The organism is Brevundimonas sp. AC546 (assembly GCF_979258305.1).
In genome coordinates this window covers 2,128,555-2,355,073 of record NZ_OZ409849.1, presented here as the reverse complement: position 1 = coordinate 2,355,073, position 226,519 = coordinate 2,128,555, and the positions used below count along the sequence as shown (strand labels likewise).

The window sequence follows — 226,519 nt, the reverse complement described above, 5'->3', positions numbered from 1 at the left end:
CCGGCGCGATCGCCGCCCTGGCCAACTTCGCCTTGTTCTTCGGCGGGGGCCAGGATCGCGAACGGCCGGGCGGCATCATCGGAACCCTGGCCCTGATGCTGCTGGCGCCCATGGCGGCCGGTCTGGTGCAGATGGCGATCAGCCGCGGCCGCGAATACGAGGCCGACCGCGTCGGCGCCGAAATCGCGGGCGACCCCCAGGCCCTCGCCTCGGCCCTGCAGAAGATCGACGCCTACGCCAAGCGGATCACCAACTCGACGGCCGAGCGCAATCCGGCCTCGGGCCAGATGTTCATCATCAATCCCTTGGCGGGACGCGGAGCCGACAATCTGTTCTCGACCCACCCGGCGACGGTCAATCGCATCAAGGCGCTGATGGAGCTGGGCGCGAAGATGGGGATGCAGCCCCGTCCGCGAACGCCTGACCTGACCCAGCCTCGCCCCGCCGCCGGCTTCACCACCTCGACCACAGGCGTTCCCGCGACCCCGACGGAACCGCGCGGCCCCTGGGGCTGATCGTCGCGGCCTGAACACGGTTTGCGGTTTGCACTCCGTCGTCGGATCGCCTCAGATGCGCCCCTGTTCAGCCATTGGGCTTTCTTGGGGAATCCATGTCGCGTCTGCTCGCCTTCGTATCCGCCGCCGCCCTTCTCGCCACGCCCGTCGCCGCCCAGTCCGTGGACCGCGTCGCCGTCAACGGCATCATCGACCAGGGGCTGAACCACAGTCAGGTGATGCAGACCGCCGCCTATCTGACCGACCGGATCGGCGGGCGGATGACCAACTCGCCCCAGATGCGCGAGGCCGAGCGGTGGGCCCAAGCGCAGTTCACCGACTACGGCCTGTCCAATGTTCGGGCCGAAGGGTTCGAGTTCGGTCGGGGCTGGTCCATCGTCCGCTCCAGCGCCCGCATGACCGCGCCGCGTCCGCTGGATCTGCGCGCCATTCCCGTCGCCTGGACGCCCTCGACCAATGGGACGATCAGCGGCGGCGTCATCGTGGCCCCGATCGCCAAGGTCGAGGACTTCGACAAATGGCGCGGCAAGCTGTCGGGCAAGATCGTCATGCTGTCTCAACCCGGCACGGGGTCGGAGCCGACCGAACCGGCCTTCCGCCGCTGGACCAGCGCCGAGCTGGCCGAGCGCAACGTCTATAACCAGCCGCAGCATTCGCCAGCCGCCATCGAACGCTCGCTGAAGACCGTCAACTTCGCCAATGAACTGGACGCCTTCCTAGTCGAACAGGGCGCTTTGGCCTGGGTGCGAATTTCCCAGCGTGACGGCGGCCTGCTGCACGGCACGGGCTACACCTATCAGGTCGGCGCCACGCCGAAGCTGGCGGGGATGGAGCTGGCGGCGGAAGATTATCGTCGCCTGGCGCGCCTGGCCCTGACCGATGCGCCGCCGACGCTGGAGCTTAACAGCGAGGTCCGGTTCCACGACGAGGACGTCAACGCCTACAACATTTTAGCCGACATCCCCGGCACGGCGCGCGGCAGCGAATACGTCATGGCCGGCGCCCACCTGGACAGCTGGGTCGCCTCGGACGGCGCCGTGGACAATGCGGCGGGCAGCGCGGTGGTCATGGAGGCGGCGCGCATCCTGAAAACCCTGAACGTGCGGCCCAAACGCACCATCCGCTTCGCCCTGTGGAACGGCGAGGAACAGGGTATCCTCGGCTCGCTGGCCTACGTCGATCAGCATCTGGCGACGCGGGCGGCGTCGAACGACCCGGCCTTGGCGGGCCTGTCGAACAATCGCACCTGGCGCAGCCGCTGGCCCGTCGAGCCGCGCGCGGGCTATCGCGACCTGGTCGCCTATTTCAACCTGGACAACGGCTCGGGCAAGATCCGCGGCATCAACGCCGAGGGCAATGTCGCCGCCGTCCCGATCTTCCAGGAATGGCTGGCGCCCTTCGCCAGCATGGGGGCGACGACCGTATCCCTGCGCAACTCGGGCGGCACCGACCACGTCTATATGCAGACGGTGGGCGTGCCCGGTTATCAGTTCATCCAGGACCCGCTCGACTATTCCAGCCGCCTGCACCACACCAGCATCGACAGCTACGATCACCTGAAGGCCGAGGACCTGCGTCAGGCGGCCGTCATCCTGGCCAGCTTCCTGCTGAACGCCGCCAACCGCGACGAGCCCCTGCCGCGCATGCCGCTGCCGACCCAGCCGACGCCGAGCGACCCGTTCGAATACCCGGTGGACTAAAAGATCGCCCTACCCTCTCCCATAGGGAGAGGGCTTGAGCACCCGAGAGCGTAGCGATCGATCTTGGTGCGAAAGGGTGAGGGGTTACGCTGTGCGACGCAATCAGCACCGTAACCCCTCATCCGGCCCTTCGGGCCACCTTCTCCCTATGGGAGAAGGGCTTCGTTTATCGGATCACACGCGCTCGACGCACATGGCCACGCCCATGCCGCCGCCGATGCACAGGGTGGCCAGGCCCTTCTTCGCGCCCGAACGCTTCATCTCGAACAGCAACGTCGTCAGGATTCGGGCGCCCGAGGCGCCGATGGGGTGGCCGATGGCGATGGCGCCGCCGTTGACGTTGACCTTGGCCGGGTCGAGACCCAGCTCCTTGACCACGCACAGGCTCTGGGCCGCGAAGGCCTCGTTGGACTCGACCAGGTCCAGGTCGGCGACACTCCAGCCCGCCTTCTCCAGCGCCTTCTTGGACGCCGGGATTGGCCCCGTGCCCATGATCGACGGATCGACGCCCGCCGTGGCGTAGGAGGCGATGCGGGCCAGCGGCTCCAGCCCGCGCGCCTTGGCCTCGTCCGCGCTCATCAGCACCAGGGCCGCCGCGCCGTCGTTCAGGCCCGACGCATTGGCGGCGGTGACGCTGCCGTCCTTGGCGAAGGCGGGCTTCAGCTTCTGCATCAGCTCCAGCGTCGCGCCGTGGCGGATGTATTCGTCCTTGTCGACGGTGACATCACCCTTGCGGCCGGGAATGACGACGGGAACGATCTCGTCGTCGAACTTGCCGGCGTTCTGGGCCGCCTCGGCCTTGTGCTGGCTGGCGAGACCGAATTCGTCCTGGGCCTCGCGGCTGATCGACCATTTGTCGGCGATGTTCTCGGCCGTCTGGCCCATGTGATAGCCGTTGAAGGCGTCCCACAGGCCGTCCTTGATCATGGTGTCGACCAGGGCGACATCGCCCATCTTGTGTCCGTTACGCAGCTGTTGCGCGTGCGGCGCCTGGCTCATGCTCTCCTGGCCGCCGGCGACGACGATCTTGGCGTCGCCGAGCGCGATCTGCTGGGCGGCGATGGCCACGGCGCGCAGGCCCGAGCCGCAGATCTGGTTCAGGCTCCAGGCGGCGGCCTCCTTGCGCACCCCGGCGCCGACGGCGGCCTGGCGCGCCGGCCCCTGACCCGCTGCGGCCTGAAGCACATGGCCCAAGATCACCTCGTCCACCTCGTCGCCCGAGACGCCGGCCCGCTCCAGCGCCGCCTTGATGGCGATCTCGCCCAGCTTGGACGCCGGCAGGGATGACAAAGCGCCCAAGAAAGAGCCAACGGGCGTGCGGGCGGCGGAGACGATGACGACGTCGGTCATGGGATTTCACTCACTGCAGAATAATCGTGCGTGGCCGTTTTGCCGCATTGCAGGGCGTTCGTCACCTGCGACGACGTGATCGCGGTCGGATTCAGCCAATCGTCACCCTGTCGGCGCATTGTCGCGGAACGATAGACGCGATCCACGGATTGGAAGGGCTATGCTCCGCACGCTGAAACGTCTCGTCACCCACGTCTGCACGCCGGACGAGTTGGACATGATCGAGCACTATCCGACCCGCGCCGAGAAACTGGCGGACCTGTGGGTCCATGTCGTCGGCCTGATGCTGGCGGCGGTCGGCGGGATCATCCTGGCGGGACTGGCGGGCGTCTATACCGGTATCGGCGGCGTCATGGCGACGGCCATCTACGCCCTGTGCCTGGTCGGCATGCTGACGGCCTCGACCATCTACAACTGGACCAATCCCTGCGCCGCGCGGCCCGTGCTGCGGCGGCTGGACGAGGCGGCCATCTTCCTGATGATCGCCGGCAGCTACACCCCCTTCACCACCCAGCGGTTCGAGGGCCTGTGGGCCATCGGCTTCACCACCCTGATCTGGACCCTGGCCTTCATGGGCGCGGGCGTGAAGTTGTTCGCGCCGCGCATCTCGGACAAGTTCTGGAGCGGCGTCTATGTCGTCTTCGGCTGGCTGGCGGTCGCGGCCCTGAAGCCGATGGTCGAGACCGTCCACCCCGTCGCCCTGGCCCTGCTGGTCATCGGCGGCTTGATCTACACCGTCGGCGTCTTCGTCTTCGTCAGCCCGCGCGTGAAGTTCCGCCGCGCCATCTGGCATGGGTTCGTCGTCACCGGCGCGACCGTCCACTGGACGGCGGTGCTGGTCGGCGTCGTCCTGGCCCCGGCCATGAGCCACGGCTGATCCGTCCGCACACTTTCTGTGGGGGGCGCGCATTGACGCCCCCTCTGGCGCTTCGCGGCGCAAGGGGGGATAGTGATGCGTTGCAACATCGCGAGAACAAGCGTGGCTGACGAAAAAACCAAGGGCGGAAACAAGAACGAGGCGAACGCGGTCGTCATCAAGAAGTATGCGAACCGCCGTCTCTACAATACGCGGACCAGCGCCTATGTGACGCTGGAAGATCTTGCCGCCATGGTGCGCGAGGGGGTCGATTTCGTCGTCTATGACGCCAAGACCAACGACGACCTGACGCGCCAGATCCTGACGCAGATCATCTTCGAGGAAGAGAGCCGGGGCGAGGCCCTGCTGCCTGTGCAGTTCCTGCGTCAGTTGATCGGCTTCTACGGCGGCTCCATGCAGGGGGTTCTGCCTTCCTATCTGGAGATGTCGCTGGCCAACTTCGGCCGCCAGCAGGAACAGTTCGCCAGCCAGGTCGGCCGCGCTTTCGGCGCCGGCTCGGGCGCGACCCTGATCGAGGAGACGGCCAAGGCGAACATGGCCATGTTCGAACGCGCCATGCAGATGTTCCCGGCCTTCGGTTATCCGCGCGCCGAACCGGCGGCGACGCCCGAAGCCAAGGCTGAAGCTGCGCCGCCGGCCGAGGCGCCCGACGCCCTGGACGAAATGCGCCGCCAGATGGACGAGATGCGCCGTCAGATCGACAAGCTGGCGGGCGGCAAGCCCAAATGACCGACCGGGTCCAGGCTGTGGGCGGGCCGGAGCGCGTGGATCGTCGCGAAGGCGACCGCCGTGAACGCGAGCGCCGCGAACGCTCGGCCTCGCGCGCCCTGGTGCCAGTCGATGCGCCCGAGGTCGTCGAGCCCCAGCCTGCCCCGGCAAGAGCTGCCGTCCCCCCGGCGCCGGAACCCGGCGCCGCCGCCTTCGTCGCCCAGCAGATGGGCCAGACCGGACAGAAGCGTGGCCTGCGCGGCGGCCCGCCGGTGCTGGATGCTGCCCGCTCAGCCTATCTCGGAGCCGAATATTCCGGCGCGGCCGAGCGTCGTCCGGCGACGGGCAAGACGGCCAAGACCGACATCTGATCCGGCGGCACAGGGTTTGCTGGAGGCGAGGCAGAACGCCTTCAGCCGGACCCGCCCATGCCCGCCGTCTTCGCCCTCGCCGCCAAATTCCTCGACGTCGCCGTGGTCGCCCTGATCTTCACGGCATTTTCTTAGGGCCTATCGGCCTTCGGCCTACTTGAGGCCGAAAGCGATCCAAGCCCGACGGTGACGGCAGGGATTAGGTCCCGAAATCGAAATCCTTGCGGGACGAGATGATCGTCACGATGAAGCCGGCCAGAACGTCCAGCAGGATCATGATCACGATCAAAAAGAAGGTCGAGGTGGCGAACCCCGGCAGCAGCAGGAACTCCACCAGCACGGCGATGAACAGGATCATCGACAGGGCGTGATTGATGATGGCGACCCGCTGGCTGGAGGTCGACTTCACCAGTTCGAAGAACAGCAGGATGAGGCCCAGAAACAGGATCAAATCGCCCGAACCGATGGTCCACTGCGCCCCCGACGTCATGGTGATCGAGAACAGCGGATCGCGCAGCAGGGCGTCCGCCTGCACCACGCCCGCGCCGCTGGAGCCACCGAACAGCACCACAATATTGTAGAGCACCACGGGGATCAGCAGCAGCGGAATGGCGATCAGCATGGTCGGTCCTCCTCGCAGCCCGCCCGACGGCTACGCCTGTTCATCATGAATAGCCTCGTTTGCGAATCGTCGCCACAGCAAGGCTTCAGCCCCTGGGGAACCCACCCGCGCGACTGAGCGCCGACGGCGCCGGCCGACCGATGGCCTCGCCGATCCAGCGGGCCGCAGCGATCAGGGCGTTCAGGTCATAGCCCGTCTCGAACCCGCCCCTCGTCAGCATATAGACCAGGTCCTCGGTGGCGATGTTGCCCGTGGCGCCCGGCGCGAACGGACAGCCGCCGATGCCGCCTACGGACGCGTCCAGCACGTCGATCCCGGCCTCGACCCCGGCATAGGCGTTGGCCAGGCCGGTGTTGCGGGTGTCGTGGAAATGCAGACGCAGGGTCGCGTCCGGTGCAGCGGCCCTGGCCGCCTCGACCTTGCGCGTCACCGCCCAGGGATCACCGGCGCCGATGGTGTCGGCCAGGCCGATCTCGCCCACGCCCATCTCTGCGATGGCCCCGACCATGTCCGCGACCTGATCCACCGAGACCTCGCCGTCGAACGGACAGCCCCAGACGCAGGAAATCATGGCCGACAGCGACGGCGCACCCTCCGACGCCTCCGCATTGTGCCGCCGGGCGACGACCTCGCCCAGCATCACCAGTTGGTCCTTCACCGCCAGCCCCTGGTTCTTCAGGCCGAAGCCGTCCGTGGCCGCGACCGAGACATTGACCTCGTCCACCCCGGTCGCCAGCGCCCGGTCATAGCCCTTGCCGTTCAGAACCAGGCCGATGCGGCTGCGGCCCGCCTCATGCGGCAGGGCGGCCATGACCTCTTCGGCGCCGGCCATCTGCGGCACATATTTGGGATGGACGAAGGAGACGGCCTCGATCCGTTTCGCCCCAGCGCTTTCCAGCCGTCGCACCAGATCGGCGCGGACGGCGGGCTCCAGCACGGCCTTCTCGTTCTGCAGCCCGTCGCGCGGACCGACCTCGACGATCTGGATGAAGCGGCCCATCACGAGCCTCCCGCGCCAGCGCCCGACCCGTTCCGGGGGGGCGGCGCATAGACGGTCAGGCTGACCTCGTCCCCGCCCGAATAGTTGAAGCCGTTGACCATCCCGACCGCGCGGCCCGAGACGCCCAGCCGCGCCGCCGCCGCCCGGAAGGCGTCGGCGTCGCGCCCCTCGACGATGGCGGGACGTCCTTCGGCCAGGGCCTGGGCCGCGCCCTGCGCGTCGGTCAGATCGGTGTCGCGTCCGGTCAGGAAGACGAAGCTGGGTTCATGGAAGCCCGTGATCGCCACCGGACCCGGCGTTCGGCCCTGGCGCGGATGCAGGTCGGCCGCCTCCAGCGCCTTTTCAAGCTGAGGCGCGACGGCCAGGGGCCGCAGCTGCCGGATCGTACCGGCCAGGGCCGCATGGGCCACGATGCCGAAGGCCAGCGAGGCGACCAGCGCCGCCACCGGCGCCCGGTTCAGCAACAGGAAGCCCCCCATCGCCCCCGCCGCCAGCGCCATGACCACGGTCAGCGCCGCCCAGGTCTGGGCCGTCGAGGTGCCATAGACCGTCAGCCCATAGACAGTGATGCCGATGACCAGCAGGGCCGCAAACGCCGCCAGGACCGCGCCGGTGATCCTCGACACCTTGCCGATCGGCTGGGCCAGGGCTGCTGCGGCCAGCAGGGCCAGCGCCCCAAAGGTCGGCAGGGTGTAGTGCCACAGCTTGGTCGGAGCCAGTTCGAACATCAGCCAGCCGGGAACCAGCCAGCAGACCAGGAACCGGATCGCCGGCTCGGCCCGCCGGCTCCACCCCGTCGACACGGCGGCGGGCAGCAGCAGGGTCGAGGGGAAGAACAGCAGGGGCGCCAGCAACAGGTACATGCCGGGGAAGCCCGAGTGGCTTTCGTGGGCGCCGGCGATCTTGGGCGCCAGGTCGCCGCCGATGGCCTCGCGCCAGAAACCGCCGTCGGTGGCGATGGTGATGGCGATGGCCCACGGCCCGACCATCAGCGCGACCAAGGGCAGCCCCCAGCCCCAGCCGAGGCGATAGAGCCATTTGACGTTCCGGTCCCAGATCGACAGGGCGATGATCGCCAGGGCCACGACCAGAAGCCCGATCGGTCCCTTGATCAGGATCGACAGCCCGATGCCGATCCAGAACAGCAGTTTGTGCGGTCGGATCGGTCGTTCGCCGGCCTTGGTCGCCATATAGATGCGCGCCAGCGCCGCCATGGCCAGGGTGGTCGCCCCGCACAGCATGGCGTCGGTCTTGGCGATCCCAGCCTCTGTCGACAGCAGGAAGGTGGCCCCCATGATGGCTCCGCCGAAAAAGCCGACCCGACTGCCCAGCATGGCCGACCCGGCCCAGGCCACGGCCCAGGCCGCCAGCATGGCCCCCAGCAGGGACGGGATGCGATAGGGCGCGATCTCGCGGTTCTCGACATCCGAGGTCAGCCCCACGGCGACGGCCTGCATCCAGTAGATGCCGACCGGCTTCTTCCAGCGCGGCTCGTCCTGATAGCGGATGTCGACGTAGTCGCCGCTTTCCAACATCTGGGACGTGGCCTGGGCGAACCGGCTCTCGTCGCGGTCCAGCGGCGGCAGCAGCAACAGGCCGGGCAGGCCGGCGATCAGCGTCAGCAGGGCCGCGAGGACCGGGCCTCGCCAGCCGGCGATGCGGCCATCCAGATCAAAAGTCTTCATTCCAGACTCCTTACACGGCGACCGCGCCGTCGTCAGCCGTCTCCCCTAAGCCGTCGTTCTCGTCTATGGAGCGCCAATGACCGTCGAGACACCCGAGATTTCCGTCGTCGTTCCCGTCCATGACGAGGCCGGCGCCGCCGTGCCCCTGGCGCGCGAGATCGCCGCCGCCTTTGCCGGGCGTTCGTATGAGATGATCTTCGTGGACGACGCCTCCAGAGACGCCACCCTGGCCGAGCTGAAGGCTGCCATGGCCGAACTGCCGGCCCTGCGCGTTCTGGCGCACGGGACCAATGCCGGGCAAAGCCGTGCGGTCCGCACCGGCGTCCTGGCGGCCCGCGCGCCGGTCGTGGTGACCATGGACGGCGACGGCCAGAACCCCCCCGCCGACGCGCCCCGCCTGGTCGACGCCCTGCTGGCCGCCCCCGCCGACGTGGGCCTGGTCGGCGGCCGTCGCGCCAAGCGCCAGGACACCGAGGCCAAGCGCCAGGCCTCGATCTGGGCCAACCGCATCCGCCGCAAACTGCTGGGCGACGACGCCGACGACACCGGCTGCGGGCTAAAGGCCTTCCGCCGCGACGTCTTCCTGCGCCTGCCCTACTTCGATCACATCCACCGCTACCTGCCGGCTCTGATGATCCGCGAGGGGTTCAGGAACCAATACCTCGACGTGGACCACCGCCACCGCGAGGTCGGCCGTTCGAAATACACCAATTGGGGCCGCTTGCGGGCGTCCTTCTCGGACCTGCTGGGCGTCATGTGGTTGAAGACCCGTTCGCGCCGGCCAGGCGCGATCTCGGAGTTCTGAAAAACCGTCTCCTCCCCATATCATGGGGAGGTGGCGCGACGCTCTTTGCGTCGTGACGGAGGGGCTGGCGCCGCATCACAGCCGCCCTTGCGACTTCAAGAGCCCCTCCACCGCGAAGCCTGTCCTCGGGCTCGCCTTTGGCGAGACCCGGGGGCGGTCCCCCTCCCCGCTTCGCAGGGACGAGACATGAAAAAGGGCGGGGTCTCGCGACCCCGCCCTTCTGCATTTCAGCGTCGGAGGACTTGGACTTAGAAGTCCATGCCGCCCATGCCGCCCATTCCACCCATGTCAGGGGCGCCGCCGGAGCCGCCCTTCTTGGGGGCGTCGGCGACAGCGGCTTCCGTCGTGATCAGGATGCCGGCCACCGAAGCGGCGTCTTGCAGGGCCGTGCGAACGACCTTGGCCGGGTCGATGACGCCCATCTTGACCAGGTCGCCGTATTCTTCGGTCTGGGCGTTGAAGCCGAAAGAGGCGTCTTCGTTTTCCAGAACCTTGCCGACCACGATCGAACCTTCGACGCCGGAGTTTTCGGCGATCTGACGGATCGGAGCCTGCAGGGCGCGACGGATGATCGCGATGCCGGCGTTCTGGTCGGCGTTGTCGCCCTTGACGTCGGCCAGGATTTTGGAGGCCTTCAGCAGGGCGATGCCGCCGCCGGGAACGATGCCTTCGTCAGCCGCGGCGCGCGTGGCGTTGAGGGCGTCGTCGACGCGGTCCTTCTTTTCCTTCACTTCGACTTCGGTCGAACCGCCGACGCGGAGAACCGCGACGCCGCCGGCCAGCTTGGCCAGACGTTCCTGCAGCTTTTCCTTGTCGTAGTCGGAGGTGGTGTCTTCGATCTGGCGCTTAATCTGGGCCACGCGGGCTTCGATCGCGTCCTTCTCGCCGACGCCTTCGACGATGGTGGTGTCGTCCTTGGTGATCGAGACTTTCTTGGCCTTGCCGAGCATGTCGATGGTGACGCTCTCAAGCTTGATGCCCAGGTCTTCCGAGATGACTTGGCCGCCCGTCAGGATGGCGAGGTCTTCCAGCATGGCCTTGCGGCGATCGCCGAAGCCCGGCGCCTTGACGGCGGCGACGCGCAGGCCGCCACGCAGCTTGTTGACGACCAGGGTCGCCAGGGCTTCGCCTTCGATGTCCTCGGCGATGATCAGCAGCGGACGGCCCGACTGCACCACGGCTTCCAGGATCGGCAGCATGGCTTGCAGCGAGGTCAGCTTCTTCTCGAACAGCAGGATGAGCGGCTCTTCGAGTTGAACCTCCATCTTGTCGGCGTTGGTGATGAAGTAAGGGCTCAGGTAGCCGCGGTCGAACTGCATGCCTTCGACGACGTCGACGGTGGTGTCGGCGGTCTTGGCTTCTTCGACGGTGATGACGCCTTCGTTGCCGACCTTGGCCATGGCCTGGGCGATCAGCTCACCGATTTCGCTGTCGCCGTTGGCCGAGATGGTGCCGACCTGGGCGATTTCCGAGTTGTTCGAGACCGGCTTGGACTTGTCCTTGATCTCTTGCAGGACCAGCGTGACGGCCTTGTCGATGCCGCGCTTCAAATCCATCGGGTTCATGCCGGCGGCGACGGCCTTGAGGCCCTCTTGCACGATGGCTTGAGCCAGGACGGTCGCGGTGGTGGTGCCGTCACCCGCCTTGTCGTTCGTCTTCGAAGCGACTTCGCGGATCATCTGGGCGCCCATGTTCTCGAAGGCGTCTTCCAGCTCGATCTCTTTGGCGACCGAAACGCCGTCCTTGGTCGAGCGCGGAGCGCCGAAGGACTTCTGGATCACGACGTTGCGGCCCTTGGGACCCAGGGTCACCTTGACGGCATTGGCGAGAACGTTGACGCCGCGCAGCATCTTGTCGCGCGCGTCGGTGTTGAAGTGTACGATTTTAGCGGCCATGCGGGCAGCTCCTATCTATTGATTACGTTGAAGAAGGTCGTCGACGCGGGTGCTTACGAGAGCACGCCCAGAACGTCGGATTCCTTCATGATGATCAGGTCGTCGCCGTCGATCTTCACTTCCGTGCCCGACCACTTGCCGAACAGGATGCGGTCGCCGGCCTTCAGTTCCAGAGCGTTCACCTTGCCGGACTCGTCACGGACGCCGGGGCCGACGGAGACGACTTCGCCTTCCTGCGGCTTTTCCTTGGCGGTGTCGGGAATGATGATCCCACCCTTGGTTTTGGATTCTTCTTCAACGCGCTTGACCAGCACGCGGTCGCCGAGCGGACGGAACGCCATCGGACTTCTCCCTTGGTAAAACCCCCGGATCGGGGCGTTCTGAAATCGTGAGCGGGCCTTCACGCGATCGCCGTTTTGGCAGTCGACCGGCGAGAGTGCCAACGCGAGCGGGAGTTAGGCAGACGGGGGGGCATCGTCAAGCGGCGACACCGTTAATCGCCTGCGAAACTTCCGCGACAACGCGACGCGCGCATGAACCGAAAATGAATGCAGACCTCTGGGGTCGTTCAAGCGCGGGCCGATAGAACCGTTTCAACGCTCGAGGCATTCTCCTGTCGGAACGCAGATCGAGCAACGAGATAAAGGAGACGGAACATGTCCAAGCTGCTGAAGATCACCGCCGTCGTCGCCGCCCCGGTCATGGCCCTGAGCCTGATGGCCGCCCCGGCCTCGGCCCAGTCGCGTGATCGCGACGACGCCGGCCGCAACGCCCTGATCGGCGCCGCCGTCGGCGGGCTGGCCGGCGCCATCTACGGCAACGGCGACGGTCGCTACATCGCCGGCGGCGCCCTAGGCGGCGCAGCGATCGGCGCGGTGGCCTCCTCTTCGAACCGCGGTTCGGGCTGCGAATATTATCGCGGCGGCCAGTGCTACCGCAACCAGGGCCACTGGGAACGCGAGCACGGCATCAACAGCCGGGACTCGCGCTACGAGCAGCGCCGCGACTACCGCGATTATCGCCGCGAGCAACGTTATGATCGTCGCGACGATCGCCGCGATTACCGTCACGACCGCCGCTGGTAATCGCGTGGCGATCTGAGAAAAACGAAGGGCTCGGCCGCAAGGCCGGGCCCTTTCTTTGTCAGCCCATCAGGCGCGTCATCAGCGCAGCCGTCGACGGATCGAGGTCCGCCGACGGCCCGCCGGCGTCCACGTCCTTCAGGATCGCCTTGGCCAGCACCTTGCCCAGCTCGACGCCCCATTGGTCGAAGCTGTTGATGTCCCAGATCACGCCCTCGACGAAGGTCTTGTGCTCATACAGCGCCAACAGGGCGCCCAGGGCGTGGGGCGTCAGGCGCTCCATGACGATGGCCGTCGAGGGGCGGTTGCCTGTGAAGGTGCGGTGGGGCGCCAGACGGGTCGCCTCTTCCTCCGACAGACCCTGGGCCAGACCCTCGGCCTTGGCCGCCTCGGTCGTCTTGCCCAGCATCAGGGCCTGGCCTTGCGCCAGGGCATTCGACCACAGCGGCGATTCCGGCGCATCGGCATGCGTCCCCCCAGTCAAGGTATGGGCCACGATCACGAACTCGGCCGGCACCGTCTGCGGTCCCTGATGGATCTGCTGGAAGAAGGCGTGCTGGCCGTTGGTGCCCGGTTCGCCGAACACGACGGGGCAGGTCTGGCGCGTCACAGGCGTGCCGTCGCGATGCACCCGCTTGCCGTTCGACTCCATCTCCAGCTGCTGCAGGAAGGACGGCAGACGGCGCAGGGCGTGGGCATAGGGCGCCACCGTCCGCGCCGGCCGGTTCAACCCATCGACGTTGAACACCTGGGCCAGGGCCAGCAGGATCGGCGCGTTCTGCTCCAGCGGGGCCGACACGAAATGGTCGTCCATGGCCGCAGCCCCGGCCAGCATCTGTTCGAACACGTCCCAGCCCAGGGCGATGCCGCACGACAGGCTGACCGCCGACCACAGCGAATACCGCCCGCCGACCCAGTCCCGGAAGGCGATGGTGCGGCCGCAGCCGAAGGCCGCCGCCTTGTCCGGCGCCGCCGTCACCCCGATGAAGTGTTTGGTCATGCCCTCAGCCGGCAATGACGCCGCCAGCCAGGCCTTGGCCGCCTCAGCGTTGGCCAGGGTTTCCTGGGTGGTGAAGGTCTTGGACACCACCACGACCAGGGTCGTCTCGGGGTCCAGGCCCGTCAGGGCCTCGGCCATGTCGCGCGGGTCGATATTGGCCACGAACCTCAGGTCGATGGCCGGATCCAGCGGACGCAGGGCGTCCCACACCACGCGCGGCCCCAAGTCCGACCCGCCGATGCCGACATGGACGATGGCCTCGAACTTGCGCCCCGTCGCCCCGGCCTCGGCGCCCGAGCGCACCGCGTCGGCATAGGCCTTCATGTCCGCCCGCACGGCGTCCACCTCGGCCGAGACCGGCTCGCCGAGGGCCTTGAAGTCGGCGCCCGGCGCGGCGCGCAGGGCGGGGTGCAGCACCGCCCGCCCCTCGGTCAGGTTGACGGCCTCGCCGGCGAACAGGGCCGCGCGACGTCCCTCGACATCGGACGCACGGGCCAGATCCAGACAGGCGTCGAACGCCGCCCGGGTCCAACTCTGTTTCGAAAGGTCAAGATAGAGGCCCGCCGCCTCGACCGACATCCGCGCCAGCCGCTGGGGATCGGCGGCGAACTGGTCCACGATCCGGGTCTGGCCCGCCTCGGCGGCGGTGCGATCGAATGTCTTCCAGGCGTCGTCGCGGCTCATGGCGTCCTCGGTCGGTGGCGGTTGGAGAGGGTAAACACTCGTTTACGGGTCGGGCGTATTTAGGTTCAACGTCCTAGCGGACGGTGAAACAGGAAGTCATCCCCATGTCTTGCGGCCTCGCGCTCTCGATCGCCCTGGCGATGTCCAATCCCGCCGTCGCCCTGGCGGCGGATCAGCCGGCGGCCGTGCCCGGCGCGCCGATCTCGGTGGCGACCGAGCCGCTGTTCGCCGACATCATCTCGCGCTCGACCAGCCTGAAGGCCATGGTCGACGGTTGGGCGACCGCCAAGGCCGCCGACGACGCCGCCTTCTTCACCAGCCAGGCCTTCACCGGCTTCAAGGCCCAGACCGAGCAGCTGGCCGCCCTGGACATGCAAGGCCACCTGATCCTGAAGGAACGCGGCACCGACGGCGACCTGAAATGCATCCTGCGCGGCATCTCGGAGGACATGCCCAAGAAGGTCCAGGCCGTTCAGGCCGCCGCCAGCCCAGCCGAACGCGCCGTCGCCCTGTCGGAACTGTCCTATCTGCTGAACGACAATGTCGAGGTCATCACCGCCCCGCCCAAACCGGAAGTCTGACCCGAGATGGACCTTGATCGGCTGAGGAAGAATCGCTTCGCGATTCCGCTGAAGCCGTGAATCAAGGTCCCGCTTGAATCTGGAGCCTGATTCACCGCTACGTCGAAGCGCGAAGCGCTTCAACTCAAGCGGATCAGGCTCTAGAGGGCGTTCAACGTCTCCAGAACGCCCTTGCCGTAGCGATCCAGCTTGGACTGACCGACGCCGGATATGGCGCCCAAACTGTTCAGGTCGCCCGGCTCCGCCTGGGCGATCTCCAGCAGGGTCTTGTCCTGGAAGATGACGTAGGGCGGGACATGCTGTTCCGAGGCGCGGTCTCGGCGCCAGGCGCGCAGGGCCTCGAACCGGGCGCGGACATCGGCGTCCATCGTCTCCAGCGCGGCGTTGCGGCCCTCGCCGGTGCGGTCGCGGCGATTGCGCGGATTGCCCGAGCGAGTGCCGGCGTCATACCCTGCGGGCACGCGGCGAACCTCGATCTTGCGTTCGGCCTTGTACACGGCGCGCACCGCCTCGCCGTCGCCCAGACCGACCAAGGGCTTGCCGTCGTTGGCGTCCTCGACCAGCAGGCCTTCGAACAGCAGATGATCGACGATGTCGCGCCAGCCGTTGGGCGAGATGTCGGCGCCGATGCCCCAGGTGGACAGCTGCTGCTCCCAGGGCTGGACCGCCTTGGTGCGGCCGGTCAGGTGATCGACGATCCGGCCTCGGCCGAAGCGGCCGCCCAGCCGTTGCACCGCCGCCAGGGCCTTCTGGGCCGGGACCGTGGCGTCATAAAGTTGGGGCGGGTCGCCGCAGATGTCGCAGACGCCGCAAGGCTCCGCATCGGTCTCGCCGAAATAGCGGCGCACGGCCTGGGCGCGACAGACGGCGCCGTCCAGCATGGCGAACAGCTGGCGGGTCTTTCGCACCTGGACCTGTTTGACCTCCTCGGCCATCGGGCGACTGTCGAGGCGGCGCAGGGACCAGGCGATGTCGGACGGGCCATACAGGGTGATGCCCTCGGCCGGCTCGCCGTCACGACCGCCCCGGCCGATCTCCTGCCAATAGGCCTCTAGGCTGCCCGGAGGATCGGCGTGGATGACGAAGCGCACGTCGGCCTTGTCCACCCCCATGCCGAAGGCGATGGTGGCCACCATGACGGCGCCCTCCTCGGCCAGGAACCGCTCCAGGCGGCGGTCTCGCTCCTTGTTGTCCATGCCTGCGTGATAGGCGATGGCGTTGGTCCCGGCGTCGCGCAGCGCCTGGGCCACGCGGTCGCAGCCGTCACGACTGCCGCAATAGACCACGCCCGACTTGCCCCGCCGCTCGCGCACCAGTTCGATGACCCGGGCGTCGGTCTTGGCGCGCGAGGCGCTCTCCTTGCGCTCGGCCGACAGTTGCAGGTTCGGCCGTGCGAAGCTGTCGACGAAGACCTTGGCCTCCTCCAGTCGCAGGGAGCGCAGGATGTCGTCGCGGGTGCGGGCGTCGGCCGTGGCGGTGACGGCGATGCGCGGCACATGGGGAAACCGCTCGGCCAGCAGACCCAGGTTGCGATAATCCGGGCGGAAGTCGTGACCCCATTGCGAGACGCAGTGGGCTTCGTCGATGGCGATCAGGCTCAGCGGCAGTTCGGCCAGCCGGTCCATCATGGCCCCCGCCGCCAGACCTTCTGGCGAGACATAAAGCAGGTCCAGATCGCCGGATCGCGCGGCCGCCCAGATCGCCGAACGCTCGTCCATCGAGACGCCGGAATCGAGACGTGCAGCGGCGACCCCCTGCTGTTTCAACGCCTCGACCTGATCGGTCATCAGGGCGATCAGGGGAGAGACGACAAGGCCGAGGCCCGGGCGCAGGATGGCCGGGATCTGATAGCAGACGCTCTTGCCGCCGCCGGTCGGCAGGACAGCCAGCACATCGCCGCCGGACAGGATCTGCTCGACCACCTGGCCCTGCATCCCTCGGAAATCGGCGTGTCCCCAGACGCGCGACAGCAGGGCCCGGGCGTCGTTCAGGTCAGGCGTATCGGTCGGGGAGAACTGGGGCTGCGTGGCCGACATCCTTAAGCTGTGCACTCTTTGTTCCCAAGAGCCTGATCGTTTTTGAAGGAACCGCTTCGCGGTTCCGGCAAAAGCGTGAATCAGGCTCTCGCTTTAATCTGGAGCCTGATTCACGCCATCAATGAAATCGCGAAGCGATTTCCTCTCTGCCGATCAGACTCCGTGCGAAGCGCCGCCGGCCGCGAAAGCGACCGACGGCGGCATCAGATGGGGATGGATTTCAGTGGGCGGGGGCTTCGGCGAACTGGCCGCCGACGCGATAGCGCCACAGATAGGAGGGGGCGATGGCTGCCATGCCGGCCGGATGGTCGATGCCCAGGGCGCTCAGGCCCAGGGCGTCTGCCGCCACGACATTGTCCTTCTCGAGCATCAGCACCTGATCGCGCGTCAGCGGGGGGGTGACGCCGACGAACCTGCTCAGTTGCAGCAGCGACCCCAGGGGCTTGGCGATGGCGAACGGCACGGGGACCAGCATCCGGTCGCGACCGGTCTCGCGGCGCACCAGTTCCAGCACTTCGCGGAAGGTGTAGAGGCTCGGCCCGCCCAGTTCGAAGGTGCGGCCCGCCGCATCGACGCGGGTCACGCCGCGCGCGATGGCCTCGGCGACATCGCCGACATAGACCGGCTGGAACCTGGTGTCGCCGCCGCCGATCAGCGGCAGGACCGGCGACAGGACCGCCATGGACGCAAAGCGGTTCAGGAAGCCATCACCGGCGCCGAACACCAGCGACGGACGCAGGATGACCGCATCCGGATAGACGGCGCGTACGGCCTCTTCGGCCTTGGCCTTGGTGCGACCGTAGGCCGACGGGCTGGCGGCGTCGGCGCCGATGGCCGAGATCTGAACCAGACGCTGGACGCCCGCCGTCCTGGCGGCTTCGGCGATGGTCTTGGCCGCCTCGGTATGGACGGCGTCGAAGGCGCGCTTGCCGCCCGCGTCGTGCAGCACGCCGACCAGATTGACTACGGCGTCGGCGCCACGCACGGCGGCGGCCACGTCCTCGGCGCTGGTGATGTCGCACCGCATGAACTGAATCTGGCCGGGATCGCCCAGCGGCTGGATCTCGATGGCCAGGACCGGATTGCGCACGGCCACGCGAATGCGCCAGCCGCGACGCGCCAGGGCGCGCACCGCCTGCGACCCGATAAAGCCCGATCCTCCGAAGAGAGTCACGACGCCGGGGGCGAGGTCAGCCATGGGGAAAGCTCCAGTCGAAATCTGTGTCGGCGGGATAGACGATAGGGCGCCGCACCGCAACGCGGGCGTTCACGGTGACGCTGGCGATCCACTCGTGGCCGCCCATCTGATCACAATGAAGCTTTTCACCATCGGTTACGAAGGCGCGACCCAGGCGGAAGTGATCGCGCGCTTGAAGGCGGCCGGGGTCGAAACCCTGGTCGATGTCCGCGCCGTCGCCGCCTCGCGCCGCGCCGGTTTTTCCAAGACGATCCTGGGCGAAAGCCTGAAGGCCGAGAGGATCGACTATGTCCATCTGCGCGGTCTCGGCACGCCCAAGGCCGGACGTGATGCGGCGCGCAAAGGGCATGTCAGCGAGATGCGCGCGATCTTCGCCGATCACCTGGCCGAACCGCAGGCGCAGTTGGAATACGAACGGTTGAAGGCGTTGGCGGGCGAGAAGCGCCTCGCCCTGCTGTGCTTCGAAGCCGACCACGCCGGTTGCCACCGCGCCATCCTGGCCGAACGGCTGGCGGACGAGGACGGGGTGACGGTGGTCAACCTATAGGATTAGAACCGGACAGCCCCCAGCCGTCTCCTCCCCATGAAATGGGGAGGAGACGCGGCGCGCCTTCGCGCCGTGACGGAGGGGCTATTCGACGCATCGCAGGCGTCCGTGGGACTTCAAGAGCCCCTCCACCACGCTGCGCACGGTCCCCCTCCCGCTTCGCAGGGAGGAGACGGTTTTCACTTACGGACGCCCCACCAACTGATCGACCGAGCCGCTGGTCACCGGGTGATAAAGCGGCCGGGCTTCGGCGTAGATGCGGCGGGCGATCGGGCGGCCCCAGTCGCCCTCGGTCCACAGGGTCTGGAACAGGGGCATGACGAACTTGCGGCGGCCCTGGCTGGTCAGGAACTTGTCGGCCGTGGCGACGGCGGGCTGATAACGGTGGGCCAGGGCGATCTGCAGCCAGCCGAAGGTCAGTTCGGCATTGCCCTCGTTCGCCAGGTTCAGGGTGCGCTCCAGATCGGCCAGCTGCGCATTGGTCAGCCAGTCGGTGTTGGCGCGCAGGCCTTCGGGACGCCAGCCCAGGAATCGCTGGCGCTGCTGGGTGTTCCAGTCCGCCCACGGGATGGCCGAGGCCGGTCCCTTATCCTTGAAGAAGGCGACGGCGGACGCGTCCACCGGCTCGAACGCATGCGACACCGGGGCCACGGCGTTCGACGGCAGGCCGGGCTGATAGACCCAGGCCTCCAGTTGCAGTTCGGATTCCAGGGCCGCGTCTCCCTTCACCAGATTGGCGCGGATGTCGTCCAGGAACATGGCCGTGGTCATCGGGCGATAGGCGTTGCGGTCGAAATAGCCGCGCAGCCAGGCGTCGAACTTCTCGCGCCCGACGACCCGCTCGATGGTGCGCAGGAAGGCCGACCCCTTGTCATAGGCGATGGTGTTCATGCCGTCGTCGGGGTCGCGGCCCGTCAGGTTCAGATGCAGGCGGGTGTCGTCGGCCGGCAAGGACTTCAGCTCATCCTGAAGCCCGTCCCAGCTCAGCACCTGCTCCTGAACCGCGCGATCATAGCCGTAGATCGACTCCATGATCCGGTTCTCGAAATAGGTGGTGAAACCCTCGTTCAGCCAGAAGTCGTTCCAAGTGGCGTTGGTCACCAGATTGCCCGACCAGCTGTGCGCCAGTTCGTGGGCGACCAGCGACACCAGCGACCGGTCGCCGGCGATGATGGTCGGGGTGGCGAAGGTCAGTTTGGGGTTTTCCATCCCGCCGAACGGGAAACTGGGCGGCAGGACCAGCAGGTCGTAGCGGCCCCAGCGATACGGGCCGTACAGCTTCTCGGCCGCCGTCACCATCTGGGCGGTCGGCTCCAGCTCCCACTGGGCGGCGCGCAGGCGGCTGGGCTCGGTCCAGACCCCGGTGCGACCGTCGAACGGCGCAAAGGCGATGTCTCCCACGCCGATGGCGATCAGATAGGGCGGGATCGGATTGTTCATCCTGAAGCGCCAGCTCTTCATGCCACCCCCTTCAGAATTGGGCGCGGCCGCCTCGCCGTTGGGCGTCAGGTGGTCGGCGCTCATGACCACGGTCAGGTCGGCGGGCGCGGTGATGCGGGCCGAATAGGTCTGGCGGATGCCAGGGCTGTCTTGGGTCGGAACCCAGGTGCGGGTCAGGATCGCCTGGCCCTGGCTGAACAGATAGGGCTTTTCGCCGCCCGCCGTCTGGGTCGGGCTGAGCCATTGCAGGGCCGCCGCGTCGGGTCGCGTCGAATAGGTGACGACGATCTTGCGCCGTTCGTTGGCGGCGAAGGCCGGGAAATAGACGGTCAGGGGCTGGCCCTTGATGGCGTCGTTGTCGCCGACGACGAAGCGCAGCGGCCGGCCCTCGGAATCCTGCACATCCTGGATGTCCAGGTTGCGGATATCCAGGATCACCTCGTTGGCGCCGGCGACCGCCAGGATGTCCAGGGTCGCCGTGCCCGACAGGGTCTTGGCCTCGAAGTTCGCGGTCAGGTCCAACGCCACGTCGACGACGCGGGCGATCTCGGGCCGGGCGTAGGTGTGGCTGTCGACCGCGTCGGGACCGGGCGCCGGCGCAATGGCGGGGGGGGTCATGGCGCTGCCCCCGGTCGTGGTGGAGCAGGCGCTCAGCCCCATGGCGGCGGCGAGGGCGAGGGCGGAGACGAGACCGAGAGCTTTGCGCTTCATCGAGGCTTTCCTGGGCTGACCGTAACGATTGGCCGGAGAACGCGCGGAAACGCCGAAAAGATCAAGTCTCGGTCTAAGTGCTCGCGACGGGAGGCAGGTGATGGGCGCGGAACAACCGTCCCCGCTCGGCGAACAGCACCCAGCCCAGGGCGACCAAACCAAAGACGGTGAAGCCCACCGACATGGGTATGGTCGTGCCGTTGAACTGCTGACCCACTGCAAAGCCCAGCAGCGAGCCGACGATGGTGGAGATGAAGCCCTGAATCGAGGCGGCGGTGCCGGCGATCTTGCCCATCGTCTCCATGGCCATAGCGCCGAAGTTGCCGGCCAGCAGACCGAAACAGAACATGGTCAGGGTCTGCAGCACGGCGAAGGTCCAGATCGATTCATGCCCGCTGATCGCCACGCCGGCATGGACGGCGGAGATGGCGGTGAAGCCGATGAGGGCCGTGTGCGAAATCTTGCGCGAACCGAGTGTCACCACCAGCCGGGCATTGACGATCGAAGCCACGGCGATGCCGCCCGCGATCAGGGCGAAGATGGCCGGGAAGGCCGCCTCGGCATGGAACACGTCGGCGAAAATCTGCTGCGACGAGTTGATGAAGCCGAACAGGGCCCCCGTGATGGCCGTCATGGCCAGGGTGTAGCCGATAGCCGTCCGGTCGGTCAGGGCGGTCTTGTAAGCTGCAGTCAGACGCTTCACCTGAATGGGCAGGCGATCCTCGGGCTTCAGCGTCTCGGGCAGGCGCAGGGTCGCCCAGACGATCAACGCCACGCCGATCAGGCCCAGGCCTGCGAAGATCCAGCGCCACGGCCCGACCAGCATGATCAGTTGCCCCAGCGAAGGCGCCAGGATCGGCACGCCCAGGAAGACCAGGAAGCTGAACGACATGACCCGCGCCATGGTGCGACCCTCGTAACGGTCGCGCACGATGGAAACGGCCAGCACGCGGGTGCAGGCGCTGCCCAGGCCCTGGCCGATGCGGGCCAGGATCAGCATGTCAAACGTCGGCGCCAGGGTCGCCAGCAGGCTGAAGACCACATAGACGCCCACGCCGAACAGCAGGACCGGCTTGCGTCCGAACCGGTCCGCCAGCGGCCCGTAGAACAGCTGCGCCCCGCCGAAACCGAGCAGATAGGAGGTCACCACCCACTGCCGATCATTGTCAGCCAGCACGTTCAGATCGGCGCCGATGTGCGGCAGGGCCGGCAGCATCGAGTTCGATCGCCAGCGCATTCAGCGCCATCATCAGGGCGATGAGACAGACGAACTCGACGAAGCCGAGCTCCTTCTTGGCGGGCGCTGACGCGAGGGAAGAAGACATCCGGGCCAGATGCGCCGTCATGCCCCGATCCGCAACCGCAGCCCCGTCACAAATTGCTGCAATGCAGCGAAATCGAGGTTGAACAGCAGGCGCCTCGCCATCGCCGCGAACCTCGGCTAGAGGAAGTCATGACAGAACAGATGACAGCACAGGCGGCGCTGGACCGCCTCGAAACCCTCTACACCCAATCCGTGACCAACCTGCGCGACGCCGTGCGGGATTTCGTCAACACCGGCGAGCGGCCCGATCCGCTGAAACGCGCCGACGGGGTGTTCGCCTATCCCGAACTTCGCATCCGCTGGGACGGGGATCGCCCTCAGGACCTGGAGCCGCGCGCCTATGCCCGGCTATCGAAACAGGGCAGCTACGCCACCACCATCACGCGGCCGGACCTGTTCCGCCCCTATCTGACCGAACAGCTGGGCCTGCTGGAACAGGAATACGCCGCGACGTTCGAGGTCGGGCTGTCGCGCCAGGAAATCCCCTTTCCCTATGTGACGGACGGGCTTGAGGTCGCGCTGGACCGGTCGATGACGGCCGCCCTGGCGCGCTGGTTCCCGACCACGGACCTGGCCCATATCGGCGACGAGATCGCCGACGGTCTGTTCGAGATGGGCGGCGACTTCCCGCTGTCGCACTTCGACGGACTGCGGACCGACTTCTCGCTGGCGCGGCTGAAACACTACACCGGCACGCCGGTCGACGACGTTCAGTCCTATGTCCTGTTCACCAACTACAATCGCTATGTCGACGAGTTCGTGCGCTGGGCCATCGAACAGCTTCAGACGCCGGGTTCGCCGTACGAGACCCTGTCCTGCGCCGGCGGCGTGGTGATCACGCGCGACACCCCTAACCCCGAGGCGGCGATCAGCGACACGGCCTGGAAGAAGCACCAGATGCCGGCCTATCACCTGACCGCGCCGGGCCATAAGGGCGTGACCCTGGTCAATATCGGCGTCGGCCCTTCCAACGCCAAGACGATCACGGATCACCTCGCCGTCACCCGCCCGCACGTCTGGCTGATGATCGGTCACTGCGGCGGCCTGCGCGCCAGCCAGACCATCGGCGACTATGTCCTGGCCCACGCCTATCTGCGCGACGATCACGTGCTGGACGCGGTCCTGCCGCCCGACATCCCGATCCCGTCGATCGCCGAGGTCCAGCGCGCGCTTTACGACGCGACCAAGTCGGTCAGCGGCATGCCCGGCGACGAGGTCAAGCTGCGCCTGCGCACGGGCACGGTCGTCACGACCGACGACCGGAACTGGGAGCTGCGCTATTCCAAGTCGGCCCTGCGCTTCAACCAGAGCCGCGCCGTCGCCATCGACATGGAAAGCGCCACCATCGCCGCCCAGGGCTATCGCTTCCGCGTGCCCTACGGGACACTGCTGTGCGTGTCGGACAAGCCGCTGCACGGCGAGATCAAACTGCCGGGCCAGGCCAACCGCTTCTACGAAGGCTCGATCTCCGAACACCTGCAGATCGGCATCCAGGCGGTGGACCTGATGCGCAGCGAAGGCTCACGCCTGCATTCGCGCAAGCTACGCGCCTTTGACGAACCGCCGTTCCGGTGATCCAAAACTGTCTCCTTCGTGGGGAGGGGGACCGCGCGAAGCGTGGTGGAGGGGCTCTTGAAGTCCCACTAACGTCTGTGATGCGGTGAAGAACCCCTCCGTCACGACGCGAAGAGCGCCGCGCCACCTCCCCGCAGAGCGGGGAGGAGACGGATTTGTGGATCGTCAGACCGCCGCCTTCTCCAACGCGCCGGGCTCGACAGGGCTGGGCGCGGTCTCGGCCTTGCGGGTGTCCTGACGACGCGGCAACCGCCAGATCTGATGCGAGCTGTAGCGCACTCCGTCCCAGGCCAGGGCCGTGACCGTGATGGTCTTGGCGTCCCAGTCGATCTGGTTGAAGCCCGGCGGCGACCCCCGTTCACGGTGCGACAGCGTCCCGCAGCCGACGGCGTAGGAGCAGCGGTCCGCCAACGGGATCGGCATGGCGAACGGCACATGGACGTGGCCGGTCATGATCAGATCGACGCCGGCCTCGGCGAAGATCAACGCCGCCTCGTCGCCACGTTTGACGTCGCCGGTCATCGGCGTGCCGATCATCTCGATCAGCGGGTGATGGCAGGCCAGGATTCTCAGCGCGCCGATGGGCGCCTGGCGCAGGGCCTCGGCCGCGCGCCGCGTCTGGTCCAGATCGATGACGCCCTTGGACCAGTTGGGCCGCGCCTGCCACCCACGCGCCGTGACCACGCCACGCACCATCACCGTGTCGCTGAGGAACTGGCCGTCGTGGGCGGGAAAGCCGGTCGCCGTCTCGAAGGCGCGCCACGGATGAAGCACCCGCGCCACCGCATCCCAATAGGGCACGTCGTGATTGCCGACGATGACGAAGCGCGGCTCGGGCATGGCCCGCATCCATTCGCCGGCGGCGGTGAACTCGTCCGGGAAACCCTTCTGGGTGATGTCGCCGGTGATCAGCACCAGATCGTTGGGCGTGGCGTGCGCGTAGTCCAGGGCGGCGGCGCAGGCGTGCTTGTGCTCGCAGCCGAAATGGACATCGGAGAACTGAAGAACCCGCCCCACTAGATGCTGTCCTCGGCCGACGGCGGTCGCGGCGCCAAAGCCTTAAAGGCCTTGGGCACGAAGCGGATTACGGCGTCGGGCTTGAGCAGCAAGGGTTCGCCGTCGATCACGGCGGGAATCTTGGACCGGGCGCGCACCTCGATCAGCTTGGCTGGGCGGGTCGAGACCGCCGGGTCCTGACGCCAGTCGCTGAACAGGGCCGTGGCGGCCAGACGGAAGGCCTGGGTCGCGTCGCTGGGGTCCATGGCCGCCGCCTCCAGTCCGATGGGATCTTCCATCGCCTTGGAGATCATCGGACTGATCAGCACAAGCGCCTCGGTGCGCCGCCGTTCGCCGCCGTCGAGGGAGAACCGCAACCGGCCCGAGAAGGCGCGTTTCAGGGCGCGGCGTCCGTATTGCCAGGCCAGCTTGATCTTGCCGGTCCGCATCGCCTCGCGCGCCGGCGCCCACAGGGCAGGCGATCCTAAAATGGCCGCGCAATAGAAGTATTCGCCTTGTACCTCCCCACCGGAGACAGGCTGAGGCTCGCCTTCTTCCAGCGCCCGTTTCAGCGCCAACTTCCAGTCGGCCGTTCCGTACAGGGCTTTGGGCAGCATGTTCATGGTGCCGCCCGGCAGGGGCGCGATCATCGGACCGTCAGGCCGCGCCTTGGACGCCACAGAGCGTGCGGTGCCATCGCCGGCCAGCACGAAGATCACGTCCGGCTCAGCCGCAAAGGCGTCGGCGATGATCTTGTCGAAGTTTCCGCCATCGAACGTCATCACGTCGGTCTTCAGATCATATTCGGCCAGGATCGACTCGGCCTCGCCCGCAGCGCGCGGCCCCACGCTGCCGGACAAGGGGTTGATCAGGATCACGACGTGCTTGAGCTGCGCGTGAGGCGTCAACGCAGGCGTTTCAGCGGCGTCGGGAGGAGAGATCGTAACGTCGGTCATGGCGGCCGAACGCCCCGCAGCCGCCGCCGTTCCGCACAAGCGTCACCATATTTCGACCGGAAGGCGGAACCTAAGCAAGGAGGACACGTTTGCTGCCTCAGGGGCGAACACCCAGGGACAAAGGATTTCACCATGAACAAGGCGATTATCGCGATTGCCGGCGCCGGCCTTCTGGCTTCGGCCTGTGCCAGCGACCCGTACAGCAACAGCGGTTCCAACCAGACCGTGCGCCAAGGCGCCATCGGCGCCGGCCTCGGCGCCGTCGCCGGCGCCATCATCGGCAACAACGTCGGCGGCGGCAACGCAGCCACCGGCGCCCTGATCGGCGGTGCCCTGGGCGGCGCGGCCGGCGCGATCCGCGGTTCGAACCAGGACCGCAACAACCAGCAGCGCTACCGCGACAATCAAGGTCGTTACTACTACTGCTACGATAACCGCCAGGACGAATGCTACTGGGACAACGGTCAGCGTCGTTACTGATTGTTGTGAAAACTTGTCGGTCGCGCAACTGAGCGACCACCGCTAGGTTGAAGAGGCGGCTTGTCGAAGGACGGGCCGCCTCTTTTGCGTAATGGGCCGGCCAAGCCGGAGGAGGGCTGAGATGAAGCGATCGACAGGGCTGGCGATGCTGGCGATGGGACTGCTGGCGGCATGTGCGCCGACGCCGAAGCGGACGGCGCTGGTGATGGGCGAATCGCCCTGCGTCTCGGGCCGGTTCGACGTCTATTTCGTCGAGAACCAGGCGCGGCTGACCGATGCGGCGTCTCTGCTGCTACGCACCGCCGCCGACAAGGCCAAGGAATGTCACGTCAAGCACGTGCGGGTGTTGGGTCTGGCTGATGCGACCGGCACGGTCGAAGCCAATCTGAGCCTGTCGCAGCGGCGCGCCCTCGCGGTCGCCGAAGCCCTGACCCAGGCCGGCATGCCCGCGCCTGCCTTCGAAGTTAACGCCGCCGGTGACGCAGGCGCCGTCAACGCCTCGGGCGCCGACGAACTGCTGCGCCGACGCGCCGAGGTGTTCATCGAGACCTCGCCGCGCTGATCTGTGGCAAAGGGGGCGATGGCGCGGGCGAGACCAAGGGACTAGATTGCGGCCGCCCCCAACGTCGGAAATCGCCCTTTGCGTCCCCTCGCCTTTCTCGCCGGTCTGTTGCTGTGTCTGCTGTCGCTCTCGGCAGCTCAGGCCCAGCCGGTTCAAAGCCAGCCTTCCGGCCTCGTCGCCTTCGGCCCGCAACGGACCGAGCGGATCGAGGCCGAACTGGTCCCGATGTCGCAGTGGGTCGCGCCAGGATCGACCACCGTGGTCGCCGTGCGCCAGAGGATCGCGCCGGGCTGGCACACCTATTGGCGCAATCCGGGAGACAGCGGCGGCGCCACCAGCCTGGTCTGGACCCTGCCTGATGGGGTGACGGCCGATCCCATCCTGTGGCCGCTGCCCAGCCGCCAACGGCTGATGAGCCTGATGAACTACGGCTATTCGGGCGCGGTCCTGCTGCCCGTGCCGATCCATGTGCCGGCCTCGGCGCGGCCGGGCGAGGTGCTGACCCTGACGACGGACGTGCTGTTCCTGGTGTGCAGCGACCAGATGTGCGTGCCCGAGCCGCTGACCCTGTCGCTGGCCCTGCCGGTGCGCGAGGGCGCCGCCCCGCTGGCGAAACCTTGGGGCTCCGAGATCGAGCGGTTGGTCGAGACCGCGCCGCGCCCGGCGGGCCTCGAGACGCGCGTCACGGCCGAAGCCGGCAAGCTGATCCTGACGGCGACGGGTGGGCCGTTGTCGGGCAGCGACATCGGCCAGGTCTATTTCTACCCCTACGAGGGCGGACGGATCGACCATGCCGCCGCCCAGCCGGGAACACGAGGCCCCGACGGCGTGAGCGTGACGCTGACGCCCGGCCGAGAGGCGGCGTCTTCGCCCCTGAGCGGCGTCCTGGCCACCGACAAGGGCGCGTGGGAAATCACGGCCCAACCCGGTCCGCCGCTGGCCGGCGCGCAGGGACAGGGCGCATTGGCGCCGCTGGACGAGGCGACCTCGGCGCCGGCCAGGACCGGCGCGCCGGTCTTTCTTCAGGCCCTGGGTCTGGCCCTGCTGGGCGGGCTGGTGCTGAACCTGATGCCCTGCGTCTTCCCGGTCCTGGCGATGAAGGCGGCGTCGCTATCGGCGGCGGCGCACGATCCGGCGCGGGCGCGGCGCGACGGCCTGGCCTTCACCGCCGGGGTTCTGGCCAGCTTCCTGGTGCTGGCAGGCGCGCTGCTGGCGCTGAGAGCGGCGGGTCAGGCGATCGGCTGGGGGTTCCAGCTTCAGTCGCCGGGCGTGGTCGCGGCCCTGGTCCTAGTGATGCTGCTGGTCGGGCTGAACCTGTCGGGCGTCTTCCATGTCGGCGCAGGGATGCAGAACGCCGGGTCGGGGCCTCTGTCGCGCCTGCCCGGCGCAGCCGGCGCCTTCTTCACCGGAGTTCTGGCCGTCGTGGTCGCGGCGCCCTGCACCGCGCCCTTCATGGCGGCGGCCCTGGGCGCGGCGCTGGTTCTGCCTTGGCCGATGGCGCTGGCGGTCTTCCTGATGCAGGGGATGGGTCTGGCCCTGCCCTATCTGGCGATCAGTCTGTCGCCGGGCCTGCTGTCGCGCCTGCCGCGACCGGGGGCGTGGATGGAGCGACTGAAGGGCCTGTTGGCCTTCCCCATGTATGGAGCGGCGCTGTGGCTGCTGTGGGTGTTCGCGCGACAGGCCGGTGTGGATGCCCTGGCCCTGCTGCTGACAGCGGCGCTGTTGCTGGCTTTCGCTGCCTGGCTGTGGGGTCTGGTTCAAGCCGCCCGTCAGCGCGACGAACAGGCCGTAGTGGCCACGGTCGCCGCGACCATCGCCTGTTTCATGGCCATCGGATTCGGCGGACTGGCGGGGGGCGTGGCAAGTAACGATGATGTCTCAGCCCAAAGCGAAGGCGGCCCCCTCGCCGCCCAGCCCTGGTCGGCGGCGGCGGTGGCCCAGGCGACGGCGGCAGGACGGCCCGTGCTGGTCAACCTGACGGCCGACTGGTGCGTGACCTGCAAGATCAACGAGCGTGCGGCCCTGTCGTCGCCCCGCGTCGCCAAGGCGATGACCCAGGCGAACGCCGCCTATCTTGTCGGCGACTGGACCCGTCGTGACGACGCCATCACCCGCGAACTTCAGTCCCATGGTCGCTCGGGCGTGCCGCTGTATCTGTTGTATCGACCCGGTCAGGTCCAGCCGGAGATCCTGCCGCAGCTGCTGACCGAAGGCGTCGTGATCGATGCGCTGAAGAAATAGGCAGCAAGTTAAACGTCATTCCAAACGTCCGTCACCCTCGGGCTCGTCCTGAGGGCCCACCTTCAGGCGCGCTGGACCGCAAGGTTTTTCAGAATGCAGGCTGACGCGTCGGCTGCTGAGCCCGAACAACCGTAGGTCCTCGGGACGAGCCCGAGGGTGACGGATTTGTAGATTAGGATCAGCTCAGGAACCTCTGAACCGCCGCCAGAAACCGCTGGGGCTGTTCGATCATCACCTGGTGCTGGGCGCCTTCGACCCGCTCGAACCGCGCGGTGCGGGGCAGGCCCTCGAAGCCGTAACGATAGAGGCCTTCCAGCCGATTGCGAGGGGCTTCGGTATCTCGGGTCCAGCCATAGACCACCGTCACCGGGGCGGTGATCTGGGACAGGCGCGGGCGCAAATCGACGGTCAGGGCCTCGTATAGGCCCTGGGCCAGGACGCGTCGGTCGCCGCCCTGAAGCCCCAGGCCCTGGAACACCATGTCGCCAGCCAGACCCATGTCGACGCCAAAGGCGGCGACCTGGGACTTCAACGCCTGATCCCCGAACAGCAGCAGGGCCTGATAGCCCAGCCGCGCCAAGGGCTCGACCTGGGCCGAGGTCGCGCGGGCGTCCACTAGAGACGGGAAGAAGGGCGAGGAATCGACCACCATCACCCGCCCGATCCGGTCGCCCATGTCGGCGGCGACGCGCAAGGCGATCTGACCGCCCAGCGAATGGCCGATCACGGCGGGACGGTCGATACGCTGCTCGCGGATATAGCGCTCGATCTCGCTGGCGGCCGGGCCGGCCAGACCGCCGCTGACATTGCCGCCGATGTCCGTCTCGCCAAAGCCGCGCACGGTGAACAGATGCACCCGGTAGCGGTCGTCCAGCCGATCCGCCGTCGAACGCCACGCCGCCCCGGTCGAACCCAGGCCCGGAATGAAGATGATGTCCGGCCCCGTCCCGCGCGTCTCGACGATGATCCGGCTGGAGCTGAACGCGGGCGGCTGAACAGCAATCTGGGCTTGGACGGCGGCGGGGATGAGGACGAACAGGGTCGCCACAAGCGAAACGAAGAGACGGATCATGATGCGTCCCTAACGCCCGATCACGGCGATCGGTTGACGGCGCGTTTGCGGCTTATCGCCCCTTGAAGTCGGGTTTGCGCTTTTCGACGAAGGCGGACATGCCCTCCTTCTGATCCTCGAAGGCGAACAGGGAGTGGAACAGGCGGCGCTCGAACTGGACGCCTTGCGTCAAGGTGGTCTCCAGCGCCGCGTTGATCATCTCCTTGTTGGCCATGATCGCCAGCGGGCTTTGCGAGGCGATCCAGGCGGCGATCTTGCGGGTCTCGTCCAGCAGGGTCTCGTGTGGGAAGACACGCGAGGCGAGACCGGCGCGTTCCGCTTCGGCCGCATCCATCATCCGGGCGGTCAGGACCATGTCCATGGCCTTGGACTTGCCGACCAAGCGGGTCAGGCGCTGCGAACCGCCGATGCCGGGGGCGACGCCGAGGTTGATCTCGGGCTGACCGAACTTCGCCTTCTCGCTGGCGACGATGAAGTCGCACAGCATGGCCAGTTCGCAACCGCCGCCCAAGGCGAAACCGTTGACGGCGGCGATGATCGGCTTCCTGAAGCGGGTGATGCGGTCGTGGCCGAGCGCGAAATAATTGCCCGTGTACATCTGGGCATAGGTTTGATCCGCCATCTCCTTGATGTCGGCGCCGGCGGCGAAGGCCTTGTCGCCCGAGCCGGTCAGGATGAGGCAGCGCACGCTGTCGTCGTGCTCGACACTGTCGAGGAAGTCGGCGAGGTCCTTGAACAGGGCCGAGTTCAGGGCGTTCAGCGCCTCGGGCCGGTTCAGGGTCACCACCGCATAGCCGTCGGCGTGGCGTTCGATCAGCAGGTTGGAATAGGTGTCGGCCATGGTCGGTCTCCTTCGTTTGGTCGGTCATATCGGATACCGCCTCTCTCGTCATTCCGGGCGAAGGGCCGCTTGGCCCGAAGACCCGGAACCCAGCGGCGCCGAAGGCGAAATGATTTAGCCAGACCGATACCGCCGCCTGTGTACGCGACAGGTTCGCGCTCACGCGCGCCGCTGGGTTCCGGGTCTGCGCTGCGCTTTGCCCGGAATGACGAAAGAAAGAACGAAAGATCAGCGTCGCGGCATCAGCGCCAGGGTCAGGCCCGCGCGCACCAGTTCGGCGACGACCACCATGCCCAGCAGCAGATTGGCGGCGATCACCTGACCACGCGCGCCCGACAGGTCCAGCGTCCAGCCGAACACGGACGACAGGGCCAGAACCAGGGCCGAGAGCAGGATCAGGCCGACCAGCAACATCAGGGCGACATGCCCCGCCTTCAGCGCCGCCTGAAGCGTCGGACCCTCGTCCAGCACGCGGGCGCGACGGCGAAACAGGCGCGCGATCAAGCCGGTGGCGGCTGCCTCGGCTGCGGCGGCGACGATCAGGGCCGCGACGAACCACCAGACCAGACCGCCCAGGTCGCCCACGCGCAGGCTCTGAGCGAAGTGGACGAAATAGGCGCCCCAGACCAGAACCCCGACCACCAGACTGATCCAGAGATGGATCTTGCGCATCGCTCAGCCCTCCAACCCGACCATGGCGGCCAGCTTCTGCACCGTGTTCCAGTTGCGGCCAGTGCCGACGCCGATCAGGCGCGGCTGGGCCTTTTCCGCCATTTTCGACGGGCCCAGGCCGTCGGGATGCCAGAAGAACAGGTCGCCGTCCGCCGGTTCGACCCGTTCGTCGCCGGCCGCGAAGCCGCGCAGCGCCTCGACCGCGCCGTCCTTGATCCCAGCCTTCATCACCATGACCAGCAGCTTGGAGCCGTCGATCCCGGCCTGATCCGTGAACGGATTGGCGACCATCAGCGCGGCCCATTGCTCAGGCGTGCGCACGATCACGTCGATGGGGCGGCCGAAGTGGGCGGCGATCCCCCGCTCCAGCCGCGCCTCGACATCGGCCGGTTCGGCGTCGCTCTCGACCACCAGATTGCCGCTGGCCAGCAGGGTGCGCGGATTGGCGAAACCGGCCTCGACGGCGATGGCCTTCAGCTCGGCCATCGGGACCTTGACCCCGCCCACGTTGACGCCCCGCAATAGGCAGATGCGGTCGCTCATGGCCTTACGCCTTCTGGCAGGAGGGGCAGTAGAAGGTGGATCGACCGCCCTGGACGATGCGGGCGACGACGCCTGTGCATTTCTCTCCGCGGCACGGCTCGCCCTCGCGGCCATAGACGTCGAACCGGTGCTGGAAATAGCCCTGGCCGCCCTCGGCGTTGGCGAAGTCGCGCAAGGTCGAGCCGCCCGCCGCGATGGCGTCGTTCAGGACGTTGCGGACCTCGGTCGCCAGCCGTTCCAGCCGGGACTTCGACACCGATCCTGCCGCAACCAGCGGCGAGATGCGGGCGCGGTACAAGGCCTCGCACACATAGATATTGCCCAGGCCGGAAACGATCCGCTGGTCCAGCAGGCTGACCTTGATGTTCTGTTTCTTGCCGGCGAAGGCCTCGACCAGATGGGCGCCGGAAAAACCGTTGCCCAACGGCTCTGGCCCCAGGCCCGCGAACCAGGGGTGGCTGTCGACCCGATCGGTCGGGATCAGGCCCATGAAGCCGAACCGGCGGGCGTCGGCGTATCCGATGCGGGTCGCTGAGCCGTCGCGGATGGCGCAGCCGCTGAAATGCTCGTGCTTGCCGGCGATGGGCGCCGCCTCCTCGAACTCACCCAGCAGGGTTCCGTCCAGGGTGAAGCGGCCGGTCATCCCCAAGTGCGTGATCCAGGTCTCGCCGGTCGACAGGGGCATGAGCAGATATTTGGCGCGGCGGTCGATCCGATGGACCGTCGCCCCCTCAAGCCGTTCAGCGAACCGCTCGGGGAAGGGAAAGCGCAGGTCGGGCCGGTTGATCCTGACCCGCGACAGCCGCGCGCCCTCCAGCACCGGCGTCAGGCCGCGTCGGACGGTTTCGACCTCGGGAAGTTCAGGCATGAGGCGTCGTAGCCCGCCCGCGCGGCCCCGCCAAGCCGGGTCGCACATCACGTCGCCGTCGCAGGATCGACACGGCGGCGACACGCCCGGCAGGCATGGAGGGGGCGACGATCCGGGGGGACGATCATGTCGGACTTCACCGCAGACGCCGTCCCGCCGACCCATCGAAAGCCTGCCGCCTTTCGATGGCGGATGCGGCCGTCCAGCGAGGAGACGGCCATCATCGCCGCCGCCGCCATCGTGGGACTGAGCGCCGCCTTTTTGCTGTTCCCCGGTGTGGACCTGGCGGTCAGCGACCTGTTCCATCGGACGCGGGACGGCTTCTATCTGGCCGACGATCCCGTGCTGCGCGCCCTGCGCAAGAGCTCGACCCTGGTGATGTCGCTGATGTTGCTGGCGGCGGTCGGGCGGTGGATCTGGCGGTTGCTGAGGCGGCGAAAGGCCGATCTGGCCGGGCGACGGGCGCTATTCGTGATCGCGGGCCTAGCCCTGGGGCCGGGCCTGGTGGTCAACAGCCTGTTCAAGGAAATCTGGGGTCGGGCGCGCCCGATCGACGTGCGGTTCTTCGGCGGCGACGAGGCCTTCACGGCCGCCTGGCTGCCCAGCACAGCGTGCCAGTCCAACTGTTCTTCATCTCGGGCGAGGGCGCCGGCGCGGCCTGGATGGTGGCGGCGGCTCTGGTGTTGGCGCCGCGTCGCTGGCGACCTGTGGCGGGCGGATTGGCTCTGGCCTACGCCGTCAGCCTGTCGGCCAACCGCATCGTCTTCGGCGGCCATTTCCTGTCGGACGTGCTGCTGTCGTGGGCGGTGACGGCCCTGGTGCTGGCCCTGCTTTATCGCGGCCTGAAGATCGCATCGGCGGCTCTTCGCCGACGCACGTTCCGTGTTCTGAGCATCGCGATCGCCTGAGACCAGTTGCCGCCTGCGACATAATGCGCTTACGTCCGCCGCGAACGTGGGAATTCGCCGATGACAGACGCCGCCGCCACCCCCAAGGGTCGGCTTGAACTCACCCTTCGCGCTATCGTGCTGGGGGTGCTGCTGGCGGTGGTCTTCACCGCCGCCAACACCTATCTGGGCCTGAAGGTGGGCCTGACCTTCGCCTCGGCCATTCCGGCGGCGGTCATCTCGATGGCCATCCTGCGCGGTTTCCGCACCTCGACCATCTGGGAGAACATGACCGTCCAGACCGTCGCTTCGGTCGGCGGCGCCATGAGCTCGATCATCTTCGTCCTGCCCGGCCTGGTGATGATCGGCTGGTGGCTTGAGTTTCCGTTCTGGGAATCGACCCTGATCTGCATCTTCGGCGGCATCCTGGGGGTGACCTTCTCGATCCCGCTGCGACGCGCCCTGGTGACCAATGGCGGCCTGCCCTATCCCGAAGGCGTCGCCGCCGCCGAGGTGCTGAAGGTCGGCTCGCGCGGCGCCGAACAGACCGAAAGCGCGGTGCGCGAGAACAAGTCCGGCCTGTGGGTCGTGGTCGCCGGCGCCGTGGTGTCGTCCGGCTACGCCCTGCTGGTCGCCGGTCGCGTCTTCGCGGGCGAAGCAGCGAAGTTCTTCAAGCTTCCGGCCGCTCTGGGCGGCGGCGCGACGGGCGTGGGCTTCGGCATGCAGTTCGCCCTGCTGGGCGCCGGGCACCTGATCGGCCTGACGGTCGGCCTGGCGCAACTGTTCGGCCTGATCCTGGCCTGGGTCATCGCCGTGCCGATCCTGACCAGCCCCGACACCATCGCCTGGCTGACGGCGCACGGCCTGCCCTCCATCGCCGCCACCCTGCCGGCCGGAACGCCTGCCGAGGAACTGGCCATGACGGTCTGGAGCCGTGAGGTCCGCTTCATGGGCGCTGGCGTCATCGGCGTGGCGGCGATCTGGACCCTGATCAAGCTGGCCGGACCGCTGATCGGCGGCCTGACCTCGGCCCTGGCGGCCCAGGCCAAGCGTTCGCACGGCGAGGTGCTGGAGCGCACCGAACAGGATATTCCGATCAAAATCGTCGGCGCCGTCTCCGTCGCGGCCCTGATCGCCATCGCCGGCCTGTTGACCTGGATCGCCCTGGCCTCGCCGACGCTGGCGGCGTCCGCGCCCCTGCTGGTCATCGGCGGCCTGGTCTATGTCGTGCTGATCGGTTTCGCGGTGGCGGCCATCTGCGGCTACATGGCCGGCCTGATCGGATCGTCCAACAGCCCGGTGTCCGGCGTCGGCATCCTAGCCATCATCGTGGCGTCCCTGCTGATGCTGGGCGTGATGAAGATCGCGGGCGTGCCGGCCGACGGCTCCATCATCGCCTTCGCCCTGATCGTGACGGCCGTGGTATTCGCCGTCGCCGTCATCGCCAACGACAACCTTCAGGACCTGAAGACCGGCCAGCTGGTCGACGCCACGCCGTGGCGCCAGCAGCTCGCCCTGATCGTCGGCGTCATCGCCGGCGCCCTGGTCATCCCCTTCATCCTGAACAAGCTGAACGGCGCCTTCGGGTTCGAGGGCGGCCCTCCCGGCATCGCCAACGAGCCGCTGGCGGCGCCTCAGGCCACCCTGATCTCGGCCCTGGCGCGCGGCGTCATCGGCGGCGACCTGCGTTGGGACCTGATCGGCCTCGGTGCCGTGATCGGCGTGATCATCATCGTGCTGGACGCCGTGGTGTCCAAATCGACCAAGGGCAGGATCAAGCTGCCGCCGCTCGCCGTGGGCATCGGCTTCTATCTGCCGGCGGCCGTGACGACGATGCTGGTCATCGGCGCCCTGGTCGGCTGGGTCTACGACAAGGCGGTCAACACGACCCGGTTCGCCGATGTGGCGCGCCGCATGGGCGTGCTGCTGGCGTCCGGCCTGATCGTGGGCGAGAGCCTGTTCGGCGTCTTCTACGCCAGCGTCATCGTCGGCACGAACAGCGACGCCCCCTTCGCCATGATCCCGGAGGGTTCGGCCTGGCCCGCCATGCTGGCCGGGATCGTCGTCTTCGCGGCGGCGGTGTTCGGCCTCTACAGCTGGACGCGCAAACGGGCCGAGAAAGTCTAAATCAACCGTGACGCCTCTCCCTCCCCCTGCGGGGGAGGGTGGCTGAGCCGAGGGCGAAGCCGGGTGGGGCGGGCAAGGCAACGCCCCACCGATCTTACTTGAGTTAACGCAGATTGCGTCCCTGCTGGGCCGCCCCCGCCCCGTCGCTTCGCGACGACCCTCCCCGGAACGGGGAGGGAGAGAACCGGGTCAGCCCCGCGTGGCCACCATCATATAGTTGATGCCTGCGTCGTCGGTTTGGCTCCAGCGGTCGTGAAGCGGGTCGTAGTTCAGGCCGTACGGTCCCTCGACCGTCACGGGTTCGGCCGCCAGCATCGCGCGGATCTCGTCGGGCTTGAGAAACTGACGCCAGTCGTGCGTCCCGGCCGGCACCCAGCGCAGGATGTATTCCGCCGCGACCTTGCCCAGGGCCAAGGACTTCAGCGTGCGGTTCAGGGTGGCGACCATCATCACCCCGCCCGGCCGGACCAGACGCGAACAGGCGCGCACGAAGGCCTCGGGGTCGGCGACATGCTCGATGACCTCCATCGTCAGGACGACGTCGAACGGCCCCGCGCCCTCGGCCTCGATCTGTTCGACGGTGGCGGCGCGATAGGCGATGTCCAGGCCGACCATGTCGGCGTGCGCCCGCGCGGTGCCGATGTTCTCGGACGAGGCGTCGATGGCGGAGACAGCGAAACCCATCCGCCGCATCGGCTCGGCGATCAGTCCGCCGCCGCAGCCCACGTCCAGCAGGGTCAGGCCTTCGAACGGCGCCCGCGCCTTGGGATCACGGCCCAGGCGCGTGCAAAGCTGCTCGCGGATCAGGGCCAGACGCGCCGGATTGAACCGATGCAGGGGCGCGAACGGCCCGTGCGCGTCCCACCATTCGGCCGCCTGGGCCGAGAAGCGGGCCACGTCGGCGGGGTCGATCGATGCGCCGAACGCGCTCTCGGACGAATTTTGCGAAAAACCATGCCCTTCGCGGGGTAGGCGAGACGGTGCGGCGTCGCTAGAAGCGGTCATGACGCGAGGGATGAACCTTCGCGCCCTTTCACGCAAGCAGGGGGCGGAACGCCACGATGACGCGGCCCGATACGACACGATTGGTGATGAAGTTCGGCGGCACCTCGATGGGCGACCTCGAGCGCATTCGCCGTGCGGCGCGGATCGTCGCGGCCGAGGTGTCTGCGGGCAAGAAGGTCGCCGTCGTGGTCTCCGCCATGGCGGGCAAGACCAACGAACTGGTCGCCTGGACCGACGGCGCGGGTCCGGCCGGCGCCGGCCTGCCGCTGTCGGACGACGAATATGACGTGGTGGTCGCCTCGGGCGAGCAGGTCACGTCGGGCCTTCTGGCCGCGACCCTGCGCAACATGGGCTTCAACGCTCGCTCGTGGATGGGCTGGCAGGTGCCGATCATCACCGACGACGCCCACGCCCGCGCCCGCATCATCGACATCCCCGGCGAGAAACTGGGCGCCGCCGTCGATTCCGGCGAGATCGCCATCGTCCCGGGCTTCCAGGGCGTGACGGCGGACGGCAAGATCACCACCCTGGGCCGCGGCGGATCCGACACCTCGGCGGTCGCCGTGGCGGCGGCCCTGGGCGCCCCTTGCGACATCTATACCGACGTGGACGGCGTCTATACGACCGACCCGCGCATCGAGAGCCGCGCGCGCCGCCTGGCCAAGGTCTCCTACGAGGAGATGCTGGAGATGGCGTCCCTGGGGGCCAAGGTGCTGCAGACCCGCTCGGTCGAGCTCGCCATGGCCAAACAGGTGCCGGTGCGCGTGCTGTCTAGCTTTATCGAACCCGACGCGAATGGCGTCATGCCCGACAAGGGTGGAACCCTGATCTGCGACGAGGAGGAGATCGTGGAAAAACGTATCGTGTGCGGTGTGACCATGAGCCGTGACGAGGCCCGCATCACCCTGTTGGGTCTGTCCGACCGCGTGGACGCCCCCGCCGATGTCTTCACGCGTCTGGCCGAGGCCAACGTCAATGTCGACATGATCGTGCAGAGCCAGTCGCGCACGGCCGGCGCGGTCAATCTGACCTTCACGACGGGCCGCCGTGACGCCGTGCGCGCCGCCGAGCTGATGACGGCCGGTCAGGCTCAACTCGGCTTCGAGGAAATCCGCATCGACGAGGACGTGGCCAAGGTCTCGGTCGTCGGCGTCGGCATGAGAAGCCATGCGGGCGTCGCCCAGCTGATGTTCCGGGCCCTGGCCGACAAGGGGGTCAAGTTCCAGGCCATCTCGACGTCGGAAATCAAGATCAGCGTGCTGATCGACGCCGCATACGCCGAACTGGCGGTGCGGGCGCTGCATTCGGCTTACGGCCTGGACGCGGTATAGGTGATCTGAACAGGGCGCCTATATCCACGAAAAGGGCGCAGGAGACATGATGCCGGCAGGCGGCGCGATGACCAGGGGACCTCGGATCCTCCTGCGCCAGATCCGCGAGGCTCTGGGCGGGGCCGGCGCCGGTGCGACGCCGGCGCAGGATCGTCTGAACATGGTCGTCAGGATCATCGCCCGGTCGATGGTCGCCGAAGTCTGCTCCATCTATCTGCGCCGCGCCTCGGGCGAGTTGGAACTGTTCGCCACCGAGGGCCTGAATCCCGACGCCGTGCACAACACCCGTCTGCGGCCCGGCGAGGGCCTGGTGGGAGAAGTGGCGCGCCTGGGTCAGCCGATCAGCCTGTCGGACGCGCCGTCGCATCCGTCCTTCTCCTATCGGCCGGAAACGGGCGAAGATCCCTATCACGCCTTCCTGGGCGCCCCCTTGCTGCGCGGCGGCCGGGCCATCGGCGTGCTGGTCGTCCAGAACCGCACCGAGCGGCGCTATGACGAGGAAGAGGTCGAAGACATCCAGACCATCGCCATGGTCCTGTCCGAGACGGTGTCGTCCGGCGAACTGCTGGCGCTGGACGAGTTGCGCGACGTCGAACTGGCGCCCCACAGGCCCGAGCGGCTGAAGGGGCAGAAGTTCTCGGACGGCCTAGCCTTCGGTCATGTGGTGCTGCACGAGGCGCCCCTGCCCCCCGAAAAACTACTGTCCGAAGACCCGGCGATGGAGGAGGCGCGGCTGAAGCTGGCGCTCGCCACGCTGAAGACCGGCCTGGACGTCATGCTGGACAAGGGCCAGGGCTTGGCCGGTCCCTCGTTCGAGGTGCTGGAGACCTATCGGATGTTCGCCGACGACCGGGGCTGGAACCGGTCGCTGGAAGAGGCGGTGCGCAATGGCCTGACGGCCGAGGCGGCGGTGGACCGGGTGCGCAATGAACACCGCGCCCGCTTCGCCCAGGCGCGCGACCCCTATATCCGCGAACGGCTGCACGACTTCGAGGACCTGGCCAACCGGCTGCTGCGGGTGCTGGCGGGCGACAAGCCGGGCGAGCGCGAACTGCCCGACGACGCCATTCTGGTGGCGCGAAACCTGGGCCCGGCCGACCTGCTGGAATATCCGCGCGACAAGCTGAAGGGCCTGTTGCTGGAAGAAGGCTCGGCCGCCAGCCACGCCGCCATCGTTGCGCGCGCTTTGCAGATCCCCTGCGTCGGTCGCCTGATGGGCCTGCGCGACCGGCTGTCGGAAGGCGATATGGTCATCGCCGACGGCGAGACCGGCGAGACCTATCTGCGGCCCCGTCCCGACATGCTGGAGGCCGTGCAGTCGCGTATGGCCGTGCGCGAACAGCGCCAGGCCGAGTTCGCCCAGCTGCGCGACGTGCCCGCCGTCACCCTGGACGGTCAGCGGATCACGGTCCTGACCAATGCGGGTTTAGCCGTCGATCTGGAAAACATGGTCGAGACGGGCGCGGAGGGCATCGGCCTGTTCCGCACCGAGTTCCAGTTCATGGTCTCGGACGAACTGCCCCGCCTGAACGCCCAGACGGCGCTGTACAAGCTGGTGCTGGACGCAGCGGGCGACAAGCCCGTCACCTTCCGCACCCTGGACATCGGGGGCGACAAGGTCCTGCCCTATCTGGAGGCCGAGCGCGAAGAGAACCCGGCCCTGGGCCGTCGCGCCATTCGTCTGGGTCTGGACCGACCGTCGCTGCTGCGGATGCAGCTTCGCGCGCTGCTGGCGGCGGGGGCGGGGCGCGAGCTGCGGGTCATGTTCCCGATGATCGCCACGGTGGACGAGTTCCGGGCCGCGCGCGAACTGGTGGACATCGAATGCGCCTGGGCCAAGCGTCGCGGGCGCGCCCTGCCGGCCCTGCTGCGTGTCGGGGCCATGGTCGAATGCCCGTCCCTACTGTGGCACCTGGACGCGCTTCTGCCGCTGACGGACTTCGTCTCCATCGGCACGAACGACCTGTTCCAATATATGTACGCCGCCGACCGGACCAATCCGCTGGTCTCGGACCGTTACGACCCCCTGTCGCCGCCGACCCTGCGTGCGCTTCAGTCGATCCAGAAGGCCTGCGCCGACACCGGCACGCCGGTGTCGATCTGCGGCGAGCTGGCGGGTCGACCGCTGGAGGCCTTCGCCCTGATCACCTTGGGCTTCACGCGTCTGTCGGCGCCGGCGGGCGGGGTCGGGCCGGTCAAGCGGATGATCCTCTCGGCGGACCTGACCGCGGCGCGGCGCGGCATGTCCAACCTGCTGAACCTCTCCACCGGCTCGGTTCGCAACGAGATCGAGTCCCTGGCGCGCAAGCTGAACGTCGCAGTCTGACACTGAAGACGACAGCCAATGCGCGGCGTTGCTGGCAGGCCCGCAATCGTCTATCTCCGGCGACATAGACGGCGCTCGGGCGCAGTATTTCCCGAACATGGGGTCAGGCGTAATGGCGCTGAATGCGGGGGCCGCCCCCGACGCGATCAAGACCATTTCGGACGGGCAGGATCCGGCGGCCGCCTTCATCGACGCCGCGACCCTGGGCGAGGGCCTGCGTCATGCGCGCGAGCGGTCGGGCAAGTCCCTGGCCGAGCTGGCCGCCGAGACCAAGGTGCATCGCCGCTTCCTGACCGCCCTGGAACAAAGCGACTGGTCGTCCCTGCCCTCGCGCGTCTTCGCCCTCGGCTATGTGCGGGCCTATGCCTCGGCGCTGTTCCTGGACGAGCAGACGGCGGTCGAGCGGTTCAAACGCGAGAGCCCCGACACCTCCGTGCCGTTGAAGGCGCCCATCGGCATCGCCTTCGAGGACGTGAAACGCCATTCGCCGCGCATCGTCGCCGGCGTCGTCGCCGTAGCCGTGGCGGTGATCGGCTGGAACGTGTTCCAGCGCGCCAGCCTGCACCAGGTCGCCCACCCCTCCGACATCACGGTCGTGCCCAAGACCTGGGCGAAGGGCGACGATCCCGATCCGCAGGTGGCCCTGAGCGCGCCCATGGCCGCGCCGCCCGACCAGACGACGCCCGAGCTCTACATCACGCGCGGGCTTGAGGCCGAACTGACCGGGGTCGACCCGACCGATCCGGCCGTGATCGCCGCCGCCGCCAATCCCGAGCCGGTTCAGAAGGCCTTCAATCCGCGCGGCGCCGTCTATGGCGCTTCGGCCAACGCCTCCATGGTGGTGATCCAGGCCAAGACGGCCGGCGCCCTGGTCGTGCGGCTGGGCGACGGCCAGGCCCTGTTCGCGCGCCAGATGGCGCCGGGCGAAGCCTGGCGCGCGCCCATCGGCGTGGCGGCGACGGTGGACGTGTCCGATCCCGCCGCCTTCGACCTCTATCTGAACGGGGAGTATGGCGGACCGCTGGCCGGCGTACTGACGCCCCTGGCCCAGTTGAACAGCCGCGCCGACCAGGCCGCGCGGGCTTTGGCCGCGACCCAGGCGCGCGCCCAGGTCCAGGCCCAGGCGGCCCAGGCCCGAGCCCAGACGCAGGCCCAGACACAGGCCCAGACGCCACCTTCCGCGACCCCCGCCGCCCCGACCCCGACGCCCACGACGCCGAACTGATCGTCGGCCGTGGTCCCGCCGTCATCATCGGCCTATATGATCCTTCCATGAGCGATCACTCTCACATCCGACCCTGGCGCCATATCGAGCGCCGCAAGAGCCGCCAGATCCGCGTCGGCTCCGTCCTGGTGGGCGGCGACGCCCCGATCAGCGTCCAGTCGATGACCAATACGCCGACGACCGACGCCGCGGCGACGATTGACCAGATCCGCCAGCTGGAAGAGGCCGGCGCCGACATCGTGCGCGTCTCCTGCCCCGACGTAGAATCCACGGCTGCCTTCAGGGCCATCGCCCGCGAGGCCAGGGTCCCCTTGGTCGCCGACATCCACTTCCACTACAAGCGCGGCATCGAGGCGGCCGAGGCGGGCGCCGCCTGCCTCCGCATCAATCCGGGCAATATCGGCTCGGCCGACCGGGTCCGCGACGTGATCCAGGCCGCCAAGGACAATGGCTGCTCCATGCGGATCGGCGTCAACGCCGGGTCGCTGGAGAAGGAACTGCTGGAAAAATACGGCGAGCCCTGCCCCGACGCCATGGTCGAGAGCGCGCTGAACCACGCCCGCATCCTGCAGGACCACGACTTCCACGAGTTCAAGATCTCGGTGAAGGCGTCCGACCCCTTCCTGACCGTTGCCGCCTATCAGCAGTTGGCCGAGGCCATCGACTGCCCGCTGCACCTGGGCGTCACCGAGGCCGGGCCGCTGCGCACCGGCACCATCAAGTCGGCCATCGGCATGGGCAATATGCTGTGGGCCGGCATCGGCGACACCATCCGCGTGTCGCTGGCCGCCGATCCGGTCGAGGAGATCAAGGTCGGGTTCGATATCCTCAAATCTCTGGGCCTGCGGCACCGGGGCGTCAACATCATCGCCTGCCCGTCCTGCGCCCGTCAGGGTTTCAACGTCATCGAGACCGTGGCCGTGCTGGAAGAGAAACTGGCCCATATCTCGACGCCGATGAGCCTGTCTGTGATCGGCTGCGTCGTGAACGGCCCAGGCGAGGCCCTCTATACCGACGTGGGCTTCACCGGCGGCGGCAAGGGCGCCGGCATGATCTATCTGAACGGCAAGATCGCCCACAAACAGGCCAACGACGGCATGATCGACCACATCGTCGACCTGGTCGAACAGAAGGCCGCAGAACTGGACGCCGCGCGCGCAGTTGAGCTTCAGGCGGCGGAATAAAGCGCGTCCTTGTGGTTGTAGAAATCGAACGCGCTTCACAGATCCGTGATTGACGACGTTTGCCCGGCGTGCGACCTCTGCGTCAGGTTCGGCCGGGGGGCCGTCCCACAATCCACTGAGGGGCCTATGATTTTCAAAACTTCCGCACGCGTCGGCGTGCGTATGCTCGCGCTTGCCGGCGTGGCGTTGTCTCTGCCTGCCTGCGCTACCGTGACGCGTGGCTCCAGCCAGCAGTTCACGGTCGAAAGCACGCCTCCGGGTGCACAGGTCAGCACATCTAACGGCTTCGAATGCGAAGCGACTCCCTGCACCTTCCGCATGCCGCGCAAGGACGCCTTCCGCATCACCGTGGCCAAGGACGGTTATGTCGCCCAGACCCACGAGGTGACCAGTAGTGTCTCGGGCGCAGGCGGTACGGCCATGGCGGGCAATATCTTGATCGGCGGAATCATCGGCGGCGCCATCGACGCCACCTCAGGTGCCATGAACGACCTCAAGCCAAATCCGCTTGTCGTGACCCTGCGCACGCCAACCGAAGAGGCCGCTGCGGCTCGGGCTCCCGCGCCGACGACGACGACGGCCGCCGGCGACCAATAGTCCCACACCGGCTCATGACAAGGAAGCGGCGGAGGGTGTAAGCCCGCCGCCGCTTCTTTCGTTTCAAATCACCTTGAACAGCCGCAGAGCCTGATAGCCGGCGGACAGTAGGACAACCGCGCCGACGCCGTAGGTCAGCACCCGGCGCGGGGCTATGCGGGCGATGACGCCGGCGAAGGGCGCGGCGATCAGCCCGCCTGCGATCAGGCCCAGCACCGCCATGGCGTGGCTCGAGAAGCCCTCCGCCTGCTGCCAGTGACCCGTCAGCAAGGCGACGAGGAAGGTGGCGGAAATGGCCGAGGTGACGAAGAATTCCGCCGTATTGGTGGTGCCGATCGACACGCGCGGGTCCTGGCCCGTGCCGACCAAGGTGGTGGTGACCGTGGGTCCCCAGCCGCCGCCGCCGATCGCGTCGAAGAAGCCGCCGACCAGGCCCAGGGGACCGGCGAACTTGCGCGGGAACAGCCGCTCGCGTGTCTGGCGGGTGGCGCGCCAGATGATCACGACGCCCATGATGGCCAGATAGCTGGTGATCCAGGGCTTCAGCAGATCGCCATCGACGCTGGTCAGGACGAAGGCGCCCAGGCCGCCGCCCACCACCCCGCCCAGGGCCAGGGGCACGAACAGCTTCCAGTTCACGTTCTTGTTGACCGTGTGCGAGCCGGCCGACGCCGCCGTGGTGAAGACCTCTGCCGCGTGGACGCTGGCCGACGCGGTCGCGGGCGGCACACCGAACGACAGCAGCACGGTCGAGGAGATCACGCCATAGGCCATGCCCAGCGCCCCATCCACGATCTGGGCCAGGAAACCGACGAGGAGGAAGAGGAGGAAATCTTGCATTGGCGGCCCCTGAAACGCGGACGAACGGTGCGGTTTATTTCCCTAGTCGGTCAATAGGAGAAGCATTGGCCGCGGCTTGCAGAAGGGTTCGCCCCTCGAACACCGCCGCGATGGCGTCGCGACCGTCCTGAAGCACGGGTTGCAATGGACAGGTCTCGACATCGGGACAAGTCTCGCACGGGCCATAGGCGGTGCGGGATGCGCAAGGAGCCAGGGCCAGAGGGCCTTCCAGCGCCCGGATCACGTCGGCAAAGCTGATGGCGTCGGCCGGCGCAGCGAGCGCGTATCCGCCCGCCCTGCCCCGTTTCGACACCAACAGATGCTGACGGCGCAGGTCCAGCAGTATGGCTTCCAGAAACTTGCGCGGGGCCGCCGCCGCCTCGGCGATCTCGGCGATGGTGGCCGGTCCTCCGCCCGGAAGACCGGCCAGATGGACCATGGCGCGCAGGGCGTAGCGGGACCGGTTCGATAGCATGGTCCGTGATCGCCCGCCCGGAGGCCGGACGCAAGACGCCGTTCGCTCGTATGGACGATCTCAGGCCGTGCGGCCCAGCCTCGCCACGGCCTCAAGGATCTGCGCGCTGTTGTAGGGTTTAAGCACCAGAGCCTCGGCCATGTCGGCGTTTCGGGCGGCGGCGGCGACATCGCCGGAGATGAAGATCACCCGCACGTCCCAGCGCCCGGTCAGCACCTGAGCCAGTTCGACGCCGGTCATTTCGCCCGACAGGTTGATGTCCAGCAAGGCCGCGTCGATGCTGTGCAGCGCCGCCGCAGCCTCGGCCGCCGCAGCGCTGTGGAAGGGGCCGACGACGCTGTGGCCCGCCTCGGTCAGCAGTTCGGTCAGGGAGGCGGCGGCGTCGGGGTCGTCCTCGACCACCAACAGTGTCAGGGCCTCGACATCGGTCGGCGGCGCGGCGTCGAGCGGCGTCTGGCGCGTGATGACGGCGCGCAAGTCGCGCCAGACCTCGGTCGAGGGGCGGTCAGTGTCCAGATCATAGATGGCGGCCATGGCGTTCAGTTCCCGGGCGTCTTCAGGTGAGAGGTCTCCGCCGGTCTTGGCCAGGCGGGTGTCGTACAGGCGGCAAAGGCGTTCGACGCTGTCGGCGACAGGGTCGGTTTCGGTTTGAGCCATAACGGGTCCAGATGGGGGTGGGCGGTCGAACATGCGTCCTCCTCACGGTTGTCTATTCAGGATTGTGGGCGCCAGCTAAACCGTTGAACCTGTCTTCGTAACCGCCCCTGACGCCATCGTGACCTTGGCGTTATCGCCGATCACAAGCGCGGCGCCCGGCGCGTGAGACGGCTTGTAATCGACACGACCGCCCCCGGCGGGTAAGGACGGCCCCTCTCGTTTCCTCAGGATATTTCCGTCTTGCGACTGCCCCAGGCCCGTCTCGATCAGGTGCTCGACCGCTTCCATGAGGTAGAGGCGCGCATGGGCGCGGTCACCGACGGCGCCGAGATCGTGCGCCTGTCGAAGGAACATGCCGAGCTGAAGCCCGTCGCCGATGCGGTTCAGGGCCTGGCCCGCGCCCGCGCCGAGATGGCGGATCTGGAAGCCATGACGGCCGATCCCGAGATGGCGGCGATGGCGCAGGACGAGCTTCAGATTCTCAGTGAAACCCTTCCGGGCCTCGAACGCGAGGTCGCCCTGCTGCTGGCCCCGCGCGACGCCGACGAGAACGCTTCGGCCGTGCTGGAAGTGCGCGCCGGCACCGGCGGCGACGAGGCGGCCCTGTTCGCGGGCGACCTGTTCCGCATGTATTCGCGCTACGCCTCGACGCGCGGCTGGCGCATCGAACTGGACTCGGCGACCGAGGGCGACGCCGGCGGCTACAAGGAGATCATCGCCACCGTCACCGGCGACGGCGTGTTCGGTCGGCTGAAGTTCGAGAGCGGCGTCCACCGGGTACAGCGGGTGCCGACCACCGAGTCGCAGGGGCGCATCCACACCTCGGCGGCGACTGTCGCGGTCCTGCCCGAGGTCGAGGACGTCGAGATCGAAATCCATGACAAGGACATCCGCATCGACACCTTCCGCGCCTCCGGCTCAGGCGGCCAGCACGTCAACACGACCGATTCCGCGGTGCGCATCACCCACCTGCCCACCGGCATCATGGTGACGTCGTCGGAGAAATCACAGCACGTGAACCGCGACAAGGCGATGAAGAACCTGCGCGTGCGCCTGTACGACATGCAGCGCCAGGCCAAGGATCTGGCCCGGTCGGATACGCGAAAGTCCCAGGTCGGATCGGGCGACCGGTCGGAGCGGATTCGCACCTACAACTATCCGCAAGGCCGGGTCAGCGATCACCGGATCAACCTGACCCTGCACAGCCTGCCCCAGATCATGGAAGGCGACATCGACCCGCTGCTGAACGCCCTGATCGCCGAGGATCAGGCCGCGCGCCTGGCAGACCTGGAAGCCGAGTTCGGCTGATCAGCCCAGCACGCCGGCGACCGGCAGCCACAGCACCAGACCGGTGACGGCGGTATAGCCTACGAAGGCGTGAACTGAGCGCCGTCGGCCGGCGGCGGCGGGATCGTTCAGATTCGACCGGTTGGCCCACAACAGATAGGCCGCCTGGATCGCCCATCCGGCCAGGAAGGCGGCGACCGCCCAGGCGCTGAGCGCCGCAAGGGCCGCGCCGGACGCCAGGACCAGCACCCCGCCCAGGGCGATCACCGCGTCAGCGACCTGATCGTTGGCGGGAACGGAGATCACACCGGACAAGGCGCGTTGCAGACGCCAATTGAGCCAGGCCTGATACAAAAGCGTCAGTCCCCCCAAGACGTAGAACATCCCTATCGCGCGCGCCGCCCACTCCATGGCAGGAATAAGGCATCAATTTCGGCGCTTGTAATCGCTGAAAATGCAGACCGATTTCGGATCATTAACGACCGGCGCAAAATAGACACAACCGTTGGTCTTTGAGCGCGCCCGCTAAGCTTTGGCGGCCAAGGCGCGCTGGACGGCGGGACGGGCCTGCATACGTTGGAAATGGGCCTGGACCTTGGGGAATTCGGCGATGTCGACGCCGTCCGTTTCCAGCCAGCCGGCGAAGGTGAACAGATAGGGGTCCGCGACCGTATAGGCGTCGCCCATGACCCAATCCCCGCTGAGGCCCGCCTCGATCAGGGCGAAGCCGTCGCGCATGTTCTGCGTCACCTTGGCCGCCATCGACGCCTGGGCGGCGGCGTCATCGCTCCAGCGCGACGCGCGACGGCCGTGCGCGTGGGCCACATGGACGGTGGTGGCCAAATAGAGGTTGAAGGCCTGCATCCGCGCGAATGCGAACGGGTCGACCGGAGCCAACAGGCCAGGCGGCGCAAGCGCGGCGATATAGGCGAGGATGGCCGGGCTTTCGGTCAGCACGCCCTGATCGGTCGCCAGGGCGGGAACGCGCCCCTTGGGATTGATCGCCAGATAGGCCTGCTGGCGTTGCTCGGCCTTAGCGAAATCGACCAGCTGGACATCATACGCCAAACCAGAACTCTTCCAGCGCGATATGGCTGGCGCGGCTGCAGGATCCGGTGGAGCTATACAGGGTCAGCATGGTCGAACCTCGATCAAAGAAAAAGGCGGCGAGATCATCGCCGCCTTTCAGGGTCTTTACAGGTCCAGCAGGGCCCGCGCCGGGTCTTCCAGCAGCTCCTTGACCCGGACCAAGAAGGTCACGGCTTCCTTGCCGTCCACGATCCGGTGATCGTAGCTGAGGGCCAGGTACATCATCGGGCGGATCTTGACCTCGCCGTTGATGGCCATCGGGCGCTGGACGATGTTGTGCATGCCCAGGATGCCCGACTGCGGCGCATTCAGGATCGGCGTCGACATCAGCGACCCATAGGTGCCGCCGTTGGTGATGGTGAAGGTGCCACCCTGCATCTGGTCCATGGTCAGGGCGCCATCGCGTGCGGCCTTGCCCAGGGCGCCGATGCCCTTTTCGATGCCCGCCAGCGTCAGGGTATCGGCGTCACGCAGGACCGGAACCACCAGACCCTTGTCGGTGCCGACGGCGACGCCGATGTCATAGTGGTTCTTGTAGATGATGTCCGTGCCGTCGATCTCGGCGTTGACGGCCGGAATCTCGTGCAGGGCCGCGACGACGGCCTTGGTGAAGAAGGACATGAAGCCCAGCTTCACGCCGTGGCGCTTCTCGAACACGTCCTTGTACTGGGCGCGCAGGGCCATGACGTTGGTCATGTCCACCTCGTTGAAGGTGGTCAGCTGGGCGGCCGTGTTCTGCGATTCCTTCAGGCGACGGGCGATGGTCTGACGCAGGCGCGTCATCTTCACCCGCTCTTCGCGCGGCTGGTCGGCGCGCGGGGCGGCAGGCGCAGCGGCGGCGGCAGGGGCCGAAACGGCGGCCTGGCCGATGGCGGCGATGGCGTCGGCCTTGGTGATGTTGCCCTTCGGACCCGTGGCGGCGATGGCCTTGGGATCCAGGTTATTCTCGCCGACGACGCGCTGGACGGCGGGCGACAGGGTCTCGTTCTTGGAACCTGAAACCTGAGCAGAGCCGGTGTTGGCCGGAGCAGCGGCGGCAGGGGCCGGAGCAGCAGCCGGAGCAGCGGCGGCGCCCGAGCCCGAGATCGAGCCGATCTTCTGGTTCGGAGTGACGGTCGCGCCTTCGTCGGCGGCGATGGTCAGGACGCCGTCAGCCGGGGCCGAAACCTCGACCGCGACCTTGTCGGTCTCGATCTCGACCAGCAGTTCGTCCTTCTTGACCGCATCACCATTCTTCTTGAGCCACTTGCCCACCGAGCCTTCGGCGACGCTCTCGCCCATGACCGGCACCATGATGTCGATCGCCGTTTCAGCGGCGGGGACGGCGGCCGGCACCGCAGCAGCGGGGGCCGACTTGGTCTCCGCTTTTGCGGCCGGGGCGGCCTTGGCGGCCGGAGCGGGGGCGGGGGCGGGGGCGGAAGCGCCCTCGGTCACCGACCCCAGGATCGTCCCGGGAACGACGTTGTCGCCCTCGGCCGCCTTGATGTCGCCCAGCACGCCGTCGGCGGGCGAGACGACTTCCAGCGAGACCTTGTCGGTTTCCAGCTCGACCAGCAGCTCGTCCTTCTTGACCGGATCGCCGACCTTCTTGGTCCACTTCGCGATGGTGGCTTCGGTGACGGATTCACCGAGGGCGGGGGTCAGGATGTCGGCCATGTCAGGTCCAGCTCGTCTCTAGGTCGGTCTTTTATACGTGTATCAGGCGAAGGCTTCGGTCGTGAAGGTGTCGAGTTCCTTCAGGTGCCGGCTCATCAAACCGGCGGCGGTCGAGGCGGAACCGGGACGGCCGACGTAGCGGGCGCGCTTGGAGGCGACGTCCAGCTTGTCCAGCGTCAGCTCCAGCCAAGGATCGACGAAGGTCCAGCCGCCCATATTCTTGGGCTCTTCCTGGCACCAGACCACTTCCGCCTTGGGGAAGCGGGCCAGTTCCTTGCGCAGGGACTGGATCGGCCACGGATAGAACTGTTCCAGACGCAGGATGTAGACGTCGTCCACGGCCTGGCCGTCCTTGGCCTTCTTCTCGCGCGCGTCCAGCAGGTCGTAATAGACCTTGCCCGAGCACAGGATGACGCGGCGGATGTCCTTGTCCGCCTTGATCGTGATCCCGGCGATCTCGGGACGCGTCTGGGCGTCGTCGTGCAGAAGGCGGTGGAAGGCCGAGCCCTCCGCCAGGTCCGCCATCGACGAGACCGCCTTCTTGTGACGCAACAAGGACTTGGGCGTCATCAGGATCAGCGGCTTGCGGAACGGCCGGTGCATCTGGCGACGCAGGATGTGGTAGTAGTTGGCCGGGGTCGTGCAGTTGGCGACCTGCATATTGTCTTCGGCGCACTGCTGCAGGAAGCGCTCCAGACGGGCCGAGGAGTGTTCCGGTCCCTGGCCTTCGTAGCCGTGCGGCAACAGCATGGTCAGGCCGCTCATACGCAGCCACTTGCGTTCGCCCGAGCTGATGAACTGGTCGATCACCACCTGGGCGCCGTTCACGAAGTCGCCGAACTGGGCTTCCCACATGACCAGCGTATTGGGGTCGGCCAGCGAATAGCCGTACTCGAAGCCCAGCACCGCCTCTTCCGACAGGGCCGAGTCGATGACCTCGAAATTGGCCTGACCTTCGCGCAGGTTGTTCAGCGGGATGTAGCGTTCTTCGGTCGTCTGATCGATGATGCCCGAGTGACGCTGCGAGAAGGTGCCGCGCACCGAATCCTGGCCCGACAGGCGGATCGGGAAGCCTTCATCGACCAGCGAGGCGAAGGCCAGGCTCTCGGCCGTGGCCCAGTCCAGACCCTGGCCCGAGGTGATGGCCTCGCGGCGACCGTCGATGACGCGCTTCAGCGTCTTGTGCATGTCGACGCTGTTGGGAATGGTGGTCAAGCGATGACCCAGGTCGGTCAGCTTGGCCAGCGGCACGGCGGTGTCGCCGCGCAGCTCGGCGTTCGGCGCCTGGAAGCCCTGCCATTGCCCGTCCAGCCAGTCGGCCTTCTCGGCGGACCAGGTCTTGCCGGCCTCGAACTGTTCGTCGAGGAACGTGTCGAACCGCTCAAGCTCGGCGTCCACCTCGGCCTGGGTGATCACGCCCTCGGCGACCAGACGCTGCGAATACAGTTCGCGGGTCGAGGGCTGGGCGCGGATCTTCGAATACATCAGCGGCTGGGTGAAGGTGGGATCGTCGCCTTCGTTGTGGCCGAAGCGGCGGTAGCAGAACATGTCCACCACCACGTCCTTGTGGAACTTCTGGCGGTATTCGGTGGCCACCTTGGAGGCGAAGACGACCGCTTCGGGGTCGTCGCCGTTGACGTGGAAGATCGGCGCCTGAACCATCAGGGCTACGTCCGACGGATAGGGCGACGAGCGCGAGTTGCGCGGGCTGGTGGTGAAGCCGATCTGGTTGTTGATGACGAAGTGAAGCGTGCCGCCGGTGCGGTAACCCTTCAGCCCCATCAGGGCGAAACATTCGGCGACCACGCCCTGGCCGGCGAAGGCGGCGTCGCCGTGGATCAGCAGCGGCACGACCTTGGAGCGGTCCAGCGCCCACTGGCCCTCGGGCACGCCCTCGTTGGCCTCGCGGATGTCGAACGCCTGTTTGGCGCGCGCCTTGCCCAGCACGACCGGGTTGACGATTTCCAGGTGCGACGGGTTGGCGGTCAGCGACAGGTGGACGTGGTTGCCGTCGAACTCACGGTTCGACGAGGCGCCCATGTGATATTTGACGTCGCCCGAACCCTCGATGTCGCTCGGCACGGCCGAACCACCTTGGAACTCGTGGAAGATGACCTTGTAGGGCTTGCCCATCACAGCGGCGAGCACGTTCAGGCGGCCACGGTGGGCCATGCCCAGCACGACCTCGTCGACGCCCAGCGAACCGCCGCGCTTGATGACCTGCTCCAGCGCCGGGACCATGGCCTCGCCGCCGTCCAAGCCGAACCGCTTGGTGCCGGGGAAGCGTTTGTGCAGGAAGCGTTCGAAGCCCTCGGCCTCGACCAGCTTGGACAGGATGGCCAGCTTGCCTTCCTTGGAGAAGGCGTTCTGCTCGAACTTGTCAGGCCCCTCGAACCGCTGCTGCAGCCAGGACTTCTCTTCCGGCTCGGCGATATGCATGAACTGGATGCCGACCGTGCCGCAGTAGGTGCGCTTCAGGATATCCAGAACTTCGCGGATCGTGCCGGTCTGCAGACCCAGCACGCCGTCTAGGAAGATCGGACGGTCCAGATCGGCGCCGCTGAAGCCGTAGAATTCCGGCGTCAGTTCCGGGTTCTCGACCGGCTGTTCGATGCCCAGTGGGTCCAGCTTGGCCTGCAGGTGGCCGCGCACGCGGTAGCTGCGGATCAGCATCAGGGCGCGGATGGAATCATGGGCGGCGGCTCGGATCACGTCGGCCGAGACATCGGCGGGCGCAGCCTTGGCGGCGGGAGCGGCAGGCGCGGCTCCCGGCTTCTTGGGATCGGGTTTCGGCGCCGGCCAACGGCCGTCGAAGACGCCCGTCTCCTCGGTGGGTTCGGTCGCTGTACCACGGCCCCAGCCGCCGGCCTCGGCCGAGGCCGTCACCAGCGCGGCGTTGTCGCGCAGCTGGTCGAAGAAGGCTTTCCATTCCGCCGAGACGGAGCCGGGGTCCTTGGCCCACTTCTCCTGCAGCTCCTCCACATAGGCCGCATTGGACCCGTAGAGGAATGAGGTCTCGGCAAAGACCTGGTTCAGCCGACCGGCATCGTCCGCCATCGTTTCGCAATCCCTGGGCCCCGACGGACACATCTCCGTGAGGGGCGCGCCCGTCATATAGGCGTCGTTTCCTTATGGGTCATGACCGAAACGGGGCATTTGGGTGAGAAATTGGTCGCAGGCCCAAGAAAAAACGCCCCCGGCCTGAGCCGAGGGCGTCCATCGATGCGTCACACGGCATTTTTGATGCGTGAAAAGCGCTCAAGCAGCGAGGCGCCGCGCGGTGAGCGATAGCGCCCGCGCGCAGCGCGCACTTGGAAAGCCTTAACCCTTCAGGACTTCAACCAGGGTCTTGCCCAGGCGAGCGGGCGATTCCGACATGCGGATGCCGGCGGCTTCCATGGCGGCGATCTTGGATTCCGCATCGCCCTTGCCGCCCGAGACGACGGCGCCGGCGTGGCCCATGGTGCGGCCCTTGGGCGCGGTGCGTCCGGCGATGAAGCCGGCCATGGGCTTCTTGCGGCCCTTCTTGGCTTCGTCGATCAGGAACTGGGCGGCGTCTTCTTCGGCGCCGCCGCCGATTTCACCGATCATGATGATCGAGGTGGTTTCCGGATCGGCCAGGAACAGCTCCAGCACGTCGATGAATTCGGTGCCCTTGACCGGGTCGCCGCCGATGCCGACGGCCGTGGTCTGGCCCAGGCCCTCGTTGGTGGTCTGGAACACGGCTTCATAGGTCAGCGTGCCCGAACGCGACACGATGCCGACCGAGCCCTTCTTGAAGATGTTGCCCGGCATGATGCCGATCTTGCACTCGTCCGGCGTCAGGATGCCGGGGCAGTTCGGCCCCAGGAGGCGCGACTTGGAGCCTTCCAGGCGGCGCTTGACGTTGACCATGTCCAGCACCGGGATGCCCTCGGTGATGCAGGTGATGAAGGGGATTTCGGCGTCGATGGCTTCGATGATCGCGGCCGCCGCGCCCGACGGCGGGACATAGATCACCGAGGCGTCGGCGCCCGTGGCGTCGCGGGCCTCGGCGACCGAGGCGTAGATCGGCAGGCTTTCGCCGTGCGAGCCGGTCCAGCTGGTCCCGCCCTTGGTCGGGTGCACGCCGGCGACCATCTGGGTGCCGTGATAGGCCAGGGCCTGTTCGGTGTGGAAGCCGCCGGTCTTGCCGGTCAGGCCCTGGACGATGATCTTGGTGTCTTTGTTGACGAGGATGGACATGGGTCTATCGATCTCTGGAATGTGTCAGTCAGCAGGGCGGTGGCGGTGAGGCAGAAGCCTCAGCCGACCGCCGCGACGATCTTCTGGGCGGCGTCGTCGAGGTCGTCGGCGGCCTGGATGGTCAGGCCCGACTCGTTCAGGATTTTCTTGCCCAGTTCGGCGTTGGTGCCTTCCAGACGCACGACCAGCGGCACTTTCAGGCCCACTTCCTTCACCGCGGCGACGACGCCTTCGGCGATGACGTCGCACTTCATGATGCCGCCGAAGATGTTGACCAGGATGCCCTGGACGTTCGGGTCGGCGGTGATGATCTTGAAGGCCGCAGCGACCTTCTCCTTGCCGGCGCCGCCGCCGACGTCGCAGAAGTTGGCCGGCTCCTTGCCGTACAGCTTGATGATGTCCATCGTCGCCATGGCCAGGCCGGCGCCGTTGACCATGCAGCCGATGTTGCCGTCCAGCGAGACGTAGGCCAGGTCCCACTTGGACGCTTCGATTTCCTTGGCGTCTTCCTCGGTCTCGTCGCGCAGGGCCTTCATGTCGTCGTGGCGGAACAGGGCGTTGCCGTCGAAGCTGACCTTGGCGTCCAGGACCCGCAGATGGCCGTCCTTCATGACGATCAGCGGGTTCACCTCCAGCATGTCCATGTCCTTCTCGACGAAGGCCTTGTACAGCGCCGGGAACAGCGACTTGGCGTCTTCGGCGGCGTCGCCCGTCAGGCCGTAGGCGGCGCTGATGGCGGCGACGTCGGCGTCGGTCACTCCCGCGTTCGGGTCGATGACGATGTTCTGGATCTTCTCGGGCGTGTCGTGGGCGACGGTTTCGATGTCCATGCCGCCTTCGGTCGAGACGACGAAGGCGATGCGGCCATAGGCGCGGTCGACCAGCAACGAGCAGTACAGTTCACGATCAATGTCGGCGCCGTCCTCGATATAGAGGCGGTTGACCTGCTTGCCGGCGTCGCCCGTTTGGGCGGTGACCAGGGTGTTGCCCAGCATTTCCTTGGCGTGGGCGACGGCTTCCTCGACCGAGAAGGCCAGGCGTACGCCGCCCTTGGCCTCGGCCGGCAGTTCCTTGAACTTGCCCTTGCCGCGCCCGCCGGCGTGGATCTGCGACTTCACGACATAGAGCGGGCCGGGCAGAGATCTGGCGGCCGCCTCGACCTGATCGACCGACGTCACTGCGACGCCTTCGGCGACGGGGGCGCCGAAGCCTTTGAGGACCTGCTTGGCCTGATATTCGTGGATGTTCATGAGGGACCGTCGCAACCGCTGCTGGGAGAGTTGCGGGGCTTATAGGCCCCACCCCTTCGCAGGTGCAACCGTCCACAGCCTGCCTTTAGTCGACCCAGTCCTTCTTGAGGGTGCGTGAGGCTCCGATCAGCAGGATCGCCGCCAGCACATAGAAGCCCATGCCGGTGTAGATGGCCCACCGCAGGCTCTCCTCGCCGAAGCGCGGCGCCAAGAGGTCGCTCATCCAGCCGAAATAATAGAAGCCAACCGCGATCCCGAGCAGATTGTTCAGCAGCAGGAACAGGGCCGAGGCTGTGGAGCGCATGGCCGCCGGGACCAGATGCTGGACCGCCGCCGTGATCGGGCCCAGCCAGGCCAGGTTCAGTCCGGTCGGCAACAGGAAGATCAGGAAGGCCAGGGTCAGTTGCTGCACATTACTGCCGCCGCCGGGCAGGACCAGGCCAATCAGCCAAGGCGAGTTCATCGCCAGGATGAAACAGGGCGCCGAGATCAGGAAGGCGATAGCGGGCGTCAGCGGATAGGCGCCCTTGCCCTTTTTCGACAGCTTGTCGGCGATCATGCCGCCCAGCCAGATGCCCAGGATGCCCCCGATCAGGGCGATGCCGGAATAGTAGATGCTGGTCTGGCGCAGGGTCAGGTCGAAGCTGCGCATGAAGAACAGGGGCAGCCAGCCGGCGACGCCGTAGCCGCACACCGACGACGAGGCCGCGCCCAGGCCCAGCAGCCAGAAGCTGGGCTTCCTGATGACCACCGAGGCTGTGCGTCGCGCGATCATCAGCGAGATGCCGATCACCACCGCCAGCAGGCCGCCGAAGGCCAGCACCAGCGGATTGCCCAGTGACATGCCCATCAGCCAGCTCAAGGCGCCGAGGATCAGCAGGCCAGCGCCGAGACCCAGCATGATCTGGGCGGCGATCTTGCCGGCCCGGTCCGTGCCGACGGGGGCGGCGGCCAAGGCTGCGACCTGAGCCTCGGTCTTGACCGTATCGGTTCCGCCGCGCCTGGGATCGCGGACCGTCAGGCGCAGCAGCGGCGCCACCAACACGCCCAGCAGGCCGACGACGATGAAGGCTGTGCGCCAGCCGTATGTCGCCGCCAGCAGGCCGCCGACCAGCGTCCCCGCCGCCATGCCCAGCGGAATGCCGAAGGCGAAGGCGGCCATGGCGCGCGCCCGCTGATGCGGCGGGAAATAGTCGGCGATCAGCGAATAGGCCGGGGCGACCCCACCCGCCTCGCCGATGCCCACGCCCATCCGGCACAGGAATAGCTGTCCGAAGGAGCCCGCCATGCCGCACAAGGCGGTGAAACCCGACCAGACGGCCAGGGCGCCGGTCATGATCCAGACCCGACTGTAGCGATCCGCCATCCACGCCAGAGGAATGGCCAACGTCGAATAGACCGAGGCGAAGGCGATGCCGCCCAACAGGCCGAACTGGCTGTCGGACATGCCGAACTCTTCCTTCAGCGGCGCGGCCAGGATGCCGATGATCTGGCGATCCAGGAAGTTCAGCATGTAGATCAGGATCAGGACCGCCAGCACATAGTAGCGGTAGCCGGGTCGTTCCGGGCGCACCCCACCCTCGACCGCCTTGTCTTCGACCGTCAGCGTATCCGTCGTCATCGGCGTTTCCCTCGGCGTCTTTTTATTCGTTGAGGCGAGCCTAGCCGCAACTTTGCTCGCTGCAAACAAAAGGGCGGCGGCCCGGAGACCGCCGCCCCTCGTCGTCAGGCGTCTGTGATCGGGATCAGAACTTCAGACCCAGGGTGGCCGTGACCGTGCGCGGCGGGCCGTAGAAGCCGATGATCGAGTCGCCGGTCAGGGCGCCGGGGAAGCTGTAGCCGCCGACGCGATAGCGTTCGTCGCCCAGGTTCTTGCCGTGAACGCCGAAGGTCAGGCGGTCGTCGGACGAGGTCCAGACGATGCTGGCGTCATACATCCAGTAGGCGTCCTGATCGAGCAGCGGCGAAGGCGTCTCGAACTGCTGGTAGGCGCCGCGATAGGCGACCGAAGGGATGAAGGCGATCGACGAACCGTTCTCCATGAACCAGTTGTAGGTCGCGCCGATCGAGCCGGTCCATTCCGGGGTGTTCTGGAAGTTGCGCTGCGACGACACGTCGACGACGCAACCCGGCAGGGTGGGGCAGGACGTATTGCCCGAGGCCGTCGGAATATAGGCCAGAAACTGGTCGAAGCTGGCGTCGATATAGCTGAGCGAAGCGTTCAGCGTCAGGGCGCTGGTGGCGCGCAGACGGCCCTCGAACTCCCAGCCGCGGATCGAGGACGAGCCGACATTGTCCACCACCGAGGCGACGGTGGCGCCGGCCGGATACTGGGTCGTGATCTGCTGGTTCTCGTAGCTGGAATCGAAGATCGCCGTGGCGAAGGTCAGGCGCCGATCCAGCAACGAGCCCTTCAACCCGATCTCATAGGTCTCGACGGTCTCGGGCGCATAGCCGTTGACGGTGGCGGGATACAGAACCGCATCGCCGCGCATGTCGAAACCGCCCGACTTGAAGCCCTCGCCCCACGAAGCATAGGCCGTCAGATCGGGGCCGAACTTGTAGTTGACCGAGACGCGCGGGGTGAACTTCTCGAACTCGCGGGTGCGGGTGTAGTTGGTGCGCGGCGCGCCCAGCGGCACGGCGGCGTTGTTGCCGAAATAGGGGCTGCGGATGCCCAGATACTGCTGGCGGAAGACCGTGCCTTCCTTCTCGTCCTTGGTGAAGCGGCCGCCGACCGAGACCGACAGGGCGTCGGTCACATCGTAGCTGAAGTCGGCGAAGGCGGCGTAGCTCTTGGTGGCCACCGAACCCGAGGTCAGGGTGGTCAGATTGGCCAGGCCCACGACGGTGTCGAAGGCGCCCGAGGCGTTGGCGTCCATGTAGAAGACGCCGGCGACGCCGTTCAGGCGGCCCGCGCTGACCACCACCTGGAACTCCTGGCTGAACTGGTCGTCGTCATAGGCGGCGGGAATGTCCAGGATCGGTCCGGGCAGGTTGTCGAAGTCGATGTTGCCGCGCGTGAAGCCGTCGCGATAGGCGGTGATCGACTTGAAGGTCAGCAGGTCGCTCATCTCCCATTCGCCGGTCAGCGACACGCCGCGCGTCTGAACGCGGTTCTTGTCGCCGGCGCCGGCATTGGTGTCGTACGGATCCGACGGCGACGGGGCGGTTTCGCGGTGACCGTGACGGGCGTTGGAATCGTCGTTCACCAGGTCGCCGGCCAGGCGGAAGAACAGACTGTCGGTCGGGGTCCATTCCGCGCTGGCGCGGAAGGCGGTGACGTCCTTGTTGTAGTGTTCGTTGCCGGTGTTCAGGTTCTCGCCATAGCCGTCGCGCAGATAGCGGGCCAGGGCGGCCGAGACCTTGAACTCGTCGCTGAAGGGCAGTTGGGCGCTGGCGATCACGTCGCGCTGGTTATAGCTGCCGTAGGAGGCGCGCAGGCGTCCCTCGGGTTCGTCGGCGTCGATGCGGCTGGTGACGTATTTGATCGCGCCGCCGATGGTGTTGCGGCCGTACAGGGTGCCTTGCGGTCCGCGCAGAACCTCGACGCGTTCCACGTCGAAGATGTCCAGAACGGCGGCCTGCGGGCGGGCCACATAGACGTCGTCGATATACAGGCCGACGCCGGGATCGAAGCCCCACAGCGGATCCTGCTGGCCCACGCCGCGGATGAAGGAGATCAGGGTCGAGTTCGAGCCCCGCGCCGCGTTCAGCGTCAGGCTGGGCGTCGAGCGCGCCAGTTCGGTGATGTCCAAGGCGCCGCGCGCCTCGAGCTGTTCGCCGCTGACTGCCGTGACGGCGACCGGCACGTCCTGCAGGCTTTCCGCACGACGGCGCGCGGTGACGACGATGTCGTCGACGGTGGCTGCGTCCTGGGTGTTGGCCGCTTGAGCAGTCGCCTCTGCGTCCTGGGCGATCGAGGCCCCCGCAAGCACGCCCCACGCCACGCCGGCCAGCAGCGCGCACTTCACATGACGGTTCATGATCTAAAGACCCCTTGTTGTCGTTTCCAGCCCGATTGACGCTTTTATTCAGCGTTCAATGATTTTCATGGAACCTACCCGGTTTCGCCCGGCTGTCAAACGCTGCGCTGACGCAAGGTCGCTTGGGCCGTCGAGCGTGGCGCCGTTGCACCGGCGCCCGTTGCACCGAAGAGGGCTCAAGCCTAGCCTTGCCGCATGAGCAAGCCGGACGCCGCCATCCCGACACACCGCCCCGCCGCCGCGCGTCGCAAGGCGGCGGGCGCTGCGCCGGCCAGGCGTGGCCGTCCGCCCAAGGCCCAGGCCAAGGCGGCGGGCGAGACCCGCGACCTGATCCTGGACGCGGCCGAGGACCTGTTCTCCAAACACGGCTTCTATGGCGTCACCATCCGCGAGGTGGCGCGCGAGGCAGGCGTGGATACCGCACTTGTCCATTATTATTTCGGGGCCAAGCGCGAGCTGTTCGACGCCGTCTTCCTGCGCCGGGCCGAGGTGTGGAACGCCGACCGGGTCTCCGCCATCGACCGTTATGCCGAGACGGCGGGCGATGAGATGACGCTGGAAGGCCTGCTGGAAGCCTTCCTGCGGCCGCCGTTCGAATGGTCGCTGAAGGGCGGGCCGGGTTGGAAACACTATTCCGCCCTGGTGGCCCAGACCAACGCCAACCCCTCCTTCGGGGGCGAGACCATGGCGCGCTATTTCGACCCGGCGATCCACCGGCTGATCGAACTGATTGCCTTGGTTCTGCCAGGCGCCAGCGAGGTCGATCTGTACTGGGGCTATCACAATCTGTCGGGCGCCCTGACCCTGACGCTGGGCGAGACGGGGCGGCTGGACCGGCTGTCGAACGGACGGGCGCGGTCGGGCGATCTGGAGACGGCGGGCGACTATATGGTCCGGTTCGCGGCGGCGGGGTTCCGCGCCGTGGTCGGGATGTCGCCGCGTCAGGCCTGAAGGGCGCAGCGTCTTTCGCCCCCTCCTTTCAACGGGCGGGAAATCGTGGTCTCAAGGCGCGATCTCCTGATGCCGAAAGCCGCCATGACGACCCTTGCCGCCGAGCGCCGCCGAACCTTCCTGCGCGGCCTGATCGTCGCCGTTCTGGGCGGCGTCTTCCTGGCGATGACCGGGGCGTTCGGGACGGCGGGCGCGGCGTTCGGTCCACGGCTGGCCTATTGGGTCGTGGTCATGGTGCTGGGCGGGATGTGGGGTCATCTGTGCAGCGCTTTTGTCAGCCGTTTTCTGGATATAGACGAGCGGCCGTGGCTGACCATCGCGGTCATGGTGGTGATGATCACCGGGCCGGCGTGCATCCTCGTCTGGGCCGCGACGGGTCTGTTCTTCGCCCAGCGCCTGTACCCGTTGGCGGTGCTGCCTCAGGTGGTCGTGCCGGTCGTGGTGGTGACGGCGGCGGTGACGACGCTGAACGTCTTCCTGGGGCGCGCTCGGCCGGTCCAGACCCATGCGGCTCCGACCGAGACGACGGCCCGGCCCGTGCGGTTTCTCGAACGCCTGCCGATGAAGCTGAAGGGCGCGACCCTGCGCGCGGTCCAGGCCGAGGACCATTATCTGCGCATCCACACCGACCGGGGATCGGACCTGATCCTGATGCGGCTGTCGGATGCAGTGGAGGAGTTGGAGGGGCTGGAAGGCGCCCAGACGCACCGCAGCTGGTGGGTGGCGCGCGACGCGGTGCGGGGTGTCGAGCGCGGCGACGGGCGGGCGACCCTGACCCTGGACGGCGGCCTGTCGGCGCCGGTCAGCCGCCGCTACGCCCGGATGCTGCGCGACGCCGAATGGTGGTAACTGATCAGGGCGCGGGCTGGGCCGTCAGCATTGACGCCGGGGCCGCGCAGCCGGTCAGGGTGTCGTCGCCGATCTCGACCTTGGCCGTCAGCGGATAGGTGCGGTCGCTCATGCCGTCCGAGCATTCGGTGGCGATCAGGACGACGTTCAGAGCCTGGTTCAGGTCGGTGGAGCTGGCGAAGGTGGCGACCGTGCCCTGAACCGTCGCGCCGCGATTGGGCGCGCGCTGGGCCGGCTGATCGACGCGGGTGTAGATCAGGGCGTCGGGCGTGATCTCCACGCCCCAGAAGGGCTCGGTGCCCAGAGCGCGCACCGGCTTGCCCAGATCGACGCCGCCCAGGGTGACGGCCGTCTCGGGCGCATCGGCGGCCTTGGGCGCATTGGCCTCGCGGTCGTAACAGCCGGCCAGGGCGGCGCCGGCCAACAGAACGGGCAATATGAAACGCATGGACGGCCTCCCTTTCCTCCCTGCGCAGGTGTGGTCGCGTGCGGCCTCGGTCAAGGGCGGGGCCTGGGTTATGCTGGCGGGATGTCGATTCGCCCCAGCGCATACGAGTTCTTCGCCGGGGGCGGTCTGGCGGGTCTGGGCCTGTCGGGCGCCGGCATAGACACCGTCTTCGCCAACGACATGGATGCGGCCAAGACCCGCGCCTTCACAGCCAATCATCCGCAGACGCCGTTTCGCCAGGGAGATGTCTGGGGCCTGACGGTCGAGGATTTGCCGGGAGCGCCCGACATGGCCTGGGCCTCCTCGCCCTGTCAGGACGTCAGTCTGGCCGGCGCGCGGGGCGGGCTGGAGGCCGGGCGGTCGGGCGCCTTCTGGGGGTTCTGGCGGTTGATGCAGGGGCTGGCGGCCGAGGGGCGCGGCCCGCGCGTGATCGTGCTGGAGAATGTGATCGGCCTGCTGACGTCCGGTCACGGACGGGACTTCGCGGCCGTGTGCTCGGCAATGGTCCAGGCGGGATATACGGTCGGGGCGCTGGAGATAGATGCGGCCCATTGGTTGCCCCAGTCGCGGCCGCGCCTGTTCGTGGTCGCTATTCGGGGCGATGCGCCTAGCGCGCCGGAGCCTCTAGCACCCTTTCATTCGCCGCGCCTGATCGCCGCTCATGCTCGCCTGCCCGAGGCGGTGAAGGTCGCCTGGGCCTGGTGGTCCCTGCCCGCGCCGGCCCAGCGCAATCTGGATCTGGCCGTCGTGCTGGAGCCGGACGACGCCGTGAAATGGCTGGAGGATGCGGACGCCATCCTAGCCCTGGCCGGACCGCTGCACCGCGCGCGGATCGCGGCGGCCGTGGCCTCGGGCCGGCGCTGCGTCGGGGCCGCCTATCGTCGGGTGCGGACCGAGGACGGCCATAAGGTCCAGCGGTTGGAGATCCGGTTCGACGGCCTGGCCGGATGTCTGAGGACGCCGGCCGGCGGATCGTCGCGACAATATGTGGTGGTGTGCGATCAGGGCCGGGCGCGGGTGCGACGCCTGACGGGGCGTGAGGCGGCGCGGCTGATGGGGGTGGGCGAGGACTATCGCCTGCCGTCCAGCGAGAGCGCGGCGCTGAAGCTGATGGGCGACGCCGTCGCCGTGCCTGTGGTCAGGGCGTTGGCGGAGGGGCTGCTGCTGCCCGCGCTGTCGGATCGGCGCGCGGCGGCCTGATCCGGCGAGGCGGTTGAGGGCGGAATTGCACTGCAACGGAGAAACAGTGCAATGGGTGCAATCTTTCCTCAGAGCATTGTTGTCGTTGATATAAAATTCAGCCTCAAATTATACCCGTGCAACAAGGTGCAATTTACTCGGCGAAGTTGGACTCCGAAAAAACAGTCCAACGAGTCCAAGAGTCCAAGTCGTGGGCATGGCGATGTCAAAGACCGGGCAGGCATCATAACCCGGTCTGACGTGGCGCTAAGGAAGATGACGATCCGGCAGTCTAGCGGCCTGAAAACGCGTCTTTTCTTCTTGCGCAACAGGATGGGTAGGCAGCCCGCAAGGGTTTGAGGCCGCGCAACCCGACCCCGCAGTTCTTGCCTGACCCCCCCCGTGGGCCCTCGGGACGCGCCCGAGGGTGACGGTCTTTTAGTTTAGCGCTGGACCCACTGGCCTTGCGCGTTGCGATACCATTGGCCCGAGGAGATGCGGGGCAGGAGCTGGGATTCGAACATCCGGGCGCCGGCGACATCGGCCGAGGTGCCGGCGTCGGTCGCGCTGCGGGCGTAGGCGGCGCGGCGGCCGGCGTTGGTGGCGTCGACGGCGGCGCGCAGGCCGGCGTCCGAGGTCGGGGTACGGAAGCCCAGGAAGCCGTCGGCCTGTTCGCCGACCGTGCCGGCGGCCTTGGCCTGATCGATCTGGGCCTTTTGAGCGCCGGTCTGGGCGATGGCGGCCCCGGCGACACCCATGGCGGCGACGGCGGCGCCGATGACGAAGAGTTTGCGGAAGGTCATGTCAGCCTGTCCCTTTCAGAAGAGAAGCGGGAAATCAGAAGAGGTTGGGGTTTTGCTGGAGCAGCGTCTGCAGCTCCTGGTCCAGGCGGACGCGCACGTCGGCGTCCAGCTTGGCGTAGATCTGGATCGGCGCGACCTCAAGACGGATGGTCGGGGCGCAGGCCGCGAGGGCGACGACGACCGCTCCAACGAAGGCGACGGGGCCGAGGCCGGCCAGTTGGCGCTTGTGGATCATGACGTGGGCTCCGGTTCGGCCGAGAATGATGCGTCTAATAGCACGTCCCCAAGTGAACGCGCGCTGAATGGTGAAGTTCAATCGACGGGGGCCGGTGTTGGCGTCGTCGTCGGGTCCGGCTCCTGCTGACCCTGGCGAGCGCGATTGACCGCCAGCAGGTCCGAGATCAGCTGGTTGGCGTTCAGGGTCGTATCCAGCGTCAGGTCGATCTGGGTGTTCGACGGCAGGGGCAATTTGCGGTTCAGGAACTCGCGGCTGATCAGCTCGGTCAGGGTCAGGCGCAGCTCCTGCCTTTGCGGCGGGTCGTGGCGGCCGCGAATATGGAACAACACCGAGACCCGGCCGCCGTCCATACTGTTCACGTCGGCGCTGAGCATGTCGAAGGACAGGTTCTCCATCGCCTGATAGGCCAGATCCTCGACCATGCCGGAGGGTAGTTCCTCGCCGCCGCCGCCCGCATTGACGTCGGTCAGGACCTCGCGCTTGATCGACAACCGGCCCGGCTGGACCGCGCCCAGGGTTCCGGCGGTGATCTTGAGGCCCGTCTTGGGGTCCATGATGAAGGGCAGACGGCCCGAGACCACGGCGTCCAGCAGAACCTTGTCGTCGAAGCCGGTGTCGGCGACGATATCGCCCAGTTGCACCCGGTCCAGCACGATGACGCCGCTGTAGGGCTGAGTCGCGTCCAGCGGGACGGTGAAGGGCTCGACCGAGACGGTTCCGCCGCCGGCCGCGACCTGGGCGCCGTCGATCAGGACGCCCGCCTCGTTGACCGAGAAGGTCACGTCCAGGGCAGTGACCGCCGTCCCGACCGCCAGGCTGTCGGCCGTCAGCTTTTGGTTCGGGGCGGTGATCAGAGGGGTCAGGCTGCTGAAGACCACGTCGCCGCGCAGGCCCTTGACCGCGCCGGCCGGGCTGACGAAATCCAGGCCCGGCGTGACCAGATGCCCACTGGAGGTGGGCTCGGCGTCCTTGGTCCAGTCGAACCGGCCGTCGAAGCTGACTGAACCGTTGACCGGCGACGCGAGGAAGTCGGCGGCCAGGGGGCTGAGCATCTCCGGCTGAAGCCCGTGCTCGGCGAAGGTCACATTGGGGGCCGTAATGACGATGCCGCCAGAACCCGTGCGGCCGTCGTGCGCCAAGGTCAGGCGGCCAAGGTTGTAGGTCGCCGCCTCGCCCGTGCCCTTCAGGTCGAAGGCGCCGCTCCAGCGTTCATTGGCTAGGGTCGCTTGACCGGTCGCGGCCAGGGGTTCGAACCGCGCAGGCGTCAGGGCGTCGATGGCCTTGGCGGCTGTGACGTTCGCCGTCAGGCCGACGCCCGCCTTGGTCCCATCGACCGTCACTCGGCCAGACGCATCGGCGAACCGCATGCCCAGGAAGGGGGCCTGGGCCGAGACCTGATTGAAGGCGCCGACGACGCGCCAGACGCCGTCCTTGGACGTCAGCAGCGGCCCGCCTTGGGGGCACAGCTTGCCGGCGACCTGATGCACGTCGTTCTCGTCCAGTTCCAGCCGCTCGACCGTCAGGTCCACGCAGTCCGGGGTCGCATAGGTGAGCCGCCCGTCGGTCATGGCCAGGACGCCGCGCGTCCGGGCGTCGATGCCGCGCGCCAGGTCGAAATCCAGACGGGCGCGGCCGTCCAGCGTCGCCTCGAACCCAGTCTCGGTCAGGCGCCAGTTGGGCACGGCGACGGTCATCTCCGGCAGGCCCGTGCCGCGTGTGGCGATGACGGTCAGCGCGCCGCCGCCCAGGCGGCCGGCCTCGGCCTGATAGGCGCCCTCGCCCGCTTGAGCCACGGTCAGGACGCCGCCGTTGGCCGGGGTCAGGGTCACGGGGCGCACCAGGGCGACCGTCGTTCCGGCCGTGCCGGTCGCGAACCGGATGGCGGGGGCGTTCAGGGCGAAGCTGCCCAGCGCGCGTTTCATTTCGGCCAGTTCGGCGATGTCGTCGGGACCGACCGGGCCGAACAGGGGCCAGGCTCCATCGGCCGCTCGCAACGAGCCATCGGCGCCGATCTGGATCACGCCGTCGCTGACGACATCCAGGTTCAGGTCGGCGCGGCCGCGCTTCAATGCCAGGTCGCCGAAACCGAACCGGTCGAAGGTCGCGCTGACCGGGCCGGTCGCCTCGAAGGCCGCATCCTTGCCGCCGAACGTCAGGGCGCGCGAGGTCAGCGACAGGCGGTTGATCGTCGTCTGGCCCATCCGGCCTGAGGCGGCCGTCAGGGACAGGGGCGCCTGCACGCTCCAGCGCAAGGCGTCGTCGCGCGAGACGGTCAGCTTGGCCTTCGTCGCCGTCGCAACGACATCGATGATGCGCAGGTCCGCACCCTGGACCGCCGCCGCCTTCAACGCGGTCGTCGTCGCGCCTTCGAGGCGGAAGGTCTCGATCCAGCCGGAGACGACGCCGTCAAACCGGGCCGTGACATCGGCGCTGCGCGCGCCAAAGTTTTCGGTTCCCAGGCTCGCGCCGGTCAGGCGGGCGTCCAGAACCACCCGGCCGTCGCCGCGTCGGGTCTTCAGATCGGGATAGGGCAGGTCGCCGGTCAGGGTCAGATTCGCCCCCCGCCCCTGAAGCGATCCTTGGGCCGCAGGCGTCGTGAAGGCGTCGGCCGCCGCCAGCAGCCGCAGCGCCACCCGGTCGCCCGTGGTGGTCAGGTCCAGCGTCGCGGACAGGCCCCGGGCCTCGACCGCGCCACTCTTCAGCGCCGCCGTGGGCAGGCGCGCCGCCAGCCGCATCAGCTTGCCGTCGTCGATGCGGGCGTCGGCCAGGATCTCGACCGGCCCATATTCGGTGTCCAGCCGCCCGCGCCCGCCCTCGATGATGACCAGAGGACTGCGCTGGTCCGGGCGTGGCGGGCCGCCGGTGAACTCCTTGACCAGCGGGTCCAGCGATCCGAGCGACAGTTTCCCGCCCTTCCAGCTGGCGCGGACCACCGGCCGAACCAGGCGGATGCGGCTGGGCGTGACGCCAAGGCCCGTTTTGGACCACGGCAGGGCGACAGCGTAATCGACCTCGGCCCGCTCGACCACCACATCGGGATTTCTGGGATCGCCGATGCGAATGCGGCCGACGAAGCCGTCGATCTCGACCCGCTCGACCTCGACATCGGCCTGGATGCCACGCTGATCCAGCCAGCCGACCAAGACGTCACGCGCCACCGCCCGCCGGTTGAGATAGAGGACGGCCGCCGCCACGCCGAGCAGCAGCGCTAGGATCAGCCCCCCAACGGCGACAGCGCGCAGGACGCGGCGACGCGGCTTTGCCTTGGGCGACTTGCCCTCGGGCATTGGTGCGGAGATCTGAGCGGGGGTGTCGGTCAAGCGGATCGATCGCGTGATTGAAACAGGTCGCCGACCACCTTCGTCATCCTGATCCCGAGCACAAGATCAAAGCGTCACAGGCGGCGTTCGACGGCGCGTTCATTGGCGGCGAAGCTAGGCGATAAAGGGGCGCGAGGAACTGGGCTCGTCCACAACGAACAATCCATCCTGATTCGGACGTTAACCGTTTGTAACGGTCTGTCTTCCCAAAGTGAGACAGGCAAGGTATAGCACCGCCCTCGCGCCATGGGCGATCGGCGCGAACTTCGAGAACGAGTAACGCTTTGGCGCCGCAGGCGTCGCAATACGACGGGGACCGATGGCTCAGTTCGACCCACGCCGCCAGCCGACACGGCTCGCGCCGCACATGCTGACTGCGGTCGCCGCAATCTCGGTGGCGATGCTCGCCGGTAGAGCCTATCAACCCGCTCAGGCCGAAGAAGTTCCGGCGCTGACCTCGGCCCAGATGGCCGCTATGGAAGCCAAGGCCTTCGCCTCCGCCAACGCCCCCGCCGGCATGACCGCGCCCGAGGCCGTCAACGTCCAGATCCGCCGCGGCGAAACCTTCGAGCAGGCCGTCGCCCGCACCGGCGTCGCGCCGGAAGAAGCCAGCGCCGTCGCCGCCACCGTCGCCAACGCCTTCGACCTCGCCGACCTGCGCGCCGGCCTGAAATTCGAGACCGCCATCGCCAAGCCGCGCGACGGCCGTGGCGACGCCCGCCTGATCGGCCTGACCATGCGCACCGGCCCGGCGTCCCAGCTGACCGTATCGCGCAGCTTCGACGGCGCCCTGCGCCTGCGTTCGCTGGAAGAAAAAGTCACCCACGAGACCGTGGTGCTGAAGGGCGACGTCGAGCGGTCGCTGTCCGCCAGCGCCCGCGAACTGGGCGCCACCGCCTCCATCGTCCGTTCCGCCAGCCGCCTGTTCGCCACCAAGTTCGACATGCAGCGCGACATCCGCGCCACCGACGAGTTCACCATGGTCTTCGACCGTGAAGTGACCGAGGCCGGCCGCACCGTGGACGTGGGCGACCTGATGTACGCCGAACTGCGCGGCGTCACCTTCTATCGCTTCAAGCCGGCCGGAGCGAAGGACGCCCAATTCTTCGACGCCAACGGCAAGAACCTGCGCTCGGCCATGATGCGCACCCCGCTGCAGAGCTTCCGGCGGGTGTCGTCCAGCTTCGGTTTCCGCACCCACCCGATCTCGGGCTACAAGAAGATGCACCAGGGCATCGACTTCGCCGCCGGCACCGGCACGCCGGTCGTGGCCCCCGCCGACGGCGTGGTGGTCGAGGCCCGCCGCTGGGGCGGCTATGGCAACTGGCTGCGCATCCGTCACAACAACGGCCTCGAAAGCGGCTACGGTCACCTGTCGCGCTATGGCTCGGGCATTCGCGCCGGCCAGCGGGTCAGCCAGGGTCAAATCGTCGCCTATGTCGGCTCGACCGGCGCCTCGACGGGCCCTCACCTGCACTATGAGCTGTGGCGCGGCGGACGGCGGATCAATCCCGCTGGCGTGCGCACCCAGGAAGGCACGGAACTGGCCGGCGCCGACCTGACCGCCTTCCGTGCCGAAAAGACCCGCATCGACCGCATCATCGCCTCGGGCGGTCAGAAACGCCCGTCGATGCAGCAAGCTTCGGCCGAAGGGCTGCGTCCCGCGCGCGGCTGATCCGCGCCAGAGAGCTCACCCGACCAGTTTGACCGTCGAACGCCCCTGGGCGGGGCAGGACAGGCCGTGCACCACCACGTCGGCCTCGCCTAGTTTCAGACCCAGCACGTCCAGCACCGGGTTCAACACCCCGTCCAGAACCGGCCCGAGCGGCGCGAGCAACTGGCCCAGGGCGCGGGTCAGACCGCCCAAATCGAGCCCGTTCACCGTCACGTCCAGTCTGGCCAGCAGGCTTGAGACCAGCCCGCTGGCGAAACTGCGCGAGGCCATGGTCTTGACCCGCTGCGCCTCGATATCCGCCGCGTCGAACTTCAGCGGCCTGAAACCCGTATCGGCCGCCTCAACATCCGCCTTGCCGGTGAGGGTGACCAGCCCCAGCACAGAAAGCAGGGTCGCCGGGCGGGGCGCCAGCGCCGTCTTGAAGTCCTCCAGCTTCGTCTCGTCCACGACGCCGATGGAGGCGCGCGCCAGCCCCGGCCGCACATCGACCTCGACCGACCGTGCGGGATCGCAGGACAGGGATTTCAGCCGCGCCTCGGACGCCGCCAGCTCGACCAGGATCGGCAGTTCGACCCGCGCCAGACCTGACAGGGCCTGGGCCGTCCTGGCCCGAACATAGAGCCGCGCCTGGGCCGTGCGAATGATCGGCTGGCCGCTCGCCGTCACCGTCAGCCAGGGCGAGCGGTTGGGTCGCTCGCCGATCGCCAGACTGACCTTCAGATCGGCCAGGCCGGCGGGCACGCCCAGGTTCAACGCGATCTGACGGTCCCCGCCCCCCGCCTCCAGCATGGCCATGACCAGATCCATCGCCGAGACCGACGCGTTCAGTCCCTCGCGGATGCCCTGAGGCGCCTGGGCCTCTATGCCGATCACGTCGCCCAGCTTCACCTTGGTCCCGACCGAGGCCGAGGCCAGCTTGCCCAGGGCGCCGCCGTCGGCGCCCCCCGCCAGCCGTTCGAGAACCTTCAGCGCCCGCCCCGCATCGACCTCGGTCGCCAGCAGCCGGTCATAGTCGCCGATCTCAACACCCAGGTCCGTCGCCAGCGCATCGGTGAACCCCAACAGATTGACGTCTAGGTCCACTAGCCGCCGGTAATCCATGACGCTGAGCGAGACCTGGGAGCCCGTCAGGCCGCCCAGCACCTGATTGACCACGCCGCCGTCCAGCCGCGCCAGACGCGAGCCGATGGAGAACATGGCCTTGGGCGGCGTTCCCGACACGGACGCGGTCGCGCGACGCCTCACCCGCATCTCGGTCTCGCCCAGCAACAACCGGCTGAAGAACAGCGGCGCACGGCTGGTCACCTCGACCCGAACGGCGTTGGGCGTCTCGCCGCCCGAGGTGAAGCGCTGATCGCTCGCCTTGGCGGGGTCTGGTCTGTAGACGCCGATGGTCGTCGCGACCGTCACCGTGACATCGGGCGCCACGTTGGCCTGGACCGTCGCACTGGCCGCGCGACGCACGACAGCGTCGCCGTGCTTGAGGTTCTGCGCCGCCGAAAGGGCGGCGAGATCGGCGGCGCCCTGGACGCGGCGCGTGTGCAGCACCAGAACGCCAAGGTCGATCGCCGCCGCCGTGACGATGCACAGAACCGCGCCCGCCACCGCCGCGATCACCGCGACCGCGCCGCGTCGATCGGCGCCGAACCGGCTGAGGCGGCCGATCATTCGTAGTCGCCCACATGAACCACCGACGATCGACGGATGACCGCCGGCGGCCGAGGCAGCATGCCGCCCAGCAGCATGATGGGGCTGTCGCTGGCGTCGTAGACCACCACCACCCGCAATCGCCCGTCGTCCTCGGCGACCTGGATCGTCGTCCGGTCAGGGTTCAACGCCACGCCCCTGACCGCCTCGGTCACTTCTCGCCGCGCCAGGCCGTCGCGTTCGGCCACATCCAGCCCCCCGACCGCCGCCCGCGCGCCCTCCGACGCCAGGGCCTGAACCGACTGCGCCATCATGAACCAGCCGCCATAGACGACGATGCCGAGCAGCAGCAGGATCAGGATCGGCCCGACCAGCGCAAACTCCACCGCCGCCACGCCTTCGCGCCGGCATCGGGTCCTTCGAGGAATGGGCCAAAGCGTCCGCATGCCAACCTCACAATTACTCGCAGAAGTTGTAGCTGGGCGCGGTTAAGGGATCGTGTGGCCGCGAAGCCGACCTCGCGACACACCGCAAACACGTAAAACCGCCACGCGCCGACGGCTCGCCCAGTTATTTCGTCTTGGCTGTAATAACTGGCCTTGGAGTGGGTTTGTCCCTCAATGAGTTCCAAAGCTTACAGTGACGGTGTTCCCGTGGCTGATCATAGCCGCCCCTTCGGCTTGGCGCGATCAATGAAGGTCTCGCGATCCCGGCAAAATATCCGCGCATTACGGGGATGGGTACGAATGGGTCCACCGGCCTTCGTCGCGCCATTTTGATACACCCACGCTTGTCGACCCGGGTGAGTCCGCCTTTCGAGCGCGCAGTTCGGGGGAACGCACGAGATTTTTTGTCGAATCACGGTCGTCGATCAGAATCTAGTTAAGGAAGTATTAATTTCACTTGCCTTTTAGCGCCGTCGCGGATCAAAGGTGTCCCAAATTGGCATGGCCCAGCTTTTGTAAGGGTGTGACCGATCAAGGCGCCGGAGAGGCGTCGGGGGCAGGGGTTGGGGATGGCGTTCGTACGCTTCGGCAAATACGCGGCCTTTGGGGCCGCCGCAGCGATCTGCCTGTTCGCAGGAAGCGTGCAAGCGCAGGCTGCTGACGGGGTCGATATTGCGGTGACGGCGACCGTGGCCGAACGCTGCGGTTTCACGCCGGGCGCCGCCGCCATCCTGGATGTCGCTACCGATCTAGAAGATGCTCACAGCCAGGACCTTGCGCTTCGCATCGACTGCAACACCCCCTTCACGATTTCGGCCCGGGCGGGTGCGGGTCGCCTCGTCAATCAGTCCGCGTCAGACGATCAGTCGGGCTACGCTTTCGACAAGACCTATGGACTGAGCGTCAAAATCGATACCGACGCGGGTCAGGTCCAGAGCGGCCGCTGCCTGTCTACCGAGCTTCGCGACGGCGGCGACTGCATCCTGGCTCAACCGAACGGATTGGGCTCGGGCGATGGTGTCGCCATCGGTCGCGAGGCGGTCCTGACCGTCGATTGGCCGTCTCAGACGACCTTGGGTCGCCGCCTGGCCGCAGGCCAGTACAGCGACACCGTCACACTCACCATCGGCGCGCGCGCATGACGACGCAGAGCCGACAACACAGAATTCGCGGAGGCGTTTCGGCGTCGCCCGAAGCCCCGAGGCAGAGCATTTCGCCTTCCTCGATCACAACGCCGGTCAAGGCCGGTCCATTCTTTCAAGGAACGTAAAATGAACCGTACCGTTTTCGTGGCCGTTTCGGCCGCCGCCCTGATGATCGCCGGCGCCGCTTCGGCCCAAGACTCGCAATCCGTCGCCATCAACGCTTCGGTCGCTCCGAAGTGCGGCGTCTCGGCCCAGCAAACCACCGTGACGCTGGGTCAAGACCTGACCGATTCGGACGCCAAGGTCCGCTCGGGCGTGACGACGGAAATCGCGAACGCCCTGAACGGCGCGCGCATCGTCGCCTTCTGCAACGGCGTAAACAACAGCGTTGAAGTCAAGCGCGCCGTCCTGGCCCGTACCGGCTCGACCGGCTCCGGTCTGGCCGACGGCGGCTTCGCCCAGTTCATCCGCTACAACCTGGACGCCAGCCTCAACAACGTCGCGCTGGACTCCACCAGCACCAACGGCGCGTCGCCCGTTGCTTCGCGCTTCGGCGGCCACATCAGCCTGTCGGACTCGAACACTCACGTTCGCTTTGCTCAAGCATCCAACGACGGCGCCCCGGTCGCTTCGTCGAACGGTTCCACCCCGACTGCGATCAACTGGTCCTCGCTGACCGACCGTCGTCTGGCCGCCGGCACCTACACCGGCTCGGTCGAAGTGATCGTGACGCCGGGCGCCTAAGACCCGCCTGTTAATCCCGGCTTCACGTAGCCGGGATATTCGCCGGATCGGTCCAGCTTGACCGATCCGGCGTCTTCTTCAACCATTGCTATAGGGTTTCTCATGTTTGGCGGTGGTTTTCGGGCCTTGAAAGCTCTGGGTCTGGCGAGCGTTGCGCTCCTGGCGTCCGGGCTTCCGGTCACAGCGCTGAACGTCCAGCCCGTCGTGCTGGACCTGCTGACATCCGGTCGTCGAAGCTCCGCCGTGGTGACGCTGCAAAACACTTTCACGACGACGGTGCCGGTCGAACTGGTCGCGCGTCCCGTCGAACTGGTCGACGGCGAATTTCGCGAGACGGACCAGGAGAGCGAAGATCTGCTGATCTTCCCCGCCACCGCGACCGTCGAACCCGGCCAATCCCAGGCGTTCCGCGTCCAGTGGGTCGGCGACCCCGCTCCGACAGGCAGCCGCCATTACTACGTTTCCGTCGCGCAACTGCCGGTGCAGCTGCCGGAGAACGAAAACGCCATCCAGGTTCTCTACAATTTCAAGGTTCTGGTCAGCGTGGGCGCCAACGGCGCCTCTCCCGATCTGAAGGTCGCCTCGACGGCCATCGAAACAAGCGCCGACGGCAAGAGCCGCCCCGTGATTCAAGTCAGCAATACCGGCGCGACCTACGGCTATGTCGGCCGTGGACGCATGACCGTGACGCAGCGCGATCCCCAAGGCGACGTCGTCTTCCGCCAATCCTACGAGCCGGATGAAATCCAGCGTCTGATGGGACTGGGCCTGATTCCGTCGGGCGCGACACGCCGGCTACCCATCAATGTCGATTTGCCGCGCGCCGATGGCGCCGTCACCGTCGACATCGCCCCCGTCGAAGGGCGCTGACACGATGAAACTCCTGCCGTGGGTGATCGCTATCGCAGCCGCCGGCTGCGTCGTCCCGGCATGGGCGGACGGCATGGCCGAAGTGATCCAGACGGCGCCGCGTCCGCCGGAACGTCTGAACGCATCCGGACACGACATTCCGCTGGGCGGCCCGTTGCGGGACGGCGCCTTCGTGCTGGGCGAGGTCGATTACGTCCTGACGGCGGACGACCGCATCCTGATCGACATGGATACGCTTCTGCCGCTGGTGGAGCCGCGCCTGTCGACAATGGACGCCGCCCGCATCCGCGCCGCGACGGCCGGTGACGCCCGCGTCTCAACGGAGACCCTGGCGGCGCTGGGGCTGCCTTTGGCCTATGATCCGGCGACGTTCGGCCTGATCATGACGCTCGATCCGGCCCTGCGTCCCCGACAGTCCATCAGCATCGCGGGATCGAGCTATGCCGTGACGGGGCGTTTGGAAGAGCCAGCGCGGCTGGCCGGCTATGTCACAGCCTTCGTCTCGACCGATTACGTCCATCAGGGCCTGAGCGATAATACCGGATTTGACACGCCCACCATCCTGCTCGACAGCGCCATCCGCTATCGCGGCGTGGTGCTGGAGAACGAGGCGACCATCAACGATGGGTTCAGCCGCGACGGCACGCGACTGGTCTATGACGACATCGGACGCACGGCCCGCTACACGGCGGGCGACCTCAATCCGATCTCGCGCGGTTTCTCGGGCGCGACCTCGATGGCGGGTCTGTCGATGGTCCGTTCCTATGCAGAGTTGGAGCCTCAAAGAAACGTCCAGCCGCGCGGCCAGCGCACCTTCACCCTGGAACGCACCTCCACGGTGGAGACCTACATCAACGGCCGGTCGGTTCAGCAGACCCGCCTCGAGCCCGGCACTTACGACATTCGCGACTTCCCGTTCGCTCAGGGCGCCAACGACGTTCGCCTGGTGATCCGCGACGATGCGGGCCGCGAGACCGTCGTCAACTTCTCCCTCAACTTCGACCGCAGCCTGCTGGCGCGCGGCTTGGCTGAGTTCGGCGTCTTCGCCGGCGTCGAAAGCACGCCCGGCAACGATGGCCTGGACTATACCGACCAGGTGGGCGGGTCGGGCTTCTATCGGCGGGGCTTGACAGAATCTTTCACCGCCGGCGCCAACTTCCGCGTCAACAACGACGGCGGCGTCGTCGGGACCGAGGCCGTCTGGGCGTCGCCCATCGGCACGATCGGCGGCGACGTGGCCGCCTCCTCCATCAACGGCATCGGCGAAGGCTATGCCGTGAACGTCAGCTTCGAGCGCACCTTCGGCGACGGGTTCGGCGCGGTCCGCACCTTGACCGGAACCTTCCAGACCGTGAGCGAGGACTTCGCCACCCCAGGGACCCTGGCGGCTGACAACCGCTATGTCTGGGAAGCGGGCCTGACCTACGCCCACACCATCGGCGCGACCCAGTATGTCACAACGGACGCCTTCTACTCGGCCGGTCGAGCAAACGAACCGGACCAACGCACGTTGCGGGCGACCTACGGCTGGCGGGCCAGCCCCCGCCTCCAATGGAGCGTCGAGGGCGTCTACGAGGACCGTCGCAACGAAGAAGAATATGGCGTTCGCCTGGCCCTGATCTACCGCTTCAGCCCGTTCTCAAGCGGCACGGCGGAGGTGGATTCCCGTCGCGATCGCGCCCGCGTAGGCTATCAGACATCGCGTGGACGCGGCGTCCATTCCTGGAGCGCAGCGGCCAATATCGATCGTTCGGAATCGGCGACAGGCGTCAACGCCTCCTTCAACAGCGTGCTGAACCGCGTCGAGCTGGGCGCCAGCCATCAGACCTTCTTCGATTCCGACGGCGGTGAGATCACCGACCAGCGAACCTCGCTGCGCGCCGGCGCCTCCCTGGCCTTCGCCGACGGCGCCTTTGCGGTGTCGCGCCCGATCTACGACAGCTTCGCCCTGGTGCGGGCGCATCCGTCGCTGAACGGCGCCGTAGTCTACATTGACCCGCGGGACGAGTTCTTCTCGGCGCGCTCGGGCGTTCTGGGCGGCGCGGTCTCGCCGGAGCTCAGCGCCTATTCTCCGCGCGTCCTGACCTTCGATGCGCCAGAGGCGCCGCCAGGATACGACCTGGGCGCAGGTTCCGCCCAGGTGCTGCCGCCCTATCGGTCGGGCTATCTGATCACCGTCGGCTCCGACTATTTCGTGTCCGCCGTGGGTCAGCTGACGACGGCGACGGACCAGCCGCTGTCCCTCTGGGTAGGCCAGGCCATCGAACTGGCCCACCCGGATCACAAGCCGGTCCGCATGTTCACCAATGCGTCCGGGCGCTTCTCCGTCCAGGGCCTGCGCCCCGGCCGCTGGAGGATCGAAGCCTCTTCGTCCTCGCCCACCGTCTATTATCTCGACGTTCCTGCCGACGCCCAGGGATTGGTGCGTATCGGCGTCCTTCGCCCGGAGACACGCTGATGAAGAGGACTCTGATCGCCGCAGCCGCCCTAGCGACGTTCGCGACCGTGGCGGCGCCCCAGGCCGCGTCGGCCGGTTGCGCCGAGTTCCAGATCACCGGTCAGGATCTGTCGCTCGAGTACGACCCGTTCTCGCCCGCGCCCATCGAGCGCGCCTTCACCTTGAGGGTTCGCCGGGTGGACAGTTCGGCCACCGCAGTCCGTTTCCTGCTGGCGGACGTCGATTCTCCCGCGGGCGCGCCACGCATCGGCTCGGGCCCCGGCGGCTATGACATTCGCTGGAACCGCGATACGTCGCGGCAGGTCTTCGTGAGCGGCGCCGAACAACCCAACGCCACGAACGGCGCCTTGGTCCAGTTCGGAGACGGCCCGTCGGGCGACCTCGTGACCGAGACCATGAGGTTCAGCCTGCCGGCTGGCCAGGACGCGGCCTCGGGCGATTACTACGAACCCCTTGAAGCGCGCTTCGTCTGTTATTCCGGCGAGCAGATCGTGGGCTCGTCCGACTTCCAGCAGGGCGCAGGCCTGGCTGTCGATCTCAACGTGCCCGAGCGGATTTCGACATATGTGGGCGCAGCCGGCGTTCGACGCGGAGAGATCGCTTTCGGCGCGCTGGACCCGGCAGGAGGCGCGGTGACACGCGACCTGGTGGTCACGACCCAATCCACCGTGCCCTACGACATCGACGTCGCCGCGCGCTGGGGACGCCTGCAACGCCGCGAGGGCGATCCGTACGGATTGAAGTATGGAATGCGGCTGTCGGGCGTGACAGTGGAACGTGGATCCAAACTGAGCTGCACACGGACGCCCGCGCCTGCAGGCCGCGCCCATCCGTTCCAGGTCGAACTGGCCCAGGCCCAGGCGGCTGACATTCCGGCCGGCGCCTATTCGGACGTCGTGACCCTAACCTTCACCCCTCGTGCCGGCCTGTCGTCGCCGTCCCAGTGCACGCCCCTGCTATAAGGGTCGGCGATCAAGAGCGCGCTGTGACTTAGATTTGGGCAAGGGTCAGAAGATCATGCCCTTGGGCTGAGCTTCGATATTGATCGGCACCGCCAGGGTGTTGTCGGCGACCAGCAGCGTCAGATTGCGATCGCGATAATCCGCGTGATTGCTGTCGACGATGACAGTGCGGGTCGAGTCCGACGAGATTTCGATACGCTCGCCATCGACCATCACGGCCGCGTCCTCCAGACCCGCCGGATGCAGCAGCACGAGGCGATAGCCATCGACGTTGTTGCAAAGCTCGGTCAGCCGGCCGAGGTCTCGCTCGCCATTCTCTGCGACCTGCGACGACCCGCCCTCCAGCGACACGCGACACACCGTAGCGACGCGGCCCATGATGTTGATCACGGGTCCTGCCGCCGCAGGCTGGGCCATCAGCATCAGCGCGACAACAGACATCGCCACGCCCTTGGCTCGTTTCGTATTCATCGGATCAATCCCTCGATCTACGAGACCGACGATAGACGACGAGATTCAAGGGTGGATTAAGCGGGATGGTGAAAATGCGTTAGCGTTGTTGCATGCACGAAAACAGCGCAGACTCGCTCTCACGATCTTTCATGCAAAGCCGACAAGCTCACAACCACGGCATTCCCGCAGTTTTTCAACGACGACTGGAAAAGGATGGCGCACCCGGAGCGATTCGAACGCCCGACCCCCAGATTCGTAGTCTGGTGGAAATACTCAAATTATCAGCGACTTGATTTCTGCCGATTGTAAAACCGAATACCTAGCGGCCTGTGAAGCCGTCGCCGTGACAGAAGCGCACACAATGGAGGTCTGGGGGTCGCCCCCAAACCCTCTGAGCATGAATATTGGTCGCTCAGCCCCCCTGGTCGAGCGGCGACCCTTGAGTATCTGGCGCTGTGATCGACCTCAAGGGTCGGTCAATTTGACTGCCTGATGGCGATGGACAGTGAAATCTGCTAGGCGGCGATGATGGCGTCCGTGATGACGAGAACCCGGTGGATGGCGGCGCTCTTCGCGCTGATCGTCGCCATGTTCGCTCTGGCGCCGATCGTCGAGGCCGCCGAGTGCGGCGTCGAACAGCCGTCCGCGCTTCAGACCCTGGCGGGTGACGTCGATAACAATCGCGATCAAGGCCAGCAACCGATGCACGGCGCTTGCTCCCATGGGCACTGCCATCACTCCGGCTCCATCGTCACGCCCGACCTGACGACGGCGACCACGGCCGTCGATCTGCGTGCCGACCACGCTTTCCCGTTGGATGACCTGCGCGTGTCCCACGCGCCAGACGGTCTGAAACGCCCTCCCAGAGACTGACGCGACGCTCGCGCTGACCGGCGCACGCTCTCGTCCTCTCTCTGGAAAATGAAACATGACATCCCTTCATCGCCGGCCGCCGCATTTTGCGGTCGGCTGCGCGTGGGCCGCCTTCGCGGCCCTCCTCGCCGGCCCGACGTGGGCCGACCCCGCGCCTGCGTTCGAAACCCTGCTCGACCAGATCGGGCTTACGCCCTCCGCCGTCGAAGCCGACGCCCTGTTGGACGCGGCCGAGGCGCGGGTCCGACAAGCGCAGGTGCGGCCCAATCCAACCCTCGGCCTTGAAGCCGAAAACGCCTTCGGCAGCGGCCCCTTCAATGGCTACGACAATGCCGAGACCACCCTGTCGTTCAGCCAGGACCTGGAACTGTGGGGCCGTCGCAGCGCCCGTGTCAGTGTGGCACGCGCCGACGCCGGCACGGCGTCTCTTCGACGAGACCAGGCGACGGTCGAAGCCGCCGCGCGTCTTGCGCTTGTCTATGCCGAGGCGGAAGCCGCGCAACGCCGCTACGACCTCGCGGACGAGGCGCGTGCGCTCACGATCGCCGACACGCGCGCTGCTCTCATCCTGGTCGAGGAGGGTCGCGAGCCGATGCTCCGGGGCATCCAGGGAGAGACCGAAGCCGCCGCCGCCCGCGCCGCGCTCGACGAGGCCGAGGCCGAACGTGACGCCGCCTTCGCCCGCCTGACCGCCGTCGCCATGTCGCCCGCGCCGCTGACCTCGATCGAGACCAGCCTGATCGACCGCACGCCGGCGAGCGCCGGGACGCCTGCGTCGGCAACACCGCAGGTGCGGGTCGCGGAGGCCGAACGCGCGGCGGCCGAAAGCCGCATCGCTGTCGAGCGGGTGCGCGCCGCGCCGGACGTCACGGCTTCGGTCGGCGTTCGCCGATACGAGGCGGAGGACGCGACGGCCCTGACCTTCGGCTTGAGCCTGCCCCTGCCGTTGTTCGACAGGAACCGGGGGAATATCGAGGCGGCACAGGCCGACTTTCGGGCCGCAGACGCCCGGCTGATGAGCGCCCGGCAGGACGCCGAGGCCGACCGCAATGCGGCCCAGGCGCGTCTTCGGGCCTCGGCCAGTCGGGTCTCGGCCGCCGACGCCGGGGTCACTGCCGGCGAGGAAGCTTATCGGCTTTCGCGCATCGGGTTCGAAGCCGGCCGTATCTCTCAACTGGAACTGCGGTCATCCCGCGCCGCCCTCATCTCCGCCCGCAACACCGCCGTGGACGCCCGCCTCCAGCGGGTCCGGGCTGAAATATACCTCGCGCGCCTGCAAGGCCGCGCCCCGTTTGGAACGTCACAATGAAGCGCCCCTCGAAGATCAACAGAACCTGGCTGATGGCCGGGGCAGCCGTCGTGATCATCGCCGCCGGTGGGAGCTGGTTTGCCCTCAGCCGTGACCCGGCTCCGGCCGCTGCATCCGCTCAAGGCGAACATGTCGAAGAGGGAGAGCATGCGGTGGAGGAAGCAGGCGCGCCCGAAGGGACAGTCGTTTTGAGTGATGCCCAGATTAGCGCCGCTGGCATCGATATCGTCTCAGTGGCCGGTGGGGGCGGAGGCGAGACCCTCTTGTCCGGCCGCGTCGAACCTATGGTCGACGCCCGCGCCGCTGTATCCGCCTTGGTCGGTGGTCGCGTCGAACGCGTGCTGGTCGCCCCCGGCCAGTCGGTCCGTGCCGGTCAGGCCCTGGCGGTTCTGGTCAGCGGCGACGCGGCCAGCCTGCGCGCCGATGCCGATGCGGCCCAGGCCAACGCCGTCGCGGCCCAGCAGGCCCACGCGCGCGAGGAGAGCCTCGCCAATCAAGGCGTGGTCGCCCGTCGCGACGCTGAGGTCGCTCATGCGCAGGCCCTCGCCGCCGAGGCGGCCGCCCGCGCCGCACGTGCTCGCGCTTCGGCGTCGGGCGCGCCCAATGCGTCGGGTCGCGTCAACGTCTCCAGCCCGATCGCCGGGGTGGTCACCAGCGTGCAGGTCGGACCCGGAGGCTTCGCCGCCCAGGGCGGCGTCATCGCCGAGGTGACCAACCCGTCGCGGGTCGAGATGGTATTCAACGCGCCCCCCGCTCTCGCAGCCCAGGTCCGGGCAGGCTCCACGATGCGGATTCAGGGACCGGCCGGGGAGTTCGAGGCCCAGGTCACCGGCGTCGCTCCGGGCGCGGGGGCCGAGGGGCGCGCGGCGGTCATCCGCGCCCATCCGACCGGATCACGCCTTCCTCCGGCGGGGTCGGCGGTCACGGGCGCCGTGGTCACAGGCGAAGCCGTCAGCGGCATGACAGTCCCGTCCGAGGCGGTGCAGACTGTCGAAGGCGCCAATGTGGTCTTCGTCCGCACGGCGACGGGCTTCCGGGCCGCGCCGGTCCTCGTTGGCCGTCAGGCCGCCGGGCGAACGGAAATCCTGAGCGGCCTGACCGCGACCGACCGGATCGCCGGATCGAACGCCTTCCTGCTCAAGTCCGAACTCGCCAAGGGCGAAGCCGAGCACGGTCACTAGGAGGGATTGGTCATGTTCAAAGCCCTCATCGAAGTCTCCGTCCGCTTCCGTTGGTTCGTGGTCCTGGTCACGGCGCTCGTCGCCGCCCTAGGTCTGATCGAACTGACGAAGCTTCCCATCGACGCCGTGCCGGACATCACCAACCGGCAGGTCCAGATCACCACCGTCGCCCCGGCGCTGGCGCCCGAACAGATCGAACGACAGGTCACCTATCCGCTCGAAACGGCGATGGCCGGCATTCCCGGCCTGACCTCGACCCGGTCGCTGAGCCGCAACGGATTCAGCCAGATCACCGTCATCTTCACCGACCAGACCGACATCTACTTCGCCCGCCAGCAGGTTGCCGAGCGGATGGCGCAGGCGCGCGAAAGCCTGCCCGAAGGCGTCGAGCCCAACCTGTCGCCGATCACGACGGGCCTGGGCGAAGTCCTGATGTGGACGATCGACTACAAGCCTTTCACCACCGCCAACCTCGCCAAACCGGGCCAGCCGGGATGGCAGGCCGGGGGCGGCTATCTGACCCCTGAAGGCGATCTGCTGACCACGCCGCAGACGCGCGCCACCTACCTCCGCACCGTTCAGGACTGGATCGTCGCACCGCAGATGCGGACGGCGCCGGGTCTGGCCGGCGTCGATACCGTGGGCGGCTATGTGAAGGAATACGCGGTTCGGCCTGACGCCTCTCGGCTCTCCGCCTATGGGCTGAGCCTCGGCGATCTTGTTACCGCGCTGGACCGGGCCAACACCCAGGCCGGCGCCGGCTATGTCCAGCGGGCCGGGGAAGCCCTGACCGTGCGCACAGACGCCCTGGCCTCGACCATTGAGGACCTGGCCCAGGCGCCTGTCGTCAATCGCGGCGGTTTGGTCGTCCGGGTCGCGGATGTGGCGACAATCGAGATCGGTCAGTCGCCTCGTCTCGGCGGCGCGAGCCGTGACGGGCACGAGGCGGTTCTCGGCACCGCCCTGATGATCGCCGGCGGCAACAGCCGCACGGTCGCGCAAGGAGCGGGCGAGCGTCTCGACGAGATTCGCCCGACCCTGCCGGCCGGCATCGAGGCGGTGACGGTTCTGGACCGCAGCGCCCTGGTCAACTCGACCATCCAGACCGTGGCGCGCAACCTGATCGAGGGCGCCCTCCTGGTCATCGTGGTGCTGTTCCTGTTGCTCGGGAACATCCGCGCGGCCTCGATAACCGCCCTGATGATCCCCCTCAGCTTCCTGTTCGCCGTCATAGGCATGAACCGGTTCGGTATCAGCGGAAACCTGATGAGCCTGGGCGCTCTCGACTTCGGCTTGATGGTCGACGGCGGGGTCGTCGTAATCGAGAACACCCTGCTGCTGTTCACGCAGCGGCGGGCGTCGCTCGGTCGGATGTTGACCCGCCGCGAGCGTCTCGACGTCGCCGTCCAGTCCGCGCGGCAGATGGTCAAGCCTGCAGCCTTCGGCCAGTTGATCATCCTCCTCGTCTTCACACCCTTGCTGATGCTTGAAGGCGTCGAGGGCAAAACCTTCGTGCCCATGGGGGCGACGGTCATGCTAGCCTTGGTCGGGGCCTTCATCTTCTCCTTCACCTTCGTGCCGGCGATGACGGCGCTTCTGGTCCGCGATCCGAAGACCGTTCATGTCGGCAAGGACGGCCGCGCAGAGGAGCATGAGACCTTCATCCTGCGGTTCGCTCGCCGCTGGATCGAACCGGCCATCCGCGCGGCGGTCGGCAACGCCCGTATCGTGGTCGTCTCAGTGGTGGCGGCGCTGGTGGTCGGCGGCGTCGCCTTCACCACCCTGGGCCGGGAGTTCATCCCGACCCTGGACGAGGGCGACATCGCCATGCAGGCGCTGAGGGTTCCGTCGGCTTCGCTGGAGCAGTCATTGATCATGCAGATGAACCTGGAGCGGGCGATCTCGGCCCAGCCCGAGGTGGAGACCATGTTCTCGCGGACCGGGACGGCGGAGGCGGCGGTCGATCCGATGCCACCCAACATCTCCGACAGCGTCATCGTGCTGAAGGACCGCAAGGACTGGCCAGACCCCAGGCTGGAAAAGGAAGCGCTGCTCGAACGACTGGAAGCGGTCGCCGGCCAGCAGATCGGTAATAGTTTCGAGTTCAGCCAGCCGATCGAACTGCGCTTCAACGAACTGATCTCAGGCGTCCGCACCGACCTGGCCGTGCTGGTCTACGGTGACGACTTCGAAACCCTGCAGAGGGTGGCGGATCAGGTGGCGACAGCTCTTCGCGAGACGACGGGTTCGGCGGACGTCCGGGTCGAACAGGCGTCGGGCCTGCCGACCCTGACCATCGGCATCGACCGGTTTGCGGCGGCCAACTACGGCCTGTCCGCCGCCGACATTTCGGAGACGGTCTCGGCCGCCATCGGGGGCGCGGAAGCAGGCCGCATCTTCGAGGGCGACCGTCGCTTCGACGTCGTGGTCCGCCTGCCCGACGCGGCCCGCAACGATCCGGCGAGCCTCGCGGCGCTGCCGATCGTGTCGTCTAACGGAACCGTCGTGCCCTTGTCCTCGGTGGCGCGCATCGAGATCGCCGAAGGTCCCAACCAGATCAGCCGCAATGACGGCTCCAGGCGGATGGTGGTCCAGGCCAATGTCCGGGGCCGCGATCTGGGCGGGTTCGTCACCGGCGCCCAAAGCAAGGTCGGCGAGATCGTCCTGCCCCCCGGCGTCCGCCTCGACTGGGGCGGCCAGTTCGAGAACCTGAAGCGGGCCGAGCAGCGCCTGGGTCTGGTCATCCCGATCGTCTTCGTCCTGATCGGGGTGCTGCTGTTCATGGCGTTGGGCTCTTTCGCGGAGGCCGGTCTGGTGTTCGCCTGCGTGCCGTTGGCCCTGATCGGCGGGGTCCTGGCCCTAGTGCTGCGCGGCATGCCCTTTTCGGTGTCGGCGGCGGTGGGCTTCATCGCCGTGTCCGGGGTCGCGACGCTGAACGGGCTGGTGCTGATGCAGGCCATCCGAGAACGGCTCCAGGCCGGCATCGACCCACATGAAGCGGCGATAGAGGGGGCGTTCAGCCGCTTGCGAGCCGTGCTAACCACGGCGCTCGTCGCCATCGTCGGATTCATCCCCATGGCGCTGGCCCATGGCGCGGGGGCCGAAGTGCAGAAACCCCTGGCCACCGTCGTGATCGGCGGCTTGCTGACGGCGACCGTGCTGACGCTTCTGGTCCTGCCCACCTTCGCGGCCAGGGCCGTCAGCCATCGATCGGCTGAAGACATCGACCATCCAGCCTAGCCCTTGAGTCCGATCCGCCGCCGGGCGGGTCGGGCTTATCGAGGAAGGTTCGCATGTCTAAGCCTAGGCGCACCTGAGGGACCCCGCGATTGAACTGGGTTGGAGGCGAATCTTCGTTTCGCTGTCGCGACAGCTCTGACGCCCGGACCCAACGAGGGCGTCGACGCCCGCTCCATACACGATGATCGACCGACGCCTGTCACGACCGGCGCGGCGTGAGCCTCCCCTCAAGCCCAACCGGCGCGCGCGCCGTAACGGTTAAGCTTCTGAAAGAATCGGACTTTTCGTTACGTCCGATAAATGCACGGTTTACCGGGAGTTGCGTTTAGACGAAGGTCGCAGAGGAGCTGTGGGAGCAAAAGAGCATGTTGAATGCGATGGCGCAGGGCCTCGCGGGCGCAGATCAGGCCGAGGGATCGTGCGCCGAGGGCGATGTCGACTGGCTGATACAGGCCGTTGAATCGATGCTGAGACAGGCGTTTCCGACCCTCGTCATCGTGGGCAGCGGATCGGCGACCTACTTCAACGAGGCCTGCCGCCAGCTCGCTCTGCCGCCTTCCGCATCCCAGGGCGGCGCCCTGGCCGATCTCGCCCCGTCGCTCTCGACCCAGCTCTCAACCGCCCTTGCAGCGGCCTGGGCCGGAGAGGCCACGACGGCGGAGGGGCTTCACCTGCAAGTCGATCGGGTTGAAGGCGCGCAGGAGACCTGGGTCAACGCCGCCGTCTCGCCGGTCGCCCGCGAAGGCCGGGTCTGCGCGGTCCTCTGCGTCCTGCGCGACGCCACGGAGGAGCGACGGCTGCGCGCCCGCCTGGCGACGGCGGAGGCGACGCTGGAGTCCATGGCGGAGCTGACGCCCGCCTTCCTTTGGCGCCTCGACGCGCGAGGGGCCATCCGCTGGATGAACCCGCGATGCCAGGACTATCTCGGCCTTGGGCTGAAAGAGGCGCGCGATCATGGCTGGTCCGGTTGGCTCCATCCCTGTGACCGGGAGCGGGTGCTGGCGGAATGGGGGCGGTCCGTCGCCTTGTCCAAGCCGTTCGAGAACCGCCATCGGCTGCGCGACGCCGGCGGGTATTTCCGATGGTTCGTCGTCCGCGCCCTTCCGCAATACAATGAGGCGGGCGAACTGTTCGAGTGGCATGCGGCGGCGCTCGAGGTCCTGAATGCAGCGGGCCCCTCGCACTCGGCCGAGCGCCGTCTGCTGTGGATCGCCGACCCGGCGGATTGGTCCCGGCGATACATGAACGCCGGGGGCGCCTCGGGCTGGCCGAGCAGCGGGCCCGATCAGGCGGTCAGCTGGGACGACCTGCTCAATGCGCTCGTCGAGGACGATCGCCCAGCCCTGCGCCATGCGTTCGAAAGTCTCATGTCCGGCCGACAGGGCGGCGCGGCCTATCGCGCGCGCAACCGCGTCGGCGACATCCTGTCGATCGAGGAGACCGCCTATCCCATCGTCGAACCGGACGGCTCCATCAGCCGACTGATGGGTGAATCCCGCATCCGGGCCGTCGTTCCGGCGGAGGTGATCATGATCGACGCCGCGCGTCGGGGTTGCAGCATGCGCCTCGCCCTCGAGCGCGACGGCTTCCGCGTTCGGGTGGTTGCGGATCTCTCCCAGTCCGGTCTGGGTCGCGGCGCGGCCAGCGCGTCGGTCTATTGCTCGGACTCGACCGTCCCGGACATCCTCCATGCCGCCGAGGTCTTCGCGCGGGACCTCCCCGGGCTTCCCGTAGTCGTACTGGGCGATCCGGTGGCCTCTCCCCGCGAGATCATGGCGCTTCACCGCGCAGGGGTGAGCGACCTGCTGTCCTACGATGCGGAAGATGTCGCCAAGGCCAGGGCGGTGCGCGAAAGCGTCGAATATCTCAATCAAGTCAATGACAACGCCCTAACAGGTATTGACACCAGGGATCAGTTGAGCCGCCTGTCCGAGCGCGAACGGGACATTCTCGAACAGGCCGTCGCGGGCGGTACGTCCAAGACCATCGGACGGGCCCTCGGCCTCAGTCCCCGGACCGTGGACTTCCATCGCAGCAAGGCCCTGGACAAGCTCGGCCTGAAGGCGGTCAGCCAGGCGTCTGACCTTTTCACCCTGCAAACCGCCATACTCGCGCGCCGTTCCTAGGCGCCGAAAGTAGGTCCCCTGCGCGGGCCCCAGGGGGCCGCAATCGCGTCACGATTGTGTCCAGCGCCGCATTAGCCTTTCCGATCGGGAGGCGCCCCACGCCTCCCCGCTGGGAGGACACTGATGCACGCACCGCAAACCCGCACCCGCCGCGTCCAAGCCTCGTCGGGAACGACGCGGGCGACACGGCTGCTTGTCGCGCTCGTCTATATGGTCGGAACCTTCGTTCCCTTCGGGATGCTGGCGGCGCCGGAACGGGCGCGCGCTCAGACGAGCCTGGTCAATGTCTGTACGGGCGTGGCCCTGCCTCGCTCGGTGGTGACCGACATCGTGGGACCGGTGATCACCGGGGTGGTCACGCCCCTCGAGAACATTCTCGACGGCCTACTGGGTATTCTGATTCCTGACGTGGATGTCGGGGCCGATGATCTGTTGAGCGATGCGGCGAACGGCGAGGACATCACCCTTCAGGTGCTCGATGTGAACGGCGGCGTGGTCGATCCCGACAACGCCTGCGTCAACCAGGCCGACGGCTTCACCCTCGCGGAAGAAGCGGGCATCGCCATCGGCGGCAATCAGATCACGGGTCTCGGTTCGGGCGGCGCGATCGCGACGGCGGGCGAGGCCAACTCCATCGCCTTCGGCAATGGCGCTGCGACGGCCGCCACCTCGGCGGACGCCCTGGCCCTGGGACGCGACGCCGAAGTTCTGGGCGGCGCCGCCGGCTCGATCGCCCTTGGCGCCGACGCCTCGGCGGCGGTCGCCAACAGCCTTGCGCTCGGCGCGGGCAGCACCGCGCTTCGCGGCGCCCAGACGGGCTATTCCCCGATCGGCGTCGTCGATCCTCAGAACTCCGTCGGCGAAGTATCCTTCGGCGCGGCCGGGGCGGAGCGCCAACTGACCAATGTCGCCGCCGGCTCGGCCGCGACCGACGCCGTCAACGTGAGCCAGCTGCAGACGGTGGCCACGGGCATAGACGCCCTGGCGGCGCTGGCCGTCACCTATGACGACGACACCGCCGCCACCCTGACCCTGGGCGGCGCGACCGGCACCCTGATCACCAATCTTGCGGCCGGCGGCCTCGCCCCAGGTTCGACGGACGCCGTCAACGGCGCCCAGCTGTTCGGCCTGGGCTCGAGCCTGGCGTCCGAGATCGGCGGCAGCACGGCCTTCGATCCGACGACCAGCACGATCGACATCGGCCTGACCTATGACGGCGTCGTCTACGACAGCGTTCAGGAGGCGCTGGACGCCGTCGTCGCCGGTCCTGGCGGCGGCACCCCCTTCCTGGCCGTGAACTCCGCCCTCGGCGGGGCGCTTGCGACCGGCGCGGACTCCACCGCCGTTGGCCCCGCCGCGTCGGCCTCGGCCGACAACAGCGTCGCTCTCGGCGCCGGAAGCACGGCTGATCGCGGCGGCGCGGCCGACTATGCGGCGCTCGGCCTCGACACCCTTCAGACCGCAGTCGGCGAAGTGTCCATCGGCGCCGTCGGGGCCGAACGCCAACTGACCAATGTGGCCGCCGGTTCGGCGGCGACCGACGCCGTCAACGTGGGTCAGTTGCAGGGGGTGTCCGACGACGTCCAGGCGCTGGCGGACATCGCCGTCGCCTATGACGATCCGACAGCAACCAGCCTGACCCTGGCCGGCGTCGGGGGCACGGTGATCGGCAATGTGGCGGCGGGCGAGCTGAGCGACACCTCAACCGAGGCCGTGAACGGCGCCCAGCTGTTTGCCACCAACACCCAGGTCGCCGCCAGCGTCGATGCGATCGACGAACTCGGCACGGATTTGGAAGACCTCTCGCAGATCGCGGTCCAGTATGACGACGTCCTGGCGGGCCGGGCCACGCTCGCCGGCGTGGACGGTACGGTACTGGCCAATGTGGCGGCCGGCGACCTGAGCGCCGCCTCGACCGAGGCGGTCAACGGCGCCCAGCTGTTTGCCACCAACACCCAGGTCTCGACCAACACCACCGCCATCACCAATCTCGGTGACGACCTCGGCGCCCTGTCCGACACGGCTGTCATGTACGACGACCTGCTGGCGGGGCGCGTGACCCTGGCCGGCATCGATGGCACGGTGCTCGCCAATGTCGCGGCCGGAGACCTGAGCGCCGCCTCCACTGAGGCGGTCAACGGCGCCCAGCTGTTCGCCACCAACACCCAGGTCTCGACCAACACCACCGCCATCACCAATCTCGGTGACGACCTCGGCGCCCTGTCCGACACGGCCGTCATGTACGACGATCTCCTGGCGGGCCGCGTGACCCTGGCCGGCGTCGATGGCACGGTGCTCGCCAATGTCGCGGCCGGAGACCTGAGCGCCGCCTCCACTGAGGCGGTCAACGGCGCCCAGCTGTTCGCCACCAACACCCAGGTCTCGACCAACACCACCGCCATCACAAACCTCGGCGACGACCTCGGCGCCCTGTCCGACACGGCTGTCATGTACGACGACCTGCTGGCAGGCCGCGTGACCCTGGCCGGCGTCGATGGCACGGTGCTCGCCAATGTCGCGGCCGGAGACCTGAGCGCCGCCTCGACTGAGGCGGTGAACGGATCGCAGCTGTTCGCCACCAACACCCAGGTGGCGCTGAACACGGATGCGATCGCGGACTTCGCCGATCTCTCCGCCCTGGCGGTCACCTATGATGATGCGACGTCGGACACGCTGACGCTGGCCGGAGCCGCCGGCACCACCCTCAGCAATGTGGCGGCGGGCGATCTGAGCGCGGCCTCCACCGAGGCGGTCAATGGCGCCCAGCTGTTCGCCACCAACACCCAGGTGGCCGACAACACCGCCGATATCGTCACCAACACTACCGACATCACCACCATCACCAACAATCTGAACAATGGCGCAATCGGCGTGGTCCAGTATTCCGATGCTGCGGACCCGACGACGCCGAACGGCGGCGTCGCCACTAACGACGTAACCCTCGTTGGCGCCCTCGCCGGTCCCGTCGGCCTGCACAATGTCGCCGCTGGCCTGATCGGCGCCGGGTCGAGCGACGCCGTCAACGGCGCCCAGGTCTTCGCCTTCGGCCAGAGCGCGGCCGCCGGCTTCGGCGGGGACACGGCCTTCGATCCTGCGACCAACACCCTGGACGTCGCCCTCACCTATCAGGGTGTCGAATACGCCAGCATCCAGGCCTTCCTCAACGCCCTGTCGGCCACACCGCTGGGCGGCGGCCCCAGCGTCTATCTGGCCGTCAACTCCAACCGGGGCCCCGCGACAGCGCAGGGCCAGGACGCCGCCGCCGTCGGGCCCGAGGCCCAGGCCGTCGCCGACAACAGCGTCGCCCTCGGCGCCGGCAGCATCGCCGATCGCGCGGCCCAGGCCGATTATGCGGCGCTCGGCCTGGCGGCGCTGCAGACTTCGGCGGGATCGGTCTCTGTCGGCGCCGCCGGCGCAGAACGTCAGCTGACGCATGTCGCGGCGGGCACGGCGGCCACCGACGCCGTCAACGTCGCCCAGCTTCAGGGCGTATCGGACCGCATCGACGCCATCGCCGACACGGCTGTGGCCTATGACGATCCGTCGGGCGACACCCTTACCCTGGCAGGCGCAGACGGCACGACGATCACCAATGTGGCGGCGGGCGACGTCAGCGCGACCTCCTCCGACGCGGTCAACGGATCGCAGCTGTTCGCCACCAACACCCAGGTGGCCCAGAACACGACGGCGATCACCACCCTGACAACCAATATCGCCAACGGCGGCGTGGGACCGGTGCAGTACAGCGACGCCGGCGACCCCACGACCCCGAACGGTGGCGTTCGCTCCGATGACCTCACCCTGGTCGGCGCCAGCGGTGGCGCGGTCGGCCTGCACAATGTCGCGGACGGCCTCATCGCCGCCGGCTCGACGGACGCCGTCAATGGCGGTCAGATTTACGAACTCGCCTTCGCTGCGACCAACGCCGTGCAATATGACACCGACGCCGATGGCGCGCGCACCAACAGCATCACCTTCCAGGGCGGCAACGCTGCGGCCCCGGTGACGCTGAACAATGTGGCCGCCGGCGAAGTCAGCGAGACCTCGACCCAGGCGGTCAACGGCGCCCAACTGTTCCAGACCAACGAGGCGGTCGTCACCGCCCAGACCACGGCGGACACCGCCCTGGCCCTCGGACAGAACTCGCTGCAGTACGCCGACGCGGGCCAGACGCGGGTCGTTCTTGGGCGCAGCGACGGACCTGCGGTCACGGTCAGCAACGTCGCGGCCGGCGTGGCCGACACCGATGCGGTCAATGTGATGCAGCTGCGCGAAAGCATGAACGCGGCGGTCGAACAGTCGAACACCTACACCGATCTGCGCATGGCGGCGGTGAACTACAACCTTCAGGAAGTGCGCAAGCTGGCCTTCGCCGGCACGGCGGGCGCCCTGGCCGCCGCCGGGATGCCGCAGATCGCGGAACGCGGCAAGTCGATGTTCGCGGTCGGCTACGGCACCTACGAAGGGCAGTCGGCCATGGCGATGGGCTTCTCTCGCGCCCTGGGCGACGGCTCCATGGTCTTCCGGGCCGGCGCCACCTTCGACACTCAGAACCATGTCGGCGCCAACGCCGGCGTCGGCTGGCGCTTCTGACCCGACATGGGGAGGCCTGTCTGTCCTCCCCCTAGTCGCCATCCTGCGGTGGCGCCCGCCAAGGGGGCGTGCATCGCGCCAGAGGCGCGGTCCTTTTCTCCCGCCTCGGAAGAGCGTCCGCCGAGTGACCGTGTGACGGCGACCTTGCTGACGCTGCTGGTCTCGCCGCGCTTCCTGCCAAGGCCGTCAGCTATCGATCGGCCGAAGACACCGACCATCAAGCGTAGCCCTTGAGTCCGATCCGCCGCCGGGCGGTCGGACTTATCGACGAGGGTTCGCATGTCCACGTCTAGGCGCGCCCGAGTGACCCCCAGACTGGACTAGGTTAGAATTGAGCGCTTAAGCCAGTGACTTAAAAGACAGCTGCGATAGCCGGTTACAGACACACGCGACAGCCGTCCAAGTCAGTCGGCCAACAGCATACTGTATGAAAAGAGGAAATGGCGCACCCGGAGCGATTCGAACGCCCGACCCCCAGATTCGTAGTCTGGTGCTCTATCCAGCTGAGCTACGGGTGCGGCTGCCTTGCGGCGAGGGCGGGTCTTTAGCTCGGGGATCGGGCGGACGCAAGCGGGGGAATGCAGTTTTGCGCAGATAGAGCGGTTGGCGCGGCGCGCGGGACGGATTAGGCCTTTGGGACGCTCTCGCCTCCCCGGATATGTCATGCGCTCCTTTCGTCGTCAGATCGCCGCCCTGCTCGTGCCCGTCGTCCTGGCGGGGTGTCAGACGACAGGGATGCAAGCGGCGACACCCGAAGGCATAGCAGGCGCTCCGGCTTCGTCGTCGGCGTCGGCGTCGGCGTCGGCTCGGGGGCCGTTCGTGACGGCGGCCAATCCGCTGGCGGTCGAGGCGGGGATGAAGGTGTTGCGGCGCGGCGGGTCGGCGGTGGATGCGGCGGTGGCGATCCAGGCGGTGCTGGGGCTGGTGGAGCCGCAATCGTCGGGCCTGGGCGGCGGGGCCTTTCTGATGAGCTATGACGCCGGGACCGGGACGGTGACGGCCTATGACGGGCGCGAGACGGCGCCAGCTTCGGCGACGCCCGAGCTGTTCTATGAGGACGGCAAGCCGCTGCCCTTCATCGACGCGGTTCTGTCGGGGCGGTCAACTGGAGCGCCTGGAGCGGTGGCGATGCTGGCCATGGCGCAGAAGGATCACGGAAAGCTGGCGTGGGGCGACCTGTTCGGCGACGCCGAGCGGTTGGCGCGCGACGGGTTCACGGTCAGCCCGCGTCTGGCCGGCATGATCAATGGACGGGCGCCTCAAGCGCGGACCCACTGGGCGACCAGCTATTTCACCAAGCCGGATGGGACGCGGTATCAGGCGGGCGACACGCTGAAGAACCCGGCCTACGCCGCCACGGTCGAGCGATTGGCGCAGGACGGGCCGGGGATCATTTATGGCGGCGCGATCGGGCGCGAGATCGCCACGACCGTGCGCGAGGGGCCGCGTCCCGGCGGTCTGACCGAGGCGGACATCGCCGGCTATCGTCCACTGCGTCGTGACGCCCTGTGCAGGCCCTATCAGGCCTATGTGATCTGCGTGCCGCCGCCGCCATCCAGCGGGGTCGCCTTGCTGCAGTTCCTGGGCTTGGCGGAGGAGACGCCGGATCTGGATAAGGGTGCGGCGAGCCCTGAAGCCTGGGTCGCATTCGGGCGCTTGCAGCGGCTGATGTATGCCGACCGGGACCGTTATGTGGGCGACAACGACTTCGTCGGCGTGCCTATCGCGGGCCTGCTGGATCCCGACTATGTCGCCGCCCGTGCGGCCCTTGCGCCTCAGGTCGATGGACCGGTGGAGGCGGGCGCGCCGACGGGGTCGCCGCCGCGCGGGATCGACCAGACGGCCGAGCCGGGCGGCACCTCGCACATGGTCGTGGTCGATGCCTGGGGGAATGCGGTCAGCATGACCACGACGGTGGAGAGCATCTTCGGCAACGGTCGGATGGTCGGCGGCTTCTTCCTGAACAACCAGCTGACGGATTTCTCGTTCACGCCCAGCGAAGACGATCACCCCGCCGCCAATGCGGTGGCGGCGGGCAAGCGGCCGCGCTCGTCGATGACGCCGGTGCTGATCCTGGATCGGCAGGGCCGTCTGGTCGGGGCCATTGGGTCGCCGGGCGGGTCCAGCATCCTGGCTTATGTGGCCAAGGCGCTGGTCGGGACGATGGATTGGGGCCTGTCGATGCAGGACGCCATCGCCCTGCCCAATCTGGTGGTGCGGGGCGATATGGTCGGGGCCGACACCGACATGATCGCGTCGGACATCCGCGACGCTCTGGGCGCGGCGGGCATGCGGCTTCAGCCCAACGCCACCGAGACCTCAGGGCTGCATGGCGCGATCTGGCGCGATGGTCGTTGGGATGCGGGGGCTGATCCGCGTCGCGAAGGGGTGGCGGTTTCGGAGGTTCGCTAAAGGCTTAGCGGCCGGGGCGGATCGACAGCTGGAAGGCCAGCAGCCCTTCACTGACGTCGGTATCAAGGCCGTTCATGCCGCGCAGGCCCTTACCGGCGTCGATCTCGCGATAGACGACGCCAAAGGAGGTCTGCATGTCGCCCTTGCGATAGGCCACGCCGATCGAGGCGTCGCCGAGGAAGCTGCCCTTGTCTTGGGTATAGCCTGAGCGCGTGTAATCGCCGTCTCGCGTGCGGGCGAAGTTGTAGCCCACGGCGCGGCCCGAGCCTGCGGCGTACAGATACCACCGCGGCCGTTCGCCGAACCGCTCGCGGCCGTTGGGCGCCAGACGGTCCAGCCCCTCGCCGATCTTGAGGGTCACGCCGGCCTCGGCCGAGCGGCCCTCGCTGCCGACGCCCAGGCCGGCATGGGGCGTCAGGCTGACTTCCAGACCCGAAGCCGTATGGCCGCGCGCGGCCCGGAAGCCGCGCACATAGCGCAGGTCATAGGCGTCCGGGTCCAGTTCAGCCCGGTCCACCGGGGTGACCGGCAACGGTGAGCCGTCGGCGCGACGCAGCCGCCCTGCGGTCTCCAGCGTGACGCGGTCGGTGAAGTCGGTGCGGTCGATCCAGACGTCGCGTCGGGTGGTGGCGGACAGGCCCGATCCGTCCTCGGGACGGAAGGCGGTCGGGATTTCGATCTCGGGGCCGAAACGGGCGTCGGGCGCGACGCGGAAGCTGGTCTGGTCGGTCAGGCGGGCGGTGACGGTCGCGTCCGGCGCAGCGTCGAAGGCGTTGGGGGCCCAGGTCTGCGCACAGGCGGCGTTGGCGCAGGCTGTCGCCAATACGCCGGTCGCTCCAATCAGGTAGGCCTTCAAACGCATCCGGTCTCCCCACCGATCCGCTGAACTCACACTGCAACCACCCGGCGCAGGAGTCCAACAGGTTTTCGACATGGTTTCGTCGCTTTTCAACGGGGACGACCGGCGCTGGTTCCCGAATAGAAAAGGGCCCCGCTGTCGCGGAGCCCTTCGAGGTCTTCAGTGCTGAGGCCTTACTGGCAGGCCAGGCACTCGTCGTAATCGGTCTTGGGCATGGAGAAGAGATCGGGCTGGTTCGGATCCAGAACCGCCTCGACCTTGTCCTCGGCGCCGGCGAAGGCGGCGCGCTGCACCGACTTGGAGCGCAGATAGTACAGCGACTTCACGCCACGTTCCCAGGCGGACCAATGCAGCATGTGCAGGTCCCACTTGTTGACGTCGCCCGGGATGAACAGGTTCAGCGACTGGGCCTGGCAGATTTCCGGCGCACGGTCGGCGGCCAGTTCGACCACCCAGCGCTGGTCCAGCTCGAAGGCGGTCTTGAAGATGCCCTTCTCGTCCTCGTTCAGGGCGTCGATGTGCTGGACCGAGCCTTCCTGTTCCAGGATCGAGTTCCAGACAGCCTCGGTATTGATCCCCTTCTCGTCGAGCAGGCGCTCCAGATAGGGGTTCTTGACCGCGAACGAGCCCGACAGGGTCTTGTGCGTGTAGATGTTGGCCGGGATCGGCTCGATGCCGGCGGACGTGCCGCCGCAGATGATCGAGATCGAGGCGGTCGGGGCGATGGCCAGCTTGTGGCTGAACCGCTCCATGACGCCGCGTTCCTCGGCGTCCAGGCAGGGACCCTTCTCTTCGGCCAGCAGGCGGCTGGCCTTGTCGGCCTCGCGACGCAGATGCTTGAACAGCCGCATGTTCCACGACTTGGCCATGGCGCTTTCGAAGGCGACGCCCTGACCCTGCAAGAAGGAGTGGAAGCCCATGAGGCCGAGGCCGACCGAACGCTCGCGCTTGGCCGAATAGACGGCGGCGGCCATGGCGGGCGGGGCGCGGCGGATGAAGTCCTCCAGGACGTTGTCCAGGAAGCGCATCAGATCCTCGACGAAGCGCGGCTCCTCGCGCCATTCCAGGAAGGTCTCGGCGTTGACCGACGACAGGCAGCAGACGGCGGTCCGGTCCACGCCCAGGTGGTCGCGGCCGGTGTGCAGCATGATCTCGGCGCACAGGTTGGACTGTTTGACCTTCAGGCCCAGGTCGCGCTGGTGCGGCGCCATCTGGCGGTTCACCGTGTCGGAGAAGATCATATAGGGCTCGCCGGTCTGCATCCGGATGTCGAGCAGCTTGGTCCACAGCGAACGGGCGTCGACGGTCTTCATGACCTCGCCGTTCTTGGGCGACTTCAGGTCGAAGGTCGCGCCGACCTTCACCGCCTCCATGAACTCGTCGGTGATGTTGATGCCGTGGTGCAGGTTCAGGGACTTGCGGTTGAAGTCGCCCGATGGTTTGCGGATTTCGAGGAATTCCTCGATCTCGGGGTGGTGGATGTCGAGATAGACGGCGGCCGAGCCGCGACGCAGGGACCCTTGCGAAATCGCCAGGGTCAGGCTGTCCATCACGCGGATGAAGGGGATGATGCCCGAGGTCTTGCCCGCGCCCTTCACCTTCTCGCCGATGGAGCGGACGCCGCCCCAGTAGGTGCCGATGCCGCCGCCGTTCGAGGCCAGCGAGACGTTCTCGTTCCAGACGTTCTGGATGCCCTCAAGGCTGTCGCCCACGGCGTTCAGGAAGCAGGAGATGGGCAGGCCGCGATCGGCGCCGCCGTTCGACAGGACCGGGGTCGCCGGCATGAACCACAGGCGGCTCATATAGTCATAAAGACGCTGGGCGTGTTCGGGGTCGTCCGAGAAGGCGGTCGAGACGCGGGCGAACATGTCCTGATAGCTCTCGCCGGCCAGCAGGTAGCGGTCTTCCAGGGTCTTCTTGCCGAAATCGGTCAGCAGGTCGTCGCGCGACCGGTCCACCTGGACCGATTTCACCACCGTCAGGTGGGGGCGTTCAGGCGTCTGCGTTCCCGCAACACCTTGGAATTCCGTCGTCTTCAATGCCTCGCCGCCAGCCATGGTCATCCGCGTCCTGAACAGAAAAAGCCTAGAGCCACCTGCGCCGTAACCACATCATCTTGTGGCCTCTGCGCTCCCCGAGCCCACATATAGGGCGCATATGCCTAATGACCCGTCAACGGGCTTGACGGACACTTAGTGGGCGAATCGCTTGGACAAGTCGCGCAGGCCTGGGGAAAAGCCAGTGCGCAAGCCAGCACGGCCCCTTTGCGTTCACGCGACAACGCGATCACGAACGCGTGATCGGAACATAGGGCGAGCTTGGCCGTTTGGGCCGTCCATGACCCAGTCCAATATCCGTCCCTTTTTGATACGCGTCCTGACGGTCGCCCGCACGGAGATCGCGGCGCTTGCCGCCCTCTTCGTCGTCGCCGGCGGCGTGCTGACCTTCGTCGAACTGGCCGACGACATGACCGAAGCGGACGGCATCGCCTTCGACCATCATATCCTGGCGCTGATGCGGCCATACGCCGACGATCCCGGCCGGCCGTGGGGACCATGGTGGCTGAAGGAGGCGGCGGCCGACCTCACCTCTCTGGGCGGCATATCCGTGCTGGGCCTGTTCGCCCTGATCGTGATCGTCTTCCTGCTGAGCCAGAGGAAATGGCTGTCGTCGCTGATGCTGGTCGTGGGCCTGGCGGGGGGCGTCGCGCTCTCGGAAGGGCTGAAAGCCGTGTTCGAGCGCGCCCGGCCGCCTGCCGCCATGCAGGCGGTGGAGACGATCAACGCCAGCTTCCCGTCGGGTCACGCCCTGCTGTCCACCGTCTTCTATCTGACCGTCGCCGTCATGCTGACGCGCGCCTTCCCGCGCGAGCGGTTCAAGGTCTTCGTACTGGGAGTGGGAATCCTGATGGCCCTGCTGGTCGGACTGACCCGCATCTATCTGGGCGCCCACTGGGCCACCGACGTCTTCGCCGGCTGGGCCGTCGGTGCGGCCTGGGCCATGGCCCTGTGGCTGATCGCCTATGGCGTGGCGCGCTGGCAGAAGCGCCGCCGCGCGCCGCTGCAGGACGAGCCGTCGCCGATCGAGGTCGAGACGACGATCGCCCCGACCAAAGTCTAGGCCCGCAGTCCTGTCCGCGACGGGCTAGTCTGGCTCGACGCCGCGAGAGATGAGCCATGGACCACGCCGCCCAATACGCCGAACGCCTGAAGACCCCCGATCAGGCCGCCGCCCTGATCGCCTCGGGCGCCAAGGTCGCCATGGGCCTGGGCGTGTCCCAGCCGCCGGCCCTGCTGAAGGCCCTGGCCGAGCGGGCGGAGCGGGGCGAGGTGGAGGACGTCAATCTCTACTATCTGCTCAGCACCGCCATCGCGGGCGACACGGTGCTGCGCTACGAACTGATGGACCGGATCCGGCCCTGGAGCCTGTTCCACAGCGCCATCGAACGGCGGCTGGAACAGCGCGCCTTCGAGGAGGGGCGGCCCAATCCCGTCCAGTTCATCCCCACCGGCTTTCAACAGTCGCCTCGGCTGCTGTGCGACGAGGTCGGGGTCGACACCCTGGTCTGCACCGTGTCGCCGATGGATGCGGACGGCTTCTTCTCGTTCGGGACCAACACCGACTATTCCAAGCCGGTGTCGCAGACGGCGAAGACCGTGATCGTCGAGGTCAATCCGCACATGCCGCGCGTGTTCGGCGACTGCACCGTCCATGTGTCGAAGGTCGCCGGCATCGTCGAACATGCCGCGCCCCTGCTGGTCGTGCCGCGCGCCGAACCCCAGCCGGCGGACCTGATCATCGGCCGGATCATCGCCGACCTGGTAGAGGACGGGGCGACGCTGCAGATGGGGATCGGCGCCCTGCCCAACGCCGTCTGCGACGCCCTGAAGGACCACCGTGACCTCGGCGTCCATACCGAGATGCTGACGCCGGGCCTGGTCGAACTGATGCAGGCCGGGGTCGCCAACCATGCCCGCAAGACCCTGCATCCCGGCGTGGGCGTCTTCGCCTTCTCGATGGGCGACCTCAACACCTATGAATTCCTGGACGGCAATCGCGGGATGGAGGCCCACCCCGTCTCCTATGTGAACGACCCGGCCGTGATCGCGCGCAATGCAAAGATGATCTCGGTCAACGCCACGCTTCAGGTCGATCTGACCGGCGCCTGCTGTTCGGAGTTCCTGAACGGGCGTCAATTCACCGCCGCCGGCGGTCAGCTGGACTTCGTGCGCGGCGCTTACGGCTCCGAAGGCGGCAAGTCGATCATCGCCTGTCACGCCACGGCGGCGAAGGGGACCGCGTCGCGCATCGTCGCGCGGCTGGACGGGCCGGTCACCACGCCGCGCAACGACACTCACATCGTCGCCACCGAACACGGCTGGACCAATCTGAAGGGCAAGTCGTCCAGCGAACGCGCCCGCGCCCTGATCGCCCTGGCCGCGCCCGAGTTTCGCGACGGGCTGACGGCGGCGGCGCGGGAGCAGGGCCTGATCTGACGTGACGGCTTGATCTTCGGCCGCCCGTCAGGACTTCTACGCCCATGAAGACCGTCCGCCTGCTGGCCCTGCTCGCCCTTCTCGTCGCCGCGCCCGTCAGCGCCAGCGCGGCCCAGGGCGCCTATGCGACACAGGGGGACTGCGGCGGCCGGCCCATGACCGGCGTGCGGATGGCGCCCGGCTATTGCCTGGGGCTGGTGTGGCAGGGATCGGGCGCGGATGGGCCACGGATGCCGCGCGGCCTGTTGGCGCTTTCCGGCGGCGACTGGTTGGTGACGGACCTGGGCAACTGGTATCCGGGCAACGGCGCGATCTGGCGGCTGTCGTTCGGACCGAACGGCGCGCCGCGCTGGCGACGGCTGGCCCAGGGCCTCAACATGCCGCACACGGCGGCGCGCGGCCCGGACGGGCGCCTCTATGTGTCCGAGATGAACCGGATCCTGACGCTGGATCCCGACGCAGCCGATCCGGCGACGACGGTGCGGACGGTGATCGGCGACCTGCCGGACAACCGGCTGCACGCCAATCGCCATCCCCTGTCCAGCTTCGTGTTTGACGGGAACGGCGACCTGCTGGTCAACGTCGGCGCGCCCAGCGACCGCTGCGTAGACGCCAGAGGCCGGGCGCGAACCGATGCTTCGGGAGCCTGCGCCGACAGCGCCGCGACGGCCCAGGTGCGGCGTCACGCCTATCTGGGGAACGGCCGGTGGGCCGAAGACAGCACAGTCTTCGCCTCGGGCCTGCGCAACTCCATCGCCCTGGCAAGGCACCCGTCGGGGACCATTCTGCAAGGCGAGAACTCGGTCGATCTGACCACGCCCGACCATCCCTATGACGAGATCAATGTGCTGCGTCAGGGCGGCCATTACGGCTGGCCCTATTGCGTGGACCTGGCGACGCCCCTGCCCGGCTGGAGCGCAGCCCAGGCGCGGTGCACAGAGCGCGACGGACCGCGGGCCCTGCTGCCGCCGCACGCCGCGCCGCTGGACCTGATCTATTACGAGGGGGCGATGTTCCCCGAACTGCGCGGCCGGCTGCTGATGAGCTGGCACGGCTATCGCCGCGCAGGCGGGCGGATCGTGGCGGCCGAGACCGACGCGCAAGGCCGCCCCCTGACGGACCGGGGCGGCCGCTACGCCATCTATCCGCGCGGCTCCCTGACCTATCCGGCCGGGGCGCCCAGCGTGCGCGGCAAGGTGCTGACGCCCGGATGGGACACGGTCGCCGGCCGTCAGCCGCGCGGCGCGCCGGTGGTCCTGGCGGTCGCCGCCGACGGCTCGATATGGGTCACGGACGACCGCAACCGGGCGATCCTGAGGATCGCCCGGGCCGATATGACGCCCTAGCTCTTGCGGGCGTCGCGCTTGGCCAGGACGCGCAGGCGAAGGGCGTTCAGCTTGATGAAGCCGGCGGCGTCCTTGTGGTCATAGGCCTGGACGCCTTCCTCGAAGGTCACCAGGTCCTGGTCGTACAGGCTGTGGGGGCTTTCGCGGCCGATGACGCTGACATTGCCCTTGTAGAGCTTGACCTTGACCGTGCCGGAGACCTTTTCCTGGCTGAGGTCGATGGCGGCCTGAAGCATCTCGCGCTCGGGCGAGAACCAGAAGCCGTTGTAGATCAACTCTGCGTATTTCGGCATCAGCTGGTCCTTCAGGTGCATGGAGCCGCCGTCCAGGGTGATGCTTTCAATGCCTCGGTGCGCCGCGATCAGTATGGTGCCGCCGGGGGTCTCGTAGACGCCGCGCGACTTCATGCCGACGAAACGGTTCTCGACCAGGTCCAGACGGCCGATGCCGTTGTCGTGGCCGTACTGGTTCAGGGCGGTCAGGATGGTGGCGGGCGACATGGCCTCGCCGTTGATGGAGACGGCGTCGCCCTTTTCGAAACCGATCTCGATGACCGTGGCCACATCCGGTGCGTCCTCCGGCGAGATGGTGCGTTGGTGGACGAACTCGGGGGCCTCGACCGCCGGGTCTTCCAGCACCTTGCCCTCGGACGAGGAGTGCAGAAGGTTGGCGTCGACGCTGAAGGGCGCCTCGCCGCGCTTGTCCTTGGAGATCGGGATCTGGTTCTTCTCGGCGAAGTCCAGCAGGGCCTCGCGGCTGCGGAACTCCCACTCGCGCCAGGGGGCGATGACGCGGATGTCGGGCTCCAGCGCATAATAGCCCAGCTCGAACCGGACCTGGTCGTTGCCCTTGCCGGTGGCGCCGTGACAGACGGCGTCGGCGCCGACCTGACGCGCGATCTCGATCTGGCGCTTGGAGATCAGCGGGCGGGCGATGGAGGTGCCCAGCAGATAGTCGCCTTCGTACTGCGCATTGGCGCGGAACATCGGGAAGACGAAGTCGCGCACGAACTCCTCGCGCAGGTCGTCGATGAAGATGTTCTCGGGCTTGATGCCCAGCTTCAGCGCCTTCTCGCGCGCCGGGCCAAGCTCCTCGCCCTGGCCCAGGTCGGCGGTGAAGGTCACGACCTCGGCGTTATATTCGGTCTGCAGCCACTTCAGGATGATCGAGGTGTCCAGACCGCCCGAATAGGCGAGGACGACCTTCTTGATGGGCTTGTCGGCGGGGGCGGACATGGCGGCTCTCTCAGTAACAAGGTGGCGCAAGGATCGGGGAGTTGACGCGCGCATAAGACCGGGGGTCCCGCGATGCAACCTTTTCCACGGCTCAGCCTGGTGAACATGAACCTTTGGTCATGTTTCATTCCGTCGCGTTGCCAGCGCATCGACCCGCGTTATGGTCCGAACCAACTGCAATCCTGAGGATCTCGCATGCGCCGCACCGGCTCTCTCGTCGCCGCCGCCGCCCTTCTGGCGGTTTCAACCCCTGTCTGGGCCTCTGTCGCGCCCGCCCCGGCCGCTCAGGCGGCTGCACCCGCCGTCCAGGCTGCGCCGGTCGCCGATCTGGTCGCCGAAGTCGACATTCCCTACACCAAGTTCACCCTGGATAACGGCCTGACGGTCCTGGTCCACGAGGACCACAAGGCCCCGGTCGTCGCCGTGTCCGTCTGGTACAATGTCGGCTCCAAGGACGAGCCGGCCGGCAAGACCGGCTTCGCCCACCTGTTCGAACACCTGATGTTCGGCGGATCCGAGAATGCGCCGGGCAGCTATTTCACGCCGATGCGCAACATGGGCGCGACGGACATGAACGGGACGACCTGGTTCGACCGCACCAACTATTTCGAGACGGTCCCGACTCCGGCGCTGGAACAGGCCCTGTTCATGGAAAGCGACCGCATGGGCTACATGCTCGGCGCCATCAGCCAGGAGACGCTCGATCTGCAGCGCGGCGTGGTCCAGAACGAGAAGCGCCAGGGCGACAACCAGCCCTATGGCCTGAACCAGTACAAGCAGCTGGAGGCCCTGTTCCCCGAAGGCCACCCCTATCGCCACTCGACCATCGGCTCTATGGCCGACCTGGATGCGGCGTCGATGCAGACGGTGCGCGACTGGTTCACCTCCAACTACGGCCCCAACAACTCGGTGCTGGTTCTGGCCGGCGACATCACGCCCGCCAAGGCGCGCGAACTGACCGAGAAATATTTCGGCCCGATCGCCAAGGGTCCGGTGAACAATCCCGCCCAGGCGCCGGTCCCGACCCTGTCCGCGCCGGTCAACGAGACGACGCACGACCGCGTCTCCAACGCCCAGGTCGAGATCAGCTGGGTCGTTCCCGGCATGCTGGACGCGGACTCGGTGCCGCTCAGCGTCGGCGCCTCGGTGCTCGGCGGTCTGGCGTCTTCACGTCTGGACAATGAGCTGGTGCGTGGCGATCAGAGCGCCGTCTCGGTCAGCGCCTCGAACGGCGCCTATCACCGCATCGGCATCTTCGAGATCAGCGCGATGGTGAAGCCCGGCGAAGACCCGGCCGCCGTCGAGGCCCGCACGCGCGAAATCCTGAACGGCCTGATCGCCAACGGCCCGACGCAGGACGAAATCAACCGCGTCGTGACCCAATACGCCTCGCGTCGCATCCAAGGGCTGGAACAGGTCGGCGGCTTCGGCGGCAAGGCCACGGCCCTGGCGGAAGGCCAGCTCTATGCCGGCGATCCGGAACACTACAAGGAGGAGCTGGCCGCCTATGCGGCGGTGACGCCGGCCCAGGTCCAGGCGGCGATGCAGAAGTGGCTGACCCGTCCGGCCTATACGCTGACGACGCTGGTGGGCGAGCGCGAAGCCTATGCCGAGGCGGCCGCGGCCCCTTCGGGCGCCAACCACACGCCGGCGCCGGAAATCCAGCGCGTCGCCCGCATGGCCAGGCCCGAGATCGGCCAGGTCGCCAACGTCGACTTCCCCGCCGTGGAGCGCACCCGCCTGTCGAACGGCATGGAGGTGATCTACGCCCAGCGCGACGCCGTGCCCGCCACCAAGATCGCCATCGACTTCGACGCCGGCCTCGCCTCCGACGACCGGGCGAAACTGGGCCTGCAAACCCTGATGCTGGACCTGATGGACGAGGGCACCCGCACCCTGAACGCAACGCAACTGGCCGAGGCCCAGGAGGCGCTGGGCGCCAGCATCACCACCGGCGCGACCATGGATCGCTCGGTCGTGCAGCTGTCCGCCGTCACGCCGAACCTGCAGCCGTCGGTCGCCCTGCTGGCCGAGGTGGTCAAGAGCCCGGCCTTCGCCTCGGCGGAGCTGGAGCGTCTGCGCGCCACCCGCCTGTCGCGCATCGCCGCAGAGCGCACCCAGCCGGCCGCCCTGGCCAGCCGCGCCCTGCCAGAACTGATCTATGGCGCGGCCAGCCCCTACGGCCGTCCGTTCAGCGGAAACGGCGATGAGACCAGCGTCAAGGCCATCACCGAGGCCGACATCCGCGCCGACTACGCCAAATGGATCCGACCCGACAACGCCAAGATATTCGTCGTCTCGGATCGGCCGCTGAGCGAGATCACGCCGATCCTGGACGCCAGCTTCGGCCAGTGGGTCCCGCCCGCATCGGCCAAGCCGGTCAAGGACTTCTCGGCCCCGATCCCGGCCGCGACGCCCAAGATCGTCCTGATCGACCGTCCGCAATCCCCCCAATCCTACATCATGGGCGGCGAGGTTCTGGCGGCCTCGGGCAGCGACGACCTGCTGGTGCTGAACGCAGCGAACAATGTGCTGGGCAACGACTTCCTGTCGCGCATCAACTCCGACCTGCGCGAGACCAAGAGCTGGTCCTACGGCGTCAACGCCTCGGTCGCCGGTTTCGCCGGACGCGTGCCCTATCTGGTCACCGCCCCGGTCCAGGCCGACAAGACCGGCCCCGCCATCGAAGCCCTGAACCTTCAGTTCAACGACTTCCTGTCGGGCGGCAAGGGCGTCACGCCCGCCGAGCTGGAGCGGACGATCAACGGCAACACCCGCCGCTTGGCCGGCAGCTACGAGACCTCGGCGGCCGTCCTGGGCGCCCTGCGCTCCAACGACCTGCTGGGTCGCCCGGACGACTATCCTGAGACCATCGCCGCCCGCACCAACGCTCTGACGGCGACCCAACTGGACGCCGCAGCCAAGGCCGCGATCGACCCGTCCAAGTTCGTCTGGGTGGTCGTCGGCGACGCCTCGGTGGTCAAGCCTCAACTGGACGCCCTGGGCATCCCCGTCGAGGTCCGCTCGGCGGCCGGCGCCGTCCAGTAGGGCGACGACAGTTCAGAACGACGAAGGCCCGGAGAGCGATCTCCGGGCCTTTTGTTTGGTCAGGTGCAATGCGGCGGACCATCCGGCCCTCGGGTCAAGCCCGAGGGTGACGGGAGGGGTGTTCAGTCCGTCGTCGCGCCGGTGGTGCGCATGATCTCGGCGCGCAGTTCGGGCAAGCCCAGGCCCTTTTCCGAGGACGTCAGCAGCACCACCGGGAAGGCGGCGGGGCGTTTGGAGATGGCCTTCAGCGTGGCTTCCTGAACGGCCTCGCCCTCACCCTTCTTCAGCTTGTCGGCCTTGGTCAGGACGATCTGATAGCTGACGGCGGCTAAGTCCAGGGCGTCCAGCGCCTCCTTGTCCACGCTCTTCAAACCGTGGCGGCTGTCGATCAGCAGATAGACCCGCTTAAGCGTCACCCGGCCGCGCAGATAGTCGCGGCCCAGGTCCTGGAACTTCTTGACCGTGGTCTTGGACGCCTTGGCCCAGCCGTAGCCGGGCAGGTCGACCAGACGCATCCGGCCGTCCAGGTCGAAGAAGTTGACCTCGCGCGTCCGGCCCGGCTCGTTGGAGGCGCGGGCCAGCTTGTGCATGCCGACCAGACCGTTGATCAGGCTGGACTTGCCGACGTTGGAGCGGCCGGCGAAGGCGATCTCGGGCAGGTTCGGCTCGGGCAGCTGCTCGATCTTGGCCGCGCCCATGATGAAGGTCGCGGGCCGCGAAAACAGGACCCGCGCGGCCTCGATTTCCTCGGGCGTGAACTCGGTTTCGTCGATCACGCCGGTGACTTCTTGAACCGGGCGAAGAACGTATCGATCGGATTCTCGGCCTTGTAGCGGTGCATGATGACGTACTGCTGCAGGATGGTCAGGACGTTGGACCAGGCCCAGTAGATCAGAAGGCCGGCCGCGAACGGCGCCATGATGAAGGTGAACAGCAGCGGCATGAACTGGAAGATCTGACGCTGGATCGGATCGGTCGCCGGCGGGTTCATCGCTGTCTGCAGCCACATGGTCAGGCCATAGGCGATGGCCAGCAGGCCCAGGTGCAGCGGGCCGGCCAGCAGGCCGCCGATCAGCGGCGCCATGGACGGATCCCACGGGATCAGGCCGAACAGGTTCCAGATCGACGACGGATCGCGCGCCGACAGGTCATGCACGAAGCCCAGGAACGGCTGGTGGCGCATTTCGATGGTGACCGTCAGCACCTTGTACAGGGCGTAGAAGACCGGGATCTGCAGCACCAGCGGAAGACACCCGGCGACCGGGTTGATCTTTTCCTTCTGGTACAGGGCCATCGTCTCCTGCTGCTGCTTCTGCGGGTCGTCTTTGAACTTCTTCTTGATCTCCTCCATCTTGGGCTGGAGGTTCCGCATCTTGGACATGCTGGCGTAGGCGTTGTTGGCCAGCGGGAACATGACCAGCTTGACGATGACGGTCAGGGCCAGAATGGCGACGCCGAAGCTGCCGACCAGGCCATAGACGTTCTCCAGGATCCAGAAGATCGGGCGCGTCAGGAACCAGAACATGCCCCAGTCGATCGCATAGACGAAGCGCGGCAGGCCCAGGCTTTCCTCATAGGACTTCAGCACCTCGGCGCGCTTGACCCCGGCGAACAGGCGCTGGGTCTCGGTCGCGGTGGCGCCCGGCTGGATCGTGCGGGTGGTGCCCAGGACATTGGCTTCCAGCTGCTGGCCGCCGTTGATGTCGCGCACGCGGAATTCGGTCTCGACCGCCTCATTCTGCTGGGGCAGCAAGGCCGCCAGCCAGTATTTGTCGGTGATGCCCAGCCAGCCGCCCGTCGAGGCGTTCTCGATGCGGGGCTCCTTCAGCCAGTCCTTGTATTTCTTCTGCTCGGTCCGGTACTCGCCGGGCTTGCCGAAGGCGCCGATCGCGCCCTCGTGGACGATGTGAGACGAGCCGGCTGCGGGCGGCACGCCCTGGCGCTGGACGCTGCCGTAAGGGGCGATGGTGATCGCCTGCGTGCCCAGGTTCTGGACCGTGTCCTGAACCGAGAAGACATATCGGTCATCGACCGACATCACGCGGGTGAAGCGCAGGCCCTGGCCGTTGTCCCAGGTCAGGGTGATCGGCGTGGTCGGCGTCAGGGTCGAACCATTGGTCAAACGCCAGACGGTATTGGGTCCGGGCACGCCGCCGGCGACGTTGGGGCCGGTCCAGCCGAACTGGGCGAAATAGGCGTTCTGCATCCCCTGCGGGCGGAACAGCTCGACCGGCTGGGGTTTGTCCTGAACCTCGCGGTAGTCGGTCAGGAACAGGTCGTCGATGCGGCCGCCTTGCAGCGACAGCGAACCCTTCAGCGTGCCGGACTGGATCGGCACCCGCGCGGCGGTGCTCAGCGCCTGGCTGCGGTCGGTAACGAAGGTCGGCCCCTGGGGGCTGAGCGCCGTGCGTGCAGCGTTGTCGGCGGTCTGCGACTGCTCGGCCTGGGCCTGCTGTTGCACCGCGCGACGCTCGGCCTGCGGACGCAGCACGGCGAAATAATAGATCCCCATGATCAGGGCCGAGCACACGATGAAGATGATCGTGTTGCGCGTGTTCTCGTTTTTCATGGATTCTGGCGGTCCTGGCCGGATGGGGCGCGGGCGGGCGAGGGCTTGGTCGCCCCCCGATCATGTCGCGGTGTCGCCAGCCTTGTAAGCGTCGATTTCACGTCGTCAAGCAGACGGTCCCACGCACGCTCGGTCGTGCCCATGCGGGCGATGAAGACATAGTCGCTGCCGGGCACGCCGTGCTGGGCCAGCATGGCCCGCGCAGCCTCGCGCAGACGGCGTTTGGCGCGGTTGCGAACCACCGCGCCGCCGACCTTTTTCGTGGCGGTGAATCCCAGGCCGATATGCGGCGAACCGTCGCCGCGCTCCAGACGCTGAATCACCACGGCGCCGCGCGCCTCGGAAACGCCTTTGGCGGCCGCCAGAAACTGGGGCCGCCGCAACAGACGCTTGATCTGTAAAAGGTCGCTCATGCGTCCAAAAGATTCCGGACGCGTAAGCCGCTTACGCCGTCAGGCGCTTGCGGCCCTTGGCGCGACGGCGCGCAACAATCTTCTGGCCGTTCTTGGTGGCCATCCGGCTGCGGAAGCCGTGACGGCGCTTGCGCACGAGTCGCGACGGCTGATAGGTCCGCTTCACGGTCGGCTCCTGACGTTAAAGGTTGGGCGGCGGGGCAAGAGGCGTCCGTCGCAGGAAGGGCGGGCGTATAAGTCGCATGTCCGCGTGAGTCAACGCTCGGACGGCATTTCGGGACGATGAAACGGATGGCGAAACGAACGGCGAAGGAATGGGGCCTGCGGCTGCTGCCGCTCGTGGCCATCGCCGGTCTGGTGATCGCCTTCTTCGCCCTGGGCTGGAACCGCTATCTGTCGATGGACCTGATCCGCGAGCACGGGCTGAACCTTCAGGCCTATGCGCGCGCGCACTGGTGGGTGGCGCTGGCCGCCTTCATCGCCGTCTATGCCCTGGCGACCGCCTCGACCATCCCTGGGCCCGTCTTCCTGACCCTGCTGGGGGGAATGATGTTCGGACCCTATGTCGGCGCCCTGGCCCAGTCGACGGGGGCCACGATCGGCTCGGTCGTCATCTATTATGTCTATCGCACCTCGATCGGCACGTGGCTGCGAGCAAAGTTCGAGACCGACGCCGGTTTCATGGATCGGCTGGCCAAGGGCATCGACCGCAACGCCTTCACCACCCTGTTCACCCTGCGCGTGATCCCCAGCGTGCCCTTCGTCCTGGTCAACGCCACGGCGGGGATGATGGCGGTGCCGCTGCGGCCCTATGTGATCGCCACCTTCATCGGCCTGTTGCCCTCCACCTTCATCTACACCTGGATTGGATCGCAACTGGGCGACCTGCTGCGCGCAGGCGTGCGGCCGGACCTGCCCATGCTGCTGCACCAATTCTTCTGGCCGCTGATGGGTGTGGTCTTCCTGTCGCTGCTGCTGCCCATCGGCATCAAGCTGTTCCAGATGATCCGCGCGCGACACGCATCCAAGGCGCCCGCATGAGCGTCCTGTTCGACCGGATCGCCACACGGCTGAACCTGACGCCGGAACAGGCGACCCTGTGGCGCGAACGCCTGACGCCGCGCGCGCCCGACGGCCTGTCGGCGCGACTGCTGTTGCTGACCGTCGCCTTCACCCTGGCGGTCGAGGCCCTGATCATGGGGCCGAACCTGGCGGCCTTCCACGAACGCTGGCTCCGCGACCGATTGCAAGCGGCCGAACTGGCCTCGGTCGGGGTCGAGGCCCTGCCCTATAGCGCGGTCGAGGACGACACGGCGGCCGAGCTGATGCGGATCGGCGGGGTTCAGGCCGTGGCGCTGACGGAACAGGGTGTGCGCCGCCTGCTGCTCCAGGCCCCTAACCTGCCCCGCGCGCCCGAGCTGATCGACCTGAGGCAGCAGGACAGCTGGGGGCGGCTGACCGACCCCTGGCGCACCCTGTTCGGCCACCCTGATCGCTCGCTGCGCGTCCAGGCCAAGCCGCGCTATCGTTCCGGCGACTTCATCGAGATCGTCACCCCGGCCCAGCCGCTGAAGCTGGAGCTGAAGGCCTTCCTGTTGAACAGCCTGTTGGTGTCCCTGCTGGTCTCGGTGACGGCGGGCGCCCTGCTTTATGGCGGTCTGGCCCTGCTGGTGCTGCGCCCTCTGCGCCGCGTCACCCGCTCCATGGAACGGTTCGCAGTCGATCCCGAAAGCGAGGCCGAGGCGCCGTCCGACCGGCACGACGAGATCGGCCGTGTCGAGCGCGAGCTCAGCCGCATGCAGGAAGAGGTGCGCCATTCGCTGCGTTCGCGCGCCCGCCTTGTGGCGCTGGGCGAGGCGGTGGCCAAGATCAACCACGACCTGCGCAACATGCTGACCTCGGCCCAGATGGCGTCCGAGCGGCTGGCGACCTCGGCCGACCCCCAGGTCGCCAAGGCCCTGCCCCGGCTGGAACGCGCGCTCAGCCGCGCCGCCAACCTGTCGCGCAATGTGCTGGAATACGGCCGCAGTGAAGAGCCGGCGGCCCAGAAGACGCGCGTGGTCCTGACCAAGGCCCTGACCCTGGCGGCCGAGGATGCGGGGCTGGAGCCGGACGGCGTGGCGCTGATCAAGCAACTGCCGCCGCGCTTCGCCGTCGAGGCCGACGCCGATCAGCTTTATCGCATCCTGGTCAATCTGATGCGCAACGCCCGCCAGGCCATCGAGGCTGATCCCGGTCGCCCACCGGAGCGGCGCGGCAAGGGCGCGATCACGGTCAGCGCCTTCGGTCAGGACAGCTTCTGCGTCGTCCGCATCGCCGACGACGGCCCCGGCATCCCGCCGCGTTTAGCCGAACGCCTGTTCGAACCCTTCGTCAGCTCCAAGAGCTCAGAAGGCACCGGCCTGGGCCTGACCATCTCGCGCGAACTGGCCGCCTTGAACGGCGGCGACCTTCGCCTGGTCGAGTCTGATGGCGCAGGCGCAACCTTCGAACTGCGCCTGCCGGCCTGAAGCGCCTTATTCCAGTCCGTCGTCCGACACCACGAATGGGCGGTTCTCGGCCTTGGCTTGCGCCGCCAGTTCGTCCTGGACCAGGTGCCAGCGTCGCAGCCGTTCATAGTCGATGGCGTGTTCCGGCGAGGCGTCCAGCCAGTGGCGGAAGTCCTCGATCTGCAACTTGGCGTCCGAGGCGGCGGCGTCCGGCAGCGCCGGCACGTTCGGCAACTGGCGCGCGACATCGGCGGGGATGGGGAAGTCACCGGACGAGGTGCTGAGGATCATCAAGTCTTCTCACGTTCGGGAGCGGTAAGGGCGTGTTGCGACCATGCCGTGAAGCTGGGTCTTGCGCCACCTTTTCGTGGCTGCGGCGTTGTGCTGCATGATGGCTTATGGCCAAGCCCAAGCTCTCAGGAGACAAGCCCGTGATCGTTCGCCTTTCCCTTTCTGTGGTCATGCTGACGGCTGTGGCGCTGGCCGGCCCGGTCCAGGCGCAGACGACCCCGGTCGCTCCCTATGCGGCTCCCGATCCCTATCGCGATCAGCGCGCCCTGCCCGATCCGGCCGATCCGAACAGCCGCGACGCTCTGTTGAGGGCGCGGGGAGAGGCCTACCATCGCGCGAGCGACGATCAGCAAACCGAAGAGGAACTGCGCACCACCCGCGCCCTGAACGACGAGATCGCCGCCCAGAACGCCCTGGCAGACAAGGCCGACGAAGCGGCGCGTCTGGACTATGACGCCGCCCTGGCCCGGCATCAGATCGAAGTGCGCCAGACCGAAGAACAGGCCCGCACCGCCGCTCTGGCTACCCGTGCGGCCCAGGATCAGTACGACCGCGACTACGCCGCCTGGCAGGAACAGGTGCGGTTGTGCCGGTCCGGCGTCAGCTCGGCCTGCGGGACGCCGGCGCCGTTGGGGCGCTAGGCCTCGCTCGCCTTCGCCTCGGCGACCAGGGCGTCGTCGATGGCCCTGGCGCGCACCGCCGCCGGCCGCGACGTAATCCGCTCGGCATAGGCCTGGAAGGCCGGCCGGGCGGGCAGGCTCTTGAACATCAGGCCCCAGGCGATCTGGCTGCCGACATAAACGTCGGCGGCGGTGAATTGGTCGCCGAGCAGCCACGGGCTCTTGTCCAGCGCTTGCTCCAGGCCATCGACGACCTGATCGAAGGAGCCGTAGCCGACCATGGCGGCTTTTTCGGCCGGCGGCAGCTGACCCAGCGACTTGGCGGTCACCGCCGCCTCGACGGGACCGGCGGCGAAGAACATCCAGCGATAGTACAGGCCCCGCAGCGGATCGTCCGTCGCGGGGGCCAGGCCGGCGTCAGGGAAGGCGTCGGCTAAGTAGGCGCAGATGGCGGCGCATTCGGTCACGACGATCCCGCGATGGGTGATCGCCGGCACCTTGCCCATCGGATTGATCGCCAGATAGTCGGGCGCCTTCATCGCCGCATAATCGACCACGACGGTGCGATAGGGCTGGCCGACCTCCTCCAGCATCCAGCGGGCGATCCGACCGCGGGACATGGGGTTGGTGTAGAAGACAATCTCGTCGCTCACGTCGTGCTCTCCCTTGTCGAGGAGAGCCTACGCCCGAAACGGGACGGATGTCAGCCCGCGACCAGGCTCATGTCGCGCCGGGCCATCATGCGGTCGAACTCGGTCCAGACGCCCTCGACGCCGTGCCAATCGCCCTGAGTGGCGGCCTTGGAATATTCGGTGGCGCGCGCCTCGAAGAAGTTGGCGTGCTCGACGCCCGACAGCAGGGACTGCAGCCAGGGCAGCGGGTTTTCCTTCACCCCATAGACTTCCGGCAGCTTGAGCTGACGCAGGCGCCAGTCGGCGATGAAGCGGATGTATTGTTTGATGTCCTCGGGCGTCATGCCCTGGACCGAACCCATTTCGAAGGCCAGGTCGATGAACCGGTCTTCCATGGTCACCACGGTCTTGCAGCAGTCGACGATGTCGTCGGCGACCGACTTGGTTACCGCGCCCGTCTCCTGGTTGAAGGCGTGGTACAGTTTGATGATGCCCTCGCAGTGCAGGCTCTCGTCGCGCACCGACCAGGACACGATCTGGCCCATGCCCTTCATCTTGTTCTGGCGGGGGAAGTTCATCAGCATGGCGAACGAGGCGAACAGCTGCACGCCCTCCGAGAAGCCGCCGAACATGGCCAGGGTCCGGCAGATGTCGGCGTCGGTATCGACCCCGAACTGACCCATGAAGTCATGCTTGTCGCGCATGGCCTCGTATTCCATGAAGGCGCCGAACTCGCTCTCGGGCATGCCGATGGTTTCGAGCAGCAGGGCGTAGGCCGCGATATGGATGGTCTCCATATTGCCGAAGGCGGCCAGCATCATCTTCACCTCGGTCGGTTTGAAGACCCGGCCGTAGCGCTCCATGTAATTGTCCTGAACCTCGATGTCCGCCTGGGTGAAGAAACGGAAGATCTGGGTCAGCAGGTTGCGTTCGCCGTCGTTCAGGGTCGAGGCCCAGTCCTTGACGTCCTCGCCCAGAGGCACCTCTTCGGGCATCCAGTGGACCTGCTGCTGCTTCTTCCACATGTCGAACGCCCACGGATAGCGGAACGGCTTGTAGGCGGCGGAAGGAGTCAGCAGGCCGGCGGCGCCGGGACGGATGATCGGGGTGATGGCGTTCATCGAACTGGACCTGAAGCGATTCCGGAGAGGCGTTCACCATGCGACTCTCGAACCCCGGCGCCAAGTCGAATTTGGTCTATGTTGCGTCACATTATCTGACAGACGCTATATCTGGTAGATTTGCCTCAGGATTCTGGGGAGGGAGTTGGGGACGAATTCGCGCCGTCCGGCCACGCTTGCGTCTCAGGCGGCCTGGGCGTCGACCTGGCGCTCGGCGACGGCGTCGAACACGGCCTCGATCGCGGCGTAGAGTTTGGCCTGGGTGACGGGCTTGGCCAGATGGCCGTCCATGCCGGCGGCGATGCAGCGGGCGGCGTCCTCGGGCATGGCCTCGGCGGTGACGGCCAGGACCGGCACGTCGCGCAAGGGAGCGTCCAGGGCGCGAATGGCGCGGGTGGCGGCGATCCCGTCCATCACCGGCATCCGCACGTCCATCAGGACCAGATCGAAGGACTGGACCAGCAGCGCCGCCAGGGCCTGCTCGCCGTCACCGGCTTCGCTCGTTTCGCAGTCGGCGGCCTGCAGCATGATGCGCAGCAGATTGCGGTTGGCCGGATGGTCGTCGACGATCAGGACGCGCGTGCGGCGGCTGTGAAGCGGCGTTGACGCTTCGTCCTCCACCGTCTCCACCACGGCGGCGGGCACGATCAGGGTGAAGGTCGAACCCCGCCCTTGCGCGCTTTCGATCTCGACGATCCCGCCCAGGCAGTCGATGTGGTTCTTGGCCAGGGCCAGGCCGACGCCGGCGCCTTCGTGCGCGCGGCTGGTGCTGGCGTCGCCTTGTTCGAACAGGCCGAACACGCCTGCGCGGGTCTGTTCGTCCATGCCGCAGCCGGTATCGGAAACGACGATGGACAGACTGTCTTCGATCCGGTCCAGGGCAACCGTCACGCCGCCCCGCCCGGTGAATTTGACGGCGTTGTTGACCAGATGATGCAGCGTCTGACGCAGACGGCGGGCGTCCACCATCGCCTGACCTTCGACCTCGGGCGTGAGGGTCAGGGTGAACGTCAATCCCTTGACGAACGCCCATTCGCGCGAGGGCGCGACCGCCTCCTCCACCAGTTGGCGCACATCGGTGGCCTTGGGCGAAACCTCGGCGCCGCCGCGCGATATCTCCAGCAGATCCTCCACAAGCCGCAGCATCGTCTCGCCGCAGTGGCGGATGGCGTCCACCTGACGCAGGCCTTCTTCATCCAGGCCAGGACGGCGCGACAGCAGGTCCGCATAGCCGGTGACGCCCGTCAGGGGCGTGCGCATCTCATGGCTCATCATGGCCAGGAACCGTCCCTTGACCGCACGGGCGGCCTCGACGCGGTGACGCGCGGCCAGGGCGGCTTCGGTCCGAGCCTTCAGCCGCGCAACCAGACGACGGCGCTCGGTCGACAAGGTCGTGATGGGAAGGGCCGTGCCGACCACCGCCAGCAGGAACAGGTGAAGCACGCTCATCTGCCGCATGACGTCGGGGATGCCCGCCAGCGCAGCGTCTGGCGCGAGGTGCGTCAGGGTGATCGGCCCATGACCCAGAAGGGTCGCGCCGCCACCGACGACAGCGACAAGGACCACGGTCGCCGCAGTCCAAGGCGGCGACAGCCGAAACGCCAGCAGGATCAGGGGCGGGAAGATCAGGAACAGCACCGGGGCCTGGTTCTGGCTGAACACCCCGAGCGCCGCGACGACCACCAGGGACGCCATGGCGACGATCTCGGGCCACCGCGCCAGGGAGTCTTCGCGGAATCGGTGCTGGCGCGCCAGAAGCAGCAGGGAGGGCGCGACGATCAGCATCGCCAGCACCTCCATCTCGAACAGATAACGCAGACGGAAGGACAGGCCTCCGATGGGCAGCCTGTTGAGGGCCAGGACCAGCATCGCCGCCAGGACCGTGCTGATCGCCACGGCGGGCGCCAGCGCGAGGGCGAAACGCAGCAGCCGCATCGGACGGCGCATATCCAGCGCCGCGCCGCAGAAGCGACGCACAAGAACGGCCGCCACCATCACCTGGATCAGGTTGAACAGGGCGTTGCCCCACAGGAACAGGCCCGGATCGCCGCGCACTGCATTGCTGGCCAGATTGATGGCGAAACAGGACGCCAGGGCCATCACCGCCTTCGGGCGATGCAGTTGAAGCACCGCCGTCAGGAGCACAGCGTTGGCGGGCCACATGATGGTCACCTCGAAGGTGCGCGCCATCCATATCCCGACCAGCTGGCAGCCGGCGAACAGAGCGACGTAGGCCCAGGCCGGCGGCCCCGCAACGCGGCCGGCGTCGTGGCGGAACAGCCGCCATCTCACGTGCGTCGTCTTGAGATCGGACACGGTCATATGTCGGTTCTGACACAAAGGTCTTAATGATACCGATGTGCGCCCACTAGGTAATTGCCCGCAAGCGACGACGGAACCGGCAGGGAGCGCCGCCGTTTTCCTGCCCTCGCTAGCCAAGGGCCCGACCGATGTCAGACGTGATCGCCGAACCGACGTTCGAACCCCCGGCGGACGCCTTGGCCTTCTACGAGGAAAGCCTGCGCCTGCTGAAGGAGAGCGGTATCCCGTTCCTGCTGTCCGGCACCTATGCGGTGACGGCCTATACGGGCATCCGCCGCCCGACCAAGGATCTCGATGTCTTCTGCAAGCCCGGCGACTATCCCCGCATCCTGGCCTTCTTCCAGAAGCACGGCTACCGCACCGACGTCGAGGACGAGCGCTGGATCGCCAAGGTCTGGAAGGACGAGAAGCACTTCTTCGACGTCATCTTCGCCATGTCCAACGGCACCATCGCCGTGTCCGACAGCTGGTTCAGCGAGGACCGGATCACCGTCTATGGCCATCAGGTCCAGATCACCCCGCCCACGGCCCTGATCCTGTCCAAGGTCTTCATCCAGGACCGCTATCGCTATGACGGCGCCGACGTGAACCACGTCATTCTGAAACAGTCGGACGCCATCAACTGGAAGAGCCTGCTGGACCAGATGGACCTCTATTGGGAGGTGCTGGCCGCCCATCTGCTGAACTTCCGCTTTGCTTATCCGACAGAGCGCGACCGCATCCCACGCTGGCTGATGGAGGAGTTGGTCGAGCGGCTGACGGCGCAGATCGATTTGCCGGCCCCGCGCGTAAAGGTCTGTCGCGGGCGGCTGTTCAGTCCGCGCGACTATGTCGCCGACGTCGCCGAATGGGGCTTTGGCGACGTGGTCGGCAAGGGGCTGGAGGAACGCCACGACCCGGTCAATCTGGGCCACTGAAAGGAAGGTCGCCGCATGACCGACGCAACCCCGGACCCGCAGACGACGCAGCCCGGCCTGGAACCCGGCCCCGCCAAGAAGATGCGTGTCGCCGCCGTCGGCGACCTGCATGTGGGCGAGGCGACCGAGCACAGCTATCGCGACCTGTTCGAACGGGTGTCGGACGATGCGGATGTGCTGTGCCTGTGTGGCGACCTGACCAACTACGGCAAGACGACGGAGGTCGAGCGGCTGCTGGAAGATCTGAAGCTGTGCACCATCCCCATGGTCGGCGTGCTGGGCAATCACGAGCATGAATGCGGCCAGCCCGAGCATGTGACCAAGATGCTGACCGACGCCGGCGTCAAGATGCTGACCGGCGAGGCCTATGAGATCGACGGCGTCGGCTTTGCGGGCGGCAAGGGGTTCGTCGGCGGCTTCGGCCGCTATATGCTCAGCTCGTTCGGCGAGGCGTCGATCAAACAGTTCGTTCAGGAGGCGGTCGAGGACGCCAACTTGATCGAGAACTCGATCCGAATGCTGCGCACCGAGCGCTCCGTCGTCCTGTTGCACTATGCGCCCGTGGTGGAGACGGTGATGGGCGAGCCGCCCGAGATTCATGCCTTCCTGGGCTCGTCGCGCCTGGCCGAGACCATCGACCGCTATGATAACGTCAGCCTGGTCGTGCATGGCCACGCCCATCGCGGCGGGCCGGAGGGGCGAACCAACAAGGGGGTGCCGGTCTATAACGTCGCCCTGCCCGTGCTGCGCACCCTTGGCGAAACCCCCTATCGGGTCTTTGAAATCTGATCCGAGTGTAGGAGTGTGCCGCTCAGGGCTGAACTTCAGCCTTTTCTCTGGTCGCGAGGCGGCCTGTTCTGGAGTTTCCCATGCGTCTTCTGTCTTCCGTTGCGGCCGTCGCCGTCCTGGCCCTGACCACCCCGGCCCTCGCCGCCGGCCAGACCCCCGCGCCTACGCCCCAGGCCGCACCCGCCCCTGCCGCAGCCCCCGCACCGGCTGAAGAAGCCGACAGCCTCGAGGAAGCGGCGTTCGAAGCCAAGGGCGAAGCCTTCGGCGAGAAGATGGAGACCATGTCCAACGAAATGCAGGCCGCCGCCGCCCAGACCGACAAGGCCAAGGCCAAGACCGATCTCGACGCCCTACAAGCCCGCTATCAGCCGGAAGTCGACACCTTCGCCCAGGAGCTTCAGGCCTTCGCCGTGACCCAGGGCGCGCCCGCCGATCAGATGGCTGCGGTCGCGGCGCAGATCCAGGGCATCCCCGCCAAGGTTCGCACCGAAGTCGAGCAGGCCGCCGCCGCGCCGGCCGCCGCGGCCCCCGCTCAACCGCAGTAAGGCGCGCCTTACCGCGATTTCACTTGAGACAGGGCGGCGCAAGGCGGAGTTTGCACGGGTCATTCAACGGGAGCCCTCCCATGATCCGCCTGCTCAGCCTGACCGCCGCCCTGGCGCTCGCCCCCCTGTCCTCGGCGCTCGCGCAGGATGGAGCGCCCGCACCCGCGCCTGCATCCGCCGAAGCTCGGCTGGAAATCGCCTCGAACGCCTTCGAGGCCCGCATGGAAGCGTTCGGCAAGCGCGCCGAGGCCATTTCCGAGGACCATAGCCTGAGCGAAAGCGTGCGCGGCCAGCGCATCGCCGCCCTGTGGACGGAATATGCGCCGGACGTCGCCGCCTTCACGGCTGAGACCACGAAACACGCCACGGAAATGGCGGCGGAAGCGCTGAAGGACATCGACGTCAACGCCCTGGTCGCCGACGCCATGAACGACCCCGAAGTCAAACAGGCGATCGAGGACGGCATGCACAAGGGCGTCGTCACCGCGAACGGCATCGCCCAGAACAGCGCCTGGACCAATCCGACCCCCGAGCAGATGGAAACCTACAGCCTGGTCGCCCAATACGCTCTGGACCAAGCCGCCGACGCCGTCGTTGACGAGGGCGTTGAATCTCCCGAAGCGCCCGAGCCGCCGGAAGCGCCGGAACGCCCGACGGCATGACTCGCTCGTCTCCTCCCCACTCGTGGGGAGGGGGACCGCGAAGCGGTGGAGGGGCTCTTGAAGTCCCACAGGCGCCGGTGATGCGTCAAAAACCCCCTCCGTCACGGCGCTGAGACGCGCCGCGCCACCTCTCCATGAAATGGGGAGGAGACAGCAGGTCCTTGACCGCGCCGAACTAAGCAGCGACATCGCGCCGCATGTCCGCCCTGCCCGTCGACCCGCACCTCTATTCGACCTTCCTCGGCGTGATGGCGGTGATGGCGATCACGCCTGGCCCGGCCAATCTGTTCGCCGTCGCCACCGGCGTCGAGAAGGGGCGCGCCTCGGCCCTCGTCGGGGTTGTGGGGATGAATGCGGCGACCCTGGTGTGGTTCGGCGCGGCGGCCCTGGGTCTGGGCGCCCTGGTCAAGGCCTTTCCCGCCGCCTTCAGGGTCATCGCCGTCCTGGGCGCCCTCTATGTCGCCTGGCTGGGGATCAAGGCCCTGCGCGGCGCCTTCGCCACCGCCGCCCAGCCGGACCATGTCGTCGTCAAGAAGGGGCGCAGCGCCCTGATCGACGGGTTCGCCGTCCAGATCGCCAACCCCAAGGCCATCCTGTTCTTCACCGCCGTCCTGCCGCCTTTCGTGGATGTGAACCGGCCGGTCGCGCCGCAGATGGCGATGTTCGCCGTCGCCGCCATCGGCATGGATATGCTGTCGATGAGCGCCTACGCCCTGTCGGGCGCCGCGCTGTCGCGTCGCATGCAGCAACCCCGTTTTCGGCGCGGTTTCGGGGTGTTCGTCGGCATCCTATTGCTGATGGCCGCCGTATTGATCGTATTGCGGCTCTAGACGCGGCCCCGCTTCGTCCTAAGTTGATCGGGACATCGCCGTTCATGCGTCGTTCAGCCGCCAGCGCGCCCTATAGGGCGATCAAGGAGTTGATTTTTATGAAAGCTCTACCCTTCAAGGCCCTGGCGATGACCGTCGCCGCTGGTCTTGCATTGGCCGCTTGCGCCACCGCCACCCCCTATCAGCCCGCCGGCTTCAACGGCCAGCGCGGCGGCTATGCCGAACAGCGTCTGGAAAACGACCGTTTCCGCGTCAGCTTCTCCGGCAACTCGCTGACCTCGCGCGAGCAGGTCGAGCAGTCGCTGCTGTTGCGTTCCGCCGAACTGACGGTCGAGAGCGGTTACGACTGGTTCGCCACCGTCAACCGCGCCACCGATCGCGACACCCGCTTCGTCGGCACGCCCGATCCGTTCTACTCGGGCTACAACCGCTTCTACAGCCCCTACTGGGGTCCGTCGTGGCGCTACTATCGCAGCGGCTTCTGGAGCCCGTGGGACCGTTACGGCCCGTGGGGCGCCAACGACTTCGACGTGCGTCAGGTCGATCGCTTCGAGGCCAACGCCGAGATCGTGCTGGGCCGCGGACCCAAGCCGGCTGGCGATCCCAACGCCTTCGACGCCCGCGAGGTGATTCAGAACCTCGGCCCGCAGGTCACGCGACCGGCGGCGTAAGACAAAAGCCCCTCTCCACGGCGTGGAGAGGGGCTTTTTCGTTTACCCCACGCGCGGCGACTTCAGCCGGCGCTTGTTCGAGTGGGTGGCCGGCGCCTCGCCCAGGTCCTCCGGCACCTCGCCCTTGAAGTAATACCGCTGCCACGCCTCCTTGGCCGCATCGGGGTCGCCGCCGGCGAGACGCTGGTTGAAGTCGGTGCGGGCGCGGTTCCAGGCCTCGAACTGACCCTTCATCACCGGGTTGGATTCCAGGGTGCGGATGATCGGCTGGAACTGCTCGACCTTCTTGTGCTCGATCAGATTGATGAAGCAGAAGGGCTCGCCCTTTTCGAAGCTGATCCGGCCCGGCCGGGTGAAGATCCAGTTCATCGTGAAGGGGAAGGGCAGCCAGTCGGTCTCGATCAGCCCGACCAGCGGCTGGATCCCGTCCTTCACATGGTTGGGCGACCCCGAGCACATCATCCCCCAGCCCGGCGGCGTGCGGAACAGATACTGGGGATGCATGGTCAAGACGCCGCGCGAGAAGTGCGAGGTGACGAAATGATCCAGATCGTGCTGGGGCCGGTCCGGCGTGATGACGATGTCTTCCTGACGCGGGCCGCCGTTCCACTCGGCCGAGAAGCCGAATGGACACAGGATTTCCCACCCCGTGGTGTTGGCCATGTTCAGCGGCAAACAGCGATAGGGGTGGCGGCTGATGAAGGCGTCCATCCAGTTGCGCGACTGGCGACCGGGCACCAGATCCGGCGGCCGGGCCGTCATCGGATAGCATTCCAGTTCCAGCGGGCGCGTCTGCACGGTATCGACCATGATCATTTCCTAACGCCCGAAACCCGACGGCTCAACCATGACTGACGAACCCGCCGCCACACCGGCGTTCGACCGCGAGACATTGACCGTCTGGCTGACCGCGAACGGCGTGGATCACGTCACCCACGACCACCCGGCCGTGTTCCGCGTCGAGGAGGGGCTGGACCTCAAGGCCGACCTGCCCGGCGCCCACACCAAGAACCTGTTCCTGAAGGACCACAAGAGCCGGCTGTGGCTGATTTCGGCCCGCCAGAACACAGTCATCGACCTGAAGCGCGCGGCGGCCGCCATGGGCTCGGGCCGGCTGTCGTTCGGCAACGAGGCCCTGATGTACGACACTCTGGGCGTCCGCCCCGGCTCGGTGACGGCGCTGGGCCTGATCAACGACATCGACCGCCGGATAACCTTCGTCCTGGACCGCCGCCTGTGGGACGCCGACATCGTCAACTTCCACCCCCTGACCAATACGGCGACGACGGCGCTGGATCAGACGGCCTTCCGCCGGGTGCTGGCTTTGTTGGGACGCGAGCCGGTAGTAGTGGATTTCGGCATTATGGGGGAGGTTGAATGCGAGATCGGTGGGCAATAACGATGTGGACGCTTGCGATAATTTCGCTCGCAGTAGCGACCCTATCCTTCTTAGGTGTAAACAACCTGATCCGGGAGAGTTGGATATGGGTCACGTCTTCGTATGCGTGGTTGCCGCTCGTCGGGCTATCAACCTTCTGCATGTTGCAACGCGGAGTGCGTGAACATCAAACGGCAGTCCTCCAGAGTCGCACCGATTGGTACAAACCCTCACTGGCGCTTAGAGGCTGTCTATGTGTGGCTACCTTGATCGGCCTGGCGTCATATTTCTGGGAGGCCGGTTAGCGTTGCCTTTGCGCCGTCGTCACCGCCTGACCGCCGTCGAAGATCGTCACCGCGTCGCCGTCGAAGACGAACTGAAGATCCCGCTCCGTCGCGGCAAACCGCGTCTCGCTGACCGCAAAGAGAACCAGCGACAGATCGCCTGACTGCATCCGCAAGCCCAGCCCCTCGACCGACAGGGTCACGTCGCCGAAATCCGGCGACCGATACCGACCGGCGAATGATGGCAGGCGCGCCGCGTCGAACGATGCATCGACGGGCGGCGGCGCATAGGGCGGCGGGCCGTGATCATAGCTGACCACCCGGGCCATCCGCCATCGTCCGTCTTCGCGGCGCCAGACATCGGCGAACCGGGCGCGGGCGCTGATATGCTCGGCCTTGCCGTCCTGCCGGACGTAGAACTGATGGTCCCCGACGAGGAAGATGTTGCGGTCCGCCAACGGGAAGGCCTGGACCGTGCCCTGGACGACTTCGCGGCGCAGATGCTGGCCCGCCGTCCCGCACGGTCCGTTCATCAACGAGGCGACGATGGCGTCGCGCCCACGCGTCAGGCCGGTGATGTCGTGATAGAATTCCGCTTCCTCGGTGAAGGCGTCTGCCATCCGATCCCGGTCGCAGTCATTATAGGCGGCCCAGAAGGCCTCGTCCGCCTGCTCCACCTCGGCCGCTGGGGTTGGCGGGGCCTCAGCCGCGCCCGCCAGGGATGCCACGAGGATTGCTGCGATGATGATCATGGCTTCCCACTCGTGACGATCCTGACCTCAGGCTTAGAGGACAGGAGGCGGCGAGCGGCTCTAACGGATGCAGCGCGGCCCACATTCTCTTGGCGCCGCCGACCGCTTGAACCCCGCGACCGAGGCCCCATCTCGCTATTCATGGCCGATCAGCAGGGGAGCAAGCGGTGATTTCAGACGATTCAGACGAATTAGACTTTGTTTTTTGCGGCCCCCGTCTGAAATCCCGGCGCGACCCTATCGCCGCTTGATGCCGACGCATCCCGACGCCATCTGAACCGTTGACCCTGACTGACCCTGCACGGACTTCGCCCATGACTTTGCTCGATCCGACCCTGACCCCCGGCCACTCTGGCGACGACCTGATCAAGGAAGGCACCGACGCCTCCTTCATGACCGACGTGATTGAGGCGTCAAAGCATCAGCCGGTCATCGTCGATTTCTGGGCCACCTGGTGCGGGCCGTGCCGGACCCTGGGGCCGGCGTTGGAGAAGGGCGTGCGCGCCGCCAAGGGGGCGGTGAAGATGGTCAAGATCGATGTGGACGCCAATCCGGCCTATGCGGGCCAGCTGCGCGTGCAGTCGATCCCGACCGTGTACGCCTTCGTCGACGGCCAGCCCGTGGACGGCTTCCAGGGCGCGATCCCGGACAGCCAGATCAAGGCCTTCATCGACAAGCTGACCGGCGGTCCAAATGGTGGAAGGGGGGGCGGCTCGACCGAGACGGCGCAACTGCTGGAGCTGGGTGAGGAATTGCTGGGCCTGAACGACTTCGGCGGCGCGGCCCAGGCCTTCGCCCATGTCCTGTCGATCGAACCCGAGAACGAAAAGGCCATCGCTGGCATGGCGCGGGTCTATCTGGGCGGCGGCGACCACGAACAGGCGCTGCAGACCATCGCCATGGCGCCGCAGGACTCCAAGGAGCCGACAGTCCAGAGCGTGCGCGCCCAACTGGCCCTGGCGGCGAAGGCTCCATCAGGCGCTTCGGCCGAGTTGGAGGCCAAGGTCGCGGCCGATCCGAACGATCACCAGGCCCGGTTCGACCTCGCAGAGACCCAGAGCGCGGCCGGCGATTTCCAGGGCGCGGTCGACAATCTGCTGCACATCATCAAGGCCGACCGCGAATGGAACGAGCAGGCGGCGCGCAAACAGCTGCTGGTCATTTTCGAGGCCGCAGGCCTGACGTCAGACGTGTCCAAGGACGGGCGGCGTCGGCTGTCCTCCATCCTGTTTTCCTGAGCGTATCGGAGTCTTCATGCCCCAGGGCTATGTTCGAGCGCTCGATCTGCCGCAGGTGATCCCGGTGTTCCCGCTGGGCGGGACCATCCTGCTGCCGCGCGGGCAATTGCCGCTGAACGTCTTCGAGCCGCGCTATCTGAACATGGTGGACGACGCCATGGCCGGGGATCGGATCATCGGCCTGGTCCAGCCCAATGGCGGAACCCCTGCCCTGCCCAGCCTGTCGCCGATCGGCTGTGCGGGGCGGATCACCAGCTTCGCCGAGACTTCGGACGGGCGGTATCTGATCACCCTGACCGGAGTGTCGCGGTTCCGCATCGCCGCCGAGATGCCGTCCAAGGCCCCCTATCGCCAGATCCGCGCCGCCTTCGAGGCCTATGAATCCGACCTGGCGTCTCCGCCGGAAGAACCGGATTTTGACCGCGAGGCCTTCCTGGACGCCCTGCGCGCCTATATGGCCCACCGCCTTCTGGATATCGACTGGGAGACCGCCGAGAGCGCGCCGATGGAGGCCCTGGTCAACAGCCTGTCGATGGCCCTCCCGTTCGAACCGGCCGAGAAACAGGCGCTGCTGGAGGCCATGGGCCTGATGCCCCGCGCCGAGGCCCTGACCGCCCTGCTGCGCATCGACGCCGCCGACGCCGGTGACGACGCCGCGCCGTCCATGCAATAAGCGGCCACGCTTTCAGGAACCCGCCATGAGTGATGCTTTCAACACCCCCGTGTCCGTCGACCCTCGCCTGCTGGAGGTGCTGGTCTGCCCGGTCACGCGCGGCAAGCTGACCTACGACCGCGACGCCAACGAACTGATCTCCGCTGGGGCCAAGCTGGCCTATCCGATCCGCGAAGGCGTGCCGATCATGCTGGCCGAGGAAGCGCGTCAGATCGACTAATTTCTCGCCTACCCTCCCCTCGTCATCCTCGCCCTTGTGGCGAGGATCCATACTCTCGGTTCATGTCGTGCCCCCCAGTTTCGACGGAGCGTATGGATCCTCGGCACAAGCCCGAGGATGACGGATGGAACGACGCCTCTCTTCCCTCGTCCAAGGATCCACTCATGCTGAAAATCGCCATCCAGATGGACCCGATCGAGGCCGTCGACATCGCCGGGGACACCACCTTTCTGATGGCGGAGACGGCCCAGGCGCGCGGGCACAAACAGTGGGTCTATGACTTCCGCACCCTGGCCCTGGAAGAGGGCCGCCTCTACTGCCGCGCCCGGCCGATCACCGTGCGGCGCGAGGTCGGAAACCACGTCAGCTTCGGCGACTGGGAAAAGCTGGATTTAGCCGAGGACGTGGACGTCATCCTGATGCGTCAGGATCCCCCGTTCGACATGGCCTATGTCACCGCCACTTATCTGCTGGAGACGGTCCATCCGAAGACCCTGGTGGTCAACGACCCGGCCCAGGTGCGTTCGGCGCCCGAGAAGCTGATGGTCACCGCCTTCCCCGGCCTTCAGCCGCCGACCCTGATCTCGGCCGACCCCGTCGCCCTGACCGCCTTCCACAAGAAGCACGGCGAGGTGGTTCTGAAGCCGCTGCACGGCAACGGCGGCTCGGGGGTGATCAAGCTGCGGGCCGACGATCCCAACCTGGACGCCCTGATCGAGATCCACGCCGGCGCCAGCCGCGACCCTCTGGTGATCCAGAAATTCATCCCCGCCGTGTCCAAGGGCGACAAGCGCATCATCCTGATCGACGGCGAGCCGGTCGGCGCCATCAACCGGGTGCCGGCGGCAGGCGCGGTGCGGTCGAACCTGCACGTCGGCGGCACCGCCATGCCGGTCGAACTGACGCCCCGCGACCTTGAAATCTGCAAGGCCATCGGCCCGACGCTCAAGGAGCGCGGCCTGATCTTTGTCGGCATCGACGTGATCGGGGACTATCTGACCGAGATCAACGTCACCTCCCCCACCGGCGCTCAGCAGTTGAAGACCTTCACCGGCATCGACGCCACCGCCCTGATGTGGGACGCCATCGAAACTAGGCGCGCCGCACAGGTTGCGTGACCGCCACTTGAATTAGATTTCAGTTCATGGTTCGTTCTCTCGCAGAAGCGGGAGGACGTCATGGTCGCACGGGTTGTCACGGTCGCCTTCGACGGGGTGGAGGCCCGGCGCGTGGACGTCGAGGTCCAGCTGGTGGGCCAGAACCGCGAGACGGTCTTCACCATCGTCGGCCTGCCGGACAAGGCGGTGGCCGAAAGTCGCGAGCGGGTGCGCGGGGCCTTTTCCGGCATCGGCCTGGCCCTGCCGGCGGCGCGGATCATCGCCAATCTGGCCCCCGCCGACCTGCCCAAGGAGGGCAGCCATTTCGACCTGCCCCTCGCCCTCGCTCTGATGGCGGCCATGGGGGTGATCGCGCCCGACGCTCTGGACGGATGGGCGGCCATCGGGGAGCTGGGGCTGGACGGGCAGATCGCGCGGGTCGGCGGCGCCCTGCCGGCCGCTGTCGCCGCCGACGCCATGGGCCTCGGTTTGATCTGTCCCGAAGCGACGGGACCGGAGGCGGCCTGGGCCCGCGGCGCACGCATCCTGGCCCCGCGCTCGCTGATCGCCTTGGTCAACCATTTCAAGGGAACCCAGGTGTTGCGCGCGCCCGAGCCCGGCCCGCTGGCCAGCGGCAAGGCCGTGCCCGATTTGCGCGAGGTCAAGGGGCAGGAAAGCGCCAAGCGCGCGCTGGAGATCGCGGCGGCCGGCGGCCACAATCTGTTGTTTATCGGCCCGCCGGGATCGGGCAAGTCGATGATGGCGCAACGGCTGCCGGGTCTGCTGCCGCCCCTGACCTCGCAGGAACTGCTGGAGACCTCGATGGTCTGGTCTGTCGCCGGCCTGATCGAGCGTGGCGCACTGACGCGGGATCGACCGTTCCGCAGCCCGCACCACTCGGCCTCGATGGCGGCGCTGACGGGCGGCGGACATCGCGCCAAACCGGGTGAGGCGTCGCTGGCGCACAACGGAGTGCTGTTCCTCGACGAGCTGCCGGAGTATTCCGCCCAGGCGCTGGATTCGCTGCGGGCGCCGCTGGAGACCGGCGAGATCGTGGTCGCCCGCGCCAACGCCCACATCCGCTATCCGGCGCGGTTCCAACTGGTGGCGGCGATGAACCCGTGCCGCTGCGGCATGGGCGGGGCCGGACGCGGCGCCTGCGGCAAGGCCCCGCGTTGCCAGCGCGACTATCAGAACCGGGTGTCGGGGCCGATGTTCGACCGGATCGACCTGACGGTGGAGACCCCGCCTGTCACCGCCGCCGACATGGCTCTGCCCCCACCCGACGAAGGCACGGCCGAGGCCAGGGCGCGCGTCGCGACCGCCCGCGCCATGCAGGAAGACCGGGTGCGCGAGGCGGGGCTGGAACCGACGCAAGGCCTGAACGCCCGCGCCTCGGGCGACACCCTGGACCGCTTCGCCACTCCGGACGAGGCCGGGCGGATGCTGCTGATGCGGGCGGGAGAGGCCGGGGGCCTGACGGCGCGCGGCTGGACCCGCACCCTACGTCTGGCGCGCACCATCGCCGATCTGGACGGCTGCACCGGCGTGCTGCGCCGCCATATCGCCGAGGCCCTGATCTATCGCCGCAACACCGTCGGCGCCGAGGCCGACTTCGACCGGCGCGTGGCGTCGCGCGATGCGGCTTTCGGCATGCGCGAAGATGACGGAGAACAGACTCCCTTCCTTCATTCGTGACGGTCGCGAGATGGAGGGATCCTTAACCCGCAGCCTCTAGGGTCCCTGCGAACGGGGAAGCGACCATGGCGCGACGCACAGCGACGAAGCGGATCGAGGAGCAGGCTTTGCAGCCTGTCGATCCCGCCCAGCAATTCCTGCGGCTGATGAGCCACGAGATGCGAACCCCGCTGAACGGCGTGATCGGCATGATCAACCTGCTGCAACGGACGCGACTGGACGGCGCCCAGCGCGCCTATGCCGAGAACGCCCGCCAATCGGCCGAACACCTGTTGGGTCTGGTCAACGACCTGCTGGACTTTGCGCGGCTGGAGGCCGGGGCGCTGGAGTTCGACTTGGCGCCGGTCGATCTGGAGGGCCTGGTGCGCGGCGTCGCCGAACTGCTCAGTCCGCGCGCTCATGACAAGGGGCTGGAGATTGTCTGGTCGGTCGCCGCAGACGCGCCGGACGTGCTGGCCGATGAAGGCCGTCTGCGCCAGGTGCTGTTCAACCTCGCCGGCAATGCGGTGAAGTTCACCGAGACCGGCGGCGTGCGGATCACGGTCGAGCGCGCCGGCGGCAGCGCGGGCCGCCCGCGCCTGGCCTTCTTGGTCGACGACACGGGGCCCGGCGTCGCGCCCGAGGCCCGCGCGCGCATCTTCGAGGAGTTCGGTCACGCCGATTCCTCCGACGCCGTGCGCCATGACGGCGCCGGCCTGGGGCTGGCGGTCGTGCGCAAGCTGGCCGCCGCCATGGAGGGTTCGGTGCGGGTCGAGGATCGGCCCGACGGCGCCGGCGCTCGCTTCCGCTTCGAGGCCGCCTTCGCCGCTGTCGCCGTGGCGCGTGACAAGCCGCTGCGAAATCACACGGTCGCCGTGCGTTCGCCCGACCCCTTCGTCCTGTCCGCCGCCGTCGCCCAGATCTCAGCGTCAGGAGGTGTGATCGAGGATCAGGCGCCGGTGACGCTGGTCGATCATGCCGGCGTCGCCGCGGGCGCCCTGGCCGTCCTGCCGGCCACCGGTCGCGGCATCGTCCTGCTGAAGCCGTCCGAGCGCGATCTGATCGCGCGCTATCGATCCGCCGGCTTCCATGGCTACCTGATCAAACCCTTGCGCCGGGCCTCCCTGGCCGAACGTGTGTTGGCGGCCGTCGGGGCCGAGGCCGGCGACCGCAGCATCGCCAATACCCCCGCCCCTGTAGAAGACGACCGCGTCTCGCCCGTGCAGTTCGCCGGCATCCGCGTGCTGCTGGCCGAAGACAATCCCGTCGGCGCGCTTCTGGCTCGCACCCTGCTGCGCCGCGAAGGCTGCACCGTCGAGACCGCCGCCACCGGCGAGGAAGCTGTCGCGGCCCTGAAGCGCGCGCGCTACGATGTCGTCTTCATGGACATGCGGATGCCGGGCATGGACGGCCCCGCCGCCGCCCGCGCCATCCGCGCCGGAGGCGACACGACGCCGATCCTGGCCCTGACCGCCAACGCCTTCGCCGAGGATCGCCGCGCCTGTCTGGAGGCAGGTATGGACGACCATATCGTCAAGCCGCTTGACGCCGACGCCCTGCGCGCCGCCCTGGCCCGCTGGACGAAGCGCGACATCCGCGCCAAGGTCGGCTAAGTTACAGGCGCCCGCGTTTCCGGCCGCCGCGCCGGAGCCGTGCATGACCGACCAAGCCACCCCCGCCGCCAACGGCAAGTCTGCCGGACGCTTTGGCGGTCTCGCCGTCTATGGCGAGCGGCGCGTCTTCATCATGCTGCTGCTGGGCTTTTCGGCGGGCCTGCCCAACCTGCTGATTTTCGACACCCTGACCACTTGGTTGCGCGAGAGCGGCCTAACGCTTGAAGTGATCGGCTTCTTCGCCCTGGCGACGCTGTCCTACTCCCTGAAATTCGTTTGGGCTCCGCTGATCGACCGGACCGCCGTGCCTCTGCTGACGCGACTGCTGGGCCATCGCCGGGCCTGGATGCTGGTGACCCAGGCGGTGATCGTCTTCGGCCTGTGGTCAATCTCGACCCTGAATCCGTCCAACGCCCTGATGGCAGTGGCCGGTTTCGCCGCCCTGGTCGGCTTCTTCGGCGCCACCCAGGACATCGTCATCGACGCCTGGCGGATCGAGGCCGCCGACGACAGCCGGCACGGCGCCATGGCCGCCGCCTATCAGCTGGGCTACCGCGTCGCCATGATCGTGGCTGGGGCCGTGCCTCTGGTGCTGGCCGATCTCTACAACTGGAACCTCTCCTACGCCGTGATGGCCGCCCTGATGGGCATCGGCATCGCTGGCGTCCTGTTTGCGCCGCGAGAGAAGGCGCACTCGATCCGTGCCATCCCGATAGGCGACGTGCCGTCACGACCGAAACTGGAAATCTTTGAGTGGATCGCCCGCCTCGCCGTCATCGGCGTGGCGGCCATGTTCCTGGGCTCAGGCCTGACGGGACAGTCGGCGCCGCTAAACGCCCTGTTCGGTCTGTTCGGCTTGAGCGTGGACGGCAAGGCGGCGGTAGCAGCCCTCCTGTCCGCCAAACCCGAGGGCGTCTATCTGCAGTTCGCCCTGGTGTTTGCAGGTCTGGCCGTCATGGTCCTGGCCTGCTGGCCCCTGCCGGGCATGAAAACGCGGCCCGGCGCCTATCTGGCCGGGTCGTTCGGCCAGCCGCTGGCGGACTTCTACCGACGGTTTTCAGGCGTCGCGACCCTGATCCTGGCCCTGATCTGCGTCTATCGCCTGGCCGACTTCGTGCTGAACATCATGCCGCCCTTCTACATCGACTTGGGCTTCTCCAAGACGGAGTTGGCCGAGGTGCGCAAGGTGTTCGGCGTGATCATGACCACCCTGGGCGTCTTCATCGGCGGCTGGTCTGTGGCCAGGCTGGGCCTAATCCGCACGATGGTCATCGGCGCCTTCATGAGCCCAGTTTCCAACCTGATCTTCGCCTGGCTGGCGACCCAGGGACACAGCCTGTCTGCCCTGACCGTCGCCATCGGCGTAGACAATATCTCCAGCGGCTACGCCGGGACGGCCCTGATCGCCTATATGTCCAGCCTGACGTCGATCGGCTTCACGGCGACCCAATACGCCCTGTTCACATCGCTTTATGCCCTGCCCGGCAAATTGATCGCATCGCAATCGGGCCGGATCGTGGAGGCCTCGGCCCGAGCCGCGGAGGGGACGGGACCGTTCGCTGGCCTGCGCGCACTATTCGCCAATCTTCAACCCGGCGTGCTGACCACCGGGGCGGCGACCAGCGGCGTCACCCCTGCCGCCCTCGGCGCCGGCTATGTCGCCTTCTTTCTTTATTCGGCGGTCATCGGCGTTTTCGGCATCGTCCTGGCCTTCATCGTAGCCGGCAAGCAGACCGCCTTGCAGGAACGACAGAAGGCGACGGCCGAACAGAACGCGGCCATTGCCGCGACCGAGGGTCAGCCGTCCTGAAGCCTTAGCGCTTCAGGAAGCCGCCGATCATGTCGCCCAATCCGCCGGGCAGCTTGCCCAACAGGTCGTCAGCGCCGTCGATCTGACCGCCGGGGGTCAGGCGGTCGATGGCCTCGGGCAGCAGACCTGCCAGAGTCTCGCCAGCCTGCTGAGGCGAGACGCCCATCTTGGCGGCGATGTCGGCGATGGGGCCGTGGCCCAGGACGGCCGTGATTTGCTCAGGCGAGATATTGGCGTTTGGGCCAGTGCCGACCCAGGAGCCGACCACGTCGCCCAAGCCCGCCTGGCCGAACTTCTCCGCCAGGCCGCCGATGCCGCCTTGGCCCTTGAGCAGGTCGCCCAATCCGCCTGCGGCGTCGTCGCCCAGGCCCTTCACCACATTGTCGAGAAAGCCCATCGTCCATCTCCTATTGATTGCGCACCGTAACACCGTCGTGCGACGGATACGAGAAAGGCCCGCCGGGGGTCCGACGGGCCTCTTCCAGATCCAGCTTTCGCCGAACCCTTAGTTCTTGGCGTCGTTGGCGCCGGTGGTGACGGCCGAACCGGCAGCCGAGACGTCGCGGCCGGCGCCGGCGATGGTGTTGCAGGCCGACACGGCCAGAGCGGCGGCGACGATGGTCAGAGTGATGATCTTGCGCATGGTGTGAACCCCTTGTTGGTATGGTCAAGCTCCGTCCAAACGCCGACCTGGAACTTGGGTTGCATTAAGCGACGCCGTATCGGGATTTTACCCGGACGTGTCGGATCGCCGCAACATCTGCGACATTGACGGCTTGCGCTCGACGGATACGGCCCCGAAGGTGCGCCCCTGTTTTACGAGGGGTTGTCCATGCGTCGTCTTCTGATCTCGTCCGCCGCCATGATGGCGGTGCTTTCCGCCGCGCCCGTAATTGCCCAAACGACGGCGGCGCCGGCGCCGGCAGCCGAGGCCCCAAGCGAGGACGCGCGTCTGAACGCCTTCTTTGAACAGGCCTTCCAGGCCCGCATCGCGCTGAGCCCGCAGCAGATGACCTCGCTGGGCATCAAGACCGATTACGACAAGCTGGACGACGTGTCGGATGTCGCCGCTGATCGGGCCCTGGCGCTTCAGGAAGCCCAGTTGGCGCAGATGAAGGCCCAGTTCGACCCGCAGAAGTTGGGCCCGCAGGCGCGGCTGTCGTGGCGGATCTTCGAATACGGCGTCCAGCAGGCGCGACTGTCGAACCAATGGCGCGACTGGGGCCTCCAGTTCGCGGCCAACGGCAACCCGACCACCAGCCTGCCGGTCTTCCTGATCAACAACCACCGCGTCGCCAGCGTCGCCGATGCGGAGGCCTATGTCGCCCGCCTGCGCGCCGCCGAAACGCAGATGGATCAGGTCGCCGATGAACTGCGTCAGCGCGCGGCGGCGGGCGTGGTCTCGCCCCGCTTCGTCTTCGCGCCGTCCATCGCCAATACGCGCAACGTCATCTCGGGGGCCCCGTTCGACGGCGGCGCGGACAATGCGGTCTGGGCCGACTTCAACAAGAAGGTCGCGGCGCTGGAAATCGATCAGGCCACCAAGGACCGGTTGCTGTCCGAAGGCAGCGCCGCCCTGACCGGCCCCTACAAGGCCGGGTTCGACACCGTGCTGACGGCCCTGGCCGAGGTGCAGCCCAAGGCCGACAGCGATGCCGGGGTGTGGCGCCTGCCGCAGGGTGAGGCCTATTACAACGCCCGGCTCCAGCTCTCGACCACCACCGACCTGACCGCCGACCAGATCCACCAGACCGGTCTGGCCGAAGTCGCCCGCATCCAGGCCGAGATGGAAGTCATCAAGACGCAGGTCGGCTTCACCGGCTCGCTGCAGGACTTCTTCGCCTTCCTGAAGACCGATCCGCGCTTCCAGTATCCGAACACGCCGGAGGGCAAGGAGCAGTATCTGACGGACGCGCGCGGCTTCATCGCCCAAGTGATGGCGGCGGCCCCGCAATGGTTCTCGACCCTGCCCAAGGCGGCCTTGGAAGTGCGGGCGGTCGAGCCGTTCCGCGAGGCGACGGCCTCGATCGCCTTCTACAACTCGCCGGCGCCGGACGGGTCGCGGCCGGGCATCTATTACGTCAACCTGTCGGACATGACCCAGGTGCTGAAGCCCCAGATCGAGGGCATCAGCTATCACGAAGGCGCGCCGGGCCACCATTTCCAGATCGCCTATGCGCAGGAGATCGAGGGCCTGCCGCGCTTCCGTCGCTTCGGCGGCTACGGCGCCTACGCCGAGGGCTGGGGCCTGTATGCCGAGCAGTTGGGCAAGGAGATGGGCTTCTATCAGGACCCCTATTCCGATTTCGGCCGACTCTCGACCGAACTTTGGCGCGCGGTGCGTCTGGTGACCGACACCGGCCTGCACGCCAAACGCTGGAGCCGCGAACAGGCGATGGACTATTTCCGCCAGAACTCCCTGCTGTCCGAGCGCGACATCGAAAAGGAAGTCGAGCGCTACATCACCAATCCCGGCCAGGCCACCAGCTACAAGATCGGCGAGTTGAAGATCGAGGAACTACGCGACCGGGCCAAGGCGGCGCTGGGCGACAAGTTCGACATCAAGGACTTCCACGCCGTAGTCCTAGGCTCCGGCTCTGTGCCGCTGGACGTGCTGGAAGACCAGGTCGACGGCTGGATCGCGGCGGGCGGCGGGGCGCCGAGGGCTTAGACACGCCCTTCTCCCATTGGGAGAAGGTGCTCGAAGAGCCGGATGAGGGTCGGCCGGTGGGCCCTGGTCGCATCACCCGGCCCTCACCCTTTCGCGCAAGAACGACGGCTACGCCGCCGTGCGCTCAAGCCCTCTCCCAACGGGAGAGGGAGGCAATAATGCGCTTTTCGTGTATGAGCCGCCGCCATGCCCTTCACCGCCACCGTCCTGACCATGTTTCCCGAGGCCTTTCCCGGCCCGCTCGGCGTGTCTCTGATCGGCACGGCGTGGCGCGAGAAGGGCCTGTGGAGCCTGGAAACGGTTGACATTCGCGCCTTTTCCACAGATACGCGCGGCTTCTTGGACGACACCCCTGCGGGTGGCGGCCCGGGAGCTGTGCTTAAGGCGGACGTGGTGGCTCGGGCGGTGGATAGCCTGTCGGGACCGACCAACCCTTCTAGGGGGCGGCCGCTTTTGTACATGAGCGCCAGGGGTCGGCCCCTGACCCAGGCGCGCGTCAAGGAATGGGCCAAGGCCGACGGCATCGTCGTGCTTTGCGGTCGTTTCGAGGGGGTGGACCAGCGGGTGCTCGACGCACGCGGGTTCGAGGAGGTCTCGGTCGGAGACGCGGTTCTCGCTGGCGGCGAGGCGGCGGCGATGGTCGCGATCGAGGCGTGCGTAAGACTGATCCCCGGTGTGCTTGGCGCGGCAGACAGCCTGTCGTCCGAAAGCTTCGAGGATGGGCTTCTGGAACACCCGCAGTACACGCGACCGCGGACGTTCGAGGGCTTGGAGATACCCGAGGTGCTGGTGTCGGGCGACCACAAGAAGGTCGCGCAATGGCGCGAGACGCAACGGGAACAGACAACGCGGGAGCGGCGACCAGACCTCTGGGAAGCGCATCTCGCCAAATCACAGCTAAAGGGCGCAAAGCCCGAGGAGAAATGACATGAACATCGTTCAACAGCTGAACGCCGAAGAAAAAGCCCGCGTCCTGGGCGAACGCAAGATCCCGGTCTTCCAGCCCGGCGACACCCTGCGCGTCAACGTGAAGATCAAGGAAGGCGAGCGCGAGCGCGTCCAGGCCTTCGAAGGCGTCTGCATCGCCCGTGACGGCGGCGGCATCAGCGAAACCTTCACGGTCCGCAAGATTTCGTTCGGCGAAGGCGTCGAACGCAAATTCCCCATTCTGTCGCCGAACATCGAGTCGATCGAAGTGAAGCGCCGCGGCGTCGTGCGTCGCGCCAAGCTCTATTACCTGCGCGATCGTCGCGGTAAGTCGGCCCGTATCGCCGAACGCCAGACGGTTCGTCCCGTCAAGGGCGCCGTGGTTCCGGAAACCGGTTCGGCCTCCAAGGGCGACGAAGCGTAGTTTCAGACACGACACTGAAATGACGAAGGCCCCGGCGTTTCCGCCGGGGCCTTTTTCTATTCCACCGTCAGCGACTACTGCGGATAGAGCGGGTTGTCCGCGTCGCGCTGGCCTTCCAGGCTGTGCTTCAACGCTTCCATCTGCTCATGCTCGGTCTTCACCGCCGCATAGGCCCGCCGGATCGTCTCGCGGGTCGTGGCGGAAATTCCGGTATCCTCCAGCGCCTTTTCGTATTTGCCGGCGATGAAGCCCTCGCCGCTGTTGATCGAACCGACGACGGAATCGTCGTTGCGCAGCAGGGCATGTTTCACGTCAAGGAAGGCCCGGTGGGCCTTGGCCAGGATCGAGCCGTCGGATTCGGGATCGCCGCCCAGGCCGCGCACGGCGGCGCACAGGTCGTCTACGACCTGCTGGCGTTCGGCGCTGCGGCGCTCGAACAGGGTGCGGTAATGCGGGTCCTGCGTCTGTTCGGCGGCTTCGCGATAGCCGTCGGCGCTGTCCAGCGTGGTTTCGATCAGGCCGTTCAAAACCTTGATGTCGTGGGCGTTGGGGTTGGTCATCTCGTCTATCCTTCCGCTGTTGCGGTCGAACGGCGAAATGGTCGGGCGCGGCGAAGGTTGCCGCCCTGCGACATCAAAGTTTGGTGCGCAGGGACCACAGCTCGGGGAAGCAGCGCTTGTTCAGGGTCGAGGCCAAATAGGCCGCCCCCTCGGTTCCGCCGGTTCCACGCCGCCGGCCGATGATGCGCTCGACCGTGACCACATGCTTGTGTCGCCAGGTCAGCAGGGCGTCGTCCAGATCGACCAGCTTCTCGGCCAGCTGATACAGGACCCACCAACGCTCGGTGTCGCGATAGACCTCCAGCCAGGCCGCCTCGACGGCTTCCGACGGCTCGTAAGGCTGGGTCACGTCGCGGTTCAGCACCTCGGCGGGCACGGGCAGACCCGCCTCGGCCAACTGGGCCAGCGCGTCGTCGTACAGGCTGGGCGCGGCGATGGCGGCCTGAAGCGCGGCCAGGGCCTCGGGGCGATCCTCATGGAACTTCAGGAAGCTGGCGTCCTTCAGGCCCAGCATGGCCTCGAACCGACGGAACTGATCGCTCTGAAAGCCCGAGGACGAGCCGAGCGAACCGCGAAAGCGCAGATAGTCTGCCGGGGTCATCGTCGACAGGATGTCCCAGCTGTGGGTCATCACCGCCTGGATGCGCGAAACCCGCGCCAGGCTCTTGTAGGCGGGAACCAGGTCGCCGGCGCGCACCAGCCGCTGGGCCAGGGCCGTCTCGTGCAGGATCTGCTTGAGCCACAGTTCCTTGGTCTGGTGGATGACGACGAACAGCATCTCGTCGTGCTGATCCGACAGCGGATGCTGGGTCGAAAGCAGGTCGTCCAACGCCAGATAGCCGGCGTAGGTGATGTCGCTGGATTGGGTCATGCCCGCCTATCGCCCGCGGTGGCGGGCAGCGCAAGGCGGCTTAATGCTGGCCTTGGGCCGAGACGTTCGAGGCGATCTGGCGACCGGCGTCGAAGGCGTCGCGCGCGCCTTTGTAGATGAAGCCGTAGGTCGGATAGACGGTCGTGCCCAGGTCGTTGATCGGATTGTACCAGACCTTGACCTGCGACCAGTCGTTGGAGGGCGACACGTCGACGACGGTGACGTTCTCCTCGACCTTGCCGCGGCTGCCGCCCCAGTTGGCGTGGGTCACGCGGACCACGCGGTCGGTCAGGATGTCGGAGACGACGGCGACGTGGCCCCGGCTCATGCGGCCCTCGGGACGGAAGACCAGAACCGAGCCGGTTTCCGGCGCCTTGCCGGTGCGGAAGCCGGCGGAGGCCTGGCGCCACCATGTCCAGGCGTCGCCGAAGATATTGATGCCCGAGAACATGCGCGCGAAAGTCACGCACTGCCAATACGGCTCGTCAGCCTTTGCGCTGGTGGGAACGGCGCCCAACGCAAAAAAACCGAGGGTCGCCGCAACTGCGGCGGCTTTGAGCCGTTTCGTCATGCTTAGGGGTATCCCGACCCGCCGTTGGGACGCCCTTTAGGCCATGGGTTCACGCTCGGTAGCAAGTTGTTTCGGCGTAGCGCTGGACTTCAGACTGCTTGCCGAAACCTTATTGCTGCGCTTTGCCATGCCGCGCAAAGCCTTGCGGGCCGGGTGTTCCACCAAATGGTACGAAATGGCCGCGACGACGGGTAACAGGGCCAAAATCACCAACCACACGAAAATTTGAAGCTGCTTGTCGGGCGCGTCCGTGAGCTTGGCGGCCAGACCGACGGCCAGAAGCTTCCACGGCACGCAGACCATATAGACCGAATAGCTGATCTCGCCGAGGTATACGGCAGGCTTGGACGCCAGCCATCCGGCGCGTTCGTTCGGCAGCGACGCCAGCGACAGGATCAGGGCGCCGGCCAGCAGAACCGTGACCCCGTCCCATAGGCCCAGCGCGGCGCTGAGGACCATCAGGCCGAACGAGACGGCGGCGCAGAGCCACGGCGCCTTCAACGGCGCGCGGCGATAGACGAGGTAGAGGGCGCACCCCAGGGCGAAACACGGCACGATCCGCAGCGCGCCCCAACGAATGGTCGCCTCGGTCAGAGCGAAGCCTGCCCATTGCTCGAAGACGAAATAGAGGATGGCCAGGAACGCCGCTGCGCCGACGACGGCCGCGATCGGACGATGCCGCGCGCGCCAGAAGACGAAGGCGAACAGAGGGAAGCACAGGTAGGCGAACCACTCCGCCGAGATCGACCAGGACGGATGGTTCCAGCCCGCCACCGGCGCCAGGCCCCAGGCGTGGACCATGAACAGGTTGGCGGGCAGCGACGCCCAGCTCAGCACATTGCCGTCCACGCTCATGCCCGCGAACAGGGCGGCGGCGGCCAGAAGCCCGACCCCGATCAGGGTCGCGACATGCAGCGGATAGACCCGCGCCACCCGCGCCCACAGGAAGCTGCGATAGGAGAACCGCTTCTCGCCCGCCGCCTGAAGATAGACGTGGCTGAGGATGAAGCCAGACAGGACGAAGAACAGCTCGACTCCTAGATAGCCCTTGGCCACCAGACCGGACTGACCCGCCCCGGCAAGGTTTTCCCAGAAACTATAGACGGCGACCCACATCGCTGCGCCGAAACGCAGGGCGGTGATGGGGCGAAGATCGGCAGGAGTCTGGACGGGGGTCATGGTCTCACCTTGGCACGTCAGCCTTTTCGAACCGTGAAGGCGCGCAAAGGTTGTGCCCGGCGGCCGCTATCCCGCCCACGCGCCGTGGAAGCCGGCCGGCAGGGCCGTGTCCGCCTGCCAGGTCGCCACCGGCCCGTCCTCGATCCGCGCCACGTCGAAGACATGGAGTTCGGTGCGACCGTCCTTCAGATTGACCGACGGTCCGACCAGCCAGGCGTCGCGTTCGGCCATCGCACCGGGCTTGGGCACGAAGACCGCTTCCTCGACCACCTGATGCACGCCGAATTCGAAGGCCTTCAAGCGGCCGCTGTCCCAGTCGTGGACGGCCAAGCCAGTCGGCAGAGGACGACCGCGCGTCTCGCCCGCCGTATGGGCCGTAAGGCTGCGTTTCAGCCCGGCCCGGCGCGGATCGGCTTTCGGGAACTCGCCCACGACATCGCTGTAGGTCATGTCGGCGCGACCATCGGGCCGCAGGGTGATCAGGGCCAGTTTCGCCGGATCGCCCGGCGCCACCCCATGCCCATCCACCAGAACCCGCGCGCCATCGACGGCGAAGCGCGGATCGCCGCTGGCGGCGACATCGAAGCGGATCGTGTCGTCCCGCTCGGCCCAGGCGTCGCCCAGGTGGAAATGGAAGAAGCCGGGCAGGTCGTAGAGGCGGCGCTTGGACAGGTCGTCCTTGTCCAGCACCAGGACCTGCGTCCCCATCTCGGGTCGCCAGGCGAGACCCGAGATCACCGGCATGGCGTGGGTCTCGAACACCCAGGGCTGGAGCACCAGGATCACGTGCCGGTCGGTGGCGGTGAAGTCGTGCATATAGCTGGCGCGCGGCAGGGGCACGATCTGGGCGTCGTTCAGGCTGCGGTCGGGGTTCAAGCGCCAGATGACGGCGCGGTTTCCGGCTAGGCCGACATTCCAGATCGAACCGTCGGGCGCATAACGCGGATGGGCCTGGAACGGCATCCCCTTCAGGTCGTCACGCAGGGTGACGAAGCTCTTGGTCGATAGGTCCGAGGCCGACATGGCCAGGGGCGATCCCGCCTCCCACAGCGCCCAGACCTGATCGCCCGCGACCATGACGGCGGTGTTTGCGGCGTTGGCGTCATCGTTCGAACCAATGCGGGCGCGCGCGTCGCCTTTCGTGCCGAAGCCTGGGGTCACGACGGCGCCCAGTTCGGTCTCGGCGCGGCGCTTGGGTGTGTCGGCGAACCGCGCCTCCAGCGTGGCCTGCCCGTCCTGGATGCGGAAGGCGCGCATCATGCCGTCGCCGTCGAACCAATGGGTCGCCGAACCGCCCGGTCGCCGGAACTTGGCCGGCCCGTTGCGATAAAGCGCGCCCTGCAGCCCCTCCGGCGCCCGGCCGTGGATCAGGCGCATCGTCTGGCGCGCCATGTCGCCATCGATGTCCTGGGTCGCCAGCGCCCAGTCGGCGTTCGTCGCGGCGACGGCGTCCAGAGCGGCGGCGGCGCGGACCATTTCGGGCGTGGCGACGGCGGCGGAAAGCGCGGCGGCGCCCATCAGGAAGGAACGGCGGGAGGGGGTCATGATCAGGCTCCGGCTTCGATCGCTTACTTCAGGTCGATCGACTGGACGGCGACGCCGGCCGCAGTGAACTTGGCGCGGTCCCACGACGCCGGCCCCATGTTGCCGACCGCATTGTTGGAGAAGGCGTAGGGTTCGGTCGGCATGCCGAAGGGGTTGGTGTTCATCTTGCCGTCGCCGTTTAGGTCGTGAAAGGCGCGCACCGCATAGTCGCCGTCGGGCAGCCCCTCGAACGTCGCGCTCTTCTGACCGCCCGCCGCGTCGACCATGGCGTAACGGACCGGCTGGCCCTCGCCGCCATAGTTCGCCTCACTGCCGAAGACAGCGGCCATGATCTGGCCCTGAGGCGCCGCGGTCGGAAAGTCGACGGTCAGGTCGGCGGCGAAGGCCGGGGCCGAGATGACGGCGGCGGCGACGAGAGCGAGAACGGGGGTGATGGCGGCGAAGGTCTTCATGACGGTGCGTCCTGGTTCAGGGAGGAGACCGACGACCGGTCCTCGATGACCGACACTGCCGCCGCTCCGTGCCCGCCGCCACCTCACTTGCGGCGACGCACGGCCACCATTCGCCAACGACCACCCCCGTTCATTGGCGAAGCGCGAACGGACAGAGAATTTTACGCCGCAGCGTGTGACGCAAAAAAGAAAAGGCCCGGAACCTGGGTCCCGGGCCTTTGTCTCTGAGTGGCTCGCGACGTGGACTAGTCCAGCGTGCGCTTGATCTCTTCGACCGTGAAGCACTCGATGTAGTCGCCTTCCTTGATGTCCTGGAAGCCCTGGAACTGCATACCGCACTCCTGGCCCGCCGTGACTTCGTTGACCTCGTCCTTGAAGCGTTTGAGCGTGTTGAGCGTGCCAAGTTCCAGCACCACCACGTCGTCGCGGACGATACGGACGCGGGCGCCCTTGCGGACCACGCCTTCCGACACCCGGCAACCGGCGATCTTGCCGATCTTGGAGATGTCGAACACCTGCAGGACGGCCGCGTTGCCCAGGAAGGTTTCGCGTTGCAGCGGCGCCAGCATGCCGGACAGCACGCCTTTGATGTCGTCCAGCAGGTCGTAGATGATCGAATAGTAGCGGATCTCGACGCCCTCGCGGTCGGCCAGATCACGCGCCTGTTTCGACGCACGAACGTTGAAGCCGAGGATCGGCGCGCCGGCCGACTTGGCCAGGTTGACGTCGCTCTCGGTGATGCCGCCGGCGCCGGAATAGACCGTGCGGGCGCGCACTTCGTCGGTGCTCATCTTGTCCAGCGAACCCACGATGGCTTCGGCCGAACCCTGCACGTCCGCCTTGATGATGACCGGCAGTTCCGAGGCCTTCTTGGAGCCGAGCCTGGCCATCATGTCGACCAGCGAGACAGAGCCGCCTGAAACCTGGGCCTTCTCGCGCTTCACCCGCTGACGGTATTCGGTCAGCTCGCGGGCGCGGGCTTCGGATTCCACCACAGCGAAGACGTCGCCGGGAGACGGAGCCTCGTCCAGGCCGAGGATCTCGACCGGGACAGACGGACCGGCTTCGGTCAGTTGCTCGTTGCGCTCGTTCAGCAGGGCGCGAACCTTGCCCCACGATCCGCCGGCTACGACGATGTCGCCGCGCTTCAGCGTGCCGCGCTTGACCAGGACGGTGCCGACCGGGCCACGTCCCTTGTCCAGCTTGGCCTCGATGACCACGCCTTCGGCCGAACGATCGGCGCTGGCGCGCAGATCCATGACCTCGGCCTGGACCAGAATGGCTTCCAGCAGGCCGTCGAGGTTCATCCGCTCCTTGGCGGACACCTCTATGATCTGGGTGTCGCCACCCAGGCTTTCGGCGATCACTTCATATTGCAGCAGTTCGTTGACGACCTTCTGCGAAGTCGCCCCCGGCTTGTCCATCTTGTTCACCGCCACGATCAGGGGCGCATTAGCCGCCTTGGCGTGCTGGATGGCTTCAATCGTCTGCGGCATGACGCCGTCGTCGGCGGCGACGACCAAGACCACGATGTCCGTCACATTGGCGCCGCGCGCACGCATGGCCGAGAAGGCGGCGTGGCCCGGGGTGTCCAGGAAGGTGACCTTCTGGTCGTCCGGCAGGCGAACTTGGTAGGCGCCGATGTGCTGAGTGATGCCGCCGGCTTCGCCGCCCGCGACGTCGGTGGTGCGCAGGGCGTCCAGCAGCGAGGTCTTGCCGTGGTCGACGTGGCCCATGATGGCCACGACCGGGGCGCGGGTGTCCGCCGCTTCGGCGTCGTCCGCATCGCCCAGGAAGCCGAACTCGATGTCGGATTCCGAGACGCGCTTGACGGCCATGCCGAACTCCTCGGCCACCAGTTCGGCGGTGTCGGAGTCGATCACGTCGTTGATCTTCATCATCAAGCCCTGCTTCATCAGGAACTTGATGATGTCGACGCCGCGCACGGCCATCCGGTTGGACAGCTCCTGAACGGTGATAACGTCGGGAATGACCACTTCGCGCGGACGGTTGGGCGCGTCGGTCGAGCCGCCCTTGCGCTTTTCCTTCTCGCGTTCGCGGGCGCGGCGGACCGACGCCAGCGAACGCATCCGCTCGGCGGCGTCGCCGTCGCCGACCACGGACTGGATGGTCATGCGGCCTTCGCGGCGCTTCGGCTCGCCGCGCGTGCGGCTGACCGCCTTGCCGGCGTCGGAGAAGCGTTTTTCACGATCGTCGTCGCGACCGACCGGACGGCCGAAGCCGGCGCCGGGCGCACGGGCCGGACGCAGAACATTGGCCTCGGCCGGGGGCGCGTTCGGGGTCGGACGACCGCCGGGGCCGGTGCGCGCGCCGCCGGGACGGGCGGCGCCGGGAGCCGGACGCGGGTTCAGAGCAGAGTAACGAACGGGCTCGGCCGGCTTGGCGCCTTGCGGACGCTGGCCGCCAGGACCCGGACGAGCGCCCTGCGGACGATCGCCTTGCGGGCGGTCGGTCTGCGGGCGCTCCGAATAGGCGCGGTCGCCGCCACCCATGGCTTGCTCGCGAGCCGAACGGCCGCCGAAGGCGGGACGCTCAGGCGCAGCGCGTTGCGGATTGCCGGGCTTCGGTACGCGTTGACCAAAGTTGACGACAGGGCGAGCCGGGGCAGCCGGGCGGGCGGGCGCAGCCGGCGTCGGGGCCGCAGCCACAGGAGCCGGTGTCGGCGCAACGGGCGCAGGAGCCGGTGCAGCGGCGACGGGTGCGGCAGGCTTCGGCGCCGGCTTGGCCGGTTGAGGGGCAGCGGCCGTCAACTTGGCGGCCTCGGCGCGGGCGGCTTCGGCTGCAGCCTTGGCGGCGGCGGCTTCGTCGCGCGCGGCCTGGGCGGCGCGTTCGGTGGCGGCGGCCTGGTCGCGGGCGGCCGCGTCGGCTGCAGCCTTGGCGGCGGCGGCGGCGTCAGCCTTGGCGGCGTTGGCCTGGGTCGCCAGGGCGATGGCGCGACGCCGCGCTTCCTGCTCCTCGGGCGACAGGGCGCCGCCGGCGGGTTGCGACGGGCGCTGACCTTGCGGACGCGGCGCCTGAGAGGCCTGCTGCGGACGCGCGACATCGAAGCCCTGCGGACGTTGCGGTCCGCCGGCGCCCGCACGACGCTTGGTCTCGACCACCACCGTCTTGGATCGGCCATGGCTGAAGCTCTGCTTCACGGTCCCGGTCGGGACCGATCCCACAACGCGCGGCTTCAGGCTCAGCGGAGCACGCGGCCCCGTCTGGGACGGCGTGCCGCCCGCGTTGCCTTGGCCTTCGTTGGTCTTGTCGTTTTCGTCGCTCATCCGGTCGCTTTACTCGGGGCGGAAAGGCCCGCCGTCCTCATCTAATACCCATGAACGGCCGTGAGCCCGTCTCCGCCCTTGGAGACAGGCCTCGGCCGCCAAAATCCTCAGCTCGCCCCACCTTTATCAAGGTCAGTCGGGGTTGCTCCCGCCGGTCCGTCCTCGACACTGGAAACATTCCAGTGAGGGGGACGAAGCGGCCGAAATCCAGCCAGTCGTTCGACCTCTATGGTCCACCGATCGGCGCGTCCGCCCGCAAGCAGGACGGCGTGTATCGCATTTTCCAGCCCAAGGGCCAAACTCAAATCGTCCACGGTGAACGCGCCGCAAACTTTTGCGGTCTGATGGCGGGCCAGGGCGAGGATTTTTCCGCGTCCGTCGGCCGAGCCGTCGGCGGCTTCCAGCACCCAGGCGGCCTTGCCCGAACGGATGTTCGCGGCGGATTTTTCGAAGCCAGAGATAAGCACGCCTTCGCGCCGGGCAAGACCGAGCTGGTCGAGACAGCGCCGGACCAGCAGCCGTTCGACGATATCGGCCAGGTCAGCCGGAGCGGTCAGCTTGGTTTTCGCAGCGCGGGTGAAGCCGTTCTTCTTGACCGCAGTCTCGATCGAGACGCGGCTGGCTTCGACCCACAGGCCGCGTCCGGGCAGTTTCCTGCCCAGGTCGGGAACCACCTGGCCATCAGGCCCGGCGACGAAACGGATCAGGCGAGATTCGTCCATGACCTCGTGAGAGACGAGGTCCCGGCGTTCCCTATCGATCGTTGCGTCGCGCAAGCTCATATGTGGCCAGGTCTCCCATCACGCGTTCGACGGTTCGGAGTCGTCCTCGACGAGGACCTCCGTTGCGTCGGATACGGCCTCGGCGTCTTCGGCCTCGGCGGGCGCGTCGCCGAACACCTGGTCCGGGTCATATTCGCCCTCGGCGTATTCGCCGTCTTCCTCGAACTCTTCCGGCTCAGGCTGCGGCAGTTCCGAAGCGTCGATCCAGCCGGCGGCGACACGCGCCTGAAGGATCAGCAGTTCGGCGTCTTCCTGAGCCAGGTTGAAGCTTTCCAGAACGCCGGGGACCTTGACCCGTTCGCCGTTCTTGACTTCGTAGCCGCCGCGGATTTCGTCGGTGGCCAGGTCGGCGAGATCCTCAACCGTCTTCACGCCGCCTTCGCCCAGGGCGACGGCGATGGCCAGGGTCACGCCCGGCACCTGAAGCACGCCGTCCTCGACGCCCAGTTCGACGCGTTTGGCGTCCAGCTCGGCGGCCTTCTTGTCCAGGAATTCGCGGGCGCGGGCCTGCAGTTCCTCGGCGGTTTCCTCGTCGAAGCCTTCGATCTCGGAGACTTCATAAGGATCGGCATAAGCCAGGTCTTCCACCGTGGCGAAGCCTTCGGTGACCAGCAGCTGGGCGATGACCTCGTCCACGTCCAGGGCTTCCTGGAACAGGCCGGTGCGTTCGCTGAACTCGCGCTGGCGACGCTCGGAGTCTTGCGCTTCCGTAATGATGTCGATCTGCCAGCCGGTCAGCTGCGAGGCCAGGCGGACGTTCTGGCCGCGACGGCCGATGGCCAGCGACAGTTGCTCGTCCGGCACGACCACTTCGACCCGACCGGCTTCTTCGTCCAGCACGACCTTGGAGACTTCGGCAGGAGCCAGGGCGTTGACGATGAAGGTCGGCTCGTCCGGGTTCCACTGGATGATGTCGATCTTCTCGCCTTGCAGTTCGGCGACGACCGCCTGAACACGCGAGCCGCGCATGCCGACGCAGGCGCCGACGGGGTCGATGGAGCTGTCGTTGGACAGGACGGCCATCTTGGCGCGCGAACCGCTGTCGCGGGCAGCGGCGCGGATCTCGATCACGCCGTCGTAAACTTCCGGCACTTCCTGGGCGAACAACTTGGCCATGAAGCCAGGGTGGGCGCGCGACAGCATGACCTGCGGGCCCTTGGCCTCGGGGCGCACGTCGTAGATGTAGGTGCGGATCCGGTCGCCGATGTTGAACACTTCGCGCGGGATGGACTGGTCGCGACGCATGACGCCCTCGCCCCGGCCCAGGTCGACGATGGTGTTGCCGTATTCGACGCGCTTGACCGTGCCGTTGACGATTTCGCCGACGCGATCCTTGAACTCTTCGTACTGGTTGGCGCGCTCGGCCTCGCGGACCTTACCGGTGACGACCTGACGGGCCATCTGCGTCTGGACGCGACCGAACTCGAACGGCGGCAGGGTCTCGACGTATTCCTTGCCGACTTCGGCTTCAGGATCGCGCTTGGAGGCGTCCGTCAGGCGCACCATGGCGCTGTCGTTGAACTCTTCCAGCTCGTCTTCCGGCATCCAGTCGTCCTCGACGATGGTGACGTGACGGGTCAGGGACAGTTCGCCGGTCTTGTGGTCGATCTTGGCGCGGATGTCGTGGTGCGCGCCGTAACGCGACTTGGCGCCCTTTTGGATGGCTTCTTCGATCGCTTCGATGACGACCTCGCGCTCGATGTTCTTCTCTTGCGCGACCGCATTGGCGATCTGCAGCAGTTCGAGGCGGTTGGCGGAAATACCGGTGACGGCCATCAGGCGTTGTCCTCAGAAGGGGTCGTGGTGTCGGTTGTTGCGTCTTCGGCTTCCCCTTCGGGCAGGCCGTCGTCTTCGGGTTCGCCGCGCGCGGCGCGAATGGCGGCGCCCCGCTTCATCAGGGCGTCGGTCAGGACCAGTTTCGCATCGCTCAGCCAGTCGAACGGGATCAGGGCGGTCTCTTCCTCGCCGTCCAGATCGATCAGGACGTTGCCGTCCTCGTATCCGGCCAGCACGCCCTTGAAGCGCTTGCGGCCCTCGATCATCCGGTCGGTCTCCAGACGCGCCTCCTCGCCCTCGAACAGGTCGAAGTCGAGCGGACGGGTCAGGGGCCGGTCGATGCCGGGCGACGAGACTTCCAGCATATATTCGCCGGCGATGGGGTCGGCGGCGTCGAACACCTCGGACACGGCGCGGCTCAGCTTGGCGCATTGTTCGACCGAGATGTCGTGGTCGGACGGGCGCTCGGCCATGATTTGCAGACGCTGGCGCTTGGAGCCGGTCATCAGTCGGACGCGTACGACCTCGAGACCGAGCGACTCCGCGATGGGGTCGATCAGCTCCAGCAGTTGGCGGTCCTGGGCGGTTCTTGCGCGCAAGCGACGAGTATCCAAAACAAAAGCGGCGGTCCGTCCGGGCCGCCGCTTGGAACGACGCCGTTGGACGCCGGTCTAACGATGTGAGGGGCCATATAGGCTGTTCACGATCGCTTGTCAGCCCTCTTCGTCATCTTCGGGCGAAGGCGGAGGTCAAACGAGGGCCAGTCGGCCCAGATAATCCATCTTGCCCAGCGGCACGCCTTCCTTGCGCAGGATGGCGTAGGCGGTCGTCAGGTGGAAGTGGAAGTTGGGCAGGACGAAGCTGGTCAGATAGCCGGCGCCGTTGAAGTTCAGTTCGCGGTTCGGCGTCTTTACGACGATCGGGCGGGTCTCGGCGCCGACAAAAGCCGAAGGCTCCACGCTCTCGATGAAGGCGACGGTGCGGGCGATGCGATCCTTCAGTTCGGCGAAGGTGGTCTCGGTGTCGGCCATGGCCGGATTGTCAACGCCCGCCAGCCGGGCGACGGCGCCCTTGGCCGAGTCCGACGCCAGTTGAACCTGCGACGCCAGGGGCCGCATGTCGTCATGGAGACGGGCCTGAACCAGTGCGGCTTCGTCGAAGCCTTCCGCCGCAGCCTTGTCGAGGAAGCCCGACAGGTTGGTCAGGCCGCGCACGAAGATCGGCGAGGCGGCGTCGTAGATCGAAAAGGTCATTCCATGGCTCCGGTTGGCGCCATAGCTGGGCGGTGCGTCGCCGAAGCGCCAGCCCGGCCGACCCTTAAGTCAAAACTCTTCCCAGCCATCCTCGGCCGCTAGGGCGGCGACCCTGGGTGCGGCGCCGCCCCGGCCGACCGTCTTCAGCGCAGCGGCGAGATGGGGCGAGCGCATCGGCGGGGTGGCGGCGGATGCAGACGCCCTGCGTGAAGCGGGGGCCGGCGCCGATGCGAAAGTTGAGCCGACGCGGAACTGGGCGACCGAGGCCTGAAGGCTTTCCGCCTCCTGGGCCAGCGAATGGCTGGCGGCGGTCGATTGCTCGACCATCGCCGCGTTCTGTTGCGTGACCTGATCCATCTGGTTCACGGCGGTGTTGACCTGGGCAAGGCCGACGGCCTGCTCCTGGGCCGAGGCGGCGATTTCGCTGACCAGCCCGTCAATCTCGGCTACCCGGTCCACGATCCTTTGCAGGGCCTCGCCGGTCTGACCGACCAATTTCACCCCCGATCCGACCTGAGTGGTGGAGGTGGAGATCAGGGTCTTGATCTCCTTCGCCGCCTCGGCCGAACGTTGGGCCAGGGCCCGCACTTCCGACGCCACGACGGCGAAGCCACGACCGGCCTCGCCTGCACGCGCCGCTTCGACGCCCGCGTTCAGGGCCAGGAGATTGGTCTGGAAGGCGATTTCGTCGATCACGCCGATGATCTGATTGATCTGGCTGGACGACCCTTCGATGGCTTGCATGGCGGAAACGGCGTCGCGGACGATGACGCCCGAGGTTTCGGCGTCGCCCTTGGCGGCACGCACGACATCCGAAGCTTGGCGGGCGCCCGAGGCGGTCTTGTTCACCGTGGCGGTGATTTCATCCAGCGCGGCAGCGGTTTCTTCCAGACCGGCGGCCTGCTGTTCGGTGCGGCGCGACAGGTCGTCGGCGGCCTGCGAAATCTCGCCGGCGCCGGAACGGATGCCGGAGACATTGCCGACCACCACCGAAACAGCCTCTTGAAGCTGGGCCACGGCCGCGTTGAAATCGTTCTTAAGCTGCGCCGCCTTGGGCGCGAACTCTACCTCGATCCTGTGCGTCAGGTCGCCGTCGGCCATGGCCGACAGGCCCTGGCCCAGGGCGGTGATGGTGACGCGATCAGCCTCGGCCTCGCGGGCCTTTTCGGCCTCGCGTGCGGCGCGTTCCTGTTCGCTCATGGACCGTTGCGACAGAGCCTCGGCCTCCAGACGATCCTTTTCGATGGCCGCGTCGCGGAAGATGGCCAGGGCGGCGGCCATCTGGCCGATCTCGTCGCCGCGGGCCACGCCAGGAATTTCCGTGGTCTTGTCGCCGTCAGCCAGGCCGCGCATCCGACGACCCAAGGCCACCACGGGCATCGACACGGACCGGCCGATGAACCAACCGGCCGCCCCGATCGCCAGCGCGACCGCCAACGCCATGGCGCCAAGGGTCAGCGCCGCCTTGCCGACGGCGGCGGCGATCTGATCGGTATAGACACCCGAGCCGATCACCCAGCCCCAGGGCGCGAAGCCCTTCACGAAGGAGATCTTGGGCGAGGCCTTTTCCTGGTTCGGCTTGGCCCACTGATAATCGACGAAGCCTTCACCTTTCTGCTGAACGACGCTGACGAACTCCTTGAACATCAGCACGCCCTCGGCGTCCTTGTTCTCGCTCAGATCCGTGCCGTTCAGGGCAGGCTTCATCGGGTGCATCACCATGGTGGGATGCATGTCGTTGATCCAGAAATAGTCGTCGTTTCCGTAGCGCATGGCGCCGACGGCCGCCTTGGCGGCGTCCTGAGCCTGAACGCGGGTCAGGCGGCCGGCCTGCTCCTCGGCCTGGTAGTGAGCCACGACGCTATAGGCGATCTCGACGGAGGCCTTGGTGCTGCCGGCGATGTCCGCGCGCATGACGGCGTCCAGCCGCATCAGCGACAGGCCGGTGATGACCAGAAGCCCCGCCATGGTCACCAGAGCGAGCAGATTGATCCGCCCGCCGATCGTCAACGCCTTCATATTCCCCGTCCCCAAATCTCATCACTTGGGACACTTACTAACGAGGTTCGTTAAATATCCGCGAAAGGACCGGCTGCGTAAAACTACGCAGGCCCTTCGTCATTTTGTCCGTCGAAACTCCAGGAGGACCGGGACGGTGTCGCCCAGCTTCTTTTCCTCGTAGCGGGTCACGACATGATCGGCGGGCGGGATGAACCAGTCCTGATCGGCCGCGCCGATCCGCTCCAGCCCCGGCGTGCGGCTCAGCCGCTCCAGCGCCCACTCGGCATAGTCCAGCCAGTCGGTGACGAAGCGCAGCGTGCCGCCGGGCTTGAGGATGCGGGCGAAGGCCTGCGCCGTCTCGTCCTGCAACAGGCGGCGCTTGTTGTGCCGCGCCTTGTGCCAGGGGTCGGGGAACAGGATCAGCACCCGGTCGACCGAGGCGTCCGGCAGGGCGTCGACCAGGTCGCGTGCGTCGTCGGCGTGGATGCGGACGTTCTTCAGCCCGCCCTCCTCGACGTGTCGCAGGGCCGAGGCGACGCCGTTCAGAAAGGGTTCGCAGCCGATGACGAGGGCGTCGGGACGCGTCGCCGCCTGGGCCGCCATGTGCTCGCCGCCGCCGAAACCGATCTCCAGCCAGACCTCGGTCGCCTCGGGCATCATCGCCTTGGGGTCCAGCGGCCCTGCCTTGGGATCTGGCACGGCGATATCGGGCAGCAGCGTCTCCATCAGCGCCGCCTGGCGCGGCTTGATCGGACGGGCCTTGATGCGGCCGAACGACCGTAGCGGGCGGTCGAGATGCGGGTTTTCGTTCTCGGGACGGTCGTCGGAGTTCATGCGCCTGCCGTTAGCCGTCGCAGCGCGAGGCGTCCAGAACAAGCGCGCCCAGACGAACGTCGAAACCTTTTGACGGTCGCGACCGAACGCCTTTTTATGACGGCTGCAAGCGGCGTCGGGGCTGACGCATTCGCGGGGAGAGGGATTTCGATGATCGGACATCATCTGCGGGGCGTCAGCCTCGCGGCCATCACATGCGCCGTGTTGGGCCTGACGGCCTGCGCCACCACCGGCCAGACCTCAGACGACACCGCCGCGAAACCGTCGAAGGACCAGACCCTGGCCGCCGGCCTGGATCCAGCGACCACGCTGGATCCCTACCCTTCCACCTATCAGCCCCTGCCGCGCGAGAACTTCGCCGTGGTCGGCGCCACGGTCCTGACCGGCACGGATCGCAAGATCGAGAACGGCGTGGTCGTGGTCACGGACGGCAAGATCGCCGTCGTCGGCGACGCCTCCACCCCCGTCCCGACCGGCTATCGCGTCGTCGAGGCGCGCGGCCGTTACGTCACCCCCGGCGTCATCGACGTTCACAGCCACCTGGGTGTCTACCCGTCGCCCGGCGTCAGCGGCATGAGCGACGGCAACGAGGCGACGAGCCCGAACACCGCCCAGGTCTGGGCCGAACATTCGTTGTGGCCACAGGATCCCGGCTTCAACACCGCCCGCGCCGGCGGCGTGACCACGCTTCACATCCTGCCCGGCTCGGCCAATCTGTTCGGCGGGCGCGGCGTGACCATCCGCAACGTGCCCTCGATCACCATGCAGGGCCTGAAGTTCCCGGCAGCCCCCTACACGGTCAAGATGGCCTGTGGCGAGAACCCGTCGCGCGTCTATGGCGGCCGCAACCAGAGCCCGGCGACCGGCATGGGCAATATGGCCGGTTACCGCGCCGCCTTCATCGCCGCGCGCGACTACAAGGCCAAATGGGACAAGTGGCGTGAGGACGGGGAAGGCGCCGCCCCGACCCGCAACCTGCAGAACGAGACCCTGATGGGCGTTCTGGACGGTTCGATCCTGATCCAGAACCACTGCTACCGCGCCGACGAGATGGCGCTGATGATGGATATGGCCAAGGAGTTCGGCTACCGCATCACCACCTTCCACCACGCCACCGAGGCCTACAAGCTGGCGCCGCAACTGGCCGCTAACGACATCTGCGCGGCCATGTGGACCGGCTGGTGGGGCTTCAAGATGGAGGCCCTGGACGCCATCGAGGAAAACGCCGCCCTGGTGGACGCCCAGCAGGGATCGTGCGCCGTCATCCACTCCGACGACGCCGAACTGACCCAGCGCCTCAACCAGGAAGCCGCCGCCGCCCTATCGGCCGGTCGTCGCGCCGGCCTGAACATCTCCGAAGAACACGCCATCGGCTGGATCACCTCCAACGCCGCCAAGGCCATCGGCATCGCCGACCAGACCGGGTCGCTGGAGGCCGGAAAGCGCGCCGACGTGGTGATCTGGAGCGCCGATCCCTTCTCGATCTACGCCCGCGCCGATCAGGTCTTCATCGACGGCGCCCTGACCTTCGACCGGACCAACCCCGCCTATCAGCCGACCAGCGACTTCGAGCTGGGCCAGCCGGGCTATGGCCTGAGCGCCGCCAACGTCACGGAAGGAGCCCGCTGATGCGTCTGTCTCACATTCTCGCGGGCGCCGTCGCGGCGCTGTCGCTGGCCGCCCCCGCCCTCGCCCAGGACACAGTCGCCATCGTCGGCGGCCGCGTCCTGACCGGAACCTCCGTCATCGAGAACGGCACGGTCGTCATTCGCGACGGCAAGATCGTCTCGGTCGGCTCAGGCAGCGCCCCCTCTGGTGCGCGCGTCATCGACGCTGCCGGCAAGACGGTCGCCCCCGGCTTCGTCGCGGTCGATTCCGGCTTGGCCGGGACCGAGGTCAGTTCGGTCAGCGGCACAAATGCGCTGCGCAACAGCGCCAACACCCTCAGCGCGGCCTTCGACATTTCCTACGGGCTGGACCCCTGGTCCTTCACCCTGCCGGTCGCACGCCTGGGCGGCATCACGCGCGCCATCGTCGTGCCGCAGCACCCCGGTTCGTCCGGCGGCCATGTCCATGAAGACGAGACGGCCGGCGCGGGCGACGGCGGCTATCAGACGCCGGGCTTGTTCGCAGGCCAGGCGGCGATCATCAACCTGGGCCAGGGCACGGACATCCTGGTCAAGCCGCGCGTGGCCATGGTCGCCCCCTTCGGCGAGGCTGGCGCGGGCGTCGCCGGCGGCGCACGCGGGGCGCAGTTCGTCCTGTTCAAGGAGACCCTGTCGGAGGTCCGCCTCTATGCCAGCAACAAGTCAGCCTACGAGCGTGCGGGCCTGCGCGACCTCAGCCTGTCGCGCGCGGACCTGGAGGCGCTGATCCCTGTCGCCAACGGGACCATGCCCCTGATCGTCAGCGTCCACCGCGCCTCGGACATCCAGCAGGTGCTACGCCTGGCGCGTGAGGAAGGGATCAAGCTGATCCTGGACGGCGCCGAAGAGGGCTGGCTGGTCGCCGGCGACATCGCTTCGGCCGGCGTGCCGGTGCTGCTGAACCCCATCACCAACCTGCCCAGCGACTTCGAAATGCGGGCGGCGCGGATGGAGAATGCGGCGGCCCTGAACGCCGCCGGCGTGGTCATCGCCATCAAGGGCAACGAAGGCTCGACCCACCGCGCGCGCGAGGCCCGCTATAACGCCGGCAACGCCGTCTCGCACGGCCTGCCTTACGGCGCCGCCATCGCCGCCCTGACGGTCAATCCGGCCAAGATCTTCGGCATGGCTGGCCAGTTCGGCCAGATCACGCCGGGCGCAGCAGGCGATGTGGTGGTCTGGTCCGGCGACCCGCTGGAGCCGCTGAGCCAACCGTCGGCGATCTTCGTCAATGGCGTCGAACAGCCGCTGACCAGCCGGCCGCTGATGCTACGCGATCGTTACCGCCAGCAGACGCCGATGCCGCCGGCCTATCGGAACTGACGATCGCTTCGGTCTGACGGAAAGGGCGGGGCCTCGCGGTCCCGCCCTTTTTCATTTGTCGCGTCCGCGCTAGGTCACGCCCATGCCCACTGTGCTCTACATCGACGCCGACGCCTGCCCGGTGAAGGAAGAAGTCTATCGCGTCGCCCGCCGCTATGGGCTGAAGACCTATGTGGTCTCCAACACCTGGATGCAGGTGCCGCGCGAGGCCCTGATCGAACAGGTGGTGGTGGACGCCGGGCCCGACATCGCCGACGACTGGATCGCCGAGCGCGCGACCGTGGGCGACGTCGTCATCACCGCCGACATCCCTCTGGCCGACCGCTGCCTGAAGTCGGGAGCCCAGGCGCTGAAGTCCAATGGCCAGCCCTTCACGCCGGATTCCATCGGCTCGGCCCTGGCCGGGCGGATGGTGGGCGAGCATCTGCGCTCCATGGGCGTGGCCACCTCCGGCCCGCCGCCCTTCTCGGCCGCCGACCGGTCGCGCTTCCTGCAGGCCCTGGATCAGGCCGTGGTCAAGGCGCGCAAGGCGGCGACATGACCACCGTCATTCCAGAGGACGAGCTGGAGTTCCACTTCTACCGCGCCGGCGGGCCGGGCGGTCAGAACGTCAACAAGGTCTCGACCGCCGTCCAGATGCGGTTCGACGTCAAGAACTCGCCCTCCCTGACCGATCCGGTCAAGGCGCGGCTGATGAAGCTGGCGGGCAGTCGTCTGACGCTGGAAGGGGTGATCCTGATCACCGCCGTCCGCCATCGCACCCAGGAGCGCAACCGCGCCGACGCCATGGAACGGCTCCAGGCCATGGTGGACGAGGCCTCGATCCGACCCGTCTATCGCGTGCCGACCCGCCCGACCAAGGCGTCGAAAGAGCGGCGGCTGAAGGCCAAGACCACACGGTCCACGATCAAGTCCGGCAGGGGAAAACCCCGTCAGGACGACTGAGACGCAGGAACGTCTTTTGTTCGATATCGTTCAGCTTCCACAGCAACGGTTGAGTGAGGCGCGGATGCGGCGATTTCGGGCGATGACGATCGGGTTGATGCTGGCGACGGGTGGCCTCGCCGCCTGCGGCCAATACGAAGTCCGAAAGAAGGACAGCGCCGATCCCGGACCTCAGTCGCCAGCCCAGTCCGAACAGGACAAGGCCGTCATCGCCGCAACGCCTCAGGTTTCCATGTCCGCTCGGGATCGAGCTGAAATTCGCAGCGTGGCGCGTGGCTATCTTAATGAAGCCGCCAAGGAACTGGCCAAGGGCTTTTCGCCCGTCGCCGGCGTCGAAGATGTGGTCGTCGCGATGCAGCCGACGGAAGTTCACGCCTGGAAACTGAACCTTGAGAACGGCAAGAATTATCGCATCCTGGGCGAATGCGACAACGAATGCTCCGACCTCGACATGGAGCTGCTCGATCCGGCGGGCAAGATCGTCGAACGCGACACGCTTCCGGACTCAGCGCCGGTGATAAACATCCAGCCCTCGGCGAACGGCGCCTACACCGTGCGCCTGGTGATGAAGACCTGCACCGTGGCGCCCTGCTACGCGGCGGCGCGCCTGTACCATCAGACCGGCCCCATCCCGGACGACGATGCGCCGCCCGCGACGGAGACCTGAGGGATCAGCTTTCGGCTGGGCGGAACAGCAGGGCGGCGATCTTGTCCTCGGCGTCGAAGCCGATCATCCATTCGGTGACTTGGTTGTCGAAGGTGACCTTGAACATCTGGGCCTCGCCTTCCTGCTTGACGTATTCGACGGTCTTGACCGCGCCGAAGCCCTTGATCAGCGGAATGACTTGGGCCTCCTGCTGGCGGATCTGGGTTCCCAGACCGGTCGTGAAGTCCGCGTAGTCGAAGCCGGTCCCCTGGGCCGCAGCGATCACGGCGCGCAGAGCCTCTTCCGAACGGGCGATGTCGGGCGCTTGGGCTGCGCCGGTCGGCGCGGGTGCCGCAGGAGCGGGACGCGCCTGAGTGGTCGCCGACTGCGCGGGCCGATCAAAGGCGTTCGGCACGGCGCCGGCGGCGGCCTGGGCGAAGGCGGGAACGGGCGCCAGCAGCAGTACTGCGGCTAGGGCGGTCTTCATCAGGGTCGGCTTCATACGAAAGCTCCGGTCAGGACAGATAGGGCCAGAGCGAGAGGGCCAAGGCCGTCAGAGCCGCGAGAACCGCGACCGTGACTGAAGCCACCAGCCAAGCCGGAGTTCCCGACTTTTCGATGACCACCGCCGCCGGACGAGGCGGTTCCTGCACCAGGCGCGAGATGGCGCGCGCCGCTGCGATCATCTCGTTGAGGGCGTCCCTGGCCTGGGCCTGGGGTCCCAGCTCGCGGCGGATCCAACGTTCCACCACCGGCTGGGCGGCCTTCCAAAGGTCGTGGTCGGGTTGCAGGCGACGCGCCACGCCCTCGACCGAGACCATGGTCTTCTGCAGCAGGATCAGCTCGGGCCTCAGCCGCATGTCGAACAGGGCGGTGATCTCGAACAGCTGGCCCAGCAGTCGCCCCATGGAGACCTGACTTGCGGCGCGGCCGATCACCGGCTCACCCACCGCGCGCAGGGCCTGGGCGAAGGTCTCGACCGAATGGTGAGCGGGGACGTAGCCGGCCTCGAAATGCACGCGAGAGATCCGGTCGTAATCCCGGCTGATGAAGCCCCACAGGATCTCGGCCAGATAGCGTCGCTCGCCCGGACCCAGCCGCCCGACGATGCCGAAGTCGATGGCGGTCAGATGGGCGGGCGCGCTGGCGAACAGATTGCCCTCGTGCAGGTCGGCGTGAAATACCCCGTGGTCCAGCGCCTGAACCAGAAAGGCGCGCACGACATTGTCGGCCAGCTGATCCTTGTCCAGCCCCGGCAGGTCCAGCAGAGCCGGGTCCGTCATGGGCACGCCCAGCGCCCATTCCAGCGTCAGCACCCGCTTGCCGACCCCGTCCCAGATGACGGCGGGGGCGGACATGTAGCCGTCCTTGGCCAGGACATCGGCCATCTCGCTGGCGGCGGCGGCTTCCAGCCGCATGTCCAGCTCCAGGTCCAGCGAGTTGGCGATGGTCTCGACGAAGGCCGAAGGCTCCAGCCGCCGCGCCATCGGCACGAGCCGCCACACCAGCTGGGCGGCCAGGCGCATCGAATCCAGCCCATTGGCGACCCTGCGCTCGACCCCCGGCCTTAGCACCTTGACCGCCACAGCCCTGCCGTCGGCCAGGGTCGCGCGGTGCGCCTGGGCCAGTGAGGCGGCGGCGACCGGCGGGCTCAGGTCAATGAACAGGCTCTCGACCGGCCGACCCAGCGATTTCTCGATCTCGCGCCGCGCCTCTTCCTCCGAGAAAGGCGGCAAGGCGTCCTTCAGCCGGCCCAGGTCGCGTGCGAACTGCAGGCCGAAGATGTCGGCGCGCGTGGCCAGGACCTGGCCCAGCTTGATCGCCACCGGTCCCAGGCGTTCGAACGCCTTGCCCAGCCTCTGGCCCGGCCTTCCCTGACGGCCGGCGCGACCGGAAAACATTTGCACGAACCGGGCGAAGGGCCGGGTCCATGCGGGCAACAGCGGCGTGACCTCGCGCGGCACAAGGGCGTCGTGCCTCACCAGCACCCACAGCCAGCCCAGCAGCCGCAGGAAGGACGCCACCGGGTTCTGGACCGCCACCGTCGCGGGCGGCGGCGGGGCCGTGCGATAGATCCGGCTGGTCAGATCGCCCACCCGTGGTGGATGGCGGCGATTCCGCCCGACAGGTTGGTCACCGACACGCGACGGAAGCCGGCGTCCTCGATCAACCCCTTGAAGGCCGCCTGATCGGGGAAGCGGCGGATGCTCTCGACCAGATACTGATAGCTCTCGCGATCCTTGGCGACCCAGCCGCCGATGCGCGGAATGGCGTGGAAGGACCAAGCGTCATAGACCTTGCGGATCGGGCTGGTCGTCGGCCGCGAGAACTCAAGGCACAGGAACCGGCCGCCCGGTTTCAGCACGCGGTGCGCCTCCGAAAGGGCCTTTTCGATATGGGCCACATTGCGGATACCGAAACTGATCGAATAGGCGTCGACCGAGGCGTCGGGCAGCGGCAGGTTCATCGCGTCGCCGACGCTCCACTGCATCTCCGGCTCGCCGCCCTTGTGCACGCCCGCCAGGATCATCTCGGCGTTGTAATCCAGCACGATCACGCTGGCGTCCTCACCCCCGCGCCGCTCCTGTGCCGCGCGCGCCATCTTGGAATAGCGTCGCGCCATGTCGCCCGTGCCGCCGGCCACGTCCAGGATGGTCTCGCCCGGACGGGGGTTCAGCTTGGCGGCCGCCATGTCCTTCCAGATGCGGTGAACGCCCACGCTCATCAGGTCGTTCATCACGTCGTAGCTGGAAGCGACGGAATCGAAGACCCCGCGCACCATCTTGACCTTCTCGCGCGCATCCACGTCGCGGAAGCCGAAGGAGGAACGATCACCCGACGAATGCGGGCCGTGCGAGGAGGCGTCGGTCATGAGGCGGGTCTAGCGCGTCGCGCGGCCGTCGTCACGCACACAGGATAGCCTCAGGCCGCTTCTGGACGCGGCAGGTCGAGATCCTTCATCACGTCGCGCATCAGGCCGTAACAGCCGCAAGACGCCTGCTCCAGACCGTCGCGGTCCAACACCTTGACCCAGCCGCGTCCGCGCTGGATCAGATCCTTGCCCTCCAGCACCGTCCCGACCTCGGAAACCGTCGCCCGGCGTACCCCCAGCATGCCGGCGATGTCCGCCTGCGTCAGGTCAATGCGGTCGTCCTCGGCCCGGTCGTGCAACATCAGCAGCCAGCGCGCCAGCCGCTCGTCCAGCCGGTGCTGAGCGTTGCAGGCGGCGGCCTGCTGGACCTGGGCCATCAGCCCCTCGGTGAAGCGCGACAGGGCCAGACGCAGGCTCTCGCTCGCATCCAGCGCCTCGCCGAACACCTCTGCGGAACAATAAGCCGCGACGCCGTCGCGCTGGGAAATGGCGCGACTGGCCGCGCGGGCGTTCAACGGACCGCAGGTCACGCCGATCAAGCCTTCGCGGCCGATCGCAGCGGTCTCGACCATCTTGTCGTCCGACAGGATGGTCATCAGCGACACTACGCCCTTGATCGGGAACCAGACCTGATCCACCGACTCGCCGGCGTCGTAGAGCATTTGTCCGCGCGCGATCTCGCCCTGTTTCAGGTGCGGTTCGATCCGCTTGCGATCGGCCGCATCCAGGGCGGCGATCCAGAGATTGTCCATCTTAACCCCACTGACGATCGGAGACGCCACAGAATGACATCTCGCCGGCCCTGAGAACGCGGAAGCTTGACCATGAGTTCCCAGGGCGAGATCCCGCGAAAGTCTCGCCGCTTGCCGAGGTCCGTCAGGCGCCTTACGCCGGAAGAAAAGAGGAAACGCGATGACCGACACTCGTCTTGACGTAGCGGAAACGCTTAAGGATTTGTCTGGCTGGCGCGCTCATGAAGGCGACCGTCCGGCTATCGAGAGAACGCTGAAGTTTGCGGACTTCAACACGGCGTTCGGCTTCATGACCCGCGTCGCTCTGATGGCCGACAAGATGGACCATCATCCTGAATGGTCGAACGTCTATGACCGGGTCGAGATTTTGCTGACGACCCACGACGCCGACGGCGTGACCGACAAGGACGTGACCCTCGCCCGCTTCATCGACGAAGCCGCCGCCGGCATGGGAGTGAAGTCGTGAGCGGCCCCGAACATCTAGGTCGCGTCGCCGGCAAAACCGTCCTGATCACCGGCGCGGCCGGCGGGCTGGGCGAGGCCATGGCCTTCATGCTGGCCCGCGAAGGCGCGCGCGTCGCCGTCACCGACATCGACGGCGACCGGGCAGCCGCCCTGGCGAGCCGCATCAATGACGAACGCGCCGGCGCAGCCGTCGCCTATGCCCACGATGTCGCCGGCGAGGCTGATTGGGAGCGGGTCGTCGCCAGCGCCGTCGCCGATCTCGGCGGCCTGTCGGTGCTGATCAACAATGCCGGCGTCGGCGGCCCGCTGGCCTTCGTCGAACAGGACACGGTCGATAACTGGCAGCGTCAGTACGAGATCAACCTGCGCTCCATCATGCTGGGCGCCAAACACGCCATGCCGCATCTGCGCGCTGCGGCCCCCGCCTCGATCATCAACATCTCCTCCATAGCCGGCCTGGTCGCCGCCCCCGGCATGGGCGCCTACAACGCCACCAAGGCCGCCGTCTGGATGTACACCAAGACCCTGGCGCTGGAGGCCGCCAAGGCCGACTGGAACGTGCGTTGCAACTCGGTCCACCCGGTCTTCATCAGGACCCCGATCCTGGACCCCTTCATCGCCATGGCCGGCGGCGACGAGGACAAGGCCCACGAACGCCTGGCGCGCGGCATCCCGCTGAAGCGGATCGGCGAGCCCGACGACGTCGCTTATTGCGTTCTCTACCTGGCGTCAGACGAGTCCAAGTTCGTCACAGGCTCGGAGTTCAAGATCGACGGCGGCATGACAGCGCAGTAGGGCGCTGACGCTATTCCTTTCCTTCTTGGGCCTGACGCGCTTCGCGCTGCTTGAAGCCCGCAGGGATGCCGCCTGAAGCCGAAGATCCCGACCTCGTCGCTTATTCGGGATTGAGGCCACACGCGCCTTGCTGTAATCGGCCCTTTCCGGCGTCACGCCGCATGCGCACCCGTAGCTCAGCTGGATAGAGTACTGCCCTCCGAAGGCAGGGGTCACAGGTTCGAATCCTGTCGGGTGCGCCACTCTTTCCCATTGACTTGTCGTCGTATGAATCCGTCGCCCACCACGGCGATGGCTGGTCCGCGGCTGTTTCGACCACCTCACAGGCCAGCAGCGATCAAAAAGCGATGCCTGCGGCCTATTGACCTTTCGTGACGTTATCTCATAACACGACAACATCACTCCCCGAAGGTCACTGTCATGCGTCCCTCTTCCGTCTCGCGCTCGCTCCTTCTCGCGGCTGTCGGTTCCACAGTTCTGGCGGGCGCCGCCGCAGCTCAGTCGACGAATACCCCCGCCGAGCTTGACGACATCGTCGTCACGGGCGCGCCCTACGGCATCAGCCAACGGGCCTCGGTCATCGCGACGGACGTGGTAGACGAACAAGCCTTGGCCACCGCGCCGGCCGCGTCGCTGGGCGACCTGCTGAACGGTCGCCCCGGCATCCGCTCCACCGACTTCGCGCCGGGCGCAAGTCGCCCCGTCATTCGCGGCCTCAGCGGGCCGCGCGTTCAGGTGCTGACCAACGGCATCGGCCTGATCGACGCCAGTTCGGTGTCGCCCGACCACGCGGTCGCGACGGACCCGGCCGAAGCCAACCGCATCGAGATCATTCGCGGCCCCGCCACCCTGGTCTATGGCGGATCGGCGATCGGCGGGGTGGTCAATGTGCTGGACAACCGCATCCCGACTGAAATCCCCGAGGGCGGCATCTCCGGCGCCGTCTCGACCCAGGCCTCCAGCGTCGATGACGGCCGCAGCGCCTTCGGACGCGTCACGGTCGGCAGCGGCCATTTCGCCTTCAACGTCGATGGCGTGAAGCGCAAGAGCGACGACTACGACATTCCGACCCCCGCCATTTCCGCCCGGCGCGCCGCCGCCGAAGGCATCGCGCGCGGCGACGGCGGCAGCCAACCCAACAGCTATAGCGACCTGGAAGCCTGGGGCGTCGGCGGCAGCTATGTCGGCGACAAGGGCTTCGCCGGCGTTTCCTACAAGAACACCGATAGCGAATACGGCACGGTCGCCGAGGAATCCGTCTTCATCAAGCTGAACCAGAAGCGCTGGGATGCGCGCGGCGAATACCGCTTCGACGCCGGCCCCTTCGCCGCCCTTCGTGGCTCCTATGGTCACGCCGACTACACCCACACCGAGTTCGAGGCCGTGGGCGAGCCCGGCACAATCTTCAACTCGGACGGCTGGGAGGGCCGCGCGGATCTAGTCCAGCGCGAACGCGACGGCTGGAACGGCGCCGTCGGCGTTCAAACCCTGTCCCGCAACTTCGAGGCCATCGGCGAGGAAGCCTTCGTCCCGACCGTCAAGATTGACGAACTGGGGATCTACACGGTGCAGCGCCTGGACCGGGGCAACCACGGCTTCGAGGGCGGCCTGCGCTATGATCGGCGCGAACTGAGCGCCACGCCCATCGGCGAGACCAGCGAGGTGAACCGCGAGTTCGACAACTGGTCGGCCTCGGCCGCCGCCTTCATCCGCCCGACTGCCGGCCTGTTCCTGGGGCTGAGCCTGGCCCACAACGAGCGTGCGCCAAGCGAGGTCGAGTTGTTCGCCGACGGCGTTCACATCGCCACCGCCGCCTACGAGACCGGCGACCTGAACCTGAACTCAGAAAAGGTCACCACGGTTGAGGGCACCGCTCACTATGATCGCGGCCGCTTCACCGGCGATCTGCACGTCTATCACTCGTGGTACGACGGGTTCATCGACGAGCGGCCGACGGGCGAGGAGTTCCTCTTCGAGGAGGAGAACGAGACTTTCCCCATCTATCGCTTCGTCCAGACGGATGCGAAATTCTACGGATTCGAGCTCGAAGGCGCCTATGCCCTGTGGCAGGACGGCGACCGCAAGCTGTCGCTGGAAGCCGCCGCCGACTATGTCCGCGCCCAGACGGACTTCGGCCCGGCTGCACGCATCCCCCCCTATTCCGTCACCGGCCGCCTGACCTGGACTTCGACCCGCTTCGACGCCAGTGCCGAGGTCCGCCATGTCGGCGAACAGGACCGCGTCGCCAACGAATTTGAACTGCCAACCGACGACTACACCCTGGTCAATGCGTCCGTCGCAGTACGGCCCTTCAGTCAGCAGAACGTCACCCTGTTCGCCGAGGCGCGCAACCTGACAGACGAAGAGGCCCGTGAACACGTATCCTTCCTCAAGGACATCGCACCGCTTCCCGGTCGCAACCTGCGTGTAGGCGTCGCCTATCGCTTCTGATTAGAACGACTATCCGGTGGGAGTCTGGCCCATGTTAAAATACCCACAAACAGTCGATCAGGCTCGGCATTTCGCCCCAGATACCGATGCAACTCGGCCAGCACCGGACTTGGCGATTGCAGAAGGTCGGTCTGCCCCCTGTCACAGCGGTGATCCATGACACGCTCGCGCGTGCTCCAACACCTACTTAAGTGTCGCGCGCTCGAAGTAACGTGCCTCTGAGTTTTCATCCAACGGCGACCAGAGTTCTTGGGTTAGTTACGCCTCGGAGCGTGGGGTGAGCAACAGGTCGGACGGCGCAGCGGGTCAGCCTGTTGCGGTCAGGCTGGCGGCAAAGGCCTCCGGGGTCAGGTAGCCGATCGATGAGTGCGGCCGGTGGCTATTGTAGTCCAGCGCCCAGGCAGCGACCTTCTGGCGGGGCGTGATCGAGACTAAAAACGGGCTCTCGTTGAGCAGTTCGTCGCGCATCCGCCCGTTGAAGGATTCCACAAATCCGTTCTGGGTGGCTTTGCGGGGCGCGATGTAGCGCCAGTCGACGCCATGATCCTGCGCCCAGGATGGCCGTGGACGTGAACTGACTGCTACGCGCCGCCCTTCGGGTCCGTGCCGTTGTCGCTGACGATCATGGCGGGACGACCCCGCCGAGCGATCACTCTCGCCGCGTGGTGGAAATTCTCAGGGGCACGTCAGGCGGAAAAAGGCAACGCTGAGTCTACTGTGCAATCGGTGAAAGTTCTCCCCGTGTCCGGCAAGTGAAGCGCTTGTTAAACAAGAGATGAGGTTTCGACCAACTTGTGGCGGAGATTCTCGATGTCTTATCGACATGGATTACCAGGGCGAACCGCAGATCATTAGAAACATTCAGCAGCCGATATCCGCATCATCTCCGACATGAGGATTTATGGGCCGCAGCTCAGGCATTTGGGTACGTCCCACGCCTCACACGGCTGTAATGCCATCATTGCAGCCGAATGCAGCTGACATTGAATTCCCGGGAAGCCTGCGAACAATTTCTGTGGTGACGCGTTCTCGGTGCATGACTGACCAGGAACCGCGCCAAACCCCGATCGGCTATGAGGACGGCCCCGACAAGCCGACCAAGGGAGCCTTCCGCATCACTGCACTTGCAATCGCCGTTGCGGCGCTTGTTTGTCTGGCTCTGATCGCGGTTGTGGTTTTGCGCGGGAGCGGGATTTAGCCGCTGCTTGTCGTTCAGGCAGCAGAAAGCCCCACGGCTGGTGCTGTGGGGCTTTCTGAAAGTTTGGGTGCGGGAGTAGGATTTGAACCTACGACCTTCAGGTTATGAGCCTGACGAGCTACCGGGCTGCTCCATCCCGCGGCAAACGGTAGTGTCGTGAAGGAAGAACGGTTCGAGAAGCGCCCTCAAGCAGCGCGAAGCGCGTTAGGGCGAATATCATGTGTGCTTGGTAGACCCGGCGACGACCTACTCTCCCGCGCCTTGAGACGAAGTACCATTGGCTCTGGAGGGCTTAACGACCGAGTTCGGAATGGGATCGGGTGGGGAACCTCCGACATAGTCACCAGGTCAACCAAGCACACATGATTTCTTGCTGGGCCTATCGCGCTTACGCGCTACTTGAGGCCGATCGCTCTCTAGTAGGCCGAGGGCCGATAGAGCGAGCAAGAACAACATCCAAGCTCAAACAGCGCGAAGCGCGGTAGCTTGAACAAGGATTGCGAAGAAGACATTGTCTGAGATTGCTTCAGTCAAGGAGCAATCATCGAATGAGTTTTGCTGAGAAACGATCAAACCGATCGGATTATTAGTACCAGTAAGCTTCATGGGTCGCCCCACTTCCACACCTGGCCTATCAACGTGGTAGTCTTCCACGATCCTCAGCGAAGCCTTGTTTTGAGGTTAGTTTCCCGCTTAGATGCTTTCAGCGGTTATCTATTCCATACTTAGCTACCCTGCTGCACAGCTGGCGCCATGACAGGTACACCAGAGGTATGTCCATCCCGGTCCTCTCGTACTAGGGACAGATCCTCTCAAGCTTCGAACACCCACGGCAGATAGGGACCAAACTGTCTCACGACGTTCTGAACCCAGCTCACGTACCACTTTAAATGGCGAACAGCCATACCCTTGGGACCTGCTCCAGCCCCAGGATGTGATGAGCCGACATCGAGGTGCCAAACTTTGCCGTCGATATGGACTCTTGGGCAAAATCAGCCTGTTATCCCTAGAGTACCTTTTATCCGTTGAGCGATGGCCCTTCCACTCGGGACCACCGGATCACTATGGCCGACTTTCGTCTCTGCTCGACTTGTCAGTCTCGCAGTCAGGCGGGCTTATGCCATTGCACTCGACGACCGATTTCCGACCGGTCTGAGCCCACCATCGCGCGCCTCCGTTACACTTTAGGAGGCGACCGCCCCAGTCAAACTACCCACCACGCCATGTCCCGGGACCGGATAACGGCCCTCGGTTAGACGTCAACGACAGTAAGGGTGGTATTTCAAGGACGACTCCACCAGAGCTGGCGCCCCGGTTTCATAGTCTCCCACCTATCCTACACATACGGTCGCTAACGCCAAGGCGAAGCTATAGTAAAGGTTCATAGGGTCTTTCCGTCTGACCGCGGGAACCCCGCATCTTCACGGGGAATTCAATTTCACTGAGCCTATGCTGGAGACAGTGGGGAAGTCGTTACGCCATTCGTGCAGGTCGGAACTTACCCGACAAGGAATTTCGCTACCTTAGGACCGTTATAGTTACGGCCGCCGTTTACCTGGGCTTCAGTTCGTCGCTTTCACAACTCCCTTTAACCTTCAGGCACCGGGCAGGCGTCAGACCCTATACGTCGCATTGCTGCTTCGCAGAGCCCTGTGTTTTTGCTAAACAGTCGCTACCCCCTGGCTTGTGCCACTCAGTCCTGCTTGCGCAGGGTGAGTCACGCTTATTCCGAAGTTACGCGTGCAATTTGCCGAGTTCCTTCAGCATAGTTCTCTCAAACGCCTTGGTATGCTCTACCTGACCACCTGTGTCGGTTTCGGGTACGGTCTCTGCTGGAGTTATTTCCTGGGACAACGCCCCCGCACACACAATCCAATAAGTGGGTACGAGTTAAGCCATCCGTCACTTCCAGCTGGTGCAGGAATATTTACCTGCTTCCCATCGACTACGCTTTTCAGCCTCGCCTTAGGGGCCGACTAACCCTGCGCAGATTAGCTTTACGCAGGAACCCTTGGTCTTTCGGCGGGAGTGTCTCTCACACTCCTATCGTTACTCATGTCAGCATTCTCACTTCCGATACCTCCAGCCAGGCTCACGCCTGACCTTCACCGGCCTACGGAACGCTCCGCTACCGCTTGCAGTAAACTGCAAACCCATATCTTCGGCGCACGGCTTGAGCCCCGTTACATTTTCCGCGCAGGATCGCTTGATCAGTGAGCTGTTACGCTTTCTTTAAAGGATGGCTGCTTCTAAGCCAACCTCCTGATTGTCAAAGCAATCCCACATCGTTTCCCACTTAGCCGTGACTTGGGGGCCTTAGATGATGGTTAGGGTTGTTTCCCTTTTCACGACGGACGTTAGCACCCGCCGTGTGTCTGCCCGATAGTTCTCTTGGGTATTCGGAGTTTGGTTAGTATTGGTACCGCTCGCGCAGCCCGCAACCATCCAGTGCTCTACCCCCCAAGGAATTCGTCGGACGCTCTACCTAAATAGATTTCGCGGAGAACCAGCTATGTCCAGGTTTGATTGGCCTTTCACCCCTATCCACAAGTCATCCCAGAATTTTTCAACATTCACGGGTTCGGTCCTCCAGTTGGTGTTACCCAACCTTCAACCTGCTCATGGATAGATCACCTGGTTTCGGGTCGTCATACGTCGAACTTAGCGCCCTATTCAGACTCGCTTTCGCTGCGCCTACACCTAACGGCTTAAGCTTGCTCGACACATGAAGTCGCTGACCCATTATACAAAAGGTACGCCGTCACCCCGCTTGGGGGCTCCGACTGCTTGTAGGCTTCCGATTTCAGGATCTGTTTCACTCCCCTTGTCGGGGTGCTTTTCACCTTTCCCTCACGGTACTTGTTCACTATCGGTCGTAGAGGAGTACTTAGGCTTGGAGGGTGGTCCCCCCATGTTCAGACAGGATTTCACGTGTCCCGCCCTACTCGAGTCTCTTGCTATTTGATGACTACGGGGCTTTCACCCACTATGGCCGACCTTTCCAGATCGTTCGTCTTTATTTCACAAGAGCACTGGCCTGGTCCCGGTTCGCTCGCCACTACTACGGGAGTCTCGGTTGATGTCCTTTCCTCCGGGTACTGAGATGTTTCAGTTCCCCGGGTTCGCTTAATGAACCTATGTATTCAGTTCATTATACCTTTCAACAATCCGCCAATCGCTGCCCCGAAGAGCAGAGTTGGAAGACTGTAAAGGTGGGTTTCCCCATTCGGAAATAACCGGATCAAAGGGTGCTAGCGCCTCCCCGGTTCTTATCGCAGCTTGCCACGTCCTTCATCGCCTCTCTACGCCAAGGCATCCGTCAGAAGCCCTTCAACGTTTGATCGTTTCTCAGCAAAACTCATGCTTGGTTTATTCCGCCCGACTGGAAAGTTGCCGGGGGACCAAGCCTGATATTTGTCAGACAATGTCTTCTTCTCGAACAAGACCTAAAAGCTCAGGGGAGCCGGTCACGTTCTTCCTTTACGATTTCAATGCACGCCAACCCAAAGGCCGACGGCAAACTTGAATGCGATCACAAGATCCTGGTGGAGCCAGACGGAGTCGAACCGACGACATCCTGCTTGCAAAGCAGGCGCTCTACCAACTGAGCTATGGCCCCGTTCCAAGGAACAGTGCGAAGCCCAGGAGAGCTGTCGGCGATGCCGTCTTGAGGCTGAGAACCCCCAGCGAACCAGAAGTCCTGGTAGGCCCGGGCAGACTCGAACTGCCGACCTTACGCTTATCAGGCGTACGCTCTAACCACCTGAGCTACGGGCCTATGGCAGCGACAGCCGGGTCATAAACACCCAGGCTCGCGATCGCGTCACCAATACAACGACCCGAATGGTCGATGCGTCGATGACGAAAGTGGAAAGAGAAACGGAGACGGCGGCGTTCCGCCGTTTGTGCTCGGCGCTGTGAAGCGCTTCGCTATTGGAGCCTCAATAGACAGCCTCGTGAGAGACGGCCTGGAGAAGCATCCTTAGAAAGGAGGTGATCCAGCCGCAGGTTCCCCTACGGCTACCTTGTTACGACTTCACCCCAGTCGCTGACCCTACCGTGGTCGCCTGCCCCCTTGCGGTCAGCGCAGCGCCTTCGGGTAGAACCAACTCCCATGGTGTGACGGGCGGTGTGTACAAGGCCCGGGAACGTATTCACCGCGGCATGCTGATCCGCGATTACTAGCGATTCCAACTTCATGCCCTCGAGTTGCAGAGGACAATCCGAACTGAGACGACTTTTAAGGATTAACCCTCTGTAGTCGCCATTGTAGCACGTGTGTAGCCCACCCTGTAAGGGCCATGAGGACTTGACGTCATCCCCACCTTCCTCCGGCTTAGCACCGGCAGTCCCATTAGAGTTCCCAACTAAATGATGGCAACTAATGGCGAGGGTTGCGCTCGTTGCGGGACTTAACCCAACATCTCACGACACGAGCTGACGACAGCCATGCAGCACCTGTGTCCTAGTCTCCGAAGAGAAAGCCAGATCTCTCTGGCGGTCCAGGCATGTCAAAAGGTGGTAAGGTTCTGCGCGTTGCTTCGAATTAAACCACATGCTCCACCGCTTGTGCGGGCCCCCGTCAATTCCTTTGAGTTTTAATCTTGCGACCGTACTCCCCAGGCGGATTGCTTAATGCGTTAGCTGCGTCACCGAAATGCATGCATCCCGACAACTAGCAATCATCGTTTACGGCGTGGACTACCAGGGTATCTAATCCTGTTTGCTCCCCACGCTTTCGAGCCTCAGCGTCAGTAATGAGCCAGTATGTCGCCTTCGCCACTGGTGTTCTTCCGAATATCTACGAATTTCACCTCTACACTCGGAGTTCCACATACCTCTCTCATACTCAAGACACCCAGTATCAAAGGCAATTCCGAGGTTGAGCCCCGGGATTTCACCCCTGACTTAAATGTCCGCCTACGCTCCCTTTACGCCCAGTAATTCCGAGCAACGCTAGCCCCCTTCGTATTACCGCGGCTGCTGGCACGAAGTTAGCCGGGGCTTCTTCTCCGGGTACCGTCATTATCGTCCCCGGTGAAAGAATTTTACAATCCTAAGACCTTCATCATTCACGCGGCATGGCTGCGTCAGGCTTTCGCCCATTGCGCAAGATTCCCCACTGCTGCCTCCCGTAGGAGTTTGGGCCGTGTCTCAGTCCCAATGTGGCTGATCATCCTCTCAGACCAGCTACTGATCGTCGCCTTGGTGAGCCTTTACCTCACCAACTAGCTAATCAGACGCGGGCCGCTCTAATGGCGATAAATCTTTCCCCCGAAGGGCACATTCGGTATTAGCACAAGTTTCCCTGAGTTATTCCGAACCAAAAGGCACGTTCCCACGTGTTACTCACCCGTCCGCCACTAACTCCGAAGAGTTCGTTCGACTTGCATGTGTTAGGCCTGCCGCCAGCGTTCGCTCTGAGCCAGGATCAAACTCTCAGGTTGAGTTGACTTCTGACCTAAGCTTAAGAACATCCCGAAGGACGTCTTGGCATTAGTTCTACGTATTTTATTGACGAGTTCCCATTCATCGATCCGAAGACCGACGCATGGTATCTTTTCAAAAAGACCGCAGATAGTCAGTGTCGTATGATGACCTTCTAGGGTCATCGCAAGAACACCGCCGCCTGCGTTTCTCTTTCCATATCAACAATGTCAAAGACCTAAACCGCGTCAGCGGCCCGACTTGTTTAGCGCCGTCGTCGTCGGCGGAGGCGGGGATTTAGAGACCACCGAACCTCATGTCAACCGCTCTTTTCAGAGATCTTTTGGAGAGAAAGGCGAACCCTTCAGACCGCAAGAAACCACCGGAGGAAAGCGAGGCTTACCTCTTAAAACCCGTCGGCGATTCGATTGGAGCGCGGAACCTAGTGAAACCAACCGATGAAAGCAAGAAGTTTTTCGCTTCTCTCTTCCGTGGGACGTTGGAGATTTGCACCCCCGCGGCCCCGTCGGCCAGCCCGTTTCCGAGCGAGGCGGCTCTATACGTAGGGGCTGATTTGTCCGCAACCAGATTCTGACAGGAAGGCGAAAGTTTCTCAAAGACTCATGATCAACGAGCGGCCGCAGCTGCTCAGCCCGCTATGTAAGTGCGGAGACTGGGGGCGGACGGGCTGCTTCAGGCTCCGCCCAGACGGGACATCAGCTCCGGGTCCTGCTCGGAAGCCCTGACCTCGCTGTCGAACGCGAGCTTCGCCTGGGATACATCCGTGAAGGTCAACGGCTCCGCCAAGCGCAGGCTTGAGACGGCGTAGTCTTCGCCCTTCTGTTCGAGAACGACGCCGCTGCGGGCGTGAAGGATACGAGCGTCCGTGGTCATGGGTCTGTTCTCCTGCTTGGATGGAGAACGCGCCAATCGCCGAAACGGGTCGCCCTCAGTCGCCGGACAGGATTTCAGCGATTCGCGCGCTCAGCGTTTCGTCATCCAAGCCGTCGACGAGAATCATCTTCGACCGCGACTGGCCGCCGCGCGTCACGGTCACCGAAGACTTCGACACGCCAAGCCTCTTGGCCAGAAGCCGGGTCAGGGCGTCATTGGCCTCTCCGTCCATGGGACGGGCGCGCACACGCACCTTGAGCACGCGCCGTCCCTCTGCGTCCGCCTCCCAGCCTTCGATGCGATCCACCGCCGCGCCGGGCTGCGGCCTTATGGGCAGGTTCGCCATGCGGTCCTCTGCGGGCAAGAAAAAGGGCGCGGCTCCTTTTCGAAGCCGCGCCCTCTGCACATGGGTCTACCTAAGACTTAGCCCAGGGCCGTCATCAGTTCCGGCACCACGGTCTTGTAGTCGCCGACGAGGCCGTAGTCTGCGACCTGGAAGATCGGGGCGTCAGGGTCCTTGTTGATGGCGACGATAGTCTTGGAGTCCTTCATCCCGGCCAGGTGCTGGATCGCGCCCGAGATGCCGATGGCGATATAGAGCGCCGGGGCGACCACCTTGCCGGTCTGGCCGACCTGATAGTCGTTGGGCGCGTAGCCGGCGTCGACCGCCGCGCGCGAAGCGCCGATGGCTGCGCCCAGCTTGTCGGCCAGAGGCTCCATCACCGCGTGGAATTCGTCCGCCGAGCCCAGGGCGCGACCGCCCGAGACGATGATCTTGGCGGCGCCCAGTTCGGGCCGATCCGACTTGACCATTTCTTCCGACACGAAGGCCGTCTTGGGCGCATCGGCGCCGGCGACGCTCTCGATCGGAGCGGAACCGCCCTCAGCGGCGGCGACGAAGGCCGTCGGGCGAACGGTGATGACCTTCTTGGCGTCGGACGACTGGATCGTCTCGAGCGCATTGCCGGCATAGATCGGGCGCACGAAGGTATCGGCCGATACGACCTCGACGATGTCGGAGATCGGGGCGACATCCAGCTTGGCCGCGAGACGGGGAGCGAAGTTCTTACCGTCCGTCGATGCGGGGGTTAGGATGGCGTCGTAGCCGGCGGCGAGCGGAACCACCGTCGCCTCGACGGCCTCGGCCAGGCCGTGGCCCAAACCCGCGCTCTCGGCCAGCAGCACCTTGCGGACGCCGGCGATCTTGGACGCGGCGTCGGCGGCGGCCTGCGCCCCCTGCCCCACGACCAGAACGTCCACGTCGGACGACAGGCCGAGCGCGGCGGTCACGGTCTTGTTGGTGGTGTCGCGAACGGTCGAACCGTCGTGATCGGCGATGACGAGGACAGCCATGTTACAGCGCTCCTGCGGACTTGAGCTTGGAAACCAGTTCGGCCGCATCGGCGACCTTGACGCCGGCCGACCGCTTGGGCGGCTCGGTGACCTTAAGGACCTTCAGGCGGTCGGCGACATCGACGCCATAGTCGGTGACCGCCTTGACGGCGATCTCCTTCTTCTTGGCCTTCATGATATTGGGCAGCGACGCATAGCGCGGCGTGTTCAGCCGCAGGTCCACCGTCACCACCGCCGGCAGTTCGGCGGCGATGGTCTGCAGGCCGCCATCGACTTCGCGCGTCACCGTCGCCTTGCCTGCATCGATCACCAGCTTGCCGGCAAAGGTCGCCTGGGGCCAATCCAGCAGAGCGGCCAGCATCTGGCCCACCGCATTGTTGTCGCCGTCGATGGACTGTTTGCCCATCAGAACGAGGTCGGGTTTTTCTTCTTCGACCACCGCCTTCAGCAGCTTGGCGACCGCCAGCGGCTCCAGGTCCGTGTCCGACTGGATCAGCAGCCCCCGGTCCGCGCCCATGGCCAGGGCGGTGCGGATGGTTTCCTGGGCCTGGGTCACGCCGATGGAGACCACGACGATCTCGGTCGCTGTGCCCGCAGCATGGTGTTCCTTGCCTTCCTTCAGACGAACCGCCTCTTCGACGGCGATTTCGTCGAAGGGATTCATGCTCATCTTGACGTTGGCCAGATCGACGCCTGACTGGTCCGCTTTCACGCGGGCCTTGACGTTATAGTCGATCACCCGTTTGACGGGGACGAGTACCTTCATGGGTCTATCCGTGAAATCGCCTGAATGTGAGGGCAGGACATGGAGCGGTCGCGAAGGCCTGTCAACGTAACGCGGGGTCAAGCTGTGGCTGCGACCCTCACCCAACGGACCACGAGATGAAGCGTTTCCTGACCTTTCCCCGCCTGGCGATGATTTTCTTCGGCCTGTTCGGCGTCGCCATCGTGGGGATTTTCGTCCTGCAGGATTATTGGGTCGCGCCGGGCAAGCGGTGCGAAGCGGCGGGCAAGTGGTACGATATGGATAGCCGTATCTGCGCCCAACCGATCTCCATCGCCCAGATCACGGGCCGTCCCAACGGCGTGTCGCGCGAGGAAGCCTCAGCCGAGAAGAACCGCGAACTGGTCCGCATCGAACAGGAACTCGCCGCCGAGGGCCGCGCCCGCGCCGCCGAGGTCGAACGCCAGAAGGCGGCCCTGGCGGCCGCACGGCCGGCGGCCTAGCGACTAACGGGTCGCGCCCGGCTTCCATTTCACGTCGCTGGCGCCGTTGGCATTGGCGCGACGTGCGGCGACGAACAGATGATCCGACAGCCGGTTCAGATATTTTACAGCCTCGACATTCACCGCCTCGCCGCTTTCGATCAGCCGCACGGCCTCGCGTTCCGCCCGGCGGCAGACAGTGCGCGCGACATGCAGATGCGCCGACAGCGGCGCGCCGCCCGGCAGGATGAAGCTGTCGAGCGCCTTGAGGCTCTCGTTCATCCAGTCGATTTCCTGCTCCAGCCGCGCGACCTGGGTATCGATGATCCGTAGCGCCTCCCAGGCCGGGGGCGGATCCAACGGCGTGGCCAGGTCAGCGCCCAGGTCGAACAGTTCGTTCTGGATGCGGCCCAGCATGGCGTCGATCCGGTCGTTCTGACCGCTGTTCAGCCGCGCAACCCCAATGATCGCGTTCAGTTCGTCGACGGCGCCATAGGCCTCGACGCGAGCGTCGGTCTTGGACACCGGCGCGCCGGACGCTAGGCGCGTGCGGCCTTCGTCGCCGGTCCGCGTGTAGATCTTGTTCAGCGTCACCATGATCAGGCCCCTTGCGTCGCCTTCCACATCATGCCGAAGACCAGCAGCAGCACGGCAAGGGCCTGAAGCCCGACGCGCAGCCGCATCAGCTTGTTGGAGTTGGTCCGCGCATAGTCCCCGCCCCGAAACAGGGAATAGAGGCCAAAGCCCAGAGTGATCGTCACGGCGGCGATGGCGACGATGATCAGGATGTCGAAGATCTGCATGCCGTCGTTCTAGACCCGGATCGCTGCAACACGCCAGCGGCGCCCACCCGCCGGCCCTCGCGATACGGCGCCGCTTGCGACCGATGGGCGCACCCCCCTTGGAGTGTGGTTGCGAATGCTGTTGAGAGGCGCTCGCAAATATCAGGGGCTATTCCGATCATGACCTTCTCGACCCGCGCTCGCCTGTTGGCCGGCGCTTCCTGCGCTTTCGGCCTGACCTCGGGCGCAGCCTTGGCGGAGACCGTTCAGCCGGTCACGGCCGGACAGGCGACGCAGACGGCCGAGCTGGGCGAGATCGTCGTCACCGCCTCGGGCTTCGAACAGCGCATCAACCAGGCCCCTGCCTCGATCAGCGTCATTCCCCGCGCCGAGATCGAAGAGGTCCGCGCCGTCTCCCTCGCCGAGATCCTGAACAATGTCGAAGGCGTCGATACCGGCGCCGCCGTCGGCAAGACAGGCGGCCAGACCATCAACATCCGTGGCATGGGCTCGGACTACACGCTGATCCTGATCGACGGTCGCCGCCAGAACACGGCCGGCAGCGTGACGCCCAATGGCTTCGGCGAGACGTCCAACAGCTTCCTGCCCCCCGTCTCGGCCATCGAACGGGTCGAGGTCGTGCGCGGCCCCGTCTCCACCCTTTACGGCTCGGACGCCATGGGCGGGGTGGTCAACATCATCACCCGCAAGATCGGCGACGAATGGCACGGCTCGGCCAGCGCCCATTACACGATCCAGGGCGATGATGAGTTCGGTCCGATCCGCGGCGGCGATGTCTATCTGGCCGGACCTCTGATCAAGGACCGCGTCGGACTGTCGATCCGCGGCTCGCGTTCGGAACGCGAACAGTCGCGCCTGACGTTCGAAAACGTCGCCGGTGCGGAAACCCCGGTCACAGGTTTCGGCCGCAGCTCCACCGCCAACGAAATCTGGTCGGCCGGCGCCCGCCTGGCCTTCAACCTGCACCCCGACCACGACCTGTGGATCGACGCCGATGTCGGCCGCCAGTGGTACGACAACTCGAAAGGCCAGATGGGCACGGCCACCACCGCCGGCGGCTACGACAAGTTCCTGGAGTTCAACCGCGACCAGATCGCCATCGCCCATAACTGGCGCCTGCCGTTCGGCACGCTGGAATCCAACTATTCGATCGCAACGACCGAGACCAAGGGCCGGATCATCCCCAACGGCGTCGCCGGCGCCGGCAGTCCGCGCGATCTGGAGAGTGAGAACCGCATCTTCGACACCAAGCTGTTTTCGCAATGGCGCAACCACACCTTCACCGTCGGCGGCCAGCACTGGGAAGCCGAGATGACCGACGGCGTGGTGTCGGGCACATTCAACCATACCCAATGGGCCGTCTTCGCCGAAGACGAGTGGCGCTTCACCGACACCCTGGCCCTGACGGTCGGGGCGCGTCACGACGATCACTCGACCTTCGGCTCGCACTTCAGCCCACGCGCCTATCTGGTGTGGAACCCGACCGATGTGTGGACCGTCAAGGGCGGCGTCAGCCAGGGCTTCAAGACCCCGCGCCTGGAACAACTGGCGTCGGGCATCAACGGCTTCGGCGCCCAGGGCCGCCTGCCCTTGCTGGGCAGCCCGGGTCTGATGCCGGAAACCTCGACCTCGACCGAGTTCGCGGTTCTTTATGACGACCATGACCGCCTGCGCGCTGGCATCACCGTCTTCCACAACCAGTTCGACGACAAGATCGCCACCGGCGTGCCCATCGCCAACTGCGTGTTTGGCCTGACCCCCGAACAGTATGCGGCTGGAGGCTACAATACGTCGGGCTGCTATGACGTGGGCTTCTACACGGCCTATATCTCGACCGTCGCCACCTTCGGTCAGAGCATCAATATCGACGAGGCGGTCACGCAAGGCCTCGAGGCCACCGCCCGGTTCCGCTTCAACGACGCGTGGACGCTTCAGGGCAACTACACCTTCACCGACAGCGAGCAGAAGTCGGGCGCGGACGTGGGCCAGCCCCTGACCGACACGCCCGAGCACATGGTCAACGCCAACCTGCGCTGGAACGCCACCGAGCGGATGAACCTTTGGCTGCGCGGCGAATACCGTTCGGCCCGCTATCGCGGCGAAGGCGCGGCCCAGACGGCGCTGGGCGACTATGGCGCCTACAGCCTGTTCCACCTCGGCGGCGCCTACCGCATCGACGAAAATCTGACGGTCAATGCCGTGGTCTATAATGTGTTCGACAAGGGCTTCGTCAGCCTGCTGCCCTACGGCGCCCCGGTCGCCTATGCGCCCGAGTTCGCCAACAATCAGGAGCCTCGCCGCCTCTGGATCTCGGTGACCGCCGCCTTCTGAACCCTCGATCTGAACGATGGGACGGGGTCGCTTTGTCGAACCCCGTTCTTTTGTGCCAAACTAAGCCATTTGGTCACCATTGCGGGTGCAATCTGCGCGACATGACCGATCGCGCCGTCCGCAATCTCGAACATCTCAAGAGCTCGGCCTCTACCGCCCGCGTGCTGAACCTGCTGCGGGTATGGGAAGAGAATGGCGACAGCTCCGCCGACGGCGCCGTGCGCAATCCCGACTGGGCGGCGCGTCCGATCTTCCGCACCCCGGCCCTGAACCGCGCCCTGATCATCAAGCACCGGCTGCGTCGCAACGAGACCGACCTGTTCACCGGCCGTCGCCAGGTCGCCACCAAGGTGGTCATCCCCATCGACGACGCGGACCTGAAGACCGGCGGGCGCTATGTCTTCGTCAATCAGATCGGGTTCGAGCGGATGATGATGGAGGCGTTCGGCGTCGCCGCCACCCATCCCGACATCGAGACCCTTCGCCTGATCGACAAGCTGCCGTCGCTGGATCCCTTCCTGCTGCGCGAGCAGTTGCGGCGCGGCGGTCTGGACCCCTCGCCCTGCTATTTTTCGATCAGCGACAGCGATCTGCAACGCATGCTGGCCTTCGTCCGCAGCGAGATCGAGCCGCTGGTGACCCTCAGCCTGGGCCCAGACACGGTCGCTGTGAACTCCGATTCGGCGGGGCGGATGGCGTCCAAAATCCTGTCCAACACGCCGGGCGACCAGCTGGACGCCCTGCGTCTGACCCTGCGCCTGGCGCCGGAGCAGTATCAGGAGGGCGTCTTCTGCTGGAAGGGCTTCCTCTATTACAAGTGGACGCTGGCCGCCCTGCTGGGCGAGGTCGCCGGCGTCGCCGAGGCCGTGCGCACCATCAAGCCCGTCGGCAAGGTCGACCGCGCCGCCAAGGAATATCTGGCCCGCAGCCGCGACGTCCTGCGTGGTCGCATCATCAAGACCTGCGACGAGGTCAGCCGCACCCTGCGCATCTATGACGACGCCTACGCTAAGCTGACGCAAGAGGGCCGCCCCACCGCCTTCCGCGACTTCCTGCTGGACGCCCCCTCGATGTTCGCCAAGCTGGGCGACCAGCTCGGCGCCGTCCAGCACATCGTCAGCTACTGGCGCTTCCGCTTCGGCCCCGGCGCCGCGCCGGTAAACGTCGAAGAGCTGATGGACATCTTCATGGATTTCGAAACCGGCCTTCTGGGCCGCGGCGAAGTCCCCGACGACATCGGTATGATGGCGGCCTGACGCCTCGTCAGTGCGCGGCGTCCCAGTTCGACGCCGCGCGCGCATCCACCACCAGCGGCACGGTCAGGGCCACAGCCGGGTCCGACGCATTCTCCATCACCTGCTTGATGACGACGATGGCGCGGTCGGCTTCGGCTTCGGGGGCTTCGAAGACCAGTTCGTCGTGAACCTGGAGGAGCATGCGCGTCGTCAGCCCGGCCTCGGTCAGGGCGGTGGGCATGCGGATCATGGCGCGGCGGATGATGTCGGCGGCGGCGCCCTGGATCGGGGCGTTGATGGCGGCGCGCTCGCCGAACTGGCGTTCGGCGCCCGACTTCGAATGGATGGCGGGGATATGGATGCGGCGGCCGAAGACGGTGGAGACGAAGCCGGACTGGCGCACCTCGGCCTTGGTCTTGTCCATATAGGCGCGGATGCCGGGGAAGCGTTCGAAGTAGGTCTTGATATAGGCCCCGGCCTCGCCCTGATCGATGCCCAGCTGGTTGGCCAGGCCGAAGGCCGAGATGCCGTAGACGATGCCGAAGTTGATGGCCTTGGCGCGGCGCCGCGTCTCGGACGGCATGCCTTCGACAGGGACGCCAAACATCTCGCTCGCGGTGGCGGCGTGAATGTCCAGCCCGGCCTTGAAGGCGCGCTTCAGCTCGGGAATGTCACCGATATGGGCCAGCAGGCGCAGTTCGATCTGGCTGTAGTCCGCGCTGATCAGGACATTGCCGGGCGCGGCGATGAAGGCCTGGCGGATTTCGCGGCCGGTCTCGGTGCGGATCGGGATGTTCTGCAGATTGGGATCGCTGGACGCCAGACGGCCGGTGGTGGCGGCGGCGAGCTGATAGCTGGTGTGGACGCGGTCGGTCGCGGGGTCCGCCGCGGCGGTCAGGGCGTCGGTATAGGTGCCCTTCAGCTTGGACAGCTGGCGCCAGTCCAGCAGGACGCGCGGCAGGTCGTGGCTGAGCGCCAGCTCCTCCAGCACGCTGGCGTCCGTGCCCCATTGGCCCGAGGCGGTCTTCTTGCCGCCCGGCAGGTTCAGTTCGCCGAACAGGATCTCGCCGATCTGGCGCGGCGAGCCGATGTTGAAGGGCCGTCCGGCGATCTCGTGGGCTTGGGCCTCCAGTTCGGCCATACGCAGACCGAACTCGCTGGACAGCCGCTTCAACCGGTCGGGATCGATGCGGACGCCGTTCAGCTCCATGTCCGCCAGCACCGTCGGCATGCCGCGCTCCAGCGTCTCATAGACGGTGGACAGCCCCTCGCGCGCCAGTCGCGGCTTGAGGATGCGCCATAGGCGCAGCGTCACGTCGGCGTCTTCGGCCGCATATTCCGCCGCCGGTTCCAGGGCGACGTGCTTGAAGGATTTCTGGCTCTTGCCGGTCCCCGCCACCCGCTTGAACGGGATGGGTTCGTGGCCGAGGTGCAGGCGCGACAGCTCGTCCATGCCATGCCCGTGCATCCCGCCCTCCAGCACGTAGGAGATCAGCATGGTGTCGTCATAAGGCGCGACGCGAATGCCGCGGCGCGCCATGACGGCGATGTCGTATTTGGCGTTCTGCAACACCTTTAGGATCGACGGGTCTTCCAGCAGCGTCTTCAGCTTCGCCAGGGTCGTGGGCTTGTCCAGCTGACGGATCGGCTCGCGCGCCTCGCCTGGCTCTCCGAACAGGCCGCCGTCGTTCGCCTGCGGCTCATGCTCGTGCGTCAGGGGGATGTAGCAGGCCTCGTTCGGCCCCACCGCCAGCGACACGCCGCACAGGCCCGCATGGGTCGCCGACAGGGCGTCGGTCTCGGTGTCGAAACCGACGACGCCGACCTCGGTCGCCCGCGCGATCCAACGGTCCAGCGCTTCTTCGGTCTGAACGCATTCATAGACGGTGTGGTCGAAAGTCTGGACTTCGGACGGGCCTTCCACGACCTGTCCGTAACGCGGCGTGGAGACGGGGGCGTTCAGGTTCGGCGCGCGCTTGGGCGCAAAGGCCGAGACGTCGCTGGGGCCGGCCTTGCCGTCGCCGACGCGGCGCTGCAGCGAGCGGAACTCCATCGTCTCCAGGAAGGCCGACAGGGTCGCGGGATCGGGATCGCGCACGGCGAAGTCGTCGATCAGCTCGGGCGCCGGCGCATCGCAGGTCAGGCGCACCAGCTCGCGCGACAGTCGAATCTGATCGGCGAATGCGATCAGGGTCTCGCGCCGCTTGGGCTGTTTGATCTCGCCAGCGTTGGCCAGCAGGGTGTCCAGATCGCCGTATTCGTCCAGCAACTGCGCCGCCGTCTTCGGTCCAATGCCGGGGGCGCCGGGCACATTATCGACGCTGTCGCCGATCAGGGCCTGAAGATCGACCATCTTCTCGGGCCCGACCCCGAACTTCTCGAACACCTCGGCCTCGGCCAGACGCCGATCCTTCATCGGATCCCACATCACGACGCCGCCGCCGATCAGCTGCATCAGATCCTTGTCCGACGAGACGATCACCGCCTCGCCTCCCGCATCGCGCGCCTTGCAGGCGTATGTGGCGATCAGGTCGTCGGCCTCATAGCCGGGCAGTTCGACGCAATGGACGCCGAACGCCGCCGTCGCCTCGCGCACCAGCGGAAACTGCGGGATCAAATCCTCGGGCGGCGGCGGACGGTGGGCCTTGTACTGGTCGTACAGGGTGTTGCGGAATGTCTTTTCCGAATGGTCGAAGATGGCCACCAGATGCGTCGGGCCATCGGCGCCCTTCATGTCCTTCAGCAGCTTCCACAACATGTTGCAGTAGCCCTGGACCGCCCCCACCGGCAGGCCGTCCGACTTGCGCGTCAGCGGCGGCAGAGCGTGATAGGCGCGGAAAATGTAAGCCGAGGCGTCGATCATCCACAGCCGCAACGCAGGGCCGTCCTGCGTGAGGGGACGTTGGGTCTCGATGGTTTCGGGCGCGGCAGTCTCGGTCATAGCTGGAACATAGGGGTCGAAAGCCCCCACGTCAGCGTCAGAATTCGGTCCAGCTCGATCCGGGATCACGTTGACCCGGCTGGGCCTGTTGCTGACCCCATGCCACGACCATGAAGGCCTTGTGGCTGCGGATGCGATAGGTGCCGATCATCGGCACAATGGCGCCCAGCGGCGCGCCGGTCTTGGCCTCGTAGAGAAAGCCGGAAAACTCCGCGACGCCGACCCGGTCGCGGTGGCTGTAGACGGACAGTTCCGGCAGGGAGACGACGTTGAGCGTCTCGTTGATCGGGATCCGCATCTCGGGAATGCCGAACACGCGCCGCATCTGCTCCAGCGACAGGGCGCCGGCGCGGATTTCAAATACCGCGTTCGCCTCGTCCTTGTTGCGGGCCAGGCTGAAACCGGCGTCCGAGATCGCGCCTCGAAGGGCGCTGACGGCATAGCGGGTGCCCTCGCCCTGGAAATAGGCGTCGTCGACGAAGACCGACGCTCCCAGCGGCAACGGCAGGACCATGCCCTCGATCGCCTTGTCCGAGGCGCGCGCCAGCAGCAGCTGTTCCGTCGCCGTGCGCCCTGTATTGCTCTCGGTGGTCGAAGCGCAGGCCGATAGAGTCAAGGCCAGGGCCGCCAAGGCCAGCGAAAGCCCCTGCCCTGCGCGCATCACCATGTTCCGGTATTGGGCATCGAGACCCAGGGCTCGGCCGGCGCCAGCGGCGCGCCTTCCTGCAGCAATTCGATGGAGATGCCGTCAGGCGAGCGCACGAAGGCCATATTGCCGTCGCGCGGCGGGCGGTTGATCGTCACCCCGCCGTCCATCAGCGTCTGGCAGGCGGCGTAGATGTCGTCGACCTTATAGGCCAGGTGGCCGAAGTTGCGGCCGCCCTGATACTCTTCCGGGTTCCAGTTGAAGGTCAGCTCCACCTCGGGACAGCGTTCCGCCGCCGACTGCGCCAGGTTCTTGGGCGCGGCGAGGAAGACCAGGGTGAACCGCCCCGCCTCGTTCTCGGTGCGCCGCACCTCCTGCAGACCCAGCAGGTCGCAGTAGAAATGCAGCGAGGCGTCGATGTCCTTTACCCGGACCATGGTGTGCAGATAGCGCAAGGCTCGTCTCCGTCCGAACGGGGTGTCAGCGGTGTATAGACCCGGGCGCCGTCACACCGCGACTGAACTGAGGTTACGAACTCAGTGGCACTTGGGCTCAGTGGGCCTCGGGCGCGCGGGCCGCCGGGCTCAGGTATTCGTTCTCGTCGTGCGGATGGGCCGACAGCACGAAGCGCCGGTCGCAATAGCCGCACTCGATGAAGTCGTCCTCACCCATGTCCATATAGACCAGCGGGTGACCCAGAGCGCCGCCGCCGCCGTCGCAGGCCACACGCTTGGTGGAGACGACGACCTCTTCGGGCGGCGGGATGATGGCGTCGGAATGGCGGGGGGGCATGGTCCGGTCCGGTCTGAAAGGCTTGCGCGCTTCCTAGGCGGACCTGCCCCGAAGGTCAAACCTCGGTGGGCGCCGCCGGACGACGGCCGAGAAGACGGTTCAGCATCGCCTTGCGCTTCTTGAACAGCGTCAGACCCAGGCAGGCGGCGCCGACCCACAGGCCAACTTCGCCGATGAGCAGCAAGGAGGCGCCGGCGATGGCTGCATGCGTCATGTCGATCTGGTCGGCCTTGCCCGCCAATAGCGCCAGTCCACCACCCACATAGCCGATGGCGCAGACGCCCATGGCGACGAAGCCGATCAGGCGGGTGCGGGTCAGGGGCGTCTTGGATTTTTGAACGGCGGTCATTGGGTTCTCCATCAAGTGCGGTTGTCTTTATGACAAGCAAACTGGACACAATAAGCACGCTAGTCAAGCACCATTGACACAAGGACAGGCACGTTTGTCGCATCGCCGCCGTGGGACAGGTTGGCGAATGCAACCGCGCGCCCTACCTATGCCGCTCGCCGTCCCGCCCCGAGTGAATAGCCGATCATGTCAGAGACCCCCGCCCTGCCCGACAACGCCATTGAGGTGCACGGGCTGAAGAAGACCTATGCCGGGTCCAAGAAGGCCGCGCCCAAGACGGCCCTGCGCGGCGTCGATCTGGTCATTCCCCGCGGCGCGGTCTTCGGCCTGCTGGGTCCGAACGGCGCCGGCAAGTCGACCCTGATCAACATCTTGGCCGGGGTGGTGAAGAAATCCGAAGGGTCGGTAAAGATCTGGGGTCGCGACATCGACAAGGAGCCGCGCGACGCCGCAGCTGCCCTGGGCGTCGTGCCGCAGGAAATCGTCGCCGACGTCTTCTTCACCCCGCGCGAATCGCTGGAAGTTCAGGCTGGCTTCTATGGCGTGCCCAGTAACGAGCGCCGTTCGGACGAACTGCTGGCGGCGCTAGGCCTATCGGACAAGGCCAACGCCTATGTTCGCGCCCTGTCCGGCGGCATGAAACGTCGCCTGATGGTGGCCAAGGCCCTGGTCCACAATCCCCCCATCCTGATCCTGGACGAACCGACCGCAGGCGTGGACGTCGAGCTGCGTCGCCAGCTGTGGGCCTATGTCCGCCGCATCAACGAGGAGGGGGTGACCATCGTCCTGACCACCCACTACCTCGAAGAAGCGCAGGAGCTCTGCGACACCATCGCCATCGTCAACCACGGCGAGGTCGTGGCCTGCGAACCGACGCCGCAGCTTCTGCGTCGTCTGGACAGCCGCAATGTGGTCGTGACCCCAGAGACGCCGCAGATAACTCCGCCCATTCTTGACGGCTTCCAGGTCACGCCCCGTCCGGGCGGCGCCTTCGCCGTAACCTACAAGAAGGGGCAGTCATCGGTGGAACAGGTCATCAACGCTGTCCGCGCCGCCGGTGTCACCATCGCCGACATCACCACCGAAGACCCGGACCTGGAAGACGTCTTCCTGGCCCTGACCTATGGGGATGCGTCGCGGGTCGATCCAACCAAGGACTAGTCGACCTCGGACAGGAACTCGAAGATCGCCGCCTTTGCCTCCGGCTCGTCCAGCATGGGGGCGTGGCCGATGCCGGGCACCTCGACATAGGCCATGGCCGGCGCGGCCTTCTTCATTCGCCCGGCGATGTCGGCGCTCAGCAGATCCGAGTTCGCGCCGCGCACCAGCAGCGTCGGCTTTTTCCGCGCCAGCCGCCGAAAGTAAGGCCACAGGTTCGGAACCAGCGCCTTGGCGCCCGCCGCGCGGATCGGCACGGCGATGTCGGGGTCATAGTCCAGCCCGATCTCCCCGTCCGGCTGCTGACGAAAGATGCGCCGCGCGAAAGCATCCCAGTCGGCATCCGAATAATGGGGAAAGGCGGCGGCGTTGATCCGCCGGGCATAGGCCGCCGCATCGGCCCACGACCCGATCTCGACCGGCTGGCCGCTATAGGCGGCGATGCGCGCTAGCCCCTCGGGCGCGACTTCCGGCCCGATGTCGTTCAGGATCGCCGCGACCACCGCCTTGGGCTTGATCGCCGTCAGCGCCATGGTGATCAGCCCGCCCATCGAGGTGCCGAGGAAGATGGCACGGTCGATGCCTGCCTGCTCCATCAGCGCCAGCGTGTCGCGCGCATACACATCCGGCATGTAGGTCATCGGATCGGGCGCACGATCGGACCGACCGCGCCCGCGCACATCCACCGCCAGCACCCGCCGCCCGCTCTGGGCCAATAGGGGCGCAATGGTTTCGAAATCGGCGCTGTTGCGGGTCAGGCCGTGAATGGCGATGACCGGCGGACGCGCGACGCCGGGGCCGGGCGCATAGTCGCGCGCGAACAGGCTGAGGCCATCCGGCGAGGTCCAGCGCCGTTCTACGAATGGATGTTGCGCGCTCATTGGCGATCTCCTCCGATTTTCGATCAGAGTAATTCACCAGGCGAGGAAATGCGACGGTCGGTTTTAGAGGCCGACCACGTCGCACACGAAGGCGTCCAGGTCGCCACCCTCGAACAGAAACCCCGCCACGCCCGCTCGTTCACCGGCCTGCAGATCGCGTTTCTGGTCGCCGATGATAAAGGACCGCGCCGGGTCCAGATCGTGCTCGGCGATCGCGCGCAGCAACATGCCGGGATTGGGCTTGCGATCGGGATGATCAGGGTGGCGATAGCGCGCCTTGATCGCTTCGGGGTGAAAGGGGGCGGCATAGACGGCGTCGATGATCGCGCCATCCCCGGCCAGCCGCGCGACCAGCAAATCATTGAAAGCGTTCATCTGCGATTCGCTGAACAAACCCCGCGCCACGCCCGACTGGTTGGTGACGATGACGGTGCGAAAGCCGCCCTGGTTCATCCGCCTTACCGCCGCCGCCGCGCCAGGGATCAGTTTCAAGTCCTCGGGCCGATGCGGATAGCCGCTGTCTTCGATCAGGACCCCATCACGGTCCAGAAAGGCCGCGGGGGCGCCAGTCATGCGTCGTGTCTCAGGATTTCGGTGAAGGCCGTCATCAGGTGATACAGGCTGGACGCCGGTACGGACTGGTCATGCGACCGGCCATCAGCATCGTAGCTGTCCACCCACAGGCCCTGCACAGCGGTGGCAAGATGGGTGTCGAAGACCTTGGCGATCAGTGCAGGGGCGGCCTCGTCGCCAAAACTCAGGCCTGTGCGAATGGCTTCGGTCTGGGCCCACAGCCGGCGACCGGTGTCGAGCGGCGCGCCGGACGGGTCGATCTCGCGGATCGTGAAGCCGTCACGACGGCCTTGGGTCACCGCGCGGCGATGCAGCCCCTCGGCCACGCCTGGATCGATATCGCCCGCCTGTTTCAGCAGCCACGCCCATTCTTGCAGATGCCCGGGCTCGATCACGTGACCCTCGCTCGGGTCCGCCACCCAATCGTCGGCGAAATATTCCCGGATTGCGCCATCGATCAGGAAATGCTGCCGACAGAGGTCCAGCGACACCTGCGCCGCCGCCTGGAATGCCGGATCAGGAGCCGTCGCTTGCCAGGCCAGCATGGCCTCCAGCATATGCATATGAGGATTCTGACGACGCGGCAGACGCGGCGGCAAGGCCTCCTCCCAACCGCCATGCGGAGACGCCATCAGTTGATCGATGGCCGCCAACGTCTCCATCGCCAACGGCTGCGCGCGCGGATCGCCCAGCACCCGATGCGAGGCCGAAAGAGCGAACAACACGAATGCCAGATCATACAAATCCGGTGTCGCATCGACGACCGCGCCGGCATCGTCGGTCGCCGCGATCCAAAGACCGTCGTCGCTTCGACCCGTAGTGATCATGCAATCCAGCCCGGCTTGGGCCAAAACCCGTCCCGACTCCCAGCCCAAGGCCGCTGCTTCGCAGAAGACATAAATCTGGCGGGCCTGAACGCGGGTGCGGCGGCGAATGCCGACGACGGGCCGCCCGTCGAAATCCAGCTGCTCGAAGAAACGGCCATGCGCGTCCACGCCCCTTTCGCCCCACAGCGGCAGGGCGTGATCGAACAGCCAGTTCGAGACCCTGGTCCGGGCTGCGGCGAGAGACGTCATCGCGTTGGATTAGGACGCATCCCTTCGGGCGCCAAGGGGCGGATGCGGTAGCAAAGGGCAACGCGAAGTGACGCCGCGCGATTTGGCCCCTGCGCGCGATCTTGCTAGGACGACCCGACATTCGCGGCTCGTCTCTGTCGAGCCGCCGCCCGACCCCCGTGGAGAGCGTCCCTCATGATCCCCTTCATCGACCTTCAGGCCCAGCGCCTGCGTCTCGCCGGCAAGATCGAGACCGCCGTCCAGGAGGCCGTCGTCGGCGGCGCCTGGGTGATGGGCCCGCAGGTCCGTCAGTTCGAGGCCGACCTCGCCGCCTTCGGTCAGGCCAAGCACGCCCTGGGCTGCGCCAATGGCACCGACGCCCTGGCCCTGCCGCTGATGGCCTGGGGGATCGGGCGCGGCGACGCCGTCTTCGTGCCCAGCTTCACCTTCGCCGCCACCGCCGAGGTCGTGCCATGGTTCGACGCCGAGCCGGTCTTCGTCGATGTGGACGCCGACACCTACAACATGGACCCCGGTGCGCTGGAACGCGCCATCGAGGGAATCAAGGCCGAGGGCCGCCTGACGCCGCGCGTGGTCATCGCCGTCGATCTATTCGGCCAGCCGGCCGACTATCCCGCTATCAAGGCCATCTGCGACAAATATGGTCTGAAGCTGATCTCGGATTCGGCGCAAGGGTTCGGCTGCACCATCGATGGCGAGCATCCACTGAAGTGGGCCGACATCACCACCACCAGCTTCTTCCCGGCCAAGCCGCTGGGCTGCTACGGCGACGGCGGGGCGGTGCTGACCAATGACGACGAGCTGGCCCAACTGATCGATTCCGTCCGCGTCCACGGCAAGGCCGTGGCGGTGGACCTGAAGGACCGCACCTTCGACCACGACCCCAAATATCTGAATATGCGCATCGGCCTGAATAGCCGTCTGGACACCATCCAGGCCGCCGTCCTGATCGAGAAGCTGAAGGTCTTCGGCCAGGAGATCGAATGGCGCAACACAGCAGCCGCACGCTACAACGAAGGTCTGCGCCCCCACGTCGCCAAGGTGCCGGACGTGCCGGCCGGCAATATCTCCAACTGGGCGCAATATACGGTCGAACACCCCGACCGCGACGGTCTGATCGCCCATCTGAAGGCCAATGACGTGCCGACCGCCGTCTATTACCCCATCCCGCTGCACCTGCAGCCGGCCTATGAGCATTTCCCGCGCGGGGCCGGCGGCCTGCCGGTGACCGAGCGTCTGAAGGACGTGGTCTTCAGCCTGCCGATGCACGCCGATCTGGACGCGGCGACGCAGGACCGGGTCATCGCCGCCGTCGCCAGCTACAAGGGTTGAACCTGATGCCGAACACTCCCGTCCTCAAGATCGGCGTCGCCGGCGTCGGCGTCATGGGCCGCAACCATGCGCGCGTCGCCTCGGAAATGCGCGAGTTCGACCTGACCACCGTCTTCGATCCCGACGCGGTGACGGCCGAGGGCGTCGCCGCCGCCTATGGCGCCGCGCCAGTCACGACGGCCCAGGCCTTCGTCGACGCCGGCCTGGACGCCGCCGTCGTGGCCACACCCAACCGCTTCCATGCCGAGATCGGCGTGGCTCTGCTGGAAAAGGGCGTCCACGTCCTGGTCGAAAAGCCGATCGCCGCCACCGTCGCCGACGCCCAGCGCATGATCGACGCCGCCAAGGCCAATGATCGCGTCCTGATGGTCGGTCAGGTCGAGCGGTTCAATCCAGCGGTCGAGACGGTCAAGCGCGCCGTCGCCGATGACGAAATCATCTCCATCCAGATCACCCGCGTCGGCCCCTTCCCGCCCCGTATGGGCGAGGTCGGCGTGGTCATCGACTTGGCCGTTCATGACATCGACATCATCCGCCATCTGACGGGTTCGGAAATCACCGAGGTCCAGCCTCAGTTGGCCCGCACCCGCGCCGACCGCGAGGACACCGCCCTGCTGCAGTTCCGGCTGGACAATGGCGTCATCGCCCACATCACCACCAACTGGGTCACGCCCTACAAGACCCGCACGCTTCAGGTCGCCACCAAGACCAAGTTCATCGTCGCCGACCTGATCACCCGCCAGGTCACCGAATATTTCGGCCAGCAGCCCGACGGCTCTTATTCGACGCGGATGCTGAACAGCTGGCCGGCCGAGCCGCTTCGCAAGGAGCTGGAAGCCTTCGCCCGCGCCATCACCACCGGCGAAACGGCGGCGGTCACGGGAGAGGACGGCCTGCGCAATCTTGAAGTCGCTCTACGCTGCCTGGGTGAAGCCTAGTTCTCGCCGCAAAGCCTGACGAAGAGAGACGCATGCGCCGTTTCATCGCCTCCGCCCTCGCTCTCGTCGCTGTGGCTTCCGCCGCTGCGCCGGCTCAGGCCGACACCCGGTTCCTGTCCTATAATGCGTCGGACCGCATCACCCAGGCCCTGACCAAGGGCGTGACGTTGGAAGTCCGGCGCGGCCTGTTCGGCGCGGTCCAGGTCGAAAGACTTTATTCCACCTCGGCGCGCGGCACGGCCGGTTTCACGCGTGGCGGCCCCGATGCCGCGAGACGCGCCCTGCCGCCGGGGGCCGAGGAAAACGACATCTATGGCGTGGATCAGGACGGCGACGGTCGCGGCCTGGCTCGCGCTCTGTGCCCTGGCTCGGACGAAGTCTGGCTGATCATGAGCCGGGTGCGCGCGCCGCGGCCTTTGACCATGCAGGCGGTCGGACGTTGGTCGGACGGCGCCTATCGCCATTGCGTCACCCTGACCTATGAATGGCGCGGCGAATGGGCGACGGCGCCCGCATCTCTCGCCACACCCGACTGATCCGACCCCGGACTGTTTCATAATGAGCACGCGCAAGCATCGATTGTGACGATTTGACTTTTATATTCGCGAGTGACACTTTGAGCACAGGAACGGCGGCGGCCGTTCTACCGCCACGGAAATCCCCTCCCCGGCGGCGAGAGAGACGAACCTCCCATAGCCCGGCCGTTGCGGCCGGGCTTTTTTTACGCCGCACGCCTGCTAGACGAAGGGATGACCCTTCGCCTCGCCACCTGGAACATCAACTCCGTCCGCTTGCGCATCGACCAAGTCGCACGCTTCGTCGCCGAGCGCGCACCCGATGTTCTGGTGTTGCAGGAGATCAAATGCACCACGGACCAGTTCCCGCGCGGCGCCTTCGAGGAGATGGGGATGCCTCATCTGCGCGTGGCGGGCCAGAAGGGCTGGCACGGCGTGGCCATCGCCAGCCGCCTGCCACTTGAGGACAGCGACACCTTTCAAGTCTGCAAGCTGGGCCACGCCCGCTGCGTCTCGGCTCGCGTCGCCGGGATTGACGTGCAGAACTTCTACATCCCCGCCGGCGGCGACGTGCCCGACCGCGCGCTGAACCCCAAGTTCGATCACAAGATGGACTTCTACGAACAGCTGACCGCTACCATCGCCAGACAGGACAAATCACGCCCGATGGTCATGGCCGGCGATTTCAACATCGCGCCTGGCGAAGGCGACGTGTGGAACCACCGCTACATGTCCAAGATCGTCAGCCACACGCCGTTGGAGGTCGAGACCCTGAACCGACTTCAGGAAACAGGCGGTTTCGCCGATGTGCTGCGCGATCGTTTCCCCGAGCCGCAGAAACTGGCCAGCTGGTGGAGCTATCGCGCCGCCGACTTCCGCAAATCCAATCGCGGCCTGCGCCTGGACCATATCTGGACCTCGCCCGGCCTGACCTCGGCCGTGGTGAAGGACACTGCCCGCATCCACGACGATGTCCGCGAGTGGGAACGCCCGTCCGACCACGCACCGATCACAGTCGATCTAGACGTTTGATCCTCAATAGACGGGGACCGGCTTGGCCGCCCCCACCGGCTTTCCGCCCCGTCCCACCTTCTTCGCCGCGCGGACCAGCCGCGTCACCACCTCGTCCAGCTCGGCCTCGGACAGGGTGTAGGGCAGGCGCAAACGGCGTTCGAAGGCCCCGTCCACGCCGAATCGCGGACCGGCGGCGAGGCGCAGCCCTTCCGCCTCTGCCCGGATGGTCAGGGCGGAACTGATCGGCGCGGGCAGTCGCGGCCATATCGACAGTCCCCCGGCCGGCCGAGGGCAGACCCAATCCGGCAACCGTTCCGCCAGCTGGGCCCGCAGATGATCCCGGCGCGCGCGCAAAAGAGGCCGGCGCGCCGCCAGGGCCTTGCCGCCGTCGCTCAACAGCTCGACCGCCGCCAACTGCTCCAGGATCGGCACCCCCAGATCGAAACTGCCGCGGCTCTGGGCCAGGCGCTGAATCACGGCACGGTCGGCGCGGATCCAGCCGATCCGCAGTCCGCCCCAGACGCTCTTGGACATGGAGCCAAGCCGGACCATGCGCGGCGCATCAACGGCGGAGGCGCTGAGCGCCGGCGGTCCGCTCAGCGTCAGTTCGACGAGCGTCTCGTCCAGCACCAACAGGGTCTCGGCCCCCTTCAACCCCGCCAGCAAACGCGTCCGATCCGACGCCCGCATCATCCGTCCCGTTGGATTGTTGTGGTCCAACACCAGATAGGCCATCGCCGCGTTGCTGCTGCGACAGGCCGAGACAAGACCCTCGACATCCCAGCCCTCGTCCCCTTCGCCATCCGGCAAGGCCACCGGCACGGCGCGACCGCCCGCCGCCAGAATGGCGTCGATGGCCTGCGGATAGGTGGGATGATCGAACACCACCGGGGCGCCGGGGCGTGTCGTCAGCCGCAGCAGATGGACCAGGCCATTGTGGGCGCCGTGGGTGATCAGGATCTGACCCGCCGAGGTCGGCAGACCCCGTCGTCGATACCCGGCCGCCACCGCCTCACGCAGTTCCTCCAGGCCCACCGTCTCGTAGCCGTGTCCCGGCAGATTCGCCGGCAATCGCTCCAGCGCCCGGACATAGGCGGCATGGACATTGGAGTCGGCCGGCAGGACGGCGGCGGTCAGGTCGATCAGGCCCGACTTGGAGAACACCTCTGCGACCGCCTCTCGGCCTAATCCCGGACCGGCGGGCAGGCCGGTGCGTGCCGCCGCCCCCTGCCCGCCCACGAGAAAGCCGTCATCCCGCAGGCATCCATAGGCGGCCGACACGGTCGTGCGGCTCAAGCCCAGCGCCTGCGCCAGTTGGCGCTCGCCCGGCAACCGCGCCGCCAACGGCAGTCGGCCATCCAGAATCAGAAGTCGTACCGCCCCTGCCAACTGACGATAGGCAGCCCCGCCTCCCGGCGCACGCCAGAGGCCGAGATGGCGGGTCAGGGAGACAAGGCCTACGGATTGGAGCAACATCAGGCCAGAATGCCATGACTGGCCCTTTTTTCCATATCCAGTTCGGTTCATCTGGTCTGTTTATGACCCGTCGCCTGACCCAGCTCTTCGCCGGCCTCGTCCTTTACGGCCTGTCCATCGCCCTGATCGTACGCGCCGATCTGGGGCTCGATCCGTGGGACGTGCTGAACCAGGGCGTGTTCAAGCGCTTCGCCGGCCCGGCCGGAATCAGCTTCGGCCTGGTGGTCAATCTGATCGGTATGGCCGTGCTGCTGCTGTGGATTCCCCTGCGCCAGAAGCCCGGCATCGGCACGGTGGCCAATGTTCTGGTCATCGGCACAGTCGCCAACTTCGGCCTGGACTGGATCCCGTCCGACCTGGGGATACCGCTGCGGGCAGGACTGCTGATCTCGGGCATCGTCCTCAACGGTGTGGCGAGCGGGGCCTATATCGGCGCCGGCCTTGGCCCCGGCCCGCGCGACGGCCTGATGACCGGCATCGTCGCCCGCACCGGCTGGCCGGTCAAATGGGTGCGGACCAGTATCGAGTTGGCCGTCATCGCCGTCGGCTGGCTGCTGGGCGGCTCGGTCGGGCTGGGCACAGTGCTTTACGCCGTGACCATCGGTCCCCTGGTCCACGTCTTCCTGCCGATGTTCACGATCCGCCCGAAAACGGCCGACTGAACCTTACGGCTGCAGCCGATACCCGCCCGCATCGGTCAGCAGCAGTCGTGCATGGCCCGGCTCCGGCTCGATTTTCTGGCGCAGACGGTAGATGTGAGTTTCCAGCGTGTGGGTCGTGACCCCCGCGTTATAGCCCCAGACCTCGGTCAACAGCTCTTCGCGCGACACCGGCTTGGCTCCGGCGCGGTAGAGGTATTTCAGGATGTTGGTTTCCTTCTCGGTCAACCTCACCTTCTTGCCCTTGGCGTCCATCAGCACCTTGGCGGCGGGACGGAACTCGTAAGGCCCGATCGAGAAGACCGCGTCCTCGGATTGTTCGTGGCTGCGCAGATGGGCGCGGATACGCGCCAGCAGCACCGCGAACCGGAAGGGCTTGGTGACATAGTCGTTCGCGCCGGCGTCCAGGCCCAGGATGGCGTCGGCGTCGGCCGACTGGGCCGTCAGCATGATGACCGGGGTCGAAACCCCGTCCTTGCGCAACAGGCGGCAAGCCTCGCGACCGTCCATGTCGGGCAGGTCCACGTCCAGCAGGATCAGGTCGGCGCGGATCTCGCGCCCCATGCGCACTCCATCGGTCGCGGTGGCGGCCTGCTGTGTCTTGAACTCTTCGTGCAGGTTCAACTGCTCGGCCAAGGCCTCGCGCAGGTCGTCGTCGTCGTCGATGATCAGAATGGTCTTTGGCGTGGGCATATTCAGACAATGGCGAGGCTTGGCCCCCGCGCCAAGGCTTGGGGGTGCGAATTCACATCGGGTTACGGGCTAGAGGGGCTTTAAGGCCGATTTCGTTCCCCAAACAACGCGGTTCCGACGCGCACGTGCGTCGCGCCGCACCGGATCGCGGTCTCGTAGTCGCCGCTCATCCCCATCGACAAGATCGACAGACCGTTCCGTTCGGCCAGATGGCGCAACATCTCGAAATGCGGCCCCGGCTCCTGATCTGCAGGGGGAATACACATCAGGCCCTCGACCGTCAGCCCATAGGTCTCGCGTGCCGCCGCGATCAATGAATCCGCCTTGTCGGGCAGGACGCCGGCCTTCTGCGGTTCCGCGCCGGTGTTGACTTGAACCAGCACGCGCGGCGATCGGCCGCGCCGCTCTGCCGCCAGCGCCAAAGCCTTCGCCAGTTTCTCACGATCAAGCGTTTCGATCACGTCGAACAGGGCGACGGCGTCCTCGGCCTTGTTGGTCTGCAAGGGTCCGATCAGCCGAAGTTCCAGATCCGGCAGCGTAGCACGGCGTTCCGTCCAGCGGCCTTGGGCCTCCTGCACCCGATTCTCGCCGAAGATCCGCAGGCCTGTCGCCAAGATCGCGTCGATGGCCTCGGGCGGCTGGGTCTTGGAAACGGCGGTCAGGGTCACCGCCGCTGGATCGCGGCCGGCCGCGCGGCAGGCGGCGTCGATGCGGGTGCGAACGGCGGCGACCCTTTCGGCGATGGACGTCGGAGCTAAAGCGGAGGAAGAAGAGGTCATGACCCTGCCGACCGGTTACAGCGACGATGCGCGCGCGCTCTGGGATGCGGCGACCGCTCTAAACCGCGCCGCCGCCGCTGTCAGCCCGCAGGTCGCCGGCCTGCCGCCGTTGCTGTTCTTCACCGATCCCGACCGCACGCCCCGCCCATGGGAGGCGGCGCGCCGCCTGCCGCCCGGATCGGCATTGATCTATCGTGCGTTCGGCGCGACCGACGCGGTCGAAACCGGCCGGCGACTGCGCACAGCGACGACGGATCGCGGGGTGAAGCTGCTGGTCGGACTGGACGCGGACGTGGCCGAAGCGATCTCGGCCGACGGGCTTCACCTGCCCGAACGCGAAGCGGCGCAGGCATTGGCCGTTCGTGCGGCCCGGCCCGATTGGATCCTGACCGGCGCCTGGCATGGATCGGAAGATCCCTGGACCCAGGGCCTCGACGCCCTGATCCTGTCCCCGGCGTTCACCGCAGGAGGCTCGTCGGCCGGCAAGCGACCGCTCGGCCTCACCGAATTCAGACGCCTATGTCTGGAGACCAGCCTTCCGATCTATGCTCTGGGCGGGGTCGGACCGGACAATGCAGCATCATTGATCGGAACCGGAGCCTGTGGCCTCGCCGGAGTGGACGCAATCCAGTCGGCGTTTTGCGCAGACTGACCGGCTAACACGCAGGTCGAAGCGGAGCGCGACGAACTTAGAACTTGAAGATCGTTTCCAGACGCACGCGCGGCTGGGCGCGGCCATTGGTTTCGGGCGCACGGGCCGGGTCGGCCTCGGGTGCGCCCACGGCGGCGGCGGCGCCGACGCGCAGGCGGTCGTTCAGACGGTAATAGGCGCCGGCTTCGACATCGCCCCAATCGGTCTCGCGTCCAACGGGCTGGTTCAGATTGAAGTCCAGCCCCCAACGGCCATTGTCGTTCAGACGCAAGCCACGACGTTGGGGAGCGGGGGCATTGCGCTGGGCGGCCTGAGCTTCCGACAGCGATACGGTCGGCGACCCGCTCTGGGCGAGCGCCGACGTCGACACGGCAAGCGCCGTCGTCGCCATCATCACAGCCAAGAAACCACCGAAACGCATAACCAAACCCTTCGAACCCCGCCCAAGAGGCGACGTTTCAACCCCGGACCGACCTTATATGGTCGTGAACCCGGCGATTAGACACCGGGTGTCCTCTCGGTCAACGGAATGACCGCTCGATAACAAGGTTCCTCGTCATTGTTGTCGGCGCATGTGTCTCATGCGTCACGGGATTCAGGCCGAATCCCGTCAGATGAGACCTACCGTTCGCAAAACACCGCGACGCTTGATACTTTCAGAAGCGACTTCGCCTTGTCATCGCCCCTTTTCGCCGTGTTATAGAGCCCTGCAGTCGGCATTCTCGTGCCGTGCGCGCGTGTGGGCGAGGGCTCTCACGTCCCTGAGTTTACGGAGACTTCTCTTGATGAGCCTCAACAAGGCCCTGGTTCGGAACGTCGCGATCGTGCTGGTCTCGGGCGTGGCCCTGGGTGCGTCCCTGTCGGCCTGCTCGAGCATTCCCTTCGTCGGCGGCGAGAAGTCTGCTCCCAAGACGAATGTTCAGCAGGGTATCGGCGTCAACGCCTTCCTGTGGCGCGCCTCGCTCGACACGCTCAGCTTCATGCCGCTGCTGACCGCCGATCCGTGGGGCGGCGTCATCAACTATGACTGGTACATCAACCCCCAGACGCCGAACGAGCGCTTCAAGGCGACGGTCTTCATCCTGGACACCCGTCTGCGCGCTGATGCGCTGAACGTTACGGTGACCAAGGAAGTGAAGGGCGCGGATGGGCAATGGACCGCCGCCCCGGTCGCCGCTCAGACCGAGGCCGATCTGGAAAACGCCATCCTGACCAAGGCGCGCCAGCTGAACCTGTCTAATGCTGGCTGATCGCCAGCATTAGATTCTTTGTAGGCGCTATCGCCCTTCGGGCTACTTGAGCGCGACGCGCCCAAGAGTTTGTGGGACGCATTACTTCTTGGGCGCTGTCGTCCTTCGGGCTAGTTGAGCCGGGAGGGCGTCAGCGCCTTTCTGACTTTCAGGACGACCGTGGCCCGTTACGAACCCAAGACCGCCGAACCTCGCCAACAGGCCCGCTGGGCCGAGGCGTCCGCCTTCGTGACGAAGGACACCGGCCGTCCGAAATACTATGTGCTGGAGATGTTTCCCTATCCGTCGGGCAACATCCACATGGGCCACGCCCGCAACTATGTGATGGGCGACGTCGTCGCGCGGTCCAAGCGCGCCCAGGGCTTCGACATTCTGCATCCGATGGGCTGGGACGCCTTCGGCATGCCGGCCGAGAACGCAGCCATGGAACGCGGCATCCACCCCAAAGGCTGGACCTATTCCAACATCGCCACGATGCGTGAGCAGTTGAAACTGCTGGGCCTGTCGCTTGACTGGTCGCGCGAGTTCGCCACCTGCGATCCGGAATACTACGGCAAGCAGCAGGCCTGGTTCCTGGAGCTGTATCGGCGCGGCCTGGTCTATCGCAAGGACGGGACGGTCAACTGGGATCCGGTCGATAACACCGTCCTGGCCAATGAACAGGTCATCGACGGACGCGGCTGGCGCTCGGGCGCTGTTGTCGAGAAACGCAAGCTGAACCAGTGGTTCCTGCGCATCACCGACTATGCCGACGATCTGATCGACGGTCTGAAGACCCTGGACCGCTGGCCCGAAAAGGTCCGGCTGATGCAGGAGAACTGGATCGGCAAGTCCAAGGGCGCGACCCTGTGGTGGGACATCGCCCAAGCTCCCGATTTCCTGCCCGCCTCGCCCGAGGGTGAGCCGAACCACGCCCGCGACCCCATCGAGGTGTATACCACCCGCCCCGACACCCTGTTCGGCGCCAGCTTCCTGGCCCTGGCCCCGGACCACCCCCTGACCAAGGCCGTCGCCGAACATCGGCCGGACGTGGCGGACTTCATCAAGGCTTGCGCCCAGACCGGGACCAGCGAAGCCGACATCGAAAAGGCCGAGAAGCTCGGCGTCGATCTGGGCGTCCGCGTCCGCCACCCCTTCGATCCGGACAAGACCCTGCCCGTCTGGGCGGCCAACTTCGTGCTGTCCACCTATGGCTCGGGCGCCATCTTCGGCTGCCCCGCGCACGACCAGCGCGACCTCGACTTCGCCCGCAAATACGACCTGCCGGTGGTTCCGGTGGTTAAGCCGGACGACGTCGAGACCATCGAGATCGGTACCGAAGCCTATATCGGCGCCGGCCGGATCTTCAACTCCGAATTCCTGGACGGGCTGGACGTCGAGGCCGCCAAGGCCGCCGCCATCGCCAAGGTCGAGGCCGCCGGCCAGGGCAGGGCTGAGACCATCTATCGCCTGCGTGACTGGGGCGTTTCGCGTCAGCGCTATTGGGGTTGCCCGATCCCGATCATCCACTGCCCATCCTGCGGCGTGGTCGAGGTTCCCGCCGACCAACTGCCGGTCGTCCTGCCCGACGACGTCACCTTCGATGTGCCCGGCAATCCTCTAGACCGCCACGCGACGTGGAAACGCGTCAAATGCCCGTCGTGCGGCGAAGACGCCACGCGCGAGACCGACACACTCGACACCTTCGTCGATTCCAGCTGGTATTTCGCCCGCTTCACCGACCCGACGGCCGAGGCGCCGATCGACAAGGCCGCCGCCGACCGCTGGCTGGCGGTGGATCAGTATATCGGCGGGGTCGAGCACGCAGTGCTTCACCTGCTCTACGCCCGCTTCATCACGCGCGCCCTGTCCGACGCCGGCATGTTGTCGGTGAAGGAGCCGTTCGCCGGCCTGTTCACGCAGGGCATGGTGGTCCACGAGACCTATCGCCGCGCCGACGGCGCCTGGGTCGAGCCGACCGATGTCGATCTGAGCAATGACAATGGCGTCCGTTCGGCCCGCCAGCTGTCGACCGGCGAGACCTTGGTCATCGGCGACATCGAGAAGATGTCGAAGTCCAAGAAGAACGTCGTCGCCCCGGCCGAAATCCTGGAAAGCCACGGCGTGGACGCCGGTCGTCTGTTCGTTCTGTCCGACAGCCCGCCTGAGCGCGACGTGCAATGGACGCCCGGCGGTGTCGAGGGCGCCAGCCGTTTCGTCCAGCGCGCCTGGACCCTGTTCGACACCTACGATCCCGCCTTCGCCGGCGAGGACAAGGCCAACGCCGACCTGCTGCGCGAGACGCACAAGGCCATCAAGGCCGTGTCCGAAGGGGTCGAGGGCTTCCGCTTCAACTCGGCCATCGCCAAACTCTACGCCTTCGTCGCCACCATCCGCGACAACGCCCAGGCCGGCGGCGACGCCAAGCGGCAGGCCCTGTCGGCCCTCGCCCGCCTGATCGCCCCCTTCACCCCGCACCTGGCCGAAGAATCTTGGACCCAGCTGGGCGAAGAAGGGATGGTTCTGGACGCGCCGTGGCCCGTGTGGGACGCTGCGCTCGCGGCCGACGACGAGGTGGTCCTGCCCATCCAGATCAACGGCAAGCGTCGCGCGGAAATCCGCGTGCCGCGCGGCATGGAGCCCGCCCAGGTCGAGGCCATCGTCCTGGCCGACGAGACCGTGCAGGCGCGGCTGGAGGGTCTGAGCGTGAAGAAGATCGTCGTGGTCAAGGACCGCATCGTCAATCTGGTGGCTGGCTGATGCGTATCGCGGCGGCCTTTGCGGTCCTGTCCGCCCTGGCGGTTTCCGCCTGCGGCTTCACCCCCATGTACGCCGAACCGGCGGTGGGCTCGTCCCTGCGCCGTATCGCCGTCACGACCCAGGACGACCGCCTGGGCTATCGCCTGCGCGAACAGCTGGAGGACGCCCTGGCCTGGGATCGATCCGCCACGCCGCTTTATCGCCTGACCACACAGGTCGAGCAGGATCGCCGCTCGCTGGGTCGCCGGATCGACGACACCGCGACCCGCTACGAACTGACGGTCAAGGCGACCTGGACCCTGACGCCCGCCGCCGGCGGAACGCCCGTCAGCGGAACGGAAACGGTCACCACGACTTATGCCGCCGCCGACCAGCCCTATGCCGCCATCGCCGCCCAGCAGGACGGCGAGGAGCGCGCCGCCTCCGAGCTGGCGCGCCTGATTCGGCTTGATCTCATGCAGGCGCTGTCGAACCCGTGATCCTGGCCAAACGCCCCGAGATCGATCGCTTTTTGAAGGCGCCCGATCCGGCGATCCGGGCGGCGGTGATCCACGGCAAGGACCGGTCCGGCGTCGCCGAACGGGCCGAGGTGCTGTGCCGGACCGTCACCCCCGACCTGAACGACCCGTTCAACGTCACCGTCCTGACCGACAGCGACATCGATAGCGACGAGACCAAGCTGGAAGAGGCCCTGACGGCCATGTCCCTGATGGGCGGTCGTCGCCTGGTGCGGATCCGTCTATCGACGCTGAAGCCCGGCGTGGACAAGGCCGTCGCCGCCGCGCTCAAGATCCACGCCGAAGGCGGCTACAATCCCGACGCCATGATGGTGGTCGAGGCCGATCAGCTGGGTCGCGAGTCCGCCCTGCGAAAGACCGCCGAAAAGGAAAACGGCGCCGTCGGCATCGTCTGTTACGAGGACGAGACCGGCGATGTCGCCCGCATGGTCCGCGAGGCCCTGGCCGCCGACAAGGTCGGCCTGACCTCCGACGCCCTGGACCGTTTCGTCGCCCGCCTGCCGCGCGAGCGGGGTCTGATGCGCCAGGAGATCGAGCGCCTGGCCCTGTTCATCGGCCCCGGATCCGGCAGGACGCTGGATATGGACGCGCTGGAGCATCACCTGGGCGTCGAGCCGGACGCCTCACTGTCCGACGCGGCGCTTCAGGCTTTCGGCGCCCGGCCCGGCCCGGCGCAAGCGGGTCTGAGACGCGCCTTCGCCGAGGGCGAGTCCTCGGTTCTGGCCGTCCGTTCGGCCGCCATGCATCTGGGAAGACTGCGCCGGATCAATATCTTGCAGGCCAACGGCGCAAACGCCAAGGAGGCCGCCAAGGCCGCCGGGGTGTTCTGGAAACAGGAGGCGGAAATGCTGCGTCAGGCGCGGTCCTGGCGGCTCGAAGCGCTGGACGAGGTGCTGGACAGCATCAACACGGCCGACGTGGCCACCAAGACGACCGGCATGCCGGACCAGCTGATCGCCGAACGCCTGCTTCTGGAAATCGCCGGACGAGCGCGACGGCTCGGGCTCTGAACCCGTTGTCTCCTCGCCACATCGTGGGGCGGTGGCGCGAGGTTTCTTCAAGGTCGCGACGGAGGGGTTCTTTAACGCATCACAAACATCTGCGGGACTTCAAGAAGCCCCTCCACCACGCTGCGCGCGGTCCCCCTCCCCGCTACGCAGGGAGGAGACAGGCTCTCAACCCCGCTTGGACGCCTTGCGGAACGCCGGCTGAGCCATGGCGACATTGCGCGCGGAAACGCTCTTCTCTTCGGCCTTGGCGCCGGCTTGGGCGTTGAAGCCGTGCCCTGCCTTGGCCTTCTTGGCGGCAAGCGCCTGTTTCAGCTTTTCGGCGGCGGTAGGTGTGTTGTCTTCGGTCATGCGTCCATCCTAGCACATCCGGCCGTTCAACCCCGCATCAAACGGCGGCACAGATCGTCCAGCTGCTCCAGTGAACCGTAACGCACCGTCAGCTCGCCCTTGCCGCCCTTGTCCGTCAGTTGAACCTTCAGGCCCAGGGCGTCGGCCAGATCCTGCTGAAGCGCGACGACATCGGCCGCCCCCTCCCCGCCCGAAGACGAGGATGCAGACCTGGCCTTGACCGGCTTGGGCCCCTCGACCGCGCGGCGGGCCAAGGCCTCGGTCTCGCGCACGCTCAAACCATCGACAAAGGCGATGTCCGCCAGTTGGCTCGGATCCGGCGTATTGATCAGCGCCCGTGCATGGCCGGCCGACAGCTTGCCTTCGCGCACATAGAACAGCACCCGCTCGGGCAGTTGCAGCAGGCGCATGGTGTTGGCCACGTGGCTGCGGCTTTTACCGACGACGCCCGCCACGGCGTCCTGGGTACGGCCGAACCGCTCCATAAGGACGCGGTAAGCCTCCGCCTCCTCCAGCGGATTTAGGTCGGCGCGCTGCACGTTCTCGACGATGGCGACCTCGAACACCTCCACGTCGTCCATCTCGTGGACGACGATCGGCACCTCGGTCAGGCGCGCGGCCTGAGAAGCGCGCCAGCGGCGTTCGCCCGCAATGATCTGCCAGACGCCGTCCTCGCCCGGATGGGTCCGCACCAGGATGGGCTGAAGCACGCCCTTGTCGCGGATCGAGGCGGTCAGTTCCTCCAGATCCTCCTGGCGGAAGGTCTTGCGCGGCTGATCCGGGTTAGGCTTCAGGCTCTCGATCGGTACGCGTTGCACGCCGGTCGGGACGGGTGCGTCCGACGCCACCGGCGCCTCGGCGTCCTGTCCCATCAACGCCGACAGGCCGCGGCCCAGACCTCTTTGTCGTTCAGCCAAGATACTGTTCCGTTTCCAATAAAACTCAGGCGGCCAACTTCAAGCGCTGACGTTCGCGCTTCACCACTTCCTTGGCCAGGCGCAGATAGGCCTGGCTGCCGGCGCATTTCAGATCATAGATCAGGGCCGGCTTGCCGAACGACGGCGCCTCGGCGACGCGGACGTTGCGGGGGATGACGCTCTCATAGACCTTGTCGCCGAAGTGGGCGCGCACATCGTTGGCCACCTGCCCCGACAGGGCGCTGCGGCGATCATACATGGTCAGGACTAGGCCCTGGATTTCCAGCGACGGATTGAGGCTGTGCTTGACCATGTCGATAGTCCGCATCAGCTGGCTCAGGCCCTCCAGGGCGAAGAATTCACACTGCAGCGGCACCAGAACCGCATCCGCCGCCGCCATAGCGTTCAGCGTCAGCAGGTTCAACGACGGCGGGCAGTCGATCAGCACATAGTCATACGCGGTAGGGCCATCATCGTGCGCCCGCAGGGCGTCACGCAGTCGATAGGACCGTCGATCCGCCTGGCTCAGTTCGATCTCAACGCCCGACATGTCCGCGTCGGCGGGCACGATCCATAGGCCCGGCACCGTCGTCTGGACAGCGGCATCGTCGATGGACCGCTGATCCACCACCACGTCATAGATGGTGACCCGACGTGTTTCACGTGGAACACCCAGACCGGTGGAGGCATTGCCCTGCGGGTCCATGTCGACGATCAGCACGCGCTCGCCGATGGCGGCCAAGGCTGTGCCCAGATTGATGGCGGTCGTGGTCTTGCCCACCCCACCCTTCTGGTTCGACACCGCCAGGACGCGGGCAGGCCTCTTTCTAGCGCTTTGTGCGGGCACGTCGGAGACTCCGGATTGTCACGATGCGGCCGCGCACGTCGCTTTGCGACGGGGCCAGTTCAGCTTCGAAATGCCAGGATTTCCGCGCCTCGATCAACTCCGATTCGGCCCTCTCCCCCTTGAGGAACAGACCTTGTGCACCCCTTTGGAAGTAGGGCTGTGCATAACCCAGCAGTTTCTCCATCGGCGCCACAGCCCGCGCGGTGACGATGTCGCACACCACTTCCTGTTCCTCAGCGCGACCAATGATGACGGTCGCGGGCAAACCCAGCGCATCGACCATCTCCTGAAGGAATCGGCACCGCTTGCCCAGACTGTCGATCAGCCAGACATGCGCCCCCTCCCGCCCTTTCATCAGGATCGCCAACACCACGCCCGGAAACCCGGCGCCGGCTCCCAGATCGGCCCAGGCTCGCGCGTCAGGCGCATGGGCCAGCAATTGCGCACTGTCCCAGACATGCCGGTTCCAAAAGTCCGGCAGGCTGTCGGGACCGACTAAGTTCATCACCGAGTTGGCGTCGCCGAGACGAAGACGAAAAGCCTCAAGGTCCGCCATCTGCTGCGGCGTCGCACCGATCTTGGCCTCGAAGGCGGCCTTCTCCGTCTCGAGCATCAGGCGGTGACCGAGGCTTTGGGCTTCTTCGCATGGGCGAGCAGCGCCGTCAGAGCGCCGGGTGTCATACCCTCGATCCGCCCGGCCTGACCCAGAGTGCGGGGCTGGACGCGCGTCAGTTTCTCCTTCACCTCGTTCGACAAACCCCCGATGGCCGCATAGTCGAGATCGGCGGGCAGCATCATCCCCTCCTCCGTCCGCAAGGCCTCAGCGTCGAGCGTTTGCCGATCAAGGTAGTTGGCATATCCCGCGTCGATCTCGACCTGCTCGCGAACTTCAGCGCTCCAGTCCGCGATGGACGGACAAGCGGCAATGAAGTGATCCAGAGTGACATCGGGGAAGGCCAGAAGTTCACGCATCGACCGACGACGCCCATCCGCATTCACGGTGATCCCTAACGCTCCGGCTTCGTTGGGGGTGAACAGTGTTTCACGTGAAACGGCGCTCGCCTTAGCCAGCTCCGCCGACTTGGCGTGGAAACGCGTCCGACGTCCGTCGCCCACGATTCCCAGTTCGATCGCCAGCGGCGTCAGACGCTGATCGGCGTTGTCCGACCGCAGGGTCAGACGATATTCCGCCCGGCTGGTGAACATTCGATAGGGCTCAGTCACCCCCCGCGTCACCAAATCGTCGATCATCACGCCGATATAGGCTTGGTCGCGCCCCAGGATGACCGCCCCTTGTCCTGCCGAAGCGCGGGCCGCGTTCAGCCCCGCCATCAGGCCTTGGGCGGCGGCCTCTTCATATCCGGTCGTGCCGTTGATCTGGCCGGCCAGATAGAGACCAGGCCGCTTCTTGACCTCCAGCGCCGGGCTCAGCTCGCGCGGATCGACATAGTCGTATTCGATGGCATAGCCGTAACGGAACACCTCCACGGCTTCGAGACCGGGGATCGTCCGCAGGAAGGCAAGCTGGGTCGGCTCCGACACAGAAGTCGAAATGCCGTTGGGATAGACGGTCGGATCATCCAGGCCTTCGGGTTCGAGGAAGATTTGGTGGCTCGTCTTGTCGGCGAACCGCACCACCTTGTCCTCGATCGACGGGCAATAGCGCGGTCCCCTCCCCGATAGCTTGCCCCCATAGACGGCGCTTTCGCCGAGATTTTCGGCGATGATCCGGTGTGTTTCTCCCGTCGTGTGCGTCACGCCGCAGGCGATCTGCGGCACAGTGATCTTGTCGGTCAGGAAGGAAAAGGCCGACGGATTTTCGTCCGCCTGCTGCATCTCCAAGCGGTCCCAGGCGATGGTGCGGCCGTCCAGCCGTGCGGGGGTGCCGGTTTTCAGTCGGCCCATCATCAGGTCGGCGGCATGCAGATCGGCGGCCAAGCCGGTCGATGGATCCTCCCCATGGCGCCCAGCAGGGATGCGCTCGTCGCCACGATGAATGACGCCGTTCAGGAAGGTGCCGGTCGTTAGCACGACAGCCACAGCCAGAACCGTCTCGCCCGCGCCCGTCTTCACCCCGACCACGCGGTCGCCCTCCAGGATCAGGCTTTCGGCCGTGCCGGCCATCAGGGTCAGATTCGGTGTCGCCTTCAGTTCGGCCTGCATGGCCTCGCGATAAAGACGTCTGTCGATCTGACTGCGCGGACCGCGCACGGCCGCGCCCTTGGACCGGTTCAACAGGCGGAACTGAATGCCCGACACGTCTGCCAGCCGCCCCATGATCCCGTCCATCGCGTCGATCTCGCGCACCAGGTGCCCCTTGCCCAAGCCGCCGATGGCCGGGTTGCACGACATCTCGCCGATGGTTTCCAGCTTCTGGGTCAGCAGTACGGTGCGAGCGCCCGCCCGCGCAGAGGCCGCAGCAGCCTCACAGCCGGCGTGGCCGCCGCCGATGATGACGACGTCGAAGAGGAGATCGGTGGGAGAACTCATGCGCGGCACATAGTCCAATTGGCTCGACTTCGCCACCTTAAGCCTTAGGCGGACCGCCGATGTTTCACGTGGAACATCGGTATTACTTTCCGATGCAGAAGGTCGAAAAAACCTGACCGAGTATGTCCTCGACCCCGATGGCGCCGGTGACCCGCGCCAAGGCGTCGGCCGCCCGGCGCAGATCGTCGCCCGCCATTTCTGGTGCAATATCCAAGGCGCCTCGCGCAGCAATCACCGCCGACAGCGCCTCGGTCAGTCTCAGCCTGTGACGCTCCCGCGTGATTGCCGGAAAATCCGCGCCGGCCAGATCAGTGGAAAGTCGCGCGGCGATCCAGTCATGAAGCGCTGGCAAGCCCTGTCCGTTTTCAGTGCTGACAGACAGAACCTCCAAACTGCTTGCTGTGCTGATGACGCCAAGGTCCGACTTGTTGGCGACCACCAGGTCACCCGGCTGAGCATAGTCAGCCGCCACTCCGTCAGGATCGCCGGGTGAGCGAACCCACAAACGAAGGTCCGCCTGTTCCGCCCGAAGGCGAGCGCGGCGAACGCCTTCGGCCTCGACTGGATCGTCGCTTTCTCTCAGCCCTGCCGTGTCCGACAGGGTCACGGCATAACCGCCGATCACCAGATCGGCGTCGAGCACATCGCGGGTGGTGCCGGCGATCGGCGTCACGATGGCCGCCTCTCGTGCGACTAAGGCGTTGAACAGCGACGACTTGCCGGCGTTCGTCTCGCCGATCAGGACGATACGATAGCCGTCCCGCACCCGTTCTCCGCGCCTCCCTGTGTCGGCCGCGCGTCCTAGATCATCGGCGAGACGATCCAGCACCGGGCCGGCGGTGCGAGCGAGATTGTCAGGCACCTCCTCGTCGGGAAAGTCGATCTCCGCCTCGACCAGCGCCAGGGCGTGAAGCAGGTCGCGGCGGAAACCGGCGTAGGTCTCGCTCAGTTTTCCGTCTAGCTGCCCCAAGGCCTGCCTGGCCTGGGCGCTGGTCTCGGCGTCGATCAGGTCGGCGACGGCCTCGGCTTGGGCCAGATCCATGCGACCGTTCTGAAAGGCGCGGCGCGTGAACTCGCCGGGTTCGGCCGGACGCACGCCGAGCTTGATCAAGGCCTGGCTGGTTGCCTCGACCACGGCGCGCCCGCCGTGCAGATGCAGTTCGGCGGAGTCCTCACCGGTGTAGGAGTTCGGAGCCACAAAGCGCAGGACAAGAGCTTGGTCGATGTGGTCGCCGGCCAGGGCCAGATCGCGAACCGCCGCCATGCGCGGTTTCAGCCTGGTCGCGCCGATGGCCGTAAGGATCTTTTCGACCGCCGGCCCCGACAGACGGATGACGGCGATGGCTCCTCGGCCGGGCGGGGTCGCGAGGGCGAAGATGGTGTCAGTCATTGCAATCCTCCCCCGATGGGGGAGGAGACGGTGGGGTCATGGTTTGACGGCCGCTTCCATCAAACGGCGGAACTGATCCTGCGCCTGCAGGCCGAAACTGGTCCAGGTCTTCATCAGTTCTTCGGGCTGCATGGCGGCGACATTGGTCTCCATCCGCTTCTGCATCTCGGCGACCATCGCGTCGTTGAGCGGCGTCACATCGGGCAGCCCCAGGAAGGCGCGCGCCTCCGCCGGGGTGCAATCCACTTCGACCTGAACCTTCATCGAACCGTCTCCTGTTTCACGTGAAACGCCGCCTTCGATTGCGGCAGATCAGGTGTTCATCGACTGGAAGAAGTCCGAGTTGTTCTTCGATTGGCGCAGCTTGTCGAGCAGGAATTCGATCGCGTCCTGCGGACCCATCGGGTTCAGGATACGGCGCAGGACATAGGTCTTGGCCAGCTGATCCTTCGGCGTGATCAGGTCTTCCTTGCGGGTGCCGGACTTCAGCACGTCGATGGCGGGGAAGATGCGCTTGTCGGCGACCTTGCGGTCCAGCACGATTTCCGAGTTGCCGGTGCCCTTGAACTCTTCGAAGATCACCTCGTCCATGCGGCTGCCGGTGTCGATCAGGGCGGTGGCGATGATGGTCAGAGACCCGCCCTGCTCCACATTCCGCGCGGCGCCAAAGAAGCGCTTCGGCCGCTGCAGAGCGTTGGCGTCGACGCCGCCGGTCAGCACCTTGCCCGATGACGGGACGGTGGCGTTGTAGGCGCGGCCCAGGCGGGTGATGGAGTCCAGCAGGATCACCACGTCCTTCTTGTGCTCGACCAGACGCTTGGCCTTTTCGATCACCATCTCGGCGACGGCGACGTGGCGGGTCGCCGGTTCGTCGAAGGTCGAGGCCACGACCTCGCCCTTCACGGTGCGCTGCATGTCCGTCACTTCTTCCGGCCGTTCGTCGATCAGCAGGACGATCAGGATCACTTCCGGGTGGTTCTTCTCGATCGACTTGGCGATGTTCTGCAGCATCACCGTCTTGCCGACGCGCGGCGGCGCCACGATCAGGCAGCGCTGGCCCTTGCCCAAGGGGGCGACGATGTCGATGACCCGGCCCGAACGATCCTTCAGCGTCGGATCCTGGATTTCCATGTGCAGCCGCTCTTCGGGATACAGCGGCGTCAGGTTGTCGAACAGGACCTTGGTCTTGACCATCTCAGGGTCTTCGAGATTGATCGTATCGACCTTAAGCAGGGCGAAGTAACGCTCGCCTTCGCGCGGCGCCCGCACGGCGCCGTGGACGGTGTCGCCCGAACGCAAGCCGAAACGGCGAATCTGCGACGGCGAGACATAGACGTCGTCAGGACCCGGCAGATAGTTGGCGTCCGAGCTGCGCAGGAAGCCGAAACCGTCGGGCAGGATTTCCAGCACGCCGTCGGCGATGATCTCGACTTCCTCGTCGGCCAAGGCCTTGAGGATAGCGAACAGCAGATCCTGTTTGCGCAGATTGGAGGCGTTCTCGACCTCCAGCTGTTCGGCGAAGGCGACCAGGTCGGCCGGCGTCTTCTCGTTCAGCTCGGCCAGGGTGATGCGGCCGTTGGCGACGACGGGCTCGCCGTCCTCCTCGTCATCGGCCGTGGTGTCGACGCCGGAATCCGCGCCGGCGGCTTCTCCGGCTTCGTGCTCGGCGCCGTGATGGGTCGGGGCTTGCGCCTCCACGCCTTCGTTCTCGGGGGTGTCGGGATTGGTGTCGCGGACGTCGGTCATGATGCAGGCTCGCGGGCGCGCACAGCGACAACGGCTGCGGCGCGGGTCTCTGAAAATGTCTGGCCGTGAGGCCGAAGGGAGGCGCGACGGGCTCCCGCTGGTCAAAACCTGCAGGCGTCGCGAAAAGAGAGGGACCGCCGACCAGGGACCGAACGGTTCACCGCCAGCGGAACCACAGCCGAAAGGTCAGGTCAAGCGGAGCCGCTTATCCGAATGTCCATTCCGTCGTCACCGACAGCACCATGATGATGGCCAGGACGAACGGAACCTCGTTGGTCATGCGCCAGAACTTGCCGGAATATTTCGACGTGCCGGCGGCGATCTTCTTGCGTTGCGCAGCGAGGAAGCCGTGCCAGCCGCTGAGCAGGAAGACGCCGGACAGTTTGGCGATCATCCAGGGTTCGACCAGGAAAGCCGCTCCGCGCGCCGAAACGTCGATGTGGATGAGCCATAGGCCGAATACCCAGGCCAGGATCATCGCCGGGTTCAGGATGATGCGCAGCAGCCGCGTCTGCCACTGGCGCAACAGGGTCTGCATCTCGCTTTTCAATGGTTCGGGTTTGGCGTTCTGCTCGGCGTCATAGGCGTAGAGCCGGGGCAGGAACAGCAGGCCGGCCATCCAGGCGATGACGGCCAGGATGTGCAGGCCGCGCGCCAGATCGTAGGTATTCATGCCGCCTGTCTCCCATGGCGATGCGGACAGGCCTTCCAGTCCGCCTTGCAGCCCTGTCCAAACGGCGCGACGCCGGTGCGGGACAGGGCGCTCACCGCCGCATCGGCCAGGGCGTCGATGAACAGGGGTTCGATCCCAACCGCCGGCGCCCGCAGATAGGGACTGGCCCCTTTTTCACGGGCCAGTTCCCCGTATTCGATATCCAGCTCGACCAGGGTCTCGATATGTTCGGAGACGAAGGCGATGGGGGTGACGACGACACCGACGCCGTCGCTGGCGGCCTGTTCGATGGCGTCAGGCGTGGACGGTCCCAGCCACTTCATCGGTCCGACGCGGCTTTGATAACAGATGGCGTGGTCGATCAGCCCGCGTTGGGCCTCGATCGCGGCGACGACGGCGGCGACGGTCGTCTCGATCTGTTCCTGATAGGGGTCGCCCTTGCCGCTTACCAGTTTCTCGGGAATGCCGTGGGCGGAGAACAGCACGCGCACCGGCTGGCCCACAGCCTCGTCCAGCTTCTCGCCTATGGTCTGGGCCTGGGCCTCGACCCATCCCGTCGCGGCCGGATAGCAGCAGATGGCGCGGCTGACGCCCGAGCCGGTGTAGGCCGCGTTCCAGGCCTTAAGGGAAGACTGCGTCGTCGTGGTCGAAAACTGCGGATATAGCGGCAGCAACACCACCTCGTCCGGCCCGAAGGCGGCGACCTCCGTCGCCGTCTCTTCGGTTAGTGGATTCCAGTATCGCATGGCGATGAAGACCCGCACCTCATCCTCGAACAGCCGGGTGCCCAACACCGTCTCTAGCGCCTGGGCCTGACGACGGGTTTCCGGCAGCAGGGGAGAACCCCCGCCCATCAGGGCGTAGTTGGCCTGGGCGCTGGTCTCGCGCCGACTGGAGATCAGCTTGGCCAAGGACGTGCGCACGATCCCCGGAAGGCCGATGATCGCAGGGTCGTTGAACAGGTTGAACAGGAACGGCTTGACCGAGGCCTGGTCATCCGGTCCGCCCAGATTGAACAGCACCACCGCGATGCGACGGCCTGATCCCGGCGCCGTCATTGGGCGCCGATCCGTTTCAGAACCTGTTCGACGTGATCGATAGGCACGTCCGGCAGGATGCCATGGCCCAGGTTGAAGATCCACGGCCCCTGCCCCCAGGCCTCCATCAACTGATCGACGCGGCGGTCCAGCAGGCCGCCGCCGGCGCGCAGCAACAGCGGGTCCAGCGCGCCCTGGATCGGCTTGATCTGCTGCACCCGTTTACCGACCTCCAGAGGGCAGGCGGTGTCCAGAGCGACGGCGTCGACCTCGACCTCCTGCGCATACCGTTCTGCAAGCGCCGCAGAGCCCCGTGGGAAGCCGATCAGGGGCACGGTGACGCCCAGCTCCCGCGTGCGCCTGACAAGCGCCTGGTGAGGCTTCAGGACCAGTCTTTCGAACAGGTCGTCCGGCAGGCCCTCAGCCCAGCTCTCGAAGATCTTAAGCACCTGGGCGCCGGCGTCAGCCTGCATCTTCAGATACCGCGCCGTGGCTTCGACCAGCACCTCCAGCGTCTCGTCCACGCGTTTGGGATCGGCATAGGCGTAGGTCCGAGCCTGGGCGCGCTCGCCCTTGCCGATGGTGCGGTGTTCGCCGTCCAGCATATAGGTCGCCACGGTCCAGGGCGCGCCGGCGAACCCGATCAGGGTGCGCTCAGGCTCCAGCGCCGCGCGCACGATCGACAGGGTCTCGCCCACAGACGACAGGTACTCGCCCGCCCCCGCCGCCAGTTCCGCCATCCGGCCGGGAATGGGCATCTCGCCGAGCCTTGGCCCCTCGCCCGTCTCGAACCAGACGTCTTGGCCCAGGGCGCGGGGGATCAACAGAATGTCGGCGAAGACGATGGCCGCATCGAAGCCGAACCGTCGCATCGGCTGCAGCGTAGCCTCTGCCGCCATCTCGGGATTCAAGCAGAAAGCGATGAAGTCGGGCGCCTCGGCCCGCAGGCGTCGATACTCCGGCAGGTAACGTCCCGCCTGACGCATGAACCAGACCGGCGGACGCTCCAACGTCTCTCCTCGGAGAGCCCGGATCATCAAGGGCGTCTGATCGGCGTTCTGGGTCGGATCGGTCATGCCGGACGATTAAGGTCACAGCCCCCCGCTCTCAATCCCTAATCAGATTAAGAATTAAAAGATTCGAAGTGGCAGGTAGGGCGGTGGAATGGCGGGGATGACTTCAGGGCAGTCGGCGGACCAAAAGCGGATATCCACGCCCCGCGCATCCTCAACGGGGACGCCATGGGCGACAATCCCGCCGGTGGACAATCCCTAACGAAATCTTAACCGGCAAGGGTTTGCGGGGACTTGAGGCTGTGAGCACGGTTAAGTGGCGTTAACCCTTCGTTAGGATTTTCCACAGCGATGGAGAAACCGGTTTTCCGCCTTGGGATGATCCGCCATCGGACGGGCATCGCCATCCACCGTCATCCCCGCTCGCGGGTCGGGCGAGGAGCGGCTAAGGAAAACGGCGCCCCGACGGTCCAACGCCGTCCCCTAACTTTCAACAGGGAGACAGACAGTCCCATGAGCCCTGCGAGACCTTCGGGACCGGCCCGTCTGGCCACCTATTTCCATGTGCATCTGGTGTCGGATTCCACCGGCGAGACGCTGAACGCCATGGCCAAGGCGGTGACGGCCCGCTTCGACGGCGTCATCCCCATCGAGCACATCTACGCCCTTGTCCGATCCGACAAGCAGATGGACCGGGTGCTGCTGGAGGTGGAGGCCGCGCCGGGCGTGGTGCTGCACACGCTTGTGGACCGTGAGCTGCGCGAACAGCTGGAGGAAGGCTGTCGTCGGCTCGATATGCCGCAGATCGGCGCTCTGGATCCCTTGGTCGGCGCCATGTCGCGCTATCTCGGCGCCGCCCTGTCCACGCGCGTTGGCGCCCAGCACGCCCTGGACCACGACTATTTCAACCGGATCGCGGCGCTGGACTTCGCCATGGCCTATGACGACGGCCAGGGGTCGCTGGACCAGCTGGAAGGCGCGGACGTGGTGCTGTGCGGGGTCAGTCGGACCTCCAAGACCCCGACCTGCATCTATCTGGCGCACCGAGGCATTCGGGCGGCGAACGTGCCGCTGGTGCCGGGCCAGGAAGATGGCGAACGGCTGACCAAGCTGAAGAAGCCGTTGGTGATCGGCCTGACGGTGTCGCCCGACCGGCTGGTGCAGATCCGCCGCAACCGCATCGACAATCTGAACGCCAACCAGTCGTCCAACTACACGGATCAGGACGCCGTGCGCGACGAGACGATCAAGGCGCGACGGGCCTTCGAACGGCGCGGTTGGCCGACCATCGACGTGACCCGCCGTTCGGTCGAAGAGACGGCGGCGGCGATCACCAACCTGCTTAGCGAGCATCGCAACCACAAGATCGGGACGACCTGGTGAAATCGGAAAATCTGATCCTCGCGTCCAAGAGCGCCGCCCGTCGCGCCATGCTGGAAAACGCCGGCGTCGCCTTTGAGGTGCGCGTCGCCAATGTGGACGAAGACGCGATCAAGGTCGTGTCCGGCGATCTGGATGCGGCGGCCCTGGCGGTGCGTCTCGCCGAAGCCAAGGCTCTGGCCGTGTCGCGCGATGACGAAACCGCCTGGGTGCTGGGCTCGGACCAGACCCTGTCCTTCGATGGCGGTCTGGTGTCCAAGGCCAAGTCGCTGGACGCCGCGCGCGACCGGCTGAAGTCCATGCGCGGCAAGTCGCACCAGCTCCATTCCGGCGCCGCCCTGGCGACGAAGGGCCAGATCGTCTGGTCCGGCGTCGATACGGTCGAAATGCGAATGAGGGACTTCTCCGACGCCTTCCTCGACGCCTATCTGGCGGCGGAAGGCGAGGCCCTGTTGTCCTGCGTCGGATCCTATCGGCTGGAGGGACTGGGGTCGCAGCTGTTCGAGGCGGTGGACGGCGACTATTTCACAGTCCTGGGCCTGCCCCTGTGGCCTGTGCTGGCCGAACTGCGGCGGGCGGGAGTGCTGGCGGCATGACTACGCATCGCGTCGGCACGTCTCGTATCACCGGCCCCGCCATGGTCGCCGGGATCGCCGGCAATCCGGTGGCCCATTCGCTCAGCCCCGTGATCCACAACGCCTGGCTGGCGGCAGGCGACATCGACGGCGCCTATGTCCCCTTCGCCCCCGCCGATGCAGCCGGGTTCGAGGCCCTGGTCGCGGCGGGACGCGCGGGCCTGATTATGGGCCTGAACGTCACCGCGCCTTTCAAGGAACAGGCGTTCGCTTTGGCCGACACGGCGACAGCGGCGGCGGGACTCACCTCTTCGGCCAATATTTTGACCTTCGACGACGGCCGCGTCTCGGCCGACAGCTCCGACGGCATTGGCCTGATGCGAGGCCTGAAGGAACAGGCGCCGGAACTGGACGTCGCCGGCCGGCCGGTGGTCATGCTGGGCGCCGGGGGCGCGGCGCGTGCCGGGTCGGGCGCCTTGGTCGAAGCGGGTGCTGAGGTACGCATCGTCAATCGGTCGCCGGAACGGGCCCTGGCCCTGGCTGCCGATCTCGGTCCGTCGGTGCGGGTCATGGCGGCGGGCGACGCCTTTGATGGCGCGGTTCTGATCATCAATGCGCTCAGCGCTTCGCCGCAGATCGATTTCGACCTGATCGCGCCGGGCACGGTGGTGATGGACATGACCTACAAGCCGCTGGCCACGCCCTTCCTGACGACGGCGCGGGCGCGCGGATTGCCGACTGTGGATGGACTGGCCATGCTGATCGGCCAGGCGGCGCCGTCGTTCCAGGCCCTGTTCCGCCGTCCGCCGCCGCCGCTGGACCTGCGCGCCCTGCTGATGAGCCATCTGGGCGAGATGGCATGATCCTGCTCGGTCTCACCGGCTCCATCGGCATGGGCAAGTCGACGACGACGGCCATGTTCGCCGATCTGGGCGCGGTCGTCTGGAACGCCGACGACGCCGTTCACCGCCTCTACGCGGCTGGCGGCGCAGCGGTCGAGCCCGTGGGAGAGGCCTTTCCCGGCGTGGTCGTGGATGGCGCGGTGGACCGCACGCGACTGGCGCAAGCTTTGGGCCGCGACGAGACCGCCTTTCGCCGGCTGGAGGCCATCGTCCATCCGCTAGTCGCCCAAGGCCGGGCGGAGGATCTTGAGGCGGCGCGCGCTGCGGGAACCCGGCTGGCGGTCCTCGACATCCCCCTGCTGTTCGAGACCGGGGGCGACAAGGCGGTCAATGCGGTGGTCGTCGTCACCGCCGACGCCGCGATCCAGGCCAAGCGTGTCCTGGCCCGTCCCGGCATGACGCGCGAACGGTTCGACGCCGTCCTCGCGCGCCAGATGCCGGACGCCGAAAAGCGCGCGCGAGCCGATTTCGTGATCGACACCGGCCGAGGTCTTGATGCCGCGCGGGCGGATGTGGAGGCGATCGTCACCACGGTCCTGGACCCGTCGTGGATATCTCCCCGGCGTGGCGCAGCTGGTCTTTCGCACTGAGGCGAATGCCGCCATTAAGGGGACATGGCGCGCGAAATCGTTCTGGATACCGAGACTACCGGCTTCGACCCCAAGACGGGTGATCGGCTGATCGAGGTCGGCTGTATCGAGATTCAGGATCTGCTGCCGACCGGCCGCACCTTCCACCGCTTCGTCAATCCCGAGCGGCTGATCCCGCCCGACGCGATCCGGGTTCACGGAATCACCGACGACAAGGTCAAGGACGCGCCGAAGTTCGCCGAGATCGCAGACGACCTGATCGCGTTCATCGGCGACGCGCAGATGATCGCGCACAACGCAGCCTTCGACCGCAACTTCATCGACCATGAGTACAAGCTGTGCGGCCGGCCGATCACCGGCGAGGCGCGCTGGATCGACACGCTAAAACTGGCCCAGACCCGGTTTCCGGGCATGCCCAACTCGCTGGACGCCCTGTGCAAACGGTACAAGGTGTCGCTGGTGGAGCGGACGCTGCACGGCGCCCTGATCGACGCCCGCCTGCTGGCGGAAGTCTATCTTGAGCTTCGCGGCGGCAAGGAGCGGGTGCTGGACCTGTCGTCCGGCCCGGTCGGCCGTGGTCCCGGCGGCGCGCTGGAAACCGCCGTCTACGGCCAGCGTCAGCGCCCGCTGGCGCTGCGCTCCACGCCCGAGGAACAGGCCGCACACGTCGCCTTCCTAGCCAAGGCGCTGAAGGATCGCTCGCTGTGGGAGGCTTACGGCCTGCGGGCGCAGGAAAACGCGGCCTAAAACTCTCCGACGACCCCGCCGCACGATCACTTTGCGCTCAAGTCGTGAGCGACCGCGTAGCGAACATAGCGCGGCGCGTCAGCGCTCCAGGCATTATGCCTGACGGAAGCCCAGCACGTCCTGCATGTCGTAGAGGCCGGTCTTGCGAGTACGGACCCAGGCGGCGGCGGCCACGGCGCCGCGTGCGAACAGGGAACGGTCGATGGCCGAGTGGCTGAGGGTCAGGACCTCGTCCTCGGACGCGAATAGCACCGTGTGCTCGCCGATGATGCCTCCGGCGCGGATCGAGGAGAAGCCGATCTTGCCGTTCTCGCGCTCGCCCTGGACGCCGTCGTAGGGTTTGGACTGAAGGTCCGCCAGATCGGCGAACCGACCCTCGGCGGCGGCTTCGCCCAGCATCAGGGCGGTGCCCGAGGGCGAATCCACCTTGCGGCGGTGATGGGCCTCGGTGATCTCGATGTCCCAGTCCTGGGCGTCCAGGCGCTGGGCGGCGTGCTGGACCAGGCCGATCAGGATGTTCACGCCCAGCGAGAAGTTGCCGCTCTTGACGATGGCGATCTTCTCGGCGGCCTTCATCAGCTCGGCCTCCTGCTCGGCCGTGAAGCCGGTGGAGCCGATGACCAGGGCCGGACCGCCGCGTTCCGCCGCACTCTGCGCCAGCGACACCGAGGCGTCGGGCGTCGAGAAGTCGATGATCACGTCGCACAGCGACAGGTCGGCGGTTTCGCCCCAATCGAAGCGGGCGGCGACCACCACGTCCTCGCGGGCGTCCAGCACTTGGGAAACCGCACGACCCATCCGGCCGCGATAGCCGGAAATGCCGGCGTGGAAGATTGCGCTCAAGCCGCCGTCTCTTTCGATCCGTCCGCGTCCTGATTGCCCAGGATGTCGGCCCAGAAGCGCTTCGCCTTTCCGGCGAAGCTGGAGTTGCGAGGGTTCTGCCCCTCGCCGAACGACAGGGCAAGCTCTTCCAGCAACTCACGCTGGCGCGCGGTCAGGTCAGTGGGCGTCTCGACGAACAGCTCGACCACCAGGTCGCCCCGGTTGCGGCCGTTCAGATGGGGCATGCCCTTGCCCTTGATGCGGACGGTCTTGCCGGTCTGGGCGCCGGCCAGCACCGTAACGGCGGCCCTGCACTTGCCGTCGCAGGCGGCCGACACCAGGCAGGGCGCATCGATCTCGCCGCCCAGGGCCGCCACCGTCATCGGCACGGGCACGGTGACCAGCAGGTCCAGGTTGTCGCGCTCGAACAGATCGTGCGGCGTCACCGAGAGGAAGACATACAGATCGCCGCGCGGTCCGCCGCGCTGGCCCGCATCGCCCTCGCCCGACAGGCGAATGCGCGAGCCATCGTCCACGCCGGCCGGGATCTTCAGGTTCAGGGTGCGGTTTTTGCGAACCTGGCCGTGACCGTGGCAGGTCGTGCAGGGATCGGCGATCATCTGACCCTGGCCGTGGCAGCGGGGGCAGGTGCGTTCGACCTGGAAGAAGCCGTTGGCCTGGCGCACGCGACCGGCGCCCTGGCAGGTGGTGCAGGTGACGGGCTTGGTGCCCGGTTTGGCGCCGGATCCCTCGCAGGTGTCGCAGGTCATGGTCGAGGGGATGTCGATCTCGACGTCCTCGCCCTTGTAGGCCTGCTCCAGGGTAATCTCCAGATCGTAGCGCAGGTCCGAGCCGCGGCGTGGCCCGCCCTGTTGGCCCCGACCCTGCTGGCGACCGCCGAAGGCGTCTCCGAACGCATCGCCGAACACCTGGGAAAAGATGTCGTTGATGTCCGAGAAGCCCTGCTGGCCCTGGCCAAAGCCGTTGCCTCCGCCGCCGTTCACGCCCGCATGGCCGAACCGGTCATAGGCCGCGCGCTTGGTCTCGTCCGACAGGACCGTATAGGCCTCGGACACTTCCTTGAACTGGGCCATCGACTCTTCCGAGCCGCCGTTGCGGTCGGGGTGATGGATCATGGCCAGCTTGCGGTAAGCGGCCTTCAGACCGGGCGCGTCGATCGTGCGTTCGACGCCCAGAACCTCGTAATAATCACGCGCCATCGGGCGTCCGTCCTCATACTTCCCCTGCCGTTCGCCTCGGATCTCTGCGGACCCTGGAGGAAAACGGTGTCCCGGCTGACATGGGGGCCGGGACGAACGATGCAAGTTTCAGAAAAAGGCCCCGCCTATCGCAAGACAAGCGGGGCCGTATCATTTCAGCGCACTGTGGCGGATCAGGCGCTCTTCTTGTCGTCGCCGTCCGTGTCCGAGACTTCCTCGAACTCGGCGTCCACCACGCCGTCGTCGGCCGGGGCGGCGTCACCTTCGCCCGCGCCCTGTTGCTGGGCGTACATGGCCTCGCCCAGCTTCATCGAAGCCTGGACCAGGGTGTTGGTCTTGGCGCGGATGTCTTCGACGTCCGTGCCTTCGCGCGCGGTCTTCAGCTCGGCCAGGCCGGTCTCGATGGCCGTCTTCTCGTCCGCGCCGACCTTGTCGCCGTGTTCGGCCAAAGCCTTCTCGGTCGAGTTGATCAGGCTGTCGGCGGCGTTCTGGGCCTCGACCAGATCCTTGCGGATCTTGTCGGAGGCGGCGTTGGCCTCGGCTTCCTTGACCATCTTGTCGATGTCGGCGTCCGAAAGGCCGCCGTTCGCCTGGATGCGGATCGACTGTTCCTTGTTGGTGGCCTTGTCCTTGGCCGAGACGTTGACGATGCCGTTGGCGTCGATGTCGAAGGCGACCTCGATCTGCGGCATGCCGCGCGGCGACGGCGGGATGCCCATCAAGTCGAACTGACCCAACATCTTGTTGTCCGACGCCATCGGACGCTCACCCTGGAAGACCCGGATCGTCACGGCCGACTGGTTGTCGTCGGCGGTCGAGAAGGTCTGGCTCTTCTTGGTCGGGATCGTCGTATTGCGTTCGATCAGGGGCGTGAAGACGCCGCCCAAGGTCTCGATGCCCAAGGTCAGCGGGGTCACGTCCAGCAGCAGCACGTCCTTGACGTCGCCTTGCAGAACGCCGGCCTGAACGGCGGCACCCAGCGCCACGACCTCGTCAGGGTTCACGCCCTTGTGCGGCTCCTTGCCGAAGAAGGCCTTCACAGCTTCGACGACCTTGGGCATGCGGGTCATGCCGCCGACCAGCACGACTTCGTCGATGTCCGAGGCCTTCAGGCCGGCGTCGGCCAGAGCCTTCTTGCACGGCTCGATCGTGCGCTGGACCAGGTCATCGACCAGGGATTCCAGCTTGGCGCGCGTCAGCTTGATGTTCAGGTGCAGAGGACCGGACGCGTTCATGGTGATGAACGGCAGGTTGACCTCGTACTGGGTCGTGGTCGACAGCTCCTTCTTGGCCTTTTCGGCCTCTTCCTTCAGCCGCTGCAGGGCCAGCTTGTCCTGACGCAGATCGACGCTTTGTTCTTTCTTGAACTCGTCGGCCAGATAATCGACCAGGCGCAGGTCGAAGTCTTCGCCGCCCAGGAAGGTGTCGCCGTTGGTCGACTTCACTTCGAAGACGCCGTCGCCGATTTCCAAGACCGAGACGTCGAAGGTGCCGCCGCCCAGGTCATAGACGGCGATCTTCTGGCCTTCGTTCTTTTCCAGGCCGTAGGCGAGCGCAGCCGCAGTCGGCTCGTTGATGATGCGCAGCACTTCCAGGCCGGCGATCTTGCCGGCGTCCTTGGTGGCCTGACGCTGGCTGTCGTTGAAATAGGCCGGGACGGTGATGACGGCTTGCGTCACCTTGTCGCCCAGGAAGGCCTCGGCCGATTCCTTCATCTTCTGCAGGATGAAGGCCGAGATCTGCTGGGGGGAATAGTCCTTGCCGAAGGCGCGCACCCAGGCGTCGCCGTTCGGACCCTTGACGATCTCATAGGGCACCATGCCCTTGTCCTTGGCCACCACCGGATCATCGAAACTGCGGCCGATCAGGCGCTTGATGGCGAAGAAGGTGTTGGACGGGTTGGTGACGGCCTGGCGCTTGGCGGGCTGGCCCACCAGCACTTCTGCGCCGTCCTGGATCGCCACGACCGACGGGGTCGTGCGGTTGCCCTCGGCGTTCTCGATGACCTTGGGGGTCTTGCCGTCCATGGCGGCCACGCAGGAGTTGGTGGTGCCGAGGTCGATGCCGATAATCTTGGCCATGTGTTCTTCAGTCTCTCTCGTTCAGCGGGCGATGCGGCGGCCTTCGAAGAAGCGCCGCGCGTGACCGCCCCCGGTTGGGTTGGCGTGGATCAGGCTGGATAGCCCCAAGTTTCGCGGGGTTTCTCCGAAGCTGGCCCCGATATGGGAAAATCCCCCCGGCCTGCAAGGGCGATCTTCGATTCAACCCCCTTCACAGAACGACGAAATTCGAAGATGCGGGGTTCACGATTGTGAGGCATAAGAATTTTCGTCGCGCTCAGGGGGATCGCGATCAAGGAAGGGAGAGGAAACAATGATGAAGACCATGCTCAAGGCCGCGGTCGCCGCCGCCGTTCTGGTCGGAGCCGCCGCCGCAGCACCGCCGCCTGCAACGGCGCCGACGATTCAGTCGCGCGACGGCTACGACCGCCACGTCACCATCAAGAACCGCACCGGCTGGACCATGCTGCGCTTCTATGCGTCGGACTCGCGTCAGGACGACTGGGAAGAGGACATCCTGGGCGACGACGTGCTGGAGAACGGGCAGAACGTGCGCATCAATATCGATGACGGCTCGGGCGCCTGCATCTATGACTTCAAGGCCGAGTTCACCAACGGCGAGGAGTTGACCCGTTCACGCATCAATGTCTGCGAAATCGGCGAATACAGCTACACCCGCTGAGGTGAAGACCGCCGTCGAGGGCTTTCGGCTGTGGCCGGGGGCGCTCGATGCGGCGGCGCAGGCCGATCTGGTCGCCGAGGTGTTCGCGCGGCTGGATCAGGCTCCGCTCTATAGCCCGACGACGCCGGGCGGTCGGCCGTTCTCGGTGAGGATGAGTAATTTCGGGCCGTTGGGCTGGGTCTCGGATCGAAGCGGTTATCGCTATCAGGCGATCCATCCCGAGACGGCCCAGCCTTGGCCCGCGATCCCGCAGGGTCTGCTGGACCTGTGGGACGCTACGGTCGGCTGGCCAACGCCGCCGGACGCCTGTCTGGTCAATCTGTATCGCGAGGGCGCGAAGATGGGCCTGCATCAGGATCGAGACGAGGCCGATCTGGCCGCGCCGGTGCTTTCGGTGTCGCTCGGCGACGCGGCCATGTTCCGCGTCGGTGCGGCCGAGGGCGGCCGCACCACGACCTTGAAGCTGGAAAGCGGCGACGTCTGCGCCCTGACGGGACCGGCGCGACTGGCCCGACACGGGATCGACCGCGTGCTGGCCGGTTCGTCGCGTCAGATTCCCGGCGGTGGGCGGCTGAACCTGACGCTGCGTTGCGCGGGTTGAGCGTCAGTCCTCGATGACGTCGTGGGCGCCGACGCCGCCCAGGCGCCAGTAGCCGGCGGCCTTCATGGACTTGGGCGAGAAGCCCAGGTCGAGCACCCGCGCGCGTAGCGCCTTGGCCACGGCGGATTCTGCGGCGATCCAAACGTAGGCGTCTGTCGGGTCGATCCCGGCCAAACCCGCGTCGAGCGCGTCCAGAAGGGTCTCGGTCCGCGCGCGCGGGGCGCCGTCACGGACCGCCCAAGTCACAGTGACCTCGGCGGCGCTGTCGAAGGTCAATGTCGAGCCCGCATCGACGACCTCGACCACCACATGGGCGCGGACGCCGGTAGGCAGTTCCTCCAGGCGTCGGGCGATGGCCGGCAGGGCGGTCTCGTCTCCGATCAGCACATGATCGGCGAAAGCGGTCGGCACGATGAAGGAGCCGCGCGGTCCGCCGACGCCCAAGACGGAGCCGACCTTCGCCGCCATGGCCCATTCGGTCGCCGGACCGCCGTGGCCGACGACGAAGTCCACTGTCAGCGTGCGGCCTCCCTCGTCGTAGGCGCGAGGGGTGTAGTCACGGGCGACAGGGCGCGGCTCGGGAAAGACCGGACCGTCCGGCCCGGCGGTGGGCAGGATCGGCGCCTGACCCTCGCCGACCGGAAAGATCTTCACATGGTCGTCGAACCCGAGGGAGACGAAGCCGGCCAGGTCGGCCCCAGTCAGGACCACGCGGCGATACGCCGGGGTCAGGTCCTGGATCGAGGCGACGGTCAGGGTGCGGAACTTCAGTTCGTGCCGGACGCGGCGGGTTTCGCGGGCGCTCATGCCTGTTCCACCTTGTCGGCGGCCTCGGCCAGGATGGCGGCGATGGCCTGGACCTGGGCCTCGGTCAGGGCGGTCTCGCCCGTCAGACGGCCGTGGATCGTGTGGCGCAGGCGACCGATGGCGTCCTGGATGGCGGTCGGACGCAGGGCGCGGGCGGCGAACTTGTCCATGGTCGCCTCGGCGGCGCGCAGGATGTCCTCGTTCTCGGCCAGCAGGGCGCGGCCGGGGCCGGTGATGGAATACAGTTTCTTGCCGCCCTGCGCCTCGGATTCCAGCGCGCCCATTTCCTCAAGCAGGGTCAGGCTGGGGTAGATGACGCCGGGGCTGGGCGAGTAGGCGCCGCCCAGTCTCGTCTCGACCGCCTTGATCAGTTCGTAGCCGTGGCTGGGCTTTTCGGCGATCAGCGACAGGAGCACCCAGCGCAATGTGCCGTGGTCGAACAGGCGCCCGCCGCCGCGCCGGCCATGGCCGTGACCGCGTCCACGCGCCTCGCCGCCTTCCCAGCCGGGACCGAAATCGGCGCCGCGTCCGCCGCGCATATCTCTGCCGAAAGCATGGCCGAACCCGCCATGACGACCGTGTTTTTCGCCGCATCCGTCGCGGCGTCCTTGAAAGATCCCCTTGGACCTCATGATCGATTCCTTTTCGATATATCTATTCACGAGAACTTAGATATATCTGAATGACGAAATCCGCAAGAGGGGCTGGCGTTCGGGCGCAAGCTGCGGCGTAAATCGGGAATGGACGACCTCAAGAGCCGTTGGGCCCGCCTCGAACCCCACATGACCGTCGTGGGCCCTGAAGACGACAAGCCTCGGCCGGCTGTGCTGCTGTTTCACGGCTGCGGCGGCCTGCGCGACCACCTGCCCCGCTATGCCGCGGCGGCCAAGGCGGCGGGGTGGCGGGCCTTCATCATCGATTCCTACGGCCCGCGCGGCTGGGGACGCGCCTTCACCCTGACGGCGGTCTGCACAGGCCTGTCATTCCGGGGCTACGAGCGGGCCGGTGACGTGCTGGCGGCGATCCAGGGAATCTCGGCCCGGCCGGATGTGGACGAAACGCAAGTGACCCTCGGCGGCTGGAGCCACGGCGGCTGGTCGATCATGGAGATGATGAGCGCAGAGCCGCTGCCCAACACCATGGGCGTCACGAACCCCGCCGACGCCGACCTGTCGGGCGTCCGCGCCGTGTGGCTGATGTATCCCTATATCGGCCCGTTCGCCTTCAACCGGATGAAGCCCTGGCGGCATTGCCCCAAGGTGCTGGCCGTGACCTGCAAGCGCGATCACCTGACGACCGAGCGCAACGCCGAACAGGTCAACGCCATGATCCGCAACTGCGGCGCCGAGGTCGAGAGCTGGGTCGCCATCGGCACCCATGCGTTCGACGAGCCGACCAACAACGGCCCGATGCGCCACGATCCGGAGCTGACCGAAGAGGCCCTGCGCCGCTTCCGCGCCTTCCTGACCGACGTCGCCCCTCATGTCTGAAAAGAATCTGGAAGGCCAGTCTTGATGTGCGTCTCATCAAGTAACAGTTGAAGTTACATGAAGGGTGAGGGGCAGGTGGTGCGAACTGGCCGACCCTCATCCGGTCCTGCCGGCCACCTTCTCCCGATGGGAGAAGGGTTAAGAAATTAGGCCAGTGCGGCCCTTACCGCCGCAAGGCCGTCCTCGGCCTTGGAGCCGTCGGGGGCGCCGCCCTGGGCGAAGTCGGGTTTGCCGCCGGCGCCCTGGCCGCCCATGGCGATGACGGCGGCGCGGGCTAGGTCGGCGGCGTTGACCCGGTCCGTGAGGTCCGAGGTGACGGCGACGGTGACGGCGGCCTTGCCCTCGGTCACACCGATCAGGGCGACGACGCCGGTGCCGACCTGTTTGCGGAAATCCTCGGCGACGCCGCGCAGGCCCTTGCCGTCCACGCCGTCCAGGACGCGGGCCACCAGCTTGATCCCGCCGATCTCTTCGGGCGCAGCAGATGCGCCGGAGCCGCCGCCAAGCGCCAGTTGCTTCTTCAGCTCGGCGACCTGTTTCTCCAGCGTCTTCACCGAGCCTTGCAGGGCCTCGACCCGGCCGGGGACGTCCTGGGTCTGGATCTTGAAGTCGCGGGCCAGGTTGCGCGTGACCTTGGCCTGACCTTCCAGATAGAGGCGGGCCGCCTCGCCGGTCAGGGCCTCGATGCGGCGGACGCCGGCGGCGACGCCGGTTTCCTGAATCACCTTGAACAGTCCGATGTCGCCGGTGCGGGCCACATGGGTGCCGCCGCACAGTTCGACCGAATAGGGGGCGTTGTCGCTGACCAGCGAACGGCCAAGCGTCAGGACCCGGACCTCGTCGCCGTATTTCTCGCCGAACAGGGCGATGGCGCCGGCCTCGATGGCCTCCTGCGGGGCCATCAGCTTGGTTTCCGCCGGGACGTTCTGGCGGATCACGGCGTTGACCTCGGCCTCGATGGCGGCCAGCTCGTCCTCGGTCACGGGCGCGCCGTGGCTGAAGTCGAAGCGGGCGCGCTCGGCGTCGACCAGCTGGCCCTTCTGGGCGACTGCGGGGCCGAGCACATTCTTCAGGGCCGTGTGCAGCAGGTGGGCGGCGGAGTGGTTGGCGCGTGTGGTCATACGCTTGTCGGCGTCCACCAGTTGGGCGACGCGGGCGCCGATCTGAAGCGTGCCGGCCGTGATCTGGGCCGACAGGACATGCAGGTCGCCGGCGTGTTTCTTGACGTCGAGAACTTCCGCCTCGCCGCCCGGCCATTCCAGCGTGCCCTGGTCGCCGGTCTGGCCGCCGCTTTCGGCGTAGAAGGGAGTGGTGTCGAACAGGACCTCGACAATGTCGCCGGCCTCGGCTGTCTCGACCGGGGCGGCGCCCTTCATCAAGGCCAGGACCTCGCCCGAACCCTCTATGGCGTCATAGCCGTTGAAGACGGTCGGCCCCATGCGGTCGCGGATCGCCAGCCATTCGTTGGTGTTGGCGGTCTGGCCCGAGCCCTTCCAGTGTTCGCGCGACCGCTGGCGCTGTTGCGCCATCGCGTCTTCGAAACCGTCCACATTGACCGAGAAGCCGCGACGACGGGCCTCGTCCTGGGTCAGGTCAAGCGGGAAGCCGTAGGTGTCGGACAGGGTGAAGGCCGTCTGGCCGTCCAGCATGTCGCCGGGACGGAAGCCCTGAACCGCCGTGTCGAACAGGGCCATGCCCCGACCGAGCGTGGTGCGGAAGCGGACCTCTTCCTGCTTCAGCGTGTCCTCGATGAAGGCCTGGGCGCGGCCCAGTTCGGGATAGGCGTCGCCCATCTGGGCCACCAGGGTGGGGACCAGACGGTGCATCAACGGATCGGCGGCGCCCAGCAGGTGGGCGTGGCGCATGGCGCGGCGCATGATGCGGCGCAGCACATAGCCCCGGCCCTCGTTCGACGGGGTGACGCCGTCGGCGATCAGGAAGGAGGAGGAGCGCAGGTGGTCGGCGATGACCCGGTGGCTGGCGGCGCGCTCGCCGTCCGACCTGGTCGAGGTGGCGTCTTCGGACGCCGCAATCAGGGTCTTGAACAGGTCGGTCTCGAACACCGAATGCACGCCCTGAAGGACGGTGGTCATCCGCTCCAGGCCCATGCCGGTGTCCACGCTGGGCTTGGGAAGGTTGCGAACGATCTGATCGTTCTCCTTCTCATACTGCATGAAGACGTTGTTCCAGACCTCGACGTAGCGGTCGCCGTCCTCGTCCGGCGAACCGGGAGGGCCTCCGGGGATTTTGTCGCCATGGTCCCAGAAAATCTCGGTGCAGGGGCCGCAGGGACCGCTGTCGCCCATGGCCCAGAAGTTGTCCGAGCCGGCGATGCGGATGATCTTGTCGTCGGAAAAGCCGGTGACCTTTTTCCAGATCGCGGCGGCCTCATCGTCGTCGATATAGACGGTGACCAGCAGGCGTTTGGCGTCCAGGCCGAACTCCTGGGTGACCAGCTTCCACGCCCGATCGATCGCGTGTTCCTTGAAATAGTCGCCAAAGGAGAAGTTCCCCAGCATCTCGAAGAAGGTCAGGTGGCGGGCGGTGTAGCCGACATTATCCAGATCGTTGTGCTTGCCCCCGGCGCGGACGCATTTCTGCGACGACGTGGCGCGCGGATAGGGCGGCTTGGACGCGCCGGTGAAATAGTCCTTGAACGGCACCATGCCCGCATTGACGAACAGCAGAGATGGGTCGTTTTGCGGCACCAGCGGCGCCGAGTGGACCTTGGCGTGGCCGTCCGCCGCGAAATAGTCGAGGTAGGTGGCGCGGATCTCGTTCAGGCTGGGCATAGGGCGTGTCTTCGGCTCGGCGGTCGCTAAGGAACCGGCGTCATATAGGGTTTTGGCGGCGAGTGCATCACCCAGGCTGGACGGGCGACACACCCGTTCTTCACGCTTCGTCGGCGCTTGCCGGGTCTGCACCTTCTGTGCTTCGGCGCGTAGCGGTCGTCGCTCAAGGCTGTAAAGTGGCCGGATGCACGCCAGGCTCATCAGCATCCCCAGCAAACACATCGTGGACTGGGACACTTTTCATGCGGTCTTCGCGGAGACCCTTGGCTTTCCGGCGTTCTACGGACGCAACATGAATGCCTGGATCGACTGCATGGCGGACGCAGACGACCCCGAAACTCAAATGGTTCAGCGCGCGGTCCAGCCCGGCCATCTAATGACATTACGGATCGACGACGCCGACAACTTCGCCGCGCGATGTCCAGAGCAATTCACGGCAATGATCGAGTGCACGGCTTTCGTTAACTACAACCGGATTGAAATGGGCAGGACGCCTGTCATTTCGCTACTTTTGATCGGATCTAGATCGGCTGCCAGATGACGGCCTTACCCTCTAAAGTATATGTTTCGCAGCCAATACTTCGAGGGAGCCTGAAACCAAAAGGGCCACCTCAGACCCTCGGCGGCGGGCCGAACTTGCCGGCCTGGTAGTCCTGGACCGCCTGGATGATTTCTTCGCGAGTGTTCATGACGAAGGGGCCGTGGCTGAAGACCGGCTCGCCGATGGGGTCGGCGTGGCCCAGCAGGACGACGCCGTCCGACGCGGCCGTGATCTGGACGGCGTCGCCGTCGCCCAGGGCGGCGAGGGTCCATTGCGGCACGGCGGTTCCGGCGACCGCGATCTCGCCCTTCACGACATAGAGGAAGACATTGCGGCCGGGCGCGACCGGCGTCTCGAAACTGGCGTCACCGGGCAGGCGGACGATGGCCAGATGGATGTCGATCAGGGACTGGATCGGGGCTGCGACGCCCAGCCATTCGCCGGAGACAGGCTCGACCGTGACGCCGGCCTCGGTGGTGAAGGTCGGGATGTCGGACTTCTGCAGGCCGACATAATCCGGCTTGGTCATCTTCAGCCGCGAGGGCAGGTTCACCCACAACTGCAGGATCTCCATCGGCCCGCCGTCGCGCTTGAAGGCGGCCGGCGACAGTTCGGCGTGGATCAGGCCCGAGCCGGCGGTCATCCACTGGATGCCGCCTGCCGTGATTATGCTCTCCCCGCCGCCGGAATCGTTGTGGGCCAGCTCGCCGTCGAGGATGAAGGTGACGGTCTCGAACCCCCGGTGCGGATGGGGGCCGAACGGCAGGCCATTGTTGCCCGGCGCATAGGTCTGGGGTCCGTGGTGGTTCAGGAACAGGAACGGATCGACCTGGTCCAGGCCCGGACCCGGCACCGGACGACGGGTGGTCAGATCGCCGATGTCATCGCGAACGGCGGGATGAAGGTGAAGAACGGGACGGAGCTGGGTCATTCGCCACATATAGGGTGGCGGATCGGCTCTGGCGAGCCTCAGCCTGCGCGCGACACTGTCACAGGGCGGGCGCGGCCGTTCTGGATCAGTTCGCCGGTCCAGCCCCTGGCGGCGGGTTGCAGACGCAGTTCGCCGCCGGACAGGGGGATGACGGCGACGTCGGCGCTCCTGGAGGCCGGCCCTGCCAAACCACCTTGGTCGATCCCGGCCGGGGCGTCCAACCGACGCCAAGCGCCCTCGATCATTCGCCCTGCGCCGCGATCCGTCAGGGCCAGGGACAGCAGGGGCTTTCCATCGTGGCCGACGACGCGCCAGCGGCCGTCCAGAGGACCGCTGCGGGCGTCCGCGTCGATCTGGGCCTGGGCCACGCCCTGATCATAGGCGATCTCTGCGTCAGTAGGGCTGACCTCGTAACTGCCGACATAGGCGTTCACGTCGACGGGGGTGGTCAGGGGGCGGCGATGCCGATCGGTCGCGGCGTCGCCCTGCGCCTCTTCGCGACCAAAGTCCGAGGGCGGCTCGAACGGACGGACGACCGGCGCCCGATAGGTTTCGGGCGTGGCGTCCAGCAGACCCGTGGTCTGAATAGCGGGCTCCAGAGCGACGACGGAGATCAGGACGAACAGGATCATGAAGACACCCTGCCAAATCCCGCCCCGCGGCGCCTAGCCGTCGATGCAGGCTCGAACGGAAACGTGATTCCGCGTGATGGAACCGTTCACACGGCAACAATCCGCCGATGTTGGTCCCTGTGCGTTGACACCGGCCCCCCAGGGTCACAAAAGCCTTCGCAACCGCACACGGCGATTGAATTCATTCGCTTTTGAGAACCATTCGCATGACCCAGCCCAGCCCGACGCCGGGTGGCGCCTCTAGCGACCGGACCGGTCGTTTCGTCACCCAACCGAACGGTCACATCGCGCCGCTTTCGCCCCATATGAGCGTCTGGCGCTGGCACGTCACCATGACGGCCTCGATCCTGTTCCGGGCCACGATCATCGCCGCCACCGTGGGCGTGCTGTTCGTGCTTGCGTGGCTGGGCGCACTGGCGTTCGGACCGGAACATTACGAGTGCGCGATGCGGCTGGCCGGTTCGCCGCTGGGCTTGTTCGTCTTCTTCGGCCTGACGGTGGTGCTGTTCTCCTTCATCCTGAACGGCGCGCGTCACACCTATAACGACACCGGCAACGGCCTGACGGTGAAGTCGGCGACGCTGCTGTCCAATATCGCGGTGTGGGGGCCGGTCCCGCTGGCTGTGCTGTTCTGGGTCGTCCTGTTCGCCATCGGGAGGGTCTCGCTGTGAGCGGCGCCGCCAAGTTCAAGAACAACGTCAAGGTTTCCGAGCGCCACGGCGCCGGCGAATGGCTGACCGAGCGCGTGCTGCTGGTCGCTCTGCTGCCGCTGGGCCTGTGGGTCGCCTCGACCGGCTTCACCCTGGCGGGCGCCGGCTACGATGCGGCGATGGCCTGGTTCGCCAATCCGCTGAACGCCGCCCTGATGGCGATCACGGCCGTGGTGTTCTTCGGCTACCTCAGCCTGGCCTGGAAAGTGATCCTGGAAGACTATGTGCCCAGCGCCGGAACGCGCGGCCTGCTGGTGATCCTGCTCAACATCGTCTTCCTCGTGCTGGCCGCCGCCAGCGTCTTCTTCATCGTGCGGCTGGCGCTGGGTTCGGCGCCGCTGCCCGCTGGTTTCGGAGCCTGATTTACTGATGGCCGCTTACGAACTGATCGATCACGAATACGACGTCGTCGTCGTCGGCGCCGGGGGCTCGGGCCTTCGCGCCGCGCTCGGCGCCGCCCAGCAGGGGCTGAAGGTCGCCTGCGTGACCAAGGTCTTCCCGACACGCTCCCACACCGTCGCCGCCCAGGGCGGCATCTCCGCCTCGCTGGGCAATATGGGCGAGGACAGCTGGCAGTGGCACATGTACGACACCGTCAAGGGGTCGGACTGGCTGGGCGATCAGGACTCGATCGAATATCTGGTCCGCAACGCGCCCAAGGCCGTCTACGAACTGGAACACTGGGGCGTGCCCTTCTCGCGCACCGAAGAAGGCAAGATCTACCAGCGCGCCTTCGGCGGCATGACCCGCAACTTCGGCGAAGGCCCGGTGCAGCGCACCTGCGCCGCCGCCGACCGCACTGGCCACGCCATCCTGCACACCCTGTACGGCCAGTCGGTGCGTCGGGAAGTGAAGTTCTTCGTCGAATATTTCGCGCTCGACCTGATCATGCAGGACGGCGTCTGCACCGGCGTGACGGCGCTGCAACTCGACAACGGGCAGCTTCACCAGTTCCGCGCCAAGATGGTGGTTCTGGCGACCGGCGGATACGGACGCGCCTATTTCAGCGCCACCAGCGCTCACACCTGCACCGGCGACGGCAACGCCATGGTGTTGCGCGCCGGCCTGCCGCTGCAGGACATGGAGTTCGTCCAGTTCCACCCGACCGGCATCTATGGCGCCGGCTGCCTGATCACAGAGGGCGCGCGGGGCGAGGGCGGCTATCTGACCAACTCGGAAGGCGAGCGCTTCATGGAGCGTTATGCGCCGACCGTGAAGGACCTGGCGCCGCGCGACATGGTTTCGCGCTCCATGACCATCGAAATCCGTGAAGGCCGCGGCGTGGGTCCGAACAAGGACCACATCTACCTGCACCTGGACCACCTGGATCCCAAGATCCTGCACCAGCGCCTGCCGGGCATTTCCGAAAGCGCCAAGATCTTCGCCGGCGTGGACGTGACCAAGGAGCCGATCCCGGTCCTGCCGACGGTCCACTACAACATGGGCGGCATCCCGACGAACTATCACGGCGAAGTTCTGACGCTGCGCGACGGCAATCCCGACAGCGT

Annotated in this window: 202 protein-coding genes, 5 tRNA genes, 3 rRNA genes and 1 pseudogene (2 of these 211 running past the window's edge); 96 read left to right on the top strand and 115 right to left on the bottom strand. The window is 66.6% G+C overall.

All coding sequences use genetic code 11. The annotated features are described in order from the left end of the window. Positions 1-515, top strand: the 3' portion of a protein-coding gene (htpX, locus tag ACZZZD_RS11560) for a zinc metalloprotease HtpX (protein WP_463435180.1). The gene continues 460 nt to the left of window position 1, outside the view; only the last 515 of its 975 coding nucleotides appear in the window; its start codon lies beyond the left edge, outside the window; it ends in the stop codon at positions 513-515. Positions 516-610: 95 nt separating this feature from the next. After that, a complete protein-coding gene (locus tag ACZZZD_RS11555; protein WP_463435178.1) occupies positions 611-2,215 on the top strand; it encodes a M20/M25/M40 family metallo-hydrolase in 1,605 nt (534 codons plus the stop codon). A gap of 174 nt (positions 2,216-2,389) precedes the next feature. Here ACZZZD_RS11555 and ACZZZD_RS11550 read toward each other — a convergent pair whose 3' ends face one another. Beyond that, positions 2,390-3,565: an acetyl-CoA C-acetyltransferase gene (locus ACZZZD_RS11550; RefSeq protein ID WP_463435176.1), complete on the bottom strand. Its 1,176-nt coding sequence runs from the start codon at positions 3,563-3,565 to the stop codon at positions 2,390-2,392. A 160-nt stretch (positions 3,566-3,725) separates the two neighbouring features. On the opposite strand from ACZZZD_RS11550, the gene trhA reads away from it, so the two are divergent. From trhA to ACZZZD_RS11535, 3 genes are all read left to right on the top strand, one after another. Then, a complete protein-coding gene (gene trhA, locus ACZZZD_RS11545; RefSeq protein ID WP_463435174.1) occupies positions 3,726-4,442 on the top strand; it encodes a PAQR family membrane homeostasis protein TrhA in 717 nt (238 codons plus the stop codon). A gap of 102 nt (positions 4,443-4,544) precedes the next feature. Then, on the top strand, positions 4,545-5,171 hold the full coding sequence (gene phaR / locus ACZZZD_RS11540) for a polyhydroxyalkanoate synthesis repressor PhaR (RefSeq protein ID WP_463435172.1): 627 nt from the start codon (positions 4,545-4,547) through the stop codon (positions 5,169-5,171). Further along, positions 5,168-5,521: a hypothetical protein gene (locus tag ACZZZD_RS11535; protein ID WP_463435170.1), complete on the top strand. Its 354-nt coding sequence runs from the start codon at positions 5,168-5,170 to the stop codon at positions 5,519-5,521. Before phaR ends, ACZZZD_RS11535 begins: the two co-directional genes overlap by 4 nt. A 199-nt stretch (positions 5,522-5,720) precedes the next feature. Here ACZZZD_RS11535 and ACZZZD_RS11530 read toward each other — a convergent pair whose 3' ends face one another. From ACZZZD_RS11530 to ACZZZD_RS11520, 3 genes are all read right to left on the bottom strand, one after another. Then, entirely contained in the window at positions 5,721-6,143 is a 423-nt protein-coding gene (locus ACZZZD_RS11530; protein WP_463435168.1) for a hypothetical protein, read from the bottom strand. A gap of 85 nt (positions 6,144-6,228) precedes the next feature. Next, a complete protein-coding gene (locus ACZZZD_RS11525; RefSeq protein ID WP_463435166.1) occupies positions 6,229-7,143 on the bottom strand; it encodes a hydroxymethylglutaryl-CoA lyase in 915 nt (304 codons plus the stop codon). Beyond that, complete coding sequence (locus ACZZZD_RS11520) at positions 7,143-8,828, bottom strand: ArnT family glycosyltransferase (protein ID WP_463435164.1); 1,686 nt, start codon at positions 8,826-8,828, stop codon at positions 7,143-7,145. The genes ACZZZD_RS11525 and ACZZZD_RS11520 overlap by 1 nt, the downstream gene beginning before the upstream one ends. A 76-nt stretch (positions 8,829-8,904) precedes the next feature. Here ACZZZD_RS11520 and ACZZZD_RS11515 point away from each other — a divergent pair, with 76 nt between their 5' ends. Then, on the top strand, positions 8,905-9,633 hold the full coding sequence (locus tag ACZZZD_RS11515) for a glycosyltransferase family 2 protein (protein ID WP_428153627.1): 729 nt from the start codon (positions 8,905-8,907) through the stop codon (positions 9,631-9,633). Between the two features lie 248 nt (positions 9,634-9,881). Here the strand turns inward: ACZZZD_RS11515 and groL are convergent, their stop codons facing one another. Both groL and groES read right to left on the bottom strand, forming a co-directional pair. After that, positions 9,882-11,528 carry a chaperonin GroEL gene (groL, locus tag ACZZZD_RS11510; RefSeq protein ID WP_463435162.1) on the bottom strand — a complete coding sequence of 549 codons (1,647 nt, stop codon included), beginning with the start codon at positions 11,526-11,528 and terminating at the stop codon, positions 9,882-9,884. A 53-nt stretch (positions 11,529-11,581) separates the two neighbouring features. After that, positions 11,582-11,869, bottom strand: coding sequence for a co-chaperone GroES (gene groES / locus ACZZZD_RS11505; protein ID WP_008259448.1), 288 nt, complete (start codon positions 11,867-11,869; stop codon positions 11,582-11,584). Positions 11,870-12,184: 315 nt separating this feature from the next. Here groES and ACZZZD_RS11500 point away from each other — a divergent pair, with 315 nt between their 5' ends. Continuing rightward, positions 12,185-12,613, top strand: a complete 429-nt coding sequence (locus ACZZZD_RS11500; RefSeq protein WP_463435160.1) for a hypothetical protein — start codon at positions 12,185-12,187, stop codon at positions 12,611-12,613. Positions 12,614-12,671: 58 nt separating this feature from the next. On the opposite strand, the gene pgi is transcribed toward ACZZZD_RS11500, so the two are convergent. After that, positions 12,672-14,294, bottom strand: a complete 1,623-nt coding sequence (pgi, locus tag ACZZZD_RS11495) for a glucose-6-phosphate isomerase (RefSeq protein ID WP_463435158.1) — start codon at positions 14,292-14,294, stop codon at positions 12,672-12,674. 104 nt (positions 14,295-14,398) lie between these two features. Here pgi and ACZZZD_RS11490 point away from each other — a divergent pair, with 104 nt between their 5' ends. Further along, positions 14,399-14,875: a hypothetical protein gene (locus ACZZZD_RS11490; protein WP_463435156.1), complete on the top strand. Its 477-nt coding sequence runs from the start codon at positions 14,399-14,401 to the stop codon at positions 14,873-14,875. 140 nt (positions 14,876-15,015) lie between these two features. On the opposite strand, the gene recQ is transcribed toward ACZZZD_RS11490, so the two are convergent. Both recQ and ACZZZD_RS11480 read right to left on the bottom strand, forming a co-directional pair. Continuing rightward, the gene (gene recQ / locus ACZZZD_RS11485) at positions 15,016-16,911 is read right to left on the bottom strand and encodes a DNA helicase RecQ (protein WP_463435154.1); all 1,896 of its coding nucleotides are present in this window, start codon (positions 16,909-16,911) and stop codon (positions 15,016-15,018) included. A gap of 220 nt (positions 16,912-17,131) precedes the next feature. Beyond that, complete coding sequence (locus ACZZZD_RS11480) at positions 17,132-18,109, bottom strand: complex I NDUFA9 subunit family protein (RefSeq protein ID WP_463435152.1); 978 nt, start codon at positions 18,107-18,109, stop codon at positions 17,132-17,134. A 115-nt stretch (positions 18,110-18,224) separates the two neighbouring features. On the opposite strand from ACZZZD_RS11480, the gene ACZZZD_RS11475 reads away from it, so the two are divergent. Beyond that, entirely contained in the window at positions 18,225-18,656 is a 432-nt protein-coding gene (locus ACZZZD_RS11475) for a DUF488 domain-containing protein (RefSeq protein ID WP_463435150.1), read from the top strand. Between the two features lie 183 nt (positions 18,657-18,839). Here the strand turns inward: ACZZZD_RS11475 and ACZZZD_RS11470 are convergent, their stop codons facing one another. The 3 genes from ACZZZD_RS11470 to ACZZZD_RS11460 all read right to left on the bottom strand — a co-directional run bounded on the left by ACZZZD_RS11470 (position 18,840) and on the right by ACZZZD_RS11460 (position 22,153). Further along, positions 18,840-20,807: a M1 family metallopeptidase gene (locus ACZZZD_RS11470; RefSeq protein WP_463435148.1), complete on the bottom strand. Its 1,968-nt coding sequence runs from the start codon at positions 20,805-20,807 to the stop codon at positions 18,840-18,842. Between the two features lie 73 nt (positions 20,808-20,880). Further along, entirely contained in the window at positions 20,881-22,023 is a 1,143-nt protein-coding gene (locus ACZZZD_RS11465) for a multidrug effflux MFS transporter (RefSeq protein ID WP_463435146.1), read from the bottom strand. Beyond that, complete coding sequence (locus ACZZZD_RS11460) at positions 21,974-22,153, bottom strand: hypothetical protein (RefSeq protein WP_463435144.1); 180 nt, start codon at positions 22,151-22,153, stop codon at positions 21,974-21,976. The genes ACZZZD_RS11465 and ACZZZD_RS11460 overlap by 50 nt, the downstream gene beginning before the upstream one ends. 107 nt (positions 22,154-22,260) lie before the next feature. Here ACZZZD_RS11460 and ACZZZD_RS11455 point away from each other — a divergent pair, with 107 nt between their 5' ends. Next, positions 22,261-23,706: an AMP nucleosidase gene (locus tag ACZZZD_RS11455; RefSeq protein ID WP_463435142.1), complete on the top strand. Its 1,446-nt coding sequence runs from the start codon at positions 22,261-22,263 to the stop codon at positions 23,704-23,706. Between the two features lie 165 nt (positions 23,707-23,871). Here ACZZZD_RS11455 and ACZZZD_RS11450 read toward each other — a convergent pair whose 3' ends face one another. Both ACZZZD_RS11450 and ACZZZD_RS11445 read right to left on the bottom strand, forming a co-directional pair. Beyond that, the gene (locus ACZZZD_RS11450) at positions 23,872-24,723 is read right to left on the bottom strand and encodes a metallophosphoesterase family protein (RefSeq protein ID WP_463435140.1); all 852 of its coding nucleotides are present in this window, start codon (positions 24,721-24,723) and stop codon (positions 23,872-23,874) included. Beyond that, positions 24,723-25,658, bottom strand: a complete 936-nt coding sequence (locus ACZZZD_RS11445) for a diacylglycerol/lipid kinase family protein (protein WP_463435139.1) — start codon at positions 25,656-25,658, stop codon at positions 24,723-24,725. The genes ACZZZD_RS11450 and ACZZZD_RS11445 overlap by 1 nt, the downstream gene beginning before the upstream one ends. 132 nt (positions 25,659-25,790) lie before the next feature. Between ACZZZD_RS11445 and ACZZZD_RS11440 the strand changes: the two genes are divergently transcribed. From ACZZZD_RS11440 to ACZZZD_RS11430, 3 genes are all read left to right on the top strand, one after another. Beyond that, positions 25,791-26,138: a glycine zipper domain-containing protein gene (locus tag ACZZZD_RS11440; RefSeq protein WP_463435137.1), complete on the top strand. Its 348-nt coding sequence runs from the start codon at positions 25,791-25,793 to the stop codon at positions 26,136-26,138. A gap of 121 nt (positions 26,139-26,259) precedes the next feature. Then, entirely contained in the window at positions 26,260-26,700 is a 441-nt protein-coding gene (locus ACZZZD_RS11435) for an OmpA family protein (protein WP_463435135.1), read from the top strand. Between the two features lie 78 nt (positions 26,701-26,778). Further along, the gene (locus tag ACZZZD_RS11430) at positions 26,779-28,941 is read left to right on the top strand and encodes a protein-disulfide reductase DsbD family protein (protein ID WP_463435134.1); all 2,163 of its coding nucleotides are present in this window, start codon (positions 26,779-26,781) and stop codon (positions 28,939-28,941) included. Between the two features lie 178 nt (positions 28,942-29,119). Here the strand turns inward: ACZZZD_RS11430 and ACZZZD_RS11425 are convergent, their stop codons facing one another. The 5 genes from ACZZZD_RS11425 to mutM form a co-directional block, all read right to left on the bottom strand. After that, positions 29,120-30,013, bottom strand: a complete 894-nt coding sequence (locus ACZZZD_RS11425; RefSeq protein ID WP_463435132.1) for an alpha/beta fold hydrolase — start codon at positions 30,011-30,013, stop codon at positions 29,120-29,122. 52 nt (positions 30,014-30,065) lie between these two features. Next, the gene (locus ACZZZD_RS11420) at positions 30,066-30,854 is read right to left on the bottom strand and encodes an enoyl-CoA hydratase-related protein (protein ID WP_463435130.1); all 789 of its coding nucleotides are present in this window, start codon (positions 30,852-30,854) and stop codon (positions 30,066-30,068) included. Positions 30,855-31,082: 228 nt separating this feature from the next. Beyond that, entirely contained in the window at positions 31,083-31,526 is a 444-nt protein-coding gene (locus ACZZZD_RS11415; protein ID WP_463435128.1) for a hypothetical protein, read from the bottom strand. A 3-nt stretch (positions 31,527-31,529) separates the two neighbouring features. Beyond that, a complete protein-coding gene (locus ACZZZD_RS11410) occupies positions 31,530-32,069 on the bottom strand; it encodes a DUF1697 domain-containing protein (RefSeq protein WP_463435126.1) in 540 nt (179 codons plus the stop codon). A 4-nt stretch (positions 32,070-32,073) separates the two neighbouring features. Next, positions 32,074-32,937, bottom strand: a complete 864-nt coding sequence (gene mutM, locus ACZZZD_RS11405; RefSeq protein ID WP_463435124.1) for a bifunctional DNA-formamidopyrimidine glycosylase/DNA-(apurinic or apyrimidinic site) lyase — start codon at positions 32,935-32,937, stop codon at positions 32,074-32,076. Positions 32,938-33,548: 611 nt separating this feature from the next. Here mutM and ACZZZD_RS11400 point away from each other — a divergent pair. Together ACZZZD_RS11400 and ACZZZD_RS11395 are read left to right on the top strand one after the other, a co-directional pair. Further along, a complete protein-coding gene (locus tag ACZZZD_RS11400; protein ID WP_463435122.1) occupies positions 33,549-33,845 on the top strand; it encodes a phosphatase PAP2 family protein in 297 nt (98 codons plus the stop codon). A gap of 60 nt (positions 33,846-33,905) precedes the next feature. Beyond that, complete coding sequence (locus ACZZZD_RS11395; RefSeq protein ID WP_463435121.1) at positions 33,906-35,951, top strand: OPT family oligopeptide transporter; 2,046 nt, start codon at positions 33,906-33,908, stop codon at positions 35,949-35,951. A gap of 189 nt (positions 35,952-36,140) precedes the next feature. On the opposite strand, the gene ubiG is transcribed toward ACZZZD_RS11395, so the two are convergent. Next, positions 36,141-36,956 (bottom strand): bifunctional 2-polyprenyl-6-hydroxyphenol methylase/3-demethylubiquinol 3-O-methyltransferase UbiG, encoded by an 816-nt coding sequence (gene ubiG, locus ACZZZD_RS11390; protein ID WP_463435119.1) that lies wholly within the window; start codon positions 36,954-36,956, stop codon positions 36,141-36,143. Positions 36,957-37,012: 56 nt separating this feature from the next. Between ubiG and ACZZZD_RS11385 the strand changes: the two genes are divergently transcribed. The 5 genes from ACZZZD_RS11385 to ACZZZD_RS11365 all read left to right on the top strand — a co-directional run bounded on the left by ACZZZD_RS11385 (position 37,013) and on the right by ACZZZD_RS11365 (position 43,619). Then, positions 37,013-38,287: an aspartate kinase gene (locus ACZZZD_RS11385; RefSeq protein ID WP_463435117.1), complete on the top strand. Its 1,275-nt coding sequence runs from the start codon at positions 37,013-37,015 to the stop codon at positions 38,285-38,287. A 67-nt stretch (positions 38,288-38,354) separates the two neighbouring features. Beyond that, positions 38,355-40,613: a phosphoenolpyruvate--protein phosphotransferase gene (gene ptsP / locus ACZZZD_RS11380; protein WP_463435115.1), complete on the top strand. Its 2,259-nt coding sequence runs from the start codon at positions 38,355-38,357 to the stop codon at positions 40,611-40,613. Positions 40,614-40,725: 112 nt separating this feature from the next. Then, a complete protein-coding gene (locus ACZZZD_RS11375; protein WP_463435113.1) occupies positions 40,726-41,838 on the top strand; it encodes a helix-turn-helix domain-containing protein in 1,113 nt (370 codons plus the stop codon). 47 nt (positions 41,839-41,885) lie between these two features. Continuing rightward, complete coding sequence (ispG, locus tag ACZZZD_RS11370) at positions 41,886-43,022, top strand: flavodoxin-dependent (E)-4-hydroxy-3-methylbut-2-enyl-diphosphate synthase (protein ID WP_463435111.1); 1,137 nt, start codon at positions 41,886-41,888, stop codon at positions 43,020-43,022. A gap of 162 nt (positions 43,023-43,184) precedes the next feature. Beyond that, the gene (locus tag ACZZZD_RS11365; RefSeq protein ID WP_463436122.1) at positions 43,185-43,619 is read left to right on the top strand and encodes a translation initiation factor 2; all 435 of its coding nucleotides are present in this window, start codon (positions 43,185-43,187) and stop codon (positions 43,617-43,619) included. A gap of 63 nt (positions 43,620-43,682) precedes the next feature. On the opposite strand, the gene ACZZZD_RS11360 is transcribed toward ACZZZD_RS11365, so the two are convergent. Genes ACZZZD_RS11360 through ACZZZD_RS11350 form a run of 3 tightly spaced genes read right to left on the bottom strand, consistent with a single transcriptional unit; the run spans position 43,683 to position 45,591 of the window. Then, on the bottom strand, positions 43,683-44,459 hold the full coding sequence (locus ACZZZD_RS11360) for a sulfite exporter TauE/SafE family protein (RefSeq protein WP_463435109.1): 777 nt from the start codon (positions 44,457-44,459) through the stop codon (positions 43,683-43,685). Positions 44,460-44,493: 34 nt separating this feature from the next. Then, complete coding sequence (locus ACZZZD_RS11355) at positions 44,494-44,934, bottom strand: RrF2 family transcriptional regulator (RefSeq protein ID WP_463435107.1); 441 nt, start codon at positions 44,932-44,934, stop codon at positions 44,494-44,496. A 60-nt stretch (positions 44,935-44,994) separates the two neighbouring features. Next, a complete protein-coding gene (locus ACZZZD_RS11350; protein WP_463435105.1) occupies positions 44,995-45,591 on the bottom strand; it encodes a response regulator in 597 nt (198 codons plus the stop codon). Positions 45,592-45,831: 240 nt separating this feature from the next. On the opposite strand from ACZZZD_RS11350, the gene prfA reads away from it, so the two are divergent. Next, on the top strand, positions 45,832-46,899 hold the full coding sequence (gene prfA, locus ACZZZD_RS11345; protein WP_463435103.1) for a peptide chain release factor 1: 1,068 nt from the start codon (positions 45,832-45,834) through the stop codon (positions 46,897-46,899). On the opposite strand, the gene ACZZZD_RS11340 is transcribed toward prfA, so the two are convergent. The 8 genes from ACZZZD_RS11340 to ACZZZD_RS11305 all read right to left on the bottom strand — a co-directional run bounded on the left by ACZZZD_RS11340 (position 46,900) and on the right by ACZZZD_RS11305 (position 59,083). Beyond that, positions 46,900-47,262: a hypothetical protein gene (locus ACZZZD_RS11340; RefSeq protein ID WP_463435101.1), complete on the bottom strand. Its 363-nt coding sequence runs from the start codon at positions 47,260-47,262 to the stop codon at positions 46,900-46,902. A gap of 141 nt (positions 47,263-47,403) precedes the next feature. Continuing rightward, a complete protein-coding gene (locus ACZZZD_RS11335) occupies positions 47,404-47,946 on the bottom strand; it encodes a glutathione S-transferase family protein (RefSeq protein ID WP_463435099.1) in 543 nt (180 codons plus the stop codon). Between the two features lie 126 nt (positions 47,947-48,072). Next, positions 48,073-49,623 (bottom strand): 2-oxoglutarate dehydrogenase complex dihydrolipoyllysine-residue succinyltransferase, encoded by a 1,551-nt coding sequence (gene odhB, locus ACZZZD_RS11330; protein WP_463435097.1) that lies wholly within the window; start codon positions 49,621-49,623, stop codon positions 48,073-48,075. Positions 49,624-49,665: 42 nt separating this feature from the next. After that, a complete protein-coding gene (locus tag ACZZZD_RS11325; protein ID WP_463435095.1) occupies positions 49,666-52,680 on the bottom strand; it encodes a 2-oxoglutarate dehydrogenase E1 component in 3,015 nt (1,004 codons plus the stop codon). A 264-nt stretch (positions 52,681-52,944) separates the two neighbouring features. Continuing rightward, positions 52,945-53,847: a succinate--CoA ligase subunit alpha gene (gene sucD, locus ACZZZD_RS11320; RefSeq protein WP_463435094.1), complete on the bottom strand. Its 903-nt coding sequence runs from the start codon at positions 53,845-53,847 to the stop codon at positions 52,945-52,947. Between the two features lie 59 nt (positions 53,848-53,906). Then, positions 53,907-55,097 carry an ADP-forming succinate--CoA ligase subunit beta gene (gene sucC, locus ACZZZD_RS11315; protein ID WP_463435092.1) on the bottom strand — a complete coding sequence of 397 codons (1,191 nt, stop codon included), beginning with the start codon at positions 55,095-55,097 and terminating at the stop codon, positions 53,907-53,909. Positions 55,098-55,182: 85 nt separating this feature from the next. Then, on the bottom strand, positions 55,183-56,718 hold the full coding sequence (locus ACZZZD_RS11310) for a spinster family MFS transporter (protein ID WP_463435090.1): 1,536 nt from the start codon (positions 56,716-56,718) through the stop codon (positions 55,183-55,185). 124 nt (positions 56,719-56,842) lie between these two features. Next, complete coding sequence (locus tag ACZZZD_RS11305) at positions 56,843-59,083, bottom strand: TonB-dependent receptor (RefSeq protein ID WP_463435088.1); 2,241 nt, start codon at positions 59,081-59,083, stop codon at positions 56,843-56,845. Positions 59,084-59,278: 195 nt separating this feature from the next. Here ACZZZD_RS11305 and ACZZZD_RS11300 point away from each other — a divergent pair, with 195 nt between their 5' ends. Then, the gene (locus ACZZZD_RS11300; protein ID WP_463435086.1) at positions 59,279-60,034 is read left to right on the top strand and encodes a TetR/AcrR family transcriptional regulator; all 756 of its coding nucleotides are present in this window, start codon (positions 59,279-59,281) and stop codon (positions 60,032-60,034) included. 69 nt (positions 60,035-60,103) lie between these two features. After that, positions 60,104-60,883, top strand: a complete 780-nt coding sequence (locus ACZZZD_RS11295; RefSeq protein ID WP_463435085.1) for a LytTR family DNA-binding domain-containing protein — start codon at positions 60,104-60,106, stop codon at positions 60,881-60,883. A 4-nt stretch (positions 60,884-60,887) separates the two neighbouring features. Here ACZZZD_RS11295 and ACZZZD_RS11290 read toward each other — a convergent pair whose 3' ends face one another. Beyond that, positions 60,888-61,331, bottom strand: coding sequence for a COG3650 family protein (locus ACZZZD_RS11290; RefSeq protein ID WP_463435083.1), 444 nt, complete (start codon positions 61,329-61,331; stop codon positions 60,888-60,890). Positions 61,332-61,412: 81 nt separating this feature from the next. On the opposite strand from ACZZZD_RS11290, the gene ACZZZD_RS11285 reads away from it, so the two are divergent. After that, positions 61,413-62,531 carry a DNA cytosine methyltransferase gene (locus ACZZZD_RS11285; protein WP_463435081.1) on the top strand — a complete coding sequence of 373 codons (1,119 nt, stop codon included), beginning with the start codon at positions 61,413-61,415 and terminating at the stop codon, positions 62,529-62,531. Between the two features lie 422 nt (positions 62,532-62,953). Here the strand turns inward: ACZZZD_RS11285 and ACZZZD_RS11280 are convergent, their stop codons facing one another. The 3 genes from ACZZZD_RS11280 to ACZZZD_RS11270 all read right to left on the bottom strand — a co-directional run bounded on the left by ACZZZD_RS11280 (position 62,954) and on the right by ACZZZD_RS11270 (position 66,871). After that, positions 62,954-63,313 carry a YdbL family probable chaperone protein gene (locus ACZZZD_RS11280; protein WP_159847612.1) on the bottom strand — a complete coding sequence of 120 codons (360 nt, stop codon included), beginning with the start codon at positions 63,311-63,313 and terminating at the stop codon, positions 62,954-62,956. A gap of 34 nt (positions 63,314-63,347) precedes the next feature. Continuing rightward, on the bottom strand, positions 63,348-63,548 hold the full coding sequence (locus ACZZZD_RS11275; protein WP_463435079.1) for a YnbE family lipoprotein: 201 nt from the start codon (positions 63,546-63,548) through the stop codon (positions 63,348-63,350). 77 nt (positions 63,549-63,625) lie between these two features. Continuing rightward, on the bottom strand, positions 63,626-66,871 hold the full coding sequence (locus ACZZZD_RS11270) for an intermembrane phospholipid transport protein YdbH family protein (protein ID WP_463435077.1): 3,246 nt from the start codon (positions 66,869-66,871) through the stop codon (positions 63,626-63,628). Positions 66,872-67,190: 319 nt separating this feature from the next. On the opposite strand from ACZZZD_RS11270, the gene ACZZZD_RS11265 reads away from it, so the two are divergent. After that, complete coding sequence (locus ACZZZD_RS11265) at positions 67,191-68,546, top strand: peptidoglycan DD-metalloendopeptidase family protein (protein ID WP_463435075.1); 1,356 nt, start codon at positions 67,191-67,193, stop codon at positions 68,544-68,546. A 15-nt stretch (positions 68,547-68,561) separates the two neighbouring features. On the opposite strand, the gene ACZZZD_RS11260 is transcribed toward ACZZZD_RS11265, so the two are convergent. Then, positions 68,562-70,214, bottom strand: coding sequence for a TadG family pilus assembly protein (locus ACZZZD_RS11260; RefSeq protein WP_463435073.1), 1,653 nt, complete (start codon positions 70,212-70,214; stop codon positions 68,562-68,564). Continuing rightward, positions 70,211-70,579: a TadE/TadG family type IV pilus assembly protein gene (locus ACZZZD_RS11255; protein WP_463435072.1), complete on the bottom strand. Its 369-nt coding sequence runs from the start codon at positions 70,577-70,579 to the stop codon at positions 70,211-70,213. Before ACZZZD_RS11255 ends, ACZZZD_RS11260 begins: the two co-directional genes overlap by 4 nt. A 629-nt stretch (positions 70,580-71,208) precedes the next feature. Between ACZZZD_RS11255 and ACZZZD_RS11250 the strand changes: the two genes are divergently transcribed. The 5 genes from ACZZZD_RS11250 (at position 71,209) to ACZZZD_RS11230 (ending at position 76,818) form a co-directional block, all read left to right on the top strand. Next, positions 71,209-71,781, top strand: a complete 573-nt coding sequence (locus tag ACZZZD_RS11250; RefSeq protein WP_463435071.1) for a hypothetical protein — start codon at positions 71,209-71,211, stop codon at positions 71,779-71,781. Positions 71,782-71,910: 129 nt separating this feature from the next. Next, positions 71,911-72,528, top strand: a complete 618-nt coding sequence (locus tag ACZZZD_RS11245) for a hypothetical protein (protein ID WP_463435070.1) — start codon at positions 71,911-71,913, stop codon at positions 72,526-72,528. Between the two features lie 126 nt (positions 72,529-72,654). Further along, positions 72,655-73,398, top strand: coding sequence for a fimbrial biogenesis chaperone (locus ACZZZD_RS11240; protein ID WP_463435068.1), 744 nt, complete (start codon positions 72,655-72,657; stop codon positions 73,396-73,398). Between the two features lie 4 nt (positions 73,399-73,402). Next, positions 73,403-75,856, top strand: coding sequence for a fimbria/pilus outer membrane usher protein (locus tag ACZZZD_RS11235; RefSeq protein WP_463435067.1), 2,454 nt, complete (start codon positions 73,403-73,405; stop codon positions 75,854-75,856). After that, the gene (locus tag ACZZZD_RS11230) at positions 75,856-76,818 is read left to right on the top strand and encodes a hypothetical protein (RefSeq protein WP_463435065.1); all 963 of its coding nucleotides are present in this window, start codon (positions 75,856-75,858) and stop codon (positions 76,816-76,818) included. The genes ACZZZD_RS11235 and ACZZZD_RS11230 overlap by 1 nt, the downstream gene beginning before the upstream one ends. Positions 76,819-76,863: 45 nt before the next feature. On the opposite strand, the gene ACZZZD_RS11225 is transcribed toward ACZZZD_RS11230, so the two are convergent. Beyond that, positions 76,864-77,289 (bottom strand): hypothetical protein, encoded by a 426-nt coding sequence (locus ACZZZD_RS11225; RefSeq protein WP_463435063.1) that lies wholly within the window; start codon positions 77,287-77,289, stop codon positions 76,864-76,866. 540 nt (positions 77,290-77,829) lie between these two features. On the opposite strand from ACZZZD_RS11225, the gene ACZZZD_RS11220 reads away from it, so the two are divergent. The 6 genes from ACZZZD_RS11220 (at position 77,830) to ACZZZD_RS11195 (ending at position 90,593) form a co-directional block, all read left to right on the top strand. Next, complete coding sequence (locus ACZZZD_RS11220; protein WP_463435061.1) at positions 77,830-78,144, top strand: hypothetical protein; 315 nt, start codon at positions 77,830-77,832, stop codon at positions 78,142-78,144. 55 nt (positions 78,145-78,199) lie between these two features. Further along, a complete protein-coding gene (locus ACZZZD_RS11215; RefSeq protein ID WP_463435059.1) occupies positions 78,200-79,453 on the top strand; it encodes a TolC family protein in 1,254 nt (417 codons plus the stop codon). Between the two features lie 263 nt (positions 79,454-79,716). After that, on the top strand, positions 79,717-80,634 hold the full coding sequence (locus ACZZZD_RS11210; RefSeq protein WP_463435057.1) for an efflux RND transporter periplasmic adaptor subunit: 918 nt from the start codon (positions 79,717-79,719) through the stop codon (positions 80,632-80,634). Positions 80,635-80,646: 12 nt separating this feature from the next. Further along, positions 80,647-83,874 (top strand): efflux RND transporter permease subunit, encoded by a 3,228-nt coding sequence (locus ACZZZD_RS11205; protein WP_463435056.1) that lies wholly within the window; start codon positions 80,647-80,649, stop codon positions 83,872-83,874. A gap of 377 nt (positions 83,875-84,251) precedes the next feature. Next, entirely contained in the window at positions 84,252-86,000 is a 1,749-nt protein-coding gene (locus ACZZZD_RS11200; protein WP_463435055.1) for a PAS domain-containing protein, read from the top strand. A gap of 123 nt (positions 86,001-86,123) precedes the next feature. Continuing rightward, positions 86,124-90,593 carry a YadA-like family protein gene (locus ACZZZD_RS11195; protein WP_463435054.1) on the top strand — a complete coding sequence of 1,490 codons (4,470 nt, stop codon included), beginning with the start codon at positions 86,124-86,126 and terminating at the stop codon, positions 90,591-90,593. A gap of 441 nt (positions 90,594-91,034) precedes the next feature. Here ACZZZD_RS11195 and ACZZZD_RS11190 read toward each other — a convergent pair. Further along, positions 91,035-91,111 (bottom strand) — tRNA-Arg (locus ACZZZD_RS11190). 145 nt (positions 91,112-91,256) lie between these two features. Between ACZZZD_RS11190 and ACZZZD_RS11185 the strand changes: the two genes are divergently transcribed. Further along, a complete protein-coding gene (locus tag ACZZZD_RS11185) occupies positions 91,257-93,005 on the top strand; it encodes a gamma-glutamyltransferase family protein (RefSeq protein ID WP_463435053.1) in 1,749 nt (582 codons plus the stop codon). Between the two features lie 4 nt (positions 93,006-93,009). Here ACZZZD_RS11185 and ACZZZD_RS11180 read toward each other — a convergent pair whose 3' ends face one another. Both ACZZZD_RS11180 and ACZZZD_RS11175 read right to left on the bottom strand, forming a co-directional pair. Then, the gene (locus ACZZZD_RS11180) at positions 93,010-93,867 is read right to left on the bottom strand and encodes a lipid A-modifier LpxR family protein (protein WP_463435051.1); all 858 of its coding nucleotides are present in this window, start codon (positions 93,865-93,867) and stop codon (positions 93,010-93,012) included. Positions 93,868-94,037: 170 nt separating this feature from the next. Beyond that, the gene (locus tag ACZZZD_RS11175) at positions 94,038-95,927 is read right to left on the bottom strand and encodes a ribonucleoside-diphosphate reductase subunit alpha (protein ID WP_463435050.1); all 1,890 of its coding nucleotides are present in this window, start codon (positions 95,925-95,927) and stop codon (positions 94,038-94,040) included. Positions 95,928-96,201: 274 nt separating this feature from the next. Between ACZZZD_RS11175 and ACZZZD_RS11170 the strand changes: the two genes are divergently transcribed. From ACZZZD_RS11170 to ACZZZD_RS11160, 3 genes are read left to right on the top strand one after another with little or no spacing between them, the layout of a single operon-like run. After that, entirely contained in the window at positions 96,202-96,984 is a 783-nt protein-coding gene (locus tag ACZZZD_RS11170; protein WP_463435048.1) for a phosphatase PAP2 family protein, read from the top strand. A 56-nt stretch (positions 96,985-97,040) separates the two neighbouring features. After that, positions 97,041-98,360, top strand: a complete 1,320-nt coding sequence (locus tag ACZZZD_RS11165; RefSeq protein ID WP_463435046.1) for an acetyl-CoA hydrolase/transferase family protein — start codon at positions 97,041-97,043, stop codon at positions 98,358-98,360. A 44-nt stretch (positions 98,361-98,404) separates the two neighbouring features. Then, on the top strand, positions 98,405-99,706 hold the full coding sequence (locus ACZZZD_RS11160) for a PQQ-dependent sugar dehydrogenase (RefSeq protein ID WP_463435044.1): 1,302 nt from the start codon (positions 98,405-98,407) through the stop codon (positions 99,704-99,706). Here the strand turns inward: ACZZZD_RS11160 and ACZZZD_RS11155 are convergent. Continuing rightward, positions 99,703-100,941: an argininosuccinate synthase gene (locus ACZZZD_RS11155; RefSeq protein ID WP_463435042.1), complete on the bottom strand. Its 1,239-nt coding sequence runs from the start codon at positions 100,939-100,941 to the stop codon at positions 99,703-99,705. The two genes, ACZZZD_RS11160 and ACZZZD_RS11155, sit on opposite strands and share 4 nt — an antisense overlap. A gap of 195 nt (positions 100,942-101,136) precedes the next feature. Between ACZZZD_RS11155 and ACZZZD_RS11150 the strand changes: the two genes are divergently transcribed. Then, positions 101,137-103,989, top strand: coding sequence for a M16 family metallopeptidase (locus tag ACZZZD_RS11150; RefSeq protein WP_463435040.1), 2,853 nt, complete (start codon positions 101,137-101,139; stop codon positions 103,987-103,989). A 122-nt stretch (positions 103,990-104,111) separates the two neighbouring features. On the opposite strand, the gene yihA is transcribed toward ACZZZD_RS11150, so the two are convergent. Genes yihA through rpmH form a run of 4 tightly spaced genes read right to left on the bottom strand, consistent with a single transcriptional unit; the run spans position 104,112 to position 107,137 of the window. Continuing rightward, positions 104,112-104,765 (bottom strand): ribosome biogenesis GTP-binding protein YihA/YsxC, encoded by a 654-nt coding sequence (gene yihA, locus ACZZZD_RS11145; protein WP_463435038.1) that lies wholly within the window; start codon positions 104,763-104,765, stop codon positions 104,112-104,114. Further along, a complete protein-coding gene (gene yidC / locus ACZZZD_RS11140; protein WP_463435036.1) occupies positions 104,762-106,558 on the bottom strand; it encodes a membrane protein insertase YidC in 1,797 nt (598 codons plus the stop codon). The genes yihA and yidC overlap by 4 nt, the downstream gene beginning before the upstream one ends. Continuing rightward, a complete protein-coding gene (gene rnpA, locus ACZZZD_RS11135) occupies positions 106,555-106,971 on the bottom strand; it encodes a ribonuclease P protein component (RefSeq protein WP_463435034.1) in 417 nt (138 codons plus the stop codon). Before rnpA ends, yidC begins: the two co-directional genes overlap by 4 nt. 31 nt (positions 106,972-107,002) lie before the next feature. Then, complete coding sequence (gene rpmH, locus ACZZZD_RS11130; protein ID WP_003164000.1) at positions 107,003-107,137, bottom strand: 50S ribosomal protein L34; 135 nt, start codon at positions 107,135-107,137, stop codon at positions 107,003-107,005. Between the two features lie 125 nt (positions 107,138-107,262). Between rpmH and ACZZZD_RS11125 the strand changes: the two genes are divergently transcribed. Both ACZZZD_RS11125 and ACZZZD_RS11120 read left to right on the top strand, forming a co-directional pair. Then, positions 107,263-108,012: a TVP38/TMEM64 family protein gene (locus ACZZZD_RS11125; RefSeq protein ID WP_463435025.1), complete on the top strand. Its 750-nt coding sequence runs from the start codon at positions 107,263-107,265 to the stop codon at positions 108,010-108,012. Continuing rightward, positions 108,009-109,481, top strand: coding sequence for a sensor histidine kinase (locus ACZZZD_RS11120; protein WP_463435023.1), 1,473 nt, complete (start codon positions 108,009-108,011; stop codon positions 109,479-109,481). The genes ACZZZD_RS11125 and ACZZZD_RS11120 overlap by 4 nt, the downstream gene beginning before the upstream one ends. A gap of 6 nt (positions 109,482-109,487) precedes the next feature. Here ACZZZD_RS11120 and ACZZZD_RS11115 read toward each other — a convergent pair whose 3' ends face one another. Continuing rightward, complete coding sequence (locus ACZZZD_RS11115) at positions 109,488-109,751, bottom strand: hypothetical protein (RefSeq protein WP_463435021.1); 264 nt, start codon at positions 109,749-109,751, stop codon at positions 109,488-109,490. Positions 109,752-109,891: 140 nt separating this feature from the next. Between ACZZZD_RS11115 and ACZZZD_RS11110 the strand changes: the two genes are divergently transcribed. Next, entirely contained in the window at positions 109,892-110,392 is a 501-nt protein-coding gene (locus ACZZZD_RS11110; RefSeq protein ID WP_463435019.1) for a hypothetical protein, read from the top strand. Here ACZZZD_RS11110 and ACZZZD_RS11105 read toward each other — a convergent pair. From ACZZZD_RS11105 to ACZZZD_RS11095, 3 genes are all read right to left on the bottom strand, one after another. Continuing rightward, positions 110,389-111,024, bottom strand: coding sequence for a glutathione S-transferase family protein (locus ACZZZD_RS11105; protein WP_463435017.1), 636 nt, complete (start codon positions 111,022-111,024; stop codon positions 110,389-110,391). The two genes, ACZZZD_RS11110 and ACZZZD_RS11105, sit on opposite strands and share 4 nt — an antisense overlap. 50 nt (positions 111,025-111,074) lie before the next feature. Further along, positions 111,075-112,124, bottom strand: coding sequence for a ribonucleotide-diphosphate reductase subunit beta (locus tag ACZZZD_RS11100; RefSeq protein ID WP_159847695.1), 1,050 nt, complete (start codon positions 112,122-112,124; stop codon positions 111,075-111,077). A 183-nt stretch (positions 112,125-112,307) separates the two neighbouring features. Beyond that, positions 112,308-114,446, bottom strand: a complete 2,139-nt coding sequence (locus ACZZZD_RS11095) for a response regulator (RefSeq protein WP_463435015.1) — start codon at positions 114,444-114,446, stop codon at positions 112,308-112,310. Between the two features lie 128 nt (positions 114,447-114,574). Here ACZZZD_RS11095 and ACZZZD_RS11090 point away from each other — a divergent pair, with 128 nt between their 5' ends. The 6 genes from ACZZZD_RS11090 (at position 114,575) to ACZZZD_RS11065 (ending at position 118,860) form a co-directional block, all read left to right on the top strand. Continuing rightward, positions 114,575-115,363, top strand: a complete 789-nt coding sequence (locus tag ACZZZD_RS11090) for a nucleotidyltransferase family protein (RefSeq protein ID WP_463435013.1) — start codon at positions 114,575-114,577, stop codon at positions 115,361-115,363. Positions 115,364-115,378: 15 nt separating this feature from the next. Further along, the gene (locus ACZZZD_RS11085; protein ID WP_463435011.1) at positions 115,379-116,152 is read left to right on the top strand and encodes a metallophosphoesterase family protein; all 774 of its coding nucleotides are present in this window, start codon (positions 115,379-115,381) and stop codon (positions 116,150-116,152) included. A gap of 80 nt (positions 116,153-116,232) precedes the next feature. Beyond that, positions 116,233-116,697: a translation initiation factor IF-2 gene (locus ACZZZD_RS11080; protein WP_463435009.1), complete on the top strand. Its 465-nt coding sequence runs from the start codon at positions 116,233-116,235 to the stop codon at positions 116,695-116,697. An 80-nt stretch (positions 116,698-116,777) separates the two neighbouring features. After that, positions 116,778-117,359: a hypothetical protein gene (locus tag ACZZZD_RS11075; RefSeq protein WP_463435007.1), complete on the top strand. Its 582-nt coding sequence runs from the start codon at positions 116,778-116,780 to the stop codon at positions 117,357-117,359. A 197-nt stretch (positions 117,360-117,556) separates the two neighbouring features. Continuing rightward, the gene (locus ACZZZD_RS11070) at positions 117,557-118,189 is read left to right on the top strand and encodes a LysE family translocator (protein ID WP_463435005.1); all 633 of its coding nucleotides are present in this window, start codon (positions 117,557-117,559) and stop codon (positions 118,187-118,189) included. Between the two features lie 98 nt (positions 118,190-118,287). Then, positions 118,288-118,860: a CC0125/CC1285 family lipoprotein gene (locus tag ACZZZD_RS11065; RefSeq protein ID WP_463435003.1), complete on the top strand. Its 573-nt coding sequence runs from the start codon at positions 118,288-118,290 to the stop codon at positions 118,858-118,860. Positions 118,861-118,902: 42 nt separating this feature from the next. Here the strand turns inward: ACZZZD_RS11065 and ACZZZD_RS11060 are convergent, their stop codons facing one another. After that, positions 118,903-119,670 carry a DUF6065 family protein gene (locus ACZZZD_RS11060; RefSeq protein WP_463435001.1) on the bottom strand — a complete coding sequence of 256 codons (768 nt, stop codon included), beginning with the start codon at positions 119,668-119,670 and terminating at the stop codon, positions 118,903-118,905. A 37-nt stretch (positions 119,671-119,707) separates the two neighbouring features. On the opposite strand from ACZZZD_RS11060, the gene ACZZZD_RS11055 reads away from it, so the two are divergent. Further along, positions 119,708-120,259, top strand: coding sequence for a prolyl-tRNA synthetase associated domain-containing protein (locus ACZZZD_RS11055; RefSeq protein WP_463434999.1), 552 nt, complete (start codon positions 119,708-119,710; stop codon positions 120,257-120,259). A gap of 280 nt (positions 120,260-120,539) precedes the next feature. Here ACZZZD_RS11055 and ACZZZD_RS11050 read toward each other — a convergent pair whose 3' ends face one another. Beyond that, positions 120,540-121,274, bottom strand: a complete 735-nt coding sequence (locus tag ACZZZD_RS11050) for a nuclear transport factor 2 family protein (protein ID WP_463434997.1) — start codon at positions 121,272-121,274, stop codon at positions 120,540-120,542. A gap of 314 nt (positions 121,275-121,588) precedes the next feature. Here ACZZZD_RS11050 and ACZZZD_RS11045 point away from each other — a divergent pair, with 314 nt between their 5' ends. The 7 genes from ACZZZD_RS11045 to ACZZZD_RS11015 all read left to right on the top strand — a co-directional run bounded on the left by ACZZZD_RS11045 (position 121,589) and on the right by ACZZZD_RS11015 (position 129,602). Next, on the top strand, positions 121,589-122,512 hold the full coding sequence (locus ACZZZD_RS11045) for a tetratricopeptide repeat protein (RefSeq protein ID WP_463434995.1): 924 nt from the start codon (positions 121,589-121,591) through the stop codon (positions 122,510-122,512). A gap of 16 nt (positions 122,513-122,528) precedes the next feature. Further along, a complete protein-coding gene (locus ACZZZD_RS11040; protein ID WP_463434993.1) occupies positions 122,529-123,185 on the top strand; it encodes an LON peptidase substrate-binding domain-containing protein in 657 nt (218 codons plus the stop codon). Between the two features lie 25 nt (positions 123,186-123,210). After that, the gene (locus ACZZZD_RS11035; RefSeq protein WP_017505027.1) at positions 123,211-123,405 is read left to right on the top strand and encodes a Trm112 family protein; all 195 of its coding nucleotides are present in this window, start codon (positions 123,211-123,213) and stop codon (positions 123,403-123,405) included. A gap of 164 nt (positions 123,406-123,569) precedes the next feature. Beyond that, positions 123,570-124,523: a glutathione synthase gene (gshB, locus tag ACZZZD_RS11030; RefSeq protein ID WP_463434991.1), complete on the top strand. Its 954-nt coding sequence runs from the start codon at positions 123,570-123,572 to the stop codon at positions 124,521-124,523. Between the two features lie 60 nt (positions 124,524-124,583). Further along, positions 124,584-126,200 carry a YifB family Mg chelatase-like AAA ATPase gene (locus ACZZZD_RS11025; protein ID WP_463434989.1) on the top strand — a complete coding sequence of 539 codons (1,617 nt, stop codon included), beginning with the start codon at positions 124,584-124,586 and terminating at the stop codon, positions 126,198-126,200. Between the two features lie 65 nt (positions 126,201-126,265). Next, positions 126,266-127,792, top strand: coding sequence for a response regulator (locus tag ACZZZD_RS11020; RefSeq protein ID WP_463434987.1), 1,527 nt, complete (start codon positions 126,266-126,268; stop codon positions 127,790-127,792). Between the two features lie 43 nt (positions 127,793-127,835). Further along, positions 127,836-129,602 (top strand): AmpG family muropeptide MFS transporter, encoded by a 1,767-nt coding sequence (locus ACZZZD_RS11015; protein ID WP_463434986.1) that lies wholly within the window; start codon positions 127,836-127,838, stop codon positions 129,600-129,602. Positions 129,603-129,606: 4 nt separating this feature from the next. Here ACZZZD_RS11015 and ACZZZD_RS11010 read toward each other — a convergent pair whose 3' ends face one another. Continuing rightward, on the bottom strand, positions 129,607-129,999 hold the full coding sequence (locus ACZZZD_RS11010; protein ID WP_463434984.1) for a YidB family protein: 393 nt from the start codon (positions 129,997-129,999) through the stop codon (positions 129,607-129,609). A 108-nt stretch (positions 130,000-130,107) separates the two neighbouring features. Continuing rightward, entirely contained in the window at positions 130,108-130,245 is a 138-nt protein-coding gene (locus tag ACZZZD_RS11005; RefSeq protein ID WP_055754663.1) for an entericidin A/B family lipoprotein, read from the bottom strand. Between the two features lie 189 nt (positions 130,246-130,434). On the opposite strand from ACZZZD_RS11005, the gene ACZZZD_RS11000 reads away from it, so the two are divergent. The 3 genes from ACZZZD_RS11000 to rplS all read left to right on the top strand — a co-directional run bounded on the left by ACZZZD_RS11000 (position 130,435) and on the right by rplS (position 133,624). After that, positions 130,435-132,273 carry a DUF885 domain-containing protein gene (locus ACZZZD_RS11000; RefSeq protein WP_463434982.1) on the top strand — a complete coding sequence of 613 codons (1,839 nt, stop codon included), beginning with the start codon at positions 130,435-130,437 and terminating at the stop codon, positions 132,271-132,273. A gap of 186 nt (positions 132,274-132,459) precedes the next feature. Further along, on the top strand, positions 132,460-133,200 hold the full coding sequence (gene trmD / locus ACZZZD_RS10995; protein ID WP_463434981.1) for a tRNA (guanosine(37)-N1)-methyltransferase TrmD: 741 nt from the start codon (positions 132,460-132,462) through the stop codon (positions 133,198-133,200). A gap of 1 nt (position 133,201) precedes the next feature. Further along, positions 133,202-133,624, top strand: a complete 423-nt coding sequence (gene rplS / locus ACZZZD_RS10990) for a 50S ribosomal protein L19 (protein ID WP_463434980.1) — start codon at positions 133,202-133,204, stop codon at positions 133,622-133,624. 74 nt (positions 133,625-133,698) lie between these two features. Here the strand turns inward: rplS and ACZZZD_RS10985 are convergent, their stop codons facing one another. The 13 genes from ACZZZD_RS10985 to trmB form a co-directional block, all read right to left on the bottom strand. Next, complete coding sequence (locus ACZZZD_RS10985; protein ID WP_463434979.1) at positions 133,699-134,184, bottom strand: PA2169 family four-helix-bundle protein; 486 nt, start codon at positions 134,182-134,184, stop codon at positions 133,699-133,701. A gap of 73 nt (positions 134,185-134,257) precedes the next feature. Beyond that, a complete protein-coding gene (locus ACZZZD_RS10980) occupies positions 134,258-135,055 on the bottom strand; it encodes a tryptophan 2,3-dioxygenase (protein WP_463434978.1) in 798 nt (265 codons plus the stop codon). Between the two features lie 40 nt (positions 135,056-135,095). Continuing rightward, positions 135,096-135,626 carry a CHAP domain-containing protein gene (locus ACZZZD_RS10975; RefSeq protein ID WP_159847769.1) on the bottom strand — a complete coding sequence of 177 codons (531 nt, stop codon included), beginning with the start codon at positions 135,624-135,626 and terminating at the stop codon, positions 135,096-135,098. A gap of 36 nt (positions 135,627-135,662) precedes the next feature. Further along, a complete protein-coding gene (locus tag ACZZZD_RS10970; RefSeq protein ID WP_463434977.1) occupies positions 135,663-136,805 on the bottom strand; it encodes an acyltransferase family protein in 1,143 nt (380 codons plus the stop codon). Positions 136,806-136,871: 66 nt separating this feature from the next. Then, positions 136,872-138,350, bottom strand: a complete 1,479-nt coding sequence (locus tag ACZZZD_RS10965) for a carotenoid oxygenase family protein (RefSeq protein WP_463434976.1) — start codon at positions 138,348-138,350, stop codon at positions 136,872-136,874. Positions 138,351-138,373: 23 nt separating this feature from the next. Then, on the bottom strand, positions 138,374-138,802 hold the full coding sequence (locus tag ACZZZD_RS10960; protein ID WP_463434975.1) for a DUF2141 domain-containing protein: 429 nt from the start codon (positions 138,800-138,802) through the stop codon (positions 138,374-138,376). A gap of 245 nt (positions 138,803-139,047) precedes the next feature. Next, positions 139,048-142,089 (bottom strand): translation initiation factor IF-2, encoded by a 3,042-nt coding sequence (infB, locus tag ACZZZD_RS10955; protein ID WP_463434974.1) that lies wholly within the window; start codon positions 142,087-142,089, stop codon positions 139,048-139,050. Between the two features lie 107 nt (positions 142,090-142,196). Then, a complete protein-coding gene (locus ACZZZD_RS10950) occupies positions 142,197-142,871 on the bottom strand; it encodes an RNA-binding protein (RefSeq protein ID WP_463434972.1) in 675 nt (224 codons plus the stop codon). Between the two features lie 18 nt (positions 142,872-142,889). Further along, complete coding sequence (gene nusA, locus ACZZZD_RS10945; protein ID WP_463434971.1) at positions 142,890-144,647, bottom strand: transcription termination factor NusA; 1,758 nt, start codon at positions 144,645-144,647, stop codon at positions 142,890-142,892. Further along, on the bottom strand, positions 144,647-145,246 hold the full coding sequence (gene rimP / locus ACZZZD_RS10940; protein ID WP_463434969.1) for a ribosome maturation factor RimP: 600 nt from the start codon (positions 145,244-145,246) through the stop codon (positions 144,647-144,649). Before rimP ends, nusA begins: the two co-directional genes overlap by 1 nt. A gap of 150 nt (positions 145,247-145,396) precedes the next feature. Further along, positions 145,397-145,900, bottom strand: coding sequence for a DUF1993 domain-containing protein (locus ACZZZD_RS10935; RefSeq protein ID WP_463434967.1), 504 nt, complete (start codon positions 145,898-145,900; stop codon positions 145,397-145,399). 69 nt (positions 145,901-145,969) lie between these two features. Beyond that, entirely contained in the window at positions 145,970-147,919 is a 1,950-nt protein-coding gene (locus ACZZZD_RS10930) for a methyl-accepting chemotaxis protein (RefSeq protein ID WP_463434966.1), read from the bottom strand. A 99-nt stretch (positions 147,920-148,018) separates the two neighbouring features. Further along, positions 148,019-148,735: a tRNA (guanosine(46)-N7)-methyltransferase TrmB gene (trmB, locus tag ACZZZD_RS10925; RefSeq protein ID WP_463434965.1), complete on the bottom strand. Its 717-nt coding sequence runs from the start codon at positions 148,733-148,735 to the stop codon at positions 148,019-148,021. Positions 148,736-148,885: 150 nt separating this feature from the next. On the opposite strand from trmB, the gene ACZZZD_RS10920 reads away from it, so the two are divergent. From ACZZZD_RS10920 to ACZZZD_RS10900, 5 genes are all read left to right on the top strand, one after another. Further along, on the top strand, positions 148,886-150,364 hold the full coding sequence (locus tag ACZZZD_RS10920; protein ID WP_463434963.1) for an amidohydrolase: 1,479 nt from the start codon (positions 148,886-148,888) through the stop codon (positions 150,362-150,364). After that, positions 150,364-151,704 carry an amidohydrolase family protein gene (locus ACZZZD_RS10915; RefSeq protein ID WP_463434961.1) on the top strand — a complete coding sequence of 447 codons (1,341 nt, stop codon included), beginning with the start codon at positions 150,364-150,366 and terminating at the stop codon, positions 151,702-151,704. The genes ACZZZD_RS10920 and ACZZZD_RS10915 overlap by 1 nt, the downstream gene beginning before the upstream one ends. Positions 151,705-151,786: 82 nt before the next feature. Next, entirely contained in the window at positions 151,787-152,245 is a 459-nt protein-coding gene (locus ACZZZD_RS10910) for a YaiI/YqxD family protein (RefSeq protein ID WP_045811813.1), read from the top strand. Then, positions 152,242-152,649 (top strand): alternative ribosome rescue aminoacyl-tRNA hydrolase ArfB, encoded by a 408-nt coding sequence (gene arfB, locus ACZZZD_RS10905; RefSeq protein WP_463434957.1) that lies wholly within the window; start codon positions 152,242-152,244, stop codon positions 152,647-152,649. Before ACZZZD_RS10910 ends, arfB begins: the two co-directional genes overlap by 4 nt. A gap of 82 nt (positions 152,650-152,731) precedes the next feature. Next, entirely contained in the window at positions 152,732-153,316 is a 585-nt protein-coding gene (locus ACZZZD_RS10900) for a hypothetical protein (protein WP_463434956.1), read from the top strand. A 4-nt stretch (positions 153,317-153,320) separates the two neighbouring features. Here the strand turns inward: ACZZZD_RS10900 and ACZZZD_RS10895 are convergent, their stop codons facing one another. Genes ACZZZD_RS10895 through ACZZZD_RS10880 form a run of 4 tightly spaced genes read right to left on the bottom strand, consistent with a single transcriptional unit; the run spans position 153,321 to position 156,919 of the window. Then, complete coding sequence (locus ACZZZD_RS10895; RefSeq protein ID WP_463434954.1) at positions 153,321-153,797, bottom strand: hypothetical protein; 477 nt, start codon at positions 153,795-153,797, stop codon at positions 153,321-153,323. A 13-nt stretch (positions 153,798-153,810) separates the two neighbouring features. Beyond that, on the bottom strand, positions 153,811-155,391 hold the full coding sequence (gene ubiB / locus ACZZZD_RS10890) for a 2-polyprenylphenol 6-hydroxylase (RefSeq protein WP_463434952.1): 1,581 nt from the start codon (positions 155,389-155,391) through the stop codon (positions 153,811-153,813). Beyond that, a complete protein-coding gene (ubiE, locus tag ACZZZD_RS10885; protein WP_463434950.1) occupies positions 155,379-156,167 on the bottom strand; it encodes a bifunctional demethylmenaquinone methyltransferase/2-methoxy-6-polyprenyl-1,4-benzoquinol methylase UbiE in 789 nt (262 codons plus the stop codon). The genes ubiB and ubiE overlap by 13 nt, the downstream gene beginning before the upstream one ends. 50 nt (positions 156,168-156,217) lie before the next feature. Beyond that, complete coding sequence (locus ACZZZD_RS10880; RefSeq protein WP_463434948.1) at positions 156,218-156,919, bottom strand: Crp/Fnr family transcriptional regulator; 702 nt, start codon at positions 156,917-156,919, stop codon at positions 156,218-156,220. Between the two features lie 160 nt (positions 156,920-157,079). On the opposite strand from ACZZZD_RS10880, the gene ACZZZD_RS10875 reads away from it, so the two are divergent. The 4 genes from ACZZZD_RS10875 (at position 157,080) to ACZZZD_RS10860 (ending at position 160,630) form a co-directional block, all read left to right on the top strand. Continuing rightward, positions 157,080-157,385, top strand: a complete 306-nt coding sequence (locus tag ACZZZD_RS10875; protein ID WP_463434946.1) for a 4a-hydroxytetrahydrobiopterin dehydratase — start codon at positions 157,080-157,082, stop codon at positions 157,383-157,385. Further along, positions 157,382-158,179 (top strand): SDR family oxidoreductase, encoded by a 798-nt coding sequence (locus ACZZZD_RS10870; protein ID WP_463434945.1) that lies wholly within the window; start codon positions 157,382-157,384, stop codon positions 158,177-158,179. Before ACZZZD_RS10875 ends, ACZZZD_RS10870 begins: the two co-directional genes overlap by 4 nt. Positions 158,180-158,344: 165 nt before the next feature. Continuing rightward, positions 158,345-158,421, top strand: a tRNA-Arg gene (locus tag ACZZZD_RS10865). Between the two features lie 178 nt (positions 158,422-158,599). Beyond that, positions 158,600-160,630 carry a TonB-dependent receptor gene (locus ACZZZD_RS10860; protein ID WP_463434943.1) on the top strand — a complete coding sequence of 677 codons (2,031 nt, stop codon included), beginning with the start codon at positions 158,600-158,602 and terminating at the stop codon, positions 160,628-160,630. Positions 160,631-160,951: 321 nt separating this feature from the next. On the opposite strand, the pseudogene ACZZZD_RS10855 reads toward ACZZZD_RS10860, so the two are convergent. The 11 genes and pseudogenes from ACZZZD_RS10855 to ACZZZD_RS10805 all read right to left on the bottom strand — a co-directional run. Continuing rightward, a pseudogene (locus ACZZZD_RS10855) lies at positions 160,952-161,283 on the bottom strand (integrase core domain-containing protein); the annotation flags it as partial. A gap of 609 nt (positions 161,284-161,892) precedes the next feature. Then, positions 161,893-161,969, bottom strand: a tRNA-Met gene (locus ACZZZD_RS10850). A gap of 92 nt (positions 161,970-162,061) precedes the next feature. Next, positions 162,062-162,176 (bottom strand): 5S ribosomal RNA (rrf, locus tag ACZZZD_RS10845). 217 nt (positions 162,177-162,393) lie between these two features. Further along, positions 162,394-165,171: ribosomal RNA gene (locus tag ACZZZD_RS10840) — 23S ribosomal RNA — on the bottom strand. Positions 165,172-165,371: 200 nt separating this feature from the next. Then, positions 165,372-165,447: transfer RNA gene (locus ACZZZD_RS10835), tRNA-Ala, on the bottom strand. Positions 165,448-165,529: 82 nt separating this feature from the next. Beyond that, a tRNA-Ile gene (locus tag ACZZZD_RS10830) sits at positions 165,530-165,606 on the bottom strand. A 208-nt stretch (positions 165,607-165,814) separates the two neighbouring features. Then, positions 165,815-167,275: ribosomal RNA gene (locus tag ACZZZD_RS10825) — 16S ribosomal RNA — on the bottom strand. Together the 16S, 23S and 5S rRNA genes with 3 tRNA genes alongside form the textbook arrangement of a ribosomal RNA operon. A gap of 673 nt (positions 167,276-167,948) precedes the next feature. Then, positions 167,949-168,149: a hypothetical protein gene (locus tag ACZZZD_RS10820; protein WP_463434941.1), complete on the bottom strand. Its 201-nt coding sequence runs from the start codon at positions 168,147-168,149 to the stop codon at positions 167,949-167,951. A 55-nt stretch (positions 168,150-168,204) separates the two neighbouring features. Next, positions 168,205-168,495 carry a DUF167 domain-containing protein gene (locus ACZZZD_RS10815; RefSeq protein ID WP_463434939.1) on the bottom strand — a complete coding sequence of 97 codons (291 nt, stop codon included), beginning with the start codon at positions 168,493-168,495 and terminating at the stop codon, positions 168,205-168,207. Between the two features lie 77 nt (positions 168,496-168,572). Next, entirely contained in the window at positions 168,573-169,502 is a 930-nt protein-coding gene (locus tag ACZZZD_RS10810) for an electron transfer flavoprotein subunit alpha/FixB family protein (protein ID WP_463434938.1), read from the bottom strand. Position 169,503: 1 nt separating this feature from the next. Next, entirely contained in the window at positions 169,504-170,268 is a 765-nt protein-coding gene (locus tag ACZZZD_RS10805; RefSeq protein WP_463434936.1) for an electron transfer flavoprotein subunit beta/FixA family protein, read from the bottom strand. A 116-nt stretch (positions 170,269-170,384) separates the two neighbouring features. On the opposite strand from ACZZZD_RS10805, the gene ACZZZD_RS10800 reads away from it, so the two are divergent. After that, on the top strand, positions 170,385-170,729 hold the full coding sequence (locus ACZZZD_RS10800) for a hypothetical protein (protein WP_463434934.1): 345 nt from the start codon (positions 170,385-170,387) through the stop codon (positions 170,727-170,729). Positions 170,730-170,732: 3 nt separating this feature from the next. Here the strand turns inward: ACZZZD_RS10800 and ACZZZD_RS10795 are convergent, their stop codons facing one another. Further along, positions 170,733-171,305, bottom strand: coding sequence for a cob(I)yrinic acid a,c-diamide adenosyltransferase (locus ACZZZD_RS10795; RefSeq protein ID WP_463434932.1), 573 nt, complete (start codon positions 171,303-171,305; stop codon positions 170,733-170,735). Between the two features lie 2 nt (positions 171,306-171,307). After that, positions 171,308-171,511, bottom strand: a complete 204-nt coding sequence (locus ACZZZD_RS10790; protein ID WP_463434931.1) for a twin transmembrane helix small protein — start codon at positions 171,509-171,511, stop codon at positions 171,308-171,310. Positions 171,512-171,670: 159 nt separating this feature from the next. Between ACZZZD_RS10790 and ACZZZD_RS10785 the strand changes: the two genes are divergently transcribed. Further along, positions 171,671-173,842: a TonB-dependent receptor domain-containing protein gene (locus ACZZZD_RS10785; RefSeq protein ID WP_463434930.1), complete on the top strand. Its 2,172-nt coding sequence runs from the start codon at positions 171,671-171,673 to the stop codon at positions 173,840-173,842. A 101-nt stretch (positions 173,843-173,943) separates the two neighbouring features. After that, positions 173,944-175,098, top strand: coding sequence for a hypothetical protein (locus ACZZZD_RS10780; protein ID WP_463434929.1), 1,155 nt, complete (start codon positions 173,944-173,946; stop codon positions 175,096-175,098). Between the two features lie 7 nt (positions 175,099-175,105). Here the strand turns inward: ACZZZD_RS10780 and polA are convergent, their stop codons facing one another. From polA to ACZZZD_RS10755, 5 genes are all read right to left on the bottom strand, one after another. Next, positions 175,106-178,018 carry a DNA polymerase I gene (gene polA / locus ACZZZD_RS10775; protein ID WP_463434928.1) on the bottom strand — a complete coding sequence of 971 codons (2,913 nt, stop codon included), beginning with the start codon at positions 178,016-178,018 and terminating at the stop codon, positions 175,106-175,108. A 37-nt stretch (positions 178,019-178,055) separates the two neighbouring features. Next, the gene (locus ACZZZD_RS10770; protein ID WP_463434927.1) at positions 178,056-178,679 is read right to left on the bottom strand and encodes a DUF6655 family protein; all 624 of its coding nucleotides are present in this window, start codon (positions 178,677-178,679) and stop codon (positions 178,056-178,058) included. Then, positions 178,679-179,119 carry a VOC family protein gene (locus tag ACZZZD_RS10765; protein WP_463434925.1) on the bottom strand — a complete coding sequence of 147 codons (441 nt, stop codon included), beginning with the start codon at positions 179,117-179,119 and terminating at the stop codon, positions 178,679-178,681. Before ACZZZD_RS10765 ends, ACZZZD_RS10770 begins: the two co-directional genes overlap by 1 nt. A 97-nt stretch (positions 179,120-179,216) precedes the next feature. Beyond that, positions 179,217-179,456, bottom strand: a complete 240-nt coding sequence (locus ACZZZD_RS10760) for a zinc-finger domain-containing protein (protein ID WP_463434923.1) — start codon at positions 179,454-179,456, stop codon at positions 179,217-179,219. A 55-nt stretch (positions 179,457-179,511) separates the two neighbouring features. Continuing rightward, positions 179,512-179,805 carry a hypothetical protein gene (locus tag ACZZZD_RS10755; protein ID WP_463434922.1) on the bottom strand — a complete coding sequence of 98 codons (294 nt, stop codon included), beginning with the start codon at positions 179,803-179,805 and terminating at the stop codon, positions 179,512-179,514. A 186-nt stretch (positions 179,806-179,991) separates the two neighbouring features. On the opposite strand from ACZZZD_RS10755, the gene ACZZZD_RS10750 reads away from it, so the two are divergent. Continuing rightward, the gene (locus ACZZZD_RS10750; RefSeq protein WP_463434921.1) at positions 179,992-180,966 is read left to right on the top strand and encodes an ABC transporter ATP-binding protein; all 975 of its coding nucleotides are present in this window, start codon (positions 179,992-179,994) and stop codon (positions 180,964-180,966) included. Here ACZZZD_RS10750 and ACZZZD_RS10745 read toward each other — a convergent pair. The 3 genes from ACZZZD_RS10745 to ACZZZD_RS10735 form a co-directional block, all read right to left on the bottom strand. Then, positions 180,963-181,844 (bottom strand): alpha/beta fold hydrolase, encoded by an 882-nt coding sequence (locus tag ACZZZD_RS10745; RefSeq protein ID WP_463434919.1) that lies wholly within the window; start codon positions 181,842-181,844, stop codon positions 180,963-180,965. The two genes, ACZZZD_RS10750 and ACZZZD_RS10745, sit on opposite strands and share 4 nt — an antisense overlap. A 63-nt stretch (positions 181,845-181,907) precedes the next feature. Beyond that, a complete protein-coding gene (locus ACZZZD_RS10740; protein ID WP_463434917.1) occupies positions 181,908-182,417 on the bottom strand; it encodes a D-glycero-alpha-D-manno-heptose-1,7-bisphosphate 7-phosphatase in 510 nt (169 codons plus the stop codon). Further along, positions 182,414-183,493: an AGE family epimerase/isomerase gene (locus tag ACZZZD_RS10735; protein WP_463434916.1), complete on the bottom strand. Its 1,080-nt coding sequence runs from the start codon at positions 183,491-183,493 to the stop codon at positions 182,414-182,416. The genes ACZZZD_RS10740 and ACZZZD_RS10735 overlap by 4 nt, the downstream gene beginning before the upstream one ends. Positions 183,494-183,667: 174 nt before the next feature. Between ACZZZD_RS10735 and ACZZZD_RS10730 the strand changes: the two genes are divergently transcribed. The 4 genes from ACZZZD_RS10730 (at position 183,668) to xth (ending at position 187,310) form a co-directional block, all read left to right on the top strand. Next, positions 183,668-184,825, top strand: a complete 1,158-nt coding sequence (locus ACZZZD_RS10730) for a DegT/DnrJ/EryC1/StrS family aminotransferase (RefSeq protein ID WP_463434915.1) — start codon at positions 183,668-183,670, stop codon at positions 184,823-184,825. Positions 184,826-184,830: 5 nt separating this feature from the next. Next, a complete protein-coding gene (locus ACZZZD_RS10725; protein WP_463434913.1) occupies positions 184,831-185,763 on the top strand; it encodes a Gfo/Idh/MocA family protein in 933 nt (310 codons plus the stop codon). Between the two features lie 32 nt (positions 185,764-185,795). After that, positions 185,796-186,299, top strand: a complete 504-nt coding sequence (locus ACZZZD_RS10720; protein WP_463434912.1) for a hypothetical protein — start codon at positions 185,796-185,798, stop codon at positions 186,297-186,299. Between the two features lie 213 nt (positions 186,300-186,512). Beyond that, positions 186,513-187,310 (top strand): exodeoxyribonuclease III, encoded by a 798-nt coding sequence (xth, locus tag ACZZZD_RS10715; RefSeq protein WP_463434911.1) that lies wholly within the window; start codon positions 186,513-186,515, stop codon positions 187,308-187,310. A 3-nt stretch (positions 187,311-187,313) separates the two neighbouring features. On the opposite strand, the gene yczR is transcribed toward xth, so the two are convergent. Further along, positions 187,314-188,768, bottom strand: a complete 1,455-nt coding sequence (gene yczR / locus ACZZZD_RS10710; protein ID WP_463434910.1) for a MocR-like transcription factor YczR — start codon at positions 188,766-188,768, stop codon at positions 187,314-187,316. 62 nt (positions 188,769-188,830) lie between these two features. Here yczR and yczE point away from each other — a divergent pair, with 62 nt between their 5' ends. Further along, complete coding sequence (yczE, locus tag ACZZZD_RS10705) at positions 188,831-189,430, top strand: membrane protein YczE (RefSeq protein ID WP_463434908.1); 600 nt, start codon at positions 188,831-188,833, stop codon at positions 189,428-189,430. Between the two features lie 3 nt (positions 189,431-189,433). Here the strand turns inward: yczE and ACZZZD_RS10700 are convergent, their stop codons facing one another. Both ACZZZD_RS10700 and ACZZZD_RS10695 read right to left on the bottom strand, forming a co-directional pair. Further along, the gene (locus tag ACZZZD_RS10700) at positions 189,434-190,120 is read right to left on the bottom strand and encodes a response regulator transcription factor (RefSeq protein ID WP_135194334.1); all 687 of its coding nucleotides are present in this window, start codon (positions 190,118-190,120) and stop codon (positions 189,434-189,436) included. An 80-nt stretch (positions 190,121-190,200) separates the two neighbouring features. Beyond that, a complete protein-coding gene (locus tag ACZZZD_RS10695; protein WP_463434907.1) occupies positions 190,201-190,899 on the bottom strand; it encodes a YggS family pyridoxal phosphate-dependent enzyme in 699 nt (232 codons plus the stop codon). Here ACZZZD_RS10695 and ACZZZD_RS10690 point away from each other — a divergent pair. Then, the gene (locus tag ACZZZD_RS10690) at positions 190,898-191,551 is read left to right on the top strand and encodes a thiamine phosphate synthase (protein ID WP_463434906.1); all 654 of its coding nucleotides are present in this window, start codon (positions 190,898-190,900) and stop codon (positions 191,549-191,551) included. The genes ACZZZD_RS10695 and ACZZZD_RS10690 overlap by 2 nt on opposite strands. A 37-nt stretch (positions 191,552-191,588) precedes the next feature. Here the strand turns inward: ACZZZD_RS10690 and ACZZZD_RS10685 are convergent, their stop codons facing one another. Then, on the bottom strand, positions 191,589-191,972 hold the full coding sequence (locus ACZZZD_RS10685) for an NtrZ family periplasmic regulatory protein (RefSeq protein ID WP_463434905.1): 384 nt from the start codon (positions 191,970-191,972) through the stop codon (positions 191,589-191,591). 364 nt (positions 191,973-192,336) lie between these two features. Between ACZZZD_RS10685 and ACZZZD_RS10680 the strand changes: the two genes are divergently transcribed. From ACZZZD_RS10680 to holA, 4 genes are all read left to right on the top strand, one after another. Continuing rightward, positions 192,337-192,801: a DUF3576 domain-containing protein gene (locus ACZZZD_RS10680; protein WP_463434903.1), complete on the top strand. Its 465-nt coding sequence runs from the start codon at positions 192,337-192,339 to the stop codon at positions 192,799-192,801. A gap of 159 nt (positions 192,802-192,960) precedes the next feature. Further along, positions 192,961-195,540: a leucine--tRNA ligase gene (gene leuS, locus ACZZZD_RS10675; protein ID WP_463434901.1), complete on the top strand. Its 2,580-nt coding sequence runs from the start codon at positions 192,961-192,963 to the stop codon at positions 195,538-195,540. Beyond that, positions 195,540-196,019, top strand: a complete 480-nt coding sequence (lptE, locus tag ACZZZD_RS10670) for an LPS assembly lipoprotein LptE (RefSeq protein WP_463434899.1) — start codon at positions 195,540-195,542, stop codon at positions 196,017-196,019. Before leuS ends, lptE begins: the two co-directional genes overlap by 1 nt. Further along, positions 196,016-197,068, top strand: coding sequence for a DNA polymerase III subunit delta (gene holA, locus ACZZZD_RS10665; protein ID WP_463434897.1), 1,053 nt, complete (start codon positions 196,016-196,018; stop codon positions 197,066-197,068). The genes lptE and holA overlap by 4 nt, the downstream gene beginning before the upstream one ends. Positions 197,069-197,233: 165 nt before the next feature. Here the strand turns inward: holA and ACZZZD_RS10660 are convergent, their stop codons facing one another. The 11 genes from ACZZZD_RS10660 to hemE all read right to left on the bottom strand — a co-directional run bounded on the left by ACZZZD_RS10660 (position 197,234) and on the right by hemE (position 207,592). Continuing rightward, a complete protein-coding gene (locus ACZZZD_RS10660; RefSeq protein ID WP_135194327.1) occupies positions 197,234-197,416 on the bottom strand; it encodes a hypothetical protein in 183 nt (60 codons plus the stop codon). Between the two features lie 26 nt (positions 197,417-197,442). Next, on the bottom strand, positions 197,443-198,333 hold the full coding sequence (locus ACZZZD_RS10655; RefSeq protein ID WP_463434894.1) for a ParB/RepB/Spo0J family partition protein: 891 nt from the start codon (positions 198,331-198,333) through the stop codon (positions 197,443-197,445). A gap of 25 nt (positions 198,334-198,358) precedes the next feature. Further along, positions 198,359-199,180: a ParA family protein gene (locus ACZZZD_RS10650; protein WP_159847035.1), complete on the bottom strand. Its 822-nt coding sequence runs from the start codon at positions 199,178-199,180 to the stop codon at positions 198,359-198,361. Then, positions 199,161-199,793, bottom strand: coding sequence for a 16S rRNA (guanine(527)-N(7))-methyltransferase RsmG (rsmG, locus tag ACZZZD_RS10645; protein ID WP_463434892.1), 633 nt, complete (start codon positions 199,791-199,793; stop codon positions 199,161-199,163). The genes ACZZZD_RS10650 and rsmG overlap by 20 nt, the downstream gene beginning before the upstream one ends. Next, a complete protein-coding gene (gene mnmG, locus ACZZZD_RS10640) occupies positions 199,793-201,670 on the bottom strand; it encodes a tRNA uridine-5-carboxymethylaminomethyl(34) synthesis enzyme MnmG (protein WP_463434890.1) in 1,878 nt (625 codons plus the stop codon). The genes rsmG and mnmG overlap by 1 nt, the downstream gene beginning before the upstream one ends. An 82-nt stretch (positions 201,671-201,752) precedes the next feature. Beyond that, positions 201,753-203,060 carry a tRNA uridine-5-carboxymethylaminomethyl(34) synthesis GTPase MnmE gene (mnmE, locus tag ACZZZD_RS10635; RefSeq protein WP_463434889.1) on the bottom strand — a complete coding sequence of 436 codons (1,308 nt, stop codon included), beginning with the start codon at positions 203,058-203,060 and terminating at the stop codon, positions 201,753-201,755. A 36-nt stretch (positions 203,061-203,096) separates the two neighbouring features. Beyond that, entirely contained in the window at positions 203,097-203,324 is a 228-nt protein-coding gene (locus ACZZZD_RS10630; RefSeq protein WP_463434887.1) for a DUF6489 family protein, read from the bottom strand. A 48-nt stretch (positions 203,325-203,372) separates the two neighbouring features. Next, positions 203,373-204,806, bottom strand: coding sequence for a transcription termination factor Rho (gene rho, locus ACZZZD_RS10625; protein WP_463434885.1), 1,434 nt, complete (start codon positions 204,804-204,806; stop codon positions 203,373-203,375). Positions 204,807-205,011: 205 nt separating this feature from the next. After that, positions 205,012-205,479 (bottom strand): CopD family protein, encoded by a 468-nt coding sequence (locus tag ACZZZD_RS10620; RefSeq protein ID WP_463434884.1) that lies wholly within the window; start codon positions 205,477-205,479, stop codon positions 205,012-205,014. After that, positions 205,476-206,537, bottom strand: coding sequence for a ferrochelatase (gene hemH, locus ACZZZD_RS10615; protein ID WP_463434882.1), 1,062 nt, complete (start codon positions 206,535-206,537; stop codon positions 205,476-205,478). Before hemH ends, ACZZZD_RS10620 begins: the two co-directional genes overlap by 4 nt. Then, the gene (gene hemE / locus ACZZZD_RS10610; protein ID WP_463434881.1) at positions 206,534-207,592 is read right to left on the bottom strand and encodes a uroporphyrinogen decarboxylase; all 1,059 of its coding nucleotides are present in this window, start codon (positions 207,590-207,592) and stop codon (positions 206,534-206,536) included. The genes hemH and hemE overlap by 4 nt, the downstream gene beginning before the upstream one ends. 450 nt (positions 207,593-208,042) lie before the next feature. Between hemE and ACZZZD_RS10605 the strand changes: the two genes are divergently transcribed. Genes ACZZZD_RS10605 through dnaQ form a run of 5 tightly spaced genes read left to right on the top strand, consistent with a single transcriptional unit; the run spans position 208,043 to position 211,723 of the window. Continuing rightward, positions 208,043-208,912 (top strand): pyruvate, water dikinase regulatory protein, encoded by an 870-nt coding sequence (locus tag ACZZZD_RS10605; RefSeq protein ID WP_463434879.1) that lies wholly within the window; start codon positions 208,043-208,045, stop codon positions 208,910-208,912. Continuing rightward, positions 208,909-209,505 (top strand): Maf family protein, encoded by a 597-nt coding sequence (locus tag ACZZZD_RS10600; protein ID WP_463434878.1) that lies wholly within the window; start codon positions 208,909-208,911, stop codon positions 209,503-209,505. Before ACZZZD_RS10605 ends, ACZZZD_RS10600 begins: the two co-directional genes overlap by 4 nt. Continuing rightward, positions 209,502-210,347 carry a shikimate dehydrogenase family protein gene (locus ACZZZD_RS10595; protein WP_463434877.1) on the top strand — a complete coding sequence of 282 codons (846 nt, stop codon included), beginning with the start codon at positions 209,502-209,504 and terminating at the stop codon, positions 210,345-210,347. Before ACZZZD_RS10600 ends, ACZZZD_RS10595 begins: the two co-directional genes overlap by 4 nt. Beyond that, a complete protein-coding gene (coaE, locus tag ACZZZD_RS10590) occupies positions 210,344-210,976 on the top strand; it encodes a dephospho-CoA kinase (RefSeq protein WP_463434876.1) in 633 nt (210 codons plus the stop codon). The genes ACZZZD_RS10595 and coaE overlap by 4 nt, the downstream gene beginning before the upstream one ends. Positions 210,977-211,000: 24 nt before the next feature. Continuing rightward, the gene (gene dnaQ, locus ACZZZD_RS10585; protein ID WP_463434874.1) at positions 211,001-211,723 is read left to right on the top strand and encodes a DNA polymerase III subunit epsilon; all 723 of its coding nucleotides are present in this window, start codon (positions 211,001-211,003) and stop codon (positions 211,721-211,723) included. Between the two features lie 93 nt (positions 211,724-211,816). Here the strand turns inward: dnaQ and dapB are convergent, their stop codons facing one another. The 3 genes from dapB to dnaK form a co-directional block, all read right to left on the bottom strand. Further along, positions 211,817-212,566 (bottom strand): 4-hydroxy-tetrahydrodipicolinate reductase, encoded by a 750-nt coding sequence (gene dapB / locus ACZZZD_RS10580; RefSeq protein ID WP_463434872.1) that lies wholly within the window; start codon positions 212,564-212,566, stop codon positions 211,817-211,819. After that, positions 212,563-213,765 (bottom strand): molecular chaperone DnaJ, encoded by a 1,203-nt coding sequence (dnaJ, locus tag ACZZZD_RS10575; RefSeq protein WP_463434871.1) that lies wholly within the window; start codon positions 213,763-213,765, stop codon positions 212,563-212,565. Before dnaJ ends, dapB begins: the two co-directional genes overlap by 4 nt. A 173-nt stretch (positions 213,766-213,938) precedes the next feature. Continuing rightward, positions 213,939-215,846: a molecular chaperone DnaK gene (dnaK, locus tag ACZZZD_RS10570; RefSeq protein WP_463434869.1), complete on the bottom strand. Its 1,908-nt coding sequence runs from the start codon at positions 215,844-215,846 to the stop codon at positions 213,939-213,941. A gap of 292 nt (positions 215,847-216,138) precedes the next feature. On the opposite strand from dnaK, the gene ACZZZD_RS10565 reads away from it, so the two are divergent. Together ACZZZD_RS10565 and ACZZZD_RS10560 are read left to right on the top strand one after the other, a co-directional pair. Continuing rightward, on the top strand, positions 216,139-216,507 hold the full coding sequence (locus ACZZZD_RS10565; RefSeq protein ID WP_463434868.1) for a hypothetical protein: 369 nt from the start codon (positions 216,139-216,141) through the stop codon (positions 216,505-216,507). After that, positions 216,470-217,108 (top strand): alpha-ketoglutarate-dependent dioxygenase AlkB, encoded by a 639-nt coding sequence (locus ACZZZD_RS10560; protein ID WP_463434867.1) that lies wholly within the window; start codon positions 216,470-216,472, stop codon positions 217,106-217,108. The genes ACZZZD_RS10565 and ACZZZD_RS10560 overlap by 38 nt, the downstream gene beginning before the upstream one ends. 3 nt (positions 217,109-217,111) lie before the next feature. Here the strand turns inward: ACZZZD_RS10560 and ACZZZD_RS10555 are convergent, their stop codons facing one another. Then, the gene (locus tag ACZZZD_RS10555) at positions 217,112-217,915 is read right to left on the bottom strand and encodes a siderophore-interacting protein (protein WP_463434865.1); all 804 of its coding nucleotides are present in this window, start codon (positions 217,913-217,915) and stop codon (positions 217,112-217,114) included. Continuing rightward, positions 217,912-218,454, bottom strand: a complete 543-nt coding sequence (locus ACZZZD_RS10550; RefSeq protein ID WP_463434864.1) for a PadR family transcriptional regulator — start codon at positions 218,452-218,454, stop codon at positions 217,912-217,914. The genes ACZZZD_RS10555 and ACZZZD_RS10550 overlap by 4 nt, the downstream gene beginning before the upstream one ends. Positions 218,455-218,697: 243 nt before the next feature. Between ACZZZD_RS10550 and ACZZZD_RS10545 the strand changes: the two genes are divergently transcribed. Beyond that, on the top strand, positions 218,698-219,405 hold the full coding sequence (locus ACZZZD_RS10545; RefSeq protein WP_463434862.1) for a dienelactone hydrolase family protein: 708 nt from the start codon (positions 218,698-218,700) through the stop codon (positions 219,403-219,405). A 146-nt stretch (positions 219,406-219,551) separates the two neighbouring features. Here the strand turns inward: ACZZZD_RS10545 and alaS are convergent, their stop codons facing one another. Continuing rightward, positions 219,552-222,197, bottom strand: a complete 2,646-nt coding sequence (gene alaS / locus ACZZZD_RS10540) for an alanine--tRNA ligase (RefSeq protein WP_463434861.1) — start codon at positions 222,195-222,197, stop codon at positions 219,552-219,554. A gap of 184 nt (positions 222,198-222,381) precedes the next feature. On the opposite strand from alaS, the gene ACZZZD_RS10535 reads away from it, so the two are divergent. After that, entirely contained in the window at positions 222,382-222,738 is a 357-nt protein-coding gene (locus tag ACZZZD_RS10535; protein ID WP_463434860.1) for a barstar family protein, read from the top strand. A 70-nt stretch (positions 222,739-222,808) separates the two neighbouring features. Here the strand turns inward: ACZZZD_RS10535 and ACZZZD_RS10530 are convergent, their stop codons facing one another. Then, positions 222,809-223,669, bottom strand: a complete 861-nt coding sequence (locus ACZZZD_RS10530) for a pirin family protein (RefSeq protein ID WP_463434858.1) — start codon at positions 223,667-223,669, stop codon at positions 222,809-222,811. A 38-nt stretch (positions 223,670-223,707) separates the two neighbouring features. Next, a complete protein-coding gene (locus ACZZZD_RS10525) occupies positions 223,708-224,301 on the bottom strand; it encodes a hypothetical protein (protein ID WP_463434856.1) in 594 nt (197 codons plus the stop codon). 206 nt (positions 224,302-224,507) lie between these two features. Here ACZZZD_RS10525 and sdhC point away from each other — a divergent pair, with 206 nt between their 5' ends. The 3 genes in view from sdhC to sdhA are tightly spaced (at most 7 nt apart) and all read left to right on the top strand, a layout consistent with a single transcriptional unit that may run on beyond the window. Next, complete coding sequence (gene sdhC, locus ACZZZD_RS10520) at positions 224,508-224,972, top strand: succinate dehydrogenase, cytochrome b556 subunit (RefSeq protein ID WP_463434854.1); 465 nt, start codon at positions 224,508-224,510, stop codon at positions 224,970-224,972. Next, positions 224,969-225,373 (top strand): succinate dehydrogenase, hydrophobic membrane anchor protein, encoded by a 405-nt coding sequence (sdhD, locus tag ACZZZD_RS10515; RefSeq protein WP_463434852.1) that lies wholly within the window; start codon positions 224,969-224,971, stop codon positions 225,371-225,373. The genes sdhC and sdhD overlap by 4 nt, the downstream gene beginning before the upstream one ends. Positions 225,374-225,380: 7 nt before the next feature. Next, on the top strand, positions 225,381-226,519 hold the 5' portion of the coding sequence (sdhA, locus tag ACZZZD_RS10510) for a succinate dehydrogenase flavoprotein subunit (RefSeq protein ID WP_463434850.1). Its footprint extends 646 nt past the window's final position; 1,139 of the gene's 1,785 nt are visible here — the first part of the coding sequence; the start codon lies at positions 225,381-225,383; its stop codon lies beyond the right edge, outside the window.

Coding starts and splice junctions, on each gene's coding strand:
- ACZZZD_RS11555 (WP_463435178.1), top strand. CDS start 611: ATGTCGCGTCTGCTCGCCTTCGTATCCGCCGCCGCCCTTCTCGCCACG.
- ACZZZD_RS11550 (WP_463435176.1), bottom strand. CDS start 3,565: ATGACCGACGTCGTCATCGTCTCCGCCGCCCGCACGCCCGTTGGCTCT.
- trhA (WP_463435174.1), top strand. CDS start 3,726: ATGCTCCGCACGCTGAAACGTCTCGTCACCCACGTCTGCACGCCGGAC.
- ACZZZD_RS11535 (WP_463435170.1), top strand. CDS start 5,168: ATGACCGACCGGGTCCAGGCTGTGGGCGGGCCGGAGCGCGTGGATCGT.
- ACZZZD_RS11530 (WP_463435168.1), bottom strand. CDS start 6,143: ATGCTGATCGCCATTCCGCTGCTGCTGATCCCCGTGGTGCTCTACAAT.
- ACZZZD_RS11525 (WP_463435166.1), bottom strand. CDS start 7,143: ATGGGCCGCTTCATCCAGATCGTCGAGGTCGGTCCGCGCGACGGGCTG.
- ACZZZD_RS11520 (WP_463435164.1), bottom strand. CDS start 8,828: ATGAAGACTTTTGATCTGGATGGCCGCATCGCCGGCTGGCGAGGCCCG.
- ACZZZD_RS11515 (WP_428153627.1), top strand. CDS start 8,905: ATGACCGTCGAGACACCCGAGATTTCCGTCGTCGTTCCCGTCCATGAC.
- groL (WP_463435162.1), bottom strand. CDS start 11,528: ATGGCCGCTAAAATCGTACACTTCAACACCGACGCGCGCGACAAGATG.
- groES (WP_008259448.1), bottom strand. CDS start 11,869: ATGGCGTTCCGTCCGCTCGGCGACCGCGTGCTGGTCAAGCGCGTTGAA.
- ACZZZD_RS11500 (WP_463435160.1), top strand. CDS start 12,185: ATGTCCAAGCTGCTGAAGATCACCGCCGTCGTCGCCGCCCCGGTCATG.
- pgi (WP_463435158.1), bottom strand. CDS start 14,294: ATGAGCCGCGACGACGCCTGGAAGACATTCGATCGCACCGCCGCCGAG.
- ACZZZD_RS11490 (WP_463435156.1), top strand. CDS start 14,399: ATGTCTTGCGGCCTCGCGCTCTCGATCGCCCTGGCGATGTCCAATCCC.
- recQ (WP_463435154.1), bottom strand. CDS start 16,911: ATGTCGGCCACGCAGCCCCAGTTCTCCCCGACCGATACGCCTGACCTG.
- ACZZZD_RS11480 (WP_463435152.1), bottom strand. CDS start 18,109: ATGGCTGACCTCGCCCCCGGCGTCGTGACTCTCTTCGGAGGATCGGGC.
- ACZZZD_RS11475 (WP_463435150.1), top strand. CDS start 18,225: ATGAAGCTTTTCACCATCGGTTACGAAGGCGCGACCCAGGCGGAAGTG.
- ACZZZD_RS11470 (WP_463435148.1), bottom strand. CDS start 20,807: ATGAAGCGCAAAGCTCTCGGTCTCGTCTCCGCCCTCGCCCTCGCCGCC.
- ACZZZD_RS11465 (WP_463435146.1), bottom strand. CDS start 22,023: ATGCTGCCGGCCCTGCCGCACATCGGCGCCGATCTGAACGTGCTGGCT.
- ACZZZD_RS11460 (WP_463435144.1), bottom strand. CDS start 22,153: ATGACGGCGCATCTGGCCCGGATGTCTTCTTCCCTCGCGTCAGCGCCC.
- ACZZZD_RS11455 (WP_463435142.1), top strand. CDS start 22,261: ATGACAGAACAGATGACAGCACAGGCGGCGCTGGACCGCCTCGAAACC.
- ACZZZD_RS11445 (WP_463435139.1), bottom strand. CDS start 25,658: ATGACCGACGTTACGATCTCTCCTCCCGACGCCGCTGAAACGCCTGCG.
- ACZZZD_RS11440 (WP_463435137.1), top strand. CDS start 25,791: ATGAACAAGGCGATTATCGCGATTGCCGGCGCCGGCCTTCTGGCTTCG.
- ACZZZD_RS11435 (WP_463435135.1), top strand. CDS start 26,260: ATGAAGCGATCGACAGGGCTGGCGATGCTGGCGATGGGACTGCTGGCG.
- ACZZZD_RS11425 (WP_463435132.1), bottom strand. CDS start 30,013: ATGATCCGTCTCTTCGTTTCGCTTGTGGCGACCCTGTTCGTCCTCATC.
- ACZZZD_RS11420 (WP_463435130.1), bottom strand. CDS start 30,854: ATGGCCGACACCTATTCCAACCTGCTGATCGAACGCCACGCCGACGGC.
- ACZZZD_RS11415 (WP_463435128.1), bottom strand. CDS start 31,526: ATGCGCAAGATCCATCTCTGGATCAGTCTGGTGGTCGGGGTTCTGGTC.
- ACZZZD_RS11410 (WP_463435126.1), bottom strand. CDS start 32,069: ATGAGCGACCGCATCTGCCTATTGCGGGGCGTCAACGTGGGCGGGGTC.
- mutM (WP_463435124.1), bottom strand. CDS start 32,937: ATGCCTGAACTTCCCGAGGTCGAAACCGTCCGACGCGGCCTGACGCCG.
- ACZZZD_RS11395 (WP_463435121.1), top strand. CDS start 33,906: ATGACAGACGCCGCCGCCACCCCCAAGGGTCGGCTTGAACTCACCCTT.
- ubiG (WP_463435119.1), bottom strand. CDS start 36,956: ATGACCGCTTCTAGCGACGCCGCACCGTCTCGCCTACCCCGCGAAGGG.
- ACZZZD_RS11385 (WP_463435117.1), top strand. CDS start 37,013: ATGACGCGGCCCGATACGACACGATTGGTGATGAAGTTCGGCGGCACC.
- ptsP (WP_463435115.1), top strand. CDS start 38,355: ATGACCAGGGGACCTCGGATCCTCCTGCGCCAGATCCGCGAGGCTCTG.
- ACZZZD_RS11375 (WP_463435113.1), top strand. CDS start 40,726: ATGGCGCTGAATGCGGGGGCCGCCCCCGACGCGATCAAGACCATTTCG.
- ispG (WP_463435111.1), top strand. CDS start 41,886: ATGAGCGATCACTCTCACATCCGACCCTGGCGCCATATCGAGCGCCGC.
- ACZZZD_RS11365 (WP_463436122.1), top strand. CDS start 43,185: ATGCTCGCGCTTGCCGGCGTGGCGTTGTCTCTGCCTGCCTGCGCTACC.
- ACZZZD_RS11360 (WP_463435109.1), bottom strand. CDS start 44,459: ATGCAAGATTTCCTCCTCTTCCTCCTCGTCGGTTTCCTGGCCCAGATC.
- ACZZZD_RS11355 (WP_463435107.1), bottom strand. CDS start 44,934: ATGCTATCGAACCGGTCCCGCTACGCCCTGCGCGCCATGGTCCATCTG.
- ACZZZD_RS11350 (WP_463435105.1), bottom strand. CDS start 45,591: ATGGCTCAAACCGAAACCGACCCTGTCGCCGACAGCGTCGAACGCCTT.
- ACZZZD_RS11340 (WP_463435101.1), bottom strand. CDS start 47,262: ATGTTCTACGTCTTGGGGGGACTGACGCTTTTGTATCAGGCCTGGCTC.
- odhB (WP_463435097.1), bottom strand. CDS start 49,623: ATGGCCGACATCCTGACCCCCGCCCTCGGTGAATCCGTCACCGAAGCC.
- ACZZZD_RS11325 (WP_463435095.1), bottom strand. CDS start 52,680: ATGGCGGACGATGCCGGTCGGCTGAACCAGGTCTTTGCCGAGACCTCA.
- sucD (WP_463435094.1), bottom strand. CDS start 53,847: ATGTCCATCCTCGTCAACAAAGACACCAAGATCATCGTCCAGGGCCTG.
- sucC (WP_463435092.1), bottom strand. CDS start 55,097: ATGAACATCCACGAATATCAGGCCAAGCAGGTCCTCAAAGGCTTCGGC.
- ACZZZD_RS11310 (WP_463435090.1), bottom strand. CDS start 56,718: ATGACGACGGATACGCTGACGGTCGAAGACAAGGCGGTCGAGGGTGGG.
- ACZZZD_RS11305 (WP_463435088.1), bottom strand. CDS start 59,083: ATGAACCGTCATGTGAAGTGCGCGCTGCTGGCCGGCGTGGCGTGGGGC.
- ACZZZD_RS11300 (WP_463435086.1), top strand. CDS start 59,279: ATGAGCAAGCCGGACGCCGCCATCCCGACACACCGCCCCGCCGCCGCG.
- ACZZZD_RS11295 (WP_463435085.1), top strand. CDS start 60,104: ATGCCGAAAGCCGCCATGACGACCCTTGCCGCCGAGCGCCGCCGAACC.
- ACZZZD_RS11290 (WP_463435083.1), bottom strand. CDS start 61,331: ATGCGTTTCATATTGCCCGTTCTGTTGGCCGGCGCCGCCCTGGCCGGC.
- ACZZZD_RS11285 (WP_463435081.1), top strand. CDS start 61,413: ATGTCGATTCGCCCCAGCGCATACGAGTTCTTCGCCGGGGGCGGTCTG.
- ACZZZD_RS11280 (WP_159847612.1), bottom strand. CDS start 63,313: ATGACCTTCCGCAAACTCTTCGTCATCGGCGCCGCCGTCGCCGCCATG.
- ACZZZD_RS11275 (WP_463435079.1), bottom strand. CDS start 63,548: ATGATCCACAAGCGCCAACTGGCCGGCCTCGGCCCCGTCGCCTTCGTT.
- ACZZZD_RS11265 (WP_463435075.1), top strand. CDS start 67,191: ATGGCTCAGTTCGACCCACGCCGCCAGCCGACACGGCTCGCGCCGCAC.
- ACZZZD_RS11260 (WP_463435073.1), bottom strand. CDS start 70,214: ATGATCGGCCGCCTCAGCCGGTTCGGCGCCGATCGACGCGGCGCGGTC.
- ACZZZD_RS11250 (WP_463435071.1), top strand. CDS start 71,209: ATGGCGTTCGTACGCTTCGGCAAATACGCGGCCTTTGGGGCCGCCGCA.
- ACZZZD_RS11245 (WP_463435070.1), top strand. CDS start 71,911: ATGAACCGTACCGTTTTCGTGGCCGTTTCGGCCGCCGCCCTGATGATC.
- ACZZZD_RS11235 (WP_463435067.1), top strand. CDS start 73,403: ATGAAACTCCTGCCGTGGGTGATCGCTATCGCAGCCGCCGGCTGCGTC.
- ACZZZD_RS11230 (WP_463435065.1), top strand. CDS start 75,856: ATGAAGAGGACTCTGATCGCCGCAGCCGCCCTAGCGACGTTCGCGACC.
- ACZZZD_RS11225 (WP_463435063.1), bottom strand. CDS start 77,289: ATGAATACGAAACGAGCCAAGGGCGTGGCGATGTCTGTTGTCGCGCTG.
- ACZZZD_RS11220 (WP_463435061.1), top strand. CDS start 77,830: ATGGCGGCGCTCTTCGCGCTGATCGTCGCCATGTTCGCTCTGGCGCCG.
- ACZZZD_RS11215 (WP_463435059.1), top strand. CDS start 78,200: ATGACATCCCTTCATCGCCGGCCGCCGCATTTTGCGGTCGGCTGCGCG.
- ACZZZD_RS11205 (WP_463435056.1), top strand. CDS start 80,647: ATGTTCAAAGCCCTCATCGAAGTCTCCGTCCGCTTCCGTTGGTTCGTG.
- ACZZZD_RS11200 (WP_463435055.1), top strand. CDS start 84,252: ATGGCGCAGGGCCTCGCGGGCGCAGATCAGGCCGAGGGATCGTGCGCC.
- ACZZZD_RS11195 (WP_463435054.1), top strand. CDS start 86,124: ATGCACGCACCGCAAACCCGCACCCGCCGCGTCCAAGCCTCGTCGGGA.
- ACZZZD_RS11185 (WP_463435053.1), top strand. CDS start 91,257: ATGCGCTCCTTTCGTCGTCAGATCGCCGCCCTGCTCGTGCCCGTCGTC.
- ACZZZD_RS11180 (WP_463435051.1), bottom strand. CDS start 93,867: ATGCGTTTGAAGGCCTACCTGATTGGAGCGACCGGCGTATTGGCGACA.
- ACZZZD_RS11175 (WP_463435050.1), bottom strand. CDS start 95,927: ATGACCATGGCTGGCGGCGAGGCATTGAAGACGACGGAATTCCAAGGT.
- ACZZZD_RS11170 (WP_463435048.1), top strand. CDS start 96,202: ATGACCCAGTCCAATATCCGTCCCTTTTTGATACGCGTCCTGACGGTC.
- ACZZZD_RS11165 (WP_463435046.1), top strand. CDS start 97,041: ATGGACCACGCCGCCCAATACGCCGAACGCCTGAAGACCCCCGATCAG.
- ACZZZD_RS11160 (WP_463435044.1), top strand. CDS start 98,405: ATGAAGACCGTCCGCCTGCTGGCCCTGCTCGCCCTTCTCGTCGCCGCG.
- ACZZZD_RS11155 (WP_463435042.1), bottom strand. CDS start 100,941: ATGTCCGCCCCCGCCGACAAGCCCATCAAGAAGGTCGTCCTCGCCTAT.
- ACZZZD_RS11150 (WP_463435040.1), top strand. CDS start 101,137: ATGCGCCGCACCGGCTCTCTCGTCGCCGCCGCCGCCCTTCTGGCGGTT.
- yidC (WP_463435036.1), bottom strand. CDS start 106,558: ATGAAAAACGAGAACACGCGCAACACGATCATCTTCATCGTGTGCTCG.
- rnpA (WP_463435034.1), bottom strand. CDS start 106,971: ATGAGCGACCTTTTACAGATCAAGCGTCTGTTGCGGCGGCCCCAGTTT.
- ACZZZD_RS11125 (WP_463435025.1), top strand. CDS start 107,263: ATGGCGAAACGAACGGCGAAGGAATGGGGCCTGCGGCTGCTGCCGCTC.
- ACZZZD_RS11120 (WP_463435023.1), top strand. CDS start 108,009: ATGAGCGTCCTGTTCGACCGGATCGCCACACGGCTGAACCTGACGCCG.
- ACZZZD_RS11115 (WP_463435021.1), bottom strand. CDS start 109,751: ATGATCCTCAGCACCTCGTCCGGTGACTTCCCCATCCCCGCCGATGTC.
- ACZZZD_RS11100 (WP_159847695.1), bottom strand. CDS start 112,124: ATGAACGCCATCACCCCGATCATCCGTCCCGGCGCCGCCGGCCTGCTG.
- ACZZZD_RS11095 (WP_463435015.1), bottom strand. CDS start 114,446: ATGACCGTGTCCGATCTCAAGACGACGCACGTGAGATGGCGGCTGTTC.
- ACZZZD_RS11090 (WP_463435013.1), top strand. CDS start 114,575: ATGTCAGACGTGATCGCCGAACCGACGTTCGAACCCCCGGCGGACGCC.
- ACZZZD_RS11085 (WP_463435011.1), top strand. CDS start 115,379: ATGACCGACGCAACCCCGGACCCGCAGACGACGCAGCCCGGCCTGGAA.
- ACZZZD_RS11080 (WP_463435009.1), top strand. CDS start 116,233: ATGCGTCTTCTGTCTTCCGTTGCGGCCGTCGCCGTCCTGGCCCTGACC.
- ACZZZD_RS11075 (WP_463435007.1), top strand. CDS start 116,778: ATGATCCGCCTGCTCAGCCTGACCGCCGCCCTGGCGCTCGCCCCCCTG.
- ACZZZD_RS11070 (WP_463435005.1), top strand. CDS start 117,557: ATGTCCGCCCTGCCCGTCGACCCGCACCTCTATTCGACCTTCCTCGGC.
- ACZZZD_RS11065 (WP_463435003.1), top strand. CDS start 118,288: ATGAAAGCTCTACCCTTCAAGGCCCTGGCGATGACCGTCGCCGCTGGT.
- ACZZZD_RS11060 (WP_463435001.1), bottom strand. CDS start 119,670: ATGGTCGATACCGTGCAGACGCGCCCGCTGGAACTGGAATGCTATCCG.
- ACZZZD_RS11055 (WP_463434999.1), top strand. CDS start 119,708: ATGACTGACGAACCCGCCGCCACACCGGCGTTCGACCGCGAGACATTG.
- ACZZZD_RS11050 (WP_463434997.1), bottom strand. CDS start 121,274: ATGATCATCATCGCAGCAATCCTCGTGGCATCCCTGGCGGGCGCGGCT.
- ACZZZD_RS11045 (WP_463434995.1), top strand. CDS start 121,589: ATGACTTTGCTCGATCCGACCCTGACCCCCGGCCACTCTGGCGACGAC.
- ACZZZD_RS11040 (WP_463434993.1), top strand. CDS start 122,529: ATGCCCCAGGGCTATGTTCGAGCGCTCGATCTGCCGCAGGTGATCCCG.
- ACZZZD_RS11035 (WP_017505027.1), top strand. CDS start 123,211: ATGAGTGATGCTTTCAACACCCCCGTGTCCGTCGACCCTCGCCTGCTG.
- gshB (WP_463434991.1), top strand. CDS start 123,570: ATGCTGAAAATCGCCATCCAGATGGACCCGATCGAGGCCGTCGACATC.
- ACZZZD_RS11025 (WP_463434989.1), top strand. CDS start 124,584: ATGGTCGCACGGGTTGTCACGGTCGCCTTCGACGGGGTGGAGGCCCGG.
- ACZZZD_RS11020 (WP_463434987.1), top strand. CDS start 126,266: ATGGCGCGACGCACAGCGACGAAGCGGATCGAGGAGCAGGCTTTGCAG.
- ACZZZD_RS11015 (WP_463434986.1), top strand. CDS start 127,836: ATGACCGACCAAGCCACCCCCGCCGCCAACGGCAAGTCTGCCGGACGC.
- ACZZZD_RS11010 (WP_463434984.1), bottom strand. CDS start 129,999: ATGGGCTTTCTCGACAATGTGGTGAAGGGCCTGGGCGACGACGCCGCA.
- ACZZZD_RS11005 (WP_055754663.1), bottom strand. CDS start 130,245: ATGCGCAAGATCATCACTCTGACCATCGTCGCCGCCGCTCTGGCCGTG.
- ACZZZD_RS11000 (WP_463434982.1), top strand. CDS start 130,435: ATGCGTCGTCTTCTGATCTCGTCCGCCGCCATGATGGCGGTGCTTTCC.
- trmD (WP_463434981.1), top strand. CDS start 132,460: ATGCCCTTCACCGCCACCGTCCTGACCATGTTTCCCGAGGCCTTTCCC.
- rplS (WP_463434980.1), top strand. CDS start 133,202: ATGAACATCGTTCAACAGCTGAACGCCGAAGAAAAAGCCCGCGTCCTG.
- ACZZZD_RS10985 (WP_463434979.1), bottom strand. CDS start 134,184: ATGACCAACCCCAACGCCCACGACATCAAGGTTTTGAACGGCCTGATC.
- ACZZZD_RS10980 (WP_463434978.1), bottom strand. CDS start 135,055: ATGACCCAATCCAGCGACATCACCTACGCCGGCTATCTGGCGTTGGAC.
- ACZZZD_RS10975 (WP_159847769.1), bottom strand. CDS start 135,626: ATGACGAAACGGCTCAAAGCCGCCGCAGTTGCGGCGACCCTCGGTTTT.
- ACZZZD_RS10970 (WP_463434977.1), bottom strand. CDS start 136,805: ATGACCCCCGTCCAGACTCCTGCCGATCTTCGCCCCATCACCGCCCTG.
- ACZZZD_RS10965 (WP_463434976.1), bottom strand. CDS start 138,350: ATGACCCCCTCCCGCCGTTCCTTCCTGATGGGCGCCGCCGCGCTTTCC.
- ACZZZD_RS10960 (WP_463434975.1), bottom strand. CDS start 138,802: ATGAAGACCTTCGCCGCCATCACCCCCGTTCTCGCTCTCGTCGCCGCC.
- infB (WP_463434974.1), bottom strand. CDS start 142,089: ATGAGCGACGAAAACGACAAGACCAACGAAGGCCAAGGCAACGCGGGC.
- ACZZZD_RS10950 (WP_463434972.1), bottom strand. CDS start 142,871: ATGAGCTTGCGCGACGCAACGATCGATAGGGAACGCCGGGACCTCGTC.
- nusA (WP_463434971.1), bottom strand. CDS start 144,647: ATGGCCGTCACCGGTATTTCCGCCAACCGCCTCGAACTGCTGCAGATC.
- ACZZZD_RS10935 (WP_463434967.1), bottom strand. CDS start 145,900: ATGACCTTTTCGATCTACGACGCCGCCTCGCCGATCTTCGTGCGCGGC.
- ACZZZD_RS10930 (WP_463434966.1), bottom strand. CDS start 147,919: ATGAAGGCGTTGACGATCGGCGGGCGGATCAATCTGCTCGCTCTGGTG.
- trmB (WP_463434965.1), bottom strand. CDS start 148,735: ATGAACTCCGACGACCGTCCCGAGAACGAAAACCCGCATCTCGACCGC.
- ACZZZD_RS10920 (WP_463434963.1), top strand. CDS start 148,886: ATGATCGGACATCATCTGCGGGGCGTCAGCCTCGCGGCCATCACATGC.
- ACZZZD_RS10915 (WP_463434961.1), top strand. CDS start 150,364: ATGCGTCTGTCTCACATTCTCGCGGGCGCCGTCGCGGCGCTGTCGCTG.
- ACZZZD_RS10910 (WP_045811813.1), top strand. CDS start 151,787: ATGCCCACTGTGCTCTACATCGACGCCGACGCCTGCCCGGTGAAGGAA.
- arfB (WP_463434957.1), top strand. CDS start 152,242: ATGACCACCGTCATTCCAGAGGACGAGCTGGAGTTCCACTTCTACCGC.
- ACZZZD_RS10900 (WP_463434956.1), top strand. CDS start 152,732: ATGACGATCGGGTTGATGCTGGCGACGGGTGGCCTCGCCGCCTGCGGC.
- ACZZZD_RS10895 (WP_463434954.1), bottom strand. CDS start 153,797: ATGAAGCCGACCCTGATGAAGACCGCCCTAGCCGCAGTACTGCTGCTG.
- ubiE (WP_463434950.1), bottom strand. CDS start 156,167: ATGACCGACGCCTCCTCGCACGGCCCGCATTCGTCGGGTGATCGTTCC.
- ACZZZD_RS10880 (WP_463434948.1), bottom strand. CDS start 156,919: ATGGACAATCTCTGGATCGCCGCCCTGGATGCGGCCGATCGCAAGCGG.
- ACZZZD_RS10875 (WP_463434946.1), top strand. CDS start 157,080: ATGACCGACACTCGTCTTGACGTAGCGGAAACGCTTAAGGATTTGTCT.
- ACZZZD_RS10860 (WP_463434943.1), top strand. CDS start 158,600: ATGCGTCCCTCTTCCGTCTCGCGCTCGCTCCTTCTCGCGGCTGTCGGT.
- ACZZZD_RS10820 (WP_463434941.1), bottom strand. CDS start 168,149: ATGACCACGGACGCTCGTATCCTTCACGCCCGCAGCGGCGTCGTTCTC.
- ACZZZD_RS10815 (WP_463434939.1), bottom strand. CDS start 168,495: ATGGCGAACCTGCCCATAAGGCCGCAGCCCGGCGCGGCGGTGGATCGC.
- ACZZZD_RS10810 (WP_463434938.1), bottom strand. CDS start 169,502: ATGGCTGTCCTCGTCATCGCCGATCACGACGGTTCGACCGTTCGCGAC.
- ACZZZD_RS10805 (WP_463434936.1), bottom strand. CDS start 170,268: ATGAAGGTACTCGTCCCCGTCAAACGGGTGATCGACTATAACGTCAAG.
- ACZZZD_RS10800 (WP_463434934.1), top strand. CDS start 170,385: ATGAAGCGTTTCCTGACCTTTCCCCGCCTGGCGATGATTTTCTTCGGC.
- ACZZZD_RS10795 (WP_463434932.1), bottom strand. CDS start 171,305: ATGGTGACGCTGAACAAGATCTACACGCGGACCGGCGACGAAGGCCGC.
- ACZZZD_RS10790 (WP_463434931.1), bottom strand. CDS start 171,511: ATGCAGATCTTCGACATCCTGATCATCGTCGCCATCGCCGCCGTGACG.
- ACZZZD_RS10785 (WP_463434930.1), top strand. CDS start 171,671: ATGACCTTCTCGACCCGCGCTCGCCTGTTGGCCGGCGCTTCCTGCGCT.
- ACZZZD_RS10780 (WP_463434929.1), top strand. CDS start 173,944: ATGACCGATCGCGCCGTCCGCAATCTCGAACATCTCAAGAGCTCGGCC.
- polA (WP_463434928.1), bottom strand. CDS start 178,018: ATGACCGAGACTGCCGCGCCCGAAACCATCGAGACCCAACGTCCCCTC.
- ACZZZD_RS10770 (WP_463434927.1), bottom strand. CDS start 178,679: ATGCGCGCAGGGCAGGGGCTTTCGCTGGCCTTGGCGGCCCTGGCCTTG.
- ACZZZD_RS10760 (WP_463434923.1), bottom strand. CDS start 179,456: ATGCCCCCCCGCCATTCCGACGCCATCATCCCGCCGCCCGAAGAGGTC.
- ACZZZD_RS10755 (WP_463434922.1), bottom strand. CDS start 179,805: ATGACCGCCGTTCAAAAATCCAAGACGCCCCTGACCCGCACCCGCCTG.
- ACZZZD_RS10750 (WP_463434921.1), top strand. CDS start 179,992: ATGTCAGAGACCCCCGCCCTGCCCGACAACGCCATTGAGGTGCACGGG.
- ACZZZD_RS10745 (WP_463434919.1), bottom strand. CDS start 181,844: ATGAGCGCGCAACATCCATTCGTAGAACGGCGCTGGACCTCGCCGGAT.
- ACZZZD_RS10740 (WP_463434917.1), bottom strand. CDS start 182,417: ATGACTGGCGCCCCCGCGGCCTTTCTGGACCGTGATGGGGTCCTGATC.
- ACZZZD_RS10735 (WP_463434916.1), bottom strand. CDS start 183,493: ATGACGTCTCTCGCCGCAGCCCGGACCAGGGTCTCGAACTGGCTGTTC.
- ACZZZD_RS10730 (WP_463434915.1), top strand. CDS start 183,668: ATGATCCCCTTCATCGACCTTCAGGCCCAGCGCCTGCGTCTCGCCGGC.
- ACZZZD_RS10725 (WP_463434913.1), top strand. CDS start 184,831: ATGCCGAACACTCCCGTCCTCAAGATCGGCGTCGCCGGCGTCGGCGTC.
- ACZZZD_RS10720 (WP_463434912.1), top strand. CDS start 185,796: ATGCGCCGTTTCATCGCCTCCGCCCTCGCTCTCGTCGCTGTGGCTTCC.
- xth (WP_463434911.1), top strand. CDS start 186,513: ATGACCCTTCGCCTCGCCACCTGGAACATCAACTCCGTCCGCTTGCGC.
- yczR (WP_463434910.1), bottom strand. CDS start 188,768: ATGTTGCTCCAATCCGTAGGCCTTGTCTCCCTGACCCGCCATCTCGGC.
- yczE (WP_463434908.1), top strand. CDS start 188,831: ATGACCCGTCGCCTGACCCAGCTCTTCGCCGGCCTCGTCCTTTACGGC.
- ACZZZD_RS10700 (WP_135194334.1), bottom strand. CDS start 190,120: ATGCCCACGCCAAAGACCATTCTGATCATCGACGACGACGACGACCTG.
- ACZZZD_RS10690 (WP_463434906.1), top strand. CDS start 190,898: ATGACCCTGCCGACCGGTTACAGCGACGATGCGCGCGCGCTCTGGGAT.
- ACZZZD_RS10695 (WP_463434907.1), bottom strand. CDS start 190,899: ATGACCTCTTCTTCCTCCGCTTTAGCTCCGACGTCCATCGCCGAAAGG.
- ACZZZD_RS10685 (WP_463434905.1), bottom strand. CDS start 191,972: ATGCGTTTCGGTGGTTTCTTGGCTGTGATGATGGCGACGACGGCGCTT.
- ACZZZD_RS10680 (WP_463434903.1), top strand. CDS start 192,337: ATGAGCCTCAACAAGGCCCTGGTTCGGAACGTCGCGATCGTGCTGGTC.
- lptE (WP_463434899.1), top strand. CDS start 195,540: ATGCGTATCGCGGCGGCCTTTGCGGTCCTGTCCGCCCTGGCGGTTTCC.
- ACZZZD_RS10660 (WP_135194327.1), bottom strand. CDS start 197,416: ATGACCGAAGACAACACACCTACCGCCGCCGAAAAGCTGAAACAGGCG.
- rsmG (WP_463434892.1), bottom strand. CDS start 199,793: ATGCTCGAGACGGAGAAGGCCGCCTTCGAGGCCAAGATCGGTGCGACG.
- mnmG (WP_463434890.1), bottom strand. CDS start 201,670: ATGAGTTCTCCCACCGATCTCCTCTTCGACGTCGTCATCATCGGCGGC.
- mnmE (WP_463434889.1), bottom strand. CDS start 203,060: ATGACTGACACCATCTTCGCCCTCGCGACCCCGCCCGGCCGAGGAGCC.
- ACZZZD_RS10630 (WP_463434887.1), bottom strand. CDS start 203,324: ATGAAGGTTCAGGTCGAAGTGGATTGCACCCCGGCGGAGGCGCGCGCC.
- rho (WP_463434885.1), bottom strand. CDS start 204,806: ATGACCGACGTCCGCGACACCAATCCCGACACCCCCGAGAACGAAGGC.
- ACZZZD_RS10620 (WP_463434884.1), bottom strand. CDS start 205,479: ATGAATACCTACGATCTGGCGCGCGGCCTGCACATCCTGGCCGTCATC.
- hemH (WP_463434882.1), bottom strand. CDS start 206,537: ATGACGGCGCCGGGATCAGGCCGTCGCATCGCGGTGGTGCTGTTCAAT.
- hemE (WP_463434881.1), bottom strand. CDS start 207,592: ATGACCGATCCGACCCAGAACGCCGATCAGACGCCCTTGATGATCCGG.
- ACZZZD_RS10605 (WP_463434879.1), top strand. CDS start 208,043: ATGAGCCCTGCGAGACCTTCGGGACCGGCCCGTCTGGCCACCTATTTC.
- ACZZZD_RS10595 (WP_463434877.1), top strand. CDS start 209,502: ATGACTACGCATCGCGTCGGCACGTCTCGTATCACCGGCCCCGCCATG.
- coaE (WP_463434876.1), top strand. CDS start 210,344: ATGATCCTGCTCGGTCTCACCGGCTCCATCGGCATGGGCAAGTCGACG.
- dnaQ (WP_463434874.1), top strand. CDS start 211,001: ATGGCGCGCGAAATCGTTCTGGATACCGAGACTACCGGCTTCGACCCC.
- dnaJ (WP_463434871.1), bottom strand. CDS start 213,765: ATGGCGCGTGATTATTACGAGGTTCTGGGCGTCGAACGCACGATCGAC.
- dnaK (WP_463434869.1), bottom strand. CDS start 215,846: ATGGCCAAGATTATCGGCATCGACCTCGGCACCACCAACTCCTGCGTG.
- ACZZZD_RS10565 (WP_463434868.1), top strand. CDS start 216,139: ATGATGAAGACCATGCTCAAGGCCGCGGTCGCCGCCGCCGTTCTGGTC.
- ACZZZD_RS10560 (WP_463434867.1), top strand. CDS start 216,470: ATGTCTGCGAAATCGGCGAATACAGCTACACCCGCTGAGGTGAAGACC.
- ACZZZD_RS10555 (WP_463434865.1), bottom strand. CDS start 217,915: ATGAGCGCCCGCGAAACCCGCCGCGTCCGGCACGAACTGAAGTTCCGC.
- ACZZZD_RS10550 (WP_463434864.1), bottom strand. CDS start 218,454: ATGCGCGGCGGACGCGGCGCCGATTTCGGTCCCGGCTGGGAAGGCGGC.
- ACZZZD_RS10545 (WP_463434862.1), top strand. CDS start 218,698: ATGACCGTCGTGGGCCCTGAAGACGACAAGCCTCGGCCGGCTGTGCTG.
- alaS (WP_463434861.1), bottom strand. CDS start 222,197: ATGCCCAGCCTGAACGAGATCCGCGCCACCTACCTCGACTATTTCGCG.
- ACZZZD_RS10535 (WP_463434860.1), top strand. CDS start 222,382: ATGCACGCCAGGCTCATCAGCATCCCCAGCAAACACATCGTGGACTGG.
- ACZZZD_RS10530 (WP_463434858.1), bottom strand. CDS start 223,669: ATGACCCAGCTCCGTCCCGTTCTTCACCTTCATCCCGCCGTTCGCGAT.
- ACZZZD_RS10525 (WP_463434856.1), bottom strand. CDS start 224,301: ATGATCCTGTTCGTCCTGATCTCCGTCGTCGCTCTGGAGCCCGCTATT.
- sdhC (WP_463434854.1), top strand. CDS start 224,508: ATGACCCAGCCCAGCCCGACGCCGGGTGGCGCCTCTAGCGACCGGACC.